The sequence below is a fragment of the Streptomyces sp. NEAU-YJ-81 genome (genome assembly GCF_017592595.1).
In the GTDB taxonomy this organism is placed as follows: Bacteria; Actinomycetota; Actinomycetes; order Streptomycetales; family Streptomycetaceae; genus Streptomyces; species Streptomyces hygroscopicus_B.
The window spans coordinates 1-228,682 of sequence record NZ_JAGFNO010000016.1 but is presented as its reverse complement, the minus strand read 5'-3'; the positions used below and the strand labels follow the sequence as shown (position 1 = coordinate 228,682).

The window sequence follows — 228,682 nt, the reverse complement described above, 5'->3', positions numbered from 1 at the left end:
CGGCCCGCTCGGCCCCCTCGGCGGAGGCGGCCACCCGCGGCGGCAGGAAGAACGAGCGGACGCCCACCCGGCCCAGCACCGCCGCCCCCCGGCTCCGGGCGGCCGTCTCGGGCTCCAGCACCAGCGCGACGGCTCCGGCCTCCGAGGTCTCCGCCCCCGGTTCGCCCTCGGGCAGCGCCTCCTCGGTGGCCCCGGCCAGCAGCCACCGGGCCCGGCCGGTGGCGAGGGCGCGCCGGCCGTTCTGGAGCGCCTCGAGGCCCGCGACCCGGGGGCTGGTGAAGGTGAGGTTGAAACCCTTGAGGTCGTGTTCGGTGGCCAGTCGGCTGCCGAAGAGGTTGATGGAGAAGTAGGGGGCGGTGACCGGGGACAGATCGCCGGCCCCGGTGGCGGTCACCGTATGGTCCATCGTGTGGTGCAGGGCGACGGCCGCGCTGTTGGTGCCCACCGCGGCGCCCCGCTCCTCGGGCCCGACCGCCTCCAGGGCGTCCGGGCCCGCCTGTGCCAGCGCGCACTTGGCCGCGGCGAGGAAGTACTGGGAAGCGGCGGGCAGGTACTTGTAGCCGTGCCGGCCGAGCGCCGTACGGAAGTCGAAGCCGTCCGCGCCCACGGTGCCGATGCCCGTCACCACCAGGCCGACGGCCGGTTCGCTGCGCGCCGCCTCCTCGTTCGCTTCTCCGCCCACGCGGCGCGGAGGCGCGGCTTTCGTCGCCATCCGCGGCCCGGCGGCCGCACGTGCGTCGCTCACGCGGCGGCCTCCCCGAAGACGAGCGAGATGTTGTTGCCCCCGAAGGCGTAGGCGTTGACCAGCCCGTACGCCCCGGTCATGGGCGCGGAGCCGTACGCCAGCGGCACCGAGCACTCCGGGTCCGGCGTGCCGACCGGCACATTCGGCGGCAGCGTCTTGTGGTGCAGCACCAGACTGGCGGCCAGCGCGGCAAACGCGCCCGCCGCGCCGCCGGTGTGCCCGATGAGCGCCTTGACGCTGTAGAGCGAAGTCCGGGGGGTCAGCGCGTCCAGCACCCGGCTCTCCACCACGTCGTTGAGCGCGGTGCCGGTGCCGTGCGGGATCACGAACCCCAGCCCGCCGGAGCCGGACTCGGCCCCGGACCCGGCTCCTGCCCCGGCCCCCGCCTCGCCCAGCGCCACGCGCATCGCGCGCTCGATCTGCTCGCCGGAGGGCTCGGGGGCGGTCGCGTGGTAGGCGTCGCAGCTCCAACCGGCGCCCGCCAGACGGCCGTAGACGGTGCGCGCGCCGCGCGCGCGGGCGTGCGAGGCGGACTCCAGGACGAGCACGGCGGCACCCTCGCCGAAGACGGTGCCGCGTCGCTCGGCGGCGAACGGGCGGCAGCGCTCGGGGTCGATGGCGCCCAGCCGGTTGAAGCAGGCGAGGGCGACCCGGGAGTACGCCTCGGCGCCGCCCGCGATGACCACGTCGGCCTCGCCGGAGCGGATCAGATCGGCGGCCATCGAGAGCGCGTAGCCGCTGGCGGCGCACGCGTTGCTGACGCAGGTGTTGACGCCCTGCGCACCGAACCACCCGCCGACCACCGAGGCCAGCGGAAAGGCGGGCGCCCAGCGGCCGGACGCGGGGGCCTCGCCGGTCCACCAGCCCTCGTGCAGATCCGTGTCGCCCATACCGGTGCTGAGGGCGACGGCCACCCGGCGCGGATCGAGCCCGGCGCCCGTGGCATCCGGCCCCGACGGCCCCTCCGGCCCCGGCAGCGCGGCCAGCCCCGCGTCCGCGACCGCCTCGCGCGCCGCCGCGAGCGCGAACTGGGAGCCGCGCCCCAGCGGCAGCCCGTCCTGCTCCTCAGGACCGTCCGGAAGGTCGGCCTCCGGCACCAGGTACATCAGCGGATGGTCCATATGCGCGAGCGGATCGGGGACCCGCACCGGCGCGGTGTCCGCCGCGTGCATCCCCCGCCAGAAGGCGTCGACGCCCGCGCCCAGCGGGGACAGCGCGCCGAGGCCGGTGACCAGTACGTCGTCCATCAGGTGCCGCTCTGCTCTCCGGCCAGCGCGTCCAGCACCCGCCGGTCGAAGGGGACCAGCCGCCAGTCACTGCGGTTCTCGATCACCGCGTAGCCGTGGGTGATCCGGCCGGTGGCGGTGAGGGTGAGCGCGCCGTCGCGGACGACGAAGCAGTCCATCCGTGCGGTGTAGGTGAGGTCCTTGAAGATCTCCTCGACCGTGTAGACGGTGTAGAGGTCCTCCTCCATCACCGCCTCGTCGATGACGCGTACCGAGGACTGGGGGACGACCGGTATCCACCTGCGGTCGTCCAGCAGGGTTTTGATGGAGATGCCGCGGTCCAGGACGAAGCGGTCCTTGGCCTCCTCCATCAGCCGCAGATAGCCGGACATCTGCAGCCGCTCGGTGAAGTGGCAGTACGGATAGGGGATGTTCCACTTCCAGGCGTAGGCGTTGCGGCCCTCGGTCAGCGAGGCCAGGACGGCGTCCTCGTCGCCGTCCGGCAGCGACACCCGGATCCGCGCGAGCTCGCCGGTGGGCCCCTCGGCCCCCAGCCGGTCCACCACGAAGGGCGCGAATTCGCCGGGGGGTTCGGTGGGCTCCGGCAGATAGGCGTCGGCGCGCAGCGAGACCCGCACCTTGGCGGCGACGGCTTTGAGGACCGAGCCGTCGCGCTCCACGCGCAGGGTCACCCGGAAGCCGAGGGTGCGGTCGTCGTCGGCGGTGTCCGGCGTCACCTCGGCCTCGGCCACGTCGTCCATGTGGAAGGCGTGCAGGATGCGGGTCTCCAGGGCGACGACGTCCAGCCCGAGACCGTGCTCCTCGTACAGCCGGCGGGCGGGCGCCCCGGAGTCCGCGAAGTGCACCAGCACGGCTTCCTCGACGAGGTAGTTGACGTGTTTGAAGCCGATCCAGGTGCAGATGTTCGAGCCCTCGTAGCGCGGGCGCAGCCGGACGGTGGTGGCGTCCGTCAGCAGGGCTTTGGTCGACATCGGCGGGGCGGCGGCGGTCATCGGGAACACTCCATGGCAGAAAGGGGGGCACGTGGGGGGTGCGGGTGGCACCGGTCGGGCGTGGGGCGCAGTAGCAGTCCGGCCACGGCGTCCGCGGTGTCGTCACCGCTGGTGATCAGCGCCTGGCGGGACGCGGGCACGGACACGGGCACTGGACCCGGCGCGGCCCCGGGACCGGCGCCGAAGCCGGTGCCACTCCCGGCTCCCGCTGCCGGCCCGGCCTCCGGCCCGGCGGCTTGCTGCCCAGCGCCGGTCTCGGCGTCCGTCCCGGCCTCGGCGCGGGCCAGCCAGCCGATGGCCGCCGCGCACTGCAGCACCCCGAGGGCCCCGGAGGCCCGGCCCACCGCGCTGGTGACGTCGTAGCGCGGCACTGACTGCGGAAGCGGTACGGCCCCGGCCGGCCCGTCGGCCCCGGCCCGGGCCCCGGCGGGCCCCTCGGCGTAACGCTCGGGAGTGAACCAGACGCCGGGCGCGGCGCCGCCCGGCAGCAGGGCCTCCACACAGCCGCTGAGCCCGGCCCGCCGTTCATACGGGCCGAGGGCGGCGGTGGCTCGCGCCCCCCTGGCCTCGGCCCACCGGGCGCCCTCGACCACGAGCGCTGCCGCGCCGTCCAGCAGTTCATCGGCGGGCCGGCCGAGCAGATCCTCGACGACGGCGTTGTGCGTCTCCACGCCGATCACCACCGCGCGCCGGACCCGGCCCGCCGCGACCAGCGCGGCGCCCCAGTGGACGGCGTCCAGGCCGGAGGTCGCCCCGTTGCAGAGCATCAGGTTGGGGCCGCGCAGACCGTGGCGGATGGCGACCCAGGAGGCGATCACATTGCTGGAGGCGTTCGGCAGGCTCATGGGGCTGAGATCCACGGCCGACCGCTCGGCGATGGCGGCGGCGGTGAGGCAGGCGGTGTCGAGGTTGCCCAGGTTGGAGCTGGCGACCACGCCGACGGTGTCGCCCGGCACCGTCACCTCCTCGCCGTCGGAGGGGATCAGGCGGGCGTTCCGCAGCGCGTCGAGCGCGGCGCACAGCGCCAGCCGGGTGGCCCGGTCCTTGTAGCGGTGGCCGCGGCGGCCGATCCGGGCGGCGGTGTCGAACGGTTCGGCGGCGGGTCCGGTGACGGGGCAGGCGGTGCGGCGCAGCAGCGCGTCGGGGGTGTCGGCACCCGGGAGGGCCAGGCCGACGCCGGTGACGACGACTTCGCCGGGGCCCTGCGTCATCGGCCGGCCCTCTCCACGATGGCGACCGCGTTGACACCGCCGAAGCCGAACGCGTCGATCTGCGCGACCCGCAGATCCCCGCCGTCCCGCGCCTCCTCCCGGACGAACCGGAACGCCTCGGCCTCGGGCAGCGGTTCGGCCAGCCCCAGGGTGGGCGGCACCCGGCCCGACGCCAGGGACTCCAGCGCGACGATCAGGCTGAGCAGACCGGAGCCGCCCGAGGTGTGGCCGGTCATGGATTTGATGGCGGTCATCAGGGGCCCGCGCACCTCATGGCCGAAGACCTCGGCGATGGCGGCGGCCTCGGCGGCGTCGTTCAGCTGGGTGCCGGTGCCGTGCAGCAGCACCAGATCGATGTCGCCGGGTTTGACGCCCGCCCGCCACTGCGCCTCGTGCACCGCCCGCGCGATGCCGCGGGGGTCGGGGGCGGTCACATGGTGCGCGTCGCAGTTCATGCTGACGGCGCGCACCCGGCCGAGCGCGCCGGTCCCCGCGCCGGGCTCCTCCCGGCGCAGCACCACGGCCGCCGCGCCCTCGCCCATCAGCACCCCGCGGCGGTCCCGGTCGAACGGCCGGACGCGGTCGGGGGGCTCGCTGTTGACCCGGTCCAGCAGCCCGTACATCGACTCGGTGAGGGTGTCCACACCGGCCACCACCACGGTGTCCTCGGCCCCCGTGGTCAGCAGGTCGGCGGCGAGTGCGAGTGCGTAGAGGGAGGCCGAGCAGGCCCCGGAGAAGGTGTGGGTGCGGACCGCGCTGAAACGTGTCCGCAGTGCGGTGCCGAAGTGCAGCCGACCGATGTCGAAGGGCGCGCCGTCGCGCCAGGCGAGTTCGGCGGAGCGCAGTTCCCGCAGCCCGGTGCCGACGAGGACGGGCACCTCGCTCAGGTCCTCGCCGAGCCCGGCCTGGGCCGCGGCCTCGCCGACCGCGCGCAGCAGCCAGTCGGTGGCGCGGCCGGGGAGGTCGGCGCCGGGCGCCGGGCGGTCGTCGATCTCGTAGGCGTGGCGGGTCCGGTACCGCTCCGGGTCGAAGCCGCGCAGTTCGCCGAGTCCGCTGATGCCGGCGCACAGAGCCTGGAAGACCTCGTCGACGCCCTCGCCCACGCTCGCCACGGCCCCGGCGCCGGTCACCAGCTGGCTCATGACCAGTCCGCTCGGCTCTTGCCGAAGATGACGACGGCGTTGTTGCCGCCGAAGGCCAGGCCGTTGTTCTGGACCACCTTCAGATCGGCGTCCACGGCCTGGTTGGGCACACAGTCCAGACCGCATTCCGGGTCGGTCTCTTGGTGGTTGATGGTCGGCGGGATGAAGCCCTCGGTGAGCGCGAGGGCGCAGGCGATCGAGGCCAGCGCCCCGGCGGCGCCCATGGAATGGCCGATCATCGACTTGATGGAGACCGTGCGCGGCGGGGCGGCGTCCCCGAACACCTGGCGGATGGCGCGGGCCTCGGTGATGTCGTTGGCCTTGGTGCCGGTGCCGTGCGCGGAGATGAAGTCGACCTCTTCCGGCTTGACGTGGGCGTTGTCCAGGGCGAGCCGCATACAGCGGGCCACGCTGTCCTGGTTGGGGGCCACGGGGTGGTCCGCGTCGCAGTTGAGTCCGTAGCCGAGGACCTCGGCGTAGATACGGGCGCCCCGGGCCAGCGCCGACTCCAGGCTCTCCAGCACCAGGATGCCCGCGCCCTCGCCGGTGAGGATGCCCTTGCGGTCCTTGTCGAAGGGCTGGCAGCGCTCGGGGGCGATGGTGCCGAGGCGGTAGAAGCCGGTGAAGGTCTTACGGCACAGGGCGTCGGCCCCGCCGCACAGCGCGAGGTCCACGTCCCCGCCGCGGATGGCGTCGAAGCCGTAGCCGATCGCGTAGTTCCCGGCGGCGCACGCGGTGGGGAGGGTGACCGCCTCGGCCCGGGTGAGCCCGAACTCCTGGGCGATCGCGCTCGAAAGACGTCCGGCGGGCACCCGCCGGGCGACCGTGGGATCCATCCGCTCGGGCCCCAGGTCCACTTCCTCCTCGACCAAATGGTCCAGGTCCCTGGACTCGCCGTCGGTCGTGCCGACGGAGATCAGACAGGGGATGTCGCGCAACGCGCTCTCCGACTCGGCGAATCCGGCGTCGGCCACTGCCATACGGGCCGCCGCGACCGAGAACCGGCTCGCCCGGCCCAGGGTCCGGACATCGAGATTTCGAATCCACCGGTCCGGCTCGAAATCCTTGACCTCACACGCCGTAGATCGGTCGAAGCCCTCCGTGTCGAACGCGGTGATGGGACCCGCCGCGCTCTTCCCGGCGCGCAGTCCGGCGAGGAATTCCGCCGCGCCGATGCCGATCCCGGACACCGCACCGAGGCCGGTGACGACGACCCTGCGACCCGGCTCACCACGCATTTCGCCCTGCCTTCCGAGAGACCGCCAAGATCCGGCGGTCACCAGCCCGCCGCGTCGGAGACAACCTCGTAGACGCCTTGAAGGTTCACCATCCGGCTGAGTTCGGACTGCTCTATGACGATATTGAAGGCCTTCTCCAAAGCCGCGAGTATTTCAATGGCACGCAGTGAATCCGCGTCATGCTCTTCTTTGAAGAGACTGGTCTCAGTGACCTCGTCGGGGTCGATTTCAAGAATATCGGTAACGATTTCCTTGATGGTTTCACGACGCTCTTCGACGATGGCGGTCATTACCGCGCACCTCCATTTTCGGGCATGGGCAAAGCGACGAAGCTTCCGCTGACGCTAGGCGCCGGTCCGGGAGGGGACAACCCCAGAGTCCACTAGCTGTCACATGCCGGGTGAACACCAGCGTTCGACTGGTCCGGGTGTCATAAAGCTGCAGACGGCAGCCGGTTACCGCGCGGTCAGAACTTGGAATCTGCAGGAAGTTGCCAGGTCGTCAGCGGACAGAACGGTGCCAATAACGTTCAAACCGCCAACAACCTGGCTGCTGCCCGGGTATGCGGCCCGCCCCTAGTCGGGGTCGGACTCCATCAGCCCGGCGCGCACGGCGCGCACTCCGGCCTGGAACCGCGATTCGACCTGCAAGTCCCGCATGATGTCAGCCACATAGCGACGGTAGGTACGCACCGAAAGGCCGAGTTTGCGGGCCGCGGCGTCGTCCTTGTAGCCCTCCGCCATCAGCTTCAGCACCTCACGCAGCACCCGGCCGCGCGCGCCGCCCTCGAACGACAGGGGCCGCATCGGGCGCTGGGCCGTGTCCCACATGCCGCACAGCAGTTGGTGCAGCATATCGGCCACGGTCGAGTTCTGGATCATCGAGGCGCGGGAGCCGCCGGGCTCACCCGGCGAGGCGTCGGGCGCGATGACCGCCGCGCCGTCCACGACCACCAGCTCCTGCCGCACCCCCTCGCAGACGCGGACCTCCAGCCGCGCCACGGTCCCCACCGAGCGCTGCCACGCCGCGCCCCGGATGACGCCCGGCGGGCAGAGCATCCGGGTCCTGACCCCCTTGCCCGCCAGTTGGGCGAGCGTCTGTCCGACCAGCCGGGCGTGGTCCTCGCCCGTCACCTCGGGCAGGCTCCAGATCACATCCCGCTCGGCGCGCAGCACCAGCCGCGCCACCCACCCGGCCACGGCCTCCCCGGCCACCGGCAGTTCGGCGGACGCCGAGGCCAGCGCGGAGCGGCGGTGGTGGTGCACTGCGGACTCCAGCAGGCGTAACGCCTGGCCCAGAGTCTCCTCCAGGTTGTCCGACCCCATGTCCGGCTCCGTTCGAACCGCTCTCCCCGCGCCCACCTCCGCGTCAAATCCGTCAATAGGCACTCGCCCATTTGGTTGAATTCCGAAATGGCTCAAAGGACACCCCCGTTGCCTTTCCGGGAACAGTAACGAGCCCCCTGGCACACGGCAAGGAAGATCGTTCCTTATGGGACACTTCCCGCCGGGAAATACCCTCGCGTTCCGGCCACGACACCTCCCCGTGTCGGCAAGGGGCTGCGCCCCCGCTCGGCGGATTGGTAACTTCCTCTAGAGCCAGCACGCCATCCCTTGCCATACGACGCGGACCCCCCACACCTCCCCTCGGGTCCCGAAAGGCGCCGCCCCCATGGCTGCACAGAACACCGCGACCACCGATGCCGCGCAGGCCGGTTCCGCGCACTCCCCCACCGGCCGCCAATGGCTCGCGCTCTCGGTGCTCGTCCTGTCCCAACTCGCGGTGTGGCTGGACAACACCGTGCTCAATGTGGCCCTGAAGACCCTCGCCGATCCCGATGAAGGGCTCGGGGCGAGCCCCAATCAGCTCCAGTGGAGCATCAGCTCCTACACCCTGGTCTTCGCGGTGCTGCTGTTCACCGGCGGTGTGCTCGCCGACCGCTACGGCCACCGCCGCTTACTGCTGACCGGCATGGTGCTCTTCGGCGCGGCCTCCGCCTGGGCCGCCTACTCCGGCTCGGCCACCGAACTCATCGTGGCCCGCGGCGCGATGGGCATCGGCAGCGCCCTGATCATGCCCGCGACCCTCGCCCTGATCGCCCAGGTCTTCGACGAGCGGCACCGGGCCACCGCCATCGCCATCTGGTCGGGTTCCAGTGGAATCGCGATCGCGACCGGGCCGATGCTCAGTGGAGCGCTGCTCGACCACTTCTGGTGGGGGTCGGTCTTCCTGGTCAATGTGCCGATCGTGGTGCTGTGCGTGGCCGGTTCGTTCGTCTTCCTGCCCGGTGTGGTCACCCGGGTGCGGCAGAAGTTCGACCCGCTGGGCGTGGTGCTCTCCACCGCCGGGCTCTTCGCCATCGTCTGGGGCGTCATCGAGGGCGGCCACCGCAACGACTGGACCGATCCGGCCATCGTCGCCTCGCTGGCCGGGGGCGTGCTGCTGGTCGCGGTCTTCGTCCTCGTCGAACTGCGCGTCGCCAACCCCAGCTTCGACGTCCGGCTCTTCCGCGACATCCGCTTCACCGGCGCCAGCGTCGCCGTCATGCTCACGTTCTTCGGGCTCAACGGCTCGATGTACTACACCAGCTTCTATCTGCAGGGCGTCCAGGGACAGACGCCGCTGGAGTGCGGGCTGTCCATCGCCCCGGTCGCCCTCGGCGTGCTGCTGGGCGCCCCGCTCTCGGCCAAGCTGGTACGGAACCACGGGGTGCGCCCGGTCGTCACCGCGGCCATGCTGATCGCCACCACCGGCTTCGTCGCCTACGTCTTCCTGGACGAGAGCAGCGGACTGCCGCTGTTCTGGGTCTTCCTCATCCTCCAGGGCCTGGGCATGGGTGCCGCCGTCGCGCCCACCACCGAGGCGATCATGGCCATCCTCCCCGCCGACCGGACCGGCGCGGGCTCCGCCGTCAACAACTCGCTGCGGCAGATCGGCGGGGTCCTCGGAGTGGCGGTCCTCGGCTCCGTCCTGGTCAGCGTCTACCGCGACCGGGTCACCCCTCGGCTGAGCGGACTGCCCTCCGGTGACGCCGCCGCCGCCGGGGAGTCGCCCGAGGCCACCCGGCTGATCGGCGCGAAGATGCGGCTGCCCCGGCTGTCGGACGTCGCCGACGAGGGGTTCGTCCACGCCATGCATGTGGCCTCCGTCGTCGGCGCGGCCGCTGCCGCTGCCGGAGCAGTGATCATCTGGTGGGCGTTCCGCAGGACGTCTTCCGGTGCGCGATCCAGCATGTGATCGTTCTTCCTTGCCAGCCCCGTCGCCCCGACATAGCCTCCCGGCACAACATCCTTAATCCGGAAGGCAGTTCACATGCGTACAGCTGTCATCACGGCGGCAGGCCAGGTGGAGATCAGAGAGATACCTGTCCCCGACATCGGTGACTCCGAGGTGCTGGTACGCATCGCGGCCTGCGGCATCTGCACCATGGAGGCCAATCTCTACGCGGGCCGGATGACGGTCTACCCGGCCGCCGCCGGACATGAGATCTCCGGCTGGGTCGAGCGGATCGGCGCCAAGGCCGCCGCACTGGAGGACATGCCCCCGGTCGGCTCCCTCGTCACCCTCGACGGGCTGCCGCGCTGCGGGGCCTGCCGAAGCTGCCGGCGCGGCCAGACCGCCATCTGTGTCGCGCTCCAGGGGCACAAGCGGGAGGACGGCGCGATCACCATGGGCGCGGGGCTCGCCGAATACATCGCCCTGCCCGCCTCACGGGTGTGGTCGGTCGGCGACACCGACCCCGCCGTCGCCGCCATGGGCGAACCGCTGGCCTGTGTGGTCCACTCGCTGCGCCGCGGCGGCTTCCGCGCCGGGGACCGCGTCACCGTCATCGGCGCCGGCTACATGGGCCATCTCCACCTCGCCGTCGCCGCGCAGCTGCAGGCCCGCGGCGTCGCGGTGGTCGAACGGGACGAGCAGCGGCTGGCCGCCATCGCGGCGGCGGGCGCCGACGCGGCCGTCACCCCCGAGGACATCGGCGCGCTGCCCCCGGCGGACGTGGTCTTCGTGACCATCGCGTCCAAGGAGGCCATCGCCGCCGCCCTCGCCGCGGTCGCCGACGGCGGCACCATCGTCCTCTACGGCGGCGGCCCCGGCGGCCCGCCCGCCGAGCTGCCCGGCTACGAGGTGCACCGCCGCCAGCTGACCGTCACCGGCTCCTTCAGCCATGAGCCGGACGACTGGCGCGCCGCCGCCGAACTGCTGCGCGGCGGCCGGCTGTCCGCACGGCTGGAGACGCTGGTCACCGCGCGCTACCCGCTGGACGAGGTCGAGAAGGCGCTCAAGCAGGCCGCCGAAACCCCCGTCTACCGCGTGGTCGTCACGCCGTAACGGCTCCGCTTCGGCCGCCTCGCCAACAGAGCCACCAACAGAGTCGCCCACACAGTCCCCCACAGAAAGGATTCACCTCCGTGTCCCTGCGCGTAGGCGTGCAACTCCACCCCCAGCACACCGGAATCGCCGAGCTGCGCACCGCGTGGCGCGAGGCCGACGCCCTCGGGGTCGACTCGCTGTGGACCTGGGACCACTTCCTGCCGCACACCGGCGACCCCGCCGGGCGCCACTACGAGTGCTGGTCGCTGCTGTCCGCGATGGCGGTCGAGACCCAGCGGGCCACCATCGGACCGCTGGTGAGCTGCACCGCGTTCCGCAATCCGGATCTGCTGGCGGACATGGCCCGCACCGTCGACCAGCTCAGCGGCGGGCGGCTGGTGCTCGGGCTGGGCGCGGGCTGGTTCGAGGCCGAGCACACCGAGTACGGGCTGCCCTTCCCCGGACCGGCCGGGCGCATGGACGCCTTCGCCGCGTCCGTCACCGCCGTCAAGGAGCGGCTGGCCAAGCTCAACCCCGGCCCCGCGGGCCCGCTTCCGCTGCTGATCGGCGGCGCCGGGCGGCGGCGCACCCTGGAGCTGGTGGCCCGCGAGGCCGACTGGTGGAACTGGTACGGCTGGGCCTCCGAGGACCCGGTCGCCGACTTCCGCGAGCTCAGCGGCGTCCTGGACCAGTGGTGCGAGCGGGTCGGCCGGGACCCGGGCCAGGTCGCCCGCACGGTGATGGTCAACCCGGACCAGCTACCGCTGGTCGAGGGGTTCGCCGAGGCCGGGGCGGTCCATGTGGTGCTCTCCCTCCCGGCCCCGTACGACCTGCGGAAGGCCGAGGAGCTGCTCAAGGTGCGCGCCGCGCTCACCTCGTGACGGCCCTCCGCGCGACGGCGCCCCGCACGCCCCTGGGGCGCCGCTTCGGCCTGCTCATGGGCGCGCTGCTGCTCTCCAGCCTGGGCAACGGGCTGTGCTTCCCGTTCACCTCGATCTACATCAGCCAGTTGCTGGGGCTCGGCGGCCGGGCGGCGGGCGGCTACTTCATCGCGATGGCAGCGGCCAGCTTCGCCGCCGCCCTGGCCGGCGGGCCGCTGGCCGACCGGGGCAGCCCGCACCGGGTGGGCGCGCTGGGCGCCGCGGCGCTCGCGGCCGGATACGCCCTGCTGGCGCCCGCCGACTCGGTACCGCTGGTGCTCGCCTCGGGGGTGTGCGTCGGGGTCGGCTTCGGGCTCTTCTACGCCTCGATCGTGGGCGTCGTGGACACGGCCGTCCCCGAGAGCGGCCGCCGCGCGGCCTTCGCCATCCGGCACATCGTCAACAACGCCGGGATCGGGCTGGGTTCGGTCGCGGCCGGGCTCGCGCTGCACGGCGCGGACACCCCGGCGGGGACGCTGCGCTGGCTGTACCTGGCCAACGGGCTGGCGGCGCTGCCGCTGATCGCGGTGATCCTGGGCGTACGGCCCCGGACCAGGGCCGAGCCGAAGGAACGGCCCGACGGCGCACAGCCGTCCGGGCCCGGGCCGACCTATCGCTCCCTGCTGCGCGCCCGCCCGATGGCCCTGCTGATCCTGGCCCAGGCGCTCTTCGCGATCGTCGGCTTCACCCAGATCGAGGCGACCGTACCGCTGCTGTTGCATGACCGGATGGCGGTCACGCTGGGCTGGGTCAGCGTGGTGGTGGCGGCCAACTCCTTCGCCCTGATCGCCCTGCAGCCGCTGCTGCGCGGCCGGCTGGAGCGGCTGCCGGAGACCGTGGTCCTGGCGGGCGGTCCGGTGCTGTGGGCGGTGGCGTTCGGCTGCGGTCTGGGCGCGGCACTGGCCGGACAGGCGGCCCCGGCGGCCGTACGGTACGGACTGCTGCTGGCCTTCGCGGTGGTCTTCGCGGCGGGCGAGCTGATGTACTCCTCCGCCTTCTATCCGCTGCTGCTGCGCTGGTCGGGCGAGGAAGCGGTGGGCCGGGCGAGCGCGCTCGCGTCGCTGGCCTGGAACCTGGGCACGGCCTCCGGGCCGCCGCTCGGGCTGTTCATCGTCGCCCACGCCTCGGCGACGGGTAGCTGGCTGGCGCTCGCGCTGGGCGCGGCGGCCGCGTTCGCCGTGACCGCCGCGCTGTACGGCCGGACGGCGGACACCTGAACCGCCCGCCGAATCTCGAACTCGCGCAAAGAGCCTACGACTTGGGCAGGTAGGACGTGTCGTAGGCGTCCTCCGGCGTGACGGTCTTCTCCAGGAGCCCCTGGTCGTACATGAAGTCGGCCATCCGGGTCCAGGTCTGCGGGTCGATCGCGCCCAGCTCGCCCTGGTCGTTCTTCATCAGCGGCGCGGTGGCCTTGAGCACGGCGCGGGCGTTGTTCCGCTGCTTCTCGCCGCGCAGCCCCGGTACGTACTTCTCGCTGAGCTTGATGGCCTCGTCCTGGTGGTCGATCGCATAGCGCAGTCCGCGCAAAGAGGCGTCGACGAACTTCCCGATGTCGTCACCGCGCTTGTCGAGCGTCTTCTTCTTGGCGCCCAGACCCACGCCCACCAGCGGATCTCCGGCCGTGCCCGAGTCGAGGGTAATCGACCGGACGTCCTTGCCGGCCTCCTTGAACGAGACAGCGTCATTGTTGAGATAGCCCATCACCCCCTCCACCTTGTTTCCGGTGAGGGCGGCCTGCTGGGTGAAGCCGATGTTCTGCACCTTGGCGTCCTTGGCGGAAAGTCCGCCCTCCTTGAGGAGCGCCAGCAAACCGAAATAGGTCTCGCCGAAGGGACCGGGTGTGCCGATCTTCCGGCCCTTGAGGTCGGCGGGGGTGCGGATCTCGGAATCCTTGGGCACGATCAGCCCCACCGGATATTTCTGGTAGAAGGTGGCGATGTCCACGACGGGCACATTTTTGGCGCGCGCCTGGAGCATCTCGTCACCGCCCGCGTAGATCACATCTTCCTTGCCCGAGGAGAGGGCCCCGAAGAGATCTTCGGCCGCGCCGTGGTGGCGCAGCGTCACATTGAGTCCGGCGTCCTTGTAGTAGCCCTTTTCGGCGGCCACATAGAACGGCGAGAACTGGATGTTGGGGGTGTAGGTCAGCCCCACCGTGATGCTTGTCCCGCCCTTGGCCCCCGCGTTCTTCGGCTCCTCGGCGCATGAGGTCAAAGTGGCCAGGGCCACCATCGACGCGAGGGCCGCGCCCATGACCCGGTGTCTGCGAGCACGCCTCATGGACGTCTGCACGAAACGCACGTACTTCTCCTCTGGGATGAAAGTTGTCAGTCGCGCTGAACGAGCCGCTCGACCAGGCGGACCACTCCGTACAGGACGGCGGCGAGAAGGCCGAGCATGACGAGCGTCGAGAACAGTCCGATGGTGTCGGCCTCCTGGCGCTGCACCGACAGCAGCTGTCCCAGTCCGTCGCCGCCCATCACGAATTCGCCGACGACCGCGCCGGTGATGGAGAGCGTGAGGCCGTTGCGCACCCCCGCGAGGACGCTGGGCAGGGCGAGCGGAAGCTCGATGTACCAGAGCATCCCCCACCACCCCACCCCGTCCACCCGCGCGGCCCCCATCACATCGGGGTCCAGCGAGCGCAGCCCCAGCACGGTGTTGACGAGGATGGGGAAGAAGACCAGCAGCGCGCAGAGGACCGCGATGGGCAGCAGTCCGTATCCGATCCACAGGGCCAGCAGGGGGGCCAGCGCCACCGCGGGCATGGCCTGCGAGGCGGCCACATACGGCTGGAGCGCCGCCGCCGCGAGCTCACTGCGCGCGATCAGATAGCCGAGCGGCAGCGCCACTCCGATCCCGATACCGCTGCCCGCCAGCGCCTCCCACACCGTCTCCTTGGTGTAGTCGACGAGATCACCGTGGAACACGTCGTCGAGGAAATGCCGCGCGAGGTCGAGCGGAGCCGGAAGATAGAACTCCGCAACGGCGCCGGTCCGGGTCACGATGTCCCAGACGACAAGCAGCAACAGCCCGAATACCAGCGGCGGCAGCACACCCCGGAACAGCGTTCTCCGCCGGTCGGCGGAGGCTGCGCCAGATGCCGCTCCGGTCATTTTCCGACTGTCATCGGCCCGTGACTTCTCACCATTTCCGCCGCTGTCGCCGGTCTTTCGCGCATGTCCCGGTCGGGGTGAATGCGGCTCGTCCGTACTCGGCTCGCCGTCCGCGCCCGCCGTGGCGGTCGCGCCCCTTCCGTGCCCTTCGGTCATCCCCAAATCCCCTTGCATTACCGGCTGTTGCCAGATCTCGGCACGCCCGCAGGCAACCTATCGCCAGCACGCTCCGGATCACAATGTCGATGGGGAAAACGAAATTATCATGTGGAACTATTTCCGAGGATGCCGAGCTCAGTGGCGCGCACCCCCGCCTGGAAACGGGAGTTGGCCGCCAGCAGCTCCAGGATCCCGGTGACATAGCGGCGGTACGTACGCACCGAGATCGCCAGATCGCGGGCGGCGGCCTCGTCGGTGACCCCGTCGCGCAGCCGGGCCAGCACCCGGCGGACCATTTCGGTACGGGCGCGGTTGCCGAAGTCGAGCGGGCGGGCGGCGGGCACCGCGCCGCCCCAGATGGAGCCGAACATGCCGTACAGGGTGGCGACCACCACCGGGTCCTCGATGACCGAGGTCTGCCGCCCCTCCTCGGCCTCGGTGCACACCAGGGCGGTCCGGCCGTCGGCGATCACCGCGGTGGGCAGCGCCACCGCCGCGATCCGCACCTGCACCGGGGGCGCTGCCGCGGCGGGCGCCTCGGCGGACGGTGCGGGCCCGGGGATGGGCCGCGGCACGGGCCCGGGCGACGCTCCGGCGGCGGCCCCGGGGCCGGTTCCGGAACCGGCGGACCCGGATCCGGCGGTTCCGGAGCCGGGGGCGGATCTGCCGCGCAGCACCCGCACCCCGACCGGGTCGCCGAGGTCCTCCACCAGCGCGCCGAGCGCGGCCTGCACCGGCGCCATCCGGGCCGAGCACTCGGGGAAGACGGCGTCCACGCTCCGCCCCGCCTGGCCGATCACCTCCTCGGCGGCGGCGAGGAACGCGGCGTCCTCCACCCCCACCTCGGTGAACCGCGCGTCCCGGCTCCGCCGGGCGCGGTGCTGGATCACCGTGGACTCGATGAGGTCCCGTACCTCCCGTAGCGTCCCCTCCAGCAGGTCCCCCGCGAGCGCGGCCTCCGGTCCAGGATCGCGTCCGCGGTCCTTCATGTCGACATTCCCGTACTTCCCGCCCCGTGACGTGGTCAAGGTCTCGAGCGCCGTCAGTGACGGCCGGGCAGCAGCCCCATTTCCACCGCCCGCACCCCCGCCTGGAAGCGGGAGTTGGCCCCCAGTTCCCGCATGATCTCCGCGACGTACCGGCGGTAGGTGCGCAAGGAGACCTGCATCGTGCGCGCCGCCACCTCATCGGTGTGGCCGGTGCGCAGACACTCCAGGATCCGCCGTACGGACTCCGGGCACAACCGCCCGCCCAGCCGCGGATGGTCGGCGAGCGCCACGGCGTTCCCCCAGGTCCCGGCGAACATCATCTCCAGGGCCCGCACCGTGGCGGGGTCCTCGACGAGCGACGCCTGCCCCGGGCCCCGCCCCGGCTCCGACGGTCCCCTTCTGAGGTAGACCACCTGGCCGTCGATGAGCAGTGCCTCGGGTAACGGCGGCAGCCCGCCGTCGCAGATCCGGATCTCGCACCGCGGATCGGTGCGCGCCAGCGCCCGTACCGCACCCGAGGCCAGCACCGGCTCCTCGCACAACAGCCGTACGACGACGGCGCGCCGGCTTCCCCTGGCCGGGCGGGCGAGCGCGGCGCAGACGGCCCGCGTCTGCTCGTCGTTGCCCGACAGCACCACGCTGACGGTCCGCTCGGCGCAGTCGACCAGGGTGTCGACCACCTCGGCGAGCGGCACCTTCCCCAGAGCCGTCCCCGCCCAGGAGTCCTGGGCCAGCTCCCTTCGGTGCCGGGTGACCGTCGACTCGATCAGATCACGGGCGGCCAGCAGCGCGTGCTCGACATAGTCGACGGCGCCTGACGAGGGAGTCTCCGTGCTCAGCGGCGAAGGCTCGGACACCCTCACAAGACCAACCATGACTTCCCCTGCCGGGCGACAGTGACCTGGTTATGCGAATACCGGCCTGATTCTCGTCAATTCCGCTGCCCCGAATTGCGGAGGCAGCATTGTGCGAAATCCACGACGACACTAATTCGCGCACAGCGACCACGTCAACGCGGGGCGTGAGGTAAAGAGTTGACAAAACCGGGTGCGGCGGCCCGCGTCGTGCGGTCGCGCCGCCGATGCGCCGGGGGCGCATGTCCACAAGTTACCGGCGAGTCCGGCTTCCGGACGCGGCGGGACTACGGACCGCAGCGATCCGGCTCCGTTCGACGACGCGGAGTGGGGGCCGGTGTCCGGTTGCTGCCAGCTCGGCACCGGACGTCCCCTCCCCCGTCCCCCCTCGTCCAGGGGGCCGCCGCCGGTATCAGCCGAAGCTGATCGGCCCGTGGAAGTCCCGTCCCTGGATGACCGGGCCGGTGATGCGGGCATTGCCCGCGATGGAGTTGTGCACGGCGCCCGCCTCCCCGGCCGCCTCGCCGTGCTCGCGCATCCAGGAGGCCAGGTCACGGCCGAACTCCGGGTCTTGTCGGGCCCGTTCGACCAGCAGATCGGCCAACTGGCGCAACCGCTCGCCGTCGTCGTACGGAATGGCGACCGGCTCCGGCTCACCGGCCGGCTCGCCCTCGCCGTCGCCCCGCCGCAGCACCCTGCGGACCAGCGTGCCGAAGGACTCCAGGGCCCGCCGCCCGGCCTCGCCGCCGGCGCCCGACACCGCCGCGTTCACCGCCGTGAGCAGCGCTCCCGCCGTCACCGGATCCATGGCCCACCCCCTGCCCTCATGAGCGGCTCCACGCTACCGGCGCCGCTGGTCACGGTTCCACCGATTCCGAGCGCAGGGTGAACCAGACCGTCTTGCCCGTCGGGGTGAGGTCCGTGCCCCATTCATGGGCGGTCTTGCTGAGCAGGAACATCCCCCGGCCGCTCTCGGAGAGGAAGTCCGGCTCCTTGACCACCGGCAGCGCCGCCTCGGAGTCGCTGACCGCCGCACGGATCCCGTGCGGAAGCCTCTCCAGGGTGAGGACGCATTCGGGAGAGGCCGCGTGCTTGTGGACGTTGGACAGCAACTCGGTGACGCACATCCCCGCCGCGCTGATCAACTCCTCACGCCCCCACAGCCGCAGGCGCGCACCGACGGCACGGCGAATGTCGGCAAGCATCCGCGGATGAGCGCGAAGGCGCAGTTCGTATCGCTGCGAGATGTTCTCAGCCATATGATCCGGGGCCCCTCCACACCACGGCGCGCTGCCGTGTCCCCTAGCGATCCTGGCCTATGGAACGTCCCACTCGCAATGTTTCGATCCAGTCGCACAAGACTGGCATATGCCCGGCTGGTAGGCGTAGTTGGCAATACGACAGACTGGCGACATGTCCTACCAGCCAGTGCCCACCGTTCGGCGCAGGCGCCTGGGCTCCACGCTGCGACAACTGCGCACCGAAGCGGGGATGACACTGGACGCGGCGGCAGCGGCGCTCAACGCGGCCGCGAACGGATCGGCCGACGCCCGCCGCTGGACCGCGCCGAAGCTCTCCCGGATCGAGAACGCCAACGCCACGATCCGCGCCGCCGAGGTCGAAACGCTGCTGAGGGCCTACGCCGTCACCGACCCCACCACCCGTATCGCCTTGGAGGGCCTGGCCAAGGACGCGGGCAAACGCGGCTGGTGGCAGACCTACCGTGGCGTCGTCGCCCCCGCCTACGCCGACTACATCTCGCTGGAGAGCGACGCGGAGAGCGTCCGCGACTATGCCCCGCTGGTGGTCCCCGGTCTGCTGCAGACGGCCGACTACGCCCGCGAGACCATCGCGGCGAACGCCGTGGCCCGCACCGCCGCCGAGGTCGACGCCCTCGCCGAGGTGCGCCTGGCCCGCCAGGCCGTCCTCACCCGCTCCCGCCAGCCGCTGCGGCTGTGGGCCGTCATCCATGAGGCGGCGCTGCGCCGCCGGTTCACCGGGCAGCCCGACATCATGGCCGCTCAGCTACGGCGGCTGCTGGAGGTGGCGGAGTGGCCCACCGTCACGCTGCAGGTGATGCCGATCGACGCGCCGCCCAACCCGGGGGACGCGGGCGCGTTCACACTTGTGGCCTTCCCGGGCCCGATGCCGGATGTGGTCACACAGGAGAACCTGCGCGGCCCCTCGTACGTCGAAGGAGTCGACGACGTCAACGTCTTCGCCGACGCCTTCGGCCATATCGTGGACTGCGCGCTGTCCACGGATGACACGAAGGCCCTCATCGCTGGTCTGGTATGAGAAAGAGGGCCCCACATATGAACACCTCTGAAACGACCACGCACCACCGCCCCCACTGGCGCAAGTCCTCGTACTCCGCGGGCGAGGGCCAGTGCGTCGAGGTCGCCGTCGCCGGCGGCCACGTCCAGCTACGGGAGAGCGACGCTCCCGGCACCGTCCTGACCACCGTGCCACCGGTTCTGGCCGCCTTCGTCCGCAGTGCGAAGGCGGGCGCGTTCGACGCCTGATCGTCACGTCGGTGCGGTGCCGTCCCGGGACGGCACCGCACCCACCCGCACTACCGGATCGACCGGACAACGATCAGAACTGGACGTCCGAGCAGGCATAGAAGGCGTTCGAGGTGTCCGCGATGGTCCACACGGCGAGAATCACATGTCTGCCGCTCTTACCGCTCGGGATGGTGCCCGAGTGGGAGAGCGTGGACGGCGGACGCTGGCCGTTGTACGGAACGGTCAGGAAGGGCTGGGACTCCAGGCTCGCACGGGTGAGCTTCTGGCTGGGGTTCCAGCCGTTCTTGGTGATGTAGTACTTGAAGTCCGTGGTCGAGTGTGAGGCCGTGAACCGCCAGTTGAAGGTGTAGCTCTGCCCGGCGGTCATCCTGGTCGCGGGCCAGCTGCCGCCCCGCGGGTCGTCGAGCTGGGAGAACCGGCTGTTGCCACCCGCACAGATCGCGCCGTCCGCGGGACCGCCGGACGGGAAGCCCTTCGGGCCCTCGACGCTCTGGGGCTCGTACTGGATGTCACCGCAGCCCGTCACCGTGCCGTTGGCGCACAGCTTCTGGCGGCTGATGGGTGAGTCGGTGTAGCCGTGACTGGAGGCGCTGCCGCCGGTCGCGAGGACGGAAATCGCCGCGAGACCGATGCCGATGACGGCGGCGCTGATCTTCTTGCGCATGCTTCGCTCCTGAAGACGTGGGGAGTGCTTCGATGAGCCGTGCACGGCGGTCTAGACCAAGTTGAGAGTATCCAGGGCCAATAGTCATGTCCATACCAATGGCGCAAGGCCGCGGCGGGTTCCATGGCGTCCTGACCACCGTCCGAGATCGGGTAGAATTTCCACGTCGGCAGGCGCCGCTAGCTCAGTTGGTTAGAGCAGCTGACTCTTAATCAGCGGGTCCGGGGTTCGAGTCCCTGGCGGCGCACCAGCGAATAGATCGCCGACCTGGGCGTCCTCGGTTCCCGAGGGCGCCCATCAGTCGTGGTCTCGCTTCCGGGCACCCACCGCGGCTCGCGGAGTGGGAGCGCTGGGAGGCGGTCTCCCGCGGAACCGCGAACGCACCCGCCGAATAGTCTCCCTTTGACGCGTCAATCGACCCCAGCAGTGCTGCTTATGCGCGCGAGACCTGCCGAAGATGACATGTAAGATTCCCATATGTCTCTGTCGCACGCACTGCTGGGCCTCCTCGCCATCGAGCCCGCGAGCGGCTACGAACTGAGCAAGGAGTTCGAGCGCGACCTCGGGCGGTACGCCTGGCAGGCCGGCCACACGAGCGTGTACCCCGAGCTGATCCGGATGACGGAGCAAGGGCTCGTCGAGGTGACGCATGAGGGCGCTCGCCGTAGCCGTACCTACGCGGTGACGGAGAAGGGCCGTGAGGAGCTGAGGAAGTGGCTGCTCGCGCCATGGGGGCAGGGCGTGGTGCGCAATGAGCAGGTCCTGCGGCTGTTCCTGCTCGAAGCACTGGAACCGGACGAGACCGTCACCGCGCTGCGCGACCTCGTCGAACACGCCGAGAAGCGCATCTCCGAACTCCGCAGGCTCCGCGAGGACCAAGACGCCGAACCACGACAGGGCCGCGACACCCTCGGGCAGCTCGCCGCGGAGTACGGCCTGCGCCAGTACCAGGCGACCCACGACTGGGCGCTATGGGCAATCGAGCACGTGAACAGGCGCCAAGGGTCCGATTCGGCGTAGGCATCGCCTTCTCCGAGGGCCACGGCCCAACGGACGGGGGGCGCCACGGAATCCGTGGCGCCCCCCGTCCGTGCTCCGCCGCCGCGTCCCGGTCGGCGACGCCGTCACTCGTCCGGCAGCCAGTTGCCGTGAAAGCCGAACGGGTCATTGCGGCGCAGCACGCCGAGCCGCGTTGATGGGGGATTTCGGCCACCGTGGGCCGTCACCTCCAGTCGGTGAACCGGCGCGCCCGGCGCTGCTGCCTGCGACTGCGAATGAGGTCCAGCCGATCGCCCTGATGCCCGTCGGCGTACGGCGCCGCCGGGGCGGCGCCGTACGGCCGCCCGGGGGCCTCGTCGTCCAGTGGCGGGGACGTGAACCGCTGCGACACCTGCTCCGGGAACGTCCTGCCGTCCCGCTCCGGGGCGAACACCATGCCGGAGGACATCACGCGCGGGACGAGGACGAGCGCCTGTCCGAGCCGGTTGACGCCCAGCATCAGCAGGATGGTCGCCGAGGACGCCGCCACGTTCGCGTCCACCACGTGTGCGACGGCCATCATTCCCACGCGGGTGACCACCAGCAGGGCCCACAGCCACAGGCCGACCGCCGGCATCCGCGCCCACAGCACCCCGGCGCGCCGCTCCAGCCGGATCGTCGCGCCCTGAGCCGCGCCGATACCGGCGGCCAGCAGCGCTCCGATCACCAGGCACACCACGTCGACGGAAGTCGGATGACGGTCGTGCCGGCTCAGGTCGGCGATGCCGATCACCGTGAGAACCACGGGCAGCAGCATCAGCCGCCGGCCGGTGAGCGCCTCTCCACGCAATTGGCGCGCGATGAGGGCAACGACGACCGCTACGGCGGCCAAGACCTCGAAGAAGCTCATGTGCTTCAATCTACATGTCAGTCTCGACATGTCAAAAGTAACGCCTATGGCGCCTGAGGCCCCACAGAAGGGTGACTCCTCAGCAACATGAGCAGATTTGACATGTCACATTAGTAGTGTGCAGAGTCCCACCGGGCCGCACCCGCACCCAACATGAACAAGGAGCTCTTGACGGTGAGATCTCTGCACGGAATCGACGTCGAGCGGATACGAGCGTTCTCCGACGCGGTCTTCGCCATCGCCATCACGCTCCTCGCCCTGGAGATCACGGTCCCGGAGGATCTCCCCACGGCTGAACTCGGGCACGCACTGAAGGAGGAGGCGCTCCCGTCCGTCGCCGGATATCTGCTCAGCTTTGTCGTGGTCGGAGCACTGTGGATCTCACATCATCGGCTGTTCCGGATGGCCAAGGTGGTGGACGGCCCGCTGCTCTACGTGGATCTGGCGCTGATGGCCCTCGTCGCCGCCCTGCCGTTTCCGACGAAGATCGTCACGGAGTACCACAGCAGCGCGATCGCGACCTCGCTGTACGCCGGCACGATCACCCTGGCCGCTCTGCTGATCGCGGCGATGGCGATCCGCCTCCTCCGACACCCCGGCCTGTGCGACATCGACATTCCGCGCGCTCTGATCGCGCAGTCACTCCAGCACGCGGTGGGTGTCGCGATCGTCTTCGGGAGCTCGGTGCCGGTGGCGGTGATCATCTCGTCCGACGCAGCGGAGTACTGGTGGCTCCTGGCCGTTCCCGTCCGGTATTGCCTCGGACGGCACCACACCAAGAGGAACAAGCATGCGGCGGTCGCGGCATCCCGCCTGCCCTCGTGACCACGGAGGCGGTGAACTCGGTTACGCAAGCCACTTCTTGACGGGACGTCACGGCCGCCGGGGCGCCCGCCCGCCGAGTCCAGAGATAGTGACCAGCAACACACCTCAACCCTCTGTATACCGAGCTCGTTGCACATGGGTCGCTTTATCACCTCATTGGGGACGCGCGGCGACGCACCCCATACCTCCTCCGTGACCACCCGTCGGCGGAGGGTCCGACTCCGCTCCCCAGGCTCCTCCAGACCTCTTGTCCAAGGCCATGACCAGTGCATATGTTCCGTGCGACCACAGCGCGGAAAGCGCTTGTTCCCGCGTCCGGGCCTTGGGGAGAGGCCCCGGCGATCTCCGCTTTCAGCAGCCTTTACGGGAGGGGTACGTCCATGTCCACGATCCTCAGATCCACCGTCGGTGCCGCCCTCGCCTCCGCCGCGGCGGCCGTGCTCACCCTCACCGCGCCCCAGGCGTCGGCCGCCGAGCGCCCCGCGGCGCCCAGCGTCAAGGTGGCCCCGTCCGCCTCCGCCGAGACCGAGGCGTTCGCCAAGGCCAACCCGGCGCCCACCGCCGCCGCCGCGACCGTGTGCGGCACCGGCTACACGCTGAACAAGGCCATTCCGCTGCCCGTCGGCACCGACCCGAGCCAGCGCCTGGCCACGCTGTTCAGCTACACCAACGGCGGCAAGGGCTGCGCGATCCTGGACAACAACTTCGGCGCCTCGCAGTACATGTACCTCAAGGTCTGCAAGGTGGACGGCACCGGCTGCGACACCGACTCGGGCAACTTCAGCCAGTACGCGGGCCCGGTCTATGTCTCCAGCATCGCCTGCGCCCCGGTGACCGCCAAGATGGGCAAGACCTCCAGCAGCCTCTATATCGACTACAAGTCCGACTACGTCTTCCCGTGCAACTGACCCCCGTCACCCGGCACTGAAGGAGACGTCATGGCCGACGCCATGGTCATGCGGGCGCAGCAGTTCATCAACGAGACGTACGCCGGGAAGCTCGGCATTCCGGCACTCGAGGTCGACGGGAAGACAAGCTGGACCGTGATGTACGCGCTCACCCGGGCGCTCCAGTACGAACTGGGCATCACCAGCCTCTCCGACAGCTTCGGCCCCACCACCCTGAGCACGCTGCAGTCGAAGTACCCCAAGCTCAACGCCAGTACGACGCCCTCGACCAAGTTCACGAAGATCGTGCAGTCGGGGCTGTACTGCAAGGGGTACAACGGCGGCGGAATCGACGGGGTGTTCAGCTCCACGGTGGCCGGCTCGATCACCGAGCTGATGACCGACATGGGGGTGGCGGGCGTCTTCGAGGCGGGCAGCCTCGCCCCCAAGGTCTTCAAGGGGCTGCTCACCATGGACGCCTATATCGTCACCGGTGACGGCGGCGCCGATATCCGCACGGTGCAGCAGCATCTCAACGCCAACTACATCAAGCGCCAGGACTACTTCGTCATCCCCTGCGACGGACACCACTCACGGACCGTCGCCAAGTCCATGCTGCTGGCCGTGCAGTACGAGCTCGGCATGGCCGACGGGGTGGCCAACGGGAACTTCGGCCCCGGCACCCAGTCCGGGCTGAAGCAGCACCCCGTCTCCTCGGGCGAGACCAGCAAGTGGGTGCAGCTTTTCTCCGGGGCGATGATCCTGAACCAGCGGCCCAATGTGCCGTTCAGCTCCTCGTTCGGATCGGCGCTCCTGACGGCGGTGAACGGCTTCCAGAGCTTCGCCAAGCTGCCGGTCAACGGCAAGGGCGACTACTCCACGTGGGCGTCGCTTCTGGTCTCCTACGGCGACCAGGACCGCCAGGGCCAGGCATGCGACGGCGTCACCAAGATCACCCAGGCCCGTGCCAACACCCTGAAGGCCGCCGGGTACAAGTACATCGGCCGCTATCTCACCAACCCCAGCACCACCGATCTCCCCGAGAAGGCCATCCAGATCGGCGAGCTCCAGACCCTCGCCGACAACGGGCTCAGATGCTTCCCCATCTACCAGACCTTCGGCCGCGACGCCTCGGGCTTCAACTACGCCGCCGGCAACGCGGCGGCCATCGCGGCGGCGAACGCGGCTGATGACCACGGCTTCAAGGACGGCACCCGGATCTACTTCGCCGTGGACTTCGACGCGTACGACTACGAAGTCACCGACAATGTCCTGCCGCATTTCAAGGGCATCGTGGACGGCATGGCCATCGCCGGGAACCGGTACAAGATCGGGGTCTACGGACCGCGCAATGTGTGCATCCGGGCCTCCGAGGCGGGCCATGCCACGGCGAGCTTCGTCTCCGACATGTCCAGCGGCTTCTCCGGGAACTACGGCTATCCGCTGCCGCCCAACTGGGCCTTCGACCAGATCGTCACCAAGACCATCGGCTCCGGCGACGGCTCGATCAACATCGACAACAACATCGCCTCCGGCCTGGACACCGGGCAGGGGTCCTTCAACCCGCCGGTGGCGTCGATGCCGGACAGCCTCTTCGACCAGTCCTATTACCCGGGGCTGCTGGCCGACGTCCGGTCGTATATGCAATCCATCGGCTTCGCCGAGGACGACGGCAAGATCTACACCACCGGCCAGTGCCTGGAGACCATCATCGCCAGGGATGTCGCCGTGACCAATACGGCACGGGCCTACGGCATGCGCAAGGCGCTCATCCAGACGACGGCGTTCTGGGAGTTCCGGCACTACGGCAACGAGGACCTGGTCAAGGACGCGGGGGTGTGGCTCTACCACAACGGCTATGTGCCGGACTGGGCCAAGGACTTCCCCAAGGTGGACGCGTTCCGGGACAGCAGCACCGGAGTGGGCCAGATGTTCGGCCGGGCGGGCGTTCTCTGCTGGAACAACTCCATCAGAAGCGGTCTGGTGACCGGCACCCCGAAGGACCCGGACAAGGACTCCGACATCTTCTCGGTGTGGGACAAGCTCCGTACGGACAACGACTTCGCCCTCACCTCCGTCGGCCACGCGCATATCTGGGGAGCCGACGGCAAGCCCGGCGGCACCACCGCGGAGCAGGAAACCGGGATCCGCCGCCCCTCGGTGGACTACAAGGAGTCCGAGATCTACGAGGTGCTGCGCCGTTACCAGGGATATGAGGAGCCTGCCTTCACCGATGCCAGGAAGCGCATGCCCCTCTACTACATCTTCGAGAAGTACAACAGGATGATGCGGTGAGCGAAGAACCTTCCCTACTGGCGGCCGATTCGGCGGGCGGGCACAACTCGATCCTGCTGCTTTTCATCTGCCTGATCGGGGTCATCGTCATCTTCACCCTGATCGGCATACTCGGCTCCGGCGTCTCCAAGCGCACCGGCCGCCGGAAGACACGGGCCGACTGGCTCGGCGGAATCGCCCTGCTGTCCGTCTGCGCGACCATCGCCCTGTACATCTGGGGCGCACTCCACGTGATGTTCATGGAGAACGACAACATGCGCGAGGAGTGCTCCCGGGCGGGCGGGGCGGCGAAGGCGGCTCAGGTCGACCGTTATGAAGCGCACTACCTTCCCCTTCGCTTCACCTGCCATCTCGACGAGGGCGGAAGTTACGACGCCGCGGTCCCCGGATACATCAACCCATCCTTGGCCATCGCCTTCATCCTGGCCATCGCCACGGGCGCGGTATCCGTAGTGGCCCGCGACCAGGACCGGTCCACCAGCCCTACCGTCACGAGGGGACGATGAATGAGCGTGTTCGACCCATCCCGTAGGCAGCTCCTCATCCGCTCCGGTGCGCTGGCCGGCGCGGCGGCCCTGGCCTCGCTCCCTGGTTCGGCCCTGCTGGCGACGCCCGCGTACGCCGCGTCCTCGCACTCCAAGACGCCCACCGGCGAGGAGATCCGGAAGGCATACCGCCGCTTCCAGGCGAACCAGGCCCGGGTGCTGACGGGCAGACCGAGCCCGAACGGCTGGGAGATGGAGAAGGTCACCGACGGCGGCGGAACCATCTGGTCCCGTCCGGTGCCCGGCACCCCGCTGGAGGGCGTCACCGTCCACATCGGCGCACCGGAGGCCGTGCTGGTCCATGTGATCCGGCGGTTCCACTACGAGATCGACGAGCTGCGCAAGGGCGATGTGGTGGGCTGGCGCCGCCCCGGCGCGGTCCGCAAGGGGCTGCCGGAGGGCAACCAGGCGTCCGGTACGGCGGTCCGGATCCGCCCCGGCCATTACCCGCGGGGCGTCAAGGGCGGCTTCTTCCCCCAGCAGGAGGTCGTGATCCGCGACATCCTCGCCGAGCTCGACGGCGTGGTCCGCTGGGGCGGGGACGACCGGAAGCCGGACGAGTCGCTCTTCTACCTCGCCGTCAAACCCGGCGATCGGCGGCTGGCCGAGGTCGTGGCCAGGCTGAACCGCTGGCGGGAGACGCCCGGCAGCGGTGCGGGCGCCCCCGTCGACGTCCTCGCGCCGGGGCGCCGTAAGGCCGCGGCGTCCTTGGCGCACCGCCAGCGCGCGGCCGCCTGAGCGGCGGACCGCGGGGCGCGTCCACGAGGGGCGGGCCTGGTCGGCGCGCGCTGACAAGGTGCGCGCCGACAAGATGCCTGTGCATGGAGAACGGGGAGCCCCCGGCGCGTGGGGCGCCGGGGGCTCCCTTTCGCGATCAGCCGCAGGAGGGACAGGGCGTGCAGTCCCGGACCATCACGTCGTCGATGACCGGCCCGTAGGCGGAGTTGTTCGTGCTGGCGAACGCCAGCGTCGTGGAGGTCCCACGCGCCACGAAGGTCACCTCCTGGGTCACATAGCCCATGTTCCCGAAGGACTTGCCGGTGATGTCGAAGGTGAAGTTCCGGAAGTTCTGCCCGTCGACCAGCACCGCTCCGGTCTTCACGGTGGGACCGCCCGCCGGGTTGCCGGCCAGGGAGTACGTCACCGTGTACCGCTTCCCCGGCACCGTCGTGAAGGTCTGCGCCACCGTGCCGGCGCCCGTACCGTTGAGGTCCACGGACTGGCCCCCCTCGGCCGCCTGCCAGAAGCCGTCCCCGATATGGTCCACGTTTCCGGATGTGACCTTCCACGGCCCGATGGTCCCCCCGGCCGCCACGGTCCCGAACGTGTTGGCCCCCACCGCGGGCGTCTCGAAGCTGCCGTCGTCGAAACGGCTGACGGCGGCGGCCGACGCGGCACCGGCCCCGGTGCCGGCCAGCACGCCGGCGACGGCGAGTGACGCGACAAAAATGCGAATAGGCGACATGTTCCCCTCCAGTGCGACACATTCGGCAATGCACCGAATTGCTTGCGCGGCAGAATCTTCCGCACCAGAGGGACACACGCCAGAGCCCCACCCCCGGCGCACGGTGGTGCGGACCGAGTCAGGTGCGGCTGGTGCGCCGGTCGATCACGCCTGCCGCCCCTCGGGGAGCGGGGTGGCCGCGTGGCAGCCCGGGCCGCCTTCATCGCTGCACATCTGACCTGCTCGCGCCGCCGCCGCTAAGCTGTTCGGATCGGAGGTGGCGGTGGCGGCACACTCGAATTCGCATTCGCATTCCCGTGCGCGGGGGGTTTCGCGGGGGATGACGAACGACATCCAGGAACGCATCAAGCGGCTGATCATCGACCAGCGGCTCCGCTCGGGCGCTCCGCTGCCCACCGAGACCGAGCTGATGGAGCTGCTGGGCGTCAGCCGCAACTCCGTGCGCGAGGCGCTCAAGGCGCTGCAGGCGATGGGGCTCGTGGAGATCCGGCACGGCTTCGGGACGTACGTCGGGCCCATGTCGATGGCGCCGATGATCGAGGGGTTGATCTTCCGTACCGTCGCCGGGCACTACCGGGGCGAGGACAGCCTGCTGGAGCTGCTGGAGCTGCGCGAGGCCGTCGAGACCGGACTGATCGCGCGGCTGGCCGGGCGCATCCCGGAGGCGGATCTCGCCGAGCTGGACGCGGTCGTACGGCGGATGGAGGCGGAGGCGGCGGAGGGCTCGGTGCGGGCCGAGACGGACCGGGCGTTTCACGCCGCGCTCTACGGGAGCCTGGACAACACGCTGCTGAGCGAGGTGCTGGAGGCGTTCTGGGACGCCTTCCACCGGGTGCGCACCGATCTCGTGGACGTGCCCACGGATCCGAGGGTCACCTGCAAGCAGCACCGGGAGATCCTGGAATCGGTGCGCTCGGGGGACGCCCTGCGGGCCGAGGGCGCGATCCGCGACCACTTCGGGAACATCCGCATCCGACTGCGTTCGGCGCATCGCGAGTAGGCCGATTTCAAGCCGGGAGTCGGGGTCCACCCCTTGCCCATATTTGTCCGATAAACAGACCGTTCACACTTGCGATCATCGGCGTCTGTTCGACACCCTGCAGTGAGGCGCATTCGCATCAACTCCGCCTGACCAGCGAGCAGTTGAGGCACGCCCTGGGGGATACGGATCAAACGAATTCGTTTACCGCGCAAACATCCGGAAGGTAGCCATTCCATGTCCGTAAGGTCGGCTGCCTCCACTATCGTTCCCCTGCGGCCGAAGGGGGGCCGGGGGGCCGACAGAACGTGACGGCACGCATTCAGTCATGCGTGCGGGGGGATAACTCATGACGTCGACGCCGACTGGCGCCCGCCATCCGTCGTACGGCGGGTACGACTCGTCCAGCACCACGCGCCTGCGCATCCCGCGGCAGCACCAGACCGCGCCGGACCGGCACCGGCCCCGGCGGCGGCCGCTGCCGAAGTACGACTACGAGCACTACAGCAGGCTCGCCGGACCGCTGACCCAGCCCGAGCCCGGCACGCCGTACCGGGTGCGCTACCACAGCCTGCTCGCCGAGGAGCCGCACCGGATCCGCGCGGCGCTGCTGCTCGGCGCCGCGCCGCTGGTCTCGCTGGGGCTGCTGATCTGGCTGATGCAGCCCGCGCACTGGACCAGCCGGGAGGGCACCAGCCCGGTCCTGGCGGTCATGGACATGGTGATGCTGGTCTCGATAGGGCTGATCGAGTTATTCCGGACGATGAACGTCGCGTCCAACGCACATGCGACGCTCGTCGCCCGCGACCCCGTCCCCGTCGTGCCCGAGACCGGCACCAAGGTCGCCTTCATCACCACCTATGTCCCCGGCAAGGAACCGCTGGAGATGGTGCGCAAGACCCTGGAGGCCGCGATCCGCGTCCGGCACCGCGGGGTGCTGCATGTCTGGCTGCTGGACGAGGGGGACGATCCGGAGGTCAAGGAGGTCTGCCGGCGGCTGAACGTCTACCACTTCACCCGTAAGGGCGTCGAGAAGTGGAACCAGCCCAAGGGACCGCACCGCGCCAGGACCAAACACGGTAACTACAACGCCTGGCTGGACGCCCACGGCGAGGAGTACGACTTCTTCGCCTCCGTCGACACCGACCATGTGCCGCTGCCCAACTATCTGGAGCGGATGCTCGGCTACTTCCGCGATCCGGACATCGCCTTCGTCGTCGGCCCGCAGGTCTACGGCAACTACGACGCGGCCGTCACCAAGGCCGCCGAGAGCCAGCAGTTCCTCTTCCACGCACTGATCCAGCGGGCCGGGAACGCCTATCGGGCGCCGATGTTCGTGGGCACCAACAACGCGGTGCGGATCAGTGCCGTCAAGGGGATCGGCGGGCTGTACGACTCGATCACCGAGGACATGGCCACCGGATTCGAGCTGCACCGCCACCGCAATCCGGCCACCGGCCGCGCCTGGGGGTCGGTCTACACCCCCGACGTACTGGCGGTCGGCGAGGGGCCGAACGCCTGGACGGACTTCTTCACCCAGCAGCTGCGCTGGTCACGCGGGACCTACGAGACGATCGTCAAGCAGTTCTGGAAGGCGCCGTTCTCGCTGCCGCCCGGCAGGCTCTTCAACTACTCCCTGCTGGTGATCTTCTATCCGATGTCGGCGCTCAACTGGATCCTGGCCGCGCTGAGCTGCGCGCTGTTCCTGGGCTTCGGCGCCTCCGGCATCGAGATCGACCCCGCCATCTGGATGATGCTCTACGGCAATGCCTCCGCCCTGCAGATCGGCCTCTACGTCTGGAACCGGCGGCACAACGTTTCGCCCCATGAACCGGAGGGGTCCGGCGGCGTAGCCGGAATGGTGATGTCGGCGCTGGCCGCGCCCATTTACGCCCGCTCGCTGCTCGACACCGTGCTGCGCCGCAAGAGCCGCTTCGTGGTGACACCGAAGGGCGACTCCGCGAGCCCCGACACCCTCTTCGGCACCTTCCGGACCCATCTTTTCTTCCTGGCGGTCTTCGGCGGGTCGCTCGCCTCTTCCTTCTACTTCGGCCACAGTCATCCAGCGATGACCGTTTGGGCATCAATTGCCCTGGCTGTCACAGCCGCGCCGATCATCGCCTGGCGGTGGACCGTCCGCCAGGAGAAACGGAACCCGCAGCCCGCACTTGGGGGACGATAAGAAGTGAAGTACCGACCGAGTCGCCGCACCCGTCGCTTCGGGATCGGTGCGGCGGCAATCACCGTGCTGGCCGGGATGAACGGCCCGGCTCTCTACCGTTTCAGCTCGGACAAGTACCACGCGTACAAAATCAACCAACCGGAGTACAAGGCGGAGAACGGCCACTGGGATGTGGTCGATGTCCCCGAGCAATACCGGATCAATACGATCCACGCCGCCCTGCTGCATACGGGCAAGGTGCTGCTGGTGGCCGGCTCCGGGAACAACGCCAAGAACTTCGACGCCAAATCCTTCCGCAGCGTCCTGTGGGACCCGGAGAAGAACACCTTCACCAACATTCCGACCCCCAAGGACCTCTTCTGCTCCGGGCACTCCCAGCTCCCGGACGGAAAGCTGCTGGTGGCGGGCGGCACCCAGCGCTACGAGAAGCTCAAGGGCGATGTCGAGAAGGCGGGCGGACTGATGTTCGTCCACAACGAGAGCCCCGACAAGCCGAAGACCTTCCCCGCCGGAACCCGCTTCACGGGGAAGGAGAACGGCAAGACCTTCGTGTCCAAGGACCCGCTTCTCGTTCCGCGCGCGACGAAGAAAACGAACAAGAAGACCAAGAAGGTCACGGTCAGCGCGAGCACCGCGCGGGTCTATGTGGAGGCGCTGCGCAAGGGCAGAAAGCACCAGACCGGCACCGAGGACAATTACCGGATCGCCGGGCTGAAGGGCAAGGACCGGCAGAACTTCTACGGCATCGCGCAGAAGCTGTCGTTCGACAAGAAGGACTTCCAGGGCATCAAGCAGGCGTATGAGTTCGACCCGGTGGCCGAGCGGTACATCCCGGTCAATCCGATGAACGAGGCCCGCTGGTACCCGACCCTGACCGGCCTCCAGGACGGCAAGGTGCTCGCGGTCTCCGGGCTGGACGAGATCGGCCAGGTGGTCCCGGGGAAGAACGAGATCTACGACCCCAAGACCAAGAAGTGGAAGTACCTGCCCAAGCAGCGCTTCTTCCCGACGTATCCCGCACTGTTCCTGACCGGCAAGGGCCGGATCTTCTACACCGGCTCGAATGCCGGATACGGCCCGGACGACAAGGGCCGCACCCCCGGCATCTGGGATCTGAAGAGCAATCGGTTCGACGTGGTCCCGGGCATCAGCGACCCGGACGCCCTGGAGACCTCGATGTCCGTGCTGCTGCCGCCCGCACAGGACCAGCGGTACATGGTGCTGGGCGGGGGCGGGGTCGGCGAGGACGCCAAGTCCACGGCGAAGACCCGGATCGTCGATCTGCGTGCCGATAAGCCGCGCTTCAAAAACGGTCCGGAGCTGTATGCGAAGGCGCGCTATCCGAGCAGTGTGATCCTGCCCGATGACACCGTCCTGACCACCAACGGCTCGGGCGACTACCGGGGCCGCAGCGACACCAATGTGCTCAAGGCCGAGCTCTACACCCCGAAGACCAACACCGCACGCTCGGTGGCCGACCCGCTGGTGGGCCGCAACTACCACTCGGGGGCGCTGCTCCTGCCGGACGGCCGGGTCATGACCTTCGGATCGGACTCGCTCTTCGGCGACAAGGCCAACACCAAACCGGGTGAGTTCCAGCAGCAGATCGACCTCTACACCCCGCCGTATCTCTTCCGCGACTCCCGTCCGAAGCTCACCGACACCGCACCCAGGACGGTCAAGCCGGGTGCGAAGACCACCTACCGGACCGCGCACGCATCGGCGATCACCAAGATGCGGCTGATCCGGCCCGGGTCCTTCACCCATGTGACCAATGTCGAGCAGCGGTCGATCGCGCTCGACTTCACGCGAACGAAGGACGGCGTGACGGTGACGCTGCCGAAGGACGCGTCACTGGTGCCGCCGGGGTGGTACATGCTCAACGCGGTGGACGACCAGGGCACACCGTCGAAGGCGGTGTGGGTAAAGGTGCCCGCGCCCACGAAGAAGTAACAGCCGCCCGGCTGTCCTAACCGACCTAGCTGTCCTAGCTGTCCTTACGGTTGGCGTTACGGGCGAGATCGAGCGCGTACCGGGGCCACCACCGACCCGCGGTGGGACCGCCCTTGCAGGTGCCGTCCGACTCGCCCGGACGCTTGATCCACAGATAGGCGTCGACCAGCTTGTCCCCGGTGTCGGTGGTCGGCCGCTCGCCCAGCGCCCGGCCCTTCGGATTGCACCACGCCTGCGGGTCGTCCTTACCGGGGGCCGGGCCATTGCCGTTACGGCTGGTGTCGATCACGAAGGGCTTGCCGCCGGTCAGCGCGGACAGCCTCTTGCCGTACGCCCTGTTCTCCTGGGTCGTCTGGTAGTTGGAGGTGTTCAGCGCGAAGCCGTCGGCCTTACGGATACCGGCCCGCTTCAGCGGCTCGACCATCCGGCGCGGGTCCTTGATCCAGTGGGGGTTTCCGGCGTCCAGATAGACCTTGGTGCGCGGCAGCCCCTTGAGCTTGTCCACAGCGCCGGTCAGTAAGTCGTACCGCTCCTCGTGGAACTGCTTGGGCGTACAGCCGTCCACCACGTGCGGCAGCGCGTCGGGCTCCAGGACGACCGTCGCCCGCCGGTCGCCGATCCCCCGGACCGCCTTGTCCAGCCAGGTGCGATAGGCGTTGCCGTCGGCGGCGCCACCCTTGGAGTACTGCCCGCAGTCGCGGTGCGGGATGTTGTAGAAGACCAGCAGCGCGTCCCGGTTCACCTGATCCGCGGCCGCGGTGAACCCCCGCGCCTGCCCCTCCGGATCGTCCACCCCGAGCCACTCCGCGACGGGCTGCTCCGCGATCTTCTGTATCAGCCTGGCCTCGCCGTCCGCCCCCTTCTTCCGATACGCCGCCACCTGCCGCGCCGCGCTGCCATCCGGATTCACCCAGTAGGGAATCGTGGACTTGGGCCGCTGCTTCGCCTGCCCGGCGAGGGAGGCATGATCGCTGTCACCCTTCGAGGCCCCAAAGCACCCGGAGAGCACCACACACGACAACAGCGCCCCGGCGGCGGAGAGCGCGCGAGTGCGAGTGCGGATGCGGATGGTACGGGCAACGTGACGCGAACGGCCGGTGTAACTGCCGTACATCCACTCCCCCTTGGGTGCACGCTCCGGGGAACAGACGGTGATCCCCCGGCGGGACAAGACCGGTCGAATCAATCCTTACACACCGCCCCGAACCACCGCGGCCTCATCCACAACCCACCCGGTTTTTCGCCCGTACGCCACCCCGCGGGAGGGGCGCAGCCCCGAGCAGGGGTCCGGGGCCCAGCCCCGAGCAGGCGTGCGGGGCCCAGCCCCGAGCAGGCGTGCGGGGCCCAGCCCCGAACGGGCTCCGGGACGCAGTCCCGAGCGGGGATGCGGGACGCGGAGCCCCGAGCAGGGTCTGGGGCCCAGCCCCCAGCGGGGGCAGGGGCGGAGCCCCCAGGGGGGCAGGGGCGCAGCCCCGAGCAGGGGTTCGGGGCCCAGCCCCGAGCCGGGGGCAGGGGCGCAGCCCCGAACAGGGTCCAGGACCCAGCCCCGAGCCGGGAGCAGGGGGCGGAGCCCCGAACAGGGTCCAGGACCCAGCCCCGAGCCGGGAGCAGGGGCGCAGCCCCGAACAGGGTCCAGGACCCAGCCCCGAGCCGGGAGCAGGGGCGCAGCCCCGAGCAAGGTCCAGGACCCAGCCCCGAGCCGGGAGCAGGGGGCGGAGCCCCGAGCAAGGTCCAGGACCCAGCCCCGGGCGGGAGCAGGGGGCAGGGGGCGCAGCCCCAAGCGGGGGGCGGGGGCGCAGCCCCGGGTGGGGTTCGGGGCGCAGCCCCGGGTGGGGTTCGGGGCGCAGCCCCGGGTGGGGTTCGGGGCGGAGCCCCGAGGGGGTGCAGGGGGCGCAGCCCTCTGGTTTCGGGGAGGGGTGGGGTGGGGGATTTGCCCGCCGCAGGCGACCGCACCGCCTAGTGCGCATTGCGGCTCCCGGCCGACACATTGTGGGCGGAGCCCGTCGTGCCGGTCAGGTAGGCCGAGACGACGACGTTCGCCGTATACGTGCGCGTCGAGCGGTTGAACTTCCCTCCGCAGGTGATCAGCCGCAGCTCCGCACGGTCATGGGACCGTGACCCGTACACCCGTCGCGCATCGAAGTGCTTCTCCGGCACCACCTCGACGTCCTCGACCGTGAACTCCGCCGTCGTACCGTCCGATCGCGCGACCCGCACCCGCTCCCCCCGCTTGAGGTCGCTCAGCCCGTGGAAGACCGCCGGTCTGCTCTTCGTGTCCAGGTGGCCGACCAGCAGCGCGGCGCCCGGGGAGCCGGGCTCGGGGCCGGCGCGGTACCAGCCGACCGTGCCGGGGCGGCTGACGGACGGGGGCTTCACGGCTCCGTCGCGGTCGAGGCCGCTGGCCACGATGGGGGCGCGGACCCCCGCCGCCTCGATGACGACCCGCTTCGGCCGGGCGGACGCCAGCGGCGCGTGCGCCGGGGGCAGCGGATGGGCGGGCGGGCGGCCGACCGCGGCCACGTCCCCGGTCATCGGCGCCGGACCGCCCGTTCCCTCCGTGGTGTCCCGGCCCCACATCCACAGGCCGAGCAGCAGCACCACCCAGGCCACCCCGGTGGCCAGCCGTCCGAGGCCGGAGAAGCGATTCCCGTCCACGTTCCCGTCCATCTCGGTGTCCATGTCCATGGCGATCAGCCCGCCGTACCGGAGGGATGGCGGCGGCGGTGGACCGCGAGGCCGCCGACGGCCAGGGCCGTACCGCCCGAGAGCACCAGGCCGTACGCCTCCGCACCGCCGATGTCATCGCGTGCTCGGGTCTCGTCGGGCGCCGTGCCGCCTCCGCCCGCGCGGACGGGGGCGACGGGCGAGGGCGGGCGTTCCACGGCGAGGGAGACCCCGCCCATGCCGCCCTTACCGTCCTCACGGCCCTCACGGTCCTCGCGAGCGAGGCCGTCCGCGCAGTCCACGGTGACCCGGTGCGCCCCCTTGGTCGCGGTCGAGCGGATCGTCGCCTCGCTGAAGAGCGCGCCCCCCTCGGGGGTCAGCTCCGCGTCGTCCACGAACACCGGTGACGAGGCCGTGGCCTCCCGTTCAGGGCAGCCGAAGGCCCAGACCTCTACCTCGGCGCCGGGGGCGAGGGCATGCGGACTGATCCGGATCGTGGTGGTGGCGGAGTGGCGCTGGTCGGCGAGGGCCGGAGCAGCGGCCGTCACCGCCGCGACGGCGGCGCATGCTGCGGTACAGAGAGTGAGTGCGACGATGCGCATGGTGAGAACCTCCCGATACCAAGAGGCTCACGCGCCCGGCAGGGGCCCGCATCCGCTGCGGGCGCCTACTGCGCCATCCGGGGCACAGGGGGCACCCGGAGGGTCAGGCAGGGGCCACCGGCGGGTCAGGCAGGGCCCCGGCGGGTCAGGCGATGCGTTCCACGAGATCCGCGATGGAGTCGACGACCGTGGACGGGCGGTACGGATACCGGTCCACCTCTGCCGCCTTGGTCACCCCGGTGAGCACCAGGAAGGTCTCCATACCGGCCTCGAGCCCGGCCCGGACATCGGTGTCCATCCGGTCGCCGATCATCGCGCTGGTCTCGGAGTGGGCACCGATCGCGTTCAGCCCGGAGCGCATCATCAGCGGATTGGGCTTGCCGACGAAGTACGGCTTCTGGCCGGTGGCCTTGGTGATCAGCGCGGCCACGGAGCCGGTGGCGGGCAGCGCACCCTCCGCGGAGGGGCCGATCTCATCGGGGTTGGTGGCGATGAACCGCGCACCGTCGTTGATCAGCCGGATGGCCTTGGTGAGCGCCTCGAAGCTGTACGTACGGGTCTCGCCGAGCACCACATAGTCCGGCTCGACATCCGTAAGGACGTAGCCGATGTCGTGCAGCGCGGTGGTCAGCCCCGCCTCCCCGATCACATACGCGGTGCCGCCGGGGCGCTGCTCGTCCAGGAACTGGGCGCTGGCCAGCGCCGACGTCCAGATGTTGGCCACCGGGACGTCCAGCCCGATCCGGGACAGCCGGGCATGGAGGTCGCGCGGGGTGTAGATGGAGTTGTTGGTGAGCACCAGGAATGGCGTGCCGGACTCGCGCAGCCGCTTGACGAAGGCATCGGCACCTGGCACCGGTATGCCCTCGTGCATCAGGACACCGTCCATGTCGGTGAGCCATGACTCGATCGGCTTGCGCTCTGCCACTGGTTGCTCTCCGCTCGGAATCGACCTTTGGCGACGACCTCAGCCTAACCGGGGAAAGTCCTGGGGAGACCGCCCCGTGTCCGGGAGCACAATGCGTTCGCCGTCCGTTCGCGCCCCGTCCCAGCGCGACAGATCCGCACAGGTGTCTGATCCTGAGGGAGGGGCGGATTCCGCCCCTCCCTGGAACGAGCCGGACCGTAAGGAGGCCGCGATGGGCATGATGGACAAGCTCAAGGGCGCGATCAGCAAGAACCCCGACAAGGCTCGGAAGGGCACTCGCAAGGGGGCCGAGGCCGCTGACAAGAAGACGGGCGGCAAGCACTCGGAGCAGATCCAGTCCGGCTCGGACAAGATCGACGACGAGCTGCGCCGCCGGGGCGAGGGGCCCCGGGGCCAGTAGCTCGAAATCGGGGACGTCGGGGCTTCAGGTCCCCGAGCGCCGGGACCTCACCACGAGGACGGTGCCACAGGTCACGAGCGCGGCGCTGATGACGCCGAGCCCCGCGAGCAGGGCGGTGTGACGGCCCGTCGCGGCGAGTTCGGGCATCCGCTCGCGCTCGTGGCCGCCGTCCTGCTCGTGACGTCCGTCGGCGCCGGTGCCGGTGCTGGGGTCGGCTTGGGACTCACGTCCGGGTTCGGTTTCGGCTCCGGGGTCGGTAGCCGGGTCCGTTTCAGCGCCGGGGTCCGTTTCGGTGCCCAGGTCGGATTCGGCGCTGGGGTCGTCGGTCTCCGTGCCTAGCTCGGTGTCGGTGCCCAGGTCGGTGCCCGTACCGAGGTCGCTGTCCGCGTCGAGGCCCTCGTCGAGGTCGGTACCGGTACCGACCTCGGCGTCGGCGTCCGTCCCGGTGTCCGTACCTGCCTCGGTGTCGGCGCCCATATCGGTGTCGGTACCTGTGTCGGCGTCCGCGCTCGCGTCCTCGCCGAGGTCCGCGTCCGTGTCGGTGTCCATGTCGGTGTCGACATCAGTACCCGTATCCGCATCGGCATCGGCATCCGCTCCGGTCTCCGTGTCCGTTTCGGCACTGGGATCGGTGTCGACGTCGGCCTCCGCGCCGACGTCGGCGTCCGCGTCCGCCTCCGCCTCCGCGTCGGCATCAGCGTCGCTGTCGGCACGGGGCGGCACTACGGCCGGATGGCTCTCCTCATGGCTTGCGCCGGAGCTCGGCGTCCGGCTCGGCGCGGCGGGGGCGGAGGGCCGGGTCTTCTCGGGCGTTCGCGTCGGAGCGGCCGTGGGGCTCTTGGAGCGGGTGGTCGGCTGCGGCGCGGGCTTTGTCTCGGTAGCTCCGTGGGTAGCGGCTCCGGCGCCGACACCGGCATCCGTCTCCCTGTCCCTGACGGCGCCCGTAGCCGCCCTCGTCCGCGTTCCGGTACCCGCCTGGGCCTCCGTGCCCGTCCCGGCCTCCGTACCGGCACCCGCACCCGTGCCCGTGCCCGAACCCGCCCCCGTCGCCGCCGGGCCGATGCGGAATTCGTAGTCGTTCGACTGTCCCACCCAGTCGCCGTCGTCCGCGCGCCGCTGTACGGCGATGGCGTTGGCCGTCACCGGCCCCTCGGGCGCGTCCTCGGTGAAACGCGTACGCACCTGGACGTCGACGGTCTTGTGCGCGGGCACGGTGAAACCCTTGAAATGGCTGTTGTCGAAGACCCCGATGTTCTCGTCCTCGTCCGTCGTCTGGAAGGAGACGGCTCGCCAGGTGGCGCCGCCCTCCGCGGACGGGTCCAGGAACTCGAAACCAATATGGCGGGGCCGCAGTTCACGGGCCTGGTCGATCAGAACGGCGATGGGGTGGATGGCACGGCAGCCGGTGTCCGTGGCGTTGCGCAGTTCGAGGTGCCAGCCGCGCCAGCCGCCGCCCCGGGCGTACTGATCCGGCCCATCGCGCAGATGGGCCTCGATCGGGAAGTCGGAGGCGTTCCGGCCCCCGCAGGCGGCGGACTCGGCCTCGGCGGCGTACACCGGGATTCCATAGAGGGCGGGGGCGAACGCGAGCGCGGCCGCCGGAAGGACAGCTCGTAGGGACAGTGCGGTGGGCAAGCGCATGAGTGACCTCTGCTGTGCGGGGTTTCCCCGAGCACTGCGCTACATTCCGCGTCCGCACGCCGACACACCGCACCAGGCGCGGATTGCCCCCGACTGGCGGTCAGGATCCCCCTCGATCAGCCCAGTGCGAACAGCGGTGCGAGCACGAGCCGGGCGGCGCCCTCGACCACGGCCCGCCCGCCCCGCTGGACGACATCCACGGGCACGGGGAGGCGGCTGGCGCGGGCGGAGTCCGCAGCGATCATCGTGGCCACACCGCGAACGTAGGGCTCGGGGTCGGCCAGCACCACCCGGCCGCCCAGCAGCACCCGGTCGATGTCGAGGAGCCGTACGAGGTTGGCCGCGCCGACGCCGAGCAGCCGCGCCGCGTCCGTATGGTCGTCGCGTGCGACGGCGGCGAGGCACAGCGCCTCCAGGCAGCCGCGATTGCCGCATTCGCAGAGCGGCCCGTCGAGCTGGATCACCTGATGCCCGAACTCGCCCGCGTCGGTCCGCGCCCCCCGGTACACGTCCCCGCCGAGCATCAGACCGGCGCCCAGACCCGTGCCCAGATGGAGGTACGCGGCCGACGCGGCGGTCCCGGTGGTCACCAGGCCGAGCGCCGCGGCGTTGGTGTCCTTGTCGAGGACGACGGGCAGGGCGAGCCGCTCGGCGAGCGCGTCGCGCAGCGGGAAGCCGTCCCACTGAGGAAAGCCGGTGACGCGGTGCAGCACGCCCGAGCCGTGGTCGAGCGGTCCTGGCGCGGCGACGCCGACGCCGAGCAGCCCACCGCCCAGCCCGCCGCCCGCCGCGCCGCCGGTCGCGCCACCAGTCTCCGTGCCGGTCTCCGTAAGGCCGGTCCCGGCGTCCGCGAGGAGCGCCCTGACCTCGGCGGTGGCCGCCGCGAGCGCCTCCTCCGCCCGCGCGCCGAAGTCGAAGGGCGCGGTGCGGGCGGCGACCGGTGTGCCCGCGAGGTCGACGAGGACGGCCGTCAGCTCATCGCGGTCGAGCTGCAGCCCGATCGCATGGCGGGCGCCCGGGACCAGGCGGAGCACGGCGGGCGGTTTGCCGCCGGTCGAGGCGCGCTGCCCGGCCTCCACCGCCAGTCCCTCCGTCCTCAGCCGCGCCGTGATCTTGCTGACGGCCTGGGGGGTGAGCCCGGTGTGGCCGGCCAGCTCCGGTCGGCTGACGCCGTCCTCGCCCGCGTCCCGCAGCAGACGCAGGACGAGCGCGGCGTTATGGCTGCGCAGGGCGGTCAGATTGGCTCCGGGCCCGGCCGCCCCCGACATGGTGCTGTTCACTCCTCCATTGTGGCCATCGCTTGCGCTTTAGCAACACTGTTGTCAAAGTGGCCCTCATGGATGCCATGGATGACAGCAGTACCGTCCGCGTGGGACTGATCGGCTACGGCCTGGCCGGATCCGTCTTCCACGCCCCCTTGATCGCGGCCACCGAGGGACTGGTCCTGGACACCATCGTCACCTCCAGCCCGGAGCGGCAGCGGCAGGCACGCGCCGAGTTCCCCGATGTCCGGCTCGCGGACTCCGCCGATGAGCTGTGGGGCCGGGCGGATGAGCTGGACCTGATCGTCATCGCCTCCCCGAACCGCACCCATGTCCCGCTCGCCCGCACCGCCCTCGAGGCGGGGCTGCCGGTCGTCGTGGACAAGCCGCTGGCCGCGACCGCCGCCCAGGCCGAGGAACTGGCCGCGCTCGCCGAGGCCCGCGGGCTGCTGCTGAGCGTCTTCCAGAACCGCCGCTGGGACAACGACTTCCTCACCCTCCGCAAGCTGCTCGCCGAGGGCGCGCTCGGCGACGTGCAGCGCTTCGAGTCCCGCTTCGAGCGGTGGCGGCCGCAGCTCAAGGGCGGCTGGCGGGAGTCCGGCGACCCGGCCGAGGTCGGCGGGCTGCTGTACGACCTGGGCAGCCACCTGGTCGACCAGGCGCTCACCCTCTTCGGCCCCGTCGACTCCGTCTACGCCGAGGTCGATGTGCGCCGCCCCGGGGCGCAGACCGACGACGACACCTTCATCGCCCTCACCCACACCAGCGGCGTCCGCTCCCATCTGTGGATGAGCGCGATCACCGCCCAGCTCGGCCCGCGCTTCCGGGTGCTGGGCAGCGGCTCGGGCTATGTGAAGTACGGCCTCGACCCGCAGGAGGCCGCCCTGCGCGAGGGGCTGCGCCCCGGCGACCCGTCCGCCGAATGGGGCACCGAGCCGGAGAGCGAATGGGGCCGGCTGGGCGCCGGAGAGTCCCCGCTGACCGGCGGCGGGGTCCCGGTGCCGACTCTTGCGGGCGACTACCCCGCGTACTACGCCGCCGTCGCCGCCGCCCTCCGCGACGGCACCCCGCCCCCGGTCACCGCCGCCGAGGCCGCGGCCGCCCTGCATGTGCTGGAGGCGGCCCGGCTGTCGGCCGCGGAGCGCCGTACCGTCCGGATCGAGGTCCCCGCATGAGCGAGCACGCCGAGCTGATATCCCGCATCGAGGAGCAGGAGCGCCGGCTGCGCCTGCCCCGCTTCGACAACGACGACGCCTGGCGCCTGGGCTGCCTCATCGCCGACCTGGCCCAGGAGCGCGGCGCCGCCGTCACGATCGGCATCCACCGGGCCGGTCAGCGCCTCTTCCACCGCGCCCTGCCGGGCACCTCCCCCGACAACGACGCCTGGCTGGAGCGCAAGTGCCGGGTCGTGGAGCGCTACGGGGCGAGCTCGTTCCTCGTCGGCGCCCGCTTCCGCGCCAAGGGCGCCAGTTTCGAGGAGTCCTCCCGCCTCGACCCCGACCGGTACGCCGCGCACGGCGGCGCCTTCCCCCTCCATGTGACGGGCACCGGCGTCATCGGCGCGGTCGCCGTCTCGGGGCTGCCGCAGGCCGAGGACCACGCGCTGGTGGTGGAGGCGCTGGAGCGCTATCTGCCGACGACGGCCTGAGGCGGCCGTGCGGAGGGGCGGCCCCGACAGGGCCGCCCGCCCGGCGTCCGGCTACGCGTCCTTGAACTCCTGCCGCTGGCGTCCCAGTCCGTCGATCTCGAGCTCGACGACATCGCCGGAGCGGAGGTACGGCTTGGGCTCGGGGCGGCCCATGGCCACGCCCGCCGGGGTGCCGGTGTTGATGACATCGCCGGGGTAGAGGGTCATGAACTGGCTGAGGTAGCGGACCACATGGGCCACGCGGAAGATCTGGTCCGCGGTGGTGCCGTCCTGCTTGACCTCGCCGTTGACCCAGAGACGCAGGCCCAGGGCCTGCGGGTCGGGGATCTCGTCGGCGGTCACCAGCCAGGGGCCCAGGGGGTTGAACGTCTCGCAGTTCTTGCCCTTGTCCCACTGGCCGCCGCGCTCGATCTGGAAGGCGCGCTCGGAGACGTCGTGGGCGATCGCATAGCCCGCGACCGAGGCGAGGGCGGCCTCGTCGGAGTCGAGGTAGCGGGCGGTGCGGCCGATGACGACGGCGAGTTCGACCTCCCAGTCGGTCTTCACGCTGCCGCGCGGGACGAGGACCGTGTCATCGGGACCGACGACCGTGTCCGGGGCCTTCATGAAGATGATGGGCTCTTCGGGGGCGGTGGCGCCGGTCTCGGCGGCGTGGTCGTGGTAGTTCAGCCCGATACACACGATCTTGCCGATACGGCCGAGCGGCGGGCCGATCCGCACCCCGCCGTCCTCGATCACGGGCAGCGCGTCGTCGCCCTCGGCGGCCGCTGCCGCGCGCAGCCGCGCGAGAGCGACCTCGTCGGCGAGGAGAGCGCCGTCGATGTCCGGGACCAGGGCGGACAGATCGCGCAAGGTGCCGTTCTGATCGAGCAGCGCGGGGCGTTCCGCGCCCGCCGGTCCGACTCGCAGCAGTTTCATCCCAAGACTCCCGAGGTCACAGGCCGGTGCGAGGCGCCTACCGGCTGATCGATCCTCCCTTCAGGGGCGTCCGGCCCGCAAGACCTCATTCACGGACTGGGACAGCGGTTTCACTCGTGACTCCGGCGGGTGCCGTCGTGGGCCCCGTCGTGGGCCCCGTTATTGGGTGCCGTCATCCGCGGTGCAGCAGGGCCCGTTCCACGGCCGTCCAGGTGGTGCTGGTCGCCAGGTACAGCGCCGCCGCCAGCGGGACCACGGCGGCGGTGACGAGGGTCCCGAACGACAGCAGCGGCAGCGCCCGGGCCACTCCGGGCGCCCCGGGGACGGTCGTCCTACGGGCGCGGAGATACGTCCAGGTCGCCACGGCCGCGATCAGTGCGAACAGCCCGAGGTAGACCAGACCCGGCGCACCGCTGAGCGCCCCGCCCCACCGGGCGCCGAGCGGGGCCCCGGCGAGGGTGTGGTCGAGGAGGTCTCCGGCGCCGCTGCCGGTGGAGAACACGTGGTACATGACGAAGAAGACCGGAAGCTGGGCGAGCGCCGGAAGACAGCCCGCCAGCGGTGACGCGCCCTCCTTCGCCTGCAGCTCCGCCATGGCGCGCCGCAGCCGCTCGGGGTCGCCCTTGTGCTTGCGGCTCAGCTCCGTGAGCTTCGGCGCGAGCGCGGCCCGCGCCTTCTCACCGCGCACCGCGGCACGGGCGAGGGGATGCAGCGCGGCGCGGACGCACAGCGTGAACAGGACGATGGCGGCCGCCGCCGCGGACGCGCCGAAGAGCGGGTCGAGGCCGCCCGCCATGGTGGTCAGCAGGGTGCCGAGGGAAGAGAAAAGGGACATGGGAGCCCTCCGCGGGTCTCGTCGTGCCGGAGTGAGGAAGACATCGGCGTGACGAGCCGCGTGGCGCGGCGGTACGAATACTGGAGCTTCCGGGGCTCCGCCCCGGCCCCCGCTCCTCAAACGCCGGAGAGGCCGGGGGTCCGCCGTACAGCGAAATGGGTGCGCCTACGCGGCCGTCGGGAGACGACGTCCCGGCGCTCGCGGCCTCGGGCGTCCTGAGGCATCGGGATCCCGCTGGGGCAGGAACGCCGTACGGCGCTCGCGGTCCCGTATCGCGGTGCGAATCCGCCCGGCGGGGGCGGGTATTCGGCCGCGGGAGGCGAGGATCGCGCAGGTCAGCAGCGCCGTGGCGACGGCGGCCGTGGCCGCGACGGTGGCGGCGAGGGCGACGGCGCTGACGGCCCCGCTCTGCGCCAGCAGAACCCCGGTCAGCAGAAACAGGCAGACGCCGAGCTGCATGCGCAGCGCTTCGAGTCGTCGCGACACCGTCACACCCCCTCTCCCGGCCGGTCTCCCCTCCTGGCTCCGCCAGTCTAGTGGCCCCCGCTGACAGGCCGTGGGGCGGCGGCCCGCAGCCGGGCCCAGACCACCAGGCGGTAGCGGGAGGTGAATTCGGGGGTGCAGGTCGTCAGCGTGAGGTAGTAGCCCGGTTCGGTGTAGCGGTAGCGGGGATGGGTGGAGCTGTACGGCACCCGGGCGACCACCGTGCCGTCGGCGGGCGAGGTGCGCGGCAGGGTGCGCTCGACCGTGTACGTGTAGCGGGCGTCGGCGGTGTCGATGCGCACCGTGTCGCCCGGGCGCACCTCGTCGAGCTGCCGGAAGGGCTCGCCGTGGGTGTTGCGGTGGCCCGCGAGGGCGACATTGCCCGCCTGGCCCGGCTGGGCGGTCCGCGGATAGTGGCCCACGTACCCCTTGTTGAGCACCGCCGCCCGGCTGATGCCCTCGGCGATGGGCACCGTAAGGCCGATGCGCGGGATCCGGAGCACGGCGTACGCCTGGTCCCGGCGCGGACCCTGGCCCCCGCCCCCGGTCGCCCGGTCACGGTCGCGTCCGTCCCCATGAGGGGAATCGGAGGATCGTGTCGCCCCCGGCGCCGGTGTCGCGGACTCGGCGGCCCCGTCGTGCCACTGCCGCTCCAGTACGCCCACCTCGTGCCGTGCGCCCGCCCTCGCCTGCCGGTTGGTCCACCAGAGTTGGTGGACGACCAGGAGCAGCACCACGAGCCCGAGGGTGACGGCGAGTTCACCGGCCGTCCACAGCCCCCGGGCGAGCACGGCCCGCCCTCGACGACGTCGCACGCGCGCACCATAGGCCAGGCCGCGCGCACCTGCCAGAGACAGGGCGCGGCTATCCGCCCATCGCCCGCGAGACCGTATAGATCACCAGCCCGGCCAGGGCACCCACCACCGTGCCGTTGATCCGGATGAACTGCAGATCCCGGCCGATATGGGCCTCGATCTTCCGCGAGGTGTGCTCCGCGTCCCAGCCCGCCACCGTCTCGGTGATCAGCGAGGTGATCTCGTCCCGATACGTCGTCACCACATAGACGGCGGCGTCCTCCAGCCAGCCGTCGACCTTGTCCCGCAGCCGCTGGTCCGTCACCATCCGCCTGCCCAGCGACAGAATCGCCGCCCGCGCCCGCTGCCGCAGCTCGCTGCGCTCGTCCTCGGCCGCCGTGACGATCATCGCCCGCACCGAGGCCCAGGCCGTGGCGATGATGTCCTGGACGTCGCCGCGCCCCAGCACCTCGCTCTTCACCCGCTCCACCCGGGCCCGGGTGTCGGTGTCGGACTGCAGATCCCCGGCGAAGTCGGTGAGGAAGCGGTCGAGGGCGCCGCGCGCCGGGTGGGCGGGCATATCGCGCATCTCGGTGACGAAGCGCAGCAGTTCCTTGTAGACGCGGTCACCGACCTTGCGGTCCACGAACCGCGGCGTCCAGCCGGGGGCGCCGCCGGTCACGGCCTGCATCACCGATTCGTTGTGCTCCACCAGCCAGTCGTGGGCGCGCAGGCACACCAGGTCCACGGCGCGGCGGTGACCGCCCTCCGCGACAACTCGCTCCAGCAGCTTGCCCAGGCCCGGCGCGACCTCCTGGGCGTCCGCCCGGCGGGTGATCGCCTCGCCCACCACCGCCTGCACATCGGAGTCGCGCAGCACCGTGAGCGCGCCGCGCAGCGCGGTCGCCAGCTCGGCCGTCACCCGCTCGGCATGCTCGGGCTGGACGAGCCAGGTGCCGAGCCGGCTGCCGATGCCGACCGCGCGCAGCCGCATCCGTACGACGTCGCCGGAGAGGAAGTTCTCCCCGACGAACTCCCCGAGGCTGGCCCCGAGCTGGTCCTTCTTGGTGGGGATGATCGCCGTATGGGGAATCGGCAGCCCCATGGGCCGCCGGAAGAGCGCGGTGACCGCGAACCAGTCGGCCAGGGCGCCCACCATGCCCGCCTCGGCGGCCGCGGCGACATAGCCGGGCCAGCCGTCGATACCGGAGGAGCGCGCCCAGGTGGCGAGCACGTACACCAGTGCGACGCCGAGCAGCATGCCGGTGGCGAGCGCCTTCATCCGGCGCACTCCGCGCCGCCGTTCCACGTCCAGGGGGCTGTCCGTGACAAAGGGCACAGCCGCGCCCCGGGGCGGCGGGGCCGCCGTCTCACCAGTCGTTCTTCGCTCCATACGCTCCACCCGGTCGACCCGTCCCCTCGTGCATTGTCTCTTTCCGGTCTCAGTCGCCCATGGGTGGAACGAACGGTGAGTTCCCGTCGTCTGTCTGGGGGAGCGACCCAGCACATTGGGGGCAGGCCGACAGGCGGAGCCGGGTCCCACCATGGGATCATGAGTCACCGACCGGACCGCATCGGCGCTGCCGGATACCACCCGCCGTTCCCGTCCACTTCCGGAGCCTCGGGCTCCGTCCGCCCGAGGAGACAACCCGCTCATGAGCATGCCCCCAATGCCCAGACGCACGGGGTATGCCGTGCTCGCTGCGCTGGCGGCTGTGGTGATCCTCGTCTCCACCGCGATATTCATCGGGCTCAGTGGCGACAAGGGCGGTACGGACTCCCGTGCGCAGGGGGCCCGCGGCTCGGCCGACCCGGCCTCGGCCGGATCCTGGGTGGGCACCTGGTCCACCTCGGCCGCGGCCGCCGAGCCGAGGACGCTGCGCGGCCTGTCGGGCATGTCGATACGGAACGTGGTGCACACCACCATCGGCGGCACCAGCACCCGCATCCAGCTCTCCAACTTCTACAGCAGCCGTCCGCTGACGATCACGCATGCCTCGCTGGCGCTGGCCGCCGCCCCCAGCAACCCCACCGCGGCGACCGGCACCATGCGCCGCCTCGCCTTCAACAACCGCACCTGGGTGACGATCCCGCCCGGTAAGGCCATCACCAGCGACCCGGTGCGGCTCGCCGTCCCGGACTCGGCCGATCTGCTGGTCACCACCTACACCCCGCAGGCGTCCGGCTCGGTCACCTACCATCCGCACGCCCGCCAGACGTCGTACATGGCGCGTGGCGACCGTACGGAGGACACGGCGGGCGCCGCCTACACCCAGCAGAGCCCGTACTGGCGCTATCTGACCGGCGTGGACGTGTGGTCCAAGCAGGCCGAGGGCGCGGTCGCGGTGCTGGGCGACTCGATCACCGACGGCATCACCTCCACCGCCGGAGCCAACCACCGGTGGACCGACTTCCTCTCCGAACGGCTGCGCAGCGAGCCCGGCGCGCCCCGCTTCGGCGTGCTCAACCAGGGCATCAGCGGCAACCGCGTGCTGAGCGACGGCACGCAGTACCCGCCCAACAACCCCAGCGGGCTCTCCCGCTTCGACCGCGATGTGCTGTCCCGTACGGGCGTCAAGGCCGTGATCGTCGAACTGGGCGTCAACGACATACTGCGCATCCCCCACGAGACCGACCCCAACCGGATCGTGTGGGGCCTGAAGCGGCTGACCGAACAGGCCCACGCCCGGGGCCTGCGGGTCATCGGAGCCACCCTGACGCCCTTCTACGGGCACCGCGGCTACACACCCCAGCTGGACGCCGTACGCGAGCAGGTCAACGCGCGGATCCGCGCCGGGAGGGTCTTCGACGAGGTCGTGGACTTCGACAAGGCGCTGCGCGACCCGATCAGCCCGCTGCGGCTGCGCCCGATGTACGACTCGGGCGACCATCTGCACCCGAGCGACGACGGCTACCGGGCGATGGCGCGGGCGCTGGACCTGGACCACCTGCGGGGCCGCACGGCGGCCGAGCTCTAGCCGGAAGCTCAGCCGGAGCTTCTCACCGATCTCTGGAGCCTGGAGGGCCCTCGGGTCCTTCCGGGCCCGGTAAGGGCCCAGTAAGGGCCCAGTAGCCCCGTAAGGGCCTAGTAGTCGTCGCGGCGGCGGTCCTTCTCCAGGGACAGCCGGCGCTCCTCCCGCTCCTCACGGCGCTCATCGCGCCGTGCGCCCCGCAGTTCCCGGCGCTCGGCGCGCAGCTCGTCCCTGCGCTCGGCCTTCACCCGGCGGCGCTCCTCCTTGAGGCGCTTGTGCTCCTCCTTACGGAGCTTGCGCTCGACGCTGACCCCGCCGAAGATCGCCAGGCCCGTAACGGTCACCCGAGGGCCGGTGGGATCCCCGTCGGCGGACCCGGTGTGGTCGAAACCGCCCATGAGACCGATACCGCCGACATGCGTCTCCACGTCCGGCGGGACGATGATCTGCACCCCGCCCATGAGGGCGAAGCAGCGGATCACCACATCGCGGTCCTCGAACCGGGCCTCGCGCAGATCGATCTCACCGCCGCCCATGAGGGTGAAGGCGGTGAAGGCGCGCGGGGCGGTCCAGGTGCCCTTGCGCTGGAATCCGCCCATGATCGCCACGGCCCACTTCGAGGTCGGGGTACCGCCGATCCGCTCGGCCCAGCCGGTGGGATCGGCCGGGGCCGGCGGGGCGGGAGCGGCGCTGCCGGGCACCGGGAGATCCCGTACCAACGGCTCCAACTCGCCGTGGGTGCGCGCCGTGTAGGCCGCGTTCAGCCGCTCGTCGAACTCCTCCATGTCCAGGCGGCCTTCGGCGACAGCTTCGCGGAGGACCTCCGCGATCCGCTCACGCTCGGCGTCGGAGGCCCGCATCCCGGCCGGGTCCGGGAGGTCGGGGCTCGCCCCCTGGGAAGAACCAGCGCTCGTCATACGGACAGACTAACGGCGGGCACCGGCCGTGGCCCGTATCTCGTACGGGGGTGCCGCCCCCGATCCGTCCCCGGTTCACGGCCACCAACCCGGTCACGGGCCCCGCTCACACTCCGCGCCCGGCCGTCCCGCCCTCCCCGCCGTGCAGCATCCTCGCGATCACGTCCTCGATCTCGGGCTCGCGCACCGAGAGGTCCACCAGCGGATAGCCGTCGGCGACCGCCGCGACGATCGGCGCCGCGCTGCTGTTCGCCGGGAAGGCCAGCCACTGCCGGGGCCCCTCGACCCGCACCGTCCGGGCGCCGGGGATCTCGATGGGCGGCAGCTCCTGCTCCAGGTCGACCACGAGCGTGCGTTCGCTCTCCCCCACCGCGTGCAGCCCGTCGAGCCCGCCGTCGTAGACCAGCCGGCCGTGGTCGATGACCATCACCCGCTTGCACAGCAGTTCGATATCGGTCAGATCGTGGGTGGTGAGCAGCACGGTGGTGCCCTGCTCGGCGTTCACATCGCGCAGGAACTCCCGCACCTTCGCCTTGCTGACCACATCGAGCCCGATGGTCGGCTCGTCGAGATAGAGCACCTCGGGGTCGTGCAGCAGGGCGGCCGCGATATCGCCGCGCATCCGCTGGCCGAGCGAGAGCTGACGCACCGGCACGTCCAACAGCTCGCTCAGGTTGAGCAGTTCCACGCAGCGGTCCAGGTTCTCCCGGTAGCGGTCATCGGGGATCCGGTACATCCGCCGCACCAGCGCGTACGAATCGCGCAGCGGCAGATCCCACCACAGGGTGGTCCGCTGCCCGAAGACCACCCCGATCCGGCGCGCGAGCCGCGTCCGCTCCCTGGAGGGGTCGATTCCCGCGACCCTCAGCCGTCCGCCGCTGGGCACCAGGATCCCGGTCAGCATCTTGATCGTGGTGGACTTCCCGGCGCCGTTCGGGCCGATGTAGCCCACCATCTCGCCGCGCGGCACCCGGAAGCTGATGCCGTCCACGGCGCGCACTTCGCGGCGCTCACGGCGCACCAGCCCGGCTCTGCGCCGCACCTGGAACACCTTCTCGACACCGTCGAGCTCGATCAGCTCGTCCACGGCCATCCCTCCCCCTCAGCTCCCCGTGCTCTGATACGCCCGCAGCCCCGCCCGCCAGGCCAGCCCCGCCACCGCACAGCAGCCGCACGCGACCAGCGGCGCCGCGAAGCCGATCCGGGCCGGGAGCCCCAGCGGATCGGGGCGGCCCAGGATGTGCAGCGCCGGCAGCCAGTTGACGAAGGCCAGCGGGATGACGAAGGTGACGCCCCGCAGCAGCTCCTTGCCGAAGACCGTCGGCGGGTACTCCAGCAGCGTGGTCCCGCCGAAGGTGAAGGCGTTCTGCACCTCGGAGGCGTCCTTGGCCCAGAACTGGAAGGCGCCGCCGAGCACGAACAGCGCCCCGAAGATGGCACCCCCGCTCAGCAGCATCACCGGCATCAGCAGCGCCCGGTCCACCGTCCAGTCGATGTCCAGCCGGCTCAGCGACCAGCCGAGCAGCACCGCCCCCTGGGCGATCCGGCCCAGCCGGCGCAGCGCGAAGCGGTCGGCGGCGACCTGGGCGAGTATCGGCACCGGCCGCACCAGCAGGGTGTCCATCGTGCCGTCGCGCACCCGCTGGCCCAGCCGGCCCATGGTGCCCAGCGTGAGATCGGCGAGGCCGAAGGCGACGCTGGTGGTGCCGTAGAGGAAGGCGACCTCGTCAAGGGTGAAGCCGCCCAGTTGCCCGATGTGGGTGAACATCAGCGCGATCGCGACGAAGTCCAGGCCGGTCGCGAGGAGGTTCCCCAGCGTCATGATCAGGAACGAGGTGCGGTAGGCCATCGTGGAGCGCACCCACATCCCGACGATCAGGACGTAGGCCCGGAGCCCGTTGGACACGGCCGACTCAGCCACCCTGGACCACCACCTTCCGGGTCGCCACCGACTGCAGCACCCGCCCGGCCGCCAGCAGCACCACCAACCATCCCGCCTGGAAGGCGAAGGCCCCCAGCAGCCCCGCCCCCCGGTGCTCCTCCAGGAAGACATCCGCGGGCACCTGGAGCATCGCCGCCCAGGGCAGCGCGCGGGCGATCTCGCCGAGCTGCCCGGGGAAGACGTTGAGCGGCAGGATCATCCCGGAGAAGAACAGGCACAGCAGCCCGCTCAACATGGACAGCCCCGTCCCGTCGAGCAGCCAGAAGGAGGCGAGCGACACCAGATAGCGCACCGCGAAGCCGACGCACACCGCGAGCGCCACCGACAGCAGGAACCACAGCCAGGTCAACGGCGAGGCGGGCAGCCGGAGTTCGAAGACCAGCGCCCCGATCCCCATCGGCACCACGCCGCGCCCCAGCAACTGGAACAGCGCCCGGCCGAGCTCGTTGGCCAGCCACCACGACTGGAGGTCGACGGGGCGGTAGAGGTCCACGGCGATGTCACCGGAGCGGATGCGGTCCTGCAGCTCCTCCTGGAAGCCGCCGCCCATCAGCGCGACGGCCGCCAGCAGCGCCTGGCCGAGCCAGACGAAGGTCAGCGCCTGGTCGAGGTCGTAGCCGCCGAGGTGCGGCCGCTCGTCCCACAGCGCGGTGTAGGTGTAGGCGAGGATGAAGCCGAAAACGGTATTGGTGAAGACCCCGGCCACGGTGGCGACCCGATACGTCGCGTAGCGTTTGAAGCCGCTGACCGCGACGGCCGCGTACAGCCGCATCCGCCCGCCCCTCCCTCCCCCGACCGCGGCGCCCGGCCGGCGCCAAAATCCGGAGCCTAGTGGGGTGACCGGAGGGACGGCCAGCCAATATTCACCGGATGGTGTGAGCGGAATCATCCATATGGCCGGTCACAGACCAGTCACGGGTGCGCGCCACGTCCTCGGCCCGGAACGGATGATGCGACAGTGTTTTATCGGGCGTACGACGCGAATCGCCCGACCGTGCACGATCCTGCCGCCGCGCAACCTTCGACGGCGGCCGAGGAGTCTCAGGAGACATGAGCGACGAGCCCCAGTTGATCGACGGTGGCGCGGCCGGAACGGGTGCCCGGCCCGGCATCGACGATGGCAACCACGACACGCCGCACCGCGCGGACGGCCTCCCGGCAGGCAAACCGGCCAAGGGCAGAAAGGGCCGTCCCCAGCGCACCGGATGGCGCCGGCTGCTGCCCACCTGGCGCATGCTCCTCGGGGGCTTCCTCCTGATCGTCCTGCTGATCGCGGGCGGGCTCGTCACCGGCTATCTGCTCGTCGACATCCCCCCGGCCAACAGAGCCGCCATCGCCCAGAGCAATGTCTTCCTCTACTCCGACGGCTCCCAGCTTGCCCGCGAGGGCAAGGTCAACCGGGAGAACGTCCAGCTCAGCCAGATTCCCAAGCGGATCCAGCACGCGGTGCTGGCGGCCGAGGACCGGGACTTCTACTCGGAGTCGGCCATCAACCCCGAGGCGATGGTCCGGGCCGCCTGGAACACCGCCACCGGCAAGGGCAAGCAGTCCGGCTCCACCATCACCCAGCAGTATGTGAAGAACTACTACCTGGACCAGGAGCAGACGGTCACCCGCAAGGCCAAGGAGTTCTTCATCGCGATCAAGCTGGACCGGGAGGTGAGCAAGGACAAGATCCTCGAGGGCTACCTCAACACCAGCTACTTCGGGCGCAACGCCTACGGAATCCAGGCCGCCGCCCAGGCGTACTACGGCAAGGACATCGGCGAGCTCGACACCGCCCAGGGCGCGTATCTCGCGACCCTGCTGAACGCCCCCAGCGCCTACGACATCGTCGCCCATCCGCAGAACAAGGGGCGGGCCACGGCCCGCTGGCACTACGTACTGGACGGCATGGTGAAGAAGGGCTGGCTGACCAGGGCCGACCAGCAGAAGATGACCTTCCCCGCGCCCTCCGAGGCCAGGGCCCCCTCGGGCATGTCCGGCCAGCGCGGCTATCTCGTCGAGGCCGTCGAGGACTACCTCACCAGCAACGGGATCATCGACGAGCAGACCCTGGCGCGCGGCGGCTACCGCATCACCACCACGATCGACAAGAAGAAGCAGGACGCCTTCGCGGGGGCCGTCCGCGACCGGCTGATGAGCAAGCTCAGCCCGGAGGACCGCAAGGTCGACCGCTATGTCCGCGCGGGCGGCGCCTCGATCGACCCGAAGACCGGGAAGGTGGTCGCCCTCTACGGCGGGATCGACTACACCAAGCAGTTCGTCAACAACGCGACCCGCCGTGACTACCAGGTGGGGTCCACGTTCAAGCCATTCGTCTTCACCTCGGCGGTGCGCTACGGGTCCACCACCCAGGACGGCCAGACGATCACCCCGGACACCCTCTACAACGGCGACAACAAGCGCGAGGTCGTCGGCCCGGAGGGGCCCACCGGCTACTCCCCCGCCAACGAGGACGACGTCGACTACGGCGACATCGACGTCACCACGGCCACCGACAACTCCGTGAACTCGGTGTACGCGCAGATGGCCCAGGACGTCGGCCCCGCCAAGGTCAGGCAGACCGCCATCGACCTGGGCGTCCCCAAGAACACCCCCGATCTGCACGCCTCCCCCTCCATCGCGCTCGGCCCCGCCACCGCGAGCGTGCTGGACATGACCGAGGCGTACGCGACCCTCGCCAACCACGGCGAGCACGGCAAGTACAGCCTGGTCGAGGAGGTCACCAAGGACGGTGCGCGGGTCGATCTCCCGGACCGGGAGAACCGGCAGGCCATCCCGCGCAGCGCCGCCGACACCACCACCTCGATACTGCAGAGCGTGGTCGACGGCGGCACCGGCACCGCCGCCCAGGCCGCCGAGCGCCCGGCGGCGGGCAAGACGGGCACCGCGGAGGAGGACAAGGCCGCCTGGTTCGCGGGCTACACCCCGGATCTGGCGACCGTGGTCGCGGTGATGGGCCAGGACTCCAATACCGGCGTGCAGAAGCCGCTGTACGGGGCGACGGGCCTGGAGCGGATCAACGGCGGCGGCTATCCCGCCGAGATCTGGGCGCAGTACACGTCGGGCGCGCTGGACGGCAAGCCGCCGGCCGAGTTCGATCTGCGGCTGGAGGACGGGGCGAGCACCCCCGACGGCTCCCAGCCCGGCCAGCAGCCTCCGGGCTCCCTGCCGCCGGTGGTCACCACTCCCCCGACCGGCGCCCCGCCGGACACCTCGGTCCCCACGGCGCCGACCGACACCCCGCCGACGCTGCCGACGACACCGCCGACGGACACCACCCCGCCGACGGACTTCCCCACCGGGGGCCCGACGACCGAGCCGGGCCCGGGCGGTCCGGGGGGGCCAGGTGATCCGGGTGGCGATCCGGGCGACCCAGGGGGGCCGGTGGGCGGCTGAGACCGCGGACCACGAACAGCGGAGGGTGGTGACGGAGACCGTCACCACCCTCTGTCATGTCCGATCCCGCGGTGTCCCTACAGGTAGAGCCCCGTGGAGTCCTACGCGCCCTCCAGCCGCTCGGCGGCCACCGCGTGCAGGTCGCGCTCCCGCATCAGGACGTAGGCGACCCCGCGGACCTCGACCTCGGCCCGGTCCTCCGGGTCGTAGAGCACCCGGTCACCGGGCTCCACGGTCCGTACGCTCTGCCCGACCGCGACCACCTCGGCCCAGGCCAGCCGCCTGCCGACCGCCGCGGTGGCGGGGATGACGATGCCGCCGGACGACCGGCGCTCGCCCTCCGGAATGTCGGTGCGGACCAGCACACGGTCGTGCAGCATCCGGATGGGCAGCTTGTCATGGGTCGTGTTCGCACTCACGCCATGACCGTACCTGGCCGGACGGCGCGATGACGCCTCAGGGCCGGTGCGGGCCGCCTTCGCTCAGCGGCACCGGCCGCCCTTCGCTCAGCGGCGCCGCTTGGAGCACCACGAGGAGCGGGACGCCTTGGCGGACCGGGAGGACCTCGCCGAGAGCGCGAGCAGTCCGACCAGCCCGGCCACGGCGAGCGCGACCGGCACGATCCGCTCCATGCGGGGTTGGCCATCCTCCGACACCAACTGGCCCCGCACGCCCGTCACCACGCGGTTGGCGGACACATAGGCCCGCCCGGCGGTCCGGTCCACGGCCGACGCCGCCTTCGCCTTCGCGTCCCCGATGATCGTCTTCGGGTGCATCCGCACCCCGATCTCGTCGAGCGTCACGGCGAGCTCCTGCCGCCTGCGGGCGATGTCCGCCTCGATCTGCGCAGGGGTCCTGGCATCCGACACCGCGCTGCCTCCGTCAGTCTCGATGATTCGTGATGGACAGTCTGTCAGCTCGCCCTCCTCCCCGCCCCACGGCACCCCCGGACGGGAAGCTGGCTAATGTCGGGTACGTACCCCCGACGCCACGAGGAGCACCCGACCATGAGCGAGCGACTGCAGCCCGGCGACACCGCCCCCGCCTTCACCCTCCCCGACGCGGACGGCAAGGAGGTCTCGCTCGCCGACCACGCCGGCCGTAAGGTGATCGTCTACTTCTACCCCGCCGCCCTCACCCCCGGTTGCACCAAGCAGGCGTGCGACTTCACCGACAACCTCGCCTTCCTGGCCGGCCACGGCTACGACGTCATCGGCATCTCCCCCGACAAGCCCGAGAAGCTGGCCAAGTTCCGCGACCAGGAGGACCTCAAGGTCACGCTCCTCGCCGACGCCGCCAAGGAGACCCTCGAGGCGTACGGCGCCTTCGGCGAGAAGAAGCTCTACGGCAAGACGGTCATCGGCGTGATCCGCTCCACCGTCATCGTCGACGAGCAGGGCAAGGTCGAGCGCGCCCTGTACAACGTCAAGGCCACCGGCCACGTAGCCAAGATCATCAAAGACCTGGGGCTGTGACGGACCCGGGGCTGCCGCCCCGGACCCCGTTCACCAGGCAGTACCATGACCGTGCCGAGCGGCCGTGATGGAATTGGCAGTCATGCTGGGTTTAGGTCCCAGTGGGGTAACTCCCGTGAGGGTTCGAGTCCCTCCGGCCGCACGCCGGGCGAACGCAGGCCCGGCCCGCCTCATCGCGGGCCGGGCCTGCGGCGTCCTACGGGGCCGCTCACCCCAGGAGTTCGCGGACGACCGGGGCGATCGCGCGGAACGCCTTGCCGCGGTGGCTGATGGCGTTCTTCTCCTCGGGGTCCAGTTCGGCACAGGTGCGGGTCTCGCCGTGCGGCTGGAGGATGGGGTCGTAGCCGAACCCCCCGCCGCCCACGGGCTCATGACGGAGCGTGCCGGTGAGCCGGCCGGAGACGACGCGCTCGGTGCCGTCGGGGAGGGCGAGGGCGGCGGCGCAGGCGAAGTGGGCGCCGCGGTGTTCGTCGGGGACGTCGGAGAGCTGGGCGAGCAGCAGGTCGAGATTGGCGCGGTCGTCGCCGTGCCGGCCCGACCAGCGGGCCGAGAAGATGCCCGGCGCCCCGCCGAGGACGTCCACGCAGAGGCCGGAGTCGTCGGCGATGGCGGGGTGGCCGGTGGCCTGCGCCAGGGCGTGGGCCTTGAGGAGGGCGTTCTCCGCGAAGGTCACCCCGGTCTCCTTGACGTCCGGGACCTCCGGATAGGCGTCGGCGCCGACGAGTTCGGCGTCGAGGCCGGTCTCGCCCAGGATCGAGCGCAATTCGTTGATCTTGTAGGGGTTGCGGGTCGCGAGGACCAGACGGCGGGGGTGCGGGCGGTGTCCCTCAGTGTGTTGCTGCATAGCTCTCGATTATCGAGGGGAGGTCAGGGCGAGCAGACACCGGTCAGCTCGCCCGCCGCGTCCCTGACCGGGGTCATATCGGGGCGCTTGCCGCTGTCCACGGACTTCTGGACGTTGTCCAGGGCCTTCTGGAGGTCGTCCACGGCCTTGCCGACGTCCGCGTTGTCGGTGCGGTCGCCCACCTTGTCGATGTCCTTGTCGAGGGCGTCCAGGATCTTGTCGGCGTCCTGCGGATTGACCGCGGCGCCGGTCAGGGCGTCCTGGAGGTTGTCCACGTCGTTGGATATCTCGACCGCGAGCTGGGCGCAGTCGAGGGCCTTCTCCACCGCGCTGCAGCTGACGGTGACCGGCACGATGAGCGCGACGGCGGCGAGAGCGGTGACGGCGGTGGTACGGCGGTGACGGTGGCGCGGCGCCATGGAATGGGTCCTTCCCCGGGAACGGTGCTGGTACCTGACTAAACGCCGGGCGCCGCGCGACGGTTGCTCGGTGCCGTCGTCACATCTCCTGGGCCAGCGCCGCGCGCTGGATTCCGGCCAGGGTCTCGCAGCCGGCCACGGCGAGGTCCAGCAGCCCGTTCAGCTCCTCGCGGGCGAAGGGCTCGCCCTCCGCCGTGCCCTGCACCTCGACGAAGCGTCCGTCACCGGTACAGACCACGTTCATGTCGGTCTCGGCGCGCACGTCCTCCTCGTAGCAGAGGTCGAGCAGGGGCACGCCGCCGACGATGCCGACGCTGACGGCGGAGACGGTGCCGGTCAGCGGCTGCCGGGTGGCCTTGATGAGCTTCTTGCCCCGGGCCCAGCCGATGGCGTCGGCCAGCGCCACATAGGCGCCGGTGATGGCGGCGGTGCGGGTGCCGCCGTCGGCCTGGAGGACATCGCAGTCCAGGACGATGGTGTTCTCGCCGAGCGCCTTGTAGTCGATCACCGCGCGCAGCGAGCGGCCGATGAGACGGGAGATCTCATGCGTACGGCCGCCGATCTTGCCGCGGACGGACTCGCGGTCGCCCCGGGTGTTGGTGGAGCGCGGCAGCATCGCGTACTCCGCGGTGACCCAGCCCTCGCCGCTGCCCTTGCGCCAGCGCGGCACGCCCTCGGTGACGCTCGCGGTGCACAGGACCCGCGTATCGCCGAAGGAGACGAGGACCGAGCCCTCGGCATGCTTGCTCCATCCGCGCTCGATGGTCACGGGTCGGAGCTGGTCGGGGGTGCGGCCGTCGATACGAGACATGAGATGAGCCTATCGGCATCACGGAGGCCCCCGGTCCGCGTCCGGCGAGGGCCCCGCTCCCGGGGGACGGCGCTCCGGGCCCGTAAGGTCACCTCAGGTCTCGGGAGGTCACATCAGGTCTTCGATCTCGGCGGCGACGGGGTCCGCGTCGGCGCCGATGACCACCTGGATCGCCGTGCCCATCTTCACCACGCCATGGGCACCGGCGGCCTTCAGGAGGGCCTCGTCGACCAGGGCGGCGTCCTTGACCTCAGTGCGCAGGCGGGTGATGCAGCCCTCGATCTCGACGATGTTGTCGATGCCGCCGAGCCCCTCGACGATCTTGTCAGCCTTGGTGGCCATGTTCGCTCCTGTCGTCCTGCTGTCCGCGTGGTGTCCGCGTTGCGGCAAGTGGTCTACACCATTATGCGGGTGAGGAAGTCACTCGTCACTTGGAACGATAGATTCCTTTAGCGGATCCCTACGTGCTACAACAGGTCTACACCACATGTGGTTTAGACCATAGCGCGGGCCGCCCCTCCCCTGAGAGCCCGCCTCACCAGGAGGAATCCGATGAGTACGGCCACCGCCCCGGCCGCGCCCGCCCAGAAGCGGGGTGCCGGTCTGATCAAGGGTATGCAGAAGATCGGGCGCAGCCTCCAGCTCCCCGTCGCCGCTCTGCCCGCCGCGGGCATCCTGAGCCGGCTCGGCCAGGACGACGTCTTCGGCAAGACGGGACTCGGCTGGAACAAGCTCGCGGAGATCTTCGCCCACGCGGGCGGCGCGCTCTTCGACAACCTGGCCCTGCTCTTCTGCATCGGCGTGGCCATCGGCTTCGCGAAGAAGTCGGACGGCACCACGGCGTTCGCGGGCCTGGTCGGCTTCCTCGTCTACAAGAACGTCCTGACCGGCTTCGTCAGCGAGGTGACCGGCAAGCCGGAGGACCCGGGCGTCCTCGGCGGCATCGTGGTCGGCCTGACCGCCGCGGTGCTGTGGGAGAAGTACCACCGCACCCGGCTGCCGGACTGGCTGGGCTTCTTCAGCGGCCGCCGCTTCATCCCGATCCTGATGTCCTTCGCGGGCGTGATCTACGGCGTGCTCTTCGGTTACCTCTGGGGCCCGATAGGCGACGGCCTCAACAACTTCTCCGAGTGGCTGTCGTCCAATGGCGCGGTCGGCTCGGGGATCTTCGGTGTGGTCAACCGGCTGCTGATCCCGGTCGGCATGCACATGCTGCTGAACTCGTTCGCCTGGTTCCAGTTCGGCGACTTCAGCTCCGGCGGCCAGACCTGGCACGGCGATATCGCGCGCTACTTCCACGACGACCCGTCGGCCGGAATGTTCATGACCGGCTTCTTCCCGATCATGATGTTCGCGCTGCCCGCCGCCGGTCTGGCGATCGCGCACTGCGCCCGTCCCGAGCGGCGCAAGGCCGTGATGGGCATGATGATCTCGGTCTCGCTGACGGCGTTCGTCTGCGGTGTCACCGAGCCGATCGAGTTCTCGTTCATGTTCATCGCGCCCCTGCTGTACGGCATCCACGCGGTGCTGACCGGCCTGTCCATGGCGCTGACCTGGGCACTCGGCATCCGCAGCGGCTTCACCTTCTCCGGCGGGCTGTTCGACTATCTGCTGGGGTGGTCGCACAGCGAGAAGGCCTGGATGCTGATCCCGATCGGGCTGGCGTTCAGCGTCGTCTACTACGTGGTCTTCCGCTTCGTGATCACGAAGTTCAACATCCCGACGCCGGGACGAGAACCGGAGGACTCCCTGGACGACGCCGCGGTGGCGGACGGCAAGAAGTAGCCACCGGGCACGCACCACGGTGAACGGCGAAGCGCCGGGCTGGTCCTCCAGCCCGGCGCTTCTGCGTTCACCGCCTGTTACACCTCGTAGACCGCGCCCGCCTTGGCCAGCTCCACCGGGCCGCCGAAGACCGCCTGCGCGTCGCGCTGGTTGATCTGGGGGTCCGTCCATGGCGGGATGTGGGTGAGCACCATGCTCCCGACCCCCGCCCGCAGCGCGTGTTCACCCGCCTGGCGGCCGTTGAGATGCAGCTCCGGGATGTCCTCCTTGCCGTGCGTGAAGGCCGCCTCGCACAGGAAGAGGTCGCCGCCCCGGGCCAGGTCCACCAGGGCCTCACAGGGGCCCGTGTCGCCCGAGTAGACCAGCGAGCGGCCGCCGTACTCGATCCGGAAGCCGAACGCCTCCACGGGGTGGCAGACGCGCTCGGCGCGGATGGTGAAGGGGCCGATGTCGAAGCTGCCGGGCGTCAGGGTGCGGAAGTCGAAGACCTCACGCATCGACTTCTCATCGGGCAGGTCGTCGTACGCCTGCACCAGCCGCCGCTCGGTGTCCTCGGGGCCGTAGACGGGGATCGCCTCGGCGCGGCCACCGTCGTGCCGGTAGTAGCGCGCGACGAAGTATCCGCACATGTCGATGAAGTGATCGGGGTGGAGATGGGACAGCAGTACAGCGTCGAGGTCGTAGAGACCGCAGTGGCGCTGCAGCTCGCCAAGGGCGCCATTGCCCATGTCGAGGAGCAGCCGGAAGCCGTCGGCCTCTACGAGGTAGCTCGAGCAGGCCGATTCCGCGGACGGGAACGACCCTGAGCATCCGACGACGGTGAGCTTCATGAAGCAGGAACCTCCTTGAGGGGTCCCCATGCCGAAGGCCATGGGCGGTGCGGGGGGTCATGCGGTGCCCACGAGCGTAAGGCGCAAAAGCCCAGGCAGCTCCTCCACGGGCCCGCGTTGTGGGCGGAATCACCAGGACGGAGCCGGGTGGCGCCCGGCCATGCCCCCCGCCGGCCGACCGGCCCGAAGGGCTACGCCCAGAGCTGGCCGTGCAGCGTCGCGATCGCCTCCTCGGTGGTGGCCGCCGTGTAGACACCGGTGGAGAGGTACTTCCAGCCACCGTCGGCGACGATGAAGACCACATCGGCGCTCTGCCCGGCCTTGACCGCCTTACCGGCGACACCGAGGGCGGCATGCAGGGCCGCGCCGGTCGACACGCCCGCGAAAATGCCTTCCTGGGCGAGGAGTTCCCGGGTGCGGGTCACCGCGTCCTCGGAGCCGACGGAGAAGCGGGTGGTCAGCACGGACTCGTCGTACAGCTCGGGGACGAACCCCTCGTCCAGGTTGCGGAGTCCGTAGACGACGTCGTCGTACCGCGGTTCGGCCGCGACGATCTGGACGTCCGGCTTGTTCTCGCGCAGGAAGCGGCCGACGCCCATCAGGGTGCCGGTGGTGCCGAGACCCGCGACGAAGTGGGTGAGGGAGGGCAGGTCGGCGAGGATCTCGGGGCCGGTGGTGGCGTAGTGGGCACCGGCGTTGTCGGGGTTTCCGTACTGGTACAGCATCACCCAGTCCGGGTGCTGCTCCGCCAGCTCCTTGGCCACCCGGACGGCGGTGTTGGAGCCACCGGCGGCGGGCGAGGAGATGATCTCCGCGCCCCACATGGCGAGGAGCTGGCGCCGCTCCTCGCTGGTGTTCTCCGGCATCACGCAGACGATGCGGTAGCCCTTGAGCTTGGCCGCCATCGCGAGCGAGATACCGGTGTTGCCGGAGGTGGGCTCGAGGATGGTGCAGCCGGGGGTCAACCGGCCGTCCTTCTCGGCCTGTTCGATCATATGGAGCGCGGGGCGGTCCTTGATCGAGCCGGTCGGGTTGCGGTCCTCCAGCTTGGCCCAGATCCGTACGTCGGAGGAGGGCGAGAGCCGCGGCAACCGGACGAGCGGCGTATTGCCGACCGCGGCCAGCGGGCTGTCGTACCGCATCAGAGCATGCCCGCCCGTCGCCCGGCCGCCACCCCAGCAGGACGGGGCTCCGCCCCGAGAGCCCCACCTGCGACGGCGGGGAGGATCGTCACGCTGTCGCCGTCCGCGAGCTTGGTGGAGATACCGTCGAGGAAGCGGACGTCCTCGTCGTTCAGATAGACGTTGACGAAGCGGCGCAGCTCACCGCCGTCGACCAGGCGCTCCTGGATCCCGGCGTGCCGGGTCTCGAGGTCGGTGAAGAGCTCGGCAAGCGTGGTCCCGCTGCCCTCGACCGCCTTCTGGCCGTCGGTGTAGGTGCGGAGGATGGTCGGGATGCGGACCTCGATGGCCATGTCTGGGCTCCTGTCGGAGGGCGGGGTGGTCTCCCGGGCCGGAGCGGCCGGGAGGGCGTCGTCGAAGGGCGTCGGGGCGTCTCGGGCGCGCGCTCAGGCGGCCACGGCGCGGCGCGGACACATCGCGCTGGCGAGCCGGCACAGGTCGACGTGGAGCCGCGCCACGAGCAGCATGCCCGGCGTCTTCTCGCTCACGTCATCGAAAACCATGGACTCATCGTATCGATTCCCGGTCCGGGCTCCGGTAGGTCATCCCGTGATACGGACGGGTAACGACCGCGATACGAGACGCGCAGGTCACTCAGGTGCCCGGGACGATCTCGACCTCTTCCTCGGTGACCTCGCCGTCCACGATCCGGAAGGACCGGAACTGGACGGGCCCCTCGTCATTGCCGCATTCGGCCGTGGAGACCAGGACGTAGTGGGCACCGGGCTCATTGGCGTAGGAGATATCGGTGCGTGAGGGGTATGCCTCGGTGGCGGTGTGCGAGTGGTAGATGACCATCGGCTCCTCGTCCCGGTCGTCCATCTCGCGGTAGAGCTTGAGCAGGTCACCCGAGTCGAACTCGTAGAAGGTGGGCGAGCGGGCCGCGTTCAGCATCGGGATGAACCGCTCGGGCCGGCCGCTTCCGGCCGGGCCCGCGATCACGCCGCATGCCTCGTCGGGGTGGTCCGCGCGGGCGTGCGCGACGATCTTGTCGTGGAGCGCCTGGGTGATGGTCAGCATGAGCACACAATAGGAGGCGGGCTCCGGACAGTGGTCCGGAGCCCGCCTGCTGAGATACGGCGCCCGAAAGGCGATACGGCTTACTTGCGCGCGTACTCCGGCTCCGCCTCGGCGCCGGCGCCCGGCTGGCCACCCTCGCGCGACTTCAGCATGAACCAGCCGATCACCAGGAACACGGCCCAGCCGGCGCCCACGTACAGACAGACCCGGGCGTCCTTGTCGTAAGCGATCAGGCAGGTCACGCCGATCAGGAAGATCAGCGCCACCCAGCTGAAGACGGCGCCGCCCGGGGCCGGGAAGGACGAGGCCGGCAGCCGGCCGGAGGTCACGGCCTTGCGGTACTTGATATGGCTGACGAGGATCATCGCCCAGGCCCAGATGCCCGCGGCCGTGGACACCGAGGTGACGTACGTGAACGCCTTCTCCGGGACGACGTAGTTGAGGATCACGCCGATGCCCATCAGCAGCGCCGAGACGGTGATGCCGATGGCCGGGGTCTTACGGGCGTTGAGCAGACCGAAGGCCTTCGGGGCCTCGTTGTTGGCGGCCAGGCCGCGCAGCATCCGGCCGGTGGAGTACATCCCGGAGTTACAGGAGGACAGGGCCGCGGTGAGCACGACGAAGTTGACGATGCCGGCCGCGAACGGGATGCCGATCTTGGAGAAGGCATGCACGAAGGGGCTCTCGCCGGCCGAGAACTCGGTCCACTTGACGACGGCGAGCAGCACCACCAGGGCACCGACGTAGAAGATGATGATGCGCCAGGGCAGCGTGTTGATCGCCTTGGGCAGGGTCTTCTCGGGGTCCTCGGACTCGCCCGCGGTGACGCCGACCAGCTCGACGGCGAGGTAGGCGAACATCACACCCTGGAGGGTCATCAGGCTGTCGCCGATGCCGTTGGGGAAGACCCCGCCGTGGGACCAGAGGTTGGAGGCGGCGGCGGTGTCACCGGCGTCGGAGAAGCCGAGGGTGAGCACGCCCAGGCCGATCACGATCATGCCGATGATGGCGGTGACCTTGACCATCGAGAACCAGAACTCGACCTCACCGAAGATCTTCACCGAGATCAGGTTGACGCCGAACAGCACCACCAGGAAGACCAGGGCGCTGACCCACTGCGGGATCGAGGGGTACCAGTAGTTGATGTAGATGGCGGCGGCCGTGAGCTCGGCCATGCCGGTCACCACCCACATCAGCCAGTACGTCCACCCCGTGACAAAGCCGAAGAACGGGCCGAGGAACTCCCGAACGTACTCCGCGAAGGACCCGGAGACCGGGCGGTAGAGGAGCAGCTCACCGAGCGCTCTCATGATGAAGAAGATGACCACGCCCGCGAGGGCGTACATCAGGATGATGCTCGGGCCGGCCTTGGCGATGTTCGCACCGGCGCCCATGAACAGGCCGACGCCGATGGCGCCACCGATTGCGATCATCTGTACCTGGCGACTGCCCAGGCCGCGCTCATAGCCCTCTTCAGGAGCCGCTGAGGTCATATTGCTGCGCCTTTCTCCCTGTGGCGGCTGGCTGGCGATCGTGAAGATTTACCACGACCGCAACGCTGATCGACCGAGCCGCGTGTGGTGCACGCCACAGGAAGAAGCGGACAAAGGTTACGTCGCGCAATAAAGTTCGCAACCGCAGTGATGCGATCGTTATCCGGAGTTGAGCATCCTCTAAACGAACACTCAGTAATCGCCGGAGGGAGTTATTCCGGCATCAGGGTCTCGACGAGGGTCTCCTGCAGCCCGCCGAGCCAGAAGTACGCCATCACCATCGGCTTGCGCGGATCGGAGTCCGGCAGCCGCAGCAGGTCACCGCCGTCGTCCTCGTCGGTGACCTCCAGCCGGGTCCCGATGGCCAGCCGCAGGTCGTTCAGGGCGGTCAGCCAGTGCCGGGCCCTCTCCGGCGCCAGCTCCAGCACACCCGGGGCCCCGGCGGACGCCCCGGAGGCCAGCGAGTCCAGGTCGCGCACCACCGTCAGGGCGTCGTCGCGCTTGCGCGCCCGCAGGTCGTTCTCGGTGAAGCGGCGGAACTCCGCGGACGCCTCCCGCGCCTCCTTCTCCTCCCGCGGCCCCAGCTCCTGGTCCGGGGCGCGGTAGGCGTCCGGGAACAGCCGGGCCAGCGCGGGATCGGCCGGCGGCTTGCTGGGGCCGTCGGCGAAGAGCGCGTCCAGGGGGTCACCGCCCTCGGCGGGCTGGTCGCCCGGGCCGATCAGCTCGGCGAGCTGCATGGCCAGGCTGCGCAGAATGGAGATCTCGACCTCGTCCAGCGCGAGGGAGGCACCGCCGCCGGGCAGCGGCTCGAAGCGTCCCGACATCAGCGCTCCTGCTGGAGGGTCGCCCACAGGCCGTAGCCGTGCATCGCCTGCACGTCGCGCTCCATCTCCTCGCGGCTGCCGCTCGAGACGATCGCGCGGCCTTTGTGGTGGACGTCGAGCATCAAACGGTGCGCCTTGTCCTTGGGATAGCCGAAATAGCTCTGGAAGACGTAGGTCACATAGCTCATGAGATTGACGGGGTCGTTGTGCACCACCGTCACCCAGGGAACGTCGGGCTCGGGCACCGACATCGGCGCTTCACGGGTTTCGGGACGTTCGATCTCCACGGGCGTGACACTCACACGTCCCATGCTGCCACCCGGCACTGGTCGTCGCATAAACCGGCACCCAGATCTCGTCAGTCTGACGAGTACGGGAGGTAGCATCGTCAACCATGGACACTGCGGACTTGGGACTGCCGGTGGACGTGCCGTCGACCGCACTCTTCACCGACCGGTACGAACTCACCATGCTGCAGGCCGCGCTGCGGGCGGGCACCGCCGACCGCCGCTCGGTCTTCGAGGTATTCACCAGGCGCCTCCCCGAGGGCCGCCGCTACGGTGTCGTCGCGGGCACCGGGCGGGTGCTGGACGCCGTCGAGAACTTCCGCTTCGACAGCGACGTCCTGGACTTCCTCGCCCAGCAGCGGATCGTGGACGAGCCGACGCTCACCTGGCTCGCCGACTACCGCTTCCGCGGCGACATCTGGGGCTACCCCGAGGGCGAGGTCTACTTCCCCGGCTCGCCGATCATGCGGGTGGAGGGCACCTTCGCCGAGGCGGTGCTGCTGGAGACGGTCATCCTCTCCATCTTCAACCACGACTCCGCGGTGGCCGCCGCCGCGTCCCGGATGTCCACCGCCGCCGGCGGCCGGCCGCTCATCGAGATGGGCGCCCGCCGCACCCATGAGCTGGCCGCCGTCGCCGCCGCCCGCGCCGCCTACGTCGGCGGCTTCGCCACCACCTCCGACCTCGCGGCCGGATTCCGCTACAACATCCCCACCGTGGGCACCAGCGCCCACGCCTTCACCCTGCTGCACGACAGCGAGCGGGACGCCTTCACGGCGCAGGTCCAGGCACACGGCAGCGGCACCACCCTGCTGGTGGACACCTATGACGTCGCCGAGGCGGTGCGCACCGCCGTGGAGGTGGCCGGCAAGGGCCTGGGCGCCGTAAGGATCGACTCCGGCGATCTGCTGCTGCTCGCCCACCGGGTGCGCCAGCAGCTCGACGAGCTGGGCGCCAAGAACACCAGGATCACGGTGACCAGCGATCTCGACGAGTACGCGATCGCCTCGCTGGCCGCGGCCCCCGTGGACGCGTACGGGGTCGGCACCCAGCTCGTCACCGGCAGCGGCCACCCCACCTGCTCGATGGTCTACAAGCTGGTCGCGCGGGCCGGTTCGGACACCCCGGACGCGCCGCTGCTGCCGGTGGCCAAGAAGTCCATGGGCGCGAAGTCCTCGGTGGGCGGCCGCAAATGGGCGGCGCGGCGGGTGGACGAGCACGGTGTGGCCGAGGCCGAGGTGGTCGGCACCGGTGCGGTTCCCGAGGAGCTGGCGGGCCATCAGCTACTGGTGGAGCTGGTGCGCGGCGGCGAGATCGTGGGCCGGGAGCCGCTGGACGCGGCGCGGGACCGGCATATCGCGGCCCGGGCCGGGCTGCCGCTGTCGGCGACCCAGCTCTCGCGCGGGGAGCCGGTCCTGCCCACCGAGTACCTGCCGGTCTGAGGCGCGTCATGAGGGGGAACGCGGGGCATGCCCACTGCCGCAATCGACGCGGAGTGTCTACCCTCGGTGACATGCACCGGGCACTGATCGTCGTCGACATCCAGAACGACTTCTGCGAGGGCGGAAGCCTCGCGGTGACGGGGGGCGCGGATGTCGCCGCCGCGATCACCGATCTGATCGGGGAGGCGACGCCCGGTTACCGCCATATCGTCGCCACGCGTGATCACCACATCGCCCCGGGCGATCACTTCTCGGACAACCCGGACTACGAGCACACCTGGCCGGTGCACTGCGTCGCGGGCACCGAGGGTGTCGGGTTCCACCCGAACTTCGCGCCCGCCGTCGGCTCCGGCGCGATCGAGGCGGTCTTCGACAAGGGCACGTACAAGGCGGCGTACAGCGGTTTCGAGGGCATCGACGAGCACGGCACCTCGCTCGCCCAGTGGCTGCGCGAGCGGGAGGTGACCGAGGTGGACGTGGTGGGCATCGCCACCGACCACTGCGTCCGGGCCACGGCGCTGGACGCGCGCCGCGAGGGGTTCGCCACGCATGTCCTGCTGGACCTGACCGCGGGCGTCTCCCCGGACACGACCGAGCGCGCCCTGGGCGAGCTGCGGGCGGCCGGGGTCGAGCTCAGCGGCAAGCCGGTCGTCTGAGGGCGCGGGAGGCGCTCTGGGCGCCTCCCAGCCGCCCTGGCGGCCCCTGCGGCCGCCCTCCGGGCCCCGGCGTTACGAGGGGCCCCAGCGCTAGGAGGTGCCCCGGCGTTACGAGGCCGGGGCCGACGGTCTGAGCAGAGCGGCGATCGGATGCCAGAGCTCCCCTCCCCGGTCCGGCGCGGTGCGCCAGACCAGCCCGTCGGGATGGTGCAGCACCGCCGTCACCTCGTCGGGTGTCGGCGGGGCCATATTGCCGCGCAGGTAGACGGCGCGAAGCCCGAGATTGCGCAGCCTGGTCAGGGCGCGCTGGCGGTTCATGGCGTGTACCAGGACGCGGACGCCGCCCTCGCCCAGCGGGCTCGGCAGCGTCAGTGCGACCACCACGCTGCCGCCGGGCAGCTTGGTGAATCCTCCGTTGGCCATTGCGGGTCATGTCCCCCGTGAGACGTCGTGTCAACAAGTTGGTCGTAGGGGCATCTAAACGCGAACGGCCGCCGCCCGCTAGGGGGCGACGGCCGCTGCCGCTCTGACCTGCGATAACGCAGACGGTGTGGATCTAGGAGGCGGACGGTCCGACCTGGACGGTCATCGTCGACCCGCCCGGGAGCTCCTTGAGGATCTTGACCCGGGTGTTGGTGTCAGCAATCTTCACACTGCCGGTCGGATTGCTCTTGTCCCAGTACGTCCCCTTGTGGTCATCGAAGACCGGGATGCCCGGCTTCGGCTTCACCTTGGCGGCCTTACCGTCGTTGTGCAGCGTGAAGCCGTCCGACGGGAGCCGGCTGAAGGGCGAGTCGTACGCCTGGATCCGGTTGCGCATCAGCGTGCCGTCCGCCCACTTCTCGGGGGTGGCGTGCGCGTCGATCGGCAGGATCAGACCGCTGCCCGGGTGGACGCCGACGTTGTTGTCCGGCTGCGAGGTGTCCCACTGCCAGATCAGCAGGCCGTTCTGGTACGGGAAGTGCTCGACCCAGTCGGGCCGGGTGGAGGCCCAGCCGAAGTTGTACGGACCGGTCTTCAGGGTGGTGTCGTACGACACGTACTGGCGGTTCTCGGCGATGTAGTACTGCGGGTAGTCCTTGCTGAAGGACGCGCCGATGCGCGAGAAGCCGTTCGCGGTCCAGCCGTTGTCATCGCCCTCGGCGCCGTCGCTGAAGACCGGGGTGCCATCGGCGGTCAGGGTGATCGCGTCGGCCGCGAAGCCCTTCTGCGCCACACCGCCGTCGGTCTGGTAGCGGAAGCGGAGCTCGATCTTCTTGCCCGCGTAGGCGTCCAGCGGGAAGGAGAGCTTCTTGTACGCCCCGGCGGTGCCGGTCAGCGCGGGCTTGTCACCGGCGTCGCGCGGGATGGCCTTGCCGTCCGCCGTACCGTCGATCGGCGTCCAGTTGGCGCCGCCGTCCGTGGAGACCTCGGTGTAGAGGTAGTCGAAGTTCTCCTCGATGTCCCACCAGCCCTGGAGGTCCAGGCTGGCCTTGGACTTACCGGTGAGGTCCACGGACCGGGTCAGGGTGTTCTTCAGGTCGTCCCCCATCCCGCTCCACCACTGCTTGGTGCCCTCGGCGGGGGCGACCACCTCGGTGGTGACGGGCTTGGCGGGCAACTCGACGACCAGCGCCTGCTTGTTCTTGGTGTTGTACTCCGCGACCCCGAGCGTGTGGGTCGACTTCTTGCCGGCCTTGGCCGTGGCGTAGTTCAGCCACCCGAGCTGCAGCTTGTCCCAGGCGTTCATATCGCCGGGCAGATCGCCGATGGCGTCCTTACCGGTGCCGAGCCAGGATCCCGCGGACATCAGCGACCAGTAGGCGACGGACGACTCCCCCTTACCGGTGGTGTCGTACTCGTCCGGCAGGCCCAGGTCATGGCCGTACTCATGGGCGAAGACGCCGAGGCCGCCGTTCTCCGGCTGCATCGTGTAGTCGCCGACCCAGATGCCGGTGTCGCCGATCTGCGTACCGCCCGACTTGTTCTCGCCCGGGCCGGTGTTGCCCGCGTCGGTGCCGTACGCGTACCAGCGGTGCGCCCAGATCGCGTTCTCGCCCTCGGCCCCGCCGCCCGCGGACTCGTCCTCACCGGCGTGGACGATCTGGAAGTGGTCGATGTAGCCGTCGGGCTCGTTGAAGTTGCCGTCGGCGTCGTAGTCGTAGCGGTCCCACTGGTCGTACTTGGCCAGGTCCGCCTTGATCTGCGCGTCGGTGCGGCCGGCCGCCTTCTGGTCCTTGGCCCACTGGTTGACGCCGTCGCGGATCAGGTCCCAGGCGTTGGCGCAGTTGGTGTCGCCGCAGTAGTTGGAGCCGTACCGGGCCTCGTTCCAGTCGACCTTGACCCAGTCGGAGACCTCGCCGTCCACGGAGTAGCGGCCCGAGGACTGCTTCTCGTAGTACTTCTTCAGGGACTCCTTCTTCTTGTCCTTGGAGAAGTAGAGGTCCTGGAAGTGCTCGCGGTTGTAGTCCTTCTGCCAGGCCGTGCTGTTGTCGTCGGCGCGGTCCGGCTCGGCGATGGTGTTGTGCGCCGGGCCCGGCTCGCCGCCGTACTTCTTCACCGGCGGCTCGGGGCCGTCACCGTCCGGGTCGTACATGGTGGTGTCGTCCACCTTGTCGCCGAACTCGACCAGGATGGTGAAGATCTTGTCGGTCTTCTCCCGGGCCAGCTCGACGTACTTTCCCTTGCCGAGCTTCACCACCTTCGACGCCCCGCGCGTGGTCGCCTTGGTGTCGCCGGAGATGACCTGACGCAGCGCCTCCTGGCGCTGCGCTTCCTGCTGCTTGCTGTACGGGCCCTCGAGATCGTGCTGGACATCCGTCTTCGCGGGCGCCGGATCATGGCGCTCAACACGCGTAGACGGCGCGTCCGCCTGAGCCATGCCAGTCGAGAGTGCCGCCGCGCCGAGCGCGGCCACCACGGTGGCTATGGCGGCCGATCTGGCCGTTCTCCGTTGGCTGTTCACTCGCTCAGTCCTCCCCTTTCACACCGGTGCCGGACATTTGACCGGAGTGGCAGGAGAAAAGACAGACCTTGACTTGGACTGATGGGGCAAGTACGTTCTGCGATCCCGGCGTTCCGGTTAACGGACAGCAACGGGCGCGCCGTGCACGCCGGTTGGAACAGCCGATGATTCCGTGCGCCCCCTGTGCAACGGCGCCGTGGGTGAGGTCACGCTTACTTCCGTTCCCCCTCGGGCATTCACCACCGTAGAGTCAAGCTGACGGTCACATCAGCCTGACCCATGCCCCCTGCATATCGCCCTTGAGGACGGATACCGCCATGCCGCGTCCGACTCCTGCACAGCTTGCCTATGGTTCGGCCACCGTCGTTCTTTCGACCTTCGCCATGCTGCTGCTGTCCCAGACCCAATCGGGACTCGGTATCGCGGTGGTCACCGTGGTCGGGCTCGCCTCCGGGCTCCTCGTCGCCGTCACCGTGCCGGTGGCCCGGGTGTCCCGCCCCAGCCGCACCGTCCGCACCAGCAGCCCCGCGGCGGGATCCGGACCGGCCGACTCGGCGGGGGCGCGCACCCGGGCGCACGCCGACTCAATGCGCGGCTGACACCACCACGGTCCGCGCGGCCTTGTCGTGCAGACAGCGCTGGAACGGCTTGTCCCACAGCAGGGAGGCCGAGTTGACCAGCCAGAAAACCGTGCCGACGAGCAGCGGGATCAGCATCCCGGGCAGCACGTAGACCGCCGCACGGACCCAGCCCTGACCGGCCGGCACATCCCCGTCGGACAGCATCGCCACCCGGATGCGCAGCGCCCTCTTGCCGAGCGTCTGTCCGCTGCGGGCCAGCATGACGCCCTCGTAGCCGAAGTAGACGGCCATCGTGATGATGAGCGCGAGGGTCACCTTGCCCATGTGCTGCTCGCCCGGGTGGTTCATCGTGTACTGGAGCGCGCCGGTCGCGATGAGCGCCACCGTCCAGATGACGCCGAGGACGATGATGTCGATGAGCCGGGCGGCGAAGCGCTGACCAGGGGTGGCCAGCGGGGGCATCCCGGCGGGGAACGCGTGCGGGGGCGAGGACAGCGGGTCGGGGGCCATGCCCCGATTACATCAGCGCTCCCGGTGGACCGGAAGCTCAGGGTGGCACCTCGGGGGCTCGGGGGCTCGGGGGCTCGGGGGCTCGGGGGGCTCAGGGCACGGCCGAGACCACGAGGGTCTTGGCCGCCTTGTCGTGCAGGCACTGCCGGTACGGCCGGTCCCAGGTGCACCACAACACATTGATCAGCCAGAAGAGGAAGCCACAGCAGGGCACGATCTCGGGCAGGGCGTACACCCCGGCGCGCACCCAGCCCGCCTGACCGGCCGGCGGCTGGCCGTTCTCCAGCAGGGCGACCCGGATCTTCATCGCCTTCTTGCCGACGGTCTGGCCGTCCCGGGTCAGCATCAGCCCCTCGTAGACGAAGTAGATCAGGACGTAGATCAGCGTGACGATGGTCGAACGGGCGCTGCCGTCGACCGGGTCGTAGCCGCCGGCGATCGCGCTCAGGACGAGCCCGACCGGGATGCCGATGAGCAGCGCGTCGATGATCCGGGCGATCAGACGGCGGCCGAGGTGCGCGAGCGGGGGCATCCCGGCGTACGGCTCGGCCCCGGCGGTGTGGTCCCCGTACGGGGATCCGTTCGCCCGCGGATATTTGGCGAACGGATCGCTGCTGTCCCGGTCCCGGGGCTCATCGGGCCCGGGGGGCGGCTGGTCGGTGCTCATGGCCCGAGTCGACCCCGGAGCCGGGCCTGTCGCATCCGGCGCGCACCGTTCGGGCGATCGGGATCGTCCATCCGCCTCAGCGAGGGCGGGCGAGGCGGAGGCTCAGGGGTCGGGAAGGGAACGGCGGCGCTCACCCGGCCGCGGCCGTGCTCACCCGGCCGCGGCCGTGCTCAGTCGGCCGCCGCGATGAAGGTGCGGGCCGCCTTGTCGTGCCAGCACTGCCGCCACGGGCGGTCGAACAGGCACCACAGCACGTTCAGCACGCCGATGACGAGCACCCCCAGCACCGAGTAGACCAGCCAGCGGCGCAGCGCGGCGCCGAAGGACGGGGTGTCGTGCCCCTCGATGTCCAGCACCCGCACCCCGCTCAGCTTCTTGCCCAGAGTGCGGCCCCACTTGGCGGTCGGCAGCGTCTCCAGGACGACGCCGAGGACGAGCAGCAGACCGAGGACGATGCCGAGATAGCCGCCGGTCGTGCCGTCCAGGAAGTAGACCGTGACGGTCTCACCGCTCTGCTTGGCCGTCTCGACCTTCTCGTCGATGTGGTCGCTCGCCTTGCCCCACAGCGGGAACGCGACGGCGCCGACGACGCCGAGCAGCACGACCGTGTCGATCAGCCGGGCGGCGAGGCGGCGGCCGAGCGGGGCGGGCCGTCCCTGGGCCTGGGCGGCCAGCAGGAAGGGGTTGTCGACGGGCGGCTTCCAGGGGATGACGCCCTCGGGCGCACCCGGCGGGGCGCCATGCGGTGCCGCCTGCGGGGCGCCCTGCGCCGGGCCGGGCTGCTGGGCGAACTGGTGCCCCTGCTGCTGCCAGGCCGGGCCGCCGCCCTGGGCGGGGATACCGCCGAAGGGCTGCTGGGGCTGCTGGGGCTGCTGGGGCTGGTACGGCTGCGGGGGCTGCTGAGGCTGGTGTGTCCGTGGAGGCTGCTGGGGCTGGCGCGGGGGCTGGGCCGGGGGTGCCGCTTCGGCGCCCTTGCGCGAGCCACCGCGGCCGATCGCCCGGATCGCCATCGTCCCGTCGTCGCGGCCGGACGCCGGGTTCCGGCCCTGCCCCTGACCCTGGCCCTGGCCCGTCGTGGGTGCCGCTCCGTCGCCGCGCCCCACCGCGCGGATCGTCATCGTTCCGTCGCTCACCGGAGCGGGCGTCTCCCCGTCGTCCGCCGAGGGCAGCTCCGGGGCCCGGCGCACCGGCGGCAGGGCCTGCGTCGAGCGGTCCACCGTCCCGCCGCTGCCGCCCGCGCGCATGGTCAACGTGCCCTCATCGCGTCCGGCACCCTCGCCCGGGCCCGCCCGCCGCGGGTCGGGCACCCCAGGCCACTGCCCGCCATCGGCCTGCCCACCACCGGCCTGGGCGTCGCCAGGGGCGTCCGTCTCCGAGCCCCAGGAGACCCGGTGGTCCTGCTCGCCGCCGAATCCGCCCTGCCGGGAGGCGTCCGCCTGCCAGGCCGACCCGGCATCGGGGCGGGTGCCGTACAGCCGCTGGGGATCGTTCCAGTCGACGGACGCCGGGACCCCGCCGGGCGGCACCGGCTGCGCCCCCATGCCACCGGCCGCCGCCTCAGGCGGCCCGCCCGTGCCCCGGACGTCCATCTCGGCGCTCCGGCGCAGCTCGGGCAGTGCGCTGCCGGTCTCCTCCACGGGCCGCGGCGCCGGCTCCTCGTCCAGGAACATCGGGCCCGTCTCGTCCGGCGCCGGGCTGATCACCTGGGTATGGGTGACGCCGGGCGGCGGCGCGGGCATGGCCTCGCCCGCGGCCGGGGCGGGACGGCTGGTGCCGGGCACCCAGGCGGCACCGTTCCAGTAACGGATGTAGCCGGGGATGGACGGATCAGGATAAAAGCCAGGAATGGAGCTGCCGTCCGCGGATCCTGAGGTAGGGGCGCTCATGATCTCCGATGTCCCATATCTGCTCGGCCGTGCTGTACTGCGCTGCGCCTTTACGGTGCCTCGCGGTGAGGGGGGCGTAAGCAGTTTGCCGTACAGGAGCCGCTGTGCAACCCGGAACGCGCGCTGTCATGGTCTATCAGACCGGCCCGCCGACGGCGCCCACAGCTCCTCGCCACCACTCTCCCGTGCGAGCGCCACGAAGCCTTACGAGCGGCGACGGCCCGCCTGGCACCGCCCGGCCTAGGTTCAACAGACCTACTTTGACACGCTCGGATGGCACTTCCGTTGCCAATACTGGAACCCATGGACCGCAATACCGAGCTCAGTGAGTTCCTGCGGACCCGCAGGGCTCGCCTGAGCCCTGGGGACGCGGGCGTGAGCGTGACCAACGACAGCCCCCGTCGAGTGCCGGGGCTGCGCCGCGAGGAGCTGGCGCAGCTGGCCGGGGTGAGCACGGACTACTACACGCGTCTGGAACAGGGCCGCCACCTCAATGTGTCGGAGACGGTGCTGGACGCCGTGGCCCGTGCGCTGCAGCTCGACGACACCGAGCGCGCGTACCTCTTCGAGCTGACCCGGCCGCGCCCCCGGCGCACGGTGCGCCGCCGGCCGCCCCGCCCCCAGCGGGTGCGGCCCGGGGTGCATGCGCTGCTGCGGACGCTGGACGGGATCTCACCGGCCTTCGTCCTCGGCCGCAGGGGCGATGTCCTGGCCTCCAACCGGCTGGCCCGGGCGCTGATCATCGACTTCGAGGCGCTCCCGCACCACGAGCGCAACATAGCCCGTTTCATGTTCCTCGACGAGGCGGCCCGTTCCCTGTGGACGGACTGGGAGACGGTCGCGGCGGAGATGGTGGCCTCACTCCGGCTGGAGGCCGGGCGCCATCCCGAGGACCCCCGCCTGACCGAGCTGGTGGGCGAGCTCACCATCAAGAGCCCGGACTTCCGCAAGTGGTGGGCGGACCACAACGTGCGGGAGAAGACCCACGGCGTCAAGCGCTACCACCATCCGGTGGTCGGGGACATGACGTTGTCCTATGAGAACGTGGCCGTTCCCGGCGATCCCGACCAGGCGCTGTGTATGTACACGGTCGAGCCCGGCTCCCCCTCCGAGGCGGCCCTGCGGCTGCTGGCGAGCTGGACCGCGCCTCCTTCCGCCCGTTCCTCCGCGCCCTCTTCCGGTGCGCGTCCTTCGGGGGGACCGTCCTCCGACGTTTCCCCCTGATCTCACCGATTTCACACTATTTACACCATTAGCGCTATTCGCCTGACCACCCCCATGCCTGCCACCCCCCGCATTCATCGCATTCCCCTCATTTCTTCCAAGGAGACAGCTCTATGACCACCAGCGTCACCGCCTACGCAGCCCCCGCTCCGAAGGCCCCGCTGGAAAAGACCACCGTCGAGCGCCGCGCACTGCGCGAGCACGACATCCTCATCGAGATCGCCTACGCCGGTATCTGCCACTCCGACATCCACCAGGCCCGCGAGGAATGGGGCTCCGCCCAGTTCCCGATGGTGCCCGGCCATGAGATCGCCGGTGTGGTCGCCGAGGTCGGCCCCGGTGTGACCAAGTACGCCGTGGGCGACCGGGTCGGCGTGGGCTGCTTCGTCGACTCCTGCCGCGAGTGCGAGAACTGCCTCGCGGGCGAGGAGCAGTTCTGCCTCAAGGGCGAGGTGGCCACGTACAACGGCAACGAGTACGACGGCGCCCCCACCTACGGTGGCTACAGCACCCACATCGTGGTGGACGAGAACTACGCCCTGCGCATCCCCGAGGGGATTTCGCTGGACATCGCCGCCCCGCTGCTGTGCGCCGGGATCACCCTCTACTCCCCGCTCGCCCACTGGAACGCCGGTCCCGGTAAGAAGGTCGCCATCGTCGGCCTGGGCGGCCTCGGCCACATGGGCGTGAAGATCGCCCATGCGATGGGCGCCGAGGTGACCGTGCTGAGCCAGACGCTCCGTAAGAAGGACGACGGGCTGCGGCTGGGCGCCGACCACTTCTACGCCACCGGTGACGACTCCACCTTCACCGAGCTGGCCGGCACCTTCGACCTGATCGTCAACACGACCTCGGCGAACCTCCCGCTGGACGGCTACCTGTCGCTGCTGAAGGTCGACGGCACGCTGGTGCACGTGGGTGCGCCGGAGAACCCCAGCGCCTTCAGCCAGTTCTCGCTGATCATGGGCCGCAAGTCGATGGCCGGGTCGAAGATCGGCAGCATCCGGGAGACGCAGGAGATGCTGGACTTCTGCGCCGAGCACGGGCTCGGCGCGGAGATCGAGGTGATCAACGGCGACCAGATCAACGAAGCGTACGACCGCGTCGTGAGCAGCGATGTGCGGTACCGCTTCGTGATCGACATCGCCTCCCTGAATGCCTGATCGACGTCGCCTCGCTGACGGCGTGATCAGGTTCTGAAGCCGAGGCCGTCCGGACCACCCCCGGGTCCGGGCGGCCTCAGAACAGTTTGCCCGGGTTGAGCAGGCCGAGCGGATCGAAGACCTGCTTGATCCCTTGCTGCAACTCCACCCCCACCGGGCCCAGTTCCCGCGCCAGCCACTCCCGCTTGAGGACGCCGACGCCGTGCTCACCGGTGATGGTGCCGCCGAGTTCAAGACCCAGCGCCATGATCTCGTCGAACGACTCCCGGGCCCGCCGGGACTCGTCGGGGTCCGCCGGGTCGAAGCACACCGTCGGATGGGTGTTGCCGTCCCCGGCGTGGGCCACGACGCCGATCGTGAGGGCGTGCTTCTCGGCGATGGCGGCCGTGCCGTCGATCATCTCGGCGAGCCGGGAGCGGGGCACACAGACGTCGTCGATCATGGTGACGCCCTTGACCGCCTCCAGCGCCGGAAGCGTCATCCGGCGGGCCTGGAGCAGCATGTCGGACTCGGCGGCGTCCTCGGCCGGGACCACCTCCGTCGCACCGGCCGCCGTGCACAGCTCGGCGACGGCGGCGAGGTCGGGGGCCGGGTCCGGGGTGTCGAACGCCGCCATCAGCAGGGCTTCGGTGGACTCCGGGAGGCCCATGTTCCCCATCGCGTTGACCGCGCGGACGCTCGTCCGGTCCATCAGCTCCAGCAGCGAGGGGGCGTGGCCGCGCTCCATGATCCGGCAGATGGCGTCGCAGGCGGAGGCGGTGGAGGGGAACTCGGCGGCCAGGACGAGCTGTTCCAGCGGGGCGGGCTTGAGGGCGAGGACCGCGCCGACGACGATGCCGAGGCTGCCCTCGGAGCCGACGAACAGCCGGGTCAGGTCATAGCCCGCGACGCCCTTGGCGGTGCGGCGGCCGGTCTTCAGCAGCCGCCCGTCGGCGAGGACGACATCGAGCCCGAGGACGTATTCGGCGGTGACGCCGTACTTCACACAGCACAGCCCGCCGGACGCGGTGCCGATGTTGCCGCCGATCGTGCACTGCTCCCAGCTGGAGGGGTCCGGCGGATAGTAGAGGCCCTTCTCCATGACGGCCCGGGACAGGGTCGCGTTGATCACGCCCGGTTCGACGACCGCGATCCGGTCGACCGGGTTGATCTCCAGGATCCGGTCCATCTTGACCAGGGACAGCACGATGCAGCCCTCGGACGCGTTGGCCGCGCCCGACAGGCCGGTGCGCGCGCCCTGGGGCACGACCGGGACGCGCAGCGCGGTGGCGGTGCGGCAGACGTGCTGCACCTGCTCGACCGTGCGCGGGAGGACGACGACGGCGGGCGCGCCCGCCTCGCAGAAGCTCGCCATGTCGTGTGCGTAGGCCCCGGTCACATCCGGGTCGGTCAGCACGGCCTCCTCGGGGAGGCCCTCCCGCAGCAGCTCGATGAGGTCCGTCATGTGTCCAGCCTCGCACCCGGGAAGCGCGCGGGGAAGATCGCGGCAGCGGACGGGTTACCGCGAAATTGCCACGAGGAGGGCCCCGGGACAGGCGGCGAGGAGAGCCGCCAGGAGGGCCGCGCCTCGCGGGCTCTACTGCGCCTTGTAGTAGACGCTGACCTTACGGTCTCCGGCGGCGCCCGAGGCGAAGCCCATGCACAGCCGTCGGGGGCTGGAAAGCTGGACGGCCAGGCCCTCCGGCTCGCGGTAGCTCAGCGAGTAGGCGGCCTCGGTGCGGGCGCGCTGAACGAGTTCGCCGGTGCGCAGATCGATGCAGGAGACGTAGGTGTTGCCGTGGCCGGAGGGCGGGTTGGCGCCGTCCTCGTCGGTGTAGGCGGTGCCGGTCATCTGGTACGCGTAGTCGCCGAGGACCGTGAAGCCCTGGAAGACCTCGCCGTCCTCGACGCCGGTCTGGGGTATGTCGTCGTACACGGCGGTGTAGTCGCCAGCGCTGACCCCGGAGAGGCTCATCAGCCGGTAGCGGGCCTCGCCGCCGAGGCGGTAGCGCAGCAGCAGCCGGCGGTTGAGCATGTCGACGGCGGGCTGGTTGCTGGTGGAGCCCGCCACCGGGCGGTGCTTGACCAGCGAGGACGAACCGGACGACAGCACGGTGCCGTCGGCGAACTTGAAGCGGCTGATGGCGCGGCCGTAGCCGGAGTCGGGGTTGGCGTCCGACTCGGTCCACAGATACGCGGCGGAGCCGACCGGCTCGCAGCCCATCGCGACGCCGTGCCCGAATCCCTTGAGGTACATGGAGCCCAGCTCCGCGCCGGCGAGGGACAGCTTGGTGACGCACAGATCGCCGTGGGCGGCGCGGTCGGCGCCGGAGACGGGGGCGGATTCCCCGCTGAGCTGGATACCACCCTGCATCAGTTGGACGGTGTAGAGGTGGCCGCCCACGTCATCGAAAGCGAAGGACTGCAGCACGGTGGCGTTGTGCGGGGTCTTCTCGCGGATCAGCGGGGTGGAGGGCACCGACAGATCGAACCGGCCCCCCGCCACGGTGGCGGCCCCCGCGCGGGCGGCGAAGGCACCGAGCGCGCCGGCCGCGGCCACGCCCCCGCCGAGGGTGAACCTACGCCTGGTCAAACGACCCGCAGTGTACTTTTCCGTGTGCATTGATACTCAACAACTCCCATGCGATCACGCCGTGTTGGAGTGAACAGATCGCCGAGAGTGTAGACGGTGAGAAAGCGCTCCCGTTCAGGTGTTCGCATTTTCTGATACCGGCGGCACAACTGCACAGCTCAGTAGCGCCGAACGCCGACGAGACGAGGATGCGGCCCGGGCGGCCTCTCGCGCGGTCCCGCATCGCCGCCCGGCACGAGGCGATCACCCGCCCGCGAAGCTCTCAGCCCGACGTGGCCACTCCGCCGACGGCGCGCCTCACGGCCGTTCGCCGAGATGCCCAGACCCCCGGATCCGGTAGCCGACGGCAGGGACACCGGGACGGAGGCTCGTCAGCTCGCGGGAAGGAGATCGGCCACCCGGCCACGGACCCGGGTTTCGATCTCCTTTCCAAAAGACGGGATCCAGAATTTGGAGGATACCGAAGTCAGTGAGCGCTTGATTTATTTCTCAAGCTGTGAGCACAGCCTTTCAAGGATCGATCCCTGTGTTCACATTCTGATCCGCGTTGTCAAGCGCGATCAGGAACACATCTCACATCCCGATCTCGTTTCTTCGCCCGTGCCGTGCGGGTGTTAAGGTTCTTGCTCGTCCCGAGTTCAGTTCGCATGCTGTATCGGTGTGCCGTTCTCGGATTGCATGACCGACGCCTCCCCTCTCTCCGATGGGGGTTCGTCCTGGCCTTTTCCTCGAAACGAAGTGCGGCTTCTCTGTCTGCCGCTCGCTCGCCCGGGGAATTCTCCTGTCCTTTTTTGGAGCTTTGCAATGTCTGCTGGCAGTACGGTCACCCCCGCGTCCTCGCGGGGGGACACCACCACGTCGGAGATCTCGGCAGGAGGAGGCCGTCATCTAGGGCTCGCCCTCGTCGTGATCGCGGCCGCCCAGCTGATGGTGGTCCTCGACGCCACGATCACCAATATCGCCCTGCCCGCCATCCAGACCGACCTGGGCGTGTCCGACGCGAACCTGGCGTGGATCGTCAATTCCTACGCCCTGGCCTTCGGTGGCCTGCTGCTGCTCGGCGGCAAGGCCGGCGACCTGTTCGGCCGCCGGCGGATGTTCCAAGCGGGCATCATCGTCTTCACCCTCGCCTCGCTGCTGGGCGGACTCGCCCCGAACGAGGGGCTGTTGATCGGCGCCCGCATCCTGCAGGGTGTCGGCGCCGCGCTCGCCGCGCCCAGCGCCCTGGCCCTGATCACCACCACGTTCCCCGCGGGCAAGCCGCGCAACACCGCGATGGGTGTGTACGCGGCGATGGGCGGTGTCGGCGCCACGGTCGGCCTGCTGCTCGGCGGCACGCTGACCGACGTACTCGACTGGCGCTGGGTGTTCTTCGTCAACATCCCCATCGGCCTGGCCGTACTGGCCGGCACCCGCACCCTGGTCGAGGCCGAACGGCACCCCGGCCGCCTCGACGTGCCCGGCGCCGTCACCGGCACCGGCGGCCTGATCTCCCTCGTCTACGGCATCACACGGAGCGGCGAACACGGCTGGACAGGCGGTCTCACCCTGGCCTCCTTCGCGGCCTCCGCCGTACTGCTCGCCGCCTTCCTGTTCCTCCAGGCCCGGACCGCGGACCCGATGATGCCGCTGCGCCTGTTCAAGGACCGCAACCGCTCAGGCAGTTACGCCACGATGCTGTTCATCGGCTCCGGCATGTTCGCCACCTTCTACTTCCTCACCCTCTACATGCAGCTCATCCTGGGCTACAGCCCGGTCAGGACCGGCTTCGCCTACCTCCCCTTCAGCTTCGGCATGGCCGCCGCCGCGGGCATCAGCTCCAAGCTGGTCGCCCACCACGCGCCCCGGCTGATCGCCGGTCCCGGTCTGCTGGTCGCGGCCGGCGGCATGTTCTGGTTCGCCACCCTGGAGCCGGACTCCTCCTACGCGGCCCACCTCCTGCCCGCGATGTTCGTGACCGCCCTCGGCCTGGGCATGAGCTTCGTCCCGATGACGCTCGGCGCGGTCAGCGGGGTCGACCACCAGGACACGGGGGTCGCCTCCGCGCTGCTCAACACCGCCCAACAGATCGGCGGCGCCCTCGGCCTCGCCGTCCTCTCGACGATCTCCACGTCGGCCGCCGACGACAAGCTCCCCGAGGCGGCCGCCGGCCTCTACCGGGGCCTGTCCACCAAGGACTTCGCCCTGGTCGCCCGGGCCGGCGACGCGGTGACCCACGGCTACACCATGGCCTTCGTGGCCGCCGGCGCGATGTTCCTGGCGGGCCTGGCCGTCACCGCGTTCGCCGTCAACGCCGGCAGGCAGCACCACGCCGAGGGCGGCCCGGCCCCGGTGCACATGGGCTGACCCCCCGAACCCCCCGAACCCCCCGAACGGCGCGAGAACCGCCGCCTGCCCCGGTGAGCGGCGGCTCTCGCGCCCCCTGGAGGAGACCATGACGACGCGCACAGAACAGCCGGATCAGACCTCTTGATAAACGTGGCTGGAATGCGCACTCAGAGAGAGATCGAAGATAACGATTCAGCAATGCACTGGGGCGTATATGCGCTAGGGTTCGTATTGGAAAACGTCGTCCGTTGCCTTGCCTTCCGTCGCGCGATCCACGAACTGACCTGTCCCTTGCGTCAGCCCGTGCGCCGGTTTGGGTAGTGCGGGTCTCGCTCTGTCTCCTGTGAAAGCGGGAAACCACTTTGAGCAATCCCCCCACTCCCGAACACGAGATTCCACTCGTCGTCGCGGAACGGACCGAAGCAGCCGACGGCGTGGCCGTCCTGACCCTTCGCCACCCCCACGGTGAGCCGCTCCCGCAGTGGCAGCCCGGTGCCCACATCGAGCTGCTGCTCGACAACGACCTGGTCCGTCACTACTCGCTGTGCGGTGCCCCCGGTGACCGGTCGGCCTGGCGCATCGGTGTGCTGCACGCCCCGGAGGGCCGCGGCGGCTCGGCGTACGTGCACGCCAAGCTGCACGTGGACGCAGAGGTGCGGACACGGACACCGCGCAACAACTTCGCCCTGCGGCCGGCCCGGCGCTACCTGTTCATCGCGGGCGGCATCGGGATCACCCCGATCCTCCCGATGCCGGCGGCGGTCGAGGCCGCCGGGGCGCACTGGCGGCTGCTGTACGGCGGCCGGAGCCGTTCCTCCATGGCCTTCCTCGACGAACTGGCCGGGTACGGCGAGGCCGTGACCGTACACCCGCAGGACCGGCACGGTCTGCTCGACCTCGACGACTACCTCGGCGATCCCGACCCCGACACCCTCGTCTACTGCTGCGGCCCCGAGCCGCTCCTCGCCGCCGTCGAGGAGCGGTGCCGGGCGTGACCGGCCGGGGCCCTCCAGGTGGAGCGGTTCCAGGCCAAGGCGCAGGGCGTGCCTTGGCAGGGTGCCTTCGAGGTCGTGCTCGACCGGTCCGGGATCACCGTGCGCGCCGCGCCGGGCGGGCCGCGAGGCGGCGGCCCGCCCCGCGTGACGGTCAGAGGTTGCCGCGCTTCTCCTGCTCGCGCTCGATCGCCTCGAAGAGGGCCTTGAAGTTGCCCTTGCCGAAGCCCATCGAGCCATGCCGCTCGATCAGCTCGAAGAAGACCGTCGGCCGGTCCTGGACCGGCTTGGTGAAGATCTGCAGCAGATAGCCGTCCTCGTCACGGTCGGCGAGGATCTTCAGCTCGTGGAGGGTCTCCACCGGGACGCGGGTGTCGCCGACCCACTCCCCCAGGGTTTCGTAGTACGAGTCCGGGGTGTCCAGGAACCGCACCCCGGCCGCGCGCATCGCCCGCACCGTGGCGACGATGTCGTTGGTGGCGAGTGCGATGTGCTGGACGCCGGGGCCGCCGTAGAACTCCAGATACTCGTCGATCTGCGACTTCTTCTTGCCGACCGCGGGCTCGTTGAGCGGGAACTTCACCTTGCGGGTGCCGTCAGCCACGACCTTCGACATCAGCGCGGAGTACTCGGTGGCGATGTCGTCGCCCACGAACTCCTTCATGTTGGTGAAGCCCATGACGTTGTTGTAGAAGCCGACCCACTCGTCCATCCGGCCGAGCTCCACATTGCCGACGCAGTGGTCGATGGCCTGGAAGTTCCGCCGCGCGGGCGGGTCGACGATCGGCTCGGCCTCCGCGAAGCCGGGCAGGTACGGGCCGTCGTAGCCGGTGCGCTCGACGAGGGTGTGGCGGGTGTCGCCGTAGGTGCGGATGGAGGCCACCACCACCGTGCCGTGCTCGTCCTTGAGCTCATGCGGCTCCTCGATCCCGGCGGCGCCGTGCTCGACGGCGTACGCGTACGCGGCGCGCGCGTCCGGCACCTCCACCGCGAGGTCGATCACACCGTCGCCATGCTCGGCGACATGCTCGGCCAGGAAGCGGCCCCAGGCGCTCACCGGTTTGATGACGGAGGTGAACACGAAGCGGGCGCCGCCCGAGACGAGGACGTAACTGGCCGTCTCCCGGCTGCCCTTCTCCGGACCGGAGTAGGCGACGAGCTTCATGCCGAAGGCGGTGGCGTAGTAGTGCGCGGCCTGCTTCGCGTTGCCGACGGCGAAGACGACCGCGTCCATCCCTTTCACGGGGAACGGGTCGGCGTGCCGTGCGTCCCCCTGCTGCAGCATCTCTGTCGTCTCAGTCATACTTCGCAGCGTCCTCCCATGGTTCAAGGTGCGCAACACTTCGCGAAAACGCTGGTCAGTGTGTATAGCCGGAGCCATAAGCAATAGAGCATCCTGTACAGGGTGACTACCGTCACAGAGACCACGGAGACCTCAAGGGGGGACCGCATGGGAATCGACGGGCTCGACGCCCGCCTGATCGAGTTGCTCGCCGAGGAACCGCGGATAGGCGTACTGGAGGCGTCGCGCCGCCTCGGTGTCGCCCGCGGCACGGCGCAGGCGCGGCTGGACCGACTGCGGGCGCAGGGGGTGATCCGCGGCTTCGGCCCCGATGTGGACCCGGCGGCGCTCGGCTATCCGGTCACCGCGTTCGCGACGCTGGAGATCAAGCAGGGGCAGGGGCAGGATGTACGGGCCCATCTGGCGACCGTTCCGGAGGTGCTGGAGCTGCACACCACCACGGGCCACGGGGACATGCTCTGCCGGTTGGTGGCCCGCTCCAACGCCGACCTTCAGCGGGTGATCGACCTGGTGGTGGGGTTCGAGGGGATTGTCCGGGCCTCGACGGCGATCGTGATGGAGAACGCGGTTCCGCTGCGGATCATCCCGCTGGTGCGGCAGGCGGCGCTGGACTGAGGGCTGGGGCGCATAGAGGTTCCTGAAAAGGATCCAAAGACTCCATTGCAAAGAAAGTGTTGCAACTGAGTCTTTGCATGCTTACGCTGCCGCGCATGGCACAGAACGAAGAGCCTGCGCCCGACGACGTCCGGGTGCTCGACCCCCGCTCCCTGCGCGGGCTCGCGCATCCGCTGCGGATACGTCTGCTCGGGGCGCTGCGCGAGTACGGACCGGCCACCGCGTCCCAACTGGCCGACAGATTGGGCGAGTCCAGCGGCGCCACGAGCTACCATCTGCGACAGCTGGCCGCCCACGGCTTCGTCAAGGACGATCCGGAGCGGGGCAAGGGGCGGGAGCGGTGGTGGAAGGCGGCGCAGCGGGGCGTGCGGGTGGGTACCGACAGGTTTCTGACCAGCCCCGACCCGGCCGTACGCGGAGCAATGAACACCCTGCTTCACGAGTGGGCCACCATCCACGGCCAGGACCTGTCCACCTGGTTCAGCACCATGCACGACTGGCCCTCAGCATGGCGCAGCGCTTCGGACATGAGCGACTTCGCCATGCGTCTCACGCCCGAACTCGCCAGCGAAATGCGCGACAAGGTGCACGAAGTGATCGAGAGCTACCGCGAGAAGGAGGTGGACCGGGACACCGAGGGCTCCGCCCCGTACCGCGTCCATCTGCATGCCTTCCCGCGCGAAGAGGACTGACCGATCCCTGGGGGGAACGACATGTACGGCGACGAGATCCATCTGTGGCTCCACCGAATACGCGCCGAGCGTCTCCAGCATGAGGCTCACGAAGCGCCCCGGCGGCCCCACCGCCGCACCCGCCCCGCCCGCGCCCGGGCGCTGCGCGCCCGGCTCGGCTGGACGCTGGTGGAGGTCGGGCTGCGGCTGGCCACCCCACGGCTGCCGCAATCCGGTCTGACCGCGCGGTTCGACCACTGACATGACCGACGACACAGGAGACAGAGAGCGCCGGGGAAACAGCGGTGACCGAAGACCGCTCATGCTCGTCCTCGCCGCCAACACCGTTTCCATAGCGGGCAATTCGCTCACGCTGATCGCCGTCCCGTGGTTCGTCCTGGAGACCACGGGCAGCGCGGCCAAGGCCGGGTTCGTGTCCTTCTGCGCGACCCTGCCGGTGGTCGTCTCCGCCGTGATCGGCGGGCCGGTCATCGACCGGGTCGGCCGCAGGCGGGTCTCCATCGCCTCCGACGCGCTGTGCGGGGTGGCCGTCGCCACGATTCCGGTGCTGCACTTCGCCGGGCTGCTGCGGTTCTGGCAGTTATGTGCGCTGATGGCGTTCTGCGGACTGCTCCACGCACCGGGCGAGACCGCCCGCCAGGTGCTCGTCCCCGCGCTGGCCGAACGGGCGGGCACCACCCTCAGCCGCGCCGCCAGCTTCTACGACGGGGCCTCACGCGGGGCCCGGATGCTGGGCGCGGCGGTCGGGGGGCTGCTGATCGCGCTGCTCGGCCCGCCCTCCGTACTGCTGCTGGACGCGGCGACGTTCGCGGCCTCCGCGCTGCTGATCATGGCGGGGCTACGCGGGCTGCCCGCCGCCGCGCCGCGCAAGCCCGTCGTGCCGGTGTCCGCCCGCGCCTACCGCGCGGAGCTGCGCGAGGGGTACCGCTTTCTGCTGCACCATCGGCTGCTGCTGGCCATCGTGCTGATGGTCATGGTCACCAACGGCCTCGACCAGGGCCTGTCCTCCGTACTGCTGCCCGTCCACGCCGAGCGGCACCTGGGCGGTTCGGTGCAACTGGGGCTGCTCACCGCGCTGTTCGGCGGCGGTGCGCTGGTGGGGGCGCTGCTCTACGGGGCGGTGGGCGACCGCTTTTCGCGCCGGACCGTCTTCGCGGTGAGCTTCCTGGTGTGCGGGCTGCCGCGCTTCCTGATCGCCGCGTTCGTCCCCGGTGTGTCCCCGCTCGCCGTGACGATGGCGGCCAGTGGGGTCGCGGCGGGGATGCTCAACCCGATTCTGACCACGGTGACCTATGAGGCCGTCCCCGATGAGCTGCGCAGCCGGGTCTCAGGCGCGCTCACCGCGGGGGTGTGGGTGGTGATGCCGCTCGGCGGGCTCGCGGCCGGATGTCTGGTGGAGGGCGTGGGGCTGACCGCCGCCTTCCTGGTGACGGGCGGGGTCTACTTCCTGGCCACGCTCAGCCCGCTGGTCTTCCCGGCCTGGCGCGGGATGGACGAGGGGACGACGGTGGACGAGAGGACAGCGGTGGGCCAGAGGGCGGCGGTGGACGAGAGGACGGCGGTTGACCAGAGGACCGCGGCACCGCTCAGCAGTGCGGGACCGCGCCGCCCGACCGCAGCGCCCGCAGAGCCGTCACGGCACCCTTGAGGGTGGTGACGGGGATCAGCCGCAGCCCCTTGGGCAGTTCGGCGGTGGCATCGGCGCATTCGGCCTTCGGCACCAGGAAGACCGTGGCGCCGTCCCGCTTGGCGGCCTGCGTCTTCAGCGGAACCCCGCCCACGGCCCCGACCTTGCCCTTGGCATCGATGGTGCCGGTGCCCGCGATCGTCCGGCCACCGGTGAGATCGCCGCCGCGGCCGTCCCCGTCCAGCTTGTCGATCACGCCGAGGGAGAAGAGCAGTCCGGCGCTCGGCCCGCCGACGTCGGCCAGGCGCAGGGTGACCTTGACGTCGCGCGGGGAGCGGTGGAGATAGCCGAGCGCGGCGCTGGTGGCCGAGGACTGTGACTCCCGCATCTCCTCGGCGTTGTGCCGCTCGATCTCCTTGGTGGTGCCGCCGACGTAGACCGAGTCATGCGGCATGACCGCGCGATCGGTGGCGAACCATCCGCTGATCACGTCCTTCAGCCGCACGGTGGCGTCCGGGCCGGTGGCCAGGATCGTCGTCATCCGGAGCTGCCCGCTGGTCTTGCGGGTGCCGCTCCCCGAGACGCTGATCACCTGCTTGCCACGGTCGGCGCCGAGGACGTTCATGGTCGAACCGGGCTGGGCCACGGTGAACGGCAGCGGGGCGAACGCGGCCACCGCGAGCAGGGCGAGCACGGGCGCGGAGCAGAGCGCGAGGATGCGGGCGCGGGGGGAGACGGCAGGCATGGTGCGAATCTAGTTGACCGCCGGGACGGACGAGGCGCCACCCCGACCCCCGAAGCCCTGGCGGACGGCGGACGCGGGCCCTGTCGGGCGGCGGGCACGAGCCCTGACGGGCGGCGGGCACGAGCCCTGGGCGGGCAGCGGACGCGAGCCCTGACGGGCGGCGGGCACGAGCCCTGGGCGGGCGGCGGACGCGGGCCCTAGTGGGCCGGGCAGGCACGAGCCCTGACGGGCGGCGGGCACGAGCCCTGGGCGGGCAGCGGACGCGGGCCCTAGTGGGCCGGGCAGGCACGAGCCCTGGCGGGCCGGGCGGGTACGGACGGCTGGCTCAGCTCGTGGCGCCCGGCCGACGGGTGCAGGCGCGCGGCACCCGGCACCCGGCCTGGCGGCCGCGCCGACCCGCGCGGGCGGGGCGGGCCCAGTGGGGCCGCCACGGTCACGCCCGACACGGGTCCAGCGCCGCCGCCGGGCCCGGGCCGCCCGCGCGGCGGCGGTCGCGCCTTCGCGACGGCGCTCATCCGCGCCGCCGCTTCATCGGCCGCACCTCGCGGGGCGCAGCGCTGCCGCGCGCGGGTCGTCAGGTGCGGGGCACCCTGCTACCGGGCCCCGGCCGTCGCACCGCCACGCCCGGGCCACCCCGCCGCAGCGCGTTGTCCCCCGCCGGGACCGCGCAAAGCAGGCCCGGGTCGGCTGGGGCCCGCGGCCCCAGGCGGGCCGGGCCCCAGCGGGGTCAGGACCGGCGTGCCGCGCGGCCACGGCGCACCGCGTCCATCGAGGCCGCCGCCACGGCGTGCTGTTCCGCGCCGGGGCCGCGCCAGGCGCTCAGCTCAGGGCGTCCGAGACCTCTCGGGCCGCGTCGACGACCCGCGGGCCGACCCGGTCCGGTACCGAGTCGCAGAGCATGACGACCCCGACGCTGCCCTCTATCCCCGTCACCCCGATGAGCGGGGCGGCCGCGCCGCTCGCGCCCGCCTCCAGTTCGCCGTGGGTGAGGGCGTACCCGGGGTCGTCGGGGCGGCCGGCGCGGGCGGCGAGGATGGCGCGCCCGGCGGCGCCCCGGTCGAGCGGATGCCGGAATCCGGCCCGGTAGGCCACGTGGTAGTCGGTCCAGGTCGGCTCGACGACCGCGACGGCGAGGGCCTCGGTGCCGTCGACCAGGGTGAGGTGGGCGGTCGCGCCGACGTCCTCGGCGAGGGAGCGCAGCGCGGGCAGCGCCGCCTCCCGTACGAGCGGATGCACCTGGCGGCCGAGCTGCAGCACCCCTAGCCCGACGCGCGCCCGTCCGCCGATGTCCCGGCGGACGAGAGAGTGCTGCTCAAGGGTGGCCAGCAGCCGGTAGACCACGGTGCGATTGACGCCGAGCTTGTTGGACAGCTCGGTCACGGTCAGCCCGTGGTCGGTGTCGGCGAGCAGTTTGAGGACGCGCAGTCCACGATCGAGCGTCTGAGAGGTCTCCGCGGTCACGATGCCCCCTCCTCGGTGATGAGTGGCGGCTCTTCGTGCGGTACCCCGTCGGTCCCGACGACGGCGCGCGAAGAGGCCGCCGGTCGCGGTGGTCACGCACCGGCTGCGCTCCGCGGCGGCGCTGCCACGGGGCGTGTGCGTGCCCGAACGCTAGCGAGCCGGTCCGCTTTGCGGAAGGGTTTGTCCAGAATCCGAGCAGAGCTGCCAAAGAGAACGACATGAGAGCATCCCGAATCACCCCGGTTCGTCCGGATTGATAAGGGGGGTCTGCGACCGGTTCATGAAATTTTTCGAAAGGGGGTTGCGCAGGGCATCAACTGGGGCTCTGCCCCAGACCCCGGGGTCCAGGGGCGAGCCCCTGCCACGCGGCGGAACCACATATCGATGCTGCGGGAAGGGGCGGGAAGGGAAAGATCCGCGCGTCAGCGCATGCGCGTCGCCCACTCCTGGACCTTCTTGATCCGCTCGCGGATCTGCCCCGCCGTCGCCTCCGCGCTCGGCGGGCCGCCGCAGACCCGGCGCAGCTCGGTGTGGATCACGCCATGCGGCTTACCGCTCTGGTGGACATACGCCCCGACCAGCGTGTTGAGCTGCTTGCGCAGCTCCAGCAGCTCCTTGTGGGTGACCACCGGTCGCCGCTCCGCCGGGAGCTCCAGCAGATCCGCCTCTTCGTCCGGCTTCTTGCGGCTGTGCGCGATCTGCTTGGCCTGCCGCTTCTGGAGCAGCATCTGCACCTGGTCGGGTTCGAGAAGCCCCGGGATGCCGAGGTAGTCCTGCTCCTCGTCGCTGCCCGGATGCGCCTGCATGCCGAACTCAGCGCCGTCGTACAGCACCCGGTCGAAGACCGCGTCCGACTCCAGCGCCTCGAAGGGGAGTTGGTCCTGTTCGCCGGTGTCCTCGTCCTGCTGCTTCTCGGCCTCCTCGAGGAGCTTCTCCTCCTCCGCGTACGGGTTCTCCTCCTCGCCGTCCTTCTTCGGCTTGTCCAGGACGTGGTCGCGCTCGACCTCCATCTCGCCCGCGAAGCCGAGCAGCATCGGGATGGTGGGGAGGAAGACGGAAGCGGTCTCGCCGCGCCGCCGCGACCGTACGAAACGACCGACGGCCTGGGCGAAGAAGAGCGGTGTGGAGATGGTGGTCGCGTAGACCCCGACCGCCAGCCGGGGCACGTCCACGCCCTCCGACACCATGCGGACCGCGACCATCCAGCGGTCGTCGGAGTGGCTGAAGTCCTCGATCCGCTGGGACGCCGCCGCCTCGTCGGAGAGCACGAGCGTCGCCTTGTTGCCGGTGATCTCGCGGATCAGCTTGGCGTACGCACGGGCCGAGTCCTGGTCGGCGGCGATGACGAGCGCCCCCGCGTCCGGGATGCCCTTACGGACCTCGGACAGCCGCTGGTCGGCGGCGCGCAGCACATTCGGCATCCAGTCGCCGCGCGGATCGAGCGCGGTGCGCCATGCCTGGGAGACGGCGTCCTTGGTCATCGGCTCGCCGAGCCGCGCCTCGAGCTCGTCGCCCGCCTTGGTCCGCCAGCGCATGTTGCCGCTGTAGGAGAGGAAGATGACGGGGCGCACCACACCGTCGGAGAGCGCGTTGCCGTAGCCGTAGGTGTAGTCGGCGGAGGAGCGCCGGATCCCGTCGTTGCCCTCTTCGTAGGTGACGAAGGGGATGGGGTTGGTGTCGGACCGGAACGGGGTGCCGGTGAGCGCCAGCCGCCGGGTCGCCGGCTCGAACGCCTCCAGACACGCCTCGCCCCAGGAGCGGGAGTCGCCGGCGTGGTGGATCTCGTCGAGGATGACGAGCGTCTTGCGCTGCTCGATCCGGTTGCGGTGCAGCATGGGCCGGACGCCGACGCCCGCGTAGGTGACGGCGATCCCGTGGTACTCCCGGCTCAGCGGACCCGCGCTGTACTCCGGGTCCAGTTTGATGCCGATCCGTGCGGCGGCCTCCGCCCACTGCTTCTTCAGATGCTCGGTCGGCGCGACGACCGTCACCTGATGGACGACGTGGTGGTGCAGCAGCCAGGAGGCGAGGGTCAGCGCGAAGGTGGTCTTACCGGCGCCGGGGGTCGCGACCGCGAGGAAGTCCCGCGGCTGCTCCTGGATGTACTTGTCCAATGCGCCCTGCTGCCAGGCGCGCAGCTTGCTCGCGGTACCCCAAGGGGCCCGGCCGGGGAAGGCGGGCGAGAGGTGATGGCTGGTGGAGGCGGCAGTAGTACTCACGGTCTCCGTCGGGCTGGCTCGGCGAGGTCGATCGGGAACCGCGTCAGCCTACCGGTGCCATCGTTCACGCTCCGGGGTACGGGCTGATCCCACCCGAGGGTGGGATCAGACTCACATCGCCTCGTGCAGCCTCCGCAATCCGGACGCGATGTCCGCCACGTCCTCGAGCGCGCCCGCGGCCACACCGACCACCAGCTTGTACGCCTCGTCCTGGTCGACGTCGAGCATCTCGGTGCCGTTGATGTCGAGGAAGACCACCGTGCACATCCACGCCATCCGCTTGTTGCCGTCCACCAGCGGGTGGTTGACGGCGAGCGACTGGAGCAACGCGGCGGCCTTCTCGAAGTGGTCGGTGTACGCCTCTATGCCGAACATCTGCGACTGCGGACGATGCACAGCCGAGCTCAGCAACCCCAGATCGCGCACCGCGATCCGCTGCCCCCCACAGGCGATTTCCGCCAGGTCCAGCACTTCCTGGACCGTCAGGTACTTCACTTACTCCCCCAGCCTCCGCAGAAGGTCCGCGTGGCGTGCCGCGTACTTCGCCCCCAGGCGCTGGACCGACTCGCGGTCCGCCTCCTGCTCGAGATACCGATCGATCGCCTGAAGCACTATGGCGTGCATACTGCGGCCCTCCTCCTCGGCCCGCTGCTTGAGCGCCTCTTGCTGGTCGTCGCGCAGTCGGAGATTCATAGCCATACCAAAACGGTACCACTAGTGGGGTCAAGGTGGTACTACGTGGTGACGGACCGCAACCGCGTCGTCACCCATGCCCCCACCAGCGCCACCGCCGCCATTGCCACGTAGACCGCGCCGAACGCGGCCGGCTGGTGGGAGGCCGCGGAGCCGGTGGCGGCGATATCGCCGCCACCGAAGGAGACGAAGAGGACACCGCTGAGGCCGACCAGCGTGATGTTGCCGAGCGCGTCGGAGACCTGGAGGGAGGCGGAGTTGCTGCCCGCGTCCTCCGGACGGGAGAGCTTCAGCAGCAGCACGCTCCCGCTGGAGATGGCCAGCCCCATCCCATAGCCGCCGATCACCCAGGCCACGGCCACGATCCAGGCCGGGACGGAGTCGATGAGTGCCAGGAGCACCGCGGCGATGGACACGGCGATCAGGAGCATGCCGAGACCCATCAGCCGTTCGCGGTGCGGCTCCAGGCGGGGACGGCTCTGGGTGTACGAGCCCAGGGCCCAGGTGAGTCCGCCACCGGTGAGGGAGAGCCCGGCGGCGGTCGCGGACAGGTCGCGCTGGGTCACCAGCATCAGCGGGACGAAGCTCTCCGCGCCCAGGAAGGACCCCGCCGCCACCCCGCGCAGCAGGATCACCGACGGCAGTCCGCGGGCGGCGCGGAAGGTGCCCTCGGGGAGCAGCCGCAGTACACAGGGGACGAGCAGGGCGAGACCGGCGGCGGCCGGGACGAGGGAGAGCCAGCTGAGGTCCTGGCCCGCGTACTGCAGCAGCCCGGCGCCGGCCGCGACGGCGAGCGCGAGGAGGATCCGGCGGCGGTTCATGCCCGCGGAGCGCTCGCTCGGGGGCAGGGCGCGCAGCGCGGGCAGCATCACCGCGAGCGGCGGCAGCACCAGCACCGGGATGGCCAGGAACACCCAGCGCCAGCCGACCTGTTCGGTGACGGTCCCGGCGGCGAGCGGGCCGACGATGACCGGCAGCACCCAGGCGGCGGAGAAGGACGCCAGCACGGCGGGCTGCAGCCGCTGCGGATAGGCGCGGCCGACCACCACATACAGCGCGACGATCACCAGCCCGCCGCCTATGCCCTGCACCGCGCGCCCGCCCACGAACATCCACATCTGCTGTGCCGAACCGGCCACCAGCAGCCCGGCGGCGAACGCCGCGATCCCGGTGAACAGCGGCGCCAGCGGCCCCTTGCGGTCGCACCACTCCCCCGACAGCGCCATCGCGAACAGGCTCGCGGTGAAGTAGGCGGAGAAGGCGTACGCGTACAGCTCGACCCCGTCCAGCGCACGGGCCGCGACCGGCATCGCGGTATTGACCGCGCTCGCCTCGAAGGCGATGAGGGAGACGACGGTGACGATGCCGAGGGTGAGGGCACGGTAGCGCCTCCCCAGTACGGTGCCGCCGGTGTCGCCGGTGCCGCCGCCGCCCTCCAGGCCCGGATCCAGGCCCAGGTCCAGGTCTCCGCCTTGCGGCTCGGGTGGGACGGGGGATGCCTGGGGCGGCAGGGGGGCGGCGCTGTCCGTGACGGCGGCGTCGGCGTCATGCGGGTCGCGAGGGGTCATGGCGTCAGAGTAAGTGGCGTTCCGGGACGTCACACCTGTCGCGGGACGGAGCCGAGCTCGGCCGTTGGCCCTAGGGCGCCCTGCCCACGACGCGGGCCCTGGCCGCGCCCCCACAACCCTGGCCGCGCGCCGCCGTGGCCCACCGGACGGGCGCGGCCCCCCGCCACCCATGCCTGCACGCCGGGCCCTGGCCGCGCCCCGGCACCCCTGGCTGCGCCCCCACAACCCTGGCCGTACCCCGGCCCATGGCCACGATCCGGGCCATAGCCGCACCCCGCGACCCAGCCTCTGGCCGCACCCCCGGCCCTGGCCGCACCTCCACCATCCTGGCTGCGCACCCGGCACCCGTAGCAGTACCCCCGGCTCCGGGGCCGCGCGCCCGCGCCCCTGGCCGGCGCCCCGGCACTCCGGGTCTCGCCGCGCCCCCGGCGCCCCTGGCTCTGGTCGTAGCCCGGGCCCCGGCCGCGCCCCCGGCCCTGACCGTGCCCCCCGCACCCATGGCCGCACCCCGGCAGCAGCACCCCCGGCCCTGGGGCCGCGCGCCCGGCGCTCCAGGCCTTGCCGTACCCCGGCACCCCTGGCCGTCCCCGGCCCTACATGGTGAGCAGCACCCCCGCGTACGACGCCCCCGCGATCACCACCCAGGCGCACAGCCCCAGCGCCGCGACCCGGGCGCCGGTGCGGGTGAGTGAGGGGAGGTGGACGGCGCTGCCGAGGCCGAAGAGGGCGGCGGCGAGGAGGAGTTCCTGGGCCGTGGCGGCGGTGTCCAGCGCGGCGGTGGACAGGAGGTCCGTGCTGCGCAGGGCGGTCATCGCGAGAAAGCCGAGGACGAACAGCGGCACCAGCGGCAGCCGCCGCTTCGCCGCCTCGCCCGCCGCCGTCCCCTCGCCCGCCGCCGCCTTGGCGCGCTCCCCAGCCCGTACGGACGTCGCGAGCGCCGCGACCAGCGGGGCGAGCAGGGCCACCCGCACCAGCTTGACCAGCACCGCGTCGCCCAGTGCCGCCGGCCCGGCGGTCTGCGCGGTGGCCACGACCTGGCCCACGTCGTGCACGCTCGCGCCCACCCACCTGCCGAACGCCACGTCGTCCAGCCCCAAGGGGTGCTGAAGCAGCGGCAGGACGGCGATGGCGAGCGTGCCGCACAGCGTCACCAGCGCCACGGAGGTGGCCACATCGCGCTCGTCGCTCTCCGACACCTCGCTCACCGCGCCGATGGCGGAGGCCCCGCAGATCGAGTAGCCGGTCGCGATCAGCAGTGGCTGATCGCCGCGCAGCCCCATCCGGCGGCCGAGCCACCAGGTGCCGCAGAAGGTGGCCGCGACCACGCCCAGGACCATCGTCACGGTGGCCCAGCCGAGGCCCAGCACATCGTTCAGGCTGAGCTTGAGGCCGAGCAGCACGATGCCGAGGCGCATCAGCCGCTTCCCGGCGAAGGAGAGCCCGGCGCGGCAGACGCCCCGGACGAGTCCGCGCGCCCCCGGCAGATGGGCTGCGACGATGCCCAGCACCACGGCGGCGGTCAGCAGGGGTACGGCGGGGAGCAGCCGGTGGACGCCCCAGGCGGTCGCGACCCCGGCCGTGGCGAGCCCGAGCCCGTACGCGGTGGCGGGCGGCCGCCATCCGGCGGCCTGCCGCGCCCGGCCGGGCGCGGCGGTCAGCGTCACTGGCCGTCCGCCGTCGAAGGGCCGTGGGCCTCGTCCGCCGTCGGAAGGTCGTAGACCCGCCGGACGCTGCTGCCCAGGCGGGCGATGTCCGCCCCGTAGACATGGATCGAGATCGCCTTCGTCCCGCAGGCGTTCCACACTCTGTGGATATCTCCGGGCGGCGCGAAACCGCACACCGCGCCCCGCGGGTTGACCACGTCCTCCACCGCGATCAGCCGCGAGCCCGGGCCGTCGGGCACGAGGCGGTAGCGCCGCTCGTGCTCCTCGCCCTCGTGGACGCCGGTCACACACCAGGACACATGGTCATGGATCGCCGTGCGCTGGCCGGGCAGCCACACCAGCGCGACGATCGAGAAGCTGCCGTCGGGCTCGGCGTGCAGAACGTGCTGGCGGTAGCGGTCGGGGTCACCCTCGCGCTGCCCCGGGGTGAGCAGATCGGCCGCGCCGAGGTGGGGCGCGAGCCGCTCGCCGACCAGATAGGCGGTCACATCGGGCGCCAGACCCCGGTCGACGGCCTCGCGGACGTCGCCGACGAACTCGCCGAGGCGTGCCGTGAGAAGACGGGAGGACGGATACGCGGTCGGGGTGCTCATGGTGGCAGCGCCCTGCCGCCCGCTCCATCACGTCCAACGACAGGTTGTTGAGCCATCCCCAAGCTCTGCTTATGGATTGCGCTTATGGTCAGGCGGTCAGCGCACGGCCGGGCTCAGCATCCGACCCGGTTCCCCGCCACCGTCTTAAGCTCCTCCAGCACCCGCGCGGTGGCCGGTATCTCCAGATGTTCGCGCAGCACATACGCCGAGACATGGCGGCGCGAGGCGGGGTCCAGGGCGCGCCCGGTGACCTTCTGGTGGCATAGGAACGAGAGCACCAGCCCCGGCATCATCGCCACGCCGAGCCCCGCCGCGACCATGCTCTGCACCACCAGATTGTCATCGGTGGTGAAGGCGATGTCCGGGGCGAAGCCCTGCTCCGCGCATTCGTGCAGGAAGTTGGCGCGGCACCGCAGGCACCCGGCGATCCAGCGCTCCTCGCTCAGCTCCGCCAGCTTGACCGCCCGCCGTCTGGCCAGCGGATGCCCGGTCGGCAGCAGCACCGTCAGCTGGTCCTCCAGCAGCGGGATCTCCACCAGCTCGGCGGGGGTCTCCTCGCGCAGCCCGGGATAGGTGAAGGCGAGCGTGATGTCGCACTCCCCGCGCACCACCCGCCCCAGCGAGTCCGGCGGCTCGCCCTCCAGCAGCTCCACCCGCACCCCCGGATGGGCGGCGGCGAGCCGGGCCATGGCCTCGGGGATGAGGGTCGCGTTGGCGCTGGGGAAGGCGCAGACCCGCACTCGGCCCGAGCGCAGCCGGGTGATGGCGTTCATCTGCTGCTGGGCGGTGGAGATGCTGGTCAGGATGGTGTCGGCGTGACGGGCGAGGGTCTCCCCCGCCTCGGTCAGCCGCATCCCGCGGCCGACCCGGATGAACAGTGGACTGCCGACGGCCCGTTCCAGCGCCTTCATCTGCTGGGTGATGGCCGGCTGGGTGTAGCCGAGCGCGCGGGCGGCCCCGGAATAGGAGCCGGAGCGGACCACCTCGTGGAACGTCTTGACGTGCCGGGAATCGAACACACGCGCATCATACGGAGAAGCGGACGGAAACCATAAGCGTAATTTGGGTCTGCACAAGATCGCCCCAACCGAAGCTTTTGCGTCACGCGGACTGCCACCCACGGCTCATGCGCCACACCCGGCACACCACGCCCCCCGGTCAAGCACGGTCAAGATGACGATGCTGGGGCAAGCTGACTCCATGCCGCACTACACCTCGTACGACGGAACCGAGCTGGCCTACCGCGTCCTGGAGGCCCGGGACGGCTCAGCGGGGCCGCCGCTGATCTGCCTGGCGGGCGGGCCGGGGCGCAGCGCCGCGTATCTGGGCGACCTCGGCGGACTGAACGCCCATCACACCCTCGTCATCCCCGACAGCCGCGGCACCGGGGACTCCCCGCCCGCCGTCGACCCCAGTGGCTACGCCTTCCCGGGGCTCGCCGAGGACCTCGAAGGGCTCCGCCGCCATCTGGACCTCGCCCGCTTCCCGCTGCTCGCCCATGACGCGGCCGCCGCGACGGCCCAGGCGTACGCGGCCGCCCACCCCGAGCGGCTCGGCCGGCTGATCGTGGTCTGCCCGGGCGCGCGGCTGCAGGGCCAACTCCCCGAGGACGCCAGGGAGATCTTCGAGTCCCGCACCGACGAGCCCTGGTTTCAGGAGGCGTACACGGCGGTCCAGTTGCTGCCCGACACCACCGACCTCGCCGAGATGCGCAGGCTGCTGCTGCAGGCCGCCCCCATGGCGTACGGCCGCTGGGAGGAGCCCCAGCGGGCGCACGCCGAGAGCGAGGGCGAGCAGCTCGGGCCGGTGCCGCGGGCCGGATTCTGGCAGGGCGTCGACGAGGCGGGGCGGCGCGCGGTGCTGGCCCGGCTGCGCGAGGTGCCGTGCCCGGTGCTGGCGATCACCGGCGACCGGGACGCGGTGACCGGGATGCGGGCCGGGGAGCTGGTCGCCGAGTCCTTCCCGGACGGGCAAGTGCGACCCCTGCCCGGGGTGGGCCACTATCCGTGGGTCGACGACCCGGATCTCTTCCGCCAGGTGGTCGAGGACTTCCTGGCGGATCGCCCCGCGCCGTGAGCCGGGGCCCGGCCGCCCCCGGGCGGGCGCATCCGGGCGGGCGCATCCGGCGGCCATGAACGCAGTGTGTCAGTCGTATGGCAGCCCCCGCCTTGGCGTTGTGCCCGCCCCACCCCCGTCCTATCGTCGGGAACAGAGCACGACATCGGCCGTGTGCCCGAGTGGTTGAGGGGCTCGACTGCAAATCGAGTTACGTGGGTTCGATTCCCGCCACGGCCTCCAAGTTCTGACCGGGGTAAATGCGGGGACAGCGCCATTGCGGGGTGCCCCCTTGGTCCTGTCCGTCTCACTTCTCCATTGGGAAGCCAGTTGGCGCTCCAGTTGGCCAGTCCCGTTCTCAGGCGCCCGTGTTGTCCGAACAGCGTGCACTGTCGCGCAGGTGGCGGGCCGGTCACAGGTGCTCGATGACCAGGGCGGTGTCGTCGGTGACTCCGCCGGGCGGGAGCAGGTCGGCCAGCAGGGCGTCGGCGAGCGCTTCGGGGTCGGCTGCCTGGTGGCGAGCCAGGGAATCGGCGAGCCGCGCGAGGCCCGTGTCGATGTCTTCGCGGCGGCGCTCGATCAGGCCGTCGGTGTACAGCGCGAGGACGGCGCCCTCGGTGAAGGGCGCGGTGGCCTGGGGCCGGGGTGCGTGTTCAGGGCGGGCGCCGAGTGGGGGGTCGGTGGCCCGGTCCAGGAACTCCACGGTGCCGTCCCTCCGCAGGAGGGCCGGTGGAGGGTGGCCGGCGCTGCTGTAGGTGACGGTGTGGGTGTCCCAGTCGACGAACGTCGTGGCCACTGTGGTGTTCTCAGCGCCGGCGATGGAGCGGGCGTACAGCCCAAGGACTTCCAGGGCTCCGTCGGGGCCGTCGGCCGCGCGGCAGGCGGCGCTGAGCGCGCTGCGCAGTTGTCCCATGACTTTGGCCGCGGACAGACCGTGGCCGACAACGTCGCCGACGGCGATCGCGATGCGGTCGCCGGGCAGGTCGACCAGGTCGTACCAATCGCCGCAGACGTGCAACGTGTCGACAGCGGGCCGGTAGCGTACGGCCGCCTGGTGGCGCCCGGCCGGGCAGGAAACGGGCAGCATGGCCTCTTGCAAGCTCAGCGCGACTTCGCGGGCGCGGATGAGTTCGGTGACCTCCTCCACCCGATGCAGCAGCAGCGCCACCCGCCCATCCGGACCGAAGACGGGAACGTTGGTCCAGGTCCAGTACCGCTCCTCCCGTACCCCGGGCCGGTCAGAGTTCTCCACGTCGGCCCGCTGCAGCGCCAGGATGTCGCGCTCACCGGTTTCCGCCACCCGGAGCAGTGACGCCTGAATGTTGGGCACGACGGCCGCCGCAGGGTCGCCCGGGTTGTCGCGGAAGTCGTCGGGCAGGTAGCTGCCGATGACCTGCTCGCGGGTGCGGCCCAAGGTGCGCAGGAACTCCTCGTTCACGTCCGCGTAGATCAACTGCGGGGTCAGCAGTGCCACCGCCCCGGGAAGGGCCTGGAACACCGCCGCGTAGTCGGTCTCCGCTTCCGCCACGTCTTTTCCCGCCTTGGCGCCACCCCTGGTGTCTGTCTCCACGGTACTCCTGCGGCGGGGCCGGGCAGGTCGCACGGAACGGCGGCCGGCGGGGAGGGCCGAGGAAGTCCGTTCGTCGCCCTCGGGAAGGCATGCCGAGCCGTGGACGCGAACCGGCTCGCCAAGAACTCTCGGACTCGCCGGCCGAAGCGCTCAATCGAGTTACCTGGGTTCGATTCCCGCCACGGCCTCCACACACCTTGCGCGGGCGCCCTCATGGGCGTCCGCGCAATGCGTTGCCGCTCGGTGAACTCTCGGCCATGCTCTGGACACACGCGCCCTCCTGACGCATGCTCATCCACGCCATCCAGCCGTCTCGGCACCGGGATACCCCAGGTAAATCCCTAGGGCTTCGGCGATTTTCACACTCTCGCCACCGAACGGTCTCCTGACCCCCTCACTGAGTGCAATTGCGTCTCATAGGGTCAGTGTGGTGCCTGCGGCCGCGTGGAAAACGACTCCCGGTCGACAGGCACCTTTTTCGACCGTGGTTCCATCCTCAATGGGGGAAATGTGCAGCCCGCCGCACCGGCCGCCCGTCTGCCGCTCTCGACCGGCCAGAGTGAGATCTGGTTCATTGAGCAGCTGGAGCCGCCGGAGAGCACCACCTTCAGGGTCGGCGAGTACCTGGAGATACAAGGACCGATAGACAACGAGATATTCGAGCGGGCGCTGCGCCGGGCCGTGGCGGAGGCCGAGCCCTACAACGTGCGGGTCGGCGAGGACGACGGGGAGCCCTGGCAGATCCTGGACCCGGTGACCGACTGGGAGCTGCCGAAGCTGGACCTCACCGGCGAGGACGACCCCTGGGCCGCGGCCGAGCGGTGGATGAAGAACGACCTGGCCACGGGGGCGCTCAAGCTGGGCGACTACCCCGCGTTCTCCTTCGCCCTGCTGAAGGTGGAGCCCGAGCGCTTCCTCTGGTACCAGGGCACGCACCACATCGTGTCGGACGCCGGATCGGCCGCCCTGCTGGGCCGGCGGACCGCCGAGGTGTACACCGCGCTCGTGGCGGGGACCGAACCGGCCGAGGGGGAAACGGTCTTCGGCTCCCTCCAGGCGATGGTGGACCAGGACGCGGAATACCGGGCCTCGCCGGATTTCGCCAAAGACCGCGCGTACTGGCTGGAACACGTCGGCGATTCCCCGCGCCCCGCACGGCTTTCCACCCACCCCACCAGGGAACTTTCCACCGTCCTCCGGCAGACCGCCTACCTGACCGAGGAGGAAGCGGTCGAGCTGCGGGCCGCCGCGCGTAAATACGCCACCCACTGGTCGGCTATGATCATCGCAGCGACCTCCCTTTATCTGCATCGATTGACCGGTAAATCGGACATCATTCTGACGCTGCCGGTCTCGGGCCGTACCGATGCCACCGCCCGTGCCATTCCGGGGATGTTCGCCAATGTGGTGCCGCTGCGCATCCAGGTGCGCGCCGATATGCGAATACGGGAGCTGGTACGGCAGATCTCACGGGAAGTCAGGCAGGCCCTGCGCCATCAGCGCTACCGCCGTATCGACCTGGCCCGGGATCTGCGACTTCCGGACGGCGGAAACGGATTGCTCGGCCCGCACGTCAACATCATGACGTACGACTACGACTTCCACTTCGCCGGTCACCGGGTCAAGGGCCACAACCTCTCCAACGGAACCGTCGAGGACCTCTCGATCATGGGATACGACCGGTCCGACGGCACCGGTATCCGGATCGACCTCAACGCCAATTCCAACCTCTACACCGAGGACGCCCTCATCGCCCACCGGGAGCGCTTTCTCGGCCTGCTGCGCTCCCTCTCCGACATCTCCGACCTGCAGCGCACCGTCGGCTCCCTGGAGCTGCTGTCCGCCGAGGAGCGCCTGCGGGTCCTGGGCGCGCCGGGCGAGACGGCGCATCCGACCTCCGGCGCCCTCCTCCCGGAGCTGCTGGCGGCCCAGGCCGCCCGGACTCCCGACGCCCAGGCCCTGGTCTGCGCCGACACAGCGGATGACACCGTGCTCAGCTACGCCGAGCTGGACCGGGCGGCGAACCGGCTGGCCCGGGTGCTCATCGCGCGCGGCGCCGGGCCCGAGCGCACCGTCGGCGTGGCCCTGCCCCGCTCCGCCGACCTGGTCATCGCGCTGATCGCGGTGCTGAAGACGGGGGCCGCGTATCTGCCCCTGGACCTGGACTACCCGGCCGAGCGGCTGGCGTACATGCTCGACGACGCGGGCCCCGCCCTCGTCGTCACCCGTGCCGACAGCGCCGGGGCGCTGCCCGCGCGCCACGGTGTGGGGCGGCTGCTGCTGGACGTCGTGGACATCACGGGCGCCCGGGGCGCGGGAGACGTCTCCGCTCCGGCGGTGGCGATCGACCCCGAGCACCCCGCCTACATCATCTACACCTCGGGCTCCACCGGCCGCCCCAAGGGCGTCCTCGTGCCCCACCGGGCCGTCGCCAACTGCCTGGAGTGGATGCAGGACGCCTACGGCCTCGCCCCCGGCGACCGGATGCTGCAGAAGACCCCGGCCGGGTTCGACGCCTCGGTCTGCGAGTTCTTCTGGCCGCTGCTCAGCGGCGCGACCCTGGTGGTCGCCAAGCCCGGCGGCCACAAGGACCCGGCGTATCTGGCGCGCACGGTGCGCGAACAGGGCATCACCGCGCTCCAGTTCGTACCGTCGATGCTCCAGGCGTTCCTCGCCGACCCGGCCGCCGCCGACGCCTGCGCGGGCATCCTGCGGCGGGCCTCCAGCGGCGGTGAGGCGCTGCCGCGCGAGACCGCCGAGCGGTTCCACGAGCGGTTCCCCGGCGTGCCGCTGAACAACCTCTACGGGCCCACCGAGACCACCATCCAGATCGCCCACCACCCCTCCGCGCCCGGCGGTGAGGGGCCGGTGCCGATCGGCCGGCCGGTGTGGAACACCCGGATGTACGTCCTCGACACCGCCCTGAAGCCCTGCCCGGCCGGGGTCACCGGCGAGCTGTACGTGTCCGGGGCGCAGCTCGCCCGCGGCTATCTGGGCCGCCGGGCCCTGACCGCCGAGCGGTTCGTCGCCGACCCCTACGGCCCGCCCGGCACCCGGATGTACCGCACCGGCGATCTGGCCCGCCGGCTGCCGGACGGCGACGTCGAGTACGTGGGCCGCACCGACGGCCAGGTCCAGCTCCGCGGTTTCCGCATCGAGCTGGGCGAGGTCGAGGCGGCGCTGCGGACGCTCCCCCAGGTCGCCGAGGCCGCCGCGGCGGTCCGCACCGACCGGCCCGGCGACCAGCGGCTGGTCGCCTATGTGACGGCCACCGGGAACACCCCGCCGGACGCCGCCACGGCCCGCGAGGCGCTGGGCGAGGTGCTGCCCGAGCACATGGTGCCCAGCGCGGTCGTGGTCCTCGGCACCCTTCCCCTGGACGCCAACGGCAAGCTGGACCGCGCCGCGCTGCCCGCGCCCTCCTTCGAGGCCGCCACGGGCGGCCGGGCGCCCCGCACTCCGCGCGAGGAGACGCTGTGCGCGCTCTTCGGCGAGGTCCTGGGCGTCGACGGCGTCACCATCGACGACGACTTCTTCCTGCTCGGCGGCCATTCGCTGCTCGCCTCCAAGCTGGCCAGCCAGGCCCGCGCCACGCTGGCCACCGAGCTGTCGATGCGCGACCTCTTCGAGGCGCCGACCGTCGCCCGGCTGGTGGCCCGCCTGGACACCGCGGGACCGGCCGAGGCGCAGCGGCAGCAGCCGCTGGACATCCTGCTGCCGCTGCGCGGCGAGGGGCGGCGCCCGCCGCTGTTCTGCGTCCACCCCGGCGGCGGTCTCGGCTGGTCGTACACCGGGCTGCTCCGTCATCTCGCCCCGGACCAGCCGGTGTACGCCCTCCAGGCGCGCGGGCTGACCGAACCGGACGTCCTCCCGGCGAGCGTCGAGGAGATGGCCGCCGACTATCTGCGGCAGATCCGGACCGTCCAGCCGGCCGGTCCGTACCATCTGCTCGGCTGGTCCTTCGGCGGGCTGATCGCGCACGCCATGGCCACCCGGCTGCAGGCCGAGGGCGAGGAGGTCGCCGTGCTGGCCGTGGTCGACGCCTACCCCGACAACGCCCAGGCGCTGCCCGAGGCACCGGAGCTCAGCAAGCGTCAGTGGCTGGGGGTGCTGCTCGACGATATCGGGGGCGGCGATATCTTCGCCCCGGGCTGGCTGGAGGCGCACCCCGACGGAGCGGACGGCACCGCCGACCTGGTGGCGGACCTCTGCCGGGAGACCGGGCTGCCCGCCCGGCTGCTGGAGGGCGAGACCAGCTTCCCGCTGCTCGACATCCTGCTCAACGACCAGGAGCTGATGCGGAAGTTCGCGCCCGACCGGTTCCACGGCGACATGCTGCTGTTCTACGCGGCGGAGGAGATTCCCGGCTACCGGCGCGATCCGCTGCATGTGCCGGACTCCTGGCGCCCCTTCGTGGACGGCGCCCTTACGGTGCACGGCGTCCCCGACCACCACTACCGGATGATGCGGGAGGAGTCCCTGGCCCGGATCGGCCCGGTGGTGGCGGCGGCGCTCGAACCCGGCCGCCCCGCGCTCGGCACCGGCCGCCCGGCCGAGCACGACCGCCCCGTACTGAGCGCGGCCGCCATGCGCTGAGCACGGAAGCCGAGCACGGAAGCCGAGCCCGAAAGCCGGGCGCGGAAAACGGGCGCCCCGCGACGGCGGGGCGCCCACGGCCGACGCCGCCTTAGGGACGCGTCGGTTACGTACGGTCGGCGCCTTACGGACGCATCGGCTACGTACGGTTGACGACCGCCGCCTGGGGGCGGATCGGGAGGCGGTTGACCGGACGGCCGGTGGTCCGGCTGCCGGACCACACCACGCGAGGTGCGCAGGTTCTCGGTGCGCGCCTTCGAATGTGGCGAAGGAGATGAACTCCCGGCGAGGAGGCACGTAGTTGGAAGGAAGGCTCGCCATGACAGTGGACGCACGTGACGAGGTGGAGCGGTTCATCCTGGGGGACCGGTTCGCCTGCCTGGCGGGACGGTCCGCCTGGCGCAAGGGTGGCATCACCCATCGTCACTACGACCTGATGGGATCCGAGGATTCGGCCCGGCCGATGGCATTCGATCTCGCGGATTTTGTGGACTCGGCCGACTGGAGCCACCGGTCGTTCACGAGCTTCATCGCGACCTTCGAGCGGCCTCGCGGGGTGGATGAGCTGCGGTTCGAGGAGTTGCTGTGGGAACAGCTCCAGCTACTCCACGAACAGGACGCCCGGTCCTATCGCTGGGCCGAGGGCTGTTCGTCCGATCCGCAAGCCGGCGAGTTCGCCTACAGCGTCGCCGGTCACCCCTTCTTCGTCATCGGTCTGCACGAGACCCACCGCCGCTGGGGCCGCCGCCCTCCCTTCCCGATGCTGGCCTTCAACTCGCATGAGCAGTTCGACCGCATCAAGGGCGCCGAGATGTGGGACCGCCTCGTGGAGAAGATCCGCAAGCAGGACATCCAGCTCCAGGGCGACATAAACCCCAACCTGCTCGAGTACGAGCAGCTCTCCGAGGCCCGCCGCTACTCCGGCCGCCCGAAGCCCGCGGACTGGCAGTGCCCGTTCGCCGCCCGGGAGGACGAGCGCGAGCCCGCGCTGACGGGTCCGTCCCCGGCCTGAGAGGGCCCGGCCGCGTCCCCGCCATGGGGACGCGGGCCGCGGGAACGACCGTCAGCGCACCGGGAAACCGAAGCTGTATCCCTGCTGCTTCAGCCACGGCAGGACCTGGCCCAGCGCCTCGACCGTCTGGCTGCGGTCGCCGCCCGCGTCGTGGAAGAGCACGGTGGGGCCGCTGGAGATCTCGTTCTTGACGGTGTTGACCATGGCCGCGACCCCCGGCTGCTTGAAGTCCTCGGAGTCCACGTTCCAGCCCAGCGGCCGCATGCCCTGCGAGGCGGCGATCTGACGGCTGTACGGGGTGAACGCACCGCCCGGGGCACGGTAGTAGAGCGGCTTGACGCCCCCTGACGCCTTGGTGATCATTCGCTGGGCGTCGAGGATCTCCTTGGACTGGTAGGCGGGTGACTTGCCGCCCATCGTCGTGTCGTGCGACATGGAGTGGTCGCACAGCCGGTGTCCGTCCGCGACCACATCCTTGACCAGGTCCGGGTGGGCCTGAGCCTGCGGACCGACCATGCAGAAGGTGGCCTTGACGCCGTTGGCCTTGAGCACCTGGAGGACCTGCGGGGTCCAGGTCGGATCCGGACCGTCGTCGATCGTGATGTTGACGCCCTTGGCGCCCTTGTCGGAGGCGTGGGCCATGTCCATGTTGACCACGGGAGCGGGCAGCTCGGGGTCCGGCTTGGAGGTCTGGCCCACGATCGGCGTCGGCTTCGACGTCGGTGACGCACCCGGCCCCGCGACGGTTCCGGCCTGGGCGGTCCACACGGCGGCCAGGGCGGTCACCCCCGCCACACCCAACGCCGCCACCACCACTCGGCCATTCGCCCCCATGATCCGGTGCCGCGCCATGTCCGCCTCGCTCCCCATTGTCTCCTGTGCCGCTATGGCATCCAGGAGGATGGAGCTGGGGCGGAGAGGGATCCCTCTGTTACACGGCTCGCACAATCCCGCGCCACGGAACAACGAGGCGCGGGCGGCGGACCCTCCCGCGGGCTCTCAGGGCACGCTCGCGGGCTCTCAAGGCGCTCCCGCGGGCCCTCCCCCAGGCTCTTCCACTAACCCCTCCCGCGGCCTCTTCCGCGGGCGCTTTAGCCCCGGTTGACGACCGCCGCCTGGGGGCGGATCGGGAGGCGGTTGACCGGACGGCCGGTGGCCACGCGGACCGCCGCCGCCACCGCTGCCGGGGAGGTGACCACCGGCACCGCGCTGACCGGCTTGGCGCCGAAGGGGGCCACCACGTCCCGCTCCTCGACCAGCTTGACGATGCGGATGTCGGGGACGTCCAGGGCGGTCGGCAGGGCGTAGCCGGTCAGGTCCGGGTGGCGGACCACACCACGCGAGGTGCGCAGGTTCTCGGTGAGGGCCGCGCCGATGCCCTGGGCGACGCCCGCCTCGATACGGGCCCTGAGCTGACGCGGGTTGAGGATCCGGCCCACGTCCTGGGCCACCGTCATGTCGACGACCCGTACCGCGCCGATCTCGATGTCGACGTCCACCACGGCGCGCACCGCGCAGTAGGCGAGCCCGACGAAGGCGTCACCCTGCCCGGTCTCGTCCAGTGGCTCGGTGGGATGCGGACGGCACTGCGCGGTGGCCCACAGCTCCTTGCCCTCCAGGGCCTCCTCGACGGTGGTGCTGAGCACCCCGTCATACGAGGTGATCTTGCCGTCGGCGATGCTGAGCAGCTCGGTCGACATGCCGAACGTATGCGCGAGGGGCTGGAGGAGCTGGGTGCGGACCATCTTCGCGGCCCGTTCGACCGCACCGCCGGAGACCCAGGTGTGACGGCCGCGCGAGGCGGGCCCGGCCGGGGGCTGGTCGGTGTCGATGGGCGCGATATGGACCTCCTCGATGCCGAGGACGTCCTGGACGATCTGGCGGGCCAGAGTGGCGAAGCCCTGGCCGGTGTCCACGGCCGCGCAGATCACGGTGGCCACCGGGCCGGTGACCTTGACGGTGGCGGTGGAGACCTCGTCGGCCCCCTCGGCGCCGAGCATATGGACCATGCCCAGGGCGTAGCCGACCCCGCGCCGCACCGCGGCCGGGTCGCCCGCGCCCTCCAGACCGCCCGGCAGCAGCCACTCCTCCTCGGGGTCGTCCTTGGGGAGGGCGGGCAGCGGTGCGTCCCTTACGGCCTGCAGCAGTTCGGCGACCGGGGCCGGGCAGGTGACGGTCTGTCCGGTGGGCAGCAGATCGCCGGTGGCCATCACATTGCGCATCCGGATCTCGAGGGGGTCGATGCCCAGCTTGGCCGCCAGCTTGTCCATCTGGCCCTCGTACGCCGCGCACACCTGCATGGCGCCCTCGCCGCGCACATGGCCGGAGGGCGGGTTGTTGGTGCGTACGGCCCAGCCCTCGATGAAGGCGTGCGGGACGACGTAAGGGCCGCAGGCGAAGGAGACGGCGGCGGCCAGGGTGTCGCCCGAGGAGTCGGCGTAGGCCCCCGCGTCCAGCAGGATCTGCGCCTCGACCTTGACCAGCTTGCCCTGGGAGTCCGCGTGGTGGCGGTAGCGCAGCAGGGTGGGGTGGCGGTGGGCGTGGCCGAGGAAGGACTCCTCACGGGTGGCGGCCAGCTTCACCGGATGTCCGGTGCGCAGCGCCAGCAGCCCGAGCGGTAGCTGCATCCCCGGGTCCTCGCGCTCGCCCATGGCGCCGGGGACGCCGGTGACGACGACCTTCACCCGCTCCGGCTCCAGCCCGAAGCAGGCGGCGGCCAGGTCGCGGTCGGCGTGCGGATCGGTGGAGGCGGTGTAGATCTCCACCCCGCCGTCGGGGCGCGGCACGGCCAGGCCCGCCTCGGCGCCGATGGGCGCCGGGTCCTGACGGCCGATGCGGTACAGCCCCTCGGCGATGACCTCGCCGACCACGTCCGGGTCGCCGAAGGACAGCGGGATATGGCGGACCAGATTGCCGTCGGGGTGCAGCGGCTCGGCGGAGAACGCCTGCTCGGGGTCGGTGACCGGCTCCAGCACCTCGTACTCGACGGCGATGGCGGCGGCGGCCAGCCGGGCCGTGTCGGGGTGGTCGGCGGCGACCGCGGCGATGGGCTCGCCGTGATGGCGGACCAGGTCCTTGGCGAAGACCGGACGGTCGGCGACCCGGCGGCCGTGGGAGGCGTCGCCGGGCACGTCGGCGTGGGTCACCACGGCCCGTACGCCGGGCATCTCGTCGGCCTGCGTGGTGTCGATGGAGACGATGCGGGCGTGCGGGTGCGGGGAGCGCAGCACGGCGGCCCACAGGAGGCCCTCGGCCCACAGGTCGGCCGCGTACGGGAAGGTGCCCGAGGTCTTGGCCGCCGAGTCGGCGGGCGGCAGGGACACGCCGAGGCCCATGGTGGACGGGGGCTGGATGGGCGTTCCGGCGGCGGGGGTGGCGGTGACGGCGCCCCCGCCGTCCGCGATTCCGGTCATGCCGATGCCCTTCCACTACCGCTTCCGTTGACGCTCCCGTTGCCGGTGATGCCGTGCGGTCCCGTCTGGTGCGGGATACGGGCCGGGTCCTGGTGGGCGTCGGGTCCGCCGTCCGGCTCGGCCTGCGCCGCCTCGTCGGCGGCCTCGCGCCCCGCTACGACCTCGCGGACGGCGTCGAGGATCCCGCGGTAGCCGGAGCAACGGCAGAGGTTGCCGGAGATCGCCTGGCGGGTCTCCTGGTCGGTGGGGGCGTGGTTGCCCTCGAGGAGGTCGTGCATGGTCATCGCGAGCCCGGGCACGCAGAAGCCGCACTGCACGGCCCCGCACTCGGCGAGCGCCCGCTGGACGTCGGAGGGCTGTCCACCGGTGGCGAGGCCCTCGACGGTGCGGACCTCGCTGCCCGCGGCGGTGGCGGCGGGCACCAGGCAGGAGGCCACGAGCCGCCCGTCGACCTGGACCGAGCAGGCCCCGCACTCGCCCTGCGAGCAGCCGTCCTTGGCCCCGGCGAGGCCGAGGCGCTCGCGCAGGACATAGAGCAGCGACTCGCCGATCCAGACATCGGTGACGGGGCGGTCGGCGCCGTTGACGCGCAGCACGTAGGAGGCGAGCGGATGCTCGCTGTGGCTCGGCTGCTCATCGGCGGCCGGGGCGGAACCGGGGTCCGTAAGGGGCTCGGCGGGGGCGTCAGCGGCCTCGGGAGCCTCCGTCGGGGTCCCGGCCGGGGCGGGCGCCGCGGCGGCCTCAGTGGCCGCGAACTCGCCCTCGGCAGCGGCCGGTTCCGGCTCGGCCGCGGGCTCGGCGGGCTCCGGCTCGGCGTCGTCCGGCAGCGCTTCGGCGGCGGCCTCGGCGGCGCTCGGCACGGCGTCGGGCGCGTCGGTGCGGCCCGCGTCGTCCTCGGGGCCGGGGTGCGGGGTGTGCCCATGGGCGTCGTCCGCGAATCGGTCGTCCGTGAACCGGTCGTCCGTGAACGCGCCGGGCCAGCTCGTCTCCTGGGGCAGCCCGGGCGCCGGGCTGCCGTGCGGCGGGGTCTCCAGCCCGGCGTGCTGGCCGTCGACCGGGAACTCGCCGGAGTCCCCGGCGGCCGGACCGCCGGGCCGCCGCCCGGGGCCGTCGGCGGGCGTCCGCTCATCGGGCGCCGGGCTGCTGTGGGGCGGGGTGCCACGGGGCGGGGTGTGCAGCCCCTGGTGCCCCTCGGCCGCGAACTCGCCCGAGTCCCCGGCGGAGGGCCCCGGCCACGCCGGGTCCTGTCGGTCGGGCATGCGCAGCCGACGGCGGGCGGGCGGCTGCGTGGGCGTGGCCGGCGGGGCGGACGCGGCCGGGCCCGGGTGGCCCTCGACCGCGTACTCCCCGGAGTCCTCCGCGCCCTCCTCGGCGGCCGGAACCGACCACTGGCCGCTGTGCCCCTGCTGCTGCCCGGGCGCGGGCTGGTGCGGCTGGTGCGGCTGGTGCGGCTGCTGCCGGGGCGCCGGCCCGGCGAAGGGCATCCGCAACTGGGCCGTCGTCTGCGGGTCCTGAGGGCCGTCCGCGTGGCCGCCGTACGGAGGCGCGGCCGGGCCGGGGTGGTCGTCGACCCGGTACTCACCGGTCTCGTCCACACCCTCGTCGCCCGCGACCGGGATGGTCCACTGGCTGGTCTGCACGGGCCCGCCCGCGCCGTTGTCGGACGAGGCGGGCACCGGCCAGTCGTCCACCGGCCAGTCGTCCACGGGCCAGTCGTCCACCGGCTCCTCGGCCGCCGGAGCCGGCCAGTGGCCGGTGTGCGGCGGGTGGTGACCCTGCTGGTCCTCGGTGGGCACCGGCCACTGGACGGAGCCGTGCGGATCGTGGTGGCCGCCGTACAGGTAGCCGCCGTCGGTCTCCGCGGTGGTCCAGTGCCCGGTCATGCCCTGGTCGTGGACCGCACCCTGGCCATGGGCGGACGGCTGCCACTGGCCGCCATGGGACGGGTCACCGTGCCCCACGTCCATCGGCGGGGGCGCGTAGCCGGTGCCGGGCGCCGCGAGCGGGTCCCAACGGCCGGACGGATCGGTCGGGTCCGGGTGGGCGTAGTCGGGCGGCAGCTGTACGAAGGCCGTCGACTCGGCGTCGTACTCCGGGCCGTGCGGCATCGGCTGCCATCCGCTTCCCGGATCCGGCCGGTGCGGCTGCTGTTCATCACTCACGCGAGTGCCCTCCCCAGAGCTCGGCGGGCCAGGGCCGCCACGGTACGCCTCAGGTGGATCGCGGCAGGTGGCAGGGGGACCGGCTCGCTTCCGTCCTGCGGGGGCAGCGGATCGGGGATGCACGCGGCGGCGACGTACTCGCCGAAAGCGGTGGTGACCTGCGGATCGAGATGGCCGCGGTCGCCGTCCCAGTCGATGAGCGAGGCGACCCAGCGCTCGGCGTCCAGGGGGCGCAGCGGCATCGGCGCGACCGCGCCGACCGCACAGCGCACCCCGCGCCGCGCGGGGTCGAGGACGAGGGCGACGGAGGCGGTGGCCCGGCCGGGCCCGGTGCGCCCGGTGGCCTTGATGAAGGTCTGTGGGGCGTGCAGCAGCGGAACCCGGACGAATCCGACGAGTTCACCGGGGTTCAGCAGATCGACCCCGGCGAGCAGATGGCTGACCGGGATCTCGCGGCGGGACCCCTCGGGCCCGGCGATGATGACCGTGGCCTCCAGCGCGGCGAGCACCGGCAGCGCGTCGCCGGTGGGGGCGGCGGTGACGATGTTGCCGCCGAGAGTGCCCGCGTTGCGGATCTGCGGTGGTCCGGCGGCCCGCGCGGCCGCGGCCAGCGCCGGGATCAGCGCGGCGAAGTCGGGGCGGCCCATCCGGGCGTGGGTGAGTCCGGCGCCGAGGAGGGCGTGCCCGTCCAGATAGCGCCAGCCTCGGATTTCGCTGATCCGGCCGAGGCCGACGAGCGCGGCGGGCCGCAGCAGGCCGGAGTTGACCGCGGCCATCAGATCGGTACCGCCCGCCACGGGCACGGCGGCGGGCATGGCGGCCAGTGCCGCCACGGCCTCGTCGAGCGTGCCCGGCAACGTCACCGTGTGCGCCGCCTGCGGTGCGTGCGTGGTCAACCCAGCTGCCCCTTCCCCGGTGTCCCGGCTGTTGCGCCGTACGGTACGTGCTGACAGCCCGGACGTGGCAACTCTGGCACATCTTGCGAGCCCGCCGTCGTGGGGGTCCGTGATCCGTGGATCCGTCCCTGACCTGGGGGATGGTACGGGTTTGGGGCGACCTCTCCGGCGGGAGTGGATTGCCACGTTTCAGGGACCCTTGTGCGATTTGGTCTTGCGCCGGAGGGACTACGCTCTCAGGGGCGGCGGAGCGTCGGCGCGCACCTTTTTCAGGGCCCGGCTACCCGGTCGCGGCCGGGGGTGCCCCCGGCCGCGGCGGGGCGGCTCACACGATCGGGGGCGCTCCCTCGCGCGGGCGTCCGAGCAGGCCGGGGCGCCGCTGCCAGGGAAGCGGCCCGGCGGGCGGGCGGTAGCTCACGCCGAGCGCGTCCAAACGCGCGTAATGTGCCTCCATGCGCCCCTGGAATGCCCCGAAGTCCCGTTCGGACGAGGGCGGCAGCGCCGACCAGACGACCTCGGCGAAGGCGGCGAGCCGGGGGAAGGTCTGGTAGTCGACGCGCCGGCGGTCCTCCATCACCTCGGTCCAGACATTGGCCTGGGCGCCCAGCACCCGGTCCGCGTCGGCGCCGGTGAGCTGCGGTGGAACCGGTTCGAAGCGATAGACATCCTCCAGGGTGCGGACATAGCCGATCGGGACCGGCTCGTCCTCGCCCGGAGCCTGCCGGTGGTCGAAGTACACCTGCTGCTCGGGGCACATGACGACGTCATGGCCGGCCCGCGCGGCGGCGATCCCGCCCGCGTAGCCCTGCCAGGAGGAGACCGCGGCGCCCTCGGGCAGCGGGGCGTCGGGCGCGCCGCCCTCGAGGATCTCGTCCCAGCCGATCAGCCGGCGCCCGCGCTCGGCGAGCCAGTGGCCGAAGTGGCGGATCAACCAGCTCTGCAGCTCGTCCTCGTCGGCGAGGCCCTGCGCGCGGATGCGCTCCTGGGCGGCCGGGGACGCCTTCCACTGGTCCTTGGGGCACTCGTCGCCGCCGATGTGGACGAAGGTGCCGGGGAACAGCTCCAGGACCTCTTCCAGCACGTGCTCGAAGAAGCGGAGCGTGTTGTCGGTGGGGGCGAGTACGTTCGGGTTGATGCCCCAGGTGGTCCAGACTCCGAGGGAGGCGGTGTCGATGACATCGGTGTTGCCCAGCTCCGGGTACGCGGCGATGGCGGCCTGCGAATGCCCGGGAATGTCGATCTCCGGCACGACGGTGATATGCCGCTCGGCGGCGTAGGCGACGATCTCGCGGATGTCGTCCTGGGTGTAGTAACCGCCGTGCGGCCGCTCGTCCCACAGCGGGGACGCCCGGTGGCCGAGCTTGGTGCGCTCACGCCAGGCGCCGGTCTCGGTCAGCTTCGGATAGCGGCGGATCTCGACGCGCCAGCCCTGGTCGTCGGTGAGATGGAAGTGGAAGACATTGAGCTTGTGGGCGGCGAGCAGGTCGAGATACGCGAAGACGCCGTCCTTGGGCATGAAGTGGCGGGCCACATCCAGCATCAGCCCGCGCCAGGCGAACCGGGGCGCGTCCTCGACCGTCCGCTCCGCCAGCTCCCAGCCGGTCTCCGCGTCCCTGAGCGGGGCGCGGCGGAAGGCGTCGGGGCCCAGTAGCTGACGGAGCGTCTGGGTGCCCCAGTGGACGCCCGCGGCCGTGCCGCCCGCGATCTCCACCCGGCCGTCGGCGACGGTGAGCCGGTAGCCCTCGGGCTCCAGCGCGGCGTCGATCCGCAGCGTGACGGTGTCGGGGCCGCCGGGTTCGCCGTCCGGCAGGGACAGGCCGAGCGCCTGGCCGAGGGTGGTGCGCAGCAGGCGCGCCACGCCCTCGGTGCCGGGGCCGGCGGCCAGGGCGGTGTGCCGCGGGTGGATCCGCGCGCCCGCGCGGCCCGTACGGCTCTGGTCATGGCGGGGCGCGGGGATCAGCCCCGCGGCGTCGTGTGTCATCTGCTCCCTCATCGGCCCTTGTCGGCGCCTGCAGGCGCTTGCCGGCGCGTTGACAGCCCTTGTCGGTCCGTTCGTCGGTCTCTTCGTCAGTCCTTCACGGCGCCGCCGAGACCGGAGACCAGTCGGCGCTGTACGAGGACGAAGAAGATCAGCACGGGGATGGTCATGACGGTGGACGCCGCCATGATGCCTCCCCAGTCGTTGCCCTCGGCCTTGAAGAAGACCAGCAGCGCCATCGGAAGGGTGGAGTTCTCGGTCGCGCTGATGATGAAGGACTTGGCGAACAGGAAGTCGTTCCAGGTGGAGATGAAGGAGAAGACGCTCGTCGCGACCAGTCCGGGGAAGACGAGCGGGAAGAGGATCTGCCACAGGAAGCGGGAGCGGCTGGCCCCGTCGAGATAGGCCGCCTCCTCCAGCGCCTCGGGCACGGCCTTGACGAAGCCGCGCAGCATCCAGATGGCGAACGGCAGCGAGAAGGCGATATGCGGCAGGATCAGCGAGCCCAGGGTGTTGAGCCCGATCCCCGGCACCGACTCCCCCAGATCGCGCATCAGGAAGAACAGCGGGATGGTCAGCGCCTCGATCGGCACCATCTGCGCGACCAGGAACATGATCAGCAGCGTGGTGCGGAAGCGGAACCGGAAGCGGGCGACCGCCGTCGCCGCGAGGAAGGCGATCAGCGCCGAGGCGATCACCACCACCGCGGCCACCAAGAGGCTGTTGAGGAAGTAGCGCCCGAAGTCCTCCTGCTGGAAGACGCGCCGGAAGGAGTCCAGCGACGGGGCCGTCGTCCACGGCCGGGGCTCGGTGGACTGGATCTCCCCCTCGGGCTTGAAGGCCGAGAGCACCATCCAGTACAGCGGGAAGGCGACCACGGCCGCCACGATCAGGGCGGTGGCCTCGGCGGCGAAGCGCCAGGGACGGCGGATGCGCAGCGAGACGCGCGAGTGGCTCACAGTTCTTCTCCCTGGCGTCGCAGCAGCCGCAGATACACCAGCGTCACGACCAGCAGGATCAGCAGCATCACCACGCCGATCGCCGAGCCCAGGCTGTACTGCGAGGACGCGAACGCCTTCTGGTACGCGTACACGTTGAGCACCATGTTCTGGCGCGCGATCCCGCCGCCGTCGGTCATGACGTAGATCTGGGTGAAGACCTTGAAGTCCCAGATGATGGACTGGATGGTCACCACGACGAGGATCGGCCGCAGCATCGGCGCCATGATGGTGCGCCAGATCCGCCAGGTGGAGGCGCCGTCGAGGGCGGCGGCCTCCAGCACCTCGGTGGGGATGGACTTGATGCCCGCGTAGACGGTGACCATCACGAACGGGAACGAGCACCACACGACCTCGAACAGCACCAGGGCGAAGGCGCTGTAGCGGTCGTAGGTCCAGGAGTAGTTCTCGAACCCGGAGAGCCCGAACCACACCAGGATCTTGTTCACCGGCCCGAAGTCGGGGTCGAAGAGGAAGACCCAGACCGTCGAGCCGGTGATCGCCGGGGTGGCCCAGGCGCCGAGCGCGGCCAGCATCAGCGCCAGCCGCGGAATGGCCCGTACGCGCGTCAGCAGCACCGCGAGCGCACAGCCGACCGCGAGGGTCGACACCACGCAGACGGCGGCGAAGAGCAGGGTGGCGACGACGACGTTCCAGAACTCGCCGTCGCGGAACAGCTCGGCGTAGTTGGCGAATCCCTCGAAGGTGGTGGGTTCACCGCCGCTGACCTGCGCCTGGGTGTACTCCAGGAAGGAGATCAGACCGAGCTGGTAGATCGGGTAGATGAGCAGCCCGCCCAGGACGACGAGCGCCGGGGCGAGATAGAGCCAGGGCGTCCAGGCTCCCCGCCGGGAGCCCTTCCTGGCTCGGCGCCCGGCCGGGACGACGGGTCCCGGCCGGGACCGGCGGCCCTTGGCAGGGGCGCGCCGGGCGTGCTGTGCGGTGCCGGAGATCACTGCTGGAATGCCTCGTCCATCTTCTTCGCGGCGTCCTTGGTGGCGGTCTCCACGTTCTTACGGCCGCTGACGATCTCCTGGAACATGGTGGGCAGGATGAGCTGCGCGTCGATGGCCGCCCAGCCGGGCGAGGCGGGCACGAACTTGGCGCTGTCGTTGAGGGTCTTCACGAAGGGCTTGACGAAGGGGTCCTTCTGCGCGACATCGCCGCGCACATCGGTGAAGGTCGGCAGGAAGCCCATGGCGTCGTAGAGCTTGCGCTGGGTCTGCTTGCCGGAGAGCGTCTGCAGCAGGTCCACGGCGAGCGTGCGGTGCGTGGTGCTCTTGAGCACCCCGACGTTGTTACCGCCCGCGAAGGCCGGGGCGATGTCGCCCTTCTTCACGCCCGGCAGCGGCACGACCTTGTACTTGCCCTTGACCTTGCCCGCCTCGATGGCCTGGCGGCTGAAGTCGCCGCCGATCGCCATGCCCGCCTTGCCCGAGGCGAACGCCTCGATGGTGTCGTTGCCGCCCCACTGGGCGCACTTGGCGGCCGGGCAGTTGTCGTTGCCGAAGAGCGAGGTGTACGCCTTGACGCCCTTCTGGGCGTCGGCGCTGTCGATGGCCGCCTCGTACTCGTTCGAGCCGAACTTGCCCTTCTCGCTGGCGAGATCGCCGCCGTTGGCCCAGATGAAGGGCATCGCGCCGTAGGTGTAGGCGCCGCCGACCGCGAGACCGTACAGATCCGACCGCTCCGAGTGGATCCTCTTCGCGGTCGCAATCAGTTCGTCCTGGGTGGTCGGGGGCTCCAGGTCGAGGTCCTTGAAGACGTCCGTCCGGTAGTACAGCGCCCGGACGCCGACGAAGAGCGGAGCGCCGTAGACCTTGCCGCCGATGGTCAGCGAGTACTTCGCGGTGGGGTCGATGTTCGTCGAGTCGCCCCAGGCGCCGAACTCCTTGCTGATGTCCAGCAGTCCGCCGTCCTTGACGTAGCCGGCGGTGTCGGTGTTGCCGTACTCGATGACGTCGGGAGCGCTCTTGGGGTCGTTGAAAGCCGCCTTGATCTTCTGCGCCCGGGTGTCGATCGGGATGTAGGTCACCTCGACCTCGGTCCCGTCGTGCTCCTTCTCGAAGCCGGCGACCGCCTCGTCGATCACCTTCTTCTTGGGCGCGTTGTTGACCTCCTGGAAGAGCCAGACACGCAGCTTGCCGCTCTTCTCGTCCTTGTCGGAGCTGTTGTCGGACGTGGAGGGAGCGCATCCGGTTGCGGCCAGCCCCGCCAGGGTCAGTGCCGCCACGGGCACGGTGACGCGGGAGGACAAGCGGGAGAACACGGAGAGATGGGACGACTTCATGAGGACCCTTAAACATTTGGCGTTGCAACATATGCAACGCATGTTTCGCTCAGCACAATATGCGTGAGGCTAGGGAACCTTGAGCGACCCCACAAGAGGTCTGAACCACTCCGTGACCAAATGAGCCGAACCACTGTGCGGCGAAACGAACTTCGCGCTAGCGACGCGGTAACTCTTCGCCCGGATAAGCGGGTTCAACATACGGCACGGCCTCCACCCGCGCACCCGCTTCCTCCAGGCGCGCGATCACCCGGTCCCAGTCGGGCCAGGTCTTCCGGATCCGCTCGAGGACGCGGTCGCTGGCCACCAGCACCACGTCACAGCCCGGGTCGGCCGCCCACTCCAAAAGTCTGGGAAGGGTCGGCTGCGCGACCGACATCACACAGCTCCCGGCGGGCCGGTAGCCCCGCTCGGCGGCCAGCCGCCCGCACTGTTCGAGCTGGGCGTCCCAGTCCTTCTCGAACTGGCAGTAGGCGCTGGCGCCTTCCGCATCGGGCTCGTCGACCTCACGCGCCCCGAACACCAGATAGGCGGCCCGCGCCGCCCCGTTCTCCGTACGCCCGCTCATGGGCCGACCCTACTGGGGTCATCCGGCGCACGGCAGGGCGCACAAACACGGCATGCCCGGCCCGCGACCCCCGAGTGGGATCGCGGGCCGGGCGAGCCATCTGTCGCGCGAGGCTTTCCGTCAGGGCCTGGGGCCGACGGACCGGCTACTTCTTGCCGTCGCCGTCCTTGCCCTTGTCGCCGCCGGCGCCCATGCCCTCGAAGATCTCCTTGCACATGGGACACACCGGGTACTTCTTCGGGTCACGACCCGGGACCCAGACCTTGCCGCAGAGTGCGACGACGGGAGATCCGGAGAGGGCGCTCTCCATGATCTTGTCTTTCTGAACATAGTGGGCATAGCGCTCGTGGTCGCCGTCACCGTGCGACACCTGAGGTGTCGGCTCAACGAGGGTCCCCGTGCCTGCCCCGCGCTCGGGCTCAAGAGTGCTCATACAGCCCTAGGGTACTCATGCCTAGTTGAGAGAAGGGTCGTCCGGATACGTGGCGACCATGGCCAGCTCACTGCGCTGGCGGCGCAGCACCGCGCGCCACAGCCGCTCGGGGGCGGGCGAGGACACATCGCCCGGTTCGGACTCCACCACGTACCACGCGCCCTCGGCGAGCTCGTCCTCCAGTTGCCCCGGCCCCCAGCCCGCGTAACCGGCGAAGATCCGCAAGGACCCCACGGCGGCCGCCAGCAGCTCCGGTGGCGCCTCCAGGTCGACCAGCCCGATCGCCCCGTGCACTCTGCGCCAGCCGAGTGGCCCGTCCTCGGTGCGCGCCGCGGACCGCCCCGATTCGCCCGGCACGACGGCCACGCCCAGCGCGGAGTCCAGCGAGACCGGACCGCCCTGGAAGACCACCCCCGGCTCCCCGGCCAGCTCGGCCCACGACTCCAGGATGTCGCTCACCCCCACCGGGGTCGGGCGGTTCAGGACCACACCGAGCGAGCCCTCCTCGTCGTGATCGAGGAGGAGCACCACCGCGCGGTCGAAGTTCGGGTCAGCAAGCGCCGGTGTCGCGACAAGCAGCCGTCCTGTGAGCGAGGACACCTCGGTCATGGCCACATGATCCCCCATATCCGGGCCGGAGGGGGAGTGGAAGACGAGTCCCGTATGAGAGCAGGTCGGGGCGCAAGACAGCAGATGCGGCGCACGTGACTGTGGGCTCTTCGAGGGGGACGGAACGTGTTGCCGCCCACACGGGAGGACTCAATGCGCGCAAGAGCCTTACGGAGGCGGTCTCCAGGGCCATTACTCTTGCCCTTTGGCCTCTGTGCCTTTTGGCCCCTGCCCGTCTCAGGAACGCGAGACCCGATGACCCGCTCGAACGATGTCCTGCTCGTCCACGGCGGCACCCCGCTCGAAGGCGAGATCCGTGTCCGCGGCGCGAAGAACCTCGTGCCGAAGGCCATGGTGGCCGCCCTGCTCGGCAGTGGGCCCAGCAGGCTGCGCAACGTCCCCGACATCCGCGATGTGCGGGTGGTGCGCGGGCTGCTGCAGCTGCACGGCGTGACGGTGCGCCCCGGTGACGAGTCCGGTGAGCTGGTGCTCGACCCCACGCACGTGGAGAGCGCCAATGTCGCCGACATCGACGCGCACGCCGGTTCCTCGCGGATCCCGATCCTCTTCTGCGGCCCGCTGCTGCACCGCCTCGGCCACGCCTTCATCCCGGGCCTGGGCGGCTGTGACATCGGCGGCCGGCCGATCGACTTCCACTTCGACGTACTGCGCCAGTTCGGGGCGACGATCGAGAAGCGGGCGGACGGGCAGTACCTGGAGGCCCCGCAGCGGCTGCGCGGCACCAAGATCCGGTTGCCGTACCCCTCGGTGGGCTCCACCGAGCAGGTGCTGCTGACGGCGGTGCTCGCCGAGGGTGTGACGGAACTCTCCAACGCGGCGGTCGAGCCGGAGATCGAGGACCTCATCTGCGTGCTGCAGAAGATGGGCGCCATCATCTCCATGGACACCGACCGCACGATCCGGATCACCGGTGTCGACAAGCTCGGCGGCTACAACCACCGCGCCCTCCCGGACCGCCTGGAGGCCGCCTCCTGGGCGAGCGCGGCGCTGGCGACCGAGGGCAGCATCTATGTGCGCGGCGCCCGGCAGCGCGAGATGATGACCTTCCTGAACACCTACCGCAAGGTGGGCGGCGCCTTCGACATCGGCGACGAGGGCATACGGTTCTGGCACCCCGGCGGCAAGCTCGACGCGATCGCCCTGGAGACCGACGTCCACCCCGGCTTCCAGACCGACTGGCAGCAGCCGCTGGTGGTGGCCCTGACCCAGGCGTCGGGCCTGTCCATCGTCCACGAGACGGTCTACGAGTCGCGGCTGGGCTTCACCTCGGCGCTCAACCAGATGGGCGCGCACATCCAGCTCTACCGCGAATGCCTGGGCGGCTCCGCGTGCCGCTTCGGCCAGCGCAACTTCCTGCACTCCGCGGTCGTCTCCGGCCCCACCAAGCTCCAGGGCGCCGACCTGATCATCCCCGACCTCCGCGGCGGCTTCTCCTACCTGATCGCGGCCCTGGCGGCCCAGGGCACCTCGCGGGTCCACGGCATCGACCTGATCAACCGCGGCTACGAGAACTTCATGGGGAAGCTCGTGGAGCTGGGCGCGAAGGTAGAGCTCCCGGGCGGCACCGCCCCCGCATAACCCCTCCCCCGGCCCCACGGCCGGGCCCCGACCGCCACAGCCCGCCCCCGCACCCGGGGCGGGCTGTCCCATCCCCACACCCCCAGCCACGACGACGCCCCCGGCTGGGGGTCCGGGGGTTACCCCCCGGGGGATACAGCCTCGGCGCGGAGGTGGAGTTGCCGGGCGTCGCGCGGCCCGCGTGGGCGCGGTGGCGCCGAGCCCGACGCCCGTAGCGGCGGGCTCGGGCGCCGTAAGCCTCGTAGACGGGTCTCAGGGCCCGCAGGAGCGCCAAAAGGGGCGGTCACCCTCGGGTGACCGCCCCTTTCGTTCGCGAGGGCTTACTTGCCCTTGGCGGCTTCCTTGAGCTTGGAGCCCGCGGAGACCTTCACGCTGTAGCCGGCCGGGATCTCGATCGGCTCACCGGTCTGCGGGTTGCGCGCGGTGCGAGCGGCACGGTGGGTGCGCTCGAAGGTCAGGAAGCCGGGGATGGTGACCTTCTCGTCGCCCTTCGCGACGACCTCACCGGTCACCTCGGCGAGGGCGGCCAGCACGGCGTCGGCGTCCTTTCGGGTCACCTCGGCGCGCTCGGACAGAGCGGCCACCAGCTCACTGCGGTTCATGTTGTACTCCCGTGTTCATCTTGCCAATGAGGCGTGAGATCGAAGCCGATGCTGCCAGGGCCCTCGGACAGTCCCCGGACCCGGGTCTGCTGTTCAGACCCTCGCGCCCGGAACGCATCCTGCCCGCACCTGTGGCGGGAAAGCCAATCCGGAGCCCTCGAGAGTCACACGAAAAGCGCCGTGGCGGTCGTTTTCCTGCCCGCCACCCTAAGGCTGCCTTCGGGACCCCACAGCGCGCGACGCGCCGTGCCGGGCCTAGACCGCAGTGGTACCGGTCACAGGGCGCGCCGCGTCTCGTACGGCTCCGGCGACCGCCCCCGCGACCTTGTCGTTGAAGACGCTCGGAATGATGTAGTTGGCATTGAGCTCGTCGTCGTGGACGACGTCCGCGAGCGCGCCGGCAGCGGCCAGCATCATCTCGGTGTTCACCGTACGCGACTGCGCGTCCAGCAAACCACGGAAAACGCCCGGGAACACCAGCACGTTGTTGATCTGGTTCGGGAAGTCCGAGCGTCCGGTGGCCACCACCGCGGCGGTCTGACGGGCGATCGCCGGGTCCACCTCGGGGTCGGGGTTGGCCAGCGCGAAGACGATCGCGCCGTCCGCCATGGCGGCCACGTCGTCGCCCGAGAGCACGTTCGGGGCCGAGACGCCGATGAAGACGTCCGCGCCGCGCACGGCCTCGCGCAGGGTGCCCGTGACGCCCTCCGGGTTGGTGTTGTCGGCGATCCAGCGCAGCGGGGACTCCGGGTCGGCGGAGACCAGGTCCTCGCGCCCGGCGTGCACCACACCGTGGATGTCGGCGACCACCGCGTGCCGCACGCCCGCGGCGATCAGCAGCCGCAGGATGGCGGTGCCGGCGGCGCCCGCGCCGGACATGACGACCCTCACATCCTCGATCTTCTTGTCGACCACCCGCAGCGCGTTGGTGAGGGCGGCCAGCACCACGATCGCGGTGCCGTGCTGGTCGTCGTGGAAGACCGGGATGTCCACGGACTCGCGCAGCCGCGCCTCGATCTCGAAGCAGCGAGGGGCGGAGATGTCCTCCAGGTTGATCCCCGCGAAGCCGGGGGCGATGGCCTTCACAATCGCGACGATCTCGTCGGTGTCCTGGGTGTCCAGGCAGATCGGCCAGGCGTCGATGCCCGCGAAGCGCTTGAAGAGGGCCGCCTTGCCCTCCATGACCGGCAGGGCGGCCTTGGGGCCGATGTTGCCGAGGCCCAGGACCGCGGAGCCGTCGGTGACGACGGCCACACTGTTGCGCTTGATGGTGAGGCGCCGGGCGTCCTCGGGGTTCTCCGCGATGGCCTGGCAGACCCGGGCGACGCCCGGGGTGTAGACCATGGAGAGGTCGTCACGGTTGCGGATGGGGTGTTTCGACGACATCTCGATCTTGCCGCCGAGGTGCATCAGGAACGTACGGTCGGAGACCTTGCCGAGCGAGACACCTTCGATGCCCCGCAGCTTCTCCACGATTTCCTGGGCGTGCGCGGTCGAGGTGGCGGCGATGGTGACGTCGATACGGAGCTTCTCGTGGCCGGAAGCGGTCACATCGAGGCCCGTGACCGAGCCACCGGAGGACTCCACGGCCGTGGTCAGCTGGCTGACCGCGGTACCGCTCGCGGGCACCTCCAGCCGGACCGTCATCGAGTACGAGACGCTGGGCGCCGTTGCCATGGCCTGCTTCCTCTGCTTTCCCTTGTTCATGCTGTCGGGCCGCGGGAATGCCGGGCCACGTCCTCAGATAGTTGCACCTACCTCTCGGTACGGGGTAACCCGCCCCGACTTTCGGACATATTGTTCTGACATAGCAGAGTGGGGTCAGCCGAGTGGAAAGCCCCACTCCTTCGCGGGAACGCCTGGCGAGGCGGGCCGTCCGCCGCATCCACCGTCCTAGGCTCTGGCGCGCTACAGCGTCAGAGGAAGAGACAAGAGGAGCGCGGGCATGGCTCAGGGCACCGTGAAGTGGTTCAACGCCGAGAAGGGCTACGGCTTCATCGCCCAGGAGGACGGCGGACCGGACGTCTTCGTCCACTACAGCTCGATCGACGGCAGCGGCTACCGCAGCCTGGTCGACGAGCAGCGGGTCGAATTCCAGATCGTGCAGGGCCGCAAGGGCCCGCAAGCCGAAGAGGTCCGCATCCTGGGCGGCTGACACCGCCCGGCGCGGACCCCTTACGGAAGAAAGGGTGGCACCGACCCGCCATGCTCGCCTCGCGGCAAGTGGTCGCTCGAAGCGACGAAGGTTGGGCCCGGGGGCTTGGATCGGGCCGGTGCCACATCAAGGCTAACAAACAGGTCCGGGAAGGGATTCCCCTCCCGGGGGTTGATTTCGCCCCCGCCGTCCCGAGCGGGCCAGGCCCCCCTTACGGCCGCCTCCCAGCGGCGGCCGGGGGGGCTGGGCGCCCCCGGCCGAGCGTGGCGGAAGATTCACTCCCGCAGCAGGTCGGGGACGCCGTGAGGGTCCGGCTCGTCGCGTACGCCCGACACCACCGTCAGCCGCTGGGTCGCGCGGGTGAGCGCCACGTACAGCACCCGTAGCCCCGCGGGCGACTCGTCGGCGATCTCGGCGGGCGAGACCACGACCGTCGCGTCGTACTCCAGCCCCTTCGCCTCCAGGCTGCCCAGCGCCACCACCCGGTGGCCCAGACCGGTCAGCCACTGACGGGCCTGCTCGCGGCGGTTCATCGCGACGACGACGCCGACGGTGCCCTCCACCTCGTCCAGCAGCCGGAGCGCCTCCCGGCGCGCGGCCGCGCCGAGGTCGCCGTCCACGCCCGGTGCGAACCGCGGCTCCACGCCCGTGGAGCGGACCGCCTCGGGCGCGGGGGTGCCGGGCATCGCCAGCGTGAGGACCCTGGTGGCCAGCTCGGCGATCTCGGACGGGTTGCGGTAGTTGACGGTGAGGGTGAAGCGGCGGCGCGGGCGGCTGCCGAGCGCCTCGTCCCGGGCCCGCCCCGCCTCGTCCGGGTCGGACCAGGAGCTCTGGGCCGGGTCACCGACGACCGTCCAGGTGGCGTGGCGGCCACGCCGTCCGACCATCCGCCACTGCATGGGGGTGAGGTCCTGCGCCTCGTCGACGATGACGTGGGCGTAGTCGGCGCGCTCCCGCTCGGCCCGGTCGGCGCGGCTGCGGCGGGGGCCGACGCGGTCGGCGTAGGTGGTCAGCTCCTCCAGACCGGTCAACTGGTCCAGCGGATCCACCTCGCGGGGGGTGGCGGGGCGGGCGGGGAGGCCCAGCAGGGTGTTCAGCTCGTCCAGCAGCGCCACGTCGTGGACCGACAGCGGGCCCTGTCCGTCCGGGCCGAGCCGGGCGAGCGACCGGGCCACCTGGCGGACCTCGCGAGGGTTGAGCACCCTCCGCGACCAGCGCGCCAGCCGCTTCTCGTCGGCCATCGCGGTGAGGACGGAGCGGGGGGTGAGCTCGGGCCACCAGGCGTCGAGGAACTCCTGGAAGACGTCCTCGGAGGAGATGTCCTCGTCGAAGCCCTCCCGCGCCTCGGCGGCCAGTTCGGGGTCGGTGTAGCGCCGGGGCGCGCCGGAGCGGGTCCACAGCGCGTCCAGGAGCAGCCGGCGGGCGCGGGGGCGCAGCAGGTTGACGGGCGCGGTGCCGCCCAGCACGTTCTGGCGGATGCGGCGCAACTCATCGGCGTCCAGCTCGATCCGGGCGCCGAAGGCGACCACGCGCAGCCGCTCGGGCGGGCCGCCGGGTCTGGTCCCGGAGCCCGCGCCGGGTCTGCCGCCGTCGTTCGGCGGGGCCGCGGCGGGGGCGCCGAGCGCCGCGTCGAGGGTCAGTTGGCCGTCGTCCGACGACGAGGCCGACGAGGGGTCTGACGAAGAGTTCGACGACGAGGTCGATGAACGATCCGAGGGCGAGGCCGATCCGGCGGTGGCTCCCCGCGGCATCTCCAGCGCGCCCCGGGCGGCCTTGCGCAGCACCCTCAGCATCCGGGAGGAGCCCTTGACGCGGGCCACGGCCGGGGTGTCGTACGTGGTGGCCTCGGCGCCCTCCACCAGGGAGCCCACCGCGCGGATGGCCACCTGGCCCTCCTCGCCCAGTGAGGGCAGCACGCCCTCGGTGTAGGCGACCAGCAGCGGGGTGGGGCTGACCACGAGGATGCCGCCCGCGTAGCGCCGCCGGTCCTGGTAGAGGAGGTACGCCGCGCGGTGCAGCGCGACCGCCGTCTTCCCGGTGCCGGGGCCGCCCTCGACCTCGGTGATGGAGGCGGCGGGGGCGCGGATCACCTGGTCCTGCTCGGCCTGGATGGAGGCGACGATGTCCCGCATGGTGTGGCCGCGGGCCTGGCCCAGCGCGGCCATCAGCGCGCCGTCGCCGACCACCGGCAGCGCGCCGCCGTCGAGGGTCGCGCTGAGCTCCGGGCGCAGCAGGTCGTCTTCGACGCCGAGCACCCGGCGGCCCTTGCTGCGGATCACCCGGCGGCGGACGACCCGGCCGGGGGCGACCGGAGTCGAGCGGTAGAAGGGCGCGGCGGCGGGCGCCCGCCAGTCGATCACCAGCGGGGCGTAGTCGGCGTCGAGCACGCCGATGCGGCCGATGTGCAGGGTTTCGGCGATCTCCGCGCGGTCGCCGTCCGGGCCGGTGCGGATGGCGTCGTCGGCGGGCTCGACGGAGGTGTAGGCGCCGTCGGGGCCGCGCTCGCCGTCCTTGCCCGGCAGCAGATCGATGCGGCCGAAGAGGAAGTCCTCGAACTCGCTGTTCAGCCGGTTGAGATGGACCCCGGCCCGGAAGACCTGGGCGTCCCGTTCGGCGAGCGCCCCGGGCGTACCGACCTGGCCGCGCTTGGCGGCGTCGTCCATGAGGAACTCCGCCTCGTGGATCTTCTCCTCGAGGCGGTGGTACACCCGGTCCAGATGCGTCTGCTCGATCCGGATCTCGCGGTCCCGGACCCCGTCCGCGCCGTCCCGCCGCGGTGCCGTCCGGTCGTCATGCGTGGCGTTCTGCGCGGCCACCCAGGCCCCCTTCTGTGTTCTTAAGGGCAGCCGTCAACCGTACACCCCCGGGGAGAGGGATTCTCAGAGCCTGACCTCGGCCAGGCGCTGGCCGTCCAGCGTGCGGACCTCGAAACGCTCGATGTCGTCGGTGTTCATGGCGGCGCCGCCCTGGGCGTAGAGCGGCTCCTTGCTCCAGCGCGAGCCGTCCCCGTCCGTGATGCCGTAGCCCGATGTGGGCACGGCCCAGGTGGTGATGGTCTCCTCGTGGCCGTCCTTGCCGATGGCCACCAGGTCGCAGGTGCGCGGCCCCTTGAGGTTGCCCAGCTTGAGGGCGACGGAGGTGCCCCAGCCCTTCTGCTGCAGCGAGACGGACGCGTCCACCTTGGTGACCGGGTCCACCGCGCTGAACTTCTTGCCCTGGTCGTACACCTGCTGGGAGGTGGACACCACCGCCTGGGTCTTCCCGCCGTCGTCGGAACTCGCGGTGAGCGCCGCTCCCGCGAGCGGGCCGCCGACGATGAGGACGGCGGCCGCGGCGACGAGGTAGAGCCGCCTTCTGCCGGATGCCTTGCGGCTGACCGTGACGTCTTCCAGGAGCCGGTCGAGCAGTTCGGGCCCGGGGCGGGCGGTGACCACCGACGGATCCGGGAGCGCGGTGCCGTCGGCGGCGGTGGCGTACTCGGCCAGCAGGGGCGGGAGGCCCATCAGCTCGTCGAGCTCGGCGGCGCACCGCTCGCACCCGATGAGGTGGTCCTCGAAGCGCGCCGCGTCGGCGGGGTCGAGCACTCCGAGCGCATAGGCGCCGACCGCGGTGTGCTGCTGGTCGTCCGCTGCCGGCATCATGCCGTAACCCCCCGTTCCTCGAGCGAGAGCTTCAGGGAGCGCAGCGCGTAGAAGACCCGGGACCGTACCGTCCCGGCGGGAACGCCCAGCACTTCGGCCGCCTCACTCACCGTCCGTCCCTTGAAGTATGTCTCCACGAGGGCCGCTCTATGTGCATCGGTGAGGTCATTCAACGCGTCGGAAATGGTCATCTGGCGCAATGCGCGGTCGATGTCGTCCGCGGCGGGCATCACATGGAGCGGTGCCGCGTCCACTTCATGGGGACGTGCGCGGCGTTGCCGGTGGCCATCGATGACGATGCGGCGGGCCACGGTCACCAGCCAGGGCCGTACCGACCCGCCGGAACGCCGGAGTTGGTCGGCGTTGCGCCAGGCCCGGAGCAAGGTCTCCTGGACCACGTCCTCGGCGCGATGCCGGTCGCCCGCGACCAGGCGCAGGACGAAGGCGAGAAGCGGGCCCGCGTGCTCCGCGTAGAGCGCGCGCATGAGCGCGTCGTCCGGTGTCGTCCTCTCGGTCACGAGGGCATCTTTGCGTACGCAAGCCGCCGGGTCGAGGGGGGTACGGGCTGGAAACGCTCGGCGTTCATCGGCCACCGTGTGATGTACGTCCTAATTCCGGGCTGAACATCTCCCCCTGTGCGATGCGTACTTGAGTCCGAGTAGGCCGACGCCGGGCGGGTGTCGGCCATCAGGAAGGGCTCCCTCCCCAAAACCGCCCCGCAGGCCCCGGTCCCCCCATCCGGGGCCTGTGTCATGTCCGAATCTGGTTCATGTTTTGCCGAAGCTTGGGTTTAGGTGACGGTTGGGGTTACCCGAGGGGCTGGGTTCACCCGACGGCGGTGACGGGCGACTCGTTCGCGGTTTCCGCAGATTTCGCTGGAGCACCAGCGCCTCCGGCGGCCGCGCGAGGTATCGAGGTAGAGCAACGAGCAGGTCTCCCCCTCGCAGCGCCGCAACTGCCCGCGTGCCACCGGGTCGGTGAGCAGCTGCACCGCGTCCCGGGCGATCTGGGAGAGCAGCGCACCGCAGTCGGGTTTCCCGGCGAGGGCGCGGACCAGGGTGCCGTCGGGGGTCCGTACGGCGCGCAGGGCGGGCGGGGCGGTGGCGGCCAGCGCGTTCATCCGCTCCAGGTCGGCGCCGGCGGCGTGGCCCTCGACCTCGGTGTGGACGATGCGGTGCAGCAGATCGCGGGCCGCCCGGAAGCGGACGAGCCAGCGGTGGTCCACGACGTCGAGCGGGGTGCCGCCGGGCACCAGACCGGCGCCGAGCAGCCAGGCTCTGAGGGGCTCCACACCGCCGAGCCGCTCCACGGGCGCCTCGCTGAGCCGGCCGCCGACGGTGGCCACCAGGTCCAGGCAGATCCGCCCCGAGTCGAACCGCAGGTCGTAGCCCGACGCCGCCGCCATGTTCCTGTCACCCCTTGGGGAAGGCCCGATCCGGTCACCTTTCAGAGTGCCCGCCCCGCCTGTCACCCGGAACCCCTCCGGAAGCGAGGCCGGGCGAACGCCTCGCAAACGCTTTGCGCGGGGCTCCGCGTGGTTGCCCTGTGTGGTGGTGGGTGCCGGGTGCGGGGCCGCACCCAACACCCGGCCCCGGGGCCGAATACCGAGTGCGGACCGTGGGCGCCTTCGGCGGAAAGTCCCCCACCCCGCCCCTTCCCGAAACGAGGGGCTCCGCCCCTCGCCCCCGCCGGGGCTCCGCCCCGAACCCCGCTCCTCAATCGCCGGAGGGGCTGAATAGCGGGCTCCGCCCCGGACCCCGCTCCTCAAACGCCGGAGGGGCTGAAATCACGGCCCCCGGGCTGAACGTGAGCCGGACGGGCACCCTGCGCCACCGGCGGGTAGCCGCGAGACAGCGGAAGGGGGCGGGGTCGCACCCACCCAACACCCGATCCCCGAGCTGAACGCAGGACGTACAGGCGCCCCGGTGCCACCGGGGCGCGGTCGCCGGCGAGACGGGAGGGGGCGGGGTCGCAGGGGTGGGGTCCTGGACGCTTACGTGTATTTGTGGCGCCAATCCCCGGCCCACCCAACGCCCCCGGCCAATGGCGCCGTAAATATACGGTCCAGGGCGCCGCCCCGGAGGCCCCGCACCCGGCACCCACCACACAACCGACCGCGCACCCAAGGGCGCCCCCGCACCCGGCACCCACCACACACCCCACCGCGCACCCAAGGGCACCCCACGGCAACCCCACCCCAAGGGCACCCCCGGCGGGCAGCTACGCGTCCGCGTACTTCGTTTCGGCCGAAGGGTCCAGCGCCAGTCTGTACCCGCGTTTGACCACGGTCTGGATGAGTTTGGGGGAGCCGAGGGCCGTGCGTAGGCGGGCCATCGCCGTTTCCACCGCGTGTTCGTCGCGGCCCGCGCCCGGCAGGGAGCGCAGCAGTTCCGCGCGGGCCACGACCCAGCCGGGGCGGCGGGCCAGGGCGCGTAGCAGAGCCATCCCCGCAGGTGGCACGGCGCGTAGTTCGCCGTCGACGACCACGGCGTGGCCGCGGATCTCCAGGCGTCGCCCGGCGATCGGCAACGGGCGGACCCGGCCCGGGAGTTCCGCGGTCAGCAGTTGGACGAGGGGGCCGAGGCGGAACCGTTCGGGCTGGGAGGTGGGTATGTCGTGGGCCTCCAGCGGGAGCGCGGTGACCGGGCCGACGCAGGCCGCCAGCACGTCGTGGCGGAGCGCGCCGAGGAGTTCCTCGCGCATCCCGCGCCGTTCGGCCCGGTCCAGCAGGCTCGCGGCGGCGGGGGCACTGGTGAAGGTGACGGCGTCCAGGGCGCGGGCGACCGTGGCGTCCAGCAGCCGGTCGACGGGCCCGATGTCCTCCGGTGGCATCCAGCGGTAGACCGGCACCCCGACCACCTCCGCTCCCCCGGCACGCAGCGACTCGACGAAGCCGGGCAGCGGCTCGCCGTGCAGTTGGATGGCGATGCGCTGCCCCTCGACGCCCTCCTCCAGCAGCCGGTCGAGCACCTCGGCCATGGACTCGGAGGGCGGGGACCACTCCTCGGTGAGCCCGGCGGCCCGGATCGCCCCGCGCACCTTGGGCCCGCGGGCCAGCAGCCGCACCTCGCGCAGCCGGTCGAGCAGCGCGTCGCCCAGGCCCCAGCCGTCGGCGGCCTCGACCCAGCCGCGGAAGCCGATGGCGGTGGTGGCGATGACGACGTGCGGGGCGTGGTCGATCAACTGCTTGGTGGCGGCCATGAGTTCGGAGTCGTCGGCCAGCGGCACGATCCGCAGCGCCGGTGCGTGCATCACGGCCGCGCCGCGGCGCCGCAGCAGCGCGCCCAGCTCATCCGCACGCCGTGCCGCGGTGACCCCCACGGTGAATCCGGCGAGAGGGCCGACGGGTGCTTCGTCGCCCGCGGCTCCGGTCTGTTCTCGGTGCATGGCTCTCGTCCCGATCTCCCGATTCACTCGCGTATGGGCGCCTCCGGTTCCGCATCCTGTCGCCGTCCCGTGACGGTGGCGGTTCACGGAGGTTTCCCATCTGTAACGGGGCGTACGGCCGGGGGCTTCCCCGGTCGACCGTACGCCCCGAGCCGCTCAGACGTCCGCGTAGGCGGGTTGCCGCTCCGACCGCGGATCATGCGTGTCCGGCTCGGCGGCGGGCGCCGGGGCCGGGCGGGCGCCGCGGAGGTATACGGCCCAGGTGACCGCGGAGCACACGGCGTAGAAGGCGAGGAAGGAGACGAAGGCGGGGGTGCCGGAGTGGGCGCGGGCGAACGACTCCCGGAAGACGAGGTTGATCCCGAGCCCGCCGAGCGCGCCGACCGCCCCGATCAGCCCCATCGCCGCGCCCGAGAGCCGCCGCCCGTAGGACGCGGCCTCTTCGCCCGCGAGGCCGCGGGCGAGGGCCTTCGCCTGGAAGATGCCGGGGATCATCTTGAAGGTGGAGCCGTTGCCGAGCCCGCTGAGGACGAAGAGGGCGATGAAGCCGGCGAGGAAGACGGGCAGCGACTTCTGTGCGGAGGCGTAGACGACCACGAGGGTGGCCGCGGCCATGGCGGCGAAGTTCCACAGGGTGATCTTCGCGCCGCCGTGGGTGTCGGCGAGCCGCCCGCCGACGGGGCGGATGAGCGAGCCGAGCAGCGGGCCGATGAAGGTGAGCGAGGCGGCCTGCAGTGGGGTGCGGTCGAACTGGTTCTGCAGCACCAGGCCGAAGGCGAAGCTGTAGCCGATGAACGAGCCGAAGGTGCCGATGTAGAGCAGCGACATGATCCAGGTGTGGGCGTCCCGCGCCGCCTCCTTGGCCGCCCCGGAGTCGTTGCGCACCGGCGCCAGGTTGTCCATGAACAGCGCCGAAAGCGCCGCCGCGACCACGATCAGCGGGATGTAGACGGCGAGCACGAGCCGCGGATGGGCCGCCCCGGCGGTGCCGATGACCAGCAGCCCGATCAACTGGATCACGGGCACGCCGATGTTGCCGCCGCCCGCGTTGAGCCCGAGCGCCCAGCCCTTCTTGCGCAGCGGGTAGAAGGAGTTGATGTTGGTCATGGACGAGGCGAAGTTGCCGCCGCCGACACCGGTGAGCGCCGCGACCACCATGAAGGTGGTGTACGAGGTCCCGGGCTCCATCACCGCGGCGGCGGTGATCGCGGGCACGAGCAGCGTCGCCGCGCTGATGATCGTCCAGTTGCGGCCGCCGAACCGGGCGACGGCGAAGGTGTACGGGACTCGAAGGATCCCGCCGACCAGCGTGGGCATGGCCACCAGGAAGAACTTCCCGGCCGCGTCGACGCCGTACTCCGGCCCCATGAACAGGACCATCACCGACCACAGGCTCCAGATGGAGAACCCGATGTGCTCGGAGAGGATGGAGAAGACCAGATTGCGGGTGGCGATCCGCTCCCCCTTCTCCCTCCAGAAGGTCTCGTCCTCCGGGTCCCACTGCTCGATCCAGCGGCCCCCCTTGCGTGCGGCGGTGGTCGGGGCAGTCATCACGCCTCCACAGTTCTCGGTGTCGCTGCCCGACGGTAGGGACGGCGCATTACCGGGCTGTGGCGGCAGGTGACGCGGACGAAACCTTGCACTCACCTGCGGGGGCGGGGGGCGGTGAGGGGTTTCCGGGGGCTCGGGGTGCCGGGGCCGGGGCGGGGGCCCCGGGGTCTGGCCCCGGGGTCCCGGGATCCCAGGGATTCCCTCCTGCGGTGGAGCCATCGCCATCGCATACGCGACGCGAGGTATCGCCCGGTACCGTACGCGGTGCACCGCCCGCCCGCCCCGCCGGAGGATCGCATGAGCAGCCGGCCGGACCACCCGCACGTGCCGATTCCGCATCGCAAGCGCGTCTACATCAACCGCGTCAATCGCTGATCATCACGGTCCGCCTCCGGGCGTGGCAGCCAGGCGCCCGGGGCGCGGTCGAGCCAGTCGGACGTGGTGGCGAGCGTGCGGGCCGCCGTGTGAAGGGCGTCCAGGCCGGGGTGGTGCAGGTCGCGGCGCCAGAGCAGGGAGACCGGGGAGAGCGGGACCGGGTCGGTGAGGGGGCGTAGCACCGTGCCGGGGAGGTGGATGAACACCTCGCTGGCCAGCACCGACCAGCGGCGCTTGGTCACCACCCGGATGAACTCCTCGTCCCCCTCGATCTCCGGGAACGGCTCCGCCATCGCGATCCCGCGCCCCGCGAAGAGCTGCGCGGCCAGGTCGGTCCACTCGGTGGTGGTGGGGTTGCCCGCCGCCGCGTACAGAGTCTCGCCCGCGAGCGCGGACAGCGGGATCTCCTGGAGCCGGGCCAGCGGGTGGTCCTCGCGCAGGACCACGGCGATGCGCTCATAGCGGATGAGGCGGTGTTCCAGCCGGGCGAGCACGGCGGGGTCGAGGCCGTGGGCCCGGCCGAAGGAGACGTCGAGGCGGCCGGCGAGGAGTTCGGCGGCGGCCCCGGCAAGGCCGCTGTGGAAGCGGGCCACCAGTTCGGTCTCGGGGCCGAGGCGGTGCCGCGCCTCCGTCAGCACCTGGTTCCCCGTGCTCACCGGGGCGCCCACGTCCACCAGGAGCGGGCGGCGCTCGGCCCCGCTGAAGGCCGCCGCCAGGTCGTCCTGGGCCTGGAGCACCCGCCGGGCGTACGGGAGCAGCCGTTCGCCCGCGGCCGTGAGGGCGACCTGGCGGGTGGTGCGGACGAACAGCTCCGCGCCCAACTCCCGCTCCAGGCGGCGGATGTCGCGGCTGAGGGCCTGCTGGGCGACGTAGAGGCGGGCGGCGGCGCGGGTGAAGTGCAGTTCGTCGGCGACGGCGGTGAAGGCGCGCAGCAGGCGCGGTTCGAGGTCCCGGTTCACGCGCACCATGGTGGCCGACGCGATCCTCGATCCCTCACCCGACCGACATTGACAACGGATATGCGTGAATGGGTCCGGATCAGGTGTTGGACCGGCCCCGGGCGGCCCCGGGACCGTGGTGGGGTGATCCTCTTCCTCGCCTCCCGGCCCGTTGTGCCCCGTGCCTCCCGCCCCGCCTCCCGTCCCGGCGTCGCCCCCGCCCCGCCGCGCCGCCGCCGGTCGCCACTCGCCCCGTACCGCCGGCTCTTCGCCGCCCCCGGCGCGCTCGCCTTCACGCTCGCGGCCCTCGTCGGACGGCTGCCGGGCTCGATGCTCGGCGTCTCCACGGTGCTGATGATCGCCACGGTGCGGGACTCGTACGCGCTCGCGGGCGCCGTCTCGGCGACCGGAGTCGCGGTGACGGCGGTCGCGGGGCCGCTGCTGGGGCGGCTGGTCGACCGGTACGGGCAGGCCAGGGTCGCGGTCCCCGCCGTCGTCGTCTTCGTCGCCGGGGCGACCGCCATGGTGCTGTGCGTCCACTTCGGCGCCCCGGCCTGGGCGCTGTTCTGCTGCGCGGCGGGCTCGTCCGGCGTGCCCAGCCTGGGCGCGATGACCCGCGCCCGCTGGGCCGCGCTGCACCGCGACGACCCGGCCGCCCGGCACACCGCCGCCTCCTTCGAGCAGGTCGTGGACGAGGTCTGCTTCATGGCCGGGCCCGCGCTGGCCATGGTGCTGTGCACGGCGGTGCTCCCCGAGGCGGGGCTGGTCACGGCGGCGGCGCTGCTGTTCATCGGCACCCTGCTGTTCGCCGCCCAGCGCCGCACCGAACCGCCGCCGGAACCGCATCCCGCCCGGGGGCGCGTGCTGCTCACCCCCGCTCTGCGGGTCGTCCTGTTGACCTTCCTCGCGACCGGCGCGGTCTTCGGCTCGATGGAGGTGGCGACGGTGGCCGCCGTCGGCTCGTACGGGGGCTCCACGGCGAGCAGCGCCGTCCTCGCCCTCCAGGCCGCCGGTTCCTGCGCCGCCGGGCTGGTCTTCGGCGCGCTGCCACCGCGCGGTACGGCCGGTGGGCGCCTGGTGGCGGGCGTGGCCGCGATGGCCCTGGCGGTCCTCCCCCTCCTGACCGCCCACAGCCTCGCCACCCTCGCCCCGCTGCTCTTCCTGGCGGGCATGGCCACGGCCCCCACGATGATCACCGGTATGACCCTGGTCCACCGTCTGCTCCCGGCAGCCCGCCTCAACGAGGGGATGACCACCGTGTACACCGGTCTGCTCATCGGCATCTCCACGGGCGCCGCGGTGGGCGGCTGGACGGTGGACCACCTGGCCCCCACATCGGCCTACCTCACCCCGGCGACGGCGGCCGCCCTCGCCTTCGTCATCGCCTGGTCGGGGCGGGGTTGTCTGCGGGCCCCGCTACGGTCCCTACCGCAAGCACACGGCTCGGAGGGCCAGCCATGACCACATCGCCGGAACACGCGGACGTCCCCGCCCAGTTACGTCTCATCGTCGCGCAGTGGGCAGTCGACCTGGCCCTCGCGCGGTACCCGATCCGAGCGGCACGGCTGCGTGAGCTCGAAGCCATGGCCGCGCGCTCGGAGGACCTGGTCGAGGCACGGCGCACGGTGGCCGAGATCGGGCGCATCCTGGACGAGGCATTCACGGAAGCCGGGATCGAACGGTCCCCCGCATGACCGTCCCGTGGCCCCGGCCAGAACGCACCCCGGACTCGCTGCGCCTCGCACTCGCCCGCGTGGCACCCCATCGCCTGGCCGAGATGGAAGCCCAGAAGAACGAGGCGTTCGCCCTGGCGGCCGAGCACGATGAGCTCGGCCCCATCCGCCAGTGGCTGACCATCTGGGCCGGGGAAGTCGAGATCGAGCGCCGCCCCGATCTGGCCGCGCGACGGCGTAACGCCGAGCACGCGGTGCACACCCTCGGCAAGGGTGACCCGGCCTGGCGGGCCGCCATGGACGAACTCCTGGCCGTGGTGAACGAGGCCCGGGAGACCACAGCCACATGACCGAGCCGGGTGTCACGCCCCGTCCGCCTCCGCCAGGAAGGGCGTGAGCAGCGACAGCAAGGGGCCCGGGTGCTCCTCGGGGAGGTAGTGGCCGCTGTCGTCGATCACGGCACCGCGGGTCGCCGGGGCGACCTGGCCGAGGCTGTGGAGAGGGGCCGGGCCACCGGCCCGGCCGCAGCCGACGGCCAGGGTGGGCATCGGCAGCCGGGTGCGGGCGAGTTCGGTGATGGCGGCGGTGTCGGCGGGCGCGTTGCGGTAGTACGCGAAGCCGTTGGCCAGCCGCCCCGGCCGGGTGTAGGTGCGCAGATAGGTGTCGACATCGGCGGGGCGGATGGCCCCGCTCTCCATGGCGTGCCCGTAGAAGTGCTCCAGCAGGATCCGCTCCCGGCCCTCCGCCAGCTCCTCCGCGAGACCGGGCACCGAGAAGAAGCCGAAGTGCCAGAGCCCGGCGCGGGCGATCAGCTCGCTCAGCCCGAAGCCGTGCAGCGGCACGGCGAGCAGGGTGAAGCTGCGCACCTGGGCGGGGTGGGCGGCGGCCCACGCATAGCCGATGGGGCCGCCCAGATCGTGGCCGACGACATGGACCCGGTCCAGGCCCAGTTCGGCGCGCCAGGCGTCGAGGAGGTCGGCGGCGATCCGGACGCCGTGGCCGCGTGGGGAGGAGCCCGAGTCGCCGAGGCCCGGCAGATCCACCGCGAACACCTCGTGGTCGCGGGCGAGTGCGGGGATCACCTTGCGCCAGGCGTACCAGGTCTGCGGCCAGCCGTGGAGCAGGACGACGGGGGTCCCCGACCCCGCCCGCACCCAGTGCAGCCGTACGCCCTCGATCGTCGTCTCTCGGTGTTCTAGGTGCTCTCGGTGTTCTCGCGTCGTGTTCATGCGGGCCAGTCGAGCACCGGCACGCCGGTATTTTCTTCTTTGATATATGAGAGATGAAGGGATTATTCGCGATCGGATATAGGCTTGGCTCTCATGGAGCTGCGCCATCTGCGCTATGCGCTCACCCTCTCCGAGCACGCCCACTTCGGCCGCGCCGCCGCCGCGCTGGGCATCCGGCAGCCGCCGCTGTCCCAGCAGATCAAGGCGCTGGAGACCGAGTTGGGCGTACGGCTCTTCGACCGCACCGGGCACGGAGTGCGGCCCACCGCCGCGGGCGAGGCGTTCCTGGCCCGGGCCCGGCAGGTGCTGGACCATCTCGACCTCGCCGTACGGGACGCGGCCGACGCCGGCCGGGGCGAGACCGGTTCGCTCGCCATCGGCTTCCTCGGCACCGCGCTGGCCGCCGTGCTGCCCGAGGTGCTCACCGCCTTCCGGACCCGCCGCCCGCAGGTCCGGTTGGAGCTGCGCGAACTCCCCAGCGCCCGGCAGATCGAGGCGCTGCTGGACGGCAGCCTGGACGCCGGGGTCATCTGCGGCCCGCCGCCCGCATCCGCCCGGCGGCGGCTGAGCAGCCTTCCACTGGGCCGGGAGACCCTGGTGGCGGCGGTGCCGTCCGGCCATCCGCTGACCGGTGCCGCGTCCGTGCCCGTACGGGCGCTGGACGGCGAGCCGCTGATCCTCTCCTCGCGGCAGGCCGAGCCCGCCGCCGCCGATGTGGCACTCGCCGTATGCCGCGCCGCCGGGGTCGAGCCGAGGATCGCCCATGAGGCGCACAATCTGCACACCCTGCTCGGGCTGGTCGCCTGCGGGCTGGGCATCGGCATCGGACCGGCGGGGATGCGGCGGTTCCGGCATGTGGGGGTGACCCTGCTGCCGCTGGAACCGGCCGCCGCCGGGCTGGAGTTCCACCTCGCGCATCGCTTCGGACCGGTGCCGAGCGTCCTGGGCGCCTTCCTCCGCACGGTGCGCCAGGTCCATCGGGGCTGAGCCCGCAAACGCGACCCCCGCGCCCGTTCCCGCCCGTTTTGTCAACGGCATTGACATATCTCTCTCACCCCTCGTATACCTCTCTCCATCGAAGCGCTTCGACGAACGTTGCACGTGCGCCATTCCTTCCCACCCTCCCGGAGGCAGCGGATGTTGACGGCACGGAAACGGACGAAACGAACAGTGGCCGTCATCGCGGCCGCGCTCGCGGGAGCCCTGGTCATGGCAGGTTGCGGGGGCAGCGGGGACGAGGCCGGGGACGGCAAGTCGCTCAGGCTGTGGCACTACGAGGCACCCAACAGCGCCATGGGCATCGCCTGGAAGCAGGCCATCGAGGAGTTCAAGAAGAGCCATCCGGGCGTCACGGTGAAGGTCGAGGAGAAGGGCTTCGAACAGATCCAGAAGACCGCCTCGATGGTCCTCAACTCCGGTGACGCACCCGACCTGATGGAGTACAACAAGGGCAACGCCACCACCGGGCTGCTCTCCAAACAGGGCCTGCTCACCGACCTCACCCCCGAGGTCACCAAGCACGGCTGGGACAAGCCGCTCAGCCCCGGGGTGCGCACCACCAGCCGCTACGACGCACAGGGCGTGATGGGCTCCGGCAACTGGTACGGGATCCCCAACTACGCCGAGTACACGATGGTCTTCTACAACAAGACCCTCTTCGAGAAGCACCACGTCAAGGTCCCGACCACCTTCGCCGAATTCACCGCCGCCCTGACGGCGTTCAAGGACAGGGGCGTCACCCCGCTCGCCAGCGCGGGCGCCGAATACCCCGCCCACCAGTACGTCTACCAGCTCGCCCTGACCAAGGCCGACCGCGCCTGGGTGGACGCCTACGAGCAGTACAAGGGCAAGCCGGACTTCCACGACGCCGCCTGGACCTATGGCGCCACCACCTTCGCCGACTGGGTGAAGGAGGGCTATATCGCCAAGAGCTCGAGCGGCGCCAAGGCCGAGGACGCGGGCGCGGCCTTCATCGCCGGGAAGTACCCGATGTTCTTCTCCGGCAGCTGGTGGTTCGGCCGCTTCACCTCCGAGATGAAGGACCAGTGGGGCACCTTCCCCTTCCCCGGCTCCAAGCTCACCCTCGGCTCCGGCGGCAATCTCTGGGTCGTCCCCAAGGGCGCCAAGAACAAGGAGCTCGCCTACGACTTCATCGACATCACGATGAAGAAGGGCATCCAGAACACCCTCGGCAACCACGGCGGAGTGCCCGTGGCCGCCGATCCGTCGGCGATCACCGACCCCCAGTCCAAGAGCCTGATCCAGGACTTCACCACCTACGCCGACGGCGACGGCCTGGCCTTCTACCCCGACTGGCCGGTCCCCGGCTTCTACGACACCCTCGTCTCCGAGACCCAGAAGCTGATCACCGGCAGCGCGGATCCCGACGCGTATCTGGACGCGCTGAAGAAGGCGTACGACGCGGGCGCGCCGAAGGGATGAGCTCCCACAGCAAGGCACCGCTGCTACGGCGCCGCGAGTATCCGTACGCCCTGTTCCTGCTCCCCGCCGCGCTGGCCTTCCTCGCCGTCATCGTCGTCCCGTTCCTGATGAACACCGGGATCAGCCTCACCCACTGGCAGGGGGTGGGCAGCCCGAAGTGGGCCGGGCTGGACAACTACCGCACCCTGCTGGACGACTCCGCCTTCTGGGAGTCCTTCCGGCACAGCCTGGCCATGGTGGTGGCGATGGCCGTGCTCCCCACCGCCCTCGGCCTGGTGCTGGCCGCCGCGCTCTTCGACTACGTCGCCAAGCACATCGGCACCCGTACCGCGAGCGTGCTGCGCGCCTGCTTCTATCTGCCGCAGGTGCTGCCGATCGCGGTGGCCGGGATCGTCTGGAGCTGGATCCTCGCCCCGGAGGGCGGCGCGCTGAACGAGGCGCTGGACGCCGTCGGCCTCGGCTCGCTGCGCCATGACTGGCTGGGCGACCCGGACTTCGCGCTCTACAGCGTGATGGCCGTGATGGTGTGGGTCCAGCTCGGCTTTCCGCTGGTGGTCTTCATGGCGGGGCTGCAGCGCGCCGACCCGTCCCTGCACGAGGCGGCCGAGCTGGACGGGGCCTCGTGGTGGCGGCGGTTCTGGCATGTGACGCTGCCGCAGATCCGCCCGGAGATCTCCGTCGTGCTGCTGTGGTGCACCATCGCGGCGCTGAAGGTCTTCGGCGCGGTGTATGTGCTCACCAAGGGCGGGCCCGGTGGGGCCACCAATGTCCCCTCGTACTTCTCCTTCCAGTCCTTCTTCGAGAAGACGCAGGTCGGCTACGGCTCCGCGGTCTCCACCGTCCTCACCGTGATCATCCTGGCGCTGGCCCTGGTGGCCTTGCGCCTGCAAACCCGGGCGGAGGACCAGCAGCGGTGAACGCCCTCAAGCGACACCACGCCCCGGCCCGCTTTCCGGTGCTGGCCGCGCTGACCGTGGCGGCCGTACTCATGGTGCTGCCGTTCCTCGTGGTGGCCCTCAACGCGGTGAAATCGCCCGCGGAGTACTCGGCGAACGGCCCGCTGAGCCTGCCCGAGGGGATCCATCTGGACGGGCTGCGGGACTTCTGGCAGCGGGTCGACTTCGGCCGGAAGCTGTTCAACTCCGCGCTGATCTCGGGCTCGGTGGCGGTGCTCGCCGCGCTGCTGTCGGTGCTCAACGCGTATGCGATCGGCATCGGACGGGTCAAGGGCCGCCCCTGGGTGCTGGCCTTCTTCGTACTGGCCAACATGCTGCCGCAGGAGGCCCTGGTCTATCCCGTCTACTACCTGTCCAAGCAGGTGGGCCTGTACGACACCCGGCTGAGCGTGATCATCGTCTTCACCGTGATCCAGTCGGCCTTCGGCACCTATCTGCTCTCCTCCGTGCTCGGCGCCTTCCCCAAGGAGGTCATCGAGGCGGCCCGGATCGACGGCGCCAACAAGTGGCAGGTGCTGTGGCGGGTGGTGGTGCCGGTCAGCCGCCCCACCCTCGGGGTGCTGCTGGTCTTCTTCTTCATCTGGACCTGGAACGAGTTCCTGCTGCCCCTGGTGATGCTGATCTCCAACGACAACCAGACGGTCTCGGTGGCGCTCGGCGTCCTCCAGGGCCAGCGGCTGATGGACGCCACCATGACCAACGCGGCCGCCCTGCTCGGGGTGCTCCCCGCGTTCTGCTTCTTCCTGATCTTCCAGCGGACCCTGACCCGTGGCATCGCCATGGGCGCGGTCAAATGACGAGGAGGGCCGCATGAAGTTCAGCGACGGCTACTGGAGGCTGCGCGAGGGCGTCCGCGCCGCGTACCCCCAGGGGGTGCTCGATGTGGAGACCGGCCCCGGCACCCTCACCGTCCACGCCCCCACCCATCCCGTCCGCCACCGCGGCGATCTGCTCAAGGGCCCCGCCCTCACCCTGACCTGCACCTCCCCCATGCCCGATGTCATCGCCATCCGCATCACCCACTTCGCCGGCGGGGTGGAGCGCGGCCCGTCCTTCGAGATCGCCCGCCAGGAGTGCGACGCCGAGGTGAGCTGCGACGCCGAGGAGGCCCGGCTCACCTCGGGCGCGCTCTCGGTGCGCTTCGCCCGCACCGGACCCTGGCGGATGGACCTCGAAGCCGCCGGGCGCACCCTCACCAGCAGCGGCGCCAAGGACATGGGCATCATGGAGACCCCCGACGGCCACCACCACCTGCGCGAACGGCTCGCACTGCGGGTCGGCACCGCCGTCTACGGCCTCGGCGAGCGCTTCGGCCCGCTGGTGAGGAACGGCCAGGCCACCGACATCTGGAACGCCGACGGCGGCACCGCCACCGAACAGGCGTACAAGAACGTCCCGTTCTTCCTCACCGACGCGGGCTACGGCGTCTTCGTCGACCACCCCGGCCGGGTCTCCTTCGAGGTCGGCTCGGAGGCGGTCTCCCGGATCCAGTTCAGCGCCGAGGACCAGGAGCTCACGTACTACGTCATCCACGGGCCCACCCCCAAGGAGATCCTGCGCCGCTACACCGCGCTCACCGGCCGCCCCGCACTGCCGCCCGCGTGGTCCTTCGGGCTGTGGCTGTCCACCTCCTTCACCACCTCCTACGACGAGGAGACGGTCACCGGCTTCGTGGACGGCATGGCGGAGCGCGGACTGCCGCTGTCCGTCTTCCACTTCGACTGCTTCTGGATGCGCGAGTACCAGTGGTGCGACTTCACCTGGGATCCGCGGGTCTTCCCCGACCCGGAGGGCATGCTGCGCCGGCTGCGCGAACGGGACCTGCGGATCTGCGTCTGGATCAACCCGTACATCGGCCAGCGCTCCCCGCTCTTCGCCGAGGGCAAGGCGGCCGGCTATCTGCTCAAGCGGCCGGACGGCTCGGTGTGGCAGTGGGACCTGTGGCAGCCGGGCATGGCGCTGGTGGACTTCACCAACCCCGACGCCCGCGCCTGGTACGCGGCCAAGCTGACCGCGCTGCTGGACATGGGCGTGGACTGCTTCAAGACCGACTTCGGCGAGCGGGTGCCGTTGGACGTGGTGTACGCGGACGGCTCCGACCCCGAGCGGATGCACAACTACTACACCCACCTCTACAACCGCACCGTCCACGAGGCGCTGCGCGAGCGGCGCGGTGAGCGCGAGGCGGTGGTCTTCGCGCGCTCGGCCACGGCGGGCGGCCAGCGGTTCCCGGTGCACTGGGGCGGCGACTGCGAGTCCACCTACGAGGCGATGGCCGAATCGCTGCGCGGCGGGCTCTCGCTGGGGCTGTCCGGCTTCGGCTTCTGGAGCCATGACATCGGCGGCTTCGAGGGCACCCCGGACCCGGGGCTGTTCAAGCGGTGGATCGCCTTCGGACTGCTGTCCTCGCACAGCAGACTGCACGGCTCGTCCTCCTACCGGGTGCCGTGGCACTTCGACGAGGAGTCGGTCGAGGTGCTGCGCTACTTCACCCGGCTGAAGCTGCGGCTGATGCCGTATCTGTACGAGGCGGCACGGCAGGCACACACCGAGGGCGTCCCGGTGATGCGCGCCATGGTCCTGGAGTTCCCCGACGACCCGGGATGCGCGGGCCTGGAGCGGCAGTACATGCTCGGCGGAGATCTGCTGGTCGCCCCGGTCTTCGACGACGAGGGCGAGGTGAGCTACTACGTGCCCGACGGCGTCTGGACGCATGTGCCCAGCGGACGGACGGTGCACGGCCCACGCTGGGTGCGCGAGACCCACGGCTTCCTCAGCGTCCCGCTACTGGCCCGGCCCGGGGCGGTGATCCCGTTCGGGGCGGCCGACGACCGCCCCGACGCCGACTGGGCGGACGGGATCACGCTGCGGGTGTACGAACCGGCCGCGGGCCGCCCGGTCACGGTGCGGGTGCCGCGCCCGGACGGCACGACGGCCGCCGCCTTCACCGTCGTCCGGGACGGGGCGGAGCTGCGTGCCGAGGCCACCGGCACCTCGGCGCCCTGGCGGCTGGAGGTGGCCGGCGGCCCGTCGGCCGAGGCGGCGGCGGGGACGGAGGTGCTGACGCTGGCGATGCCGTAGCTGTAGCCGTAGCGCTAGCGCTCAGCAGCGCCGGGGCTTGCCCAGGAACACTCTCAGCAGCGCCGGGGCTTGACCCAGGCGCATTCGAGTCCGGCGTCGGCCGTGGCGCCCCGTACGGCACGGGGCCGCACCGCCTCCGCATGGCCCTCGCCGGACTTCGCGAGCGTCACCACGATCGCGTCCTCCAGACTCTTCACCGACTCCGCGAGGTAGTTGTTGAGGACGACGCTGTAGACCAGCTCCCCGCCGTCCGCGTCGGTGACATAGCCGGAGAGCGCGGAGGCGCCGGTCAGGGAGCCGGTCTTGCCGCGTGCGTTGCCGGCCGCCGGGGTGGAGCACATCCGCGTCCGCAGCGTGCCGCCCACGAACCGGTCCGGTGCGCATGCCACCGGCAGCGAGGCGTACCAGTCGGCGTACCAGGGCTCGTCACGCACCGACAGCAGCAGCTCGGTGAGGCGCCCGGCCGCGATGTTGTCCATCCGGGACAGCCCCGAGCCGTCCACCTGGCGCACCGCGCCGGTGTCCACGCCCTGCTTCTTCAGCCAGTCGGCGATGGCGCCGAGCCCCGCGTCCCAGGTGCCGCGACCGGCCGACTCATAACCGATGGCCTTGGTGAGCGCCTCGGCGTGCATGTTGTTGGACAGCTTCATGAAGGGGATCAGCAGTTCCTTGAGCGGCATGGAGCGGTGCGCGGCGAGCGTCCGGGCGTCCGCCGGAGCGGCCCTGCCCAGGCGGGTGGGCCCGGCCACGCGGACGCCGTGCCGGTGGAGGGCGTCGGCGAAGACCGAGGCGGCGTAGCCGGTGGGCTCCCAGACGCTGACCCACTCCTTGGCGGTCGCCGCCCCGGCCGGAATCGCGCCGCTGACGGTGATGGTGTTGGAGCCATGCCCGCGCTCGACGGTGAGGCTGCCGCTTCCGGTGGTCGCGCGGTTGTCGATCCGTACGTAGGAGTTCGGCGGCGTGACGGTGACCTTCGGCCGGTCGCCGGGGGCCGCGCCCGGGGCGACCTCGACGATGACGCTGCCCGCGTCGTAGTCGGTGTCGGGGGCGAGGGTCAGCGCGGAGATCTGCGCCGCGTAGTACGAGGACTCGTCGTCGGCCGCCCAGGAGCGGCCCACCCGCTGCGCGTCGAAGCGGGTGTCATCGGCGATCAGCCGCCCGGTGACCTTGGTGATCCCCGCGTCGGCGACGCTCTTGGCCAAGCGGTCGTAGTCCCCGGCGAGCATCGTGGGATCGCCGGTGCCGCGCAAAAACAGATCGCCGCGCAGGACCCGGCCGTGGCGGCTGCCGTCGGTCAGGACATCGGTGCCGAAGCGGTGATCGGGGCCGAGCAGCCCCATGGCGGCGGCCGAGGTGAACAGCTTGGTGTTGGAGGCGGGCATCAGCCGGTCGTCGGCCCGGTGCCGGTAGAGGGCGGCGCCGGAGTCCGCGTCGGCGACCACCACCCCGGCCGCGCCGCCCTTCAGCAGGGGGTCGGCGAGGATGGTGTCGAGGGCGTCGCCGATCCCGGCGCGAGAGGTGTCCGCACCGGCGGGCGAGCTCCAGGTGAGGGTGAAGGCGAGTCCGATGACGAGGGGCCAGATCCAGCCGCTCACACGACGCTTCAGGGGTCTGCTCATGTCACGGGAGGATCCCGCACCCCGTCATTTCGCGACAGGGTGCGCGGACGGCAACCGAAGCTCCGGATCAACGCGTCTCCTGTGGCGGGCGGGGGATGCGAACACGACGAGAGGCGGTTCATCGATGGCCATGCCCGGAGCCGATCTGCTGTGTATCGCGGTCGGCCTGTTCCTCTACGCCTGCGCCGTCCGCGACGCCCGGCTGGTGCGACGGCTGCGCCGCGAGGGGCTCCGTACGGAGGGGCTGGTGGTCGCCAACATCGTGGACCGCCGGGACGAGAGCGCGACCCAGACGCCGGTCATCCGGTTCCACGACCACCAGGGCTACGTGGTGGAGTTCAAGACCGCGATCCAGGGCATCGGGATGGGGCTGGCGACCGGCCGAAGAGTGGGCGTGGTGTACCTCCCGGGCAGCTCGCACAAGGCGCGGGTGGACATGCGGCGCCAGTTGGTGGGCCCGGCGGTGGGCATGATCCTGATCGGCACGCTCTTCCTCGGCCTCGGCCTGGTGATCGCCTTCGCCTGAAGGGCGACCATCGGCGCGGCACGGCGCGGCGGCCAGCCGTCAGCGACCCCGGGCGCGGCGCGGCCCCCGGGCCTGGCGGCCAACCGGACGCCACCGTCAGCGGGCCACGCGCGGCCGACAGGCGCCGCGGCCGACCAGGCCGGACACGGCCGCCTGTCCGTGGCCGACCATCAGCCGGGCGAGCGCAGCCGCTGGCATCAGCCGGTCCGAGCGCGGCCGTCAGCCGGGGCACGGCGGCCAGCGGGTCCGGGCGCCGCGTCAGCGGGGCCGGGCGTGCCAGGCCGGGGTGGGCGGCTCAACCAGCGGTGGGACTCGAGGCGGCGGTCAGCCGGCAACAGGTTCGGGCGCGGCCGACAGGCGTCAGCGGGACGTGGTCAGGGCGAGGCTGCCGGGGAGGGTGGCTACCGCCTCGCGGAGGCGGGCGGCCAGATCATGGCGGGGCATGGGCTCACCGCGTATATGGCCCGCCTCGCCGACCTCTTCGGCCTGTGCCACCCAGCTCGCCAACGCCCCGTGGAACGCGGCGACCAGCATGTCCACCGCCAGCCGCGGCCGCAGGTCGCCCGACCCCCCGAGGCCGAACCGGCGGTGCAGGATCTCCAGCGCCTCCTGGGTGGTGGCCTCGCAGAACTGCAGACCGTGCGCGCCCATCGAGGGGGTCCGCTCGGCCAGCCGCCGGCTGAGCAGCATCCGCCGGGCCCAGCCCTCGTCGTCCATCCGCTCCAGCGCGGTCAGCAGCGCGTCCCGCCCCAGCTCCACCACCGGCAGCGCGCCCGGGTCCGCGGTCTCCAGCTCCTCCAGGAAGGCCCGCCACAGGTCCTGGTCGGGGGCCATCGCGACATCTTCCTTGCTGGTGAAGGTGCGGAAGAAGGTGCGCTTGGAGACCTCCACCTCCTCGCACAGCTCATCCAGCGTCACCCCGCCGAAGCCGCGCCGGGTGAACAGCTCCAGCGCGGCGTCGATCAGCGCCTGACGGGTGCGCCGCTTCTTGCGTTCGCGCAGTGAGGAGTTGGGAGCGGCAGTCACGGCGAAAAGTGTAACCGTCAGCGACGATGCCACTTGCGCGCTTTTGCCACTCAGTGGCATAACTGTGATCGTCACCCTTCATCGAAAGGCGAACCGCCATGCGCGCCCTGCTCGTTGACCACTCCGCCCCCTCCGGCCTCCGCCTCGGCGAGACCGCCGACCCCGAACCCGCCCCGCACCAGGCGCTGGTCCGGGTGACCGCCACCTCCCTCAACTACGGCGAGGTCGCCCACCGGGCCGATGCCCCCGAGGGCACCGTGCTGGGCTGGGACGCCGCCGGGGTGGTCGAGCGTGCGGCCGCCGACGGCTCCGGACCGGCCGCCGGAACCCCCGTCGTCACCCTGGGCGCGGACGGCGGCTGGGCGGAGCTGCGCGCGGTGGACACCGGGATGCTCGGCGTCCCGCCCGCCGGTGCCGACCCCGGCGCGATCAGCACCCTCCCGGTCGCGGGCGCCAGCGCCCTGCGCGCCCTGCGCCGGATCGGCGACACCCTCGGCCGGCGCATCCTGGTCACGGGCGCCACCGGCGGCGTCGGCCGGTACGCCGTCCAGCTCGCCCGGCTCGGCGGCGCCCATGTCATCGCCTCCACCGGCGACCCGGACGCCCACGGCGACGGCCTGCGGACACTGGGCGCCCACCAGGTGGTCACGGACCCGACGGAGATCGACGAGCCGGTGCACGGAGTGGTCGACAACGTCGGCGGACCGCAGCTGGTGGCCGCGTACGACAAGCTCGCCGCGCACGGCACCCTGGTGTCCGTCGGCCATGTGACGGGCCAGCCCGAGACCTTCCCGTTCGGCGCCTTCTACGGCAACGAAGGCCGCCACAACCGCTCCATCGTCACCTTCTACCTGCTGGACCGCCCCGACATCGGCCCGGACCTCGGCTGGCTCGCCGAACGCGTCGCGACGGGCGACCTGGACCCCCAGATCACCTGGCGCGGCGGCTGGGACCGAGCCGAGGAGGCCGTCGCCGCCCTCCTGGACCGCCGCCTCCACGGCAAAGCGGTCCTGGACGTCGGCTGACGGCTGGCAGGGGCCTGACCTGGATAAATGGTTCCGCCGACTGGTGGTGCTACCCGGCGGCCACCTCGGGCCGCACCGGGCGCACCATCACCGTCAGGAGCGGCGCCTCCGCCGAAGACTGCGCGGTGCCCAGCGCTCGGTATCCCCATGACGCGTAGAGGGCCTGCACCTTCCCGTCCTGATTCGACGGGTTCACCATCAATGAGACCTGCGTCTCGGGCCGTCCCGCCAAGAGCACGTCATGCAGTTTGCGGGCGGCCCCCTGCCGGCGCCACTGCCGGCGGACCATCATCTCTTTCACCGCGACCGTGGAAGCCCCCGCAGTGGTCGGCTCGAGCTCTGGCCGGACGCGGCGCCACCAGCGGTCATCCGCTCCGGTGAGCCGGTTGGCGTAGATGTAGCCGATGGGCTCACCGGAGTCGTACGCCACCACGGCCTCCCAACCCGCTTCGGCCGCGTGCCGGTGCAGCCGCTCCCCGAACGCCTCGGGTGCGTAATGCGGCAGATGGAGCTTGTGCGCCCAGCACTCCTTGTAGATGCCCATCAGGTCATCCCACACGGACTCCACGTCACCGATCCGAACGAAGCTCACGCCGCTCTCCACTGCTGCTCCCACGAGTCGTAGACAGGACCGGGCGCGATCCGGTGAAGATCACGGGTGAACGAGTCGAGCATGGACCGCACCCGAGGGTGCTCCACGTCAATGGAGGCGGCGGTGACCACGGCGCGCTCCGCCTCTCCCTGTCCGAGCTGGGCGCGGGCCAAGCGGGCGGTCGTGATGGCCCGGGAGCGGACGAGATGGGGCCGGAACAAGGTAAGGGAGGCGTGGGCCTGCGCTTCGGCTTCGGCCCCCCGACCAGCAGCCAGGTACGCGGTGGCGGCAAGACTGTGCACTTCGGCTTCGTCGTAGAACGCGGTCAGCCACAGCGGCCGCCGTTCGCCGGGATCAGCCCGGAGCATCGCATCCCGGGCGCAGTCCAAAGCGCGGTCCACACCGGCCTTGTCCCGTGCCAGGCCGAGGATCGCGGCGTGCCGGGCGTGGCCGAGAGAGGCGAACAGCGGGTCACGGCGGGTGATGGACAGTCGGCGGGCAACATCGTTGGCGTCGAGGGCATCGGCCGGTCGGCCCAGGTGGCGGTAGAGACTGCCCTTGTGGGACCAGATGCGGAACAGAATGGCCTGGTCGCCGGACTCCTGGGCAAGGCTGGCCGCCCGCTCGTGATGCCCTAGGGCCGCGTCGAAACGACGCCCGTCGGTGGCGGCCCACATAGCGCTGGACACGCAGGCGGCGGCCATGGCGTACAGGGCGCGCCTGACGCGCTGAGAGCATGAACCACGCTGCCGCAGGGCAACGGCCTCATCGGCAAGGGCCAGGGCAGCGGCCTCGGTCTGCTGGTCCCCGCCCTTCTTGTGGTCGGCGGCGACGAGCTTGGCGAAGCGGCTTTGCAGGGCCCGTACGTCGCTCATGCCGACGCGGTAGGGCGTGGCGGGAGCCGGTGCGGCTACGGCCGCGCCGAGGGCAACTCCTGTGGCGAGGGCTTGGCGGCGGTTCACATTGTCCTCATGAGGGGCGATAGGGGAACGACCCGATGGGGGAATGAATCCCAGCTCGACCGGTTCCCGGCCCAGCGCCATCGTGAGGGCGCGACGCTGGAGTTCATGGGGCCAGCGGGTTTGCCCGCTCAGCCACCGCCGCACCACCCGGTCCCCGATCCGGCCTGGTCTTCCGGTCATCCGCTCGATGGCCTTGTTCACCGCCTCGGCCAACTTCTCCTGCGTTAATCCAGCATCATTCAGGGCCATTTGGAGGGCTTGGTTCCCCATGCCTCCACGGTAGACACGCATGCACAGCCCACCAAGGAACTGGGTCAAGGGGAAGCAAAAAGGTCCGGGGGCATGCGGGCGGGACGGATTGCACATGCCCTAAGCACGGAGTGCTTCCGAGCGTTGACTGGGTGTCATGCAGCGCTAGCTGCCTGGCCCACTCACCAGAAGGCCCCACGAGATGACCACGATGATGATCAGCAAGCCCTCACCACTCGCGCCCACCGGAACCGGCCATCCGGCCTACACCCAGTCGCTCCCGTGCACCGAGGAGTCCGTGGGCATCGCGCGCCTGTCCGTCGCCGCGACCCTGCGCGCCTGGGGGCTGGAGGACCTGGTGGACGACGCCCGCTTAATCACCTCAGAGCTGGCCACCAACGCGATCCGGCACGCCACTCGCTACATTCCCGATCCCGAGCAGCGCGGCTGCTTCCGCCTCAAGGTCGAACGCCCCAGCGATCACCTCGTGCGCATCTCCGCGTTCGACCGGTCCCGCGCCGTCCCTCGCGTCGTCCAGACGACCGAAACGGCCGAGTCCGGGCGCGGCATGGCCGTGGTGGACGCCATCTCCTGCCGGTGGGGCATCGACCCCAAGCCGTGGGGCAAAGGCGTCTGGGCAGAGTGCGCCACCCCGGGGCACCTGCCTCGACGCGAGACCGGAGCGGCACCGACAGCCCCGTCCGGGCACACCAAAGCCACCTATCCGAAGGGAGAAGCCGTGACCACGTACCACGCTCCCAGCCAGCCCGAGAAAGTCCGCCCGTGGGGCCTGCGCCGACTCGGCCCGTACCCCACGACGGCGGAGATGCCGTTCACCACCGTCACCATCGACCCGGACACCCAGACCGGCGTGTTCCGCGACCGTGATGGCTTGGTGGTCGAGATGGGCAGGCACGGCACCAGCTCCGCCACCTCGACATCGACCGTGACGAACCTGGACTCGCGCAACGACGCGGGCTCCGACCAAGACTCCCAGCAGGATTGACCGCCCCATGGCCGACACCCGACCGGTCCTGGTGGTCACGGAACCGTTCGACATCACTGCCGACATGGTGATCACCCACCTCAACGAACGCGGTGTTCCCGTGGCTCGCTTCAACCCCGCAGACCTCCCAGCCGGGGAGCTGACGGTCACGGCCCGGTTCGGCGGCTGCCCGGCACCCTCCCTGAGGGCCGGGCAGCTCCGTACCCCGTCAAGGACCGCCGACCTGGAGCACGTACGGGCGGTGTACTGGCGCCGCCCCGTCTGGCCCGCCTTCGAACACCTGGACGCGGACGACGCACGCTACGCCGCAGCGCAGGTCCGCCACGGAATCGCGGGCGTCCTCCACTCCCTCGACGGCCCACTCTGGGTCAACCACCCCGTCCGCATCGCGGCGGCCGACCACAAACCCACCCAACTCGCCACAGCCGCACGCCTCGGCCTCACCGTGCCCGCGACGCTGGTGACCAACGACCCCTGCGAGGCACGCGGGTTCATCACCGCCCACGGGCAGGTGATCACCAAGACGCTGCGATGGACCCCGTACGAGCGAGACGGCGTCGGCCTGACCAGCTGGGCCGAGCCCGTGACCGCCGACGAGGTGGACGACACCGTGGCCATGGCGCCGCACCTGTTCCAAGCCCGTGTGGACAAAGTCGCCGACCTCCGGGTGCTGGTCGTTGACCGGCAGTCGTTCGCCGTCCGCATCGACTCGGACCTGCTGGACTGGCGCAAGGACTACTCCGCCCTCTCGTACCGCGTGGTAGACCTGCCGGATCGGCTGGAAAAGGCGCTCCTCACCTGTCTCGACCACTTCGGCCTTCGCTCCGGGAGCTTCGACCTCGCCCTCGACCGCGACGGCGAACCCCACTGGCTGGAGCTGAACCCGAACGGCCAATGGGGGTGGCTGGAGGAGAGGACCGGTCTGCCGATGGCCGCCGCCTTCGCCGACCTGCTCGCTCAAGGAGACACCGTCCGATGACACCCGACACCGCACCGGAGCGGCGTGACCTCGCCGACCGGCTCCAGGAGGCCGGAGTCCTCACCCATCCGAGGTGGCGCGCAGCGGTCGAGGCCGTACCCCGTGAACTGTTCCTCCAGCCCGGCGTGTTCCTGCCCGCCGACGGCGGACACTGGCGGCCCGTGACCGCGCTCGGCACCGATCCGAGGGAATGGTCCAAGATCGCCTACCGCGACGAGTCCCTGGTGACGCAATTGGACGGCCACCTCACCGCCGACCGGACCGCCGAACCCGTTCCCGGCGTGCCCACCTCATCGTCCACCACGCCCGTCACCGTCGTCGGCATGATCGAGGCCCTGGACATCGAGGACGGCCACACCGCGCTGGAGATCGGCACCGGCACCGGCTACTCCACCGCCCTGATATGCCACCGGCTCGGAGAAGACAACGTCACCACGATCGAGGTGGACCCGGGCGTGGCTGCCCGTGCGGATGCCGCTCTGGAGGCCGCCGGATACTCCACATGGACCGTGACCGGCGACGGACTCCTCGGCCACCCCCGCCGCGCCCCCTACGACCGCGTCATCGCCACATGCGCGGTACGCCGCATCCCCCACACCTGGGTACGTCAGACCAAGCCGGGCGGCACCATCCTCACCACCCTCGCCCCCGGATCATGGGCGTACGGCACCGGCCTCGCCAAGGTCACCGTGAACGAGGACGGCACAGCCGAGGGGCGGATCATCGGGGAGTCGTCGTTCATGCAGGCCCGTTCCCAGGCCGTGGTACCGCTCGCCGGGGACCTGTCGGCGCGCACCGCCTATGCCGACAGCGAGCGCGAAGCGAAGGTGCCGCCGACTCTGCTGGAGGAGTGGATGCCCGCCTTCCTTGTCCAGCTCGCCGCGCCCGGCGCCCAGCTCGTACGCGCCACCAGCGGAGATGGTGCCTCGCAGCTCTATGTGTTCGATGCCGACCGCGAATCCTTTGCCGCGTTCACCGAGAACGGCTCCGGCTGGACCGTCCGGCAAGGCGGACCGATGGCGCTGTGGGACGACATCGAGCGGACGCTCATCGCCTGGCAGGACGCCGAACGTCCCGGCATCAGCACCATGCGGCTCCGCGTCGCCCCCAGCTCCCACACGTACTGGATCGACGACCGGCCCGCACTGCGCTGGGAACACCGGCTCGTCTGAGCACGAAACACGACGAGGGCCCCGCCGGCTGGCGGGGCCCTCGTCGTACATGGGATGAGTGGAGATGGCGGGAATCGAACCCGCGTCCACCGGTGTGGAATCAGGACTTCTCCGAGCGCAGTCCGCTGTGATTTTCTCGGCCCCGGAGATCACGCGGACAAGTCTCCGACGGGCTCAGTCACTGTTTGATTTCCCACTACGCCCCGTGACCGGGCTTAGTGGTTTAGTTCCCTAGCTGATGCCAGGATCCGGGTCGGGAACAGCCCCGGGCTGACACTTCGCAAGTCGCTACTTAGGCAGCGAGGGCGAAGGAATCGCGCTTGGTGTTGGCGATTATTGGTTGCGACATATGGTTAACGAGATCATTGCCGCTTCCTCGGCTCGCTTCTCCTGCTTCGACAGCCGCTGTCGAAACCGATCATCCCCATGTGGTGTTTTCAAAAGGTGGTGCCGCGCCCTCGGAGGGGCACAGCGCCATCATAGGTGAACAACGCGCGACGGGGCCACATCATTCCCGCCGCCTGGAGTCCAGCTCAGGCCCGCTGCCGCCGTCGCGCCGCGGAGATCGCCCGATCGGACTCCCGGCGGTCCTGCCGCTCGCGGAGCGTCTGGCGCTTGTCGTACTCCTTCTTACCCTTGGCCAGCGCGATCTCGACCTTGGCCCGGCCGTCCTTGAAGTACAGGGCCAGCGGCACCAGGGTGTGCCCGGTCTCCTGCGTCTTGCCGATCAGCTTGTCGATCTCCGCCCGGTGCAGCAGCAGCTTCCGCCGGCGGCGCGCCGAGTGGTTGGTCCACGTCCCCTGGCTGTACTCGGGGATGTGCACGTTGTGCAGCCATGCCTCGCCGCCGTCGAGCTGGGCGAATCCGTCCACGAGCGAGGCACGCCCCTGACGCAGCGACTTCACCTCGGTCCCGGTCAGCACCAGACCGCATTCGTATGTATCCAGGATGTGATAGTCGTGCCGCGCCTTCTTGTTCTGCGCGATCAGCTTGCGACCCGTCTCTTTAGCCATAGCCAGGCCATTCTCGCACTAGGACCCGCCCCCGAGGCCACTCAATACTGTGCGCGCCCGCGCCTCGGCCGATGGGCCGTCGTCGCCCTTGACCGTCAGATCCGGTGCGATGCCCTCGCCGTCGACGTTACGCCCGGCCGGGGTCCGGTAGTGGCCCACGGTGAGCTCGGCGACCGAGCCGTCGGGCAGTTCGCTCGGCATCTGCACCGAGCCCTTGCCGAAGGTTCGGGAGCCCACGACCACGGCGCGGCCGCGGTCCTGAAGGGCGCCGGTGAGCAGTTCGGCGGCGCTCATGGTGCCGCCGTCGACCAGCACCACCAGCGGGCTGTCGGTGTCGCCGCCCGGTCGCGCGTCGAGAACTCGCTGGTCACCACGGACGTCATAGGTGGCGACCAGGCCACCGTCGAGGAGGGAGGAGGCGGCGGTGACGGCCTCGGAGACCAGCCCGCCGGAGTTGCCCCGCAGATCGAGCAGGATGCCGTCGCCCCGGGGGATGGAGCGCACCGCCCGCCGGATCCGCTCTCCGGTGCCCTTGGTGAACGAGTCGACCTTGATCCGGACGGCGCCGGGTCTGTGGTCGTCGTAACCGCTGAGCCGGTCGACGGTCACCGGGTCCGTGGTCAGCCGGGCCCGGCGGAGCTCTTGCGTCCACTTCTGTCCGCCACGCCGCAGCCCGAGCTCCACCCGGGTGCCCGGGGAGCCGTCGGCGGGGCCGCGCAGCAGGGCCACGACCTCGGTGACCGGCCGCCCGGTCACGTTCTTGCCGTCGACCGTGCGCAGCCGGTCATCGGCCCGGATCCCGGCCTTCTGGGCGGGGCTGCCGGGCTCGACCCGCTCGACGGCGATCCGCCCCTGGGCGTCCCGGTGGGCGGAGATCCCGACGCCGACGTACGCACCGTCGAGGTTCTGGCGGAAGCCCTCGTACTCACGGGCGCTGTAGACCGCGCCCCACCGGTCTCCGCTGCGGCTGACCACCTCGCGGGCGGCCTTCGAACCGGACTTCCCGTCCTCCTGGGCCGCGGCCGCGGCCGCCTTGACCTGGTCGCTCTCGACCGCGCCGACATAGGCACGAGCCGGCATCCGGGCGGGGTGGGGGTCCTGGCGCGGTCCGGGCTCGGCGCCCCAGGAACCGACGGCCGCCCCGGTGGCGAGCACGCTCACGAAGACCAATGTCAGGGCGGCCCCGCGGCGAATGCGGCGGGGCTGGACGAACAAACACGGGCCCGACATGCCGGTGAGTGTAGGGCACCAACAGGCGCCGTACCGGGGGTTGTCCGGCACGGCGCCGTAGGCGAATGTCACACCTTGAGGTACTTGCGCAACGCGAAGAACGCCGCGAGCGCGGGCATGAGCAGGCCAATCGCGAGCACCAGCGGCAGCTTGGCGAGCACCGCGTCCCAGCCGATGAAGTTGATCACATCGATCTTGTCCACCAGCCAGTTGTTGACCAGGAAGTACTGCCCGCTCACCAGCAGTACGCAGGCGAAGCCCGCGCCCAGCAGCCCCGCGATGGCGGCCTCCATGATGAACGGCATCTGGATATAGAAGCTGGACGCGCCGACCAATCGCATGATCCCGGTCTCCCGGCGGCGGCTGAACGCCGACACCCGCACCGTGTTGACGATCAGCATCAACGCGACGATCAGCATCAGCGTCATCACGCCGAGCGCCGCGAAATTCATGCCGTTGAGCAGATTGAACAGGTCGTCGACCAGGGCCTTTTGGTCCTGGACCTCCTGCACCCCGGGGCGGGCGGCGAAGGCCGTGGAGATGACGTCATAGCGCTCGGGGTCCTTCAGCTTGATACGGAAGGACTCCTGCATCTGGTCCGGGGTCAGGGAATCGGCCAGCGGCGAGTCGCCGAACTGCTCCTTGTAGTGCTTGTACGCCTCCTCACTGGTCTCGAAGTGCACCGACTCGACGATGTTCATCTGCTTGAGCTCGGACTCGATCTCCTGCTTCTGGGCCTCGGTGACCGCGCCCTTGGCACAGTTGGCCGAGGTCTCCTTGTCGTTCTTGTTGCAGAGGAAGATCGAGACGTTGACCTTGTCGTACCAGTAGCCCTTCATCGTGCTCACCTGCTCGCGCATGAGCAGGGACCCGCCGAACAGGGCGAGCGAGAGGGCGACGGAGACGATGACCGCGAATGTCATCGTGAGATTCCGGCGGAGACCGACGCCGATCTCCGACAGGACGAACTGGGCGCGCATGGCGTCCTTTCAGTGCTGGTAGCCGTAGACGCCGCGGGACTGGTCGCGGACGAGGCGGCCCTTCTCAAGTTCGATCACGCGCTTGCGCATCTGGTCCACGATCTGCTGGTCGTGTGTCGCCATGACGACGGTGGTGCCGGTCCGGTTGATCCGGTCCAGCAGCTTCATGATGCCGACGGACGTCTGCGGGTCCAGGTTTCCCGTCGGCTCGTCGGCGATCAGCAGCATCGGACGGTTGACGAACGCGCGGGCGATGGCCACCCGCTGCTGTTCACCACCGGAGAGCTCGCCGGGCATACGGTCGTCTTTACCGCCCAGTCCCACCAGATCGAGCACCTCGGGGACGGTTTTCCGAATGGCGGTGCGCGGCTTGCCGATCACCTCGAGCGCGAAGGCGACATTCTCCCCGACCGTCTTGTTGGGGAGCAGCCGGAAATCCTGGAAGACGGTCCCCAACTGGCGGCGCATCTGCGGCACCTTCCAGTTGGACAGCCGCGCGAGATCTTTGCCGAGCACATGGACCGCGCCATGGCTGGCGCGCTCCTCGCGGAGGAGCAGCCGGAGGAAAGTGGACTTTCCCGACCCCGAGGAGCCCACGAGGAAGACGAACTCGCCCTTCTCGATCTCGAGCGAGACATCCCGGAGTGCGGGACGGTTCTGCTTGGGGTATGTCTTGGATACGTTGTCGAATCGGATCACTGGAGCACCACGGTGACCTGGGTAGCGGTACGGGCTGCAGCCGAAGCGGCTCCCGTCGGTGAGCGTGACCATACGCGAACCGCGCGCGGGCGCGCAGTCCGCCGTCCGGCGCGGGTGGGTTTCTTCACTGCACTATTGGGGTCAAACGGTTGACAAACCGCCTGTCGTGGCGGCTGAAACGACCACGAAACCGGTACGGATGCGGCACGGAATCGTGCGGGGCGCGCCGAACCGGGCGGAAGCTGGCACAGTGGAAGGGGAACAAACCCATTTCGCTGGGCGTTGGTCCCGTATCTACTGCGGCACCGCCGCGCGGGAGGAGAAAGCGCATGACGTACGACAGGCTCGTCTGCGCCAACTGCGCGAGCCCCGTCAGCGAGGGCCGCTGCCCGGTCTGCCGGGCCAGCAGGGAGCGCCTGCAGCAGGACGGCATCTTCGGTGGGCTGACGCCGGCCGCACTGATAGCGCTGCTGGTGGCGCTCATCACGGTGGCCGTGCTCGCACATGAGATGGCGACGGCGTAACGGAGCGTTACGCAGACTATACATCGGGTGTGGCGCACCCTCTGAACGCACGGCACACCCTCTGAACGCACAAGGGGCCCGGAGCTCTGGAGAGCTCCGGGCCCCTTACCGTGCGTAGAGCGCGCGATCAGGCGATGTTGTTGCGGTTCACCAGACGCGGCACAAAGCGGAAGCCGATACCGCCGGCGATCATCGTCGCGGCGCCGACCAGCAGGAACGTGGTCTCGGAGGAACCGGTCTCGGCCAGCTGCTCCTTGGCCTTGCCCTGCTCCACCGGCTTGGAGCCGACGTTGTCGGTGCCGGTGTTGTCGTCGCAGTTGGTGCTGTCGAGGTCCACCGTGCAGGTGCTGTCGTCGCCACCACCGCTGCCGCCACCCTGGCCGGGCGAGCTCGGCGCGGCGGTCGGCTCGCCGGTGGGCTCGTCGGTGGGCTCGTCGGTCGGCTCACCGGTCGGCGGCTGAGTGGGCTCATCCGTCGGCTCACCGGTCGGCGGCTGAGTCGGGTCCTCCGTCGGCGGGTCGGTCGGCTCTTCCGTGGGCGGGTCGGTCGGCTCTTCGGTCGGCTCGCCCGTCGGGATCGAGGTCGGCTCGTCGGTCGGGTCCTCGGTCGGCTTGCCGTGGCCGTTGCCGATGCCGACACCGACGTCCAGACCCTTCTCGTCCGCGTTCGCCGAAACGTTCACGCCGCCGATACCGACGTCAACACCAACGGCCGAGGCGGCGCCGGCGGCGGTGAGCGATGCGCCGGCGGCGATCACCGCACCGGCAGCTATGCGCGCAACGCGGAGCCGCGTCTTCTTCGTCATCTGCCTGCTACCCCCAGTAGCTGTACTCGTCAATGGAGCAGCTATGCACGGGGCAACGGCTCGGGGTGTCGCATTCTCCGCGGTCCCCATCCCTCTGAGGCGGTCCGCCGGCCCCCGTTCACACGCGCCCCAGTCATACGCATGCCGCGCGTCAGCCTTCCCAGTTTTCAGATCATCGTCAAGGCCATTGCATGCGAGATGTCCGCTATGGAAGTGGATGCGGCATGCATGGGTACAGGACTGTGACCAAAACCGTGGTGTACGGGGCCCGTTGGGGGCCCAGCGGGAAGGTTACTTCCCCTGCTCCTGCTGCTTGCGCCAGCGGATTCCGGCCTCCAGGAAGCCGTCGAGCTCACCGTCGAGCACCGCCTGCGGATTGCCGACCTCGAACTCGGTGCGCAGGTCCTTGACCATCTGGTACGGGTGCAGGACGTACGAACGCATCTGGTTGCCCCAGGAATTGCCGCCGTCGCCCTTGAGCGCGTCCATCTTGGCCTGCTCCTCCTGGCGGCGCCGCTCGAGCAGCTTGGCCTGGAGGACGTTCATCGCGGTCGCCTTGTTCTGGATCTGCGAGCGCTCGTTCTGACAGGAGACGACGATGCCGGTGGGGATGTGGGTCAACCGCACCGCGGAGTCGGTGGTGTTGACGCCCTGGCCGCCGGGGCCCGAGGAACGGTAGACATCCACGCGCAGCTCGGACTCGTCGATCTCGATGTGGTCGGTCTGCTCGACGACCGGCAGCACCTCGACGCCCGCGAAGGAGGTCTGGCGGCGGCCCTGGTTGTCGAACGGCGAGATCCGCACCAGGCGATGGGTGCCCTGCTCGACGGAGAGCGTCCCGTAGGCGTACGGAATCTGCACGGCGAAGGTGGTCGACTTGATGCCGGCCTCCTCCGCGTACGACGTCTCGTAGATCTCGGTCTTGTAGCCGTGGCGCTCGGCCCAGCGCAGATACATCCGCTGGAGCTGCTCGGCGAAGTCGGCGGCGTCCACCCCGCCCGCCTCGGCGCGGATGTTCACGAGCGCCTCACGGGAGTCGTACTCGCCGGACAGGAGGGTGCGCACCTCCATCTCGTCGACCGCCTTGCGTACGGCCTCCAGCTCGGCCTCGGCCTCGGCGCGGGCGTCCGCGTCGCCTTCGTCGGCGGCGAGCTCGAACAGCACCTCGAGATCATCGATCCGGCCGCGCAGCTCCTCGGCCCGGCGCAGGTGTCCCTGGAGATAGGAGAGCTTGCTGGTGACCTTCTGCGCGTTCTCCGGGTCGTCCCACAGGGACGGGGCCGCCGCCTGCTCCTCGAGCACGGCGATGTCGGCCCTCATCTTGTCGAGGTCCAGGACGGCCTCGATCGACCCCATGGTCGAGGAGAGGGACTTCAGCTCTTCGGATACATCGACGACTGCCACGGGACCAGCGTAACCGCTACGGAAGACTGACCGTCCCCGGTCATGGCGTACCGGGGTCCTGGGAGACGGAGTGCTCGCCGCCCTTGGGCTGCTCGCCACCGTCGTCGCCGCCCGCCACCAGCCAGCCGCCGAGCCCCACCGCGACCAGGGCGGCCAGCGTGATCGCGGCCACCTTGAGCCGACGGCGGCGCAGCGCGCCCGCGACCACGGGGTTACGGGCCGAGCCCGCCCGGCGCTGGCCGTGCACCCGGGGCGCGCGGGCGGTGCCATGGGCGCCGCCCGCGAGCTCGTCCGCGCTGGGCACCCGCATGCTGGTGTGGGTCTCGCGGCTGGAGTCCGGCACCGCGCCGGGGACCAGCGGCACCGCGCCGCGCCGACGCGGGGTCGTGTGTACTGGGCCGGAGCCGGGCCCGGCGGCGGACACGGAGACGCCGCGGTGCGGGGTCTCCGCCTCCGTGCCCTTCCGCTGCTCGCCCTCCTGCTGCTCATCGGGCTCGTCGATGTCCAGCGGCGGATATCCGGCCAGACTGGGCAGCAGCTCGCGCAGCCGGGTGGCCAGCTCGGAGGCGCGCAGCCGGGAGGCGGGCGCCTTGGCCAGGCACTGGAGGAGGAGCTGCCACAACTCGTCGGGGATCCCGGGCAGTGGCGCCACGGTCTCGGTCACATGGCGGCGCAGGATCGCGCCCGGATGGCCGCCGCCGAAGGGCGTGAAGCCGGCCAGCATCTCGTAGAGGACCGTCGCGAGGGCGTACACATCCACGCTGGCCCGGGGCGGCAGCCCCTCGACGATCTCGGGGGCGAGATAGTCCGGGGTGCCGATCACACTGCGCGGGTTCGGCGAGCGGCCCTGGGACGAGGCCCGGTCGCGGGCCGGCTGGGCGCGGATCGGGGTCGGCTCGTCCACCAGGCGCGCGATGCCGAAGTCGGTGAGCAGGGCGGGGTGCGCACCGCCGGGGCCGAGCGGGCCCCGCATGTCCAGCAGTACGTTCTCCGGCTTGACGTCGCGGTGGACGACCCCGGCGGCGTGCGCGGCGGACAGCGCGTCCGCGACGTCCACCGCGATCGCGACGGCGGCCTCGGGAGCGAGCCGGCGCTCGCGGTCGAGGCGGGTGCGCAGATCCGTACCGCGGATCAGGTCCATGACCAGCGCCAGGTCATTGCCGTCGACCACCAGGTCGCGCACCCCGACCACCCGGGGGTGGTCGAGGCCGAGCAGTACGGTGCGCTCCTGGACGAAGCGCTCCACGAGCTCCTGGTCGGAGGAGAGGTCCTCACGCAGGAGCTTGATGGCGACGGGGCCCTCGGGTCCCTCGCCCAGCCACACCGTGCCGGCGCTGCCGCGCCCCAGGAGCTGGTGCGCGGTGTACCGACTGCCGATCTTCCGTGACAAGACTGCTCCGAATCCTCCGACAAGGGGGGCACGTTGGCGACAAAGCTACGCGGCTACTGGCGCGTTGGGTGCACCAGACAGCGCCAACTGTCACTTCTGCGGCGGAAAACACCCTTCGGATGTCGACAAATCACCGGAGTCGGAGGTGGGGAGGCCAGGGTCGGGCCGGAGAGTCGAGGCGGAGACGGGCCGGAAACGGGGACGGTGGTGCTGACGGATCAGCTACTGGGGCCGCCGAGGTCCTCGATCCACTTCTGGACGTCGCCGGCCCAGCCCGTGACCGCGTCCCAGTAGCTCTTCCCATCGGCGATCCAGTCCTTGAGCGGGCTCAGCTCCCAGACCAGCCAAGAGCCGATGATCAGGACCACGATCACGAACAGGCAGCCCTTGAGGCACCCCAGACCCGGGATCTTCATCCGGTTCGGGCTGGAGCCGCGCTGCCGGGGCTCCTGGCGCGGCTCCGGCTGCTGCGGCGGCGGAGCGTAGCGCTGCGGCTGGGGCTGCTGGGGGTGGTGCGGCGCCGGGGCGTACTGCTGCGGCTGCTGCTGGGCGTACGGCGGCGGCTGCTGGCGGCCCCGCCGGCCCTGGGGCGGCTGCGGCTGGGGCGGCTGCTGGGGCTGCTGATACTGCTGCGGCTGCTGGTATTGCTGCTGCTGATACGGCTGCTGGGGCGCGGCGCGGTGCGGGCGGCGGCGCAGCGGGTCCTGGCTCGGGTCGAGGTACTGGACCTGCGTCTGCTCATTGCGGTCGCGGGCCGCGCGTAGCTGGTTCTGCCAGGGGTGCGGATCGTCCTGGCCCGGCGGCACGGGCGGCATGGCGCGCGTCGGATCGGCGCCTCCGGCCGGGCCGGAGCCGGTCGGCAGCACCTGGGTGGGGTCGGCGTTGCCCCCGGCGTTCGCCCCGGTGGTCGGCATCACATTGGTGGCCGCGGCCGGGTCGTACGAGGGGGTGCCCCCCGGTGCGTTCGGGAGCACCTGGGTCGGGTCGGCCGTGCCCGCGGGCGCGGTGTCCGGGACCGGCGCGGGCGCCGGGTCCGGGGCGAGCAGCGCGGCGACGCCGAGCGCCGCCTCGGCCTGCGCGGCGGAGGCGTGCACCCCGACACCGGCGGCGACCACGCGCAGCGCACGGGCCAGGCTCTCGGCGCTGGGGCGCTCCTCGGGCCGCTTGCGCAGACAGCGCTCTATGACGGTCCACAGCGGCTCGGGCACGGTCGAGGGGCGGCGCGGCTCCTCGCTGAGGTGGCGGTGGAGGACCTCGAGGGCGGTGTTGCCGGCGAACGGCGGACGTCCGGTGACCAGCTCGTAGAGCATGATGCCCGCGCCGTAGATGTCCACGGCGGAGGTCTGCGGACGGCCCTCGGCGGACTCCGGCGCCACATAGGCGGGAGTGCCGACGAACTCCTGGGTGCGGGTGAGGCCGGGCGAGTCGGCGAGGCGCGCGATGCCGAAGTCGGTCAGCATCGGGTGCATTTCCTGGCCCTCGCCGGTGCCCGCGAGCAGCACGTTGGCGGGCTTCAGGTCGCGGTGCACGACGCCGTCGGCGTGGCTGGCGGCAAGCGCGTCCGCGATCTGGGCGGTGAGGAGGGATGCGGCGACGGGGGTGAACGGGCCGTTGCTGCGCAGGTATTTATGCAGATCCGGACCGTCGATCAGGTCCATGACCAGGGCCAGCAGATCACCCTCGACCACCAGGTCGCGGGTGCGGACGATATTGGGGTGGGTGAGCCGCAGCAGCACCGAGCGCTCACGGAGAAAGCGCATCACGATGTCCGCGTCGTTCGCGAGCTCCTCCTTGAGGACCTTGATCGCGACGGTCTCGCCGGGCTGCCCGGCCACGGCGGCCTCGGCCCCCGCCGCCTCCCGCTGGCTTGCCCGCCATACGGTGCCCGTGGCTCCGCGCCCGAGCGGCTCCTCGAGCAGGTACTTGCTGCCTACCGGCCGCACGTCATGCGCTCCCTGATCGTGGTCTTACATCGGTGGTCTGCGATGGGTCTGCTGGCTGTGCTGCTTACTGCTCTGCTTGCTGCTCTGCTTGACGGTCTGCTTGTGGTGCTCGTCCGCCCCACTGTAATGGCGACGCACGATGAGCCCTATCCGATCACCACACGAGGGTCCGGCGCCGGGGAAGACGTGTGATCCGGGCAGATGGTTGCCGATGGCGGTCCGGGCCGCTCGATCGCCGCTCGATCGGGACCCGCCGGGCGTCTCAAGGGCAGCCGTTCCGGTCGCAATCAGCCAGTTTCGGCCGACTAGCCGACCAATCAAGATCATGTGGCGCCGGGCGGCGGGCGAAGTGTCGGTGGCAGGTGCGAGGATGCAGGCAGCACGGAAGCGCCGAGCGCCGGGGGGCTCACGCTCCGTGACCCGTACGACCCCGTACGGACCTGTACGTGCCGAAGGGCCTGGGGGCGGTGGTGGGGGTCGGCACCCCTGCCCGGCCCCCCGGACAGAAGGGACCGTTGACGGCGATGCAGATTCGGCTGACCGTCCTCGGGCCGCGCAGCGCCCACCCGGGCCGTTCCGGCCACCATCCTGCGCCCGCGTCCGCGCCGCATGCCCTCATGGGCGCGGTGGACGTCCTGGTCACCGCCCCTGTCGGCACGGCCCTCGCCTCGGTGGCCAGTGGGCTCGCCGACGCGGTCGCCGCGGCCGGGTACGAGTCGGGGGGCGGCAGCGGTGGCGGCGGCGCGGTGGTGCTGTACGCGGGGGGTGAGCGGCTGGACCCGCAGCGCTGTGCGCTGGGCGAGCCGCCGCTGGTGGACGGCGCGGTGCTCTCCCTGCACGCCCCGGCCGATCCCGACTCCGGCCACTACCCCGGCTATCCCGGCCTCCCCGAGACCGCCGTGGCCGACGCCACGGTCCATCTGGACGTGGTCGCGGGGCCCGACGCGGGCGGCGTCCATCTGCTCCACGGCGGCCAGGTCCGCATCGGCCGCTCCGCCGACGCGGACGTCCCGCTGGACGACCCCGACGTCTCCCGGCTGCACTGCGCGGTCACCGTCGCCGAGGACGGCCGTGTGACCATCGCCGACCTCGGCTCGACCAACGGCACCGCCGCCGACGGCGTCCCCGTGGGCACCCATCCGGTCCCGCTGGAGCCGGGGGCGCTGCTGCGGATCGGCGAGTCCGCCCTGCGGCTGCGCGTCCCCTCCGCGACGTCAGTATTCCCGTCGGCCCCCTCGCGCCTTCCGGTCCACGCGGACGGCGAGGGCCACCTCCGCGTCACGCCCGCCGGGGACCGCCCCACCCACGCGGAGGGCCCCTGGACCGGCGCCCCCCAGTCCGCCCCCACCCACTCCGCCGAGGGCGCCTGGACACCTCCCGGGCACCACCCCGGCACCGGCTGGACGCGGGTCGCCCAGCCCGGTGACGAGGCTCACTCCGCACCCGGGCTGTACGACGGGGGCGCGGGCACCGGCCCCCGGGATCCCCGCCGGGGCGAGGAGGGCTGGAGCTCGGGCACGGGACCCACCGAGGCGCGCGGCGCGGGCACCCGCGACTCCCGCCGGGACGACGACGGCTGGGGTCCTGGCACGGGACCCACCGGGGCGCGCAGCGCGGGCGCCGGGGCCCGGGGCGGGGCGGGTGGCCAAGGCCACCGGGACGACGACGGCTGGGGTCCCGGCTCGGGAGCCACCGGAGCGCGCGGCACGAGCGCCGGGGCGCGGGGTCGCGGCGCGGGCGCCGGGGCCCGGGGCGGGGCAGGCGCCCAAGGCCATCGGGACGACGACGGCTGGGGTCCCGGCTCGGGAGCCACCGGAGCGCGCGGCACGAGCACCGGAACCCCGGGCGGAGCGGGCACCCGCGGCCACCGGGAAGACGACAACTGGGGTCCTGACACGGGACCCACCGGGGCGCGCGGCACGAGCGTCGGAACCCCGGGCGGGGCAGGCGCCCAAGGCCACCGGGACGACGGATGGCACCCCGGCGAGGGGGCAGCAGCCGGGAGGCGCAGCGGCACGGGCGGTCGCGGGTCCGGCCACGAGAGCCAGGACGGGCAGGGCGGCCACTGGCCGACCGGCGGCACGGTGAGCCCGGGCGGCTCGCCTTACGGCGCAGCGGGCGCCGGTCGGCGCGGTGAGCGGCCGCGCGACGAAGGACACGGCGAAACGAGCCGCCGCGGCCGGGATCCGCAGGGCCCCTCGGCCCCCGGCGACCAGCCGTACGACGACCCGTCCACCACCCCCACCCGACGCGGCGAGCGCACCCCCCGGCCGGGAGCCGCCGGACATGGCCCGGCGGGGCAGCCCGAGCGGTCCGCCCAGGACCGGCCCGGCACGGGCGGCAGCGGCGGCGGTCAGCCGGGCCAAGGCCCACGGCCGACCGACACCCGATCCCCCGGTGCCACCCCGCGCGGCGGGCAGCCGCACGGTCAAGGGCGCGGCGAAACCCCCGAGCGTGCGTACCCCGGCGGCCGGCCGGGGCCGCGCGCCGGGCACGGCCCGGCCGAGCGCCCGGCCGACCGCCCGGCCGACCCTGGCCGCACGGGCCACGGCACGGCTCCCGGCGACGCGTACCCCGGCGACTCGCCGTACGGCGGCGCGGGCGCGGGCCGCGGTCGGCAGGGCGAGGGCGACGCGGGCTACGGCGCCGCCCCGCGCGGCGGGCAGCCCTACGGCCAAGGGCGCGGCGACACGGACGGACGCGGCCGACGCCCACAGCAGCCCTGGTCCGCCGGCAACCAGCCCGCCGACGCGAGCCCCGGCGGCTCGCCGTACGGCAGCGCCGACGCAGGCCACAGCCGCCACCACGACGGCGACGCCGACTCCGGGCGGCAGCCGGGTCCGGGCGGAGGTTACGGCGCCACCCGGCGCGGCGAGCAGCCGTACGACCAGGGACCCTCCGCCACCGGCGGACAGCCCGCCGACGCGGCCTACCAGGGAGCGCCGTACGACGGCCCATCAGCCGCCTCCGGACAGCGCACCCCCTACCCCGGCGGTCAGCCGGGCGCCGGGCCGCGCGACGGCCACAGCTCGGCCGACCCCGGCCATGCGGGCCAAGGCGGGGCTCCCGCCGACAGCGCGCAGCGCGGGCAGCGCGAGCGGCCGCAGGCCGGGGGCTCGGGGGTCAGCGGCCCTGGGCGGCGTGGGGCGGGTGATCGTACGCATGCCGGGGCCTATGCGCTGGATGCGCCGGGGGCGCAGGCGCGGCGGCGGGGCATAGGAGCCTGGGTGCGGCAGTTGGCCGGGGGGAAGTCGGCCGAGCGGGGCGGGGTGCGGCAGGACGGGGGCGCGCGGGGCGCGGCGGAGCGGGCGGCAGCGGAGGCGGAGGTGCTGCAGCGGCGGTGGCCGGATCCGGCCACCGTGTTGATGACGGCGCTGGGGCCGGGCTCCCGGTTGTGGGAGCGCGCCCAGGGGCATCCCGACGCGCTCACCGTGCGTCTCGGCTCGGCCGACCAGTTGGCGGCGGACGGCAGGTTGCTGGCCGCCGCGCCCGTGACCGTCGATCTGCGGCAGTGCGGCTCGCTGGGGCTGGCGGGGCCACGGGCGCGGGTGGCGGGGCTCGCCCGGTCCGTCGTGGCGCAACTCGCGGCGCTGCACTCACCGGCCGCGCTGGAGATCGTGCTGATCAGCGGCGAGGAGCGGCTGGCGGAGTGGTCGTGGCTCGGCTGGCTGCCGCAGGTCCAGCCGTTGCGCGGGCAGGACTGCCGGTTGCTGCTCGCGTACGACGGGGAGCAGGCCACGGCCCGTACGGACGAGCTGACCCGGCGGCTGGAGGACGGGCCGCTGGGCCCGGGCTGGGCGAGCGCCTCCCCCGCCGCCGCGGCGTCCACGGCGGCGCGCCACGTCGGGCCGCGCACCGTGGTGGTCGTGGACGGCGCGCCCGGTCCGGCCGCGCTGCACGACACGCTCGCCCGGCTGGCGGTGACCGGCTCCGCGGCCGGGATCCATCTGCTCTGTCTGACCGAGGCGCCCGCCGCGTCGCCCACGTCCCCGCTGCCGATGAGCTATGAGGCGGCCTGTGCCGCGTCCGCGGCCTTCGCGGCCTCCGGGGTGGCGGCCGTGCTGAGCGGCGATGTGGCCACAGGACTGCAGATCGTCCACGGGAACGGGAACGGGGACGGGGACGGAGACGGAGCCACGTCCGGCATCGCCGGGGTCACTGGTGTCTCCGGGCTCACCGGCGCGACCGGCGCCACCACGACCGTGACCGTGGACGCGGTGTCGGCGGCGTGGGCCGAGCGGTTCGCGCGGGCGCTCGCGCCCCTGCGCCCGGCCGCCTCCGCGCAGGGCGGCGCGTTCGGCGGCTCCGACGGCCCGCCGACCGTTCCGCTGCCGGACTCGGCGCGGCTGCTGGACGAGTTGGGCCTGGCGCGGGCCACGCCCGCGTCGCTGCTGGCCCGTTGGGCAGCCGCGGCGGACGAGGTCCCGGCGGGCGGCCGGGCGCTGGCGGTGCTCGGCGCCGGGCCGCGCGGCGCGCTCGCCGTCGATCTGGCCGCCGACGGTCCACACGCGCTGATCGACGGCACGGCGGGCACCGGTAAGACGGAGTTGCTGCGCTCGTTCGCCGCGTCGCTCGCGGCCGCCGAACGGCCGGACCGCCTAGAGCTCATTCTCATCGACGGAGCCGGGGCCGGGGCCGGAGCGGGCGAGGGGCTGCGGGTGTGCACGGATCTGCCGCATGTCTCGACGCATCTGGCGGCCACCGACCCGGTACGGATGCGGGAGTTCGCGCAGGCGCTCAGCTCGGAGCTCAAGCGCCGCGCCGAGTTGCTGGACCGGCTGGATTTCACCGCCTGGCACGCCCGGCCGCACCACGGCGATGGCGAGGGCGGCGGCGGAGGTGGCGGTGACGGCGCCGCCGACCCGGGCGGCACCCCAAGCACCCCAAGCAGCACCCCGGGCGCCCCCGGCCCCGGTTCCGCCCGTGTCGTCGCGCCCCGCCCGCCCGGCGATATCGACCCGCCACCCAGCGACACCCTCCACACGCTCAATCTGCGCGCTCAGCGCACCGCGAGCGCGGCAGCGGCAGCCGCCCGCCCGCGCCCCTTCCTTCCCCGTCTCGTCGTGCTCGTCGACGACTTCGACGCGCTGGTGGCCCCGGCCCTCGGCAGTCCCGGCCGTCCGGCGGCCGGTTCGGTCGTCCGCGCCCTGGAGGCGATCGCCCGCGACGGCGCCCGCCTCGGGGTGCATCTGGTCGTGGCGTCCGGCCGCCCGGACCGTACGGCGGACACGGTGGCCGTCGAGCGGGCCGGACTCCGGATCGTCCTGGACCCGCGCCCGCTGAACCCCGCACACCCCACCGCCGCCGCACACCCCACGGCACCCACCCAGCCCACGCACCGCCATGGGGAGCCCGAGCGGCCCGATACGGCCCCCGCCGCATCGCCACGCTCGGTCACATCCACCCCCGCGGCCGCAGCCGCCCCGGGCGGCGACCCGGCCCCGGGCCGTGGGCGGCTGTTCCGCCCGGAGGACGCCGGGGGCACCCCGTTTCAGGCGGGCCGGGTGACCGGACGGATACCGCGCACCGCCACGCAGCGGCCCACCGTCGTGCCGCTGGAATGGCGGCGGATGGGCGATCCGCCCGCCCGCCGGCCGCTGCGCGAGCTGGGGAACGGCCCCACCGACCTCGCGCTTCTCGCCAGTGCGCTGCAGCGCGCCGCGCAGTCGGCGGACGCGCCCACCGCACCCGCGCTGATCTGACCGCCCCCGCCCGCCGCTGCCCGCTCCCGCCCGTCGCAGGCCGCGCCCTGCCCGTTTCCTGCCCGTTCCCGACCGATCCCGTCGCTCCTGACCGGCTTTTCGAGCCGTTCCGCCCATCCTCCCGTCTGACCCACCTGCCCCGTTCTCTGCCGATCGTTCATCACGGCCCGATCACGATCCGTGAGTGAACGCCGGACGCAGTATTGCCACGTTCGGTGACCGGGCGTAGGACTACTCGCACGGGACACGGCCGCACGGGGGCGGTCGGCATCGGAGGGAACACGGGGATGCACGTATCGCTTCCTGCGAAGCGTTCGACACGAGCTGCGGTGGCCCTGCTGGCGGCGGGAGCACTCATGCTCACCGCCGCGGGCTGCGGCGGTGACGACGGAGACACGGTCAGCGGCGGTCCACCGCCGAACACCGTGAAACTGCCGAATCTCAAGGGGCAGAAACTCCAGGTCACCGCGGTATGGACGGGCACCGAACAGGAAAACTTCACCAAGGTGCTGAAGGAGTTCGAGAAACGCACCGGCGCCAAGGTCTCCTTCGTACCCAGCGGTGACGACATGGCGGGCTTCGTCGGCTCGAAGGTCGCGGGCGGCGCCCCGCCGGATGTCGCGATGGTCGGGCAGGTCGGCGTGATGCGCGAGTTCGCCCAGAAGGGCTGGGCCAAGCCGCTCGGCGCCGCCGCCAGTGCCGAGCTGGCCAAGAACTACGCCAAGGGCTGGCAGGACCTCGGCTCGTACCAGGGCAAGCCCTACGGGGTGTATTTCAAGACCAGCAACAAATCCCTGCTCTGGTACAACACCTCCGCGTTCGACTACGCGGGCGCCAAGGTGCCGAAGACCTGGCAGGAATTCCTGGCGCAGGCCCAGCTCATCTCCGACTCCGGCACCGACGCGGTCGCGATCGGCGGCCAGGACGGCTGGACGCTCACCGACTGGTTCGAGAACGTCTATCTCTCCCAGGCGGGCGCGGAGAAGTACGACCAGCTCGCCCAGCACAAGATCAAGTGGACCGATCCGTCGGTGAAGAAGGCGCTCGAGACGCTCGCCGAGCTGTGGGGCACCAAGGGTCTGGTCGCGGGAGGCCGCAGCGGTGCGCTGCAGACCGCGTTCCCGGACTCCGTCACCAAGGCATTCGGCAACAAGGCGGAGCCGGACGCGGGCATGGTCTTCGAGGCCGACTTCGTCGCCGCCAACGTCGCCGACGCGGGCGCGGAGCTCGACCAGGACGCGAAGGTGTTCCCGTTCCCGGCGGTGGGCGACAAGGCACCGGTGGTGACCGGCGGCGACGTCGGCGTGGCGCTGACGAACAGCAAGGCGGCGCAGGCGCTGCTCACCTTCCTCGCCTCCCCGGACGCCGGGACGATCTGGGCCCAGTCCGGCGGGTTCATCTCGGCGAACAAAAACGTCAAGTTCAGCGCCTATCCCAATGCCTCGATGCGCAAGATCGCACAAGCGCTGATCGCGGCGGGCAATGACTTCCGGTTCGACATGTCCGACCAGGCTCCCGCCTCCTTCGGTGGCAAGCCGGCCCAGGGCGAATGGAAAGCGCTCCAGGACTTCCTCAAGAACCCGAGGAATGTCGAAGGCATCCAGCGCCAGCTAGAAGCGGATGCCGCCAAGGCGTACAAGAACTGACCACTCGACCGGGAGAACCACATCATGTCGACCGCGACAGCGGACGGCGCGGCCACACCTGGCCGGGCATCGTCCGCCCCACCGGCACAGCGACCGGGCGCCAAAAAGAGGAAGAGCGTCATGGGCACCCGCCCCTGGCTGGCGGCGATGTTCCTGCTGCCCGCCCTGGTGCTGCTCGGGGCGCTCGTCGTCTATCCGATCGGCTACTCCGTCTACCGGAGCTTCTTCGACGCCTCGGGCAATGGCTTCGTCGGCCTGGACAACTACCAGGAGATGTTCTCCGACGACGCCACCAAGACGGCGATCAAGAACAACATCATCTGGCTGATCCTGGCCCCGACCGTCTCCACCGCCCTGGGCCTGATCTTCGCCGTGCTCACCGAGCGGATCCGCTGGGCCACCGCCTTCAAGCTGGTCGTCTTCATGCCGATGGCGATCTCGATGCTGGCGGCGGGCATCATCTTCCGGCTGGTCTACGAGCAGGACCCGGACAAGGGCGTGGCCAACGCCATGTGGGTGGGCGTGCATGACTCCTTCAGCGAGTCGCCGCCGTTCCCCGGCGCCCATCCGCGTCCCACCGCCGGGCTGACCGAGGCATCCAACGGCTCGTTCACCACCCGGGACACCGTCCGCGCCGGCACCCCCGCCTCGCTGCCGCTGGTCGCGGCCAAGCGCGGGGACATCAGCGAGGCGCAGGACGCCAAGGCCGCCAAGGCCGAGCCGGGGAAGGTGACCGGCACCGTCTGGTTCGACTTCACCCGGGGCGGCGGGGGCGAGCAGGGCGCCATCGACAAGGGCGAGAAGGCGATGGCCGACCTCAAGATCGAGGCGGTCAAGGACGGCAAGGTCGTCGCCCGGACGACATCGGCGGCGGACGGTACGTACACCCTCCCCGCCAAGGCCGAGGGCGCCCAACTGCGGCTGCCCGCCTGGAACTTCGCCCAGCCGTACAACGGCGTGGACTGGCTCGGCCCGTCCATCGTCACCCCGGCCATCATCGGGGCGTACGTCTGGATCTGGGCCGGTTTCGCGATGGTGCTGATCGCGGCGGGGCTCGCGGGGGTGCCGCGCGAGCTGATGGAGGCCGCGCGGATGGACGGCGCCACCGAGTGGCAGGTCTTCCGGCGGATCACGGTGCCGATGCTGGCGCCGGTGCTCTCGGTCGTCGTCGTCACACTGATGATCAACGTGATGAAGATCTTCGACCTGGTGTACATCATCGCGCCGGGCCCCTCGCAGGACGACGCCAATGTGCTGGCGCTCCAGCTCTTCCAGTCGTCCTTCGGCACCGATGTCAACCAGGGTCTCGGCAGCGCCATCGCCGTACTGCTGCTGTTGCTCGTGCTGCCCATCATGTTCATCAACATCCGCCGGATCCGAAGGGAGAGCCGCCGATGACCAGCGCGGACACGGTCGTACAGGCGAAGCAGTCCCTGGTCGCGCGGATCGCCGCCCGCGCCGGCGGCGGGGTGATGCGGGTCGTCCTCCTCCTGATCGGCCTGCTGTGGCTGATGCCGACCGCCGGACTGCTGCTGTCCTCCCTGCGGGACCCGGCCGAGGTGGACCTCTCGGGCTGGTGGAAGGTCTTCACCGACCCCGGACAGCTCACCTTCAGCGGCTATGACAAGATCCTGGGCAATCAGCAGATCACCGATTCGCTGTGGACCACCCTCGCGATCACCGTCCCGGCGACACTGCTGGTCGTGGTGATCGGCGCCTTTGCCGGTTACGCCTTCGCCTGGATGGACTTCCCCGGCCGCGACTGGTGGTTCCTCATCGTGGTCGGCCTGCTGGTCGTCCCGGTCCAGGTCGCGCTGATCCCGGTGGCCAAGCTCTTCGGCGAGATCGGCATCTTCCAGACCACCACGGGCGTGGTCCTCTTCCACACCGCCTTCGGCCTGCCCTTCGCGATCTTCCTGCTGCGGAACTTCTTCGCGGAGATCCCCCGTGAACTGCTGGAGGCGGCCCGCCTGGACGGCGCGGGCGAACTGCGCCTGTTCCTGCGCGTCGTGATGCCGCTGGGCGGCCCGGCCATCGCCTCGCTGGGCATCTTCCAGTTCCTGTGGGTCTGGAACGACATGCTGGTCGCCCTGATCTTCGCGGACAGCGGCAACCCGCCGATCACGGTCGCCCTGCAGCAGCAGGTCCGGCAGTTCGGCAACAACATCGACATCCTCGGCCCGGGCGCGTTCGTCTCGATGCTGATCCCGCTGGCGGTCTTCTTCGCCTTCCAGCGGCAGTTCGTGGCGGGCGTGATGGCGGGCGCGGTGAAGTAACCCCGCACCACCCCGACTCACCTCGGCCCGGCGCCCCTCACGGGGGGGGTGCCGGGCCGCCCCTTTGTGGTCAGTGACAGCCGGACCGCGTCTCGGCGGTGTCCTTCAGTCGTTGCATCCAGTCCTTGAGGCCCGCGTCGAGGCTGCTCTGATTGCCGGGGATGTCGGCTTCGACGGGAGGGCCTGCCCAAGACTCCTCGGTGGTGGCGAGCACGCCGCCCTTGACCGGCTTGAAGGTGAACAGGTGGACACCGGTGATGCCGTTCACGGGTGCACCCCATGCGGTGCACCGCAGCGGCTTGACCGACTTGACCGTCGACTTGACCTTCATGTTCTGCGGTGACCATTCGAAGGACGAACCCGGGCGCAGCGGCCCCGGCGTCGTCTTCCGCGCCGGGGTGATCTCGGGTATCCAGCTCGCCCAGTTGTCGATATCCGTGTGCAGACGCCAGACCGTCGTCAGAGGCGCCTTGATGAGAACGCTGGCCCTGCTGATCACGGGGGCGTCCTTGTCGACGGTCACCCCCTGGCAGTCCTGGTAGGTCCGGGCACTCGGCCGCGCCTCGTCCGCCGCCGCCACCGGCTGCACGGCCAGAGTCACCGTCGTGCCGAGTGCGGCGACACCGATGCCCTTCAGGAGCTTGCGTCGTGCGTTCATCAAGGTCTTCCTCTTCTCGATCGCTTACGCGTGTACTTACGATCGTAAGGCTACGGCTGTAAGTTGAGCACGACAAGAGGTTCACGCCAATAAACTTCGGGGTGTAAGGTTACGGAGTGGAGAAGACCAGCGCGGCAGGCCCGGCCGCACCGAAACGGGCGCGCGCACGCAACCGTCGCGGCGAGGGCAGCCGCCTGCGCGAGGACATCGTCTCCGCCGCCGCGGCACTCCTCGACGAGACCGGCGACGAACACGCCATCACCCTGCGGTCGGTCGCCCGCAAAGTGGGCATCGCCGCCCCGTCGATCTACCCGCACTTCCCCGACCAGCCGGCCATCATGCTGGCCGTCGTACAGCGGGAATTCGCCGAACTGGAAACCCTCCTGCGCTCCGTCGCACAGGAGGCCGGTGACAACCCACGAGAACAGCTGTATGCCGTCTGCCGGTCCTACCTCGCCTTCGCGAAGAGCCACCCCGAGCGCTACCGCACGATGTTCGGCGGCCTCTGGATGCCAACCCTGGGCGACAACTCTCTGACCGAGGAGGACCTCGTCAGCCTCGGTTCGACGGCCATACAGGTACTCGTCGACGTTCTTACGGACTGCGCCGCCGCGGGCCAGTGCGCCATCAGCGACCCGGCGCTCGACGCGATCACACTGTGGCTCAGCCTGCACGGCCTCGCGCACCAGCGTGCTGTCATCCGCGCCTTCCCCTGGTCCGAGGAGAGCATCGCCGACTCCATCATCACCAGAATCACCTGCCTCAAAGACGCCTGATCACCGCCCCCGGCAACCCGCACACCTGCCAGGGACGACGGACGCGCCGTCGGAGACAGCGTCCCCCGCCTTGCGCGGCACCCGGGGCGGCGCAGGACGGCTCTGAGCCTGTCGCCGCCGACGCCACCACAGAGCGCCGCCCGCGCGGGCCCGTCCGCGCGGGCCCGTCCGCGCGGGCCCGTCCGCACACAGCACCACATCGGTCGCACGGCGCGCCGCGGATCGTCCCGACATGCGGGCGCCCATGAAACCGGACCCCAACGAGGGCGCCGAACCGGGCGACCCCCTCTTCGACGGCCGTCGCCCCCTTCTCGAGGCCGGTCACCATCGAGGGCCGCACCGGCCTTCTTCGCTCCGTAACCTTACAGCGTGAAGTTTATTGCCGTAGACCCTTGTCGCACTCGACTTACGTGCGTAGCCTTACGGTCGTAAACACACAGCCGAAGCCTCAAGGAGCCCCCATGAGTACGCCGGTCGCCACCCGCGCCACCGAGATCGTCCTGCCCGGCGCGGTCGAGCCGAGCGGCCTGGAGGTCCGGACCCGCGACCTTCCCGCTCCGGACACGGGCCAGGTCCTCCTGCGGATGGACGCGACCGGAGTCTGCTTCGCCGAGCAGCAGATGCGCCGCGGCAAGTACTACAACCAGCCACCGTTCCCCTTCGTGCCCGGGTACGACGTGGTGGGCACCGTCACCGCGACGGGGCCCGGCGTGGACGCCGGGATGACCGGACGCCGGTTCGCCGCGGTCACCAAGGTCGGCGCATGGGCCAGTCATCTGCTGATCGACGCCGCGGAACTGACGCCGGTGCCGGACGGCATGGATGCGGCCATCGCGGAGACCGTGGTCGTCAACGGGATCACCGCCTGGCAGATGCTGCACCGGACGGCCAAGGTGCGCGCCGGCGGAACCGTGGTGGTGCTGGGCGCCAACGGCGGTGTCGGCTCCATCCTCGTGCAGCTGGCCCGGCACGCCGGGATCACGGTGATCGGCACGGCCTCGGCGCGGCACCACGCGAGCGTGCGCAAACTGGGCGCGATCCCGGTCGACTACCGCGACCCGGACATGTACGACCAGATCCGGGAGATCGCGCCGGACGGCGTCGACGCGGTCTTCGACCACGTCGGCGGCCCCGGAGTGGTGCAGTCGTGGCGGCTGCTGCGCCGGGGCGGAACCCTGGTCTCGTACGGCACCGCGGCGACGAAGGACGAAGAGGGCAGCTCGCAACTGCCGATACTGAAGCTGTTCGGGCAGCTCGCGGCGTGGAACTCGCTGCCCAACGGCAAGAGCGCGCACTTCTACAACTTCTGGGCGGGCCGACGCTGCCTGACGGAATGGCGGCGCCGACTGACCGAGGACCTCACCGAGGTGCTGCGCCTGGTGGCCGACGGCATTCTCACCCCGCAGATCGCAGCCGAGATCCCGCTGTCCGACGCCGCCTCGGCGCTGGCGCTCGCCGAGTCCCGCACCGTCGTCGGCAAGGTCGTCCTCGTCCCGGGGGCCTGACCCGGCGCGTTCTGCACCCGCACGCCTCTGACCACGGCGGCCGACCCGCTGGTGCCACGCGGCATCTCGCGGCCCACCGCCACGCACCACCCACTCGGCCCGGCACACGGGCAGCTTCCCGGACCACGCACGTACACGTGCCGGCTCTCGGCCACCTCTGCCGGTCCGCCCCTCTCGTCAGTTCACCCCGCCCCACCACCCCGGAGGTTCCGTCATGCCCCTCGCCACCGCCGTCCCCCAGGTCACCGCCCCCAACACCGCCGCCGCGATGCGCTCACCGGGCGACGTCGACAACCGCGCGGCCTACATCGGCTTCGGACTGGCCTACGTGTTCGGGCACGGCTCCGCCGCACTCTCCAAGGGCACCAGCCCGCTGCTCGAGCTGCCCGCCTGGCTGCCCATGGCACTCCTCGGCGCCGGACTGGCGGCCGGCACCATCCAAGCCACCCGCGCCGCCCTGCGCGCCCAGCGCGGCGCCGCGGGGCCGGACCTCCTGTCCGGCAAACTGCTCGGCGCCTCCTGGCTCATCGGCTTCGCCGCCCTGTTCCTCGCCATCACCGGCCTGGCATCCGCCGTCGAGATGCCCGACCTGCAGTCCATGCTCTGGCCCACCGGTTCCGGCCTCATTGTCGGCCTGCTCTACGTCAGCGAAGGCGCCGCACGCCGCAACGTCCTGCACTACGGCCTCGGCGTCTGGCTCGCGCTGACCTCCACCGCCGCGCTCTTCCTCGGCACCCCCGGCCTCTACTGGGTCCTCGCCATCGCCGGCGGCGGCGCCTACGCCGTCGCCACCGTCCTCGAACGCCGCCGCCTCGCCGTCCGCTGAGCGCTGACCGCTGACCACTGACCACCCACCTTCACCCACCACGGCAAGGAGAACTCGATGATCTACCACGGCATCCGCATGAAGCTCAGGGAAGGCGTCACCTCCCAGCAGATCGACGAGGCGCTGGACTGCCTCAAGGACCAGGGTCGGGCCATCCCCGCAGTGAAATCGTTCATCTTCGGCCGCGAATACAACAGCGACTTCGACTGGAGTGCGGTGTTCGCCCTGGAAGATCTGGATGCGTACTGGGAGTACCTCATCCACCCGGTGCACGTGACATCGGAACGGGTCGGCTTCCCTCTGATCGAAAGGTTCGAGAGCTTCGACATCTCCGACACCCCCCACCCAGAACTGGGCGCCAAGATCGCAGAGCTGCAGAAGCGGCACTACGAAGCCGACCCGGGGCTCGCCGAGCTGCTGTCCGGCCTCGACTCCCACACCGGCAGCAGCGCTCTTGCGCACGGGAGTTGACCGGGTCACCTCACGGCGCACCGCACTCGGCCCACACCGTCTTACCGACGGGGAAACGAGGCGTCGTCCCCCAGCGGGTGGCCAGCAGGTCGACGAGGAGGAGCCCACGCCCCGACTCGTCATCGCCCGTCGGCGCCGACGGAATGGCCGGGAGGCGGCCCTCGCGGGCATCCGAGACCTCGATACGGATCGTCCGCGTGGCGGCTACGCAGGCGAGGCGAAGACGGAAGTCCCGTCCGGGCACCCGGCCGTGCCGCACCGCGTTGGAGGCCAGCTCCGCCACCAGCAGGGCCACCGTGCAGGACGCGTCCGACGCGGGCGGATAACCCCACTCCTCCATCCGCCGCACGGCAAGCCGCCGAGCGAGACGCGCTCCGCGCGGCGTGGCGGCGAACTGCTGGGTGAGTTCCCGGAGTTCGGGCTCGGGCTCCGGCGCCGTGGTCGTCTTCAGCACGGCGTTGTCCATTTCCGTCCGATCGATTGTCCGTACGATTCGCAGCGTGTGCGCATCGTGACGTTCCGTGCTCAAGGATCGCGTCGCGGGTCTACGCTCGAAAGGCCATGACGCCTTACCTTTCAGGTCGTAAGGAACGGAAGTGATGTTTTGGCCAGAGAAGTTGATCCTCGTTCATCGATGGCGGCGCTGTTCGGATCGCGGGTCCGCAGACTCCGCACGGCCGCCGGTCTGACCCAGGCCGAGCTGGGCGAACGAACGCATGTGGTCAGCACCCGGATCACGCAGATCGAGCGGGCATCCGGGGCGAAACCGACGTTCGAGCTGGCGCGGACACTCGACACCGCCCTCGGGGCGGACAGCCTGCTGGTGGACATGTGGCCGTACGTCTACCGGGAGGCGTTCCCGGACTGGTCGCGGGCGTTCATGGCTTACTCGGAGCGGGCCGTGTCCATTCGTGAGTACGCCGCGCAGGTGGTGCCCGGTCTGTTGCAGACGAGGGACTACGCGCGGGCAGTACTGAGCCTCGATCCCTTACTCAGTGGAGAGCAGCAGTTGGAGGAGCGCGTCACCGCTCGCCTCGGACGACAGGAGCGGCTGCGTTGTTCACCGGACCGGCCCGAGCTATGGGTAGTACTGGACGAGGCGGTGTTACGGCGCCCGATCGGTAGCCGCTCGCTCATGCGAGCCCAGTTGTACCGATTGCTGAAAGCAGCCGCCGAGCCCCGCATCACCGTGCAGGTGCTGCCGTTCGACCAGGGCGGGCATGAGGCGATGGGCGGATCCCTCACCATGCTGACCCTGCCGGATGGCGACGAAGTGGCCTACAAAGAGGGGGCTGACTTCGGTCAACTCGTCGAGGAACCAACGGATGTGAAGCACTACACGGTGACCTACGATCGGCTGCGGGCGGTGTCTCTGCCCCCGCTCATGTCGCTCGACATGATCCGATCCGTGATGGAGGGCAACCACCGTGGAGCGAGTGTCCCGTCCCGATCTGAACGGCGCCGCGTGGCGCAAGAGCAGCTACAGCAACCAGGCGGGTGGCAACTGCGTAGAGGTGGCCGACGGCATACCCGGCGTCGTCCCCGTCCGTGACAGCAAGCGGCCCGATGGCCCAGCGCTCGTCTTCCCGGCGGCCTCTTGGACCGCCTTCGTTGATGAGCTGACGACCAGCCGCAGGCTCTGATCCGGCATGGCGGGCCTCGATCTGAACGGCGCGCACTGGCGCAGAAGCAGCTACAGCAACCAGGAGGGTGGTGACTGCGTCGAGGTAGCGGGCCTCGACCTGGGCGGCGCCACCTGGCGTAAGAGCAGCTACAGCAACCAGGAGGGTGGCAACTGCGTCGAGGTGGGCGACTTGGCCAGGGTCGTTCCCGTCCGTGACAGCAAGAACCCCGACGGACCGGTGCTGGTCTTCGCGGTGGCGTCCTGGGAGGCGTTCGTTGAGGAACTGACGACCGGTCGCGGCCTCTGACCTACCCGTTTTGCCTGGTCGCCGTTGCGGTGTCCGCCCCACGACGCCGCAACGGCCCGCACCGGATAAGCCCTCGTCATACGACCGCACTTGGGAGCCTGGCTGTCCGAAATAGGCTCTCCGGCGCACGGAACCTCCCCCGGACCTCGCACATCTTCAGGTGCGCAGGCGCGCACTGACTTCGCGCGCCGATTCGCATTCGAGGGGACCCAAAACTTCATGAAGAGCAAGCTGACCGCCGTGGCCCTTGCGGCCCTCGTCGTCGCGGGCACTGCCGCTACGGCCATCCCGGCCTCGGCCGCCACCGCCAAGGCCGAGCCGACCCGCTGCCACACCGCCGACCTGAAGGCCGGCTTCGCCATGGGGGAGGACGCGAAGCCGGAGATGGATCAGACCGAGAGGCAAACCCAGGCGCACATCTGGTTCACCAACCAGAGCAACCGCACCTGCACCCTGTCCGGCTTCGCCGGTGTCGACATGATCGGCGCTCAGAACACCGACGGCACCTGGTCACTGGCGCGCTCCTCCAAGGCGCCCGAAAAGATGGTCCTGGGGCCGGGAGACACGACGGACTTCAGCATCAACCTGCTCCCGGTGGCCGATTCCACGCCGCAGAAGGAGAAGTTCGTTCCGGCGAAGTTCCTGGTCACCCCGCCGAACGAGACGGAGCACTTCACCCTGAAGTGGCCGTTCGGCGGCCAGATCCTGAAGCAGGACGGCGCCACCCACCCGGCCACCTATCTCAACCCGGTCGGGCTGTAACCAAGCCGGACAGCCTCTCACCGCCGTCCCTGAGTCGGCCAGGGGCCGGTCCGCGTCGTCATTCCGGGCCCGCCGGACCCTCGTACGCGAGGGCCCGGCGGGCCACGAACTCCCCCAAAGAACCGGGATAAAGAACTACCCGCCCACCCACCCTTCCTCCTGGTCACCCGTACGAGTGACCAGCTTGCGGGCGAAGCACGCCGGTCGTTACGTTCACCGCAACACAACCGCAAACAGACGACGGCCCCCGGCCGGGACGGCAATCCCGATCGAGGGCCTGACCGATCAGGAAGCAAAGACCCTTCCCGATGGCTGAGCCGCAGTCTAACGCGCGCCTGCGCGCCGACGCCGGAGCTCCGACCTCCGGCGTGATCCACGTCCGTACCCGCCTCACCGCCGACTTCACCGTGATCGCCAACGCCCTCGCCCAGCGACGCGGAAGTGCCGTCACGATCGGCGTCGCGGCGTACATCTCGTCACTCCCCGACGGCACACCCGTGAGCATCGCCGCACTGTGCGAGCACTTCACCGAGGGCGAGATCCTGATCTCGCGGGCGTTAAGGGAGTTGGAGTCCGCGGGCTACCTGGAGCGACGGCGCGAACGCGGCCCCGGAGGCGTCATCCGTACCCGGACCTACTTCTACGACGTACCGGACGGCGGCTCGCCCACCCCACCACGTCCCCGAAAGCCCCGCCCAACTGCGGCGCAGGAGACACCCGTCGCGCGTACAGCAGCGCATACGCCCCAGCGGGAAGCAGCCGCCGGCACCGGCCCCGCCGCGCCCCCACCCCCGACCGCACTCGCCGAGGCCGATGAACAGGCCGTCGCCATCCTGGCCTCGCTGCGTATCGTCGACCCCCGGCTGATCCTGTCCCGGCGGGAGGTGGCCAACCTCGCTCCTGCTGTCGGACAGTGGCTCGCTGCGGGCGTGGGACCCACGCAGGTAACCCGTGCACTCACCACCCGCCTCCCCGACCATCTGTTGACGCGCCCGGCCCGCATTCTCGCCTTCCGCCTCAGCGAGCCTCCACTCCCCGTACCCACCCCGGTCGCCCCGCCCAGCCCACCACCCGTCCTCCCCTGGCGGACCTGCGACGGCTGCGACCGTGCCTTCCGCTCCGCGAACGGTGGCCGCTGCCGCGACTGCCGAGCCGCACCCGAACAACCCACGGCCGCCGCCTCCGGGGAGGATCTGCGGACCGCATGCTGAGCGGAGGGTGGGTCAGTCGCTGCCGGACGTGTGGGGATGCTCCATGGAGGAGAGCCACGTCGTCAGGAGCGTTTCCAGTGCCGAGGCGTCGGTGGGCGTCAGGAGATCCAGCAGGCGGCGTTCGTTGCGCATGTGGTCGGCGAACGCTCGGTCGATCAGTTCCAGGCCGGGGCCGGTCAGGGCGACGATCCGGCCTCGTTGGTCGCCGCCGGAGCGGCGGCGGGTGACGAGGCCGGCGCGCTCCAGGCGATCGATTCTCTTTGTCATCGCGCCGGTGGTGACCATGGTGTGCACGGCGAGCTCGCCGGGGGCGCGTTCGTACGGCTCGCCTGCGCGGCGAATGGCGCACAGCACATCGAACTCTCCCTCGCTCAAGCCGTAGCGGCTGTAGACGAGGCGGAGTTCTTCGCTGAGCCGGTCGGCCAGACGGTGCAGTCGGCCGATCACTCCTTGCGGGGTGACGTCGATCTCGGGTCGCTCGCGGCGCCACTCTGCCTGGATACGGGCCACATGGTCCATCGGTCGTCGGTCCTCCATGGAAGACAATATAGCTTCCCAGGAAGCTATATTGTCTTCCATGGAAGCTAATGTGCGTTGGGTGGCGCTGACCGCGGTCGCGCCGGTGGCCTGGGGGGCCAACTACTTCGTCACCCGTGAGTTCCTCCCGGCGGACCGCCCGCTGTACGGGGCTGCCCTGCGGGCACTGCCCGCGGGTCTCGCCCTGCTGGCCTTGCGGCGGCGACGGCCTTACGGCGTGTGGTGGTGGCGGTCCGCCGTGCTGGGGCTGCTCAATGTGAGCGTGTTCTTCGTCCTGGTCTATGCCGCCTCGCAGCTACTGCCGACGAGCGTCGCATCGACGGTCATGGCGGTGTCCCCGCTGACGATGATGTTCATCGCGTGGCCCCTGGTGTCCGAGCGGCCCCGGACCGCGCACCTGTCCGGTGCCGTGATCGGGCTCGCCGGTGTATGTCTCATGTTGCTCATGGGGGCAGGGGCGAGCGTGCCGGGGATCCTTGCCTCGGCGACGGCCGTACTGGTGTCATCCTTCGGCCACGTCCTGACCAAGCGGTGGAGCGGCAACGCCGACCTGCTCGCCTCGACCGCCTGGCAGCTCACCGCCGGAGGGCTGTTCCTGCTTCCGGTCGCCGCGGCCGTGGAGGGCACTCCGCCCGCGTTCTCTCCACCCGTATGCGTCGCGTTCTGCTATGTCGCCCTGGTGGCCACCGCCCTGGCCTTCACCGCCTGGTTCACCGGACTGCGACATCTGCCCGCGGGCACCGTGGGCCTGATCGGACTCCTCAACCCCGTTACGGGCGTACTGCTCGGCACGGCGCTCGCCGGAGAGGCGCTGACCGTTCAGCAAATATGCGGGCTGGCCATGGTCCTGGCGGGCGTCGCCCTGGGGCGCCCCACGCGCGCCGGCCGACGCGCCGGTGGTCGGGCATCCAACGACGGGAACGACAGCTCGCCCAGCCCGGACCAGAAGCCGGCCTTGGCGGTGACACACGCATGCGATCCATCCGCTCAACAGCCGCGCTCAGGCTGATCCGATGGCTACGGCCGAGGCACCCGTCAGGCGTCGGGTCGCTCCGCGGCCGCCCGCCGCGACTCCTCCACGACGCGGTGCAGCGCCGCCACGTGTCTTTCGAGTGCGGCCCGTCCGGTCGGGGTGAGGGCGAGCCAGGTTCGGGGGCGCTTGCCCACGTAGCCCTTCTTCACCTCGACGTAGCCCCGGGCCTCGAGCGTGCCGGCCTGCTTGGAGAGCGCGGAGGGCGACATTCCCACGGACTGGCGCACCCATCCGAATTCGGCCCACTCCACACCCACCAGCAGCGACACGATCGACAGTCTCGTCGGGTCGAGCAAGGCGGTGTCGAAGTCAGCGGGATCCATAGGTGACACCGTCCACGCCGTCGCGACGCATGGCCAGGGAACTCAGGCCGCGCTGCAGGCCGCGGCCGAAGAAGATGAGGGTGCCGCCGAGCAGCACGCCCGCCACCGTCCCCTCGTACGGGAACAGCTCGTGTGACAGGAAGTGTGCGCCGACGAAGCCGATCAGCACTACGGCGGCGATCGTCAGTTGGGCCAACCTCACGAAGCGCGGGGAGAGTTCGTCCTTGCGCACGCGGGTGGGCCGGCCCAGGAGGGCGCCGCCGCGGGGGGTCCGCAGCATCACCGCGTACACCACGATGAGCGCGGCGACCGTCAAGGAGATCCAGGAGCTCGCATCGTCACCGAAGAAGTCGGGTGCCGCCAGTTCGGCGAAGATCGCGACGCCGAACACGCCACTGACCCAGCGGGATTCCTGCACCGAGGCGCGGGCTTGGCCGCGGCGCTGCTCGATGTCGCGGAGTGCGCGGGCGGCCTCGGCGGGCGGGGTCACACGGTCGGACATGGGGTACCTCCAGGCGCTTGGGCATGCTCCAACGGAACTAGTTTCCGCACAGGAAACTAGTTTGCCCAAGTGGAATAGTCAACGTCAGGACAGTTGCGTGCACCCAGTGCGGCGCTCGTCCGTGAGGACGTCAACCTGACGCATCACTAACCCTCCGTGTGAGTTACTGCGTTTTCGGTCTCGGAGAAACTCCTACAAACCGCCCGATCCCCCACCCTTCAAGGACGGAGAGAAGTAAACATCGTTTTTTGGATAATTAAAGCATCTGATCAAAATATGGGATCGTTTGGTTGTTCTTGTCGCTCGCCAAGTACCTGAGTACAGCGTCCTAGCGAAGGGACACACGCATGGCTGAGTGGAAGAACATCTCTGGTGGACTCACGACGATTTCGGTCGGCTCCAGGACCCACGTCTGGGGAGTGAACTCCCTGGGGCAGATCTACCGTTACACGGGCTACGACGCCAGCCCCTGGATCGGCATCCCGGGCAGCGCGGTCGACATCGGCGTCGCCGCCGACGGCACCGTATGGCACGTCAATTCTGCCGGTGGCATCTACCGCTACACCGGGGACCAGAGCTCAACCACCTGGGTCAACATCTCCGGCGGCCTGAGCCGGATCTCCGTCGGCTCCAGGGTCCACGTCTGGGGCGTCAACTCCTCGGGGCAGATCTACCGGTACACCGGCCACGACGCGAACCCCTGGGTCGGCATCCCCGGCAGCGCGGTCGACATCGGCGTCGCCGCCGACGGCACCGTATGGTGCGTCAACTCCGCCGGTGCCATTTACCGCTACACCGGAGACCAGGGCTCAACCACCTGGGTCAACATCTCCGGCGGCCTGAGCCGGATCTCCGTCGGCTCCAGGACCCACGTCTGGGGCGTCAACTCCTCGAATCAGCTTTACCGGTACACCGGCCACGACGCGAACCCCTGGACCGGCATCCCCGGCAGCGCGGTCGACATCGGCGTCGCCGCCGACGGCACCGTATGGCACGTCAACTCCGACGGCGCCATCTACCGCTACATCGGAGACCAGCCGAGCTGACGAGTCCGCAACCGTGCGAGGGGTCCCGATCCGGAAGGAAGGACCGGGATCCCTCCTGGGAATGGTTGGGCCGAACGGGGGGCTTTTGCGGGGCGCCCCGCCACGTCGCCGCCCCATCCGGTGGGCGTTCAGATGATGGTGTGAGAAATCATCATTGCCGCGTCGACCGATGGGATGCGCCGTGCCCCGGTTCAGCGTCATCGTGCCCGCATACGAGGTCCAGCCGTATCTGAACGACTGTCTGCGGTCCGTGCTGGAGCAGGACTTCACGGATCTCGAGCTGATCGCGGTCGACGACCACTCCCCGGACGCCTGCGGCGCGATCATCGACGAGGCGGCGGCGTGCGATCCCCGGGTGCGGCCCGTGCATCTGCCGGAGAACGCGGGTCTCGGCCGGGCCCGGAACGCCGGGATCCGCCGGGCCACCGGCGACTATCTGCTCTTCCTCGACGGCGATGACACTCTCGCCCCCGGCTCGCTGCGCGCCATCGCCGACCGGCTGGCGCGGACCGGCGAGCCGCAGGTGCTGGTCTTCGACTACGCGCGCGTGGACTGGACGGGCGAGGCCGTGCGGAACGTCCGGGCCGAGTTGCTCCGGCAGGGCGATCCCGAAGATCCCGAGGACCCTCACGCCCGCCAGGTCTTCCGGCTCGACCAGCGGCCCGAGCTGCTGCGGCTGCTGATGGTCGCCTGGAACAAGGCGTACCGCCGGGACTTCGTCCGTAAGGAGGGCTTCGCCTTTCCGCCCGGCTTCTACGAGGACACCCCCTGGACCTTCCCCGTGCTGCTCACCGCCGAGTCCATCGCCGTCCTGGACCGGGTGTGCGTGCACTACCGGCAGCGGCGGCGCGGCGGGATCCTGCGCACCACCAGCCGCCGCCACCTCGATGTGTTCGAGCAGTACGACCGGGTGTTCCGGTTTCTCGACGCCCGGCCCGGGCTGGCCCATTGGCGTCCGGCGCTGTTCCAGCGGATGGTCGACCACTTCGGTGTGATCGCCGCCGCGCCGGGGCGGCTGCCGGTGCGGGCCCGGGCCGAGTTCTTCCGCCGGGCGGGCGCGCACCACCGCCGCTACCGGCCGCTCGGCGCGGCCACCCCGCCCGGCCGCGCCCGGTGGCGGGGTCTGCTGCTGCGGCTGGGCGCCCGCCGGGCGTACCACCTGCTGCGCGGCGCCGACCGGCTGCGGCGGCGGACCGCCGAACGCGGCCTTACGGCGTTTACGAGGGCCCGCCGCGCGGCGCTGTGGCTGCACTACCGGGTGCAGCGGTGCCGCCCCGTCGATCCCGGGCTCGCCGTCTTCGCCGCGTACTGGCACCGGGGCTACGCCTGCCATCCAGCGGCCATCGAGGCGAAGGCCCGCGAGCTGGCGCCGGGGCTGCGCACCGCCTGGATCACCACCCCCGAGTACGCGCACACCCTGCCGCCCGGGGTGCGGCGGCTGCACCCCGGCTCGGCCGCGTACTGGACGGCGCTGGCCCGCGCCCGCTTCCTCGTCAACAACGTCAACTTCACCCAGGGGATGCGCAAACGGCCCGGTCAGATCCATCTCCAGACCCACCACGGCACCCCGCTCAAGCACATGGGCCTGGATCTGCGGGACCGCCCGGCCGCCGCCCGCGGCATGGACTTCGGCAAGCTGATGGGGCGGGTGGACCGCTGGGACTTCAGCCTCTCCGCCAACCGCCACACCACCCTGGTCTGGGAGCGGGTCTACCCCTCCGGCTACACCACGCTCCCCTACGGCGCCCCGCGCAACGACGTCTTCCAGCACACCACCGAGGACGAGGTGGCCCGGCTGCGCGCCCGGCTGGGCATCCCCGCCGGTACCGTCGCCGTGCTGTACGCGCCGACCCACCGCGACTACCAGCGCCGCTATGTGCCGCGGCTGGATCTGGAGCGGGTGGCCCGCGCGTTGGGCCCCGGGTTCACCCTGCTGGTCAGGACGCACTACTTCCATGCCCCGGCCACCAGCGTGGCGAGCCCCACCGGGCGGGCGCTCGACGTCTCGGGGTACGGGCGGGTGCTCGACGTCTCCGGGCACGGCCGGGTGCTCGACGTCTCCGGGCACGGCCGGGTGCTCGACGTCTCCGGGCACGGCCGGGTGGAGGAGCTGTGCCTGGCGGCCGACGCGCTGCTCACCGACTACTCGTCCCTCATGTTCGACTACGCCAACCTCGACCGCCCCATCGTCATCCACGCCGACGACTGGGACGCCTATCGCGCCGCCCGCGGCGCCTACTTCGACATCACCGCCGCCCCGCCCGGCCCGGTCTCCCGCACCGAGGACGAGCTGATCGCCCTCTTCGCCGGCGGCACCTGGTGCGGTCCGCGCTCGGCCGCGCTGCGCGCCGCGTTCCGGGCCCGCTTCTGCCCGTACGACGACGGACGGGCGGCCGAGCGCGTGGTGCGCCGGGTGTTCCTCGGCGAGCGCCACGCACTGCTGCCGCCCGTCGTCCCGCTCGCCGAGCGCCGCCCCGCACCCGCCGCCGTCCGCACCCTTCCGAACGTTCCCGCCGGTCCTGGCGGTTCTGCCGTTCCCACCGTTCCTGCCGTTCCTGCCGTTCCTGCCGGTCCCGACCGGCCCGCCGAGCCCCGGGCGGCGCGACGGGCCAGGGTGGTGTGCGCCTCACCGGCCGCCTCACCGGCCGCCTCTCCGGCCGCCGCGCCCGTCACCGCTCCCGTCACCGCCCCCGCCAACGCGCCCGCCTCCGCCCCCGCCACTTCACTCCCCCACCGGAGCCGCCCCCACTAGCCCCCGCCACCCCCACCGGCCCCCGCGCCCCACCCGCCGCGGGAACCGCCGCGCCCGCCGTCCCGACGCCCCGACCCAGGACGCACGATGCCCCTCACCGCACCGCCCGCCGCCCCCCGCCCTTGGCTCGCCGACCCGCCGCCGCTGGTGCGCGGATACCGGCGCACGGTCCCGCTGCCACTGCGCCGCGCGGTCGTCGCCGTGACCGGCCCCGGGCTGCGCCGGGCGGCCATGCGGGGCCTCGGCGGGCTGTCGGCCGTCTCCGGCGCGCTGCGGCTGCGCCGGGCGCGGCGGCGGATGCGCCGGGCCGGGCTGCTGGCGGGGTCCGGCCGGATGGTGATCGCCGGGCGGCGGGGCGCCCTCGTGGCGACGCTGGCCCCCTCCCCCACCCCGCTGTTCGCGCGCGGAGAGAATCTGCGGCTGGTGTGCGAGGCGCTGGACCGGGCGCGGATCGACCACTTCGTGGTCCGCTGCCACAGCAACGTCGGCTCGGCCGTGGGCGTCCGTGCCGATCAGCGGGCGGAGGTGGTCAAGGCGGTGTCCGCGCTGTGCGCCGAGGAGGCCGGGTATGTCTCCCTGCCCCCGCGGCGGGGCCGGGCGACGGCGGCCCCGCCCCGGCTCGGCGGTACGCGACGGGCCTGGCGGCGGCTGGCCGCCGCCCCCGTGGTCCGCTTCACCCGCTTCCACGCCGGGCCGGACGGACGGCTGGTCCTCGGCCCGGCGCACGGCTGCGACATCGAGTTCTGGGAGCCCGGCGGGCAGGGCGAGATGCGGGTGCTGATCGCGCCGCGCTTCAACCGCACCACCGCGTCGGTGCCGCTGGTCGGCGAGCCGGTCCGCGCCCCGGACCAGTTGTTCACCCGGCTCGCCCCGGCCATCGGCTGGCAGCCGGGGCCGCTGGTGCGCACCCGCCCGGAGTTCCTCACCCGGCTGCCGGACGAGGTCCGCTTCCCCATCGACGTCGTCTACACCTGGGTCGACGGCTCGGATCCGCAGTGGCAGCGGCGGCGGGCGGCCCTCGCGGGCGTGGGCTATCACGCCCAGGCCGCCAACGCCGCCCGCTACGCCAACCGCGACGAGCTGCGCTACTCCCTGCGCTCGCTCTACATGTACGCCCCCTGGGTGCGCCACATCTATCTGGTGACCGACCGTCAGGTGCCCGACTGGCTCGCCGTCTCGCACCCGGGGATCACCGTCGTGGACCACCACGACATCTTCGACGACGCCAGTGTGCTGCCCACCTTCAACTCCCACGCCATCGAGACCCGGCTGCACCACATCGACGGACTCGCCGAGCACTTCCTCTACTTCAACGACGACGTCTTCCTCGGCTCACCGGTCACCCCGCAGGACTTCTTCCTGGCCAACGGCGTCTCCAAGTTCTTCCCGTCCCGCGCGCTGATCCCGCTGACCCCCGTGGGCCCCGGCGACGTCCCCGTATCGGCGGCGGGCAAGAACAACCGGGCGCTGCTGGAGGAACGGTTCGGCCCGGCCGTCACCCAGAAGATGAAGCACACCCCGCACGCCCTGCGCACCAGCGTCCTGGCCGAGATCGAGAAGGAGTTCCCGGACGCGGTCCGCGCGACCATGGCCAGCCGGGTGCGGTCGACGTCGGACATCTCCGTGCCGTCCTCGCTCCACCACTACTACGCCTTCCTGACCGGACGCGCGGTCCCCGCCGAGCTGCGCTACGACTACTTCGACCTGGCCCAGCCCACCATCCGCGCCCGGCTGGCCAGACTGCTGCGGGCGCGCCACTGCCAGGCGTTCTGCCTCAACGACACGGTCTCCTCCGAGCACGACCTCGAGGACCAGCTCGCTCTGGTCCGCCCCTTCCTCGACGCCTACTTCCCCCTCCCCAGCCCGCTCGAGCGGGCCGTCACCCGACAGGAGACGCGGCAGCCATGCCCCTCGCCATCACCCTTCCCCTGAACCCGGACGTCCTCGAGGCGGGCGGGCCGTATCCGCGGGCGCTCAATGTACTCAGCCGCAAACAGACCGCCGTACAACGGCAGTTGAGGCGCGCCGGGCTCGCGGGCTACGAGCCGACCACCCAGGCCACCTTGCTGGCCCTGGCCCAGCGGGCGCCCAAGGGCAGCGCGATGTACGACATCGGCGCGCACATCGGGCTGTACTCGGCGCTGATCAGCGCGGTGTACGGGAACGGCGGGCGCGGGCCGCGGGCCATCGCCTTCGAGCCGACCCCGGAGACGGCCGCGCTGTGCCGCCGGATCCGGGACTGCAACCGCCTCGGCTTCGAGGTGCAGCAGACCGCGCTGGCCGCCGAACCGGGCACCGCCGAGCTGTACTTCTCCCATAAGTCGGAGTCCTCCAACTCGCTCAACCCGGCCCACCGCCGGCACACCGAGTCGGTCACGGTGCCGGTCACGACGGTCGACGCGTTCACCGGGGAACGCGGCATCACCCCGCATCTGATCAAGATCGACGTGGAGACCTTCGAGGCGGCCGTGTTGCGCGGGTCGTACGAGACGATCCGCCGCCACCGTCCTTGGATCGTCTGCGAACTCCTCCCCGGCGCCGACCACAACGCGCTGCGCACCGCCCTCGTGCCACTGACCGCCATGGACTACGGCCTCCACCCGATCACCCCGGAGTCCCCCTGGCACCGCTACGACGAGACGACCTACCGGTCCGCGGTGAGCGGGCAGTGCCGTGACTGGCTGCTGGCCCCGCGGCCGCTGACCCCGGCCTTCCACCGGGCGGTGCGGCGGTGGCTGATCGCGATTCTGGCGTGCGACGAGACGACGAACATCATCAGCACCGACAAGGCGTCCTTCCCTTACGGCTGGAACGCGCCCTACCGCTCGCCGCGGGGTGCGACGCGGGTGCCCCGTACGGGGCTGCTGCGGCTGGCGGGGGCGGCCGCGCTCGCCCGCCGGGCGGTGGTCCCGGCGCGGCGCGCGCCTGGTGCCCAGGCGACGGGCAGCGGTTCGTTGCGGGGGTGAGGGGGGTGGGGCTTGCGGTGGCGGTTCGCTGGTCGCGGGCGGGCCGTGGTTTTCCCACCCCGCCCCTTCCCGATGCTCCAGACGGGTAGTTCTGGAGTGCCGTGTATTCATTGTCCTTCGACGTGACGTCAAGGTGGACGTGAACACCGACGCGTATTTCAGTTCCGATCAGGTCGCCGTTCGAGGCACCATGCGCGTCGGGTTCGGCTACCCGCATCCCGCAGCAGTTACCAAGGTCTCACTGACACCGTAACGCACCGACCAGGGGGTATCCCCCTTAGCGCGTAACGCCAGACCGCAAGTGTATAGGAATTCGGATCGTGTACGGGTTCCAAGGGTGTTGAAATGAGCCGTCAGATATGCTCGCGGGCCTGCATCGCAAACCTCATCAGATGGTCTTGGAATCGGTGCTCTTCCCTTGCTGCTTCGTGCCACTCTGCCTCGCTTATGGGTAGATCAGGGGTGAAGCGATCGACCCAGTCATCCAGGATGTGTTGAAGATGGGACACGCAGAACATGATCTCGGCGACCTCATTCATGATGTCGCTGGTTCCCTCAAGTTGCACGTCAACCATGTGAAGTTCGAGGGCCTCAGCCTTCGTGTCAATTTCAGCAACCCTCTGCTCTATCCCCTCGGGTAGAGGCTGGGACCCACAGCGGGACGAGTAGAGCTGATCAGTGATCTCCGTAAAACGTCTACACAAGGGATCGGCGTCAAGGAGGAATCTCCGGTACGCCTCTTTTCGGGCCTGACGCTTGTGTAGCGAGGCAGTTGACCTTGCAGTCAGGTAGGTGCCCCCTCCCGTTGCCAACGCGCCCACGAGCGCACCTAGAACGGCGGCCAATCCCTGATCCATGATTCCCCGTTCGCATTGTCCTGTCGGGCATCGACCTCCCGTTCTCGCCCACCATGGCAGGTACGGAGGCTCACGCCTCTCACCGGTTACTTGGCTTGCGATTGGCCAGCACGGGAATTGCGGCGACGGAGTCACGTGCAAGGTGTTCCCAGATGATTCCGGGCGGACGTGAGTGGGGTGGACACTCGATAGTTTCATCTGGAGTAACAATAAGATCCACTCGAAAGTCGTGTTCGGACTCGGGTAGCACTTCTTTCACGACTTGGAGAGAGTGAACCGTAGTCGCGATAAGTGTGTTCGGGCCGATGAGGCCAGCTTCCTGCAATAGGGCTACTTCAATATCAGAGTATCCGGCGCCTTTCCCCAGCCGTGCACCCTCTGAGTTAACCGCAACACTTCCGCACACAATCAAGTCAACGACCGGCATCTCATGCACACCTACCGGCCGCGCGACTTTTGCTGCTGTTCGCCGTTCGGCAGCTTCAATCGGCGGAATACTGAGATTTTCAGGGTCCAAGAGGTAGAAAGGGTTCTCCGTCGCCAGCTTCGGCGATGCCATATAAATCCGTTTGCCCTCTTGGAGCGCCCGAGCACGTACAGGCAACTGGGCTTTGTCTGGAACCGCCTTGATGACGCTTGCAGCCTGCCAGGCAAGATGTTCAGCGAGACGGGCAGCGGCAGAGTCCGCACCGATGAAAGAAGGGATACGGCCCGTCACGTCACCGTGCGTGGGCTCCAGTCGAGCCCAGACGCGTTCGCGGACGGCTTGTTTGGCACGCTGAACTTGCGCCCTATTCATCGATGCCTCTTTCTGCTTATGCGGATGCAATGAGATTCAGAAGCTGGTCATTGAGTTCATGCACTACCGGCACGGCTCGCCATGGTTGCAGTTCACGACCTGCCTGAAAGATGAGGTTCAGCCCGCCGCCGCCACGGTTGCATTCTACAACGTCAATCGCTTTGCCGAGCGTACTCGCAGCTTCGTCTACCTTCCTTTGTCGAATGTACGCAAGAGTCAGATTCCCCAGAGCGATAGCATGAGATTTTGACCCCTCACGCAACTCTTTTGCCGTGTCCTCTAGGACTGTCTGCGCGCGAGCAGTTTCATTTAGGAAAAGAAAGCAAGACCCAGCCAATCGCCCGAACTGTCCAGGAGAGAACATCGACACGCCAGCATCGCTGGCACTAACCTGACTAAAATGCCATTCGGCGTTTCTCAATGCCTTTTCGCAGTCTCGGCGTTGCTGCAACATCGCGTAAGCCTCGGCCGCGTGTAGCACAGCCAGTCCCGCAAGAACATGGCTGGTATTCTCAACCGTGTCGGCGGAGCGTTGTGCAATTTCTAGACCGGTACGCGGGTTCTTCTTGCCATATAGGGCAACAAAAGAAGTGCGTAGTAAGGCCAGCCCCTCGGCAACGGGGTCGCGTAATTCGCGTACCGCCTCGGCAGCTTGAGCGAAGTAAGCGCGAGGGGTGTCGTGGTCGGTCCTCCCCGAAGCATCCCAGACCAATTGCCCCATTAACGTGGAGGCTTCCGCCTGTGCGGCATAGAGATCTCGGCGAACGGCATACGTGGTCGTGTGAGTATGCCAGTACGCGAGTTGCCCTAAATGCTGCCCGATTTCGGCGATTAGAGCCGTAGACGGCTCAGTGGCATAGCGCGCGTCCAGGGTTTGCACTTGTTGTCGGAGTTCAGCCACCGCCAATAGGTCGAGGCTTCCGGGGTTCTCCCGCACGTACTGAGTACGCGCTTTGGCCTGGGAATCAGTCACAGCCTCGACGGTAGTGCCGGTGTTGGTGGTTCCGTCAATGCCATTTGGGGAACCCTCCCATGGCCGTTTCGGTAGTCCGAGCATTTCTCCGGGAATGCCGAAGCCGTCGGAAATACGTTCGATCACTTGTTGGCCGCGTACGCCACGGACACCCCGGATGATGTCGCTCACGCGGGAACTCGTCATTTTGCCGATGGCGGCGGCAATGTCCGCATGGCTGGAGCCTGTACGCCTGTTGACGAGGCGGAAGATCTCCCGGAAGTTGCGGGTAGCGCATGCCCGCTGCATGGCCTCGCTCCCGAGGAGCGTGTCAGGAATCGTCAGCGGGTAGCCAGCGCGTTGCGTCTCGCGTTCGTCCATGGCCCACCTAGCAGGGACGGAGGTGATCTCTCCAGGGTAGTCCCCGGTTCCTCGCAACGGAGTTCCCCAAAGTCGCTTGCGGGGTTCCCCGTTCGCAGTTCTTTCGGGGGTCGGCTGCCTCGAAGCTCGTGGGACACATGCAGCGCGCCCAAAAGGGTGCCCCCGCGACGGGCGAACGTCCGGGGGCGCGGGCCACCTGCACACATGAGAGAAAGGACAGGCAGCCGTGCGCAAGAGTAGCCACGGTCACCCGAACGTGGGGACGCTGGTACGTGATACGGCCACCGACCGCCTGGGTAGCTACATGGGCCGGGGCGGACCATGCTTCATGCTCAGGGCCCAGCACGGTGGCAAGGAATGGCAGGCACGCCCGGAAGACCTTCGCCCGGCAGAGGTGAGCCGTGCCTGAGCGCGAAGTCTCCGAACACCCCCGCGCCGCTGACCTTGAGCAACTTCAAGCGGCGTACCTCATGCACCGGGCCGAGTGCCAGACGTGCACGCCCGACCAGTCGTGCGACATAGCGCGACGGCTGGAAAACGCGCGGCGTGCGGCAGGGGCGTCATGAGCGCGAACTGTGAGGAGTGCGCGCGCTTGGAGCGCGAGAAGGAAGAGGCGCGTCGGGCGGGGGACCTGAGCAAGGTCACCGACTGTGCCGTGTTACTCAAGCGCCACCCCGACCACAGCAAGAGGAGCGCTCTCTCTGGAAGGGGGCGGGCATGAACCGGGCCACGTACCGTTTCCGTGAGTTCCAGCTCGTCCCCGACACCGAGCCTGACGCCGAACCGATCACGTTCGCCATGCAGTGCGCGGTGTGCGAGCAGACCGGGGAGCCCAGCGACGAGCACGCCGCCGCGCACGCGTGGGCGACCAGCCACCTGAAAGCAAACCCGGAGCACTTCACCCATCGGGAGATCATCACCCGCCCCTGCCGGTTCGAGCCAGGAGCATGGCAGTGACGCGAACCATCCTTAAAGGCTCGGACCTGGTGCTCAGCGCCGAACGCGCCCAGGGAGCGCCGGACGGGATCTATCTCGCCGAATGCCTGACGTGCCCCGCCACGTCGGGGCGGGTAGACAGCGACCCCGGTCCCGTCGCTCGCTGGTCCATCCTCCACACCCAGCAACACGGGCTGAATCATGGGCAGTTCCTCGTGACCGTTGAGCGTCACTGGCGCGTAGACCCCATACGGTCCCAGGACGGACACGGCACGGCTGTGCCGCCCCCGGCCCACAGCGCCAGCCAGGCGCCCGCCACGCACCGTGCCCCCGGATGCTGGGGTGCCTGCTGGCGGCACATCATGGCGTGGCTGGGGCGATTCGCCGGACCGCTGGTCCTGACCACGTTCATCGTGGCCGCCGGACTCGGCGGCTACCTCATCGGGACCGGCCAGGAAACCGGCTGACCCGCTGATGACGCCCGCGCGGCCGGCGACGCTTCCCCGTAGCCTCCAGCCGCGCGGGATCGGTGGCGCTCCCGACCGGACAAGCCCCGAGCCCGATGGGCAGACGCGCCCACGCCGAGCGGACTCGCTTGAGGCTCCCGCCCCGGTCCGCCCCTTCACTGGAGTGCCGCGCACCGCGCGGTGAGAGCGCCACCAACCAGCCCCGTCCCCGACTGGTCACGACCGGGGCGGGGCACTTCCATGTCCGCTTGACCTGCCGGTATGCTCCAGAACACTTGCTTACGAGCATCGGGGCTTCCCGAACCAGGGGGCTCCGCCCCCTGCCCCCGCCGGGACTCCGCCCCAAACCCCGGGGCGATCCGCTGTGCGGGGCGGGCCCTCGGTCTCAGCCTGTGGTCCTCGCCCGCACATAGTGCTCCAGCCGGATGCCGGGCAGGCACAGCGAGTACGCCAGTTGGAAGCGCCCGGTCAGCACGGTCGCCTTCGCCCGGCGTGTCTCCGGCTCATCGGCCGCGATCAGCCATGCCGACCGCGCCCCGCCGAGGCGTCGCAGCAGCTCGGCGGGGCCGACGTCGACCCCGTAGAGCGTGCCGGAGGCGGGGCCGGGCGTCCCCAGCGCGACATCGCGCAGCCCGGCGAGGGGGCGCGGATAGGCGATCGCGATCCGCCGTTCCTTGGGCGGGTCGTACAGCACCGGCTCGCCCGGCCGGGTGAGCCTGCCCACCGCTGCGGCCAGCGCCGCCAGGTCGTCCTGACGGCTCAACGGCTCCCGCTCCCGCTGGTGCAGCGGGAGCTGCCAGACGAAGCCGCAGCCGACCGCGAGCACCCCGACCGCCACGACCACGACCCGGCGCCTGCCCACCACGCCCCGACGCCGCGCCACCACCCGAGCCAGCCAGTCGGCCCCCGCCCCCGCCAGCCGGTCCGCCCCCGCCGCGGCCAGCAGGGGGATGCCCGCGAGGGCGAAGAGGAGATAGCGCTCGTGGAAGCAGGGGCGGTGGAGGGCGAGGGCGAAAAGGAGGACGGGCGGGACGCAGAAGAGGGGGAGGGCCACCGCGGTCAGCGAACGCCACCTGGGGCGGACCGCAGCGACCGCGATCAGCAGGAGGTTGAGGGCCAGGACGAGTGCGCTTGGGCCCGCGAACTCCTCGACCACCGCCCACAGCCGACCCGGCGTCGGATGGCGGATCCAGGCGATCTGCGCGCTCTGCCGCCGCGCCAGCGCCGCCAGCGGCACCACCACGCCCACCGCCCCGGCCGCCGCGCTCCCCCAGCCCCACCACACCCGGCGCGGGGCGCGCGAGACGAGCAGCGTCAGGGCGTGCGCGGCGAGCATGAGCACCGCGAAGACGTGCAGCAGCGCGGTCACGGCCACCACACTCCCGTACGCCGCCCACCGCCACCCCGCTCCCGACGCCGCCCGCTCCGGGCCCGGCGCCGAGGCAGACCGCCGCGCGACGCGAGGCACGCCGCCGCGGACCAGTACGGCCGAACGGACGCGTGTGCCCGGTGCCGCCCTGCCCGCCTCCCCGGCCGCTCGGGCGGGGGCCGCCGAGCGGGCAGGCCCGGCCGCGTCCCCGATCGCTCGGGCAGCCCCGCCCGCAGGCCCGACCGGTCGGGACGCCACCCCCGGCCCGGCGCCCGCGCCCGGACCCGGCGCGGGCCGGTCCGCCGTGGCGCCCCCCGTGGCGGCCCCCGGGGCGCCTCCCGTTGCCGCCCCCACGGCGAGTCCCGCCGCGCCCACCAGCAGGTACGTCGCCCACGCCGCACCCGCCGCGACCAGTGCGTAGGAGCGGCCCTCCTGGGCGTAGTGGGTGACCACGGGTGTGGCCGCGTAGAGCAGTCCGGCCCACAGGCCCACCCTGGGCCGGGCTAGGCGGCAGCCCAGGGCGGCTACGAGGGCGGTGGCGGCCACGGCCGCCAGGACCGATGGCAGACGCATGGTCACCTCGGAGGGGTGCAGCGCCAGCAGCGGGTGCATCAGGAGGTAGTAGAGGCCGTGGACGGCGTCCACGGTGCCTAGCGCGTCGTGGATCTGAGGGAGAGTCCGCCGTGCCATCTGGTACGTCGCGGACTCGTCCCGCCACATCGTGCCCCGGTCCAGGCCCCACAGCCCCAGCCCGAGCATGACGGCCATCGGGAGCACGATCGCCGTCGGCGCGGAGATCCCATCACGCTTCCGCACCCTTTCCCTCGCCCTCACCCTCACCCTCATCCTCATCTACTCCACATGGCAACAAAAGGCATAAATACGACTATTCGCCTACAGTGTGCAGTCAGGACGACACATCCGCCGCGAAGGGCACGCGTCATGAACCGCCTCGGTATCGAAAACCCCCGCGGTCTCGTGGCCTTCGCCGCGCTGACCGGGTGTCTGGTGACCCTGGCGGTGGCGGCGCTCACCGGGGCCGGAGGGGTCTTCGCCGCGGCGGGGCTGGCGGGCTGCGGCTGTGAGCTGCTGCTGCACCGCACCGAACCGGGGCTGATGGCCCGTCTGGGGCGGCTGCACATGGGCGCCACGTCCCGCTTCGAGATCCGCTGCGTCCTGCTGCTTCTGCTGCTCGGCCGACTCCATGTCACCGGCCCCATCGGGCTGGCCGCGGCCATGACGCTGGTGCTGTGTCTGCTGGCCGGGCAGGCCCTGCACGCCGCGCTCATCACGCTGATCCGGCGGCGCCGCGCCCTCGCGGTCGCGGCCCGCAACATCGATCTGCGCCGACTGGACATCAGCGACCGGCCGCCCCGCAGGCTCACCGAATGGCCCGGTCAGCGGATGCTGGTCTACGAGTTGTCCGCCCTGCTCGGGCTGACCGCGTCGCTGATGACCGGCGACGCCCGCTGGGTGGTGGCGGCGCTCACCCTCGCCGCCGGATCCTGCCTGATCACGGTCGTGGCGCTCGTTCCGTACCTCGTCCGGGCCATCCGCCGGCTGCCCGGCGCCGCCCAGGTACTGGCCGAGGTCGACGCCTGGCTGATCCATCGCCGCCCCCGTACGGTGCTGTACTTCTCCGGTCCGCGCGACCGTGCCGAACAGCTCACCCGATGGCTGGGGCCGGTGGCCGCGCTGCCCACCCCGTCCCTGGTCATCGTGCGCGAACGGGAGCTGCTAGAGGCGCTGGAGCCGACCCCGCTGCCGGTGCTGTGCGTGCCGAGCGCCGCGCATCTGTCGCAGTTGGACCTGGGCGGGGTGCGGGTCGCGCTCTACCCCGCCAACACCGGCCGGAACATCCACCTCCTGCGGATCCCCACCATGCAGCACGTCTTCCTGGCCCCCGGCGGCGACGGCGACGAGGCCGCCGCCGTCGATCCGTACAGCAAGGTCTACGACCAGGTGTGGGTCGCGGGCGAGGCGGGGCGCCGGCGCCATGTCCAGGCCGCGGTCGGCGTCGAGGACGCCGACATCGTGGAGATCGGCCGCCCCCAGCTCGACGGACTGCGCGTCGACCGAACCGGCCACGCCCCCGCGCCCCTGCCCACCGTGCTGTACGCGCCCACCCGGGACGGCGCGGCGGGCGAGCCGATCGTACGAGCGCTGCTGGACAGCGAACGCCCCCTCCGGGTGCTCTACCGGCCGCATCCCCCCACCGGCCACCGCACCCCCGAGGCCCGCGCCGCCCACCGCCGCATCGTCGCCCTGATCCACGCCGCGAACGAGCGGCGCACCGCCGACGCCCTCGGCGAGGCGCCCGAGGACGCCGAGGCACAGCGCACCGAGGCGCAGCGCACCGAGGACGCCCGCCGCCGCGCCGAACTGACCAAGCACATCGCGGCGCTGGACGCGCGGCTGCGCCGGGCGGACGCCGACGAGGCCATGCTCACGCGGGACCGGGCCGCACCCGATCCGGCCCTGCTCACCGAGGCCGAGGGCCTGCGCCGGCAGTGGCACCAGGCCCACTGGGCGGCCTCACCGCCCTGGCTCCACCAGGTGATCGAGGGGGATGTGCCCACCCTCCACTCCTGCTTCGACCAGGCCGATCTGCTGATCGGCGATCTCTCCGACGTGGTCGGCGACTTCCTGGCCACCCTCAAGCCGTACGCGCTCACCGCCCCGGCGGGGCTCGGTGAGGAGGAATTCCGGCGGCAGAACGTCGTGGCCCGGGCGGCCTATCTGCTCGGTCCCGGGGCATCCGGCATGCAGGACCTCCTGCGCCCGCTCTTCGACCCCTGTCTCGACGAGCTGCGCACCGCCCGCCACGAGGTGAAGGAGTTTCTGCTCGGCCCCACCACCCCACCGTCCATCCAGCGCTTCACCGACGCCGTCGACGCGCTCGCCGAGAAGGGCGAGACGGTCGTCCGGCTGCGTGACCTCCACACGGCCCCGCCCCCCGGTGCCGGACGCTGGTCCGTCATCCGATAACAAGACATCCCACAGGTACGTCATCCGGTAGCACGACACCCCACATGCACGACACCTCACATCTACGTCACCCCACAGGTACGACACCCCACAGGTACGACACCCGGTAGCAGCACATCCCACACCCGGACCTCACCCCAGGCCCTCACCATGAGCTTCCACCCCAGGCCCCGCCCCCAGGAGCCCCCCTCCCACGTCTCCTGAGCCCCCCGCACACCCTCCGGAGCCAGCATGCCGCGCAATCACCGCCCCGGCCCGCCTCCCCGTGTCAGCGTGATCGTCCCCGCCCGTGACGCCATGCCCGGGATCACCCGGGCCGTCACCTCCGCCATGGAGCAGACCCTCGGGCTCAGCCGACTCGACATCATCGCCGTCGACGACGGATCGGCCGACGGCACCGCGGAGGAGCTGGACCGGCTCGCCGCCGGCTGCCCCTCGCTCCATGTCGTCCGCAACCCCCACCCCTGCCGCGGCGGCGCCGGCGGCCCCCGCAACACCGGACTGGCCCGCGCCCGCGGCGACTTCGTCTTCTTCCTGGACGCCGACGCCCGCCTGGCACCCGACGCGCTGCGCCGCATGGTCGCGATGGCCGACCAGAACGGCACCGACGTGGTCCTGGGCAAGATGGTCTCCCCGGACGGACGCGGCGTCCCCAAGGCGGTCTTCCGCCACAACCAGCTACGCACCGACGCCCACAGCTCCCACGCCTACGCCACCCTGGAGCCCTGCAAGCTCTTCCGTCGCTCCCTGATCGAACGGCTCCGGCTGCGCTTCCCCGCCCACCTCCACCACGGCGAAGGCAAGCCCTTCACCGCGGCCGCCTATCTCAACGCCTCCGGGATCTCCGTCGTCGCCGACTACGACTGCTACCACCTCGGCCCGGGCCGGGGCCGCACCGCCGCCGGTCTCGCCGACCGCGTCGACGCCATGCGGCCGCTGTTCGAGACCGCCGCCCGGCACACCCGGCCCGGCACCCGCCGCGACACCGTCATGCTCCACCACATCCGGCGGGAGCTGTGCCCGGCGCTGCGCGCCCTGCCGCGCGAGGACGAGACCGCGGCCCGCGAGCGGTTCCTGCCCGAACTGCGCCGATGGGCGCTGGCCCACTGCTCCGACACGCTCTTCCCCACCCTCACCGCCCCCGAGCGGCTGATGGTCCATCTGCTGCGCACCGGCCGCTTCGAAGATCTGCTGTCCGTCGTGCGCAACACCAAACGCGACGCCCGGTGCGGCCATCTCGTCGAGAAGGGCAGCGTCTACTGGCTCCACCCCTTCTTCCGCGACCCCGACGCCGAGGTCCCCGACGCCTGCTTCGACGTCACCGACCGGCTGCCGGTCCGCCACCACCTCGCGGGCGCCGCCTGGCATGGCCGCAGCACCCTGCGGGTGCGCGGCCGGGCGGCCATCGACGGGCTGGAGGCCGACCCCGAGGAGGACCGCGCCGAGCTGGTGCTGCGCCGCCGCGAGGCACAGGACGAGGTGCGGATCCCGGCGGTGGCCACGGCGGAGGATGACCCCGCGGAGTTCGCGGCCGATGTGAACATCGCCGCCGCCGACGGCGGCGCACCACTGCGCCCCGGCGTCTGGGACGTCTACCTCGACGTCCGCGCCCAGGGCATCAGCCGCACCGTACGGTTCGGCAACCGCCATGACGACATCCTCGACATCGGCACCGCGCGCCGGGTGGTGGCCGCCGGGCCCGGGCTGCGCGCCCGGGTCACGCCGTACTTCACCAGCCCGTACCGCAATCTCTCCCTCGACATCGGCCCGGCCCCTCGCGGCGCGCCCTGCGAGGTGACCGAGGCCGTATGGCATCCGTCCGACAAGGGCACCCTGGTCGTCGCCGGACGGCTGCTGCCGCCCGGCACCCCGGCGCGCGGGCGACTGCTGCGGCTGCGCGCCGAGCATGCCGACGGACGGGTTTTCGACCATCCGGTGCGATTCGCCGCGGGGCATCCGGCGGGTGCCTTCACCGCCCGGCTGCCGGTGCGGGACCTGGGCCGCGGCCGGTGGACGGTGACGCTTGCCGTCATCTGCCCCGGCGACCAGGCCCCGGGGCACCCCGCGCCCGCCGCGCCCGTCCCACCGCCCGCCCGGCTGCCCGGCGCCCGCTGGGTGCGCCGCGGCCGTCCGTACTACGCCAAGCCGCTGATGGGGCGCGGCGAGGTGACGTTGGAGCTGCGGGTGGCGCCGGTCCGGCTGCTCGCCGCCGTACGCAACCGGCTGCGGTGGTGACCGCGTGCCGGGTGACCCGTGAGCGGTGACCCCGTGGCGGGTGACCCCTGAGCAGTGACCGCGTGGCGGGTGACCCATGAGCGGTGACCCCGTGGCGAACGGTGGCGGTGGCTCCGTAGACGATGGCCCCGCTCACCCCCGCAGCCGCCGCCGCACCCCCGTGGCAACCTTGATCGGAGCCACCTCCAGGCCGAGAGCCCGGGCCGGGCCCAGAGCCACCGGCTTGGCGTAGTACGGACGGCAGCCGAAGCGGAGCCAGCGGGTCGCGTCCAGCCGGTCGAAGTACGGCACGACCGCGGAGCGGCGCGGCGTGTCCTCGCCGGGGCCGTCCATGATCAGCGTCAGCGTCCAGCGGCCCGTGCCCAGCCTGCCGACCGGCAGCCGGGCGGTGAAGACGGACGTGGAGCCGCCGGGCTCACAGCGCACCGGCACCTCGTGCACCGTGCCCGTACCGCCCTCGGCGCGCAGCAGCAGCGTCCCGCCGTCCCGCGCCGCGTCCTCGGTCAGCCGTCCGCCGACCAGCAGGGTGCTCCGGGTGCGCCAGAGGGTCCGGAGCACCTGGCAGGGCGGGTCGAGGGGATGGGCGATCCCGCCGACGTCGAGCGAGAGATTGCCGTACGGGGTGTAGTACGGCACCACCACCTCCGCCCCCTGGGACGTGGTGACGCGGCGCCGGGACGGCTGGGTGACCTCACCGCCGTCGCGGCGGTTGCCGAACCGCACCGTACGGCTGACGCCTTGGGCGCGGATGTCCAGGTAGATGTTCCACAGCCCCCGTTCCAGCGGGGCCCCGCCGTCGGCGGTGGCCGGGTCGATCTCGGCGGTGAAGCCCGCCATCTCGTACCGCCGCCCCTCCCCGGGCAGCGGGTTGGCGGACAGGCACGGCGTGGTGGGCACCCGCACCTCGGGGCGGTCGGCCCGGTACTTGCGCAGCACGATCTCGGTGGCCGGGTCCAGGGCTTCGACGTCCTCGATATAGGCGTGGCCGGCCAGCCGCAACGCCCCGCCGTGCCAGCTCGCCGCCTCCAGGAGGTGCTGGACCGGCAGCCGGTCGGTGACGTCGAAGCAGACGTCGGGGACGGCGGCGGCATGGTCCCGGAAGAACGGATGGAGCCAGTAGACCCGGCCCTTGTCGACGAGATGGCCGCGCCGCCCGTCCCGCCCCGCGTTCCGGGCCACGGTCAGCACCTCGTCGAAGCGGTCGGCGCGCAGCAGTTGGATCAGCAGCCGGTCGGGGGCGTCGAGCCGCTGGAAGAGGGCGTCGCTCACCCACGTCCTCGCCCAGTGCCGGAACTCCGGGAAGAACCGCTCCCGCGCCTCCTGTTCGCTCTCGCGGGGCAGCAGGGCGCGCAGCGGACCGCACAGCTCCCACTCCACATGGCGGCGCATGATCTGGTCCCGGCGCGGGCCCGGTTCCAGATAGCGGGCCACGGTCTCGAAGCACAGCCGGGTGCCGTCCATGCGGTGGGCGAGATCGGCGGCGGTGAGGGTGAGGTTGTTGCGGTTCTCGCGGTAGCGGACGTAGTAGCAGTCGTAGTCGGCGACCACCGAGATGCCGGAGGCGTTGAGGTAGGCGGCGGCGGTGAACGGCTTGTCCTCGCAGTTGCGGTAGGGCGGGAAGCGCAGGTGCAGCCGCTCGATGAGGGAGCGGCGGAACAGCTTCCACGGGCCCAGGGTCAGATAGGCGTGGGAGGAGAAGACGTCGGTACGGGGCTGATTGTGCTGGAAGACGGCCCGGGGCACGGCCCGTCCCCCCACGGAGGCGATCTTGCCCAGCACGATGTCGGTGCCGTGGGCGTCGGCCATGGCGACCATGCGGCGCAGCGCGTCCGGCCCCAGATAGTCGTCGGAGTCGAGGAAGAAGACGAAGTCGCCCCGGGCGTGGTCCAGTCCGGTGTTGCGGGGTATGCCCGCGCAGCCGGAGTTCTCCTGGTGGATGACGCGCAGCGCGGAGCAGATGCGGGCGAGCCGCTCCAGTTCCTCGCCGGTGCCGTCGGTCGAACCGTCGTCCACCGCGATGATCTCGACCCGGTCCGGGCCCAGGGTCTGGTCCATCGCGGAGGTGACGGCGCGGGTCAGCTCCGGCAGGGCGTTGTAGGCGGGGATGATCACACTCACACGAGGTCGGGATACAGCGGGCATGACGGCCTCCTGACTCCGGGCTCTCGACGGGTCGGGGGTCGGGGTCGGGGGTCGGGGTCGGGGGTCGGGGTCACTCGGCGGTGAGGACGCCGCCGCGCGGCCCCGCCGGGGCGCTGTCGCCGCCGGCCGGCAGAGGCCGCGTCCGCGGCGCGGGCGCGAGAGGGAGCGCCGTGTCGTCCTGGCCCAGCATCAGGGCCCGTACCACCCGTTCGGCCGCGTGGCCGTCGTCGAACCGGCAGAAGCGGGCCCGGAAGGCGGTGCGCAGCGCGCTCGCGTCCGCATCGCACCAGCGGCCCTCGCGGAAGACCTCGGCCAGCTCCCGCTCGGTGCGGGCGACGGCCCCCGGGGTCTCACCGGGAGATCCCGAGAGGAGGTCGAAGTAGACCCCGCGGGAGGACCGGTAGATGTCCCAGTCGTCGGCGTAGATCACGATGGGGCGGTCCAGCAGGGCGTAGTCGAACATCATCGACGAGTAGTCGGTGATCAGCGCGTCGGCCGCCAGGCACAGTTGCTCCGCCGACGGGTGGTGCGAGACGTCGATCACCAGCCCGGCCTCCTGGAGCCGGGACAGTTGGTGCTGCGGCCGGTAGGAGTAGTGGGCCCGCACCAGCAGCGTGGTCTGCGGGCCGAGTTCGCGGCTGAGCCGCTCCAGGTCCAGCCGGGGGGTGAACCCCTTCTGGTAGTCGCGGAGGGTGGGCGCGTAGAGGAGGGCGGTGTTCCCGGCCGGGATGCCCAACTCCCCGCGGATCCGGCGGATGTCCTCCTCCGACGCCGTGAAGAAGACGTCATTGCGCGGATATCCGTATTCCAGCAGCCGGTACGCGGCGGGGTAGACCCGCTCCCAGATCTGGCTGGAATGCGGATTGGAGGAGAGGGCGACGTCCCAGCGGTCGATGCGCTTGAGCAGATTGCCGAAACTCATCCCGCCCGCGGCGGCCGGATAGCGCTGCTGGTCCAGCCCCATGCATTTGAGCGGAGTGCCGTGGAAGGTCTGCAGATGCACTGTGCCCGGCCGTTTCACCACCTCATTGGGGAAGTTGACGTTGTTGATGAGGTATTTCGCACGGGCCACGGTGCGGTAGAAGTCGCGGGTGCCGGTGACGACGTAGTCGACGCCTTCCGGGAGGGACTCGATCTCCGACTGCTTGACCGCCCATACCCCGTGGATCTCCGGTGCCAGCTCCCGCGCCTTGTGGTAGATCGCCCCTGGATTGCACAGCACCCCACGGCCCCAGTACGCGGAGTAGACGGCCAGGTGGGAGTCCACCGGCCGCTGCCGGTGCAGCCGGTACAGGCCCCGCTTGGCGCGTGCGGCCAGGGGCGGCCGGACGGTCCGGCGCAGTTTGCGGGCTCCGGCCGCCGCCCGTACGCCCAGCTCGCGCTCCCGGTAGCGGAGGAAGGAGCCGGACGCCAGCGCCTCGAAGCGCCACCGGCCCTCGACCGGCGGGGTGAACCCGGCGGGCAGACGGCCGCGATACCACGCGGCGGCCCGTCCGAAGAAGCGCGGCCGGTCCGCCGTCGCCACCCGGGACGTCCGGTCCAGGCAGAACAGGAAATGCGAGACGGCCCGTTCGAAGAGCAGCGGGCGCAAAGGGTCCAGCTCCGGGTGGTCGTCGAGGAAGTCGAAGAGCCGGGCGTACTGCTGGAAGATGACGAAGTGTTTCTCCCCGGGGCTTCCCGTACTGGCCCCGACCCGCCGCTGCCGGTATTCCAGGCCCACCAGATCGACACAGGCTATTCGCCGCGCGGTGAGCATCGTCTTGTACGAGAGCAGGGCGTCCTCGTAGATGCCCTCGCTGAACGCGAAGCCATGACGGGTGTAGAAATCCCGGTGGTAGACGCGATTGGACGACATCGCGAACAGCCGCAGGAATTCTGGGCGTTCGACGACGGAGAAGACATCGGTGCCCGCCGAGGCCAGCAGCTCCCCGAAGAGGCTGGGGGCCCGGCGCTCCGACCAGTAGGTGCGCACATGGTTGAAGTAGAGGATGTCCGGGTCATGGGTGAGGGCGAGCCGGTCGGCGAGGCCCTGGAGGGTGCCCGGGGCAAGGGTGTCGTCCCCGTCCAGGAAGAGCAGATAGTCCCCGCGGGCCCGCTCGACACCGGCGTTACGGGCCCGGCCCGGCCCGGAGTTGACCCGCTGGTGCACGGGCACGACCCGGCTGTCGCGCGCCGCGTACGCGTCGATGATCGCGCCGCAGTGGTCCGGTGAGCAGTCGTCGACGGCGACCACCTCCACGTCCTGACACGACTGTGTCAGCACGGAATCCAGGCAGGCGCTCAGATAGCCCTGGACGCGATAGGCGGCGATGACGATGGTGAAGCGGGGCATAAGGCTCCTCGGGACGCGACGGCGGTTCGAGGTGCGAAGCACTCACTGACCACCCACGCTAGGTGGGTTCGTCCCGGTATGCCCGCTCGGTCGTTGGACGGGCGCCCAAGCGGGTGACAAACGCCCCCGGCGGACATGAAGTCCGCCGGGGGCGCCGGTGCCGCCACATTCTCCTCCCGCGGCCTTCCCTCCACGTCGGCGCGGCGCCGCGCTTCACGGACGTACGGCGTCGCGGGCGCCGCGCCCGCCAGGCACCCGGGCCCTGGCCCGATGTCGTGGACAAGTGCGGCGCATGGGCCATGCGGCGCCGCGGGGTCATGGCCCGGACGCACCGCGCCGCCCGGGGCGCGGGGCCCCGGGCGGCGCGGTGTCAGCTCGGTGGCGGATCAGCTATGCGTGCGCAGCAGCGTCCGCATCGTCCGCATCGCGACCGACAGATTGGCCAGGTCGAAGGTCTCCGACGACTGGATCTCATCGAGCGTGGTGCGCGCACGCTGCAGGATCGCGGCGTTCTTCTCCTCCCACGCCTTGAAGCGCTGCTCGGGCGTGGAGCCGCCGTTGCCCACCGACAGCACATCGGAGGTCAGGGCGGCCTGGGCCGCGTACAGGTCCTCGCGGATGGAGACCCGGGCCATGGACTGCCACCGGTCGGCGCGCGGCAGCTCGATGATCCGGTCCATCAGCTGGCTGATCCGCAGCCGGTCGGCCAGGTCGTAGTAGACCTCGGCGACCGCCAGCGGCTCCTTGCCGGTGCGGTCCGCGATGGCGACGATGTCCAGCGTCGGGAAGGCCGAGGAGAAGCCCGCCACCCGGGTGGCCAGGTCCTCCGGGACACCCGCCGCGGTGATCTCGTCGTAGATCCGCTGGTACCACTCGATGTCGGAGCCGCGCAGCAGCTTCGGCATCTGGGACCGGACCGCGGCGACCCGCTCGCCGAAGAAGTCGATGGTCTCGGCGAGCTCCAGCGGCTGCGGCCGGTTGTTGAGCAGCCAGCGGGTGCCGCGCTCGACCAGCCGCCGCGAGTGCAGCCGCATCCTGGTCTGGATGTCGGCGTCGACGACCGTGTCCAGCGCCTCGACCTCGTCCCACACCTGGTTCAGCTCGAAGATCGCGCGGGCCGCGGTCTGGGCGCGCACGACCTCCTCGGTGGAGGCCCCGCTCTCCTCCCGCATCCGGTGCAGGAAGGTCGTCCCGGCGGTGTTGAGCGTGTCGTTGACCAGCACCGTGGTGATGATCTCGCGCCGCAGGGCGTGGCCGTCGATGTACTCGGGGAACCGCTCCCGCAGCGCCTGCGGGAAGTACGCGTGCAGCAGCCGCTGGAGGTACGGGTCGTCGGGCAGCCCGGTGGCGATCAGCTCATCGGCCACCGTGATCTTGACGTAGGCGAGCAGCACGGCCAGCTCGGGCTGGCTCAGACCGCGCCCGCCGGAGAGCCGCTCGCGGATCTGGCGGTCGGTGGGCAGGAACTCCAGCGCCCGGTCCAGCCGTCCCTCCCGGCCCAGGCGGCGCATCAGCCGCTGGTGGGCGTGGAGCAGGCTGGGGGCCTGTACTTCCGAGTTGGCCAGGGCCACGTTCTGCGCGTAGTTGTTGCGCAGCACCAGCGCGCCGACCTCGTCGGTCATCTCGGCGAGCAGCTTGTTGCGCTGCTTGAGGGTGAGGTCGCCCTCGGTGACCAGGGCGTTGAGCAGGATCTTGATGTTCACCTCATGGTCGGAGGTGTCCACACCGGCGCTGTTGTCGATCGCGTCGGTGTTGATCCGGCCGCCGTTGGCGGCGAACTCGATCCGGCCCAGCTGGGTCAGGCCCAGGTTGCCGCCCTCGCCGACGACCTTGACCCGCAGATCCTGGCCGTCCACCCGGATCGCGTCATTGGCCTTGTCGCCGGCATCGCCGTGGGATTCGGTGGACGCCTTGACGTAGGTGCCGATGCCGCCGTTCCACAGCAGGTCGACCGGGGCCTTGAGGATCGTCTTCATCAGATCGGCCGGGGTCATCTTGGCGACCCGCTTCTCGATGCCGAGCGCGGCCCGCACCTGCGGGGTGATCGGGATGGCCTTGGCCGTACGGGGGTGGATGCCGCCGCCCGCCGACAGCAGCTCGGTGTCGTAGTCCTCCCACGAGGAGCGCGGCAGCTCGAACAGGCGGCGGCGCTCGGCGTAGGAGGTGGCCGCGTCCGGGTTGGGGTCCAGGAAGATATGCCGGTGGTCGAAGGCGGCGATCAGCCGGATGTTCTCGCTCAGCAGCATGCCGTTGCCGAACACGTCACCCGACATGTCGCCGACGCCCACGACCGTGAAGTCCTGGGTCTGGGTGTCGTGGCCCAGCTCGCGGAAGTGGCGCTTGACCGACTCCCAGGCGCCGCGGGCGGTGATGCCCATGCCCTTGTGGTCGTATCCGGCGGAGCCGCCGGAGGCGAAGGCGTCCCCGAGCCAGAAGCCGTACGACTGGGCCACGTCGTTGGCGATGTCGGAGAAGGTCGCGGTGCCCTTGTCGGCGGCGACGACGAGATAGGTGTCGTCCCCGTCGTGGCGGACCACGTCCTTGGGCGGCTCGACCTGGCCCGCGACCAGGTTGTCGGTGATGTCGAGCAGACCGGAGATGAAGGTCTTGTAGCAGGCGATGCCCTCGGCCATCCAGGCGTCGCGGTCGACGGACGGATCCGGCAGCCGCTTGCCGACGAAGCCGCCCTTGGCGCCCACCGGCACGATGACCGTGTTCTTCACCATCTGCGCCTTGACCAGGCCGAGGATCTCGGTACGGAAGTCCTCACGCCGGTCGGACCAGCGCAGACCCCCGCGCGCGACCTTGCCGAACCGCAGATGCACACCCTCGACCCGCGGCGAGTACACCCAGATCTCGTACGCCGGGCGGGGCGCGGGCAGATCGGGCACGGCCTGCGGGTCCAGCTTGATCGACAGATAGTCGTGCGGCTTGCCGTCCCCATTCATCTGGAAGTGGTTCGTCCGCAGAGTCGCCTTGATCAGGGTGAGGAACGAGCGCAGGATGCGGTCCTCGTCCAGCGAGGCCACCTGGTCCAGCGCCGCGTCCAGCTCCTCCAGCAGGGCGTCGGTCAGCTCCACGCCCGCCCGCTGCCGCTCCGGCGACATCCGCGCCTCGAAGAGGGAGACCAGCAGCCGGGTGGTGTGCACATTGTTGCGGAGGGTGTCCTCCATGTACGACTGGCTGAAGGTGGAGCCGGCCTGCCGCAGGTACTTGGCGTAGGCCCGCAGCACCATCGCCTGCCGCCAGTCCAGCCCCGCGCCCAGCACCAACTGGTTGAAGTTGTCGCTCTCGGCCTGGCCGGTCCACACCGCGGCGAACGCGTTCTGGAAGCGCTCACGGGCGTCGTCGGCCAGCGCCTCGCCCTCGCGCAGGGGCAGCCGCAGCCCGAAGTCGTAGACCCAGGCGGTGGTCTTGTCCGAGCAGCGCAGCTCGTACGGGCGCTCGTCGACCACCTCGACACCGAGGGTGTTGAGCACCGGGAGCACCGCGGACAGCGAGATCTGGGCCCCGGCCCGGTAGATCTTGAAGCGGCGCTCGGCATGGGCCGCGCCCACCGGCTCGTAGAGGCTGAGCCCGAATTCCTTGCCCCGGTCCTTCAGCCGCTCCAGGTGCTGGAGGTCGGCCACGGCACCGCGCGGAGTGTGGTCCGCCTTGTACCCCTCGGGGAAGGCGTGCTGATAGCGGCGCAGCAGCTCGGCCGCGCGCTCCTCACCGGCCTCGGAGACCAGCGCCTCGGCGAAGCCGTCGGCCCAGGAGCGGGCGGCCTCGATCAGCCGGCTCTCGATCCGCTCCACATCGGCGTCGGTGAGGTCGGGCAGCTCGGTGCCGGGCTGGAGGCGGACCACGAAGTGCAGCCGTGAGAGCACCGATTCGGTGTGCAGGGCGGTGAAGTCGACCGGCGGGCGGCCGCTCAGCTCCTCCAGCAGAATGTCGGTCAGCCGCAGCCGCACATCGGTGGTGAAACGATCACGCGGCAGATAGACCAGCGCGGAGTAGTAGCGCCCGTACTCGTCCTGGCGGAGGAACAGCCGCAGCCGGCGGCGCTCCTGGAGGTAGAGCACGCTGGTGACGATCGAGCGGAGCTGGTCGACCGGAGTCTGGAACAGCTCATCGCGCGGGTAGGTCTCCAGGATCTGCAGCAGATCCCGGCCGTCGTGGCTGTTGGGCGCGAAGCCCGCGCCCGCGAGCACCTCGACGACCTTGCGGCGGATGACCGGGACCCGGCGCACCGACTCGGTGTACGCGGCGGAGGAGAACAGCCCCAGGAAGCGGCGCTCGCCGATCACATTGCCCTCGGCGTCGAACTTCTTCACGCCGATGTAGTCGAGGTACGAGGGGCGGTGGACGGTGGCGCGGCTGTTCGCCTTGGTGAGCACCAGCAGCTTGCGCTCGCGCGCCTTGGCGCGGGCGTCGGCCGGAAGCCGGTTGAAGGACGGCGACCCCGGGCCCCCGTGGGTGCTCTCGTCGGTCTCCTTGTGCTGCGGATCGGAGCGGAGGATGCCGAGGCCCGTGCCGGGCACCGCGGTCAGCACGTCCTCCTCGCCACCGGCCTCGGTGGGGACCTGCGTCAGCTCGTACTCGCGGAAGCCGATGAAGGTGAAGTGGTCGTCGGCGAGCCAGCGCAGCAGCTCACGGGCCTCCTCGACCTCCTCCTCGCGGACCTCGGCGGCCTTGGGCTCGTCCGGCAGGCCCTCGGCGATGCGCAGCGCGGACTCGCGCATCTTCTCCCAGTCCTCGACCGCCTCGCGGACATCGGACAGGACGCGCAGAAGATCGGCGGTGATCTGCTTCAGATCGCCGCGGTCGGTCTCACGGTCGGTCTCGACATGGATCCAGGACTCCACGACCGCGTCATGCGGGAGCTTCTTCCTGGCCGGGCCCTCCGGGGAGACATCGAGCAGCTCGATCAGCTTGCCGGTGATGTCACGGCGCACGATCACCTGCGGGTGGATCACGACATGGATGCCGCGCCCCTGGCGGGTGAGCTCATTGGTGACCGAGTCGACCAGGAACGGCATGTCGTCGGTGACCACCTCGACCACGGAGTGGCTGCAGGTCCAGCCGTGCTCCTCGACGGTCGGGGTGTGCACCCGGACGTTCGCCGTGCCCTGCGGACGCACCTCGCCAAGCCGGTAGTGGGAGAGCGCCGCCCCGAAGACGTCGACCGGGTCGCGGTCGGCGAGGTCCTCCGGAGGCGTGTGCAGGTAGTAGTGCTGGAGGTATGCGGTCAGGGTCTCCGGTCCTGGGCCCTGAACCGGTTTTCCCCCGGCAGGGCTGTTCTCAGCGACCCGGGCGGCCCGTTCGAGCAACTCGGCCTTGGCTTCGTCCAGCTTGGTCTGCATGTCCTCTGGCTCCTGTCGCGCGCCGTTGCGTGACATCGATGGCGGTGGCATGACGCCGCGACGCGAAAAATCCGGTCGTTGACGACGGTATGCCGGATCGGGGAATGGCCGGGGTGTACTGGGCCGTAAGTGACCAAGAACCCACGCGCCACGGGTCAGCGGCGGCTCGGGCCCGGGGCCGGTGGGGCTCCGGGCGCGGAGCGAGGGCCTCATTGCCCTCACGGACTATCGCGCTGATCACGCAGTAAGGCTATCGCTCCTCCCCAGGGGGTCGTCATGAGCCGTTCGTGTACAAAACCGAGCCCTGAAGTTTGACGAAATGGACAGCGACCGCGGGCGCGCGCGAACCGATGATGTGCCGCTCATGCTCTCTGGTGCCCTCTGGTGCCCTGTTGTGCCCTCTTGCGCCCTCTTGGCAACGCGCCGGCGCGGATGCACCGTGGCGGATGCACCGTGCTCGGGACGGTGGTAGACGGTGGTAAGCCTGGACGTGAAGGTGGAGGTGGGCGGCATGACTGCGAAGATCCTTCTGGTGACCGGCGACGCGGCCGAATCGCTGGAGGTGCTCTACCCCTACCAGCGGCTGCGCGAGGAGGGGTACGAGGTCCATATCGCGGCCCCGACCCGCAAGACGCTGCGCCTCGTAGTCCATGACTTCGAGGAGGGCTTCGACACCTACACCGAGAAGCCGGGCTACACGCTCCCCGCCGACCTCGCCTTCTCCGAGGTCGACCCAGGTCAATACGGAGCCCTCGTGATCCCGGGCGGCCGGGCCCCGGAGTATCTGCGCAACGACCCCGAGCTGCGCAAGATCTGCAAGGCGTTCTTCGACGCGGACAAGCCGGTGGCGCAGATCTGCCACGGCCCGCTGCTGACGGCGGCCGTGGGCGGCCTGAGCGGGCGGCGGGTCACCGCGTATCCGGCGCTGGAGCCGGACATGCAGGCGGCGGGGGCGGAGTACCAGGACGCGGAGGTCGTGGTCGACGGCTCGCTGGTCTCCTCACGGGCCTGGCCGGACCATCCGGCGTGGATGCGGGAGTTCCTGGCGGTGCTGCGCACGAAGGCGCCGGTGGTATGAGGGGTGGCGGCCCACGGCCGGCGGCCGGCGGCCCAAGGCTGAAGGCTGACTTCCGACGGGCCGCTCCGGCTTACTCGCTTACTCGTCGGCCATTCGCTCGGCCTCCCGTACGGCCTCCTCGAGCGTGTCCACGACCGGCACCCCGGCCGCCTCCAGACTGGCCCGGCTGTGCGAACCGCCCGTGTAGAGCACGGCCCGCGCCCCCACATGGCGTGCCGCCACCGCGTCGTCCACGGCGTCCCCGATCACCACCATCCGCTGCGGCGGCACCCCTTCGAGCTCGGCGATATGGCGCATCATCTGCTCGGCCTTGCCGGTGTTGCTCTGGCCGACGCGGCCGTCCACCCGGATGAAATGGCGCTCGATGCCATGCGTCCGCACCAGCGGGACCAGATGCTCATGCGGGGCCAGTGAGCACAGCGACTGGGTGAGCCCCGCCTCCTGCCACTCGACGAGCAGCTGCCGGGCGCCGATCGCCAGCCCGGCGCTCTCGGCCAGTGCCCAGTAGTGCCGGTGGAACGCCTCGTCCATGACCGCCCACTCCTCGTCGGTGGGCAGCCGCCCCATCAGCCGCTCATAGAAGCGCGGGACCGGGACGCAGTACAGGTCGCGATAGCGCTCGAGGGTGATCGGCGGCAGGCCGACCTCCCCGAACGATGCGTTCGTCGCCGAGATCACAGCGTCGATGTCGTGGAGCAGCGTGCCGTTCCAGTCCCACACAAGGTGCGTCACGTGGTTCTTCCCCATTCCACGACCGTACCTGCCGGGTCCGACAGCGGGCATCACTCGATGAGATTGGGGATCTCCTGGGTGGCGTACCAGAGCAGCTCATGGTCCTCGGCACCGTCCACGGTGAACTGCGCGTCGTCGTCACCGAGGTCCGCCGCGCCCAACGCGTCGGCGGCCGCGGCGATGTCCTGCTCGGCGTCATCGGCGTCCAGATGCACGGCGGCGGCCTTCGCCAGCGGTACGGCGGTCTTCATCCGCACCTCGCCCAGCGCGGACTGGTCCAGCCCCCGGTCCGGATCGGCGACCGCCTGCCCGTCGGGCACGTCCACGGCCACCACGACCCGACGGCGGGACGCACGGGGGTCGACGGCGAGCAGCCGCAGCGACGCCTGAGCGGCCCGGCTCAGCGCCGCGTACTCCAGCTCCTCGATGTCGTCCGACACATACCACTCGCGGAGCGCGGGGGTGACCGCGTAGGCCGTCAACGGCGTCGGCCCCAGTTGGCCCTCCTTGTGCGCCTCGGCGAGAGCGGAGAGGGTCAGGGGGACGTAGACGCGCATGTCTGCCGCTTTCATCAGAGACCAATAGGCCCCAAGCATACGATCGCCCGTCCCCAGTCCCGAGCCTTCTTCACAGGCCCGGTGGTCCCCTTTCGGGGGACGGGGTACGACGGCGCCGCACAAAGCCAGGCACAAGCCCGGCCCGACCCCGCGACCAGGGGCCATGAGCGCCCGGATGCCCCGAATAGGTGAACCGAGGCGTCGACCGCGACCGGGGGCCGCGCTCATTGCGGAGGCCGAAAACCCCCCGGTAGAAGACTCTCCGACGAAAGCTACCGCCCGGTATTCGGCCGGGCCGGAGAGAACGGGGCGAGAAGCATGCGCGAGGGCGTCCGGGCGACGGATCGGGCCACGGCGACCGGGGAGGGCGTACGACGACGCGGCGGCAGCGGACCGGGCCGAAGCGGCCCCCCAGGCCGCAAGGACCCCCGCCGCCCCCGCACCACCCCCACGACTTCGGCACCCCCCACCACGACAACCACACCCCCCACCCCAACCACCCCACACAACACAACCACCACCGACGGCACCCCCACATCACACGACGTAGCCACACCACCCACCCCGACCAGCACAACCGCCACCAGCGGCACCCCCACATCGCACGACGTAACCGCACGGCCCACCACCACACCCCCCACAACGCCCACGCCCCTCACCGTCACCCGCGCCGCCGCCGTCTCCCGCACTGCGGCCGTATCGCCCACCACGCCCCCACCGCACACCCCCACCGCATCCCGCGCCGCGGCCGTATCGCGCAGCGCGGCCGCCGCAGCGGCGTGTCGGCAGCGGGACCGGTTGCCGCGCTACTGGTTCGCCAACCGGCTGGTGCTCACCCTCAGCGGTCAGCGCCCCGTCCACACCCTCCTCGGGCACGCCCTCCCGGCCGCCTACGACCGACTGATCGAACTCGCCCCGCGCGCCCCGCTGCGTCCCGCCTCAGGACGGGCCACGGCGCCCGTCGTGCGGCGCTGTGGCGAGTACCAGCCCCGGCACGGGGTCATCGAGGCGTTCGCCCGGATCGCCTCCGGAGACCGGCTCAGCGCGCTCGCGTTCCGGCTGGAGCTCGGCGCCGACGCCCGCTGGCGCTGCGCCGCCATCGACCTCGGGCCACTCGCCCAGGCAGTGTCCAACGGATCGTGACGCCTGCGGCAGGCTGCTCCCCGCCCCAGGCCCCGTGGTCCAGAGGCGAAGCCCCTGGCAACGGGAAGGGGCGGGGAGCCAACCCAGCCCCTCCGGCGTTTGAGGAGCAGGGTCCAGGGGCGGAGCCCCGGCCGGGGCCGAGGGCCAGGCCCGGGTCTCGGGGAGAAGCGGGGAGCCACTCCAGCCCCTCCGGCGTTTGAGGAGCGGGGTCCAGGGGCGGAGCCCCGGCCGGGGCCGGGGCCGGGCCCCGGTTGCGGGAAGGGGCGGGTAGGGGAAAGACCCGCCGGACACCCCATAGGCCCACAACCACGGCCACGGCCACAACGCGACGGGCCGGGGTGGGGGCGGGGGCGGCCCGCCCCCCCCCCCCCCCCCCCCACCCCCCACAACCCCGGCCACGGCCACAACGCGCCGGGCCGGGGGGCCGCGCTCTCGCGCGGCACCCCGGCCCGTCCACCAAAGCCCAAGCCCTGCCGGACTACTTCTTGCGGCGGCGCCCCTTCTGCGCCTTACGCCGCTCCGCCCGCGTCATCCCATCGGCCTCCGACCGAGGCGCCGGCGGCGTCTCACCGTTGGGGAAGTCGCCCTCGACGACACCGCCCTCACCGTCCACCGTCGGGGCGGAGAAGTGCAGCCGGTCCGGCCGCTGCGGGGCCTCCAGACCCTTGGCGCGGATCTCGGGGCGGCCCGAGGAGCCCGCGGCGGGGGCGCCCGCCGGCACCGCGTCCTCCACGTCCTTCGCCAGGGCGACCTTCTCGTCCGCCGCCTCGACCGGGACCTCCTCGACCTGCTGCTCGACCTGGACCTCCAGGTTGAACAGGTAGCCGACGGACTCCTCCTTGATGCCCTCCATCATGGCCTGGAACATGTCGAAGCCCTCGCGCTGGTATTCGACCAGCGGGTCCTTCTGGGCCATCGCGCGCAGCCCGATGCCCTCCTGGAGGTAGTCCATCTCGTAGAGGTGCTCGCGCCACTTGCGGTCCAGGACGGAGAGCACGACCCGCCGCTCCAGCTCACGCATGATCTCGGAGCCGAGCTGCTCCTCACGCGCTTCGTACTGCTGGTGGATGTCGTCCCTGATGGACTCTTCGATGAACTCGGCGGTGATCCCGGCGCGGTCGCCGGCCGTCTCCTCCAGCTCTTCGATCGTCGCGCTAACCGGGTAGAGCTGCTTGAAGGCGCTCCACAGCCGGTCCATGTCCCACTCCTCGGCGAAGCCCTCGACCGTCTCCGCCCGCACATAGGCTTCGATGGTGTCGTCCATGAAGTGGCCGACCTGGTCCTCCAGGTTCTCGCCCTCCAGGACGCGGCGGCGCTCGCCGTAGATGACCTCACGCTGCCGGTTCAGGACCTCGTCGTACTTCAGGACGTTCTTACGGGTCTCGAAGTTCTGCTGCTCGACCTGCGACTGGGCGGAGGCGATGGCTCGCGTCACCATCTTGTTCTCGATCGGGACGTCGTCCGGGACGTTCGCCATCGCCATGACGCGCTCGACCATCTGCGCCTTGAACAGCCGCATCAGATCGTCGCCGAGCGAGAGGTAGAAGCGGGACTCGCCGGGGTCGCCCTGACGGCCGGAGCGGCCACGGAGCTGGTTGTCGATCCGGCGCGACTCATGGCGCTCGGTGCCCAGCACATACAGCCCGCCGAGCTCCTTGACCTCCTCGAACTCGGCCTTGACCGCGGCCTCGGCCTTCTCCAGGGCGGCGGGCAGCGCGGCGGCCCACTCCTCGGAGTGCTCCACCGGGTCCAGACCGCGCTGGCGCAGCTCGGCCTCGGCGAGGTCGTCGGGGTTGCCGCCGAGCTTGATGTCGGTACCGCGGCCCGCCATGTTGGTCGCCACCGTCACGGCGCCCTTACGGCCGGCCTGGGCGACGATCGTCGCCTCCCGGTCGTGCTGCTTGGCGTTGAGCACCTCATGCGGCACCCCGCGCTTGGCAAGCTGCTGGGAGAGGTACTCGGACTTCTCCACGGAGGTGGTGCCGACCAGGACCGGCTGCCCCTTCTGGTGCTTCTCGGCGATGTCGTCGACCACCGCGTCGAACTTCGCGACCTCGGTGCGGTAGATCAGGTCGGACTGGTCGATCCGGGCGAGGGCGCGGTGGGTCGGGATCGGGACCACGCCGAGCTTGTAGATCTGGTGGAACTCGGCGGCCTCGGTCATCGCCGTACCGGTCATGCCGGAGAGCTTGTCGTAGAGGCGGAAGAAGTTCTGCAGGGTGATCGTGGCGAGCGTCTGGTTCTCGTCCTTGATCTCCACCGCTTCCTTCGCCTCGATGGCCTGGTGCATGCCCTCGTTGTAGCGGCGGCCCGCGAGGATACGGCCGGTGTGCTCGTCGACGATCATGACTTCGCCGTCCATGACGACGTAGTCCTTGTCCTTCTTGAAGAGCTCCTTGGCCTTGATCGCGTTGTTGAGGTAGCCGACCAGCGGGGTGTTGACCGACTCGTAGAGGTTGTCGATCCCCAGCCAGTCCTCGACCTTGGTGACACCGGACTCATGGATGCCGACGGTGCGCTTCTTCTCGTCGACCTCGTAGTCCCCGGTCTCCTCCACGCCCTTCTGCGGCTCGGCGGCCTGGCCCCTGCTGAGCCGGGTGACCAGCTTGGCGAAGTCGCCGTACCACTTGGTGGCCTGGTCGGCCGGGCCGGAGATGATCAGCGGCGTACGGGCCTCGTCCACCAGGATCGAGTCGACCTCGTCGACGATCGCGAAGTTGTGGCCGCGCTGCACCAGCTCGTCCTGCGACCACGCCATGTTGTCGCGCAGATAGTCGAAGCCGAACTCGTTGTTGGTGCCGTAGGTGATGTCGCACGCGTACTGCTCGCGGCGCTGCGCCGGGGTCATGTTGGCGAGGATGCAGCCGACCTCCAGGCCGAGGAACCGGTGCACCCGGCCCATCCACTCGGAGTCGCGCTCGGCCAGGTAGTCGTTGACCGTGATGAGGTGGACGCCCTTGTCCGACAGCGCGTTCAGATACGCCGGGAGGGTGCCGACCAGGGTCTTGCCCTCACCGGTCTTCATCTCGGCGACATACCCGAGGTGCAGCGCCGCGCCGCCCATCAGCTGGACGTCGTAGTGACGCTGGCCGAGCACCCGCTTGGCCGCCTCACGCACCGTGGCGAACGCTTCGGGCATCAGGTCGTCGAGGCTCTCACCGTCGGCGTACCGCTGCTTGTACTCGTCGGTGAGGGCGCGCAGCTCGGCGTCGGAGAGGGACAGGAAGTCCTCTTCGATGGAATTGACCTGGTCCGCGATGCGGTGCAGCTTGCGCAGGATCTTTCCTTCGCCTGCACGCATGAGCTTGTTGAGGACGGACACGTAGGCTGGCTCCTTGCCGGTCGGGCCTGGCACGGTCGGGGTGCGCTGGCGCGGCATTGTCAAGGGGCGCAGGCCCCGCCGCAACGGCCATCGTAAGACAGACCCCGGCACGCCGGGAGGTCCGTCACCACGAGGACCGGATGTCACCTCACCGTGTCAACGCCCGAGAGCTCCCCCAGGTGCCCTCCAATTCGCGGAAACCGCTCGCGGTGAGTGACGACGGCGGCGCAGACTCGGGACGCATGGAGCCTGTCACCCTCACCACCGAGCGTCTGGTCCTGCGCCCCTTCCGGCCCATCGACACGGACGCGGTCTTCGCAGCTTGTCAGGACCCGGACATCCAGCGATGGACCACCGTGCCCTCCCCGTACGAACGTGCGCACGCGGAGGACTTCACCGGCCGCATCTGCCCGGAGAACTGGCGCGACGACGTGACCTACGACTTCGCGGTGGTCACCAAGAGTGACGGCACCCTCGTCGGCGCCATGGGCCTGGTGCGGCTGGCCCATCTGCGCACCCTCGAGCACCAGGCCGAGCTGGGCTACTGGACAGTCCGGGAGCACCGGCGGCGCGGCTATACGGACGAGGCGGCGCGGGCCGTGATCGAGTGGGCGTTCACCCGGCTCGGGGTGGAGCGCCTGGAGTGGTGCAGCGAGGCCGGGAACGAGGGCTCGCGGGCGGTCGCCCTCGGGGTGGGCTTCCGGATGGAGGGGACGGACCGCGCCCGGATCGTCCACCAGGGGACCCGGCGGGACGCCTGGCGGGGCGCGCTGCTGCCCTCCGACTGGGGGCTGCCGTCGACGACGCCGTATCTGCCCGCCAAGGCGTCGGAGGCGTCCAACGCACCGCAGGCTCCCGAGGCGTCCGGCCGGGCGTCCACGGCGCCGTCAGCGGTCTGAGAGAGGCCCTGAGGGGCCGTGAGAGGCCGCCGGGGCCGAGGCGCGGCGGCCCAGGGCGCCGGGGGTCTGGGCGGCATGGGCGGCGTTGTCAGTGGGTGCTACTACGGTGGCGCGCATGACGAACGCCGCCACCGGGTCCGCCGTGGACCGCACACCCGAGGCCACGCTCTCCGCCGACGAGGCGCGCCGGATCGCGCTGCGCGCCCAGGGGCTGCTGGGCGCCCCCGACCGGCGTGGCGGGGTGCGGGGCGTGCTGCGCCATCTGGGCGCGGTGCAGCTCGACACGATCTCGGTGCTGGCCCGCTCGCATGAGCTGATTCCGTACGCACGGCTGGGCGCGGTCGGCCGTAAGACGGTCGAGTCGGCCTATTGGAGCGGCACCCACGCCTTCGAGTACTGGTCGCATGCCGCCTGTGTGCTGCCGATCGAGGAGTGGCCGCACTTCGCCTTCCGGCGCCGCGCCTACCGCCTGCGTCCGCACTGGCACCACGAGCTGCCGGACGGGGTGTACGAGACGGTGGTCAAGCAGTTGCGCGCGGAGGGCCCGCTGACCGCGACGGAGCTGGGCGGGGCCAAGAACGGCGGGCCGTGGTGGGACTGGTCGGCGGCGAAGATCGCGGTCGAGCGGGCGCTGATGTTCGGCGAGGTGGTGTGCGTCGAGCGGCGCGGCTGGAAGCGGGTGTACGACCTGGCGGAGCGCGCCGTGCCGGATGCCCTGCTCCATGACGACCTGGACGACCGGGAGTGTCTGCGCCGGCTGGTGCGGCTGGCCGGGCAGTCCCTGGGCGTGGGCACACGGGCGGATATCGCCGACTACCACCGGCTCAAGGGCGAGCAGGTGGCCGCGGTGATCGCGGACTCGGGGCTGGTGCCGGTGGCGGTCGAGGGCTGGGACAAGCCGGCCTGGGCGGACCCCGAGGCGCTGGCCGCCCCGCCGCGCGGCCGGCACCGCACCACGCTGCTCTCGCCCTTCGACTCGCTGATATGGGACCGGGCGCGCACCGAGCGGATCTTCGGCTTCACCCATCGGCTGGAGGCGTATGTGCCCAGGCCCAAGCGGATCTACGGTTACTTCGCCATGCCGCTGCTGTCGGGCGGGCGGCTGCTGGGCCGGGTCGATCCGGCCCGGGAGGGGAAGACCCTGATCGCCCGGCAGGTGTCCCTGGAGTCGCCGAAGGCCGTGGCCCCCATGGCGCAGGCGCTGCGGGAGGCGGCTGAATGGGTGGGTTGTGACTCTGTACGGGTCGAGCGCGTCGACCGCCCGGAGCTCGCCGCACCGCTCGCGGCGGCCGTCGCCTGAACCGCCCCGGCGGACGCTCGAGCCGGGGCTCCGGCTCATCCGGGCTTCCGGCTCATCCGGGCTTCCGGCTCATCCGGGCTTCCGGCTCATCCGGGCTTCCGGCTCATCCGGGGTGATGGCTCACAGGGGGCTCCGGCATGTCCGGAGCCCCGCAGCTCCGGCGCCGGGCGCATCCCTCACCTGATCTCGAGGATCTTCTCCCGCATCGCATAGACCACGGCCTCCATCCTGGAGTGCAGCTGCAATTTCTCCAGAATGTTGCGAACGTGGTTCTTCACGGTGTTTTCGCTGATGAACAGCTCCTTGGCGATATCCCGGTTGTTCATTCCGGTCGCCACCAGCTTGAGCACCTCCAGCTCCCGGTCGGTGAGCCGGGGCGCGGGCACCAGCCGCCGCTCATCGGTGCGCTGGATCATCGACTTGAACTCGGTCAGCAGCTTGGCCGCCATCGACGGGCTGATCTGCGACTGGCCGTCCGCCACCGCCCGGATGGCGGTCGAGACCTCGTCGGTCGAGATCTCCTTCAGCAGATAGCCCGTGGCACCCGCCTTGATCGCGTCGTAGAGATCGGCTTCCTCATCGCTGATCGTCAGCATGATGATCTTGGCGCTGGGTGCCACCTCCTTGATGGCGGTGCAGGCCTCGATCCCCCCGCGCTTGGGCATCCGCACATCCATCAGGACGATGTCCGGCAGCAGATCCGCCGCCTTGTCCACGGCCTCGGCCCCGTCCCCCGCCTCGCCGACGACCTGGATGTCCTCCTCCTGGGCCAGGACGATCTCCAATCCACGCCGGAAGAGCGCGTGGTCGTCCACGACGAGGACCCGAATCGGCTCCTTGCGCGGTTCGCCGCGCGGCTCACCCCCGTCCGGACCGACGCCATGGTCTTCACCGGCGTCGGACACGGGCCCGAAGCTGTCCGCCATCGTTCCTCCCCCTGAAGGCCATGGCCCTTGCGGTCCGCACCCTGGGTGCACTCGGTCTGGCGTCAACCGGTGCATTCGATACACCGGTTGGCCGCCCGGCCATGATTTCATGCCCGGACGGCGGAATGTTCCTACCTTGGTCGCACGGCGGTGCCCCGGGGGCGCGCAGGCGCTCCGGGGCACCACTTACTTGTCAGGCTGGATCCGGCTGAATTTCTCGGTCAGCCGCCGAGTGCGCCACCGGCGCCGCCGGGTGCCTCTCCGACGAACGCCTCCGGCTGAAGATGAATCACCCCGTAGTCATAACCATGCCGCCGGTAGACGACGCTGGGCTGGTTGGTGTCGGAGTCGACGAACAAATAGAAGTCGTGCCCGACCAGCTCCATCTCGTAGAGAGCCTGGTCGAGGCTCATGGGAGCCGCGGCGTGGGTCTTCTCCCGGACCACCAGGGGGCCCTCACCCTGGACTTCCAGGGGGCCCATCCGGGTGGTGGGGACGGTCTCCGTCGTGCGCTGGGGGGCGATGTCCCCATGCCCGTTGATGCGGGCCGCGTTGGGCACGGTGACAGCCACGTCGCTGGCCGGAATGCGACCGTTTCCACGGCGCGTATGGCGCTTGTCGTGCTGCTTGCGCATCCGTGCTTCCAGCTTGCTGGCCGCCAGGTCCAGCGCCGCGTACGGATCGGCCGCGGCGGCCTCCGCCCGGATCACCGGGCCGCGCGAGCGGAGCGTGATCTCCACTCGGTCGGCGCGGTCGGCCTGCCGCGGGTTGTGCTCCTTGGACACCTCGACGTCGAGGCTGATCACCTTGCCGTCGAGCTTCTGGATCTTATCCAGCTTCAGCTTCTCGGCCACGTGCTTCCGGAACCGCTCGGGCACCTCAGTTTTACGGCCCTTGACGACGATGTCCACGCAGAACTCCGTTCCCGGGTAGCTCCAGTCAGTATCGGAGCGTCATCCCTTGTGCACTTGGCTCCGGTGTCCTCCGGAGCCATCGGCTTGGCGCTTTCAGCTCCTCCTTCCCACGGAGAGGATCTCAATCCCGTTTGTTCCAAGCCTCACCAGAATGCAGGCAAAACACGCCAAGCGGATGAGCGAGTCATAGCACTCGCTTTTCCTCACAACCGAACATAGCTCGACCGGTCGGAAGTCGGCACCCCCTACCGGCACGTACCTCCGATCAGGTGCTTTGCCGCGGTTACCACCTGCAACGATGCGGCTTCGTATTCAGTTCCGGTTGATGCGCATCAGGGGTGCGGCCACCACGGCCGCGCCGATGACAAGCCCACCGGCCGCCGTCACCGCCCGCGCCGCCTCCGCGAGCGAGGCCCCCGTCGTCATCAGGTCGTCCACCAGGACGACCGGGCCTGCCGCCAGCAGCCGGCCGCTGCCGGGGACCGCCCCCAGCGCCCCCGTCACATTCGCCCGCCGCTGCCGTGCGTCCAGCCCCGACTGGTCGCTCACCCGGCGCCGCTGGCGCAGCACCGCCGGGACCCGCGCCGAGCACCCGCCACCGCGCAGCACACCCGCCGCGGCGAGCGCGATCCGCCGGGCCGGGTCATGCCCCCGGGCGCCCACCGCACGCCGGGCCGATGGCACCGGCACCAGCAGCAGCGGACCCCCGCGGGGTCTCGCGCCGGATCCGTACCCGGGTCTCGCCCCGGCACACGCTCCCGATCCAGTACCCGGTCTCACCCCGGATACCCGGTCCAATCCCGCGCCGGCCCATCTTCGGGACCCCGCACCGGGCCCTGAGTCGGGCTCTGGGCCAGGCCCTGAGCCGGACCCCGGGCCGGGGCAAGCCGCCCGCACCGCCCCCGCCAGCGCCTCACCCAGGGGCCGCGCCAGCCGGAGCGCTCCGCGCTCCTTGTGCGCGAGCAGCACCGCCCGCGCCTCGTCCACGTAATCCACCGCCGCATGGACCACCGGCAGCCCCGGCGGCACCGGGCTCGGCTCCACCCGGCGCGCCCCGGACCCGCGCAGCGCCCCACGACAACGCTCACACAACGCGCCGCCCGGCCGACCGCATCCGGCACAGTCGGCCGGCAGCACCAGATCGGCGATCTCCTGCCACCAGCCCCGCATGAACACCACTGTCCCGGCGGCCAAGCCCCCGCGCCACCCCTTGTGGACAACCGCGCACATGTGGACAACCAGCCACCCCCGCCAGGTGTCCTGGCCTAGAAGCTGCCGCTCGGCCCCGCCTAACCGGGGTAGACCGGAGCCGAACCGTCCTGGTCCACGGTCTTCCAGTCGGTGTTCGGCAGCAGCCGCACGATGCCGTTCTCCCTGGTCTCGGCGATCAGCGGCCGGGTCTGGTCCTCCGAGGCGCCGATCGACTGCACACCGTTCGGACCCGGCACCTCCGGGATGTTCGCCGGGGAGCCGTCCGTCTCCACGTACTGCAGCTGCTGCACGCCGTCCGACTCCCGGCCCGCGACCACCAGCCGGCTGTCGCCCGCCCAGGAGAAGGTGTCCACGTCCTCCAGCTTCGGCGCGACCGCCCGCAGCGCCCCCACCGACAGCTTCGGGGCCGCCTCGGTCCCCCGTCGCTCGATCCGGCCGAGCCGCAGCGTGGTGTGGCCGGACCGCTTGACCAGCATCGCGATCCTGGAACCGTCCGCGGAGACCCGCAGCGCCGTGATCCGGCCGCCGTCCAACTGCGGCAGCGCCACCTCGTCCGCCGCTCCGGTGCCGCCCCGCAGCCGCAGCAGCCTCGGCCGCTGCGGATTGCGGTCGGCCACCCACAGACCGCCCAGCCCGTCCCAGCTCGGCGCCGTCAGACCGTGCTCCAGGCTGCCGCCCTGGCTGCGCAGCCGCACCTTGCCGCGCTCGGCGCCTGGGGCCATCTGGGTGACGTACAGCGCCTGGCCGTCGGCGGTGACCCCCGCCGCGTCCCGCTCGTCGCGGGAGACCGCCACCGTGCCCAGACCCGCGTCCTCGGAGCCGAACGGCCCCGGAACCGGCTGTGGCCGGTCCTCGTCGTCGGACAGCCGGACCATCCGATGATCGGAGTCCACGAAGTACTGGTGGCGCGGATGGCCCTCGACCGCGTCCGGGGCGTAGGCACGCGCCGCGTCACTGGAGAGGGCACACAGCTCCGAACCGTTCTGCCGCTCCAGCCGCACCCCGCTGACCTCGGACGATCCCTCGCCCAGATCCTGGACCGTGAACAGCGTCTGCGCCGCCATCCGGGCACACCGCGCCCCGCTGACCTGCGCCGCCCGGTCGCTCAGCCGGACCTTCAGCGTGTTCGAGTCGTCCAGCGACAGCCGCTCGTCCCGGCGCCCTAGCGCCGAACCGCGCGGGAAGGAGCTGCTGACCACCGGCTCCAGCCACTCCGTGGGACCGCCCAGCAGCGCCTTGACGGTCGCGGTCACCGGATCGATACGGCGCCGCACATAGACCGGATCGGCCACCAGGACGTTGTCCCCGGCCGTCGACTCGTCGGCGTCCGGGCCCAGATCGGCGAAGTAGTACTTGTTGACCGAGCGGTAGATGCGCTGGAAGTCGGACTCGCCGAGGATCAGCCCCCGCGGCGGCCCGTCGATCCGCCACTCCGAACCGCTCAGCGTGAGATGGATGCGCTCCTCGTACGGCTGCGCATCGGGCTTGTAGGCGTGCGTTTCGTCCACGACGGCGATCCGCTTGCCCGACAGCACGACCGTCTTACCGCTGCCGTCCCGATCGCCCGGGTCCGTCTCCACCCGCACATCCGGAGCCTGCTCCAGCACGGTGGTGGCCGCGAACGGCTGCCACCGCCTGACCGCGCTCTTGGTCAGATACTCCTTCGCGGTACCGAAGTTCTCCTCGTCGCTCGTCGTGGCCTCCAGGAAGCCGGAGACCAGCTCCGCGGGCTGCTCGCCCTTGCCCGGGCTCACTCCGTACACCCGGACCTGCGAATCGACGTCGGAGCGCGGTGAGGAGTCCACCCGCCGCACATCGCCGCTGTCGGGCATCGAGGCACAACCGAACAGCAGCAGGGCGCCACAGGCCAGCAGCGCCGGCGTGCTCAGGGCCCGGCCGTCCGGGCGGCGCCCACGACGGCGGAAACGGCGACGGTCGGCATGGTCAGCGCCCACGAGGGCGGCCCTCCCCTTCGTTCGATGTCGTCGGCCGGGCGGCCGGCGCCCTGCCGCCCCGCGGCCCGTCGGACGGCGTCTCCGGGGCGCCGCGCACCACCCGCGACCCATTGCCCGGCAGGGCCGTGGGATCGGCCGACGGCGCCGCGGCTTCGGCGGGCAGCGCGGACCGCGGCTGCGCGGGCACCGCCGCCAGCCCCTCCGCAGGGGGCAGCGGGGCCCCGGCGTCATCCGTACGGCGGTTACGCCGGGAGTCCTCGGGCTCAAGCGGGATCGGCGAGCCGCGCAGCACATCGCCCGCGGTACGCGGCAGCGTCAGCCGGAACTGCGAACCGCCACCGGGCTCACCCCACGCCTGCAGCCAGCCATCGTGCAGCCGCGCGTCCTCCACCGCGATCGACAGGCCGAGACCGGTGCCGCCGGTGGTGCGCGCACGGGCCGGATCGGCCCGCCAGAAGCGGTTGAACACCCGCGTCGCCTCGCCGGGCTTGAGCCCGACGCCGTAGTCCCGCACCGCGACGGCCACCGCACCGCCCGCCGTCGCGAGCCGCACGACCACATCGCGGCCCTCACCGTGCTCCACGGCGTTGACCACCAGATTGCGCAGCACCCGCTCGACACGGCGGGTGTCCGCCTCCACGATCACCGGCGCCTCGGCGCCCCGCACCAGGATCCGGGTGCCCTTGGCCTCGGCGAGCGGCTCGGCGCCGCCCACCACCCGGTGCACCACATCGCGCAGATCGATCGGCTCGGCCTCCAGCGCGGCCGCGCCCGCGTCGAACCGGCTGATCTCCAGCAGATCGCTGAGCAGCGACTCGAAGCGGTCGACCTGGCCCCACAGCAGCTCGGCGGAGCGCGCGGTGATCGGGTCGAAGTCCTCACGCGCCTCGTGAATGACGTCCGCCGCCATCCTTACGGTCGTCAGCGGAGTGCGCAGCTCATGGGAGACATCGGAGACGAAGCGGCGCTGCATCCGGGAGAGCTCCTCCAGCTGCTGAATCTTGAGCTGGAGGTTCTGCGCCATCTTGTTGAACGACTCCCCCAGGCGGGCGATGTCGTCCTCCCCGGTGACCTTCATCCGCTCCTGGAGCAGACCGGCCGCCAGCCGCTCGGAGATCCCCGCCGCCATCCTTACGGGCGTCACGACCTGCCGGACCACCACCCAGGCGATGGCCCCGAGCAGCACCACCACGAACACCCCGGCCGTGGCCAGGGTGCCCTTGACCAGGCTCAGCGACTTCTCCTCCTGGGTGAACGGGAAGAGGTAGTAAAGCTGGTAGGCGTCGCCGTTGTTGTCGTCCAGACGCTTGCCGATGATCAGCGCGGGCTCGGCGTCTCCGGAGCCCGCGTGCACGATCTTTCCGTAGCGCTCGTACGGCGCCGTCCGGCCCTCGTCCACCCTCCGGCGCAGATCGGCGGGCACACTGTCCGGCTGGACATCGCCGGAGGCCCGCGGCCCCCGGCTGGCCACATACGGCGTCTCACCGGAGTCGGAGCTGAGCGCCACCACCGAATACGCGCCCTTGCCGCCGCTGGAAAGCTGCTCCACCAGCGCGTTCAGCCAGGCGCCGGAGTCCTCGGCACCGGCCCCCGGCCCGTCCTGGCCGCGGGAATCGCTCTTACGGTCGGCCATCTGCTCGGCCACCTCGAACCCGCCGACGGCCTGCCCCTGCGCCGCATGGCGCTTGGCGTCCAGCAGACCGTTGCGCACCTGCCCGATGACCACCAGGCCCAGCAGCAGCACCACACCGAGCGACATCAGCAGCGTGGTGGCGACCACCCGCAGCTGGATGTTCCGCCGCCACAGCCGGGCAGCGGGCAGCAGCGGACGGCGCACCCACCGTCCGAACAGCCGGATCACCGGATGGGCCGGCCCTCCGGACGCCCCGTCGGGCAGCAGATGCCCACCGCTCCACAACCTCCGCAGCAGCGGTATCTCACCCGCCGGGTCGGGCCGCCCCATCCGGGCACCCTCCGGAGCCCCGCCTCCCGGTCCTCCGGGCTGCGGCGCCGTACCACCCGTCATCTCAGCTTGGCCCGGCCTTGTAGCCGACACCGCGCACGGTCACCACGATCTCCGGCCGCTCCGGGTCCTTCTCGACCTTCGACCGCAGCCGCTGCACATGCACATTCACCAGCCGGGTGTCGGCGGCATGCCGATAGCCCCAGACCTGCTCCAGCAGCACCTCACGGGTAAAGACCTGCCACGGCTTACGGGCCAGCGCCACCAGAAGATCGAACTCCAGCGGGGTCAGCGCTATCGACTGGCCGTCCCGCTTCACCGAATGCCCCGCCACGTCGATCACCAGATCGCCTATGGCCAGCTGCTCCGGCGCCGGCTCCTCGGAACGCCTCAGCCGGGCCCGGATCCGGGCCACCAGCTCCTTCGGCTTGAACGGCTTGACGATGTAGTCATCCGCCCCGGACTCGAGCCCGACCACCACATCGACCGTGTCGCTCTTGGCCGTGAGCATGACGATCGGGACCCCCGACTCGGCCCGGATCAGCCGGCAGACCTCGATGCCGTCCCGCCCGGGCAGCATCAGATCGAGCAGCACCAGATCGGGCTTGGTCTCGCGGAAGGCGGCAAGAGCCTTGTCGCCGTCCGCCACAAACGACGGTTCAAAGCCTTCGCCGCGCAGCACGATGCCAAGCATCTCTGCCAGTGCGGTGTCGTCGTCGACGACAAGGACGCGTCCCTTCATATCGACATCATCCCATTACCCGATCGTGACCTGGCCCACAGCTCGGCGATACCGTCCGCTGTGACCGGAGAGATCACACCGTCCTCGGTGACAATCGCCGTCACCAACTCCGGTGGTGTGACGTCGAAAGCCGGATTGTGGGCCTGTGTCCCCAGCGGAGCGACCGGCACTCCGGTGCCCGCCTCGTGCCCGGCAATGGGGGCGTAAGGAATTGTGATGTCTGTCACCTCATGTCCAGGGCGCTGCTCGACCTCGATCGAGGCGCCATCGGGAGTGGCCGGGTCCACCGTGGTGGTCGGGGCTACCACCACAAACGGCACATGGTGGTAGCGGGCCAGCACCGCGAGCGGATAGCTGCCCACCTTGTTGGCCACCGAGCCGTCCGCGGCGATCCGGTCCGCCCCGATCAGCACCGCGTCCACCTCACCGGCCGCGAACAGCGAGCCCGCCGCGTTGTCCGCGAGCAGCGTGTACGCCATACCGGCGCGCGCCGCCTCGTACGCGGTCAACCGCGCCCCCTGGAGCAGGGGCCGGGTCTCGTCCACCCAGAGCCGCCGCAGCTGCCCCGCCCGGTGCACCGCCTTGACCACGGCGAGGGCGGTCCCCTCACCCCCGGAGACCAGGGCGCCGGTGTTGCAGTGAGTGAGAATCCGATGACCACCGGCAGGCAACAGCTCCTCGAGGAGCGCTTGACCATGGGCCGCCATGCGGTCGCTGGCCGCGGCATCCTCCCGATGCAGGGCCCGGGCCTCGGCGAGGGCGGCCGCGGCGGCCTGAGCGTCGTCCGCGTCGTCCCGGATCGCGCCGTGATAAGCGGCGACGGCCCGGCGAACGCCATAGCCGAGGTTGACGGCCGTGGGACGGGCATGGGCGAGCGATTCCGCGGCCTCGTCCACATCGAAACCCCGGGCCGCGGCAAGCGCGATCCCGTATGCCCCGGCGAGGCCGAGCAGCGGGGCGCCGCGCACGGCGAGAGAGCGGATCGCCTCCACCAGCGCCGGCACATCGGTGCACACCAGCTCGACCTCTTCGGCGGGCAGCCGGGTCTGGTCGAGAAGTACCAGTACGGGCCCCTCCGGGGGCTCCTCCCAGCGCAGCGCCAAGGCGGTGGGAGGTATGGGGCCTTCCGGGGACACCGGATGCTGATCAGCCATTCGCCCAGTCTGCCCTGTGCGCCACCGACTATTGAAGTGCCGGACCGCCCCCAGTGACCGGCACGAGGCGCAACCCACCGTGGCACGATGGCTGGCATACGCCCGCCGCGGACGCCGCGGCCGGTCAACGAACAACCTACGGAGCGACGATGAATGACACTCCGGGCTGGGCCCCGCCCGGATCGTCCCCTTCCGACGAACCGGACCACGGCGCTCAGCAGCAGAACGAGCCCGCCGACCAGCCCGCCCCGGAGCAGCCCACCTGGGGCGGCCAATGGGCCCGGCGCCAGCCGCCGCCCGGCCGCTGGACCGCATCGGGACGAGGCCCCACGCCACCGCAGGTGCCGCCCGCTCCCACGCCGGGCGGCGGATGGGGCACCGGCCCGCGTCAGCCACCTGCTCCCCGCCCCGGTGTCATTCCGCTGCGACCGCTGGCCGTCAGCGAGATCCTGAACGGCGCGGTGGCCATCATGCGCACCCACTGGCGCACGGTCCTCGGCATCTCGCTGATCGTCTCGATCGTCATCCAGGGTCTGATCACGGCCGCCACGGGACTCTGGTTCAACGACGCCCGCGGCAACGAGAGCAATGTCCTCGACGATCGGGACGTCACCGTGAGCCAGGCGATGCGCGCCGTCGGCGCCGCGCTCGGGGACAGCGGAGTCACCCTGCTGCTCGGCGTCCTCGGAACGATCGTCACCACCGCCCTGCTGACCGTGGTCACCGCCCGGGCGGTGCTGGGCCGGTCCGTGTCCGCCAAGGAGGCATGGGGCGGTGCCCGCCCGCATCTCCTTCAGCTGTGCGGGCTGCTCCTTCTGATCCCCGCCATCGCCGTGGCCGTCATCGCCGCCGGTATGACGCCGGGTCTGCTGCTGGCCTTCGCGGGCGTGCACAGCGAGGGCGCCGCACTCGCCTCTCTCGGCGGGTTCGCCGCGGCTGGCGTCGCCGTCTGGCTCTGGGTCCGCTTCAGCCTCGCCCCTCCCGCGCTGATGCTGGAGAAGCAGGGGATCATCAAGGCCCTGCGACGCTCCTTCAAGCTGGTGCGCGGTGCGTGGGGGCGCGTCTTCGGCATCCAACTGCTCGCCGTCGTCCTGGTCTTCATCGTCGGCGCCATTGTCGAGATCCCCACCAGCCTGATCGCCATGGTCATCGGCGGGGACAACGCCATGGACTGGCTGTCCGGTGACTCCGTCTCCGTCAGCTGGACCTTCCTGGTCGTGGTCGGCGTCGGCGGGGTGATCAGCTCGACCATCACCTTCCCGATCAGCGCGGGTGTGACGGCTCTTCTCTACATGGACCAGCGCATCCGGCGCGAGGCGCTCGACCTCGAGCTCGCCCGCGCCGCGGGAATGCCGGGTGACCCCATGGAAGGCCATGGCAAGGACCAGCCGACCGTCGCCTCGACGTCCGGGAACTGACGGCCACACAGGCGGGCACGAACGGGGCGTCACCCGACGCCCCTTCACCGCACAGGTCGTCACTCGCACTGGCCCTCGCCTCCCCCGTCCGCCCGCTCGGCGTCGCGCCTGCGGCCTGCTGACCGGTCGTCAACAGACCTGTCGGACCCCGGTCTCACTGACAACTCTGAGTGCCAGCAACCGCGCCACGCCAGGACGCTGAGGGCTTTTCACTCGATCCGGTGGAACATCCGATCGAATGGGAACGCAAAAAAGCCTCGGTCCCGAGCACTGAATGCTCGGGACCGAGGCTAAAGATTGTTCGGCAGTGTCCTACTCTCCCACAGGGTCCCCCCTGCAGTACCATCGGCGCTGAAAGGCTTAGCTTCCGGGTTCGAAATGTAACCGGGCGTTTCCCTAACGCTATGACCACCGAAACACTATGAAACTGAACCGGAACCACACCCCAAGAGGGGGGTTCAATACGGTTCATTGCTTCAGAACCAACACAGTGGACGCGAGCACCTGAGGACAAGCCCTCGGCCTATTAGTACCAGTCAACTCCACCAGTTACCCGGCTTCCATATCTGGCCTATCAACCCAGTCGTCTACTGGGAGCCTTAACCCATCAAGTGGGTGGGAGTCCTCATCT

The 228,682-nt window shown here is 70.9% G+C and carries 197 protein-coding genes, 3 tRNA genes, 2 rRNA genes, 1 other RNA gene and 1 pseudogene (1 of these 204 cut by a window edge); 82 read left to right on the top strand and 122 right to left on the bottom strand.

What is annotated here, in order from left to right; genetic code table 11:
• The 8 genes from J5X86_RS29855 to J5X86_RS29820 all read right to left on the bottom strand — a co-directional run.
• Positions 1-745: the 5' portion of a beta-ketoacyl synthase N-terminal-like domain-containing protein gene (locus J5X86_RS29855; protein ID WP_208519802.1), read on the bottom strand. 359 nt of this gene lie to the left of the window's left edge; 745 of the gene's 1,104 nt are visible here — the first part of the coding sequence; the start codon lies at positions 743-745; its stop codon lies off the left edge, out of view.
• Positions 742-1,992: a beta-ketoacyl synthase N-terminal-like domain-containing protein gene (locus tag J5X86_RS29850; protein ID WP_208519801.1), complete on the bottom strand. Its 1,251-nt coding sequence runs from the start codon at positions 1,990-1,992 to the stop codon at positions 742-744. The genes J5X86_RS29855 and J5X86_RS29850 overlap by 4 nt, the downstream gene beginning before the upstream one ends.
• Positions 1,992-2,984: a hypothetical protein gene (locus tag J5X86_RS29845; protein WP_208519800.1), complete on the bottom strand. Its 993-nt coding sequence runs from the start codon at positions 2,982-2,984 to the stop codon at positions 1,992-1,994. The genes J5X86_RS29850 and J5X86_RS29845 overlap by 1 nt, the downstream gene beginning before the upstream one ends.
• Positions 2,981-4,195: a beta-ketoacyl synthase N-terminal-like domain-containing protein gene (locus tag J5X86_RS29840; protein ID WP_208519799.1), complete on the bottom strand. Its 1,215-nt coding sequence runs from the start codon at positions 4,193-4,195 to the stop codon at positions 2,981-2,983. The genes J5X86_RS29845 and J5X86_RS29840 overlap by 4 nt, the downstream gene beginning before the upstream one ends.
• Positions 4,192-5,337 (bottom strand): beta-ketoacyl synthase N-terminal-like domain-containing protein, encoded by a 1,146-nt coding sequence (locus tag J5X86_RS29835; RefSeq protein WP_208519798.1) that lies wholly within the window; start codon positions 5,335-5,337, stop codon positions 4,192-4,194. Before J5X86_RS29835 ends, J5X86_RS29840 begins: the two co-directional genes overlap by 4 nt.
• Positions 5,334-6,575 (bottom strand): beta-ketoacyl synthase, encoded by a 1,242-nt coding sequence (locus tag J5X86_RS29830; protein WP_014060988.1) that lies wholly within the window; start codon positions 6,573-6,575, stop codon positions 5,334-5,336. Before J5X86_RS29830 ends, J5X86_RS29835 begins: the two co-directional genes overlap by 4 nt.
• Before the next feature lie 38 nt (positions 6,576-6,613).
• A complete protein-coding gene (locus J5X86_RS29825) occupies positions 6,614-6,865 on the bottom strand; it encodes an acyl carrier protein (RefSeq protein WP_208519797.1) in 252 nt (83 codons plus the stop codon).
• 285 nt (positions 6,866-7,150) lie between these two features.
• Complete coding sequence (locus tag J5X86_RS29820; protein WP_014060990.1) at positions 7,151-7,900, bottom strand: helix-turn-helix transcriptional regulator; 750 nt, start codon at positions 7,898-7,900, stop codon at positions 7,151-7,153.
• A 346-nt stretch (positions 7,901-8,246) separates the two neighbouring features.
• On the opposite strand from J5X86_RS29820, the gene J5X86_RS29815 reads away from it, so the two are divergent.
• The 4 genes from J5X86_RS29815 to J5X86_RS29800 all read left to right on the top strand — a co-directional run bounded on the left by J5X86_RS29815 (position 8,247) and on the right by J5X86_RS29800 (position 13,023).
• Positions 8,247-9,812: an MFS transporter gene (locus J5X86_RS29815; RefSeq protein ID WP_208519796.1), complete on the top strand. Its 1,566-nt coding sequence runs from the start codon at positions 8,247-8,249 to the stop codon at positions 9,810-9,812.
• Between the two features lie 75 nt (positions 9,813-9,887).
• On the top strand, positions 9,888-10,904 hold the full coding sequence (locus J5X86_RS29810; protein WP_208519795.1) for a zinc-binding dehydrogenase: 1,017 nt from the start codon (positions 9,888-9,890) through the stop codon (positions 10,902-10,904).
• An 80-nt stretch (positions 10,905-10,984) separates the two neighbouring features.
• A complete protein-coding gene (locus J5X86_RS29805; protein ID WP_014060993.1) occupies positions 10,985-11,767 on the top strand; it encodes an LLM class F420-dependent oxidoreductase in 783 nt (260 codons plus the stop codon).
• Positions 11,764-13,023: an MFS transporter gene (locus J5X86_RS29800; protein ID WP_308124773.1), complete on the top strand. Its 1,260-nt coding sequence runs from the start codon at positions 11,764-11,766 to the stop codon at positions 13,021-13,023. Before J5X86_RS29805 ends, J5X86_RS29800 begins: the two co-directional genes overlap by 4 nt.
• A 34-nt stretch (positions 13,024-13,057) precedes the next feature.
• On the opposite strand, the gene J5X86_RS29795 is transcribed toward J5X86_RS29800, so the two are convergent.
• The 6 genes from J5X86_RS29795 to J5X86_RS29770 form a co-directional block, all read right to left on the bottom strand.
• On the bottom strand, positions 13,058-14,059 hold the full coding sequence (locus J5X86_RS29795; protein WP_243981770.1) for an ABC transporter substrate-binding protein: 1,002 nt from the start codon (positions 14,057-14,059) through the stop codon (positions 13,058-13,060).
• 74 nt (positions 14,060-14,133) lie between these two features.
• Positions 14,134-14,697: an ABC transporter permease gene (locus J5X86_RS51090; RefSeq protein WP_237299897.1), complete on the bottom strand. Its 564-nt coding sequence runs from the start codon at positions 14,695-14,697 to the stop codon at positions 14,134-14,136.
• A 488-nt stretch (positions 14,698-15,185) separates the two neighbouring features.
• A complete protein-coding gene (locus J5X86_RS29785) occupies positions 15,186-16,070 on the bottom strand; it encodes a DNA-binding response regulator (RefSeq protein WP_208519792.1) in 885 nt (294 codons plus the stop codon).
• Positions 16,071-16,123: 53 nt separating this feature from the next.
• Positions 16,124-16,927 carry a hypothetical protein gene (locus tag J5X86_RS29780; RefSeq protein WP_308124772.1) on the bottom strand — a complete coding sequence of 268 codons (804 nt, stop codon included), beginning with the start codon at positions 16,925-16,927 and terminating at the stop codon, positions 16,124-16,126.
• 409 nt (positions 16,928-17,336) lie between these two features.
• The gene (locus J5X86_RS29775) at positions 17,337-17,732 is read right to left on the bottom strand and encodes a hypothetical protein (RefSeq protein ID WP_208519790.1); all 396 of its coding nucleotides are present in this window, start codon (positions 17,730-17,732) and stop codon (positions 17,337-17,339) included.
• A gap of 49 nt (positions 17,733-17,781) precedes the next feature.
• Positions 17,782-18,183 carry an ATP-binding protein gene (locus tag J5X86_RS29770; RefSeq protein WP_208519789.1) on the bottom strand — a complete coding sequence of 134 codons (402 nt, stop codon included), beginning with the start codon at positions 18,181-18,183 and terminating at the stop codon, positions 17,782-17,784.
• A gap of 154 nt (positions 18,184-18,337) precedes the next feature.
• Here J5X86_RS29770 and J5X86_RS29765 point away from each other — a divergent pair, with 154 nt between their 5' ends.
• Together J5X86_RS29765 and J5X86_RS29760 are read left to right on the top strand one after the other, a co-directional pair.
• Positions 18,338-19,222, top strand: a complete 885-nt coding sequence (locus tag J5X86_RS29765) for a helix-turn-helix transcriptional regulator (protein WP_208519788.1) — start codon at positions 18,338-18,340, stop codon at positions 19,220-19,222.
• A 17-nt stretch (positions 19,223-19,239) separates the two neighbouring features.
• Positions 19,240-19,449: a DUF397 domain-containing protein gene (locus J5X86_RS29760; RefSeq protein ID WP_208519787.1), complete on the top strand. Its 210-nt coding sequence runs from the start codon at positions 19,240-19,242 to the stop codon at positions 19,447-19,449.
• A gap of 73 nt (positions 19,450-19,522) precedes the next feature.
• Here the strand turns inward: J5X86_RS29760 and J5X86_RS29755 are convergent, their stop codons facing one another.
• Positions 19,523-20,116 carry a lytic polysaccharide monooxygenase gene (locus tag J5X86_RS29755; RefSeq protein ID WP_208519786.1) on the bottom strand — a complete coding sequence of 198 codons (594 nt, stop codon included), beginning with the start codon at positions 20,114-20,116 and terminating at the stop codon, positions 19,523-19,525.
• Positions 20,117-20,289: 173 nt separating this feature from the next.
• Between J5X86_RS29755 and J5X86_RS29750 the strand changes: the two genes are divergently transcribed.
• Positions 20,290-20,366, top strand: a tRNA-Lys gene (locus tag J5X86_RS29750).
• Between the two features lie 227 nt (positions 20,367-20,593).
• Positions 20,594-21,136, top strand: coding sequence for a PadR family transcriptional regulator (locus J5X86_RS29745; protein WP_208519785.1), 543 nt, complete (start codon positions 20,594-20,596; stop codon positions 21,134-21,136).
• 202 nt (positions 21,137-21,338) lie between these two features.
• On the opposite strand, the gene J5X86_RS29740 is transcribed toward J5X86_RS29745, so the two are convergent.
• Entirely contained in the window at positions 21,339-22,004 is a 666-nt protein-coding gene (locus tag J5X86_RS29740) for a hypothetical protein (RefSeq protein WP_208519784.1), read from the bottom strand.
• 174 nt (positions 22,005-22,178) lie between these two features.
• Between J5X86_RS29740 and J5X86_RS29735 the strand changes: the two genes are divergently transcribed.
• From J5X86_RS29735 to J5X86_RS29715, 5 genes are all read left to right on the top strand, one after another.
• Positions 22,179-22,829, top strand: coding sequence for a TMEM175 family protein (locus J5X86_RS29735; RefSeq protein WP_208519783.1), 651 nt, complete (start codon positions 22,179-22,181; stop codon positions 22,827-22,829).
• A 380-nt stretch (positions 22,830-23,209) separates the two neighbouring features.
• Positions 23,210-23,737, top strand: a complete 528-nt coding sequence (locus tag J5X86_RS29730; RefSeq protein ID WP_208519782.1) for a hypothetical protein — start codon at positions 23,210-23,212, stop codon at positions 23,735-23,737.
• Positions 23,738-23,767: 30 nt separating this feature from the next.
• Positions 23,768-26,011: a glycoside hydrolase domain-containing protein gene (locus J5X86_RS29725; RefSeq protein WP_208519781.1), complete on the top strand. Its 2,244-nt coding sequence runs from the start codon at positions 23,768-23,770 to the stop codon at positions 26,009-26,011.
• On the top strand, positions 26,008-26,517 hold the full coding sequence (locus tag J5X86_RS29720) for a hypothetical protein (RefSeq protein ID WP_208519780.1): 510 nt from the start codon (positions 26,008-26,010) through the stop codon (positions 26,515-26,517). The genes J5X86_RS29725 and J5X86_RS29720 overlap by 4 nt, the downstream gene beginning before the upstream one ends.
• Complete coding sequence (locus tag J5X86_RS29715; RefSeq protein ID WP_208519779.1) at positions 26,518-27,294, top strand: hypothetical protein; 777 nt, start codon at positions 26,518-26,520, stop codon at positions 27,292-27,294.
• 136 nt (positions 27,295-27,430) lie between these two features.
• On the opposite strand, the gene J5X86_RS29710 is transcribed toward J5X86_RS29715, so the two are convergent.
• Positions 27,431-28,021: a choice-of-anchor C family protein gene (locus J5X86_RS29710; protein WP_208519778.1), complete on the bottom strand. Its 591-nt coding sequence runs from the start codon at positions 28,019-28,021 to the stop codon at positions 27,431-27,433.
• A gap of 319 nt (positions 28,022-28,340) precedes the next feature.
• Between J5X86_RS29710 and J5X86_RS29705 the strand changes: the two genes are divergently transcribed.
• The 3 genes from J5X86_RS29705 to J5X86_RS29695 all read left to right on the top strand — a co-directional run bounded on the left by J5X86_RS29705 (position 28,341) and on the right by J5X86_RS29695 (position 33,135).
• The gene (locus tag J5X86_RS29705; protein WP_208519777.1) at positions 28,341-29,021 is read left to right on the top strand and encodes a FadR/GntR family transcriptional regulator; all 681 of its coding nucleotides are present in this window, start codon (positions 28,341-28,343) and stop codon (positions 29,019-29,021) included.
• Positions 29,022-29,349: 328 nt separating this feature from the next.
• The gene (locus J5X86_RS29700) at positions 29,350-31,182 is read left to right on the top strand and encodes a glycosyltransferase family 2 protein (RefSeq protein WP_208519776.1); all 1,833 of its coding nucleotides are present in this window, start codon (positions 29,350-29,352) and stop codon (positions 31,180-31,182) included.
• 3 nt (positions 31,183-31,185) lie between these two features.
• Positions 31,186-33,135, top strand: coding sequence for a galactose oxidase-like domain-containing protein (locus J5X86_RS29695; protein WP_208519775.1), 1,950 nt, complete (start codon positions 31,186-31,188; stop codon positions 33,133-33,135).
• Positions 33,136-33,169: 34 nt separating this feature from the next.
• Here J5X86_RS29695 and J5X86_RS29690 read toward each other — a convergent pair whose 3' ends face one another.
• The 4 genes from J5X86_RS29690 to J5X86_RS29675 all read right to left on the bottom strand — a co-directional run bounded on the left by J5X86_RS29690 (position 33,170) and on the right by J5X86_RS29675 (position 37,329).
• Positions 33,170-34,249, bottom strand: a complete 1,080-nt coding sequence (locus tag J5X86_RS29690; RefSeq protein ID WP_208519774.1) for a glycoside hydrolase family 6 protein — start codon at positions 34,247-34,249, stop codon at positions 33,170-33,172.
• 842 nt (positions 34,250-35,091) lie between these two features.
• Positions 35,092-35,820 carry a class F sortase gene (locus J5X86_RS29685; protein WP_208519773.1) on the bottom strand — a complete coding sequence of 243 codons (729 nt, stop codon included), beginning with the start codon at positions 35,818-35,820 and terminating at the stop codon, positions 35,092-35,094.
• A 5-nt stretch (positions 35,821-35,825) separates the two neighbouring features.
• On the bottom strand, positions 35,826-36,401 hold the full coding sequence (locus J5X86_RS29680; protein WP_208519772.1) for a hypothetical protein: 576 nt from the start codon (positions 36,399-36,401) through the stop codon (positions 35,826-35,828).
• Positions 36,402-36,546: 145 nt separating this feature from the next.
• Positions 36,547-37,329, bottom strand: a complete 783-nt coding sequence (locus J5X86_RS29675) for an HAD-IIA family hydrolase (protein ID WP_014061019.1) — start codon at positions 37,327-37,329, stop codon at positions 36,547-36,549.
• 211 nt (positions 37,330-37,540) lie between these two features.
• On the opposite strand from J5X86_RS29675, the gene J5X86_RS29670 reads away from it, so the two are divergent.
• Positions 37,541-37,729 carry an antitoxin gene (locus J5X86_RS29670; RefSeq protein WP_078641677.1) on the top strand — a complete coding sequence of 63 codons (189 nt, stop codon included), beginning with the start codon at positions 37,541-37,543 and terminating at the stop codon, positions 37,727-37,729.
• Between the two features lie 24 nt (positions 37,730-37,753).
• Here J5X86_RS29670 and J5X86_RS29665 read toward each other — a convergent pair whose 3' ends face one another.
• On the bottom strand, positions 37,754-39,370 hold the full coding sequence (locus J5X86_RS29665; RefSeq protein ID WP_208519771.1) for a hypothetical protein: 1,617 nt from the start codon (positions 39,368-39,370) through the stop codon (positions 37,754-37,756).
• Between the two features lie 116 nt (positions 39,371-39,486).
• Positions 39,487-40,638, bottom strand: coding sequence for an ROK family protein (locus J5X86_RS29660; protein WP_208519821.1), 1,152 nt, complete (start codon positions 40,636-40,638; stop codon positions 39,487-39,489).
• 68 nt (positions 40,639-40,706) lie between these two features.
• Between J5X86_RS29660 and J5X86_RS29655 the strand changes: the two genes are divergently transcribed.
• Both J5X86_RS29655 and J5X86_RS29650 read left to right on the top strand, forming a co-directional pair.
• Positions 40,707-41,807 (top strand): Gfo/Idh/MocA family oxidoreductase, encoded by a 1,101-nt coding sequence (locus tag J5X86_RS29655; RefSeq protein WP_208519770.1) that lies wholly within the window; start codon positions 40,707-40,709, stop codon positions 41,805-41,807.
• A complete protein-coding gene (locus tag J5X86_RS29650; RefSeq protein WP_208519769.1) occupies positions 41,804-42,280 on the top strand; it encodes a heme-degrading domain-containing protein in 477 nt (158 codons plus the stop codon). The genes J5X86_RS29655 and J5X86_RS29650 overlap by 4 nt, the downstream gene beginning before the upstream one ends.
• A gap of 51 nt (positions 42,281-42,331) precedes the next feature.
• On the opposite strand, the gene J5X86_RS29645 is transcribed toward J5X86_RS29650, so the two are convergent.
• The 5 genes from J5X86_RS29645 to J5X86_RS29625 form a co-directional block, all read right to left on the bottom strand.
• A complete protein-coding gene (locus J5X86_RS29645; protein ID WP_208519768.1) occupies positions 42,332-43,198 on the bottom strand; it encodes a fumarylacetoacetate hydrolase family protein in 867 nt (288 codons plus the stop codon).
• Between the two features lie 172 nt (positions 43,199-43,370).
• Positions 43,371-44,033 (bottom strand): membrane protein insertase YidC, encoded by a 663-nt coding sequence (locus J5X86_RS29640; protein ID WP_208519767.1) that lies wholly within the window; start codon positions 44,031-44,033, stop codon positions 43,371-43,373.
• Positions 44,034-44,198: 165 nt separating this feature from the next.
• A complete protein-coding gene (locus tag J5X86_RS29635) occupies positions 44,199-44,519 on the bottom strand; it encodes a DUF6412 domain-containing protein (protein ID WP_371834534.1) in 321 nt (106 codons plus the stop codon).
• 47 nt (positions 44,520-44,566) lie between these two features.
• Positions 44,567-45,331, bottom strand: coding sequence for a class E sortase (locus J5X86_RS29630; protein ID WP_208519766.1), 765 nt, complete (start codon positions 45,329-45,331; stop codon positions 44,567-44,569).
• 49 nt (positions 45,332-45,380) lie between these two features.
• Positions 45,381-46,703 carry a DUF445 domain-containing protein gene (locus J5X86_RS29625; RefSeq protein WP_208519765.1) on the bottom strand — a complete coding sequence of 441 codons (1,323 nt, stop codon included), beginning with the start codon at positions 46,701-46,703 and terminating at the stop codon, positions 45,381-45,383.
• A 277-nt stretch (positions 46,704-46,980) separates the two neighbouring features.
• Between J5X86_RS29625 and J5X86_RS29620 the strand changes: the two genes are divergently transcribed.
• Positions 46,981-48,288, top strand: a complete 1,308-nt coding sequence (locus J5X86_RS29620; RefSeq protein WP_208519764.1) for an SGNH/GDSL hydrolase family protein — start codon at positions 46,981-46,983, stop codon at positions 48,286-48,288.
• A 107-nt stretch (positions 48,289-48,395) separates the two neighbouring features.
• Here the strand turns inward: J5X86_RS29620 and J5X86_RS29615 are convergent, their stop codons facing one another.
• The 4 genes from J5X86_RS29615 to J5X86_RS29600 all read right to left on the bottom strand — a co-directional run bounded on the left by J5X86_RS29615 (position 48,396) and on the right by J5X86_RS29600 (position 51,913).
• On the bottom strand, positions 48,396-49,199 hold the full coding sequence (locus J5X86_RS29615; protein ID WP_243981769.1) for a DUF1707 domain-containing protein: 804 nt from the start codon (positions 49,197-49,199) through the stop codon (positions 48,396-48,398).
• A gap of 106 nt (positions 49,200-49,305) precedes the next feature.
• Complete coding sequence (locus J5X86_RS29610; RefSeq protein WP_208519763.1) at positions 49,306-50,292, bottom strand: ATP-binding cassette domain-containing protein; 987 nt, start codon at positions 50,290-50,292, stop codon at positions 49,306-49,308.
• 9 nt (positions 50,293-50,301) lie between these two features.
• Entirely contained in the window at positions 50,302-51,066 is a 765-nt protein-coding gene (locus J5X86_RS29605) for an ABC transporter permease (RefSeq protein WP_243981805.1), read from the bottom strand.
• A gap of 46 nt (positions 51,067-51,112) precedes the next feature.
• The gene (locus J5X86_RS29600) at positions 51,113-51,913 is read right to left on the bottom strand and encodes an ABC-2 family transporter protein (RefSeq protein WP_208519761.1); all 801 of its coding nucleotides are present in this window, start codon (positions 51,911-51,913) and stop codon (positions 51,113-51,115) included.
• Between the two features lie 278 nt (positions 51,914-52,191).
• Here J5X86_RS29600 and J5X86_RS29595 point away from each other — a divergent pair, with 278 nt between their 5' ends.
• A complete protein-coding gene (locus tag J5X86_RS29595) occupies positions 52,192-54,543 on the top strand; it encodes a transglycosylase domain-containing protein (protein ID WP_208519760.1) in 2,352 nt (783 codons plus the stop codon).
• A 101-nt stretch (positions 54,544-54,644) separates the two neighbouring features.
• Here the strand turns inward: J5X86_RS29595 and J5X86_RS29590 are convergent, their stop codons facing one another.
• Positions 54,645-54,923 carry a co-chaperone GroES gene (locus tag J5X86_RS29590; RefSeq protein WP_208519819.1) on the bottom strand — a complete coding sequence of 93 codons (279 nt, stop codon included), beginning with the start codon at positions 54,921-54,923 and terminating at the stop codon, positions 54,645-54,647.
• 126 nt (positions 54,924-55,049) lie between these two features.
• Positions 55,050-55,412: a DUF3618 domain-containing protein gene (locus J5X86_RS29585; RefSeq protein ID WP_208519759.1), complete on the bottom strand. Its 363-nt coding sequence runs from the start codon at positions 55,410-55,412 to the stop codon at positions 55,050-55,052.
• 138 nt (positions 55,413-55,550) lie between these two features.
• Here J5X86_RS29585 and bcp point away from each other — a divergent pair, with 138 nt between their 5' ends.
• Positions 55,551-56,018: a thioredoxin-dependent thiol peroxidase gene (bcp, locus tag J5X86_RS29580; RefSeq protein ID WP_208519758.1), complete on the top strand. Its 468-nt coding sequence runs from the start codon at positions 55,551-55,553 to the stop codon at positions 56,016-56,018.
• A gap of 58 nt (positions 56,019-56,076) precedes the next feature.
• A tRNA-Leu gene (locus J5X86_RS29575) sits at positions 56,077-56,160 on the top strand.
• 66 nt (positions 56,161-56,226) lie between these two features.
• Here J5X86_RS29575 and rdgB read toward each other — a convergent pair.
• From rdgB to J5X86_RS29555, 4 genes are all read right to left on the bottom strand, one after another.
• On the bottom strand, positions 56,227-56,862 hold the full coding sequence (gene rdgB, locus J5X86_RS29570; RefSeq protein ID WP_208519757.1) for an RdgB/HAM1 family non-canonical purine NTP pyrophosphatase: 636 nt from the start codon (positions 56,860-56,862) through the stop codon (positions 56,227-56,229).
• Positions 56,863-56,885: 23 nt separating this feature from the next.
• Complete coding sequence (locus J5X86_RS29565) at positions 56,886-57,281, bottom strand: hypothetical protein (protein WP_208519756.1); 396 nt, start codon at positions 57,279-57,281, stop codon at positions 56,886-56,888.
• A 79-nt stretch (positions 57,282-57,360) separates the two neighbouring features.
• A complete protein-coding gene (rph, locus tag J5X86_RS29560; protein WP_208519755.1) occupies positions 57,361-58,092 on the bottom strand; it encodes a ribonuclease PH in 732 nt (243 codons plus the stop codon).
• A gap of 108 nt (positions 58,093-58,200) precedes the next feature.
• The gene (locus J5X86_RS29555; protein WP_257789973.1) at positions 58,201-58,482 is read right to left on the bottom strand and encodes a PTS glucose/sucrose transporter subunit IIB; all 282 of its coding nucleotides are present in this window, start codon (positions 58,480-58,482) and stop codon (positions 58,201-58,203) included.
• A 162-nt stretch (positions 58,483-58,644) separates the two neighbouring features.
• On the opposite strand from J5X86_RS29555, the gene J5X86_RS29550 reads away from it, so the two are divergent.
• Positions 58,645-59,877, top strand: a complete 1,233-nt coding sequence (locus J5X86_RS29550; RefSeq protein WP_078641696.1) for a PTS transporter subunit EIIC — start codon at positions 58,645-58,647, stop codon at positions 59,875-59,877.
• 77 nt (positions 59,878-59,954) lie between these two features.
• Here the strand turns inward: J5X86_RS29550 and J5X86_RS29545 are convergent, their stop codons facing one another.
• From J5X86_RS29545 to clpS, 8 genes are all read right to left on the bottom strand, one after another.
• A complete protein-coding gene (locus J5X86_RS29545) occupies positions 59,955-60,707 on the bottom strand; it encodes an MBL fold metallo-hydrolase (RefSeq protein WP_014061044.1) in 753 nt (250 codons plus the stop codon).
• 191 nt (positions 60,708-60,898) lie between these two features.
• Positions 60,899-61,849, bottom strand: a complete 951-nt coding sequence (locus J5X86_RS29540) for a PLP-dependent cysteine synthase family protein (protein WP_078641698.1) — start codon at positions 61,847-61,849, stop codon at positions 60,899-60,901.
• Positions 61,849-62,181 carry a MoaD/ThiS family protein gene (locus J5X86_RS29535; RefSeq protein ID WP_208519754.1) on the bottom strand — a complete coding sequence of 111 codons (333 nt, stop codon included), beginning with the start codon at positions 62,179-62,181 and terminating at the stop codon, positions 61,849-61,851. Before J5X86_RS29535 ends, J5X86_RS29540 begins: the two co-directional genes overlap by 1 nt.
• 93 nt (positions 62,182-62,274) lie before the next feature.
• Entirely contained in the window at positions 62,275-62,391 is a 117-nt protein-coding gene (locus J5X86_RS53005; RefSeq protein WP_014061047.1) for a putative leader peptide, read from the bottom strand.
• Positions 62,392-62,482: 91 nt separating this feature from the next.
• Complete coding sequence (locus J5X86_RS29530; protein ID WP_208519753.1) at positions 62,483-62,908, bottom strand: Mov34/MPN/PAD-1 family protein; 426 nt, start codon at positions 62,906-62,908, stop codon at positions 62,483-62,485.
• A gap of 80 nt (positions 62,909-62,988) precedes the next feature.
• Complete coding sequence (locus tag J5X86_RS29525; RefSeq protein WP_208519752.1) at positions 62,989-64,401, bottom strand: amino acid permease; 1,413 nt, start codon at positions 64,399-64,401, stop codon at positions 62,989-62,991.
• 212 nt (positions 64,402-64,613) lie between these two features.
• Complete coding sequence (locus tag J5X86_RS29520; protein ID WP_208519751.1) at positions 64,614-65,225, bottom strand: DUF2017 domain-containing protein; 612 nt, start codon at positions 65,223-65,225, stop codon at positions 64,614-64,616.
• A complete protein-coding gene (gene clpS / locus J5X86_RS29515) occupies positions 65,225-65,536 on the bottom strand; it encodes an ATP-dependent Clp protease adapter ClpS (protein WP_208519750.1) in 312 nt (103 codons plus the stop codon). Before clpS ends, J5X86_RS29520 begins: the two co-directional genes overlap by 1 nt.
• Before the next feature lie 83 nt (positions 65,537-65,619).
• Between clpS and J5X86_RS29510 the strand changes: the two genes are divergently transcribed.
• Both J5X86_RS29510 and J5X86_RS29505 read left to right on the top strand, forming a co-directional pair.
• A complete protein-coding gene (locus J5X86_RS29510) occupies positions 65,620-66,954 on the top strand; it encodes a nicotinate phosphoribosyltransferase (protein WP_208519749.1) in 1,335 nt (444 codons plus the stop codon).
• 71 nt (positions 66,955-67,025) lie between these two features.
• A complete protein-coding gene (locus J5X86_RS29505; RefSeq protein WP_208519748.1) occupies positions 67,026-67,610 on the top strand; it encodes a nicotinamidase in 585 nt (194 codons plus the stop codon).
• Between the two features lie 108 nt (positions 67,611-67,718).
• On the opposite strand, the gene J5X86_RS29500 is transcribed toward J5X86_RS29505, so the two are convergent.
• On the bottom strand, positions 67,719-68,033 hold the full coding sequence (locus J5X86_RS29500; RefSeq protein WP_014061054.1) for a hypothetical protein: 315 nt from the start codon (positions 68,031-68,033) through the stop codon (positions 67,719-67,721).
• Positions 68,034-68,166: 133 nt separating this feature from the next.
• Positions 68,167-70,554 carry an immune inhibitor A domain-containing protein gene (locus tag J5X86_RS29495; protein WP_208519747.1) on the bottom strand — a complete coding sequence of 796 codons (2,388 nt, stop codon included), beginning with the start codon at positions 70,552-70,554 and terminating at the stop codon, positions 68,167-68,169.
• 317 nt (positions 70,555-70,871) lie between these two features.
• Here J5X86_RS29495 and J5X86_RS29490 point away from each other — a divergent pair, with 317 nt between their 5' ends.
• A complete protein-coding gene (locus J5X86_RS29490) occupies positions 70,872-71,153 on the top strand; it encodes a hypothetical protein (RefSeq protein WP_208519746.1) in 282 nt (93 codons plus the stop codon).
• Here J5X86_RS29490 and J5X86_RS29485 read toward each other — a convergent pair.
• The 3 genes from J5X86_RS29485 to J5X86_RS29475 form a co-directional block, all read right to left on the bottom strand.
• Positions 71,139-71,645, bottom strand: coding sequence for an RDD family protein (locus J5X86_RS29485; protein WP_208519745.1), 507 nt, complete (start codon positions 71,643-71,645; stop codon positions 71,139-71,141). The two genes, J5X86_RS29490 and J5X86_RS29485, sit on opposite strands and share 15 nt — an antisense overlap.
• Before the next feature lie 91 nt (positions 71,646-71,736).
• On the bottom strand, positions 71,737-72,312 hold the full coding sequence (locus J5X86_RS29480) for an RDD family protein (protein WP_208519744.1): 576 nt from the start codon (positions 72,310-72,312) through the stop codon (positions 71,737-71,739).
• A gap of 170 nt (positions 72,313-72,482) precedes the next feature.
• On the bottom strand, positions 72,483-74,198 hold the full coding sequence (locus J5X86_RS29475; protein WP_208519743.1) for an RDD family protein: 1,716 nt from the start codon (positions 74,196-74,198) through the stop codon (positions 72,483-72,485).
• A gap of 303 nt (positions 74,199-74,501) precedes the next feature.
• Between J5X86_RS29475 and J5X86_RS29470 the strand changes: the two genes are divergently transcribed.
• Together J5X86_RS29470 and J5X86_RS29465 are read left to right on the top strand one after the other, a co-directional pair.
• Entirely contained in the window at positions 74,502-75,422 is a 921-nt protein-coding gene (locus J5X86_RS29470; RefSeq protein WP_208519742.1) for a helix-turn-helix transcriptional regulator, read from the top strand.
• Between the two features lie 113 nt (positions 75,423-75,535).
• Positions 75,536-76,585 carry an NAD(P)-dependent alcohol dehydrogenase gene (locus J5X86_RS29465; protein WP_208519741.1) on the top strand — a complete coding sequence of 350 codons (1,050 nt, stop codon included), beginning with the start codon at positions 75,536-75,538 and terminating at the stop codon, positions 76,583-76,585.
• Between the two features lie 76 nt (positions 76,586-76,661).
• On the opposite strand, the gene J5X86_RS29460 is transcribed toward J5X86_RS29465, so the two are convergent.
• Complete coding sequence (locus tag J5X86_RS29460) at positions 76,662-78,029, bottom strand: FAD-binding oxidoreductase (protein WP_119988994.1); 1,368 nt, start codon at positions 78,027-78,029, stop codon at positions 76,662-76,664.
• 132 nt (positions 78,030-78,161) lie between these two features.
• On the bottom strand, positions 78,162-79,157 hold the full coding sequence (locus J5X86_RS29455) for a teichoic acid biosynthesis protein C (protein WP_243981768.1): 996 nt from the start codon (positions 79,155-79,157) through the stop codon (positions 78,162-78,164).
• Positions 79,158-79,961: 804 nt separating this feature from the next.
• On the opposite strand from J5X86_RS29455, the gene J5X86_RS29450 reads away from it, so the two are divergent.
• Entirely contained in the window at positions 79,962-81,503 is a 1,542-nt protein-coding gene (locus J5X86_RS29450) for an MFS transporter (protein WP_208519737.1), read from the top strand.
• A gap of 344 nt (positions 81,504-81,847) precedes the next feature.
• Positions 81,848-82,597: pseudogene (locus J5X86_RS29445) on the top strand (ferredoxin reductase); the annotation flags it as partial.
• Between the two features lie 34 nt (positions 82,598-82,631).
• Here the strand turns inward: J5X86_RS29445 and hppD are convergent.
• On the bottom strand, positions 82,632-83,780 hold the full coding sequence (gene hppD, locus J5X86_RS29440; RefSeq protein ID WP_208519736.1) for a 4-hydroxyphenylpyruvate dioxygenase: 1,149 nt from the start codon (positions 83,778-83,780) through the stop codon (positions 82,632-82,634).
• A 147-nt stretch (positions 83,781-83,927) separates the two neighbouring features.
• Between hppD and J5X86_RS29435 the strand changes: the two genes are divergently transcribed.
• The 4 genes from J5X86_RS29435 to J5X86_RS29420 all read left to right on the top strand — a co-directional run bounded on the left by J5X86_RS29435 (position 83,928) and on the right by J5X86_RS29420 (position 86,735).
• A complete protein-coding gene (locus tag J5X86_RS29435; RefSeq protein WP_014061065.1) occupies positions 83,928-84,395 on the top strand; it encodes an Lrp/AsnC family transcriptional regulator in 468 nt (155 codons plus the stop codon).
• A 95-nt stretch (positions 84,396-84,490) separates the two neighbouring features.
• Positions 84,491-85,087, top strand: a complete 597-nt coding sequence (locus J5X86_RS29430; protein ID WP_243981767.1) for a transcriptional regulator — start codon at positions 84,491-84,493, stop codon at positions 85,085-85,087.
• Positions 85,088-85,108: 21 nt separating this feature from the next.
• Positions 85,109-85,327: a hypothetical protein gene (locus tag J5X86_RS29425; RefSeq protein WP_208519734.1), complete on the top strand. Its 219-nt coding sequence runs from the start codon at positions 85,109-85,111 to the stop codon at positions 85,325-85,327.
• A gap of 1 nt (position 85,328) precedes the next feature.
• Complete coding sequence (locus J5X86_RS29420) at positions 85,329-86,735, top strand: MFS transporter (RefSeq protein WP_208519733.1); 1,407 nt, start codon at positions 85,329-85,331, stop codon at positions 86,733-86,735.
• Here the strand turns inward: J5X86_RS29420 and J5X86_RS29415 are convergent.
• The 9 genes from J5X86_RS29415 to J5X86_RS29375 all read right to left on the bottom strand — a co-directional run bounded on the left by J5X86_RS29415 (position 86,674) and on the right by J5X86_RS29375 (position 96,676).
• Positions 86,674-87,459, bottom strand: coding sequence for a S16 family serine protease (locus J5X86_RS29415; RefSeq protein ID WP_208519731.1), 786 nt, complete (start codon positions 87,457-87,459; stop codon positions 86,674-86,676). The genes J5X86_RS29420 and J5X86_RS29415 overlap by 62 nt on opposite strands.
• A gap of 819 nt (positions 87,460-88,278) precedes the next feature.
• Positions 88,279-88,920, bottom strand: coding sequence for an IclR family transcriptional regulator (locus J5X86_RS29410; RefSeq protein WP_059144494.1), 642 nt, complete (start codon positions 88,918-88,920; stop codon positions 88,279-88,281).
• A gap of 422 nt (positions 88,921-89,342) precedes the next feature.
• The gene (locus J5X86_RS29405; RefSeq protein WP_208519730.1) at positions 89,343-91,139 is read right to left on the bottom strand and encodes a DEAD/DEAH box helicase; all 1,797 of its coding nucleotides are present in this window, start codon (positions 91,137-91,139) and stop codon (positions 89,343-89,345) included.
• Between the two features lie 111 nt (positions 91,140-91,250).
• Complete coding sequence (locus J5X86_RS29400; protein WP_208519729.1) at positions 91,251-91,634, bottom strand: type II toxin-antitoxin system death-on-curing family toxin; 384 nt, start codon at positions 91,632-91,634, stop codon at positions 91,251-91,253.
• The gene (locus J5X86_RS29395) at positions 91,635-91,832 is read right to left on the bottom strand and encodes a ribbon-helix-helix protein, CopG family (RefSeq protein WP_014061073.1); all 198 of its coding nucleotides are present in this window, start codon (positions 91,830-91,832) and stop codon (positions 91,635-91,637) included.
• Positions 91,833-91,873: 41 nt separating this feature from the next.
• Positions 91,874-93,400, bottom strand: coding sequence for an MFS transporter (locus J5X86_RS29390; protein WP_208519728.1), 1,527 nt, complete (start codon positions 93,398-93,400; stop codon positions 91,874-91,876).
• Positions 93,401-93,993: 593 nt separating this feature from the next.
• Positions 93,994-95,058 carry a putative sulfate exporter family transporter gene (locus tag J5X86_RS29385; protein ID WP_243981798.1) on the bottom strand — a complete coding sequence of 355 codons (1,065 nt, stop codon included), beginning with the start codon at positions 95,056-95,058 and terminating at the stop codon, positions 93,994-93,996.
• Positions 95,059-95,060: 2 nt separating this feature from the next.
• A complete protein-coding gene (locus J5X86_RS29380; RefSeq protein WP_208519725.1) occupies positions 95,061-95,657 on the bottom strand; it encodes a cysteine dioxygenase family protein in 597 nt (198 codons plus the stop codon).
• 113 nt (positions 95,658-95,770) lie between these two features.
• Positions 95,771-96,676, bottom strand: coding sequence for a LysR family transcriptional regulator (locus tag J5X86_RS29375; RefSeq protein ID WP_119989020.1), 906 nt, complete (start codon positions 96,674-96,676; stop codon positions 95,771-95,773).
• Between the two features lie 181 nt (positions 96,677-96,857).
• On the opposite strand from J5X86_RS29375, the gene J5X86_RS29370 reads away from it, so the two are divergent.
• Both J5X86_RS29370 and J5X86_RS29365 read left to right on the top strand, forming a co-directional pair.
• Complete coding sequence (locus J5X86_RS29370) at positions 96,858-97,733, top strand: alpha/beta fold hydrolase (protein ID WP_208519724.1); 876 nt, start codon at positions 96,858-96,860, stop codon at positions 97,731-97,733.
• 147 nt (positions 97,734-97,880) lie between these two features.
• Positions 97,881-97,955 (top strand) — tRNA-Cys (locus J5X86_RS29365).
• Positions 97,956-98,124: 169 nt separating this feature from the next.
• Here the strand turns inward: J5X86_RS29365 and J5X86_RS29360 are convergent.
• Positions 98,125-99,240, bottom strand: a complete 1,116-nt coding sequence (locus tag J5X86_RS29360; RefSeq protein ID WP_208519818.1) for a PP2C family protein-serine/threonine phosphatase — start codon at positions 99,238-99,240, stop codon at positions 98,125-98,127.
• 552 nt (positions 99,241-99,792) lie between these two features.
• Here J5X86_RS29360 and J5X86_RS29355 point away from each other — a divergent pair.
• A complete protein-coding gene (locus J5X86_RS29355; protein ID WP_308124771.1) occupies positions 99,793-103,878 on the top strand; it encodes an amino acid adenylation domain-containing protein in 4,086 nt (1,361 codons plus the stop codon).
• A gap of 319 nt (positions 103,879-104,197) precedes the next feature.
• On the top strand, positions 104,198-104,890 hold the full coding sequence (gntA, locus tag J5X86_RS29350; RefSeq protein ID WP_208519722.1) for a guanitoxin biosynthesis heme-dependent pre-guanitoxin N-hydroxylase GntA: 693 nt from the start codon (positions 104,198-104,200) through the stop codon (positions 104,888-104,890).
• 51 nt (positions 104,891-104,941) lie between these two features.
• Here the strand turns inward: gntA and J5X86_RS29345 are convergent, their stop codons facing one another.
• The 11 genes from J5X86_RS29345 to J5X86_RS29295 form a co-directional block, all read right to left on the bottom strand.
• On the bottom strand, positions 104,942-105,742 hold the full coding sequence (locus J5X86_RS29345; RefSeq protein ID WP_208519817.1) for a polysaccharide deacetylase family protein: 801 nt from the start codon (positions 105,740-105,742) through the stop codon (positions 104,942-104,944).
• Between the two features lie 239 nt (positions 105,743-105,981).
• Positions 105,982-108,303: a xanthine dehydrogenase family protein molybdopterin-binding subunit gene (locus J5X86_RS29340; protein WP_208519720.1), complete on the bottom strand. Its 2,322-nt coding sequence runs from the start codon at positions 108,301-108,303 to the stop codon at positions 105,982-105,984.
• On the bottom strand, positions 108,300-110,465 hold the full coding sequence (locus J5X86_RS29335) for a 2Fe-2S iron-sulfur cluster-binding protein (protein ID WP_308124770.1): 2,166 nt from the start codon (positions 110,463-110,465) through the stop codon (positions 108,300-108,302). The genes J5X86_RS29340 and J5X86_RS29335 overlap by 4 nt, the downstream gene beginning before the upstream one ends.
• On the bottom strand, positions 110,462-111,361 hold the full coding sequence (locus J5X86_RS29330) for a xanthine dehydrogenase family protein subunit M (protein WP_043237255.1): 900 nt from the start codon (positions 111,359-111,361) through the stop codon (positions 110,462-110,464). The genes J5X86_RS29335 and J5X86_RS29330 overlap by 4 nt, the downstream gene beginning before the upstream one ends.
• A 325-nt stretch (positions 111,362-111,686) precedes the next feature.
• Positions 111,687-113,342, bottom strand: coding sequence for a beta-N-acetylhexosaminidase (locus J5X86_RS29325; RefSeq protein ID WP_208519718.1), 1,656 nt, complete (start codon positions 113,340-113,342; stop codon positions 111,687-111,689).
• A gap of 86 nt (positions 113,343-113,428) precedes the next feature.
• A complete protein-coding gene (locus tag J5X86_RS29320) occupies positions 113,429-114,298 on the bottom strand; it encodes a carbohydrate ABC transporter permease (protein WP_208519716.1) in 870 nt (289 codons plus the stop codon).
• On the bottom strand, positions 114,295-115,293 hold the full coding sequence (locus tag J5X86_RS29315; protein WP_208519714.1) for a carbohydrate ABC transporter permease: 999 nt from the start codon (positions 115,291-115,293) through the stop codon (positions 114,295-114,297). Before J5X86_RS29315 ends, J5X86_RS29320 begins: the two co-directional genes overlap by 4 nt.
• A complete protein-coding gene (locus J5X86_RS29310) occupies positions 115,290-116,627 on the bottom strand; it encodes an extracellular solute-binding protein (RefSeq protein WP_208519712.1) in 1,338 nt (445 codons plus the stop codon). The genes J5X86_RS29315 and J5X86_RS29310 overlap by 4 nt, the downstream gene beginning before the upstream one ends.
• Positions 116,628-116,784: 157 nt before the next feature.
• Positions 116,785-117,195: a hypothetical protein gene (locus J5X86_RS29305; RefSeq protein ID WP_208519710.1), complete on the bottom strand. Its 411-nt coding sequence runs from the start codon at positions 117,193-117,195 to the stop codon at positions 116,785-116,787.
• A 145-nt stretch (positions 117,196-117,340) separates the two neighbouring features.
• Positions 117,341-117,628, bottom strand: a complete 288-nt coding sequence (locus J5X86_RS29300; RefSeq protein ID WP_075200572.1) for a DUF3039 domain-containing protein — start codon at positions 117,626-117,628, stop codon at positions 117,341-117,343.
• Positions 117,629-117,649: 21 nt separating this feature from the next.
• Positions 117,650-118,237, bottom strand: coding sequence for a YqgE/AlgH family protein (locus tag J5X86_RS29295; protein WP_208519708.1), 588 nt, complete (start codon positions 118,235-118,237; stop codon positions 117,650-117,652).
• 255 nt (positions 118,238-118,492) lie between these two features.
• Here J5X86_RS29295 and murA point away from each other — a divergent pair, with 255 nt between their 5' ends.
• Positions 118,493-119,836, top strand: coding sequence for a UDP-N-acetylglucosamine 1-carboxyvinyltransferase (gene murA, locus J5X86_RS29290; RefSeq protein ID WP_208519706.1), 1,344 nt, complete (start codon positions 118,493-118,495; stop codon positions 119,834-119,836).
• A gap of 320 nt (positions 119,837-120,156) precedes the next feature.
• Here murA and J5X86_RS29285 read toward each other — a convergent pair whose 3' ends face one another.
• On the bottom strand, positions 120,157-120,438 hold the full coding sequence (locus J5X86_RS29285; RefSeq protein ID WP_009717479.1) for an HU family DNA-binding protein: 282 nt from the start codon (positions 120,436-120,438) through the stop codon (positions 120,157-120,159).
• Between the two features lie 255 nt (positions 120,439-120,693).
• Complete coding sequence (locus J5X86_RS29280) at positions 120,694-122,115, bottom strand: NAD-dependent malic enzyme (protein WP_208519704.1); 1,422 nt, start codon at positions 122,113-122,115, stop codon at positions 120,694-120,696.
• A 268-nt stretch (positions 122,116-122,383) separates the two neighbouring features.
• Here J5X86_RS29280 and J5X86_RS29275 point away from each other — a divergent pair, with 268 nt between their 5' ends.
• The gene (locus J5X86_RS29275) at positions 122,384-122,593 is read left to right on the top strand and encodes a cold-shock protein (RefSeq protein WP_014061093.1); all 210 of its coding nucleotides are present in this window, start codon (positions 122,384-122,386) and stop codon (positions 122,591-122,593) included.
• Between the two features lie 275 nt (positions 122,594-122,868).
• Here the strand turns inward: J5X86_RS29275 and J5X86_RS29270 are convergent, their stop codons facing one another.
• The 7 genes from J5X86_RS29270 to J5X86_RS29240 form a co-directional block, all read right to left on the bottom strand.
• Positions 122,869-125,409, bottom strand: coding sequence for a UvrD-helicase domain-containing protein (locus tag J5X86_RS29270; RefSeq protein ID WP_208519702.1), 2,541 nt, complete (start codon positions 125,407-125,409; stop codon positions 122,869-122,871).
• A gap of 63 nt (positions 125,410-125,472) precedes the next feature.
• A complete protein-coding gene (locus J5X86_RS29265; RefSeq protein ID WP_078641748.1) occupies positions 125,473-126,234 on the bottom strand; it encodes an anti-sigma factor in 762 nt (253 codons plus the stop codon).
• Entirely contained in the window at positions 126,231-126,752 is a 522-nt protein-coding gene (locus J5X86_RS29260; RefSeq protein WP_020870913.1) for a sigma-70 family RNA polymerase sigma factor, read from the bottom strand. Before J5X86_RS29260 ends, J5X86_RS29265 begins: the two co-directional genes overlap by 4 nt.
• Before the next feature lie 272 nt (positions 126,753-127,024).
• The gene (locus J5X86_RS29255) at positions 127,025-127,639 is read right to left on the bottom strand and encodes an ABATE domain-containing protein (RefSeq protein ID WP_208519701.1); all 615 of its coding nucleotides are present in this window, start codon (positions 127,637-127,639) and stop codon (positions 127,025-127,027) included.
• 815 nt (positions 127,640-128,454) lie between these two features.
• Positions 128,455-129,621 carry a uroporphyrinogen-III synthase gene (locus J5X86_RS29250; protein ID WP_208519700.1) on the bottom strand — a complete coding sequence of 389 codons (1,167 nt, stop codon included), beginning with the start codon at positions 129,619-129,621 and terminating at the stop codon, positions 128,455-128,457.
• A 156-nt stretch (positions 129,622-129,777) separates the two neighbouring features.
• The gene (locus J5X86_RS29245) at positions 129,778-131,172 is read right to left on the bottom strand and encodes a NarK/NasA family nitrate transporter (RefSeq protein ID WP_208519698.1); all 1,395 of its coding nucleotides are present in this window, start codon (positions 131,170-131,172) and stop codon (positions 129,778-129,780) included.
• A 350-nt stretch (positions 131,173-131,522) separates the two neighbouring features.
• Positions 131,523-132,515, bottom strand: a complete 993-nt coding sequence (locus J5X86_RS29240) for a LysR family transcriptional regulator (RefSeq protein WP_208519697.1) — start codon at positions 132,513-132,515, stop codon at positions 131,523-131,525.
• A gap of 114 nt (positions 132,516-132,629) precedes the next feature.
• Between J5X86_RS29240 and J5X86_RS29235 the strand changes: the two genes are divergently transcribed.
• From J5X86_RS29235 to J5X86_RS29225, 3 genes are read left to right on the top strand one after another with little or no spacing between them, the layout of a single operon-like run.
• Positions 132,630-133,946 (top strand): MFS transporter, encoded by a 1,317-nt coding sequence (locus J5X86_RS29235; protein ID WP_208519694.1) that lies wholly within the window; start codon positions 132,630-132,632, stop codon positions 133,944-133,946.
• Positions 133,943-134,179, top strand: coding sequence for a hypothetical protein (locus tag J5X86_RS29230; RefSeq protein ID WP_208519693.1), 237 nt, complete (start codon positions 133,943-133,945; stop codon positions 134,177-134,179). The genes J5X86_RS29235 and J5X86_RS29230 overlap by 4 nt, the downstream gene beginning before the upstream one ends.
• Positions 134,176-134,508: a hypothetical protein gene (locus J5X86_RS29225; protein WP_208519692.1), complete on the top strand. Its 333-nt coding sequence runs from the start codon at positions 134,176-134,178 to the stop codon at positions 134,506-134,508. The genes J5X86_RS29230 and J5X86_RS29225 overlap by 4 nt, the downstream gene beginning before the upstream one ends.
• Positions 134,509-134,520: 12 nt before the next feature.
• Here the strand turns inward: J5X86_RS29225 and J5X86_RS29220 are convergent, their stop codons facing one another.
• Positions 134,521-135,387 carry an alpha/beta fold hydrolase gene (locus J5X86_RS29220; RefSeq protein ID WP_208519690.1) on the bottom strand — a complete coding sequence of 289 codons (867 nt, stop codon included), beginning with the start codon at positions 135,385-135,387 and terminating at the stop codon, positions 134,521-134,523.
• 93 nt (positions 135,388-135,480) lie between these two features.
• On the opposite strand from J5X86_RS29220, the gene J5X86_RS29215 reads away from it, so the two are divergent.
• From J5X86_RS29215 to yicI, 5 genes are all read left to right on the top strand, one after another.
• The gene (locus J5X86_RS29215; RefSeq protein WP_243981793.1) at positions 135,481-136,374 is read left to right on the top strand and encodes a LysR family transcriptional regulator; all 894 of its coding nucleotides are present in this window, start codon (positions 135,481-135,483) and stop codon (positions 136,372-136,374) included.
• A gap of 150 nt (positions 136,375-136,524) precedes the next feature.
• Positions 136,525-137,829, top strand: a complete 1,305-nt coding sequence (locus J5X86_RS29210) for an extracellular solute-binding protein (RefSeq protein ID WP_208519688.1) — start codon at positions 136,525-136,527, stop codon at positions 137,827-137,829.
• Positions 137,826-138,746 carry a carbohydrate ABC transporter permease gene (locus J5X86_RS29205; RefSeq protein WP_208519687.1) on the top strand — a complete coding sequence of 307 codons (921 nt, stop codon included), beginning with the start codon at positions 137,826-137,828 and terminating at the stop codon, positions 138,744-138,746. Before J5X86_RS29210 ends, J5X86_RS29205 begins: the two co-directional genes overlap by 4 nt.
• 71 nt (positions 138,747-138,817) lie before the next feature.
• Positions 138,818-139,582, top strand: a complete 765-nt coding sequence (locus J5X86_RS29200) for a carbohydrate ABC transporter permease (RefSeq protein ID WP_050994104.1) — start codon at positions 138,818-138,820, stop codon at positions 139,580-139,582.
• 13 nt (positions 139,583-139,595) lie between these two features.
• The gene (yicI, locus tag J5X86_RS29195; protein ID WP_208519686.1) at positions 139,596-141,866 is read left to right on the top strand and encodes an alpha-xylosidase; all 2,271 of its coding nucleotides are present in this window, start codon (positions 139,596-139,598) and stop codon (positions 141,864-141,866) included.
• Positions 141,867-141,919: 53 nt separating this feature from the next.
• Here yicI and dacB read toward each other — a convergent pair whose 3' ends face one another.
• Complete coding sequence (dacB, locus tag J5X86_RS29190; protein ID WP_208519685.1) at positions 141,920-143,485, bottom strand: D-alanyl-D-alanine carboxypeptidase/D-alanyl-D-alanine-endopeptidase; 1,566 nt, start codon at positions 143,483-143,485, stop codon at positions 141,920-141,922.
• A 124-nt stretch (positions 143,486-143,609) separates the two neighbouring features.
• Between dacB and J5X86_RS29185 the strand changes: the two genes are divergently transcribed.
• Positions 143,610-144,011, top strand: coding sequence for a DUF3592 domain-containing protein (locus tag J5X86_RS29185; protein WP_208519684.1), 402 nt, complete (start codon positions 143,610-143,612; stop codon positions 144,009-144,011).
• Between the two features lie 360 nt (positions 144,012-144,371).
• Here J5X86_RS29185 and J5X86_RS29180 read toward each other — a convergent pair whose 3' ends face one another.
• Entirely contained in the window at positions 144,372-145,037 is a 666-nt protein-coding gene (locus J5X86_RS29180) for a TetR family transcriptional regulator (protein ID WP_308124768.1), read from the bottom strand.
• A gap of 98 nt (positions 145,038-145,135) precedes the next feature.
• Here J5X86_RS29180 and J5X86_RS29175 point away from each other — a divergent pair, with 98 nt between their 5' ends.
• The gene (locus tag J5X86_RS29175) at positions 145,136-146,062 is read left to right on the top strand and encodes a zinc-binding dehydrogenase (protein ID WP_208519681.1); all 927 of its coding nucleotides are present in this window, start codon (positions 145,136-145,138) and stop codon (positions 146,060-146,062) included.
• A 49-nt stretch (positions 146,063-146,111) separates the two neighbouring features.
• On the opposite strand, the gene J5X86_RS29170 is transcribed toward J5X86_RS29175, so the two are convergent.
• The gene (locus J5X86_RS29170) at positions 146,112-146,654 is read right to left on the bottom strand and encodes a GNAT family N-acetyltransferase (RefSeq protein ID WP_308124767.1); all 543 of its coding nucleotides are present in this window, start codon (positions 146,652-146,654) and stop codon (positions 146,112-146,114) included.
• Entirely contained in the window at positions 146,651-147,829 is a 1,179-nt protein-coding gene (locus tag J5X86_RS29165) for an XRE family transcriptional regulator (protein WP_208519680.1), read from the bottom strand. Before J5X86_RS29165 ends, J5X86_RS29170 begins: the two co-directional genes overlap by 4 nt.
• 238 nt (positions 147,830-148,067) lie before the next feature.
• Here J5X86_RS29165 and tgmA point away from each other — a divergent pair, with 238 nt between their 5' ends.
• From tgmA to tgmC, 3 genes are read left to right on the top strand one after another with little or no spacing between them, the layout of a single operon-like run.
• Complete coding sequence (gene tgmA / locus J5X86_RS51085; RefSeq protein ID WP_243981763.1) at positions 148,068-148,871, top strand: putative ATP-grasp-modified RiPP; 804 nt, start codon at positions 148,068-148,070, stop codon at positions 148,869-148,871.
• A gap of 7 nt (positions 148,872-148,878) precedes the next feature.
• The gene (gene tgmB / locus J5X86_RS29155; protein WP_208519679.1) at positions 148,879-149,850 is read left to right on the top strand and encodes an ATP-grasp ribosomal peptide maturase; all 972 of its coding nucleotides are present in this window, start codon (positions 148,879-148,881) and stop codon (positions 149,848-149,850) included.
• Positions 149,847-151,022, top strand: coding sequence for an ATP-grasp peptide maturase system methyltransferase (tgmC, locus tag J5X86_RS29150; protein ID WP_208519678.1), 1,176 nt, complete (start codon positions 149,847-149,849; stop codon positions 151,020-151,022). Before tgmB ends, tgmC begins: the two co-directional genes overlap by 4 nt.
• Positions 151,023-151,078: 56 nt before the next feature.
• Here the strand turns inward: tgmC and ssrA are convergent.
• From ssrA to ftsE, 5 genes are all read right to left on the bottom strand, one after another.
• Positions 151,079-151,448, bottom strand: a transfer-messenger RNA (tmRNA) gene (gene ssrA / locus J5X86_RS29145).
• Positions 151,449-151,555: 107 nt separating this feature from the next.
• The gene (smpB, locus tag J5X86_RS29140; RefSeq protein WP_078641766.1) at positions 151,556-152,035 is read right to left on the bottom strand and encodes an SsrA-binding protein SmpB; all 480 of its coding nucleotides are present in this window, start codon (positions 152,033-152,035) and stop codon (positions 151,556-151,558) included.
• Positions 152,036-152,053: 18 nt separating this feature from the next.
• The gene (locus J5X86_RS29135; protein WP_208519677.1) at positions 152,054-153,265 is read right to left on the bottom strand and encodes a S41 family peptidase; all 1,212 of its coding nucleotides are present in this window, start codon (positions 153,263-153,265) and stop codon (positions 152,054-152,056) included.
• Positions 153,266-153,333: 68 nt separating this feature from the next.
• Complete coding sequence (gene ftsX, locus J5X86_RS29130) at positions 153,334-154,245, bottom strand: permease-like cell division protein FtsX (RefSeq protein WP_020870885.1); 912 nt, start codon at positions 154,243-154,245, stop codon at positions 153,334-153,336.
• Positions 154,246-154,254: 9 nt separating this feature from the next.
• A complete protein-coding gene (gene ftsE / locus J5X86_RS29125; RefSeq protein WP_078641768.1) occupies positions 154,255-154,944 on the bottom strand; it encodes a cell division ATP-binding protein FtsE in 690 nt (229 codons plus the stop codon).
• Positions 154,945-155,273: 329 nt separating this feature from the next.
• Here ftsE and J5X86_RS29120 point away from each other — a divergent pair, with 329 nt between their 5' ends.
• Positions 155,274-155,468: a hypothetical protein gene (locus J5X86_RS29120; protein ID WP_014061128.1), complete on the top strand. Its 195-nt coding sequence runs from the start codon at positions 155,274-155,276 to the stop codon at positions 155,466-155,468.
• A gap of 127 nt (positions 155,469-155,595) precedes the next feature.
• Here J5X86_RS29120 and J5X86_RS29115 read toward each other — a convergent pair whose 3' ends face one another.
• The 4 genes from J5X86_RS29115 to J5X86_RS29100 form a co-directional block, all read right to left on the bottom strand.
• Positions 155,596-156,273: a PT domain-containing protein gene (locus tag J5X86_RS29115; protein WP_208519676.1), complete on the bottom strand. Its 678-nt coding sequence runs from the start codon at positions 156,271-156,273 to the stop codon at positions 155,596-155,598.
• Between the two features lie 291 nt (positions 156,274-156,564).
• Positions 156,565-157,677: a peptide chain release factor 2 gene (prfB, locus tag J5X86_RS29110; RefSeq protein ID WP_208519675.1), complete on the bottom strand. Its 1,113-nt coding sequence runs from the start codon at positions 157,675-157,677 to the stop codon at positions 156,565-156,567.
• 40 nt (positions 157,678-157,717) lie between these two features.
• Positions 157,718-159,067, bottom strand: a complete 1,350-nt coding sequence (locus tag J5X86_RS29105; protein WP_208519674.1) for a serine/threonine-protein kinase — start codon at positions 159,065-159,067, stop codon at positions 157,718-157,720.
• Between the two features lie 218 nt (positions 159,068-159,285).
• Positions 159,286-161,010, bottom strand: a complete 1,725-nt coding sequence (locus J5X86_RS29100; RefSeq protein ID WP_208519673.1) for a serine/threonine-protein kinase — start codon at positions 161,008-161,010, stop codon at positions 159,286-159,288.
• Between the two features lie 524 nt (positions 161,011-161,534).
• Between J5X86_RS29100 and J5X86_RS29095 the strand changes: the two genes are divergently transcribed.
• From J5X86_RS29095 to J5X86_RS29080, 4 genes are all read left to right on the top strand, one after another.
• Positions 161,535-166,712, top strand: a complete 5,178-nt coding sequence (locus J5X86_RS29095; protein WP_208519672.1) for an FtsK/SpoIIIE domain-containing protein — start codon at positions 161,535-161,537, stop codon at positions 166,710-166,712.
• A 287-nt stretch (positions 166,713-166,999) separates the two neighbouring features.
• Complete coding sequence (locus J5X86_RS29090) at positions 167,000-168,358, top strand: ABC transporter substrate-binding protein (RefSeq protein WP_208519671.1); 1,359 nt, start codon at positions 167,000-167,002, stop codon at positions 168,356-168,358.
• A gap of 24 nt (positions 168,359-168,382) precedes the next feature.
• A complete protein-coding gene (locus J5X86_RS29085; RefSeq protein WP_208519670.1) occupies positions 168,383-169,756 on the top strand; it encodes a carbohydrate ABC transporter permease in 1,374 nt (457 codons plus the stop codon).
• Positions 169,753-170,634, top strand: a complete 882-nt coding sequence (locus J5X86_RS29080; protein ID WP_078641777.1) for a carbohydrate ABC transporter permease — start codon at positions 169,753-169,755, stop codon at positions 170,632-170,634. The genes J5X86_RS29085 and J5X86_RS29080 overlap by 4 nt, the downstream gene beginning before the upstream one ends.
• Before the next feature lie 70 nt (positions 170,635-170,704).
• On the opposite strand, the gene J5X86_RS29075 is transcribed toward J5X86_RS29080, so the two are convergent.
• A complete protein-coding gene (locus J5X86_RS29075; RefSeq protein ID WP_208519669.1) occupies positions 170,705-171,292 on the bottom strand; it encodes an SRPBCC family protein in 588 nt (195 codons plus the stop codon).
• A 116-nt stretch (positions 171,293-171,408) separates the two neighbouring features.
• On the opposite strand from J5X86_RS29075, the gene J5X86_RS29070 reads away from it, so the two are divergent.
• The 4 genes from J5X86_RS29070 to J5X86_RS29055 all read left to right on the top strand — a co-directional run bounded on the left by J5X86_RS29070 (position 171,409) and on the right by J5X86_RS29055 (position 174,870).
• Positions 171,409-172,068, top strand: a complete 660-nt coding sequence (locus J5X86_RS29070) for a TetR/AcrR family transcriptional regulator (RefSeq protein WP_208519668.1) — start codon at positions 171,409-171,411, stop codon at positions 172,066-172,068.
• A gap of 461 nt (positions 172,069-172,529) precedes the next feature.
• Entirely contained in the window at positions 172,530-173,573 is a 1,044-nt protein-coding gene (locus J5X86_RS29065) for a medium chain dehydrogenase/reductase family protein (protein WP_208519667.1), read from the top strand.
• 214 nt (positions 173,574-173,787) lie between these two features.
• Positions 173,788-174,399: an ABC transporter permease gene (locus tag J5X86_RS29060; protein ID WP_208519666.1), complete on the top strand. Its 612-nt coding sequence runs from the start codon at positions 173,788-173,790 to the stop codon at positions 174,397-174,399.
• 57 nt (positions 174,400-174,456) lie between these two features.
• On the top strand, positions 174,457-174,870 hold the full coding sequence (locus J5X86_RS29055) for a Dabb family protein (protein WP_208519665.1): 414 nt from the start codon (positions 174,457-174,459) through the stop codon (positions 174,868-174,870).
• A 10-nt stretch (positions 174,871-174,880) separates the two neighbouring features.
• Here J5X86_RS29055 and J5X86_RS29050 read toward each other — a convergent pair whose 3' ends face one another.
• Complete coding sequence (locus tag J5X86_RS29050; protein ID WP_208519664.1) at positions 174,881-175,336, bottom strand: ATP-binding protein; 456 nt, start codon at positions 175,334-175,336, stop codon at positions 174,881-174,883.
• A gap of 168 nt (positions 175,337-175,504) precedes the next feature.
• Between J5X86_RS29050 and J5X86_RS29045 the strand changes: the two genes are divergently transcribed.
• From J5X86_RS29045 to J5X86_RS29030, 5 genes are all read left to right on the top strand, one after another.
• Entirely contained in the window at positions 175,505-176,422 is a 918-nt protein-coding gene (locus J5X86_RS29045; protein ID WP_208519663.1) for a helix-turn-helix transcriptional regulator, read from the top strand.
• Positions 176,385-176,513, top strand: a complete 129-nt coding sequence (locus J5X86_RS51080) for a DUF397 domain-containing protein (protein WP_308124766.1) — start codon at positions 176,385-176,387, stop codon at positions 176,511-176,513. The genes J5X86_RS29045 and J5X86_RS51080 overlap by 38 nt, the downstream gene beginning before the upstream one ends.
• Before the next feature lie 6 nt (positions 176,514-176,519).
• Positions 176,520-176,801, top strand: coding sequence for a DUF397 domain-containing protein (locus tag J5X86_RS29040; protein ID WP_208519662.1), 282 nt, complete (start codon positions 176,520-176,522; stop codon positions 176,799-176,801).
• A 219-nt stretch (positions 176,802-177,020) separates the two neighbouring features.
• Entirely contained in the window at positions 177,021-177,563 is a 543-nt protein-coding gene (locus J5X86_RS29035) for a DUF4232 domain-containing protein (protein WP_208519661.1), read from the top strand.
• 308 nt (positions 177,564-177,871) lie between these two features.
• Positions 177,872-178,774 carry a hypothetical protein gene (locus J5X86_RS29030; protein ID WP_208519660.1) on the top strand — a complete coding sequence of 301 codons (903 nt, stop codon included), beginning with the start codon at positions 177,872-177,874 and terminating at the stop codon, positions 178,772-178,774.
• Positions 178,775-178,786: 12 nt separating this feature from the next.
• Here J5X86_RS29030 and J5X86_RS29025 read toward each other — a convergent pair whose 3' ends face one another.
• Positions 178,787-179,311: a MarR family winged helix-turn-helix transcriptional regulator gene (locus tag J5X86_RS29025; protein WP_078641786.1), complete on the bottom strand. Its 525-nt coding sequence runs from the start codon at positions 179,309-179,311 to the stop codon at positions 178,787-178,789.
• 40 nt (positions 179,312-179,351) lie between these two features.
• Here J5X86_RS29025 and J5X86_RS29020 point away from each other — a divergent pair, with 40 nt between their 5' ends.
• Positions 179,352-180,320, top strand: coding sequence for a DMT family transporter (locus J5X86_RS29020; protein WP_208519659.1), 969 nt, complete (start codon positions 179,352-179,354; stop codon positions 180,318-180,320).
• Between the two features lie 26 nt (positions 180,321-180,346).
• Here J5X86_RS29020 and J5X86_RS29015 read toward each other — a convergent pair whose 3' ends face one another.
• Both J5X86_RS29015 and J5X86_RS29010 read right to left on the bottom strand, forming a co-directional pair.
• On the bottom strand, positions 180,347-180,667 hold the full coding sequence (locus J5X86_RS29015) for a transcriptional regulator (protein ID WP_208519658.1): 321 nt from the start codon (positions 180,665-180,667) through the stop codon (positions 180,347-180,349).
• Entirely contained in the window at positions 180,654-181,169 is a 516-nt protein-coding gene (locus J5X86_RS29010; RefSeq protein ID WP_208519657.1) for a hypothetical protein, read from the bottom strand. Before J5X86_RS29010 ends, J5X86_RS29015 begins: the two co-directional genes overlap by 14 nt.
• Positions 181,170-181,516: 347 nt before the next feature.
• Here J5X86_RS29010 and J5X86_RS29005 point away from each other — a divergent pair, with 347 nt between their 5' ends.
• The 4 genes from J5X86_RS29005 to J5X86_RS28990 all read left to right on the top strand — a co-directional run bounded on the left by J5X86_RS29005 (position 181,517) and on the right by J5X86_RS28990 (position 187,933).
• Positions 181,517-182,215, top strand: a complete 699-nt coding sequence (locus J5X86_RS29005) for a tectonin domain-containing protein (RefSeq protein WP_208519656.1) — start codon at positions 181,517-181,519, stop codon at positions 182,213-182,215.
• A gap of 181 nt (positions 182,216-182,396) precedes the next feature.
• A complete protein-coding gene (locus J5X86_RS29000) occupies positions 182,397-184,967 on the top strand; it encodes a bifunctional glycosyltransferase family 2 protein/CDP-glycerol:glycerophosphate glycerophosphotransferase (protein ID WP_308124765.1) in 2,571 nt (856 codons plus the stop codon).
• Between the two features lie 87 nt (positions 184,968-185,054).
• The gene (locus J5X86_RS28995) at positions 185,055-186,899 is read left to right on the top strand and encodes a stealth family protein (protein WP_208519654.1); all 1,845 of its coding nucleotides are present in this window, start codon (positions 185,055-185,057) and stop codon (positions 186,897-186,899) included.
• On the top strand, positions 186,872-187,933 hold the full coding sequence (locus tag J5X86_RS28990) for an FkbM family methyltransferase (protein WP_208519653.1): 1,062 nt from the start codon (positions 186,872-186,874) through the stop codon (positions 187,931-187,933). The genes J5X86_RS28995 and J5X86_RS28990 overlap by 28 nt, the downstream gene beginning before the upstream one ends.
• A 353-nt stretch (positions 187,934-188,286) precedes the next feature.
• On the opposite strand, the gene J5X86_RS28980 is transcribed toward J5X86_RS28990, so the two are convergent.
• From J5X86_RS28980 to J5X86_RS28970, 3 genes are all read right to left on the bottom strand, one after another.
• Positions 188,287-188,790: a hypothetical protein gene (locus J5X86_RS28980; RefSeq protein ID WP_208519651.1), complete on the bottom strand. Its 504-nt coding sequence runs from the start codon at positions 188,788-188,790 to the stop codon at positions 188,287-188,289.
• A gap of 79 nt (positions 188,791-188,869) precedes the next feature.
• Positions 188,870-189,589, bottom strand: coding sequence for a 5-formyltetrahydrofolate cyclo-ligase (locus J5X86_RS28975; protein WP_208519650.1), 720 nt, complete (start codon positions 189,587-189,589; stop codon positions 188,870-188,872).
• Positions 189,590-189,605: 16 nt separating this feature from the next.
• Entirely contained in the window at positions 189,606-190,922 is a 1,317-nt protein-coding gene (locus J5X86_RS28970; protein WP_243981761.1) for a transcriptional regulator, read from the bottom strand.
• A gap of 717 nt (positions 190,923-191,639) precedes the next feature.
• Here J5X86_RS28970 and J5X86_RS28965 point away from each other — a divergent pair.
• Together J5X86_RS28965 and J5X86_RS28960 are read left to right on the top strand one after the other, a co-directional pair.
• On the top strand, positions 191,640-191,879 hold the full coding sequence (locus J5X86_RS28965; RefSeq protein ID WP_208519649.1) for a hypothetical protein: 240 nt from the start codon (positions 191,640-191,642) through the stop codon (positions 191,877-191,879).
• Positions 191,876-192,325 carry a hypothetical protein gene (locus tag J5X86_RS28960; protein WP_208519648.1) on the top strand — a complete coding sequence of 150 codons (450 nt, stop codon included), beginning with the start codon at positions 191,876-191,878 and terminating at the stop codon, positions 192,323-192,325. Before J5X86_RS28965 ends, J5X86_RS28960 begins: the two co-directional genes overlap by 4 nt.
• A 385-nt stretch (positions 192,326-192,710) precedes the next feature.
• Here the strand turns inward: J5X86_RS28960 and J5X86_RS51070 are convergent, their stop codons facing one another.
• Positions 192,711-194,462, bottom strand: coding sequence for a glycosyltransferase family 39 protein (locus tag J5X86_RS51070; RefSeq protein ID WP_243981779.1), 1,752 nt, complete (start codon positions 194,460-194,462; stop codon positions 192,711-192,713).
• 174 nt (positions 194,463-194,636) lie between these two features.
• On the opposite strand from J5X86_RS51070, the gene J5X86_RS28950 reads away from it, so the two are divergent.
• Together J5X86_RS28950 and J5X86_RS28945 are read left to right on the top strand one after the other, a co-directional pair.
• Positions 194,637-196,682 carry a hypothetical protein gene (locus tag J5X86_RS28950; RefSeq protein WP_208519647.1) on the top strand — a complete coding sequence of 682 codons (2,046 nt, stop codon included), beginning with the start codon at positions 194,637-194,639 and terminating at the stop codon, positions 196,680-196,682.
• Between the two features lie 231 nt (positions 196,683-196,913).
• Positions 196,914-198,917, top strand: coding sequence for a glycosyltransferase (locus tag J5X86_RS28945; RefSeq protein ID WP_208519646.1), 2,004 nt, complete (start codon positions 196,914-196,916; stop codon positions 198,915-198,917).
• Between the two features lie 132 nt (positions 198,918-199,049).
• Here J5X86_RS28945 and J5X86_RS28940 read toward each other — a convergent pair whose 3' ends face one another.
• The 3 genes from J5X86_RS28940 to J5X86_RS28930 all read right to left on the bottom strand — a co-directional run bounded on the left by J5X86_RS28940 (position 199,050) and on the right by J5X86_RS28930 (position 208,736).
• The gene (locus J5X86_RS28940; protein ID WP_208519645.1) at positions 199,050-201,059 is read right to left on the bottom strand and encodes a glycosyltransferase family 2 protein; all 2,010 of its coding nucleotides are present in this window, start codon (positions 201,057-201,059) and stop codon (positions 199,050-199,052) included.
• Positions 201,060-201,129: 70 nt separating this feature from the next.
• Positions 201,130-203,391, bottom strand: a complete 2,262-nt coding sequence (locus J5X86_RS28935) for a bifunctional glycosyltransferase/CDP-glycerol:glycerophosphate glycerophosphotransferase (RefSeq protein WP_208519644.1) — start codon at positions 203,389-203,391, stop codon at positions 201,130-201,132.
• 386 nt (positions 203,392-203,777) lie between these two features.
• The gene (locus J5X86_RS28930; protein WP_208519643.1) at positions 203,778-208,736 is read right to left on the bottom strand and encodes an NAD-glutamate dehydrogenase; all 4,959 of its coding nucleotides are present in this window, start codon (positions 208,734-208,736) and stop codon (positions 203,778-203,780) included.
• 511 nt (positions 208,737-209,247) lie between these two features.
• On the opposite strand from J5X86_RS28930, the gene J5X86_RS28925 reads away from it, so the two are divergent.
• On the top strand, positions 209,248-209,814 hold the full coding sequence (locus J5X86_RS28925) for a DJ-1/PfpI family protein (protein ID WP_043241320.1): 567 nt from the start codon (positions 209,248-209,250) through the stop codon (positions 209,812-209,814).
• 78 nt (positions 209,815-209,892) lie between these two features.
• Here J5X86_RS28925 and J5X86_RS28920 read toward each other — a convergent pair whose 3' ends face one another.
• Both J5X86_RS28920 and J5X86_RS28915 read right to left on the bottom strand, forming a co-directional pair.
• Positions 209,893-210,561: an HAD family hydrolase gene (locus tag J5X86_RS28920; RefSeq protein ID WP_078641806.1), complete on the bottom strand. Its 669-nt coding sequence runs from the start codon at positions 210,559-210,561 to the stop codon at positions 209,893-209,895.
• A 35-nt stretch (positions 210,562-210,596) separates the two neighbouring features.
• Positions 210,597-211,103 carry a hypothetical protein gene (locus J5X86_RS28915; protein WP_208519812.1) on the bottom strand — a complete coding sequence of 169 codons (507 nt, stop codon included), beginning with the start codon at positions 211,101-211,103 and terminating at the stop codon, positions 210,597-210,599.
• Positions 211,104-211,421: 318 nt separating this feature from the next.
• Between J5X86_RS28915 and J5X86_RS51065 the strand changes: the two genes are divergently transcribed.
• Positions 211,422-212,246 carry an Rv3235 family protein gene (locus J5X86_RS51065; protein ID WP_243981759.1) on the top strand — a complete coding sequence of 275 codons (825 nt, stop codon included), beginning with the start codon at positions 211,422-211,424 and terminating at the stop codon, positions 212,244-212,246.
• Positions 212,247-212,724: 478 nt separating this feature from the next.
• Here the strand turns inward: J5X86_RS51065 and secA are convergent, their stop codons facing one another.
• On the bottom strand, positions 212,725-215,568 hold the full coding sequence (gene secA / locus J5X86_RS28905; RefSeq protein ID WP_208519642.1) for a preprotein translocase subunit SecA: 2,844 nt from the start codon (positions 215,566-215,568) through the stop codon (positions 212,725-212,727).
• A gap of 242 nt (positions 215,569-215,810) precedes the next feature.
• Here secA and J5X86_RS28900 point away from each other — a divergent pair, with 242 nt between their 5' ends.
• The gene (locus tag J5X86_RS28900) at positions 215,811-216,467 is read left to right on the top strand and encodes a GNAT family N-acetyltransferase (RefSeq protein ID WP_208519641.1); all 657 of its coding nucleotides are present in this window, start codon (positions 215,811-215,813) and stop codon (positions 216,465-216,467) included.
• Between the two features lie 115 nt (positions 216,468-216,582).
• On the top strand, positions 216,583-217,767 hold the full coding sequence (locus J5X86_RS28895; RefSeq protein WP_208519640.1) for a winged helix-turn-helix domain-containing protein: 1,185 nt from the start codon (positions 216,583-216,585) through the stop codon (positions 217,765-217,767).
• A 176-nt stretch (positions 217,768-217,943) separates the two neighbouring features.
• Here the strand turns inward: J5X86_RS28895 and J5X86_RS28890 are convergent, their stop codons facing one another.
• From J5X86_RS28890 to mtnA, 7 genes are all read right to left on the bottom strand, one after another.
• Positions 217,944-218,693 carry a response regulator transcription factor gene (locus tag J5X86_RS28890; RefSeq protein WP_014061176.1) on the bottom strand — a complete coding sequence of 250 codons (750 nt, stop codon included), beginning with the start codon at positions 218,691-218,693 and terminating at the stop codon, positions 217,944-217,946.
• Positions 218,694-218,914: 221 nt separating this feature from the next.
• Entirely contained in the window at positions 218,915-219,604 is a 690-nt protein-coding gene (gene hpf, locus J5X86_RS28885) for a ribosome hibernation-promoting factor, HPF/YfiA family (protein WP_078641812.1), read from the bottom strand.
• Between the two features lie 315 nt (positions 219,605-219,919).
• On the bottom strand, positions 219,920-220,777 hold the full coding sequence (locus J5X86_RS28880) for a ComF family protein (RefSeq protein ID WP_208519811.1): 858 nt from the start codon (positions 220,775-220,777) through the stop codon (positions 219,920-219,922).
• Positions 220,778-220,896: 119 nt separating this feature from the next.
• Entirely contained in the window at positions 220,897-222,774 is a 1,878-nt protein-coding gene (locus J5X86_RS28875; RefSeq protein ID WP_208519639.1) for an LpqB family beta-propeller domain-containing protein, read from the bottom strand.
• Positions 222,764-224,737 (bottom strand): MtrAB system histidine kinase MtrB, encoded by a 1,974-nt coding sequence (gene mtrB / locus J5X86_RS28870; RefSeq protein WP_208519638.1) that lies wholly within the window; start codon positions 224,735-224,737, stop codon positions 222,764-222,766. Before mtrB ends, J5X86_RS28875 begins: the two co-directional genes overlap by 11 nt.
• Before the next feature lie 64 nt (positions 224,738-224,801).
• The gene (gene mtrA, locus J5X86_RS28865) at positions 224,802-225,479 is read right to left on the bottom strand and encodes a two-component system response regulator MtrA (RefSeq protein WP_028804982.1); all 678 of its coding nucleotides are present in this window, start codon (positions 225,477-225,479) and stop codon (positions 224,802-224,804) included.
• Entirely contained in the window at positions 225,476-226,633 is a 1,158-nt protein-coding gene (mtnA, locus tag J5X86_RS28860; protein WP_208519637.1) for an S-methyl-5-thioribose-1-phosphate isomerase, read from the bottom strand. Before mtnA ends, mtrA begins: the two co-directional genes overlap by 4 nt.
• A gap of 149 nt (positions 226,634-226,782) precedes the next feature.
• On the opposite strand from mtnA, the gene J5X86_RS28855 reads away from it, so the two are divergent.
• The gene (locus J5X86_RS28855; RefSeq protein ID WP_208519636.1) at positions 226,783-228,051 is read left to right on the top strand and encodes a hypothetical protein; all 1,269 of its coding nucleotides are present in this window, start codon (positions 226,783-226,785) and stop codon (positions 228,049-228,051) included.
• A 299-nt stretch (positions 228,052-228,350) separates the two neighbouring features.
• Here the strand turns inward: J5X86_RS28855 and rrf are convergent.
• Both rrf and J5X86_RS28845 read right to left on the bottom strand, forming a co-directional pair.
• Positions 228,351-228,467 (bottom strand): 5S ribosomal RNA (gene rrf, locus J5X86_RS28850).
• A 90-nt stretch (positions 228,468-228,557) separates the two neighbouring features.
• Positions 228,558-228,682 (bottom strand): 23S ribosomal RNA (locus J5X86_RS28845); the annotation flags it as partial.

Bases quoted from the DNA above. Each gene is read 5' to 3' on its own strand.
- J5X86_RS29705 (WP_208519777.1), top strand. From the start codon at position 28,341: ATGACGAACGACATCCAGGAACGCATCAAGCGGCTGATCATCGACCAG.
- J5X86_RS29210 (WP_208519688.1), top strand. From the start codon at position 136,525: ATGTTGACGGCACGGAAACGGACGAAACGAACAGTGGCCGTCATCGCG.
- J5X86_RS29205 (WP_208519687.1), top strand. From the start codon at position 137,826: ATGAGCTCCCACAGCAAGGCACCGCTGCTACGGCGCCGCGAGTATCCG.
- J5X86_RS29460 (WP_119988994.1), bottom strand. From the start codon at position 78,029: ATGACGGACCTCATCGAGCTGCTGCGGGAGGGCCTCCCCGAGGAGGCC.
- J5X86_RS53005 (WP_014061047.1), bottom strand. From the start codon at position 62,391: ATGGTTTTCGATGACGTGAGCGAGAAGACGCCGGGCATGCTGCTCGTG.
- J5X86_RS29680 (WP_208519772.1), bottom strand. From the start codon at position 36,401: ATGCGCATCGTCGCACTCACTCTCTGTACCGCAGCATGCGCCGCCGTC.
- J5X86_RS29300 (WP_075200572.1), bottom strand. From the start codon at position 117,628: ATGAGCACTCTTGAGCCCGAGCGCGGGGCAGGCACGGGGACCCTCGTT.
- J5X86_RS28990 (WP_208519653.1), top strand. From the start codon at position 186,872: ATGCCCCTCGCCATCACCCTTCCCCTGAACCCGGACGTCCTCGAGGCG.
- J5X86_RS29690 (WP_208519774.1), bottom strand. From the start codon at position 34,249: ATGTACGGCAGTTACACCGGCCGTTCGCGTCACGTTGCCCGTACCATC.
- J5X86_RS28895 (WP_208519640.1), top strand. From the start codon at position 216,583: ATGACGAACGCCGCCACCGGGTCCGCCGTGGACCGCACACCCGAGGCC.
- J5X86_RS29430 (WP_243981767.1), top strand. From the start codon at position 84,491: ATGGCACAGAACGAAGAGCCTGCGCCCGACGACGTCCGGGTGCTCGAC.
- J5X86_RS29685 (WP_208519773.1), bottom strand. From the start codon at position 35,820: ATGGACATGGACACCGAGATGGACGGGAACGTGGACGGGAATCGCTTC.
- J5X86_RS29700 (WP_208519776.1), top strand. From the start codon at position 29,350: ATGACGTCGACGCCGACTGGCGCCCGCCATCCGTCGTACGGCGGGTAC.
- J5X86_RS29745 (WP_208519785.1), top strand. From the start codon at position 20,594: ATGTCTCTGTCGCACGCACTGCTGGGCCTCCTCGCCATCGAGCCCGCG.
- J5X86_RS28995 (WP_208519654.1), top strand. From the start codon at position 185,055: ATGCCCCTCACCGCACCGCCCGCCGCCCCCCGCCCTTGGCTCGCCGAC.
- J5X86_RS29485 (WP_208519745.1), bottom strand. From the start codon at position 71,645: ATGGCCCCCGACCCGCTGTCCTCGCCCCCGCACGCGTTCCCCGCCGGG.
- J5X86_RS29600 (WP_208519761.1), bottom strand. From the start codon at position 51,913: ATGCGGCTGTACGCGGCCGTCGCGGTCAGCGGCTTCAAACGCTACGCG.
- J5X86_RS29595 (WP_208519760.1), top strand. From the start codon at position 52,192: ATGAGCGACGAGCCCCAGTTGATCGACGGTGGCGCGGCCGGAACGGGT.
- J5X86_RS29090 (WP_208519671.1), top strand. From the start codon at position 167,000: ATGCACGTATCGCTTCCTGCGAAGCGTTCGACACGAGCTGCGGTGGCC.
- J5X86_RS29080 (WP_078641777.1), top strand. From the start codon at position 169,753: ATGACCAGCGCGGACACGGTCGTACAGGCGAAGCAGTCCCTGGTCGCG.
- J5X86_RS29060 (WP_208519666.1), top strand. From the start codon at position 173,788: ATGCCCCTCGCCACCGCCGTCCCCCAGGTCACCGCCCCCAACACCGCC.
- J5X86_RS29015 (WP_208519658.1), bottom strand. From the start codon at position 180,667: ATGGATCCCGCTGACTTCGACACCGCCTTGCTCGACCCGACGAGACTG.
- J5X86_RS29645 (WP_208519768.1), bottom strand. From the start codon at position 43,198: ATGAAACTGCTGCGAGTCGGACCGGCGGGCGCGGAACGCCCCGCGCTG.
- J5X86_RS28880 (WP_208519811.1), bottom strand. From the start codon at position 220,777: ATGCGGGGCTGGTGGCAGGAGATCGCCGATCTGGTGCTGCCGGCCGAC.
- J5X86_RS29470 (WP_208519742.1), top strand. From the start codon at position 74,502: ATGGACCGCAATACCGAGCTCAGTGAGTTCCTGCGGACCCGCAGGGCT.
- J5X86_RS29815 (WP_208519796.1), top strand. From the start codon at position 8,247: ATGGCTGCACAGAACACCGCGACCACCGATGCCGCGCAGGCCGGTTCC.
- J5X86_RS28930 (WP_208519643.1), bottom strand. From the start codon at position 208,736: ATGCAGACCAAGCTGGACGAAGCCAAGGCCGAGTTGCTCGAACGGGCC.
- bcp (WP_208519758.1), top strand. From the start codon at position 55,551: ATGAGCGAGCGACTGCAGCCCGGCGACACCGCCCCCGCCTTCACCCTC.
- J5X86_RS29115 (WP_208519676.1), bottom strand. From the start codon at position 156,273: ATGACGAAGAAGACGCGGCTCCGCGTTGCGCGCATAGCTGCCGGTGCG.
- J5X86_RS29535 (WP_208519754.1), bottom strand. From the start codon at position 62,181: ATGGCCATCGAGGTCCGCATCCCGACCATCCTCCGCACCTACACCGAC.
- J5X86_RS29250 (WP_208519700.1), bottom strand. From the start codon at position 129,621: ATGCACCGAGAACAGACCGGAGCCGCGGGCGACGAAGCACCCGTCGGC.
- J5X86_RS29765 (WP_208519788.1), top strand. From the start codon at position 18,338: ATGTCCTACCAGCCAGTGCCCACCGTTCGGCGCAGGCGCCTGGGCTCC.
- J5X86_RS29220 (WP_208519690.1), bottom strand. From the start codon at position 135,387: ATGAACACGACGCGAGAACACCGAGAGCACCTAGAACACCGAGAGACG.
- J5X86_RS29255 (WP_208519701.1), bottom strand. From the start codon at position 127,639: ATGGCGGCGGCGTCGGGCTACGACCTGCGGTTCGACTCGGGGCGGATC.
- J5X86_RS28940 (WP_208519645.1), bottom strand. From the start codon at position 201,059: ATGCCCGCTGTATCCCGACCTCGTGTGAGTGTGATCATCCCCGCCTAC.
- J5X86_RS29825 (WP_208519797.1), bottom strand. From the start codon at position 6,865: ATGACCGCCATCGTCGAAGAGCGTCGTGAAACCATCAAGGAAATCGTT.
- J5X86_RS29615 (WP_243981769.1), bottom strand. From the start codon at position 49,199: ATGACGAGCGCTGGTTCTTCCCAGGGGGCGAGCCCCGACCTCCCGGAC.
- mtnA (WP_208519637.1), bottom strand. From the start codon at position 226,633: ATGGCTGATCAGCATCCGGTGTCCCCGGAAGGCCCCATACCTCCCACC.
- J5X86_RS29525 (WP_208519752.1), bottom strand. From the start codon at position 64,401: ATGACCTCAGCGGCTCCTGAAGAGGGCTATGAGCGCGGCCTGGGCAGT.
- J5X86_RS28935 (WP_208519644.1), bottom strand. From the start codon at position 203,391: ATGCCCCGCTTCACCATCGTCATCGCCGCCTATCGCGTCCAGGGCTAT.
- J5X86_RS29030 (WP_208519660.1), top strand. From the start codon at position 177,872: ATGGCTGAGCCGCAGTCTAACGCGCGCCTGCGCGCCGACGCCGGAGCT.
- J5X86_RS29325 (WP_208519718.1), bottom strand. From the start codon at position 113,342: ATGACACACGACGCCGCGGGGCTGATCCCCGCGCCCCGCCATGACCAG.
- J5X86_RS29370 (WP_208519724.1), top strand. From the start codon at position 96,858: ATGCCGCACTACACCTCGTACGACGGAACCGAGCTGGCCTACCGCGTC.
- J5X86_RS29435 (WP_014061065.1), top strand. From the start codon at position 83,928: ATGGGAATCGACGGGCTCGACGCCCGCCTGATCGAGTTGCTCGCCGAG.
- hppD (WP_208519736.1), bottom strand. From the start codon at position 83,780: ATGACTGAGACGACAGAGATGCTGCAGCAGGGGGACGCACGGCACGCC.
- J5X86_RS28970 (WP_243981761.1), bottom strand. From the start codon at position 190,922: ATGGACGAACGCGAGACGCAACGCGCTGGCTACCCGCTGACGATTCCT.
- J5X86_RS29040 (WP_208519662.1), top strand. From the start codon at position 176,520: ATGGCGGGCCTCGATCTGAACGGCGCGCACTGGCGCAGAAGCAGCTAC.
- J5X86_RS29840 (WP_208519799.1), bottom strand. From the start codon at position 4,195: ATGACGCAGGGCCCCGGCGAAGTCGTCGTCACCGGCGTCGGCCTGGCC.
- J5X86_RS29415 (WP_208519731.1), bottom strand. From the start codon at position 87,459: ATGCCTGCCGTCTCCCCCCGCGCCCGCATCCTCGCGCTCTGCTCCGCG.
- J5X86_RS28980 (WP_208519651.1), bottom strand. From the start codon at position 188,790: ATGGATCAGGGATTGGCCGCCGTTCTAGGTGCGCTCGTGGGCGCGTTG.
- J5X86_RS29275 (WP_014061093.1), top strand. From the start codon at position 122,384: ATGGCTCAGGGCACCGTGAAGTGGTTCAACGCCGAGAAGGGCTACGGC.
- J5X86_RS29045 (WP_208519663.1), top strand. From the start codon at position 175,505: ATGGCGGCGCTGTTCGGATCGCGGGTCCGCAGACTCCGCACGGCCGCC.
- J5X86_RS29845 (WP_208519800.1), bottom strand. From the start codon at position 2,984: ATGACCGCCGCCGCCCCGCCGATGTCGACCAAAGCCCTGCTGACGGAC.
- J5X86_RS29820 (WP_014060990.1), bottom strand. From the start codon at position 7,900: ATGGGGTCGGACAACCTGGAGGAGACTCTGGGCCAGGCGTTACGCCTG.
- J5X86_RS29285 (WP_009717479.1), bottom strand. From the start codon at position 120,438: ATGAACCGCAGTGAGCTGGTGGCCGCTCTGTCCGAGCGCGCCGAGGTG.
- J5X86_RS28855 (WP_208519636.1), top strand. From the start codon at position 226,783: ATGAATGACACTCCGGGCTGGGCCCCGCCCGGATCGTCCCCTTCCGAC.
- ftsX (WP_020870885.1), bottom strand. From the start codon at position 154,245: ATGCGCGCCCAGTTCGTCCTGTCGGAGATCGGCGTCGGTCTCCGCCGG.
- J5X86_RS29215 (WP_243981793.1), top strand. From the start codon at position 135,481: ATGGAGCTGCGCCATCTGCGCTATGCGCTCACCCTCTCCGAGCACGCC.
- J5X86_RS29530 (WP_208519753.1), bottom strand. From the start codon at position 62,908: ATGCTGACCATCACCCAGGCGCTCCACGACAAGATCGTCGCGCACGCC.
- J5X86_RS29775 (WP_208519790.1), bottom strand. From the start codon at position 17,732: ATGGATCCGGTGACGGCGGGAGCGCTGCTCACGGCGGTGAACGCGGCG.
- J5X86_RS29785 (WP_208519792.1), bottom strand. From the start codon at position 16,070: ATGAAGGACCGCGGACGCGATCCTGGACCGGAGGCCGCGCTCGCGGGG.
- J5X86_RS29230 (WP_208519693.1), top strand. From the start codon at position 133,943: ATGACCACATCGCCGGAACACGCGGACGTCCCCGCCCAGTTACGTCTC.
- J5X86_RS29605 (WP_243981805.1), bottom strand. From the start codon at position 51,066: ATGTGGGTGCGCTCCACGATGGCCTACCGCACCTCGTTCCTGATCATG.
- J5X86_RS29075 (WP_208519669.1), bottom strand. From the start codon at position 171,292: ATGAACGCACGACGCAAGCTCCTGAAGGGCATCGGTGTCGCCGCACTC.
- J5X86_RS29065 (WP_208519667.1), top strand. From the start codon at position 172,530: ATGAGTACGCCGGTCGCCACCCGCGCCACCGAGATCGTCCTGCCCGGC.
- J5X86_RS29660 (WP_208519821.1), bottom strand. From the start codon at position 40,638: ATGTCGGGGGCGGCCGGGCCCGGAGCCAATCTGACCGCCCTGCGCAGC.
- dacB (WP_208519685.1), bottom strand. From the start codon at position 143,485: ATGAGCAGACCCCTGAAGCGTCGTGTGAGCGGCTGGATCTGGCCCCTC.
- J5X86_RS29005 (WP_208519656.1), top strand. From the start codon at position 181,517: ATGGCTGAGTGGAAGAACATCTCTGGTGGACTCACGACGATTTCGGTC.
- J5X86_RS29670 (WP_078641677.1), top strand. From the start codon at position 37,541: ATGGGCATGATGGACAAGCTCAAGGGCGCGATCAGCAAGAACCCCGAC.
- J5X86_RS29550 (WP_078641696.1), top strand. From the start codon at position 58,645: ATGAGTACGGCCACCGCCCCGGCCGCGCCCGCCCAGAAGCGGGGTGCC.
- tgmA (WP_243981763.1), top strand. From the start codon at position 148,068: ATGACCACGATGATGATCAGCAAGCCCTCACCACTCGCGCCCACCGGA.
- J5X86_RS29465 (WP_208519741.1), top strand. From the start codon at position 75,536: ATGACCACCAGCGTCACCGCCTACGCAGCCCCCGCTCCGAAGGCCCCG.
- J5X86_RS28965 (WP_208519649.1), top strand. From the start codon at position 191,640: ATGAACCGGGCCACGTACCGTTTCCGTGAGTTCCAGCTCGTCCCCGAC.
- J5X86_RS29565 (WP_208519756.1), bottom strand. From the start codon at position 57,281: ATGGCGCCGCGCCACCGTCACCGCCGTACCACCGCCGTCACCGCTCTC.
- J5X86_RS29265 (WP_078641748.1), bottom strand. From the start codon at position 126,234: ATGATGCCGGCAGCGGACGACCAGCAGCACACCGCGGTCGGCGCCTAT.
- murA (WP_208519706.1), top strand. From the start codon at position 118,493: ATGACCCGCTCGAACGATGTCCTGCTCGTCCACGGCGGCACCCCGCTC.
- J5X86_RS29340 (WP_208519720.1), bottom strand. From the start codon at position 108,303: ATGACCGGAATCGCGGACGGCGGGGGCGCCGTCACCGCCACCCCCGCC.
- J5X86_RS29185 (WP_208519684.1), top strand. From the start codon at position 143,610: ATGGCCATGCCCGGAGCCGATCTGCTGTGTATCGCGGTCGGCCTGTTC.
- J5X86_RS29545 (WP_014061044.1), bottom strand. From the start codon at position 60,707: ATGAAGCTCACCGTCGTCGGATGCTCAGGGTCGTTCCCGTCCGCGGAA.
- J5X86_RS29505 (WP_208519748.1), top strand. From the start codon at position 67,026: ATGCACCGGGCACTGATCGTCGTCGACATCCAGAACGACTTCTGCGAG.
- J5X86_RS29490 (WP_208519746.1), top strand. From the start codon at position 70,872: ATGCCGCGTCCGACTCCTGCACAGCTTGCCTATGGTTCGGCCACCGTC.
- J5X86_RS29835 (WP_208519798.1), bottom strand. From the start codon at position 5,337: ATGAGCCAGCTGGTGACCGGCGCCGGGGCCGTGGCGAGCGTGGGCGAG.
- J5X86_RS28920 (WP_078641806.1), bottom strand. From the start codon at position 210,561: ATGGGGAAGAACCACGTGACGCACCTTGTGTGGGACTGGAACGGCACG.
- J5X86_RS29295 (WP_208519708.1), bottom strand. From the start codon at position 118,237: ATGACCGAGGTGTCCTCGCTCACAGGACGGCTGCTTGTCGCGACACCG.
- rdgB (WP_208519757.1), bottom strand. From the start codon at position 56,862: ATGCAGCAACACACTGAGGGACACCGCCCGCACCCCCGCCGTCTGGTC.
- J5X86_RS28945 (WP_208519646.1), top strand. From the start codon at position 196,914: ATGCCGCGCAATCACCGCCCCGGCCCGCCTCCCCGTGTCAGCGTGATC.
- J5X86_RS29175 (WP_208519681.1), top strand. From the start codon at position 145,136: ATGCGCGCCCTGCTCGTTGACCACTCCGCCCCCTCCGGCCTCCGCCTC.
- J5X86_RS29625 (WP_208519765.1), bottom strand. From the start codon at position 46,703: ATGGAGCGAAGAACGACTGGTGAGACGGCGGCCCCGCCGCCCCGGGGC.
- J5X86_RS29810 (WP_208519795.1), top strand. From the start codon at position 9,888: ATGCGTACAGCTGTCATCACGGCGGCAGGCCAGGTGGAGATCAGAGAG.
- J5X86_RS29240 (WP_208519697.1), bottom strand. From the start codon at position 132,515: ATGGTGCGCGTGAACCGGGACCTCGAACCGCGCCTGCTGCGCGCCTTC.
- J5X86_RS29520 (WP_208519751.1), bottom strand. From the start codon at position 65,225: ATGTCGGGACGCTTCGAGCCGCTGCCCGGCGGCGGTGCCTCCCTCGCG.
- J5X86_RS29725 (WP_208519781.1), top strand. From the start codon at position 23,768: ATGGCCGACGCCATGGTCATGCGGGCGCAGCAGTTCATCAACGAGACG.
- J5X86_RS29095 (WP_208519672.1), top strand. From the start codon at position 161,535: ATGCAGATTCGGCTGACCGTCCTCGGGCCGCGCAGCGCCCACCCGGGC.
- J5X86_RS28925 (WP_043241320.1), top strand. From the start codon at position 209,248: ATGACTGCGAAGATCCTTCTGGTGACCGGCGACGCGGCCGAATCGCTG.
- J5X86_RS29200 (WP_050994104.1), top strand. From the start codon at position 138,818: ATGGTGCTGCCGTTCCTCGTGGTGGCCCTCAACGCGGTGAAATCGCCC.
- J5X86_RS29310 (WP_208519712.1), bottom strand. From the start codon at position 116,627: ATGAAGTCGTCCCATCTCTCCGTGTTCTCCCGCTTGTCCTCCCGCGTC.
- J5X86_RS29395 (WP_014061073.1), bottom strand. From the start codon at position 91,832: ATGAATCTCCGACTGCGCGACGACCAGCAAGAGGCGCTCAAGCAGCGG.
- J5X86_RS29730 (WP_208519782.1), top strand. From the start codon at position 23,210: ATGTCCACGATCCTCAGATCCACCGTCGGTGCCGCCCTCGCCTCCGCC.
- J5X86_RS29225 (WP_208519692.1), top strand. From the start codon at position 134,176: ATGACCGTCCCGTGGCCCCGGCCAGAACGCACCCCGGACTCGCTGCGC.
- J5X86_RS29380 (WP_208519725.1), bottom strand. From the start codon at position 95,657: ATGAGCACCCCGACCGCGTATCCGTCCTCCCGTCTTCTCACGGCACGC.
- J5X86_RS29305 (WP_208519710.1), bottom strand. From the start codon at position 117,195: ATGAGCGGGCGTACGGAGAACGGGGCGGCGCGGGCCGCCTATCTGGTG.
- J5X86_RS29770 (WP_208519789.1), bottom strand. From the start codon at position 18,183: ATGGCTGAGAACATCTCGCAGCGATACGAACTGCGCCTTCGCGCTCAT.
- J5X86_RS29740 (WP_208519784.1), bottom strand. From the start codon at position 22,004: ATGAGCTTCTTCGAGGTCTTGGCCGCCGTAGCGGTCGTCGTTGCCCTC.
- J5X86_RS29710 (WP_208519778.1), bottom strand. From the start codon at position 28,021: ATGTCGCCTATTCGCATTTTTGTCGCGTCACTCGCCGTCGCCGGCGTG.
- J5X86_RS29480 (WP_208519744.1), bottom strand. From the start codon at position 72,312: ATGAGCACCGACCAGCCGCCCCCCGGGCCCGATGAGCCCCGGGACCGG.
- J5X86_RS29120 (WP_014061128.1), top strand. From the start codon at position 155,274: ATGACGTACGACAGGCTCGTCTGCGCCAACTGCGCGAGCCCCGTCAGC.
- J5X86_RS29665 (WP_208519771.1), bottom strand. From the start codon at position 39,370: ATGCGCTTGCCCACCGCACTGTCCCTACGAGCTGTCCTTCCGGCGGCC.
- J5X86_RS29655 (WP_208519770.1), top strand. From the start codon at position 40,707: ATGGATGCCATGGATGACAGCAGTACCGTCCGCGTGGGACTGATCGGC.
- mtrB (WP_208519638.1), bottom strand. From the start codon at position 224,737: ATGGGGCGGCCCGACCCGGCGGGTGAGATACCGCTGCTGCGGAGGTTG.
- J5X86_RS29025 (WP_078641786.1), bottom strand. From the start codon at position 179,311: ATGGAGGACCGACGACCGATGGACCATGTGGCCCGTATCCAGGCAGAG.
- gntA (WP_208519722.1), top strand. From the start codon at position 104,198: ATGACAGTGGACGCACGTGACGAGGTGGAGCGGTTCATCCTGGGGGAC.
- J5X86_RS29010 (WP_208519657.1), bottom strand. From the start codon at position 181,169: ATGTCCGACCGTGTGACCCCGCCCGCCGAGGCCGCCCGCGCACTCCGC.
- tgmC (WP_208519678.1), top strand. From the start codon at position 149,847: ATGACACCCGACACCGCACCGGAGCGGCGTGACCTCGCCGACCGGCTC.
- J5X86_RS29500 (WP_014061054.1), bottom strand. From the start codon at position 68,033: ATGGCCAACGGAGGATTCACCAAGCTGCCCGGCGGCAGCGTGGTGGTC.
- clpS (WP_208519750.1), bottom strand. From the start codon at position 65,536: ATGGGACGTGTGAGTGTCACGCCCGTGGAGATCGAACGTCCCGAAACC.
- J5X86_RS29590 (WP_208519819.1), bottom strand. From the start codon at position 54,923: ATGCTGCACGACCGTGTGCTGGTCCGCACCGACATTCCGGAGGGCGAG.
- smpB (WP_078641766.1), bottom strand. From the start codon at position 152,035: ATGGCTAAAGAGACGGGTCGCAAGCTGATCGCGCAGAACAAGAAGGCG.
- J5X86_RS29795 (WP_243981770.1), bottom strand. From the start codon at position 14,059: ATGGGCGCGGCCCTCGCGTCGATGGTGGCCCTGGCCACTTTGACCTCA.
- J5X86_RS29760 (WP_208519787.1), top strand. From the start codon at position 19,240: ATGAACACCTCTGAAACGACCACGCACCACCGCCCCCACTGGCGCAAG.
- J5X86_RS29280 (WP_208519704.1), bottom strand. From the start codon at position 122,115: ATGGCAACGGCGCCCAGCGTCTCGTACTCGATGACGGTCCGGCTGGAG.
- J5X86_RS29650 (WP_208519769.1), top strand. From the start codon at position 41,804: ATGAGCGAGCACGCCGAGCTGATATCCCGCATCGAGGAGCAGGAGCGC.
- J5X86_RS28975 (WP_208519650.1), bottom strand. From the start codon at position 189,589: ATGAATAGGGCGCAAGTTCAGCGTGCCAAACAAGCCGTCCGCGAACGC.
- J5X86_RS28900 (WP_208519641.1), top strand. From the start codon at position 215,811: ATGGAGCCTGTCACCCTCACCACCGAGCGTCTGGTCCTGCGCCCCTTC.
- J5X86_RS29450 (WP_208519737.1), top strand. From the start codon at position 79,962: ATGTCTGCTGGCAGTACGGTCACCCCCGCGTCCTCGCGGGGGGACACC.
- J5X86_RS29475 (WP_208519743.1), bottom strand. From the start codon at position 74,198: ATGAGCGCCCCTACCTCAGGATCCGCGGACGGCAGCTCCATTCCTGGC.
- J5X86_RS29420 (WP_208519733.1), top strand. From the start codon at position 85,329: ATGACCGACGACACAGGAGACAGAGAGCGCCGGGGAAACAGCGGTGAC.
- rph (WP_208519755.1), bottom strand. From the start codon at position 58,092: ATGTCTCGTATCGACGGCCGCACCCCCGACCAGCTCCGACCCGTGACC.
- J5X86_RS29390 (WP_208519728.1), bottom strand. From the start codon at position 93,400: ATGACCCCTCGCGACCCGCATGACGCCGACGCCGCCGTCACGGACAGC.
- J5X86_RS29715 (WP_208519779.1), top strand. From the start codon at position 26,518: ATGAGCGTGTTCGACCCATCCCGTAGGCAGCTCCTCATCCGCTCCGGT.
- J5X86_RS29050 (WP_208519664.1), bottom strand. From the start codon at position 175,336: ATGGACAACGCCGTGCTGAAGACGACCACGGCGCCGGAGCCCGAGCCC.
- J5X86_RS28915 (WP_208519812.1), bottom strand. From the start codon at position 211,103: ATGCGCGTCTACGTCCCCCTGACCCTCTCCGCTCTCGCCGAGGCGCAC.
- J5X86_RS29035 (WP_208519661.1), top strand. From the start codon at position 177,021: ATGAAGAGCAAGCTGACCGCCGTGGCCCTTGCGGCCCTCGTCGTCGCG.
- J5X86_RS29425 (WP_208519734.1), top strand. From the start codon at position 85,109: ATGTACGGCGACGAGATCCATCTGTGGCTCCACCGAATACGCGCCGAG.
- yicI (WP_208519686.1), top strand. From the start codon at position 139,596: ATGAAGTTCAGCGACGGCTACTGGAGGCTGCGCGAGGGCGTCCGCGCC.
- J5X86_RS28890 (WP_014061176.1), bottom strand. From the start codon at position 218,693: ATGGCGGACAGCTTCGGGCCCGTGTCCGACGCCGGTGAAGACCATGGC.
- J5X86_RS51070 (WP_243981779.1), bottom strand. From the start codon at position 194,462: ATGGCCGTCATGCTCGGGCTGGGGCTGTGGGGCCTGGACCGGGGCACG.
- J5X86_RS29135 (WP_208519677.1), bottom strand. From the start codon at position 153,265: ATGTCGGGCCCGTGTTTGTTCGTCCAGCCCCGCCGCATTCGCCGCGGG.
- J5X86_RS29755 (WP_208519786.1), bottom strand. From the start codon at position 20,116: ATGCGCAAGAAGATCAGCGCCGCCGTCATCGGCATCGGTCTCGCGGCG.
- J5X86_RS29830 (WP_014060988.1), bottom strand. From the start codon at position 6,575: ATGCGTGGTGAGCCGGGTCGCAGGGTCGTCGTCACCGGCCTCGGTGCG.
- J5X86_RS51065 (WP_243981759.1), top strand. From the start codon at position 211,422: ATGCGCGAGGGCGTCCGGGCGACGGATCGGGCCACGGCGACCGGGGAG.
- J5X86_RS29510 (WP_208519749.1), top strand. From the start codon at position 65,620: ATGGACACTGCGGACTTGGGACTGCCGGTGGACGTGCCGTCGACCGCA.
- J5X86_RS29640 (WP_208519767.1), bottom strand. From the start codon at position 44,033: ATGTCCCTTTTCTCTTCCCTCGGCACCCTGCTGACCACCATGGCGGGC.
- J5X86_RS29345 (WP_208519817.1), bottom strand. From the start codon at position 105,742: ATGGCGCGGCACCGGATCATGGGGGCGAATGGCCGAGTGGTGGTGGCG.
- J5X86_RS28950 (WP_208519647.1), top strand. From the start codon at position 194,637: ATGAACCGCCTCGGTATCGAAAACCCCCGCGGTCTCGTGGCCTTCGCC.
- J5X86_RS29055 (WP_208519665.1), top strand. From the start codon at position 174,457: ATGATCTACCACGGCATCCGCATGAAGCTCAGGGAAGGCGTCACCTCC.
- J5X86_RS29245 (WP_208519698.1), bottom strand. From the start codon at position 131,172: ATGACTGCCCCGACCACCGCCGCACGCAAGGGGGGCCGCTGGATCGAG.
- mtrA (WP_028804982.1), bottom strand. From the start codon at position 225,479: ATGAAGGGACGCGTCCTTGTCGTCGACGACGACACCGCACTGGCAGAG.
- J5X86_RS29540 (WP_078641698.1), bottom strand. From the start codon at position 61,849: ATGCGGTACGACAGCCCGCTGGCCGCGGTCGGCAATACGCCGCTCGTC.
- J5X86_RS29610 (WP_208519763.1), bottom strand. From the start codon at position 50,292: ATGGCCGTGGACGAGCTGATCGAGCTCGACGGTGTCGAGAAGGTGTTC.
- J5X86_RS29020 (WP_208519659.1), top strand. From the start codon at position 179,352: ATGGAAGCTAATGTGCGTTGGGTGGCGCTGACCGCGGTCGCGCCGGTG.
- tgmB (WP_208519679.1), top strand. From the start codon at position 148,879: ATGGCCGACACCCGACCGGTCCTGGTGGTCACGGAACCGTTCGACATC.
- J5X86_RS29085 (WP_208519670.1), top strand. From the start codon at position 168,383: ATGTCGACCGCGACAGCGGACGGCGCGGCCACACCTGGCCGGGCATCG.
- J5X86_RS29850 (WP_208519801.1), bottom strand. From the start codon at position 1,992: ATGGACGACGTACTGGTCACCGGCCTCGGCGCGCTGTCCCCGCTGGGC.
- J5X86_RS29620 (WP_208519764.1), top strand. From the start codon at position 46,981: ATGCCCAGACGCACGGGGTATGCCGTGCTCGCTGCGCTGGCGGCTGTG.